The sequence below is a fragment of the Cupriavidus sp. F041 genome (assembly GCF_057814235.1).
Map to the genome: position 1 here is coordinate 1,576,740 of NZ_JBVASY010000002.1, position 225,394 is coordinate 1,802,133.

At 62.5% G+C, this 225,394-nt stretch carries 199 protein-coding genes, 3 rRNA genes and 24 pseudogenes (2 of these 226 only partly in view); 99 read left to right on the forward strand and 127 right to left on the reverse strand.

The genetic code is table 11. The features are described 5' to 3' along the window. The 9 genes from ACZY0R_RS24450 to ACZY0R_RS24490 all read right to left on the reverse strand — a co-directional run. On the reverse strand, positions 1 to 908 hold the 5' portion of the coding sequence (locus ACZY0R_RS24450; protein ID WP_488861940.1) for an MFS transporter. The gene continues 349 nt to the left of window position 1, outside the view; only the first 908 of its 1,257 coding nucleotides appear in the window; the start codon lies at positions 906 to 908; its stop codon lies beyond the left edge, outside the window. 39 nt (positions 909 to 947) lie between these two features. Next, positions 948 to 1,508 carry a 3-keto-alpha-glucoside-1,2-lyase-like domain-containing protein gene (locus tag ACZY0R_RS24455; protein WP_488861942.1) on the reverse strand — a complete coding sequence of 187 codons (561 nt, stop codon included), beginning with the start codon at positions 1,506 to 1,508 and terminating at the stop codon, positions 948 to 950. Positions 1,509 to 1,608: 100 nt separating this feature from the next. Continuing rightward, positions 1,609 to 2,067 (reverse strand): chromate resistance protein ChrB domain-containing protein, encoded by a 459-nt coding sequence (locus ACZY0R_RS24460; protein ID WP_488861944.1) that lies wholly within the window; start codon positions 2,065 to 2,067, stop codon positions 1,609 to 1,611. A 10-nt stretch (positions 2,068 to 2,077) separates the two neighbouring features. Next, positions 2,078 to 2,404, reverse strand: coding sequence for a rhodanese family chromate resistance protein ChrE (chrE, locus tag ACZY0R_RS24465; protein WP_488861946.1), 327 nt, complete (start codon positions 2,402 to 2,404; stop codon positions 2,078 to 2,080). A 16-nt stretch (positions 2,405 to 2,420) separates the two neighbouring features. Next, positions 2,421 to 3,011, reverse strand: coding sequence for a superoxide dismutase (locus ACZY0R_RS24470; RefSeq protein ID WP_488861948.1), 591 nt, complete (start codon positions 3,009 to 3,011; stop codon positions 2,421 to 2,423). 23 nt (positions 3,012 to 3,034) lie between these two features. Further along, entirely contained in the window at positions 3,035 to 4,240 is a 1,206-nt protein-coding gene (locus ACZY0R_RS24475; protein WP_488861950.1) for a chromate transporter, read from the reverse strand. Between the two features lie 30 nt (positions 4,241 to 4,270). After that, complete coding sequence (locus tag ACZY0R_RS24480; RefSeq protein WP_488861952.1) at positions 4,271 to 5,233, reverse strand: chromate resistance protein ChrB domain-containing protein; 963 nt, start codon at positions 5,231 to 5,233, stop codon at positions 4,271 to 4,273. Between the two features lie 346 nt (positions 5,234 to 5,579). Beyond that, positions 5,580 to 6,113, reverse strand: coding sequence for a G/U mismatch-specific DNA glycosylase (gene mug / locus ACZY0R_RS24485; RefSeq protein ID WP_488861954.1), 534 nt, complete (start codon positions 6,111 to 6,113; stop codon positions 5,580 to 5,582). Positions 6,114 to 6,125: 12 nt separating this feature from the next. Next, entirely contained in the window at positions 6,126 to 7,115 is a 990-nt protein-coding gene (locus ACZY0R_RS24490) for an SLAC1 anion channel family protein (protein WP_488861956.1), read from the reverse strand. 196 nt (positions 7,116 to 7,311) lie between these two features. Between ACZY0R_RS24490 and ACZY0R_RS24495 the strand changes: the two genes are divergently transcribed. The 5 genes from ACZY0R_RS24495 to ACZY0R_RS24515 all read left to right on the forward strand — a co-directional run bounded on the left by ACZY0R_RS24495 (position 7,312) and on the right by ACZY0R_RS24515 (position 14,961). Next, the gene (locus ACZY0R_RS24495; RefSeq protein WP_488866136.1) at positions 7,312 to 8,199 is read left to right on the forward strand and encodes a LysR family transcriptional regulator; all 888 of its coding nucleotides are present in this window, start codon (positions 7,312 to 7,314) and stop codon (positions 8,197 to 8,199) included. A 246-nt stretch (positions 8,200 to 8,445) separates the two neighbouring features. Continuing rightward, positions 8,446 to 10,125 (forward strand): ABC-F family ATP-binding cassette domain-containing protein, encoded by a 1,680-nt coding sequence (locus ACZY0R_RS24500; protein ID WP_488861958.1) that lies wholly within the window; start codon positions 8,446 to 8,448, stop codon positions 10,123 to 10,125. A gap of 159 nt (positions 10,126 to 10,284) precedes the next feature. After that, the gene (locus tag ACZY0R_RS24505) at positions 10,285 to 10,410 is read left to right on the forward strand and encodes a hypothetical protein (protein ID WP_488861960.1); all 126 of its coding nucleotides are present in this window, start codon (positions 10,285 to 10,287) and stop codon (positions 10,408 to 10,410) included. Between the two features lie 338 nt (positions 10,411 to 10,748). Further along, entirely contained in the window at positions 10,749 to 12,953 is a 2,205-nt protein-coding gene (locus tag ACZY0R_RS24510) for an OsmC domain/YcaO domain-containing protein (RefSeq protein ID WP_488861962.1), read from the forward strand. A 313-nt stretch (positions 12,954 to 13,266) separates the two neighbouring features. Next, entirely contained in the window at positions 13,267 to 14,961 is a 1,695-nt protein-coding gene (locus tag ACZY0R_RS24515) for an IS1634 family transposase (protein WP_488861964.1), read from the forward strand. Positions 14,962 to 15,276: 315 nt separating this feature from the next. Here ACZY0R_RS24515 and ACZY0R_RS24520 read toward each other — a convergent pair whose 3' ends face one another. Genes ACZY0R_RS24520 through ACZY0R_RS24530 form a run of 3 tightly spaced genes read right to left on the reverse strand, consistent with a single transcriptional unit; the run spans position 15,277 to position 17,704 of the window. Continuing rightward, positions 15,277 to 15,864: an isochorismatase family protein gene (locus ACZY0R_RS24520; RefSeq protein WP_488861966.1), complete on the reverse strand. Its 588-nt coding sequence runs from the start codon at positions 15,862 to 15,864 to the stop codon at positions 15,277 to 15,279. Positions 15,865 to 15,882: 18 nt separating this feature from the next. Beyond that, a complete protein-coding gene (locus ACZY0R_RS24525) occupies positions 15,883 to 16,620 on the reverse strand; it encodes a pirin family protein (protein WP_488861968.1) in 738 nt (245 codons plus the stop codon). Between the two features lie 10 nt (positions 16,621 to 16,630). Further along, positions 16,631 to 17,704: an alkene reductase gene (locus tag ACZY0R_RS24530; RefSeq protein WP_488861970.1), complete on the reverse strand. Its 1,074-nt coding sequence runs from the start codon at positions 17,702 to 17,704 to the stop codon at positions 16,631 to 16,633. Positions 17,705 to 17,820: 116 nt separating this feature from the next. Between ACZY0R_RS24530 and ACZY0R_RS24535 the strand changes: the two genes are divergently transcribed. After that, positions 17,821 to 18,675 (forward strand): LysR family transcriptional regulator, encoded by an 855-nt coding sequence (locus tag ACZY0R_RS24535; protein WP_488861972.1) that lies wholly within the window; start codon positions 17,821 to 17,823, stop codon positions 18,673 to 18,675. A gap of 518 nt (positions 18,676 to 19,193) precedes the next feature. Here ACZY0R_RS24535 and ACZY0R_RS24540 read toward each other — a convergent pair. The 3 genes from ACZY0R_RS24540 to ACZY0R_RS24550 all read right to left on the reverse strand — a co-directional run bounded on the left by ACZY0R_RS24540 (position 19,194) and on the right by ACZY0R_RS24550 (position 20,883). Next, positions 19,194 to 19,679, reverse strand: coding sequence for an SRPBCC family protein (locus ACZY0R_RS24540; RefSeq protein WP_488861973.1), 486 nt, complete (start codon positions 19,677 to 19,679; stop codon positions 19,194 to 19,196). Continuing rightward, complete coding sequence (locus ACZY0R_RS24545; RefSeq protein ID WP_045238986.1) at positions 19,660 to 20,019, reverse strand: metalloregulator ArsR/SmtB family transcription factor; 360 nt, start codon at positions 20,017 to 20,019, stop codon at positions 19,660 to 19,662. The genes ACZY0R_RS24540 and ACZY0R_RS24545 overlap by 20 nt, the downstream gene beginning before the upstream one ends. A gap of 261 nt (positions 20,020 to 20,280) precedes the next feature. Continuing rightward, positions 20,281 to 20,883 (reverse strand): cysteine hydrolase family protein, encoded by a 603-nt coding sequence (locus ACZY0R_RS24550; RefSeq protein WP_488861975.1) that lies wholly within the window; start codon positions 20,881 to 20,883, stop codon positions 20,281 to 20,283. A gap of 376 nt (positions 20,884 to 21,259) precedes the next feature. Between ACZY0R_RS24550 and ACZY0R_RS24555 the strand changes: the two are divergent. The 5 genes and pseudogenes from ACZY0R_RS24555 to ACZY0R_RS24575 all read left to right on the forward strand — a co-directional run. Further along, positions 21,260 to 21,429: pseudogene (locus tag ACZY0R_RS24555) on the forward strand (isocitrate/isopropylmalate family dehydrogenase); the annotation flags it as partial. Positions 21,430 to 21,599: 170 nt separating this feature from the next. Beyond that, positions 21,600 to 22,220 (forward strand): GAF domain-containing protein, encoded by a 621-nt coding sequence (locus ACZY0R_RS24560; RefSeq protein ID WP_488861977.1) that lies wholly within the window; start codon positions 21,600 to 21,602, stop codon positions 22,218 to 22,220. Then, complete coding sequence (locus tag ACZY0R_RS24565; protein WP_488861979.1) at positions 22,217 to 23,209, forward strand: DMT family transporter; 993 nt, start codon at positions 22,217 to 22,219, stop codon at positions 23,207 to 23,209. The genes ACZY0R_RS24560 and ACZY0R_RS24565 overlap by 4 nt, the downstream gene beginning before the upstream one ends. Before the next feature lie 22 nt (positions 23,210 to 23,231). Beyond that, a complete protein-coding gene (locus tag ACZY0R_RS24570; RefSeq protein WP_488861981.1) occupies positions 23,232 to 24,827 on the forward strand; it encodes an amidohydrolase family protein in 1,596 nt (531 codons plus the stop codon). Then, positions 24,827 to 25,879, forward strand: a complete 1,053-nt coding sequence (locus ACZY0R_RS24575; RefSeq protein WP_488861983.1) for a CobW family GTP-binding protein — start codon at positions 24,827 to 24,829, stop codon at positions 25,877 to 25,879. Before ACZY0R_RS24570 ends, ACZY0R_RS24575 begins: the two co-directional genes overlap by 1 nt. Positions 25,880 to 25,958: 79 nt before the next feature. Here ACZY0R_RS24575 and ACZY0R_RS24580 read toward each other — a convergent pair. Both ACZY0R_RS24580 and ACZY0R_RS24585 read right to left on the reverse strand, forming a co-directional pair. Continuing rightward, positions 25,959 to 27,110: pseudogene (locus tag ACZY0R_RS24580) on the reverse strand (branched-chain amino acid ABC transporter substrate-binding protein). A 15-nt stretch (positions 27,111 to 27,125) separates the two neighbouring features. Further along, on the reverse strand, positions 27,126 to 28,427 hold the full coding sequence (locus tag ACZY0R_RS24585; protein ID WP_488861985.1) for an MFS transporter: 1,302 nt from the start codon (positions 28,425 to 28,427) through the stop codon (positions 27,126 to 27,128). A gap of 554 nt (positions 28,428 to 28,981) precedes the next feature. Between ACZY0R_RS24585 and ACZY0R_RS24590 the strand changes: the two genes are divergently transcribed. The 4 genes from ACZY0R_RS24590 (at position 28,982) to ACZY0R_RS24605 (ending at position 33,112) form a co-directional block, all read left to right on the forward strand. Then, positions 28,982 to 30,277 carry an aspartate aminotransferase family protein gene (locus ACZY0R_RS24590; protein WP_488861987.1) on the forward strand — a complete coding sequence of 432 codons (1,296 nt, stop codon included), beginning with the start codon at positions 28,982 to 28,984 and terminating at the stop codon, positions 30,275 to 30,277. Positions 30,278 to 30,312: 35 nt separating this feature from the next. Next, on the forward strand, positions 30,313 to 31,020 hold the full coding sequence (locus ACZY0R_RS24595) for a haloacid dehalogenase type II (protein ID WP_045240346.1): 708 nt from the start codon (positions 30,313 to 30,315) through the stop codon (positions 31,018 to 31,020). An 89-nt stretch (positions 31,021 to 31,109) separates the two neighbouring features. Beyond that, positions 31,110 to 32,687, forward strand: a complete 1,578-nt coding sequence (locus tag ACZY0R_RS24600) for a PucR family transcriptional regulator (RefSeq protein WP_488861989.1) — start codon at positions 31,110 to 31,112, stop codon at positions 32,685 to 32,687. A gap of 95 nt (positions 32,688 to 32,782) precedes the next feature. Next, entirely contained in the window at positions 32,783 to 33,112 is a 330-nt protein-coding gene (locus tag ACZY0R_RS24605; RefSeq protein WP_488861991.1) for a tRNA-binding protein, read from the forward strand. 65 nt (positions 33,113 to 33,177) lie between these two features. Here ACZY0R_RS24605 and ACZY0R_RS24610 read toward each other — a convergent pair whose 3' ends face one another. From ACZY0R_RS24610 to ACZY0R_RS24625, 4 genes are all read right to left on the reverse strand, one after another. Beyond that, the gene (locus tag ACZY0R_RS24610; RefSeq protein ID WP_488861993.1) at positions 33,178 to 34,632 is read right to left on the reverse strand and encodes an NAD-dependent succinate-semialdehyde dehydrogenase; all 1,455 of its coding nucleotides are present in this window, start codon (positions 34,630 to 34,632) and stop codon (positions 33,178 to 33,180) included. A gap of 87 nt (positions 34,633 to 34,719) precedes the next feature. Then, positions 34,720 to 35,448, reverse strand: a complete 729-nt coding sequence (locus ACZY0R_RS24615; RefSeq protein ID WP_488861995.1) for a haloacid dehalogenase type II — start codon at positions 35,446 to 35,448, stop codon at positions 34,720 to 34,722. A gap of 12 nt (positions 35,449 to 35,460) precedes the next feature. After that, positions 35,461 to 35,934, reverse strand: coding sequence for an aminotransferase class III-fold pyridoxal phosphate-dependent enzyme (locus tag ACZY0R_RS24620; RefSeq protein WP_488866138.1), 474 nt, complete (start codon positions 35,932 to 35,934; stop codon positions 35,461 to 35,463). After that, the gene (locus tag ACZY0R_RS24625; protein WP_488861997.1) at positions 35,825 to 37,267 is read right to left on the reverse strand and encodes an FAD-binding oxidoreductase; all 1,443 of its coding nucleotides are present in this window, start codon (positions 37,265 to 37,267) and stop codon (positions 35,825 to 35,827) included. The genes ACZY0R_RS24620 and ACZY0R_RS24625 overlap by 110 nt, the downstream gene beginning before the upstream one ends. A gap of 210 nt (positions 37,268 to 37,477) precedes the next feature. Here ACZY0R_RS24625 and ACZY0R_RS24630 point away from each other — a divergent pair, with 210 nt between their 5' ends. Together ACZY0R_RS24630 and ACZY0R_RS24635 are read left to right on the forward strand one after the other, a co-directional pair. After that, positions 37,478 to 37,705 (forward strand): hypothetical protein, encoded by a 228-nt coding sequence (locus ACZY0R_RS24630; RefSeq protein WP_488861999.1) that lies wholly within the window; start codon positions 37,478 to 37,480, stop codon positions 37,703 to 37,705. A 53-nt stretch (positions 37,706 to 37,758) separates the two neighbouring features. Further along, positions 37,759 to 38,733, forward strand: coding sequence for a bifunctional helix-turn-helix transcriptional regulator/GNAT family N-acetyltransferase (locus ACZY0R_RS24635; RefSeq protein WP_488862001.1), 975 nt, complete (start codon positions 37,759 to 37,761; stop codon positions 38,731 to 38,733). A gap of 132 nt (positions 38,734 to 38,865) precedes the next feature. Here the strand turns inward: ACZY0R_RS24635 and ACZY0R_RS24640 are convergent, their stop codons facing one another. The 11 genes from ACZY0R_RS24640 to ACZY0R_RS24690 form a co-directional block, all read right to left on the reverse strand. Beyond that, complete coding sequence (locus tag ACZY0R_RS24640; RefSeq protein WP_488866140.1) at positions 38,866 to 40,494, reverse strand: NADP-dependent glyceraldehyde-3-phosphate dehydrogenase; 1,629 nt, start codon at positions 40,492 to 40,494, stop codon at positions 38,866 to 38,868. 39 nt (positions 40,495 to 40,533) lie between these two features. Further along, positions 40,534 to 41,949 (reverse strand): pyruvate kinase, encoded by a 1,416-nt coding sequence (pyk, locus tag ACZY0R_RS24645; RefSeq protein ID WP_488866142.1) that lies wholly within the window; start codon positions 41,947 to 41,949, stop codon positions 40,534 to 40,536. Positions 41,950 to 42,067: 118 nt separating this feature from the next. Continuing rightward, entirely contained in the window at positions 42,068 to 42,883 is an 816-nt protein-coding gene (locus ACZY0R_RS24650; protein WP_488862003.1) for a shikimate dehydrogenase family protein, read from the reverse strand. 36 nt (positions 42,884 to 42,919) lie between these two features. After that, on the reverse strand, positions 42,920 to 43,897 hold the full coding sequence (locus ACZY0R_RS24655; protein WP_488862005.1) for a 2-hydroxyacid dehydrogenase: 978 nt from the start codon (positions 43,895 to 43,897) through the stop codon (positions 42,920 to 42,922). A 20-nt stretch (positions 43,898 to 43,917) separates the two neighbouring features. Further along, positions 43,918 to 44,862, reverse strand: a complete 945-nt coding sequence (locus tag ACZY0R_RS24660) for a sugar kinase (RefSeq protein WP_488862007.1) — start codon at positions 44,860 to 44,862, stop codon at positions 43,918 to 43,920. After that, positions 44,859 to 45,647: a sugar phosphate isomerase/epimerase family protein gene (locus tag ACZY0R_RS24665; RefSeq protein WP_488862009.1), complete on the reverse strand. Its 789-nt coding sequence runs from the start codon at positions 45,645 to 45,647 to the stop codon at positions 44,859 to 44,861. Before ACZY0R_RS24665 ends, ACZY0R_RS24660 begins: the two co-directional genes overlap by 4 nt. Beyond that, entirely contained in the window at positions 45,644 to 46,378 is a 735-nt protein-coding gene (locus ACZY0R_RS24670; RefSeq protein ID WP_488862011.1) for an amino acid ABC transporter ATP-binding protein, read from the reverse strand. Before ACZY0R_RS24670 ends, ACZY0R_RS24665 begins: the two co-directional genes overlap by 4 nt. Then, a complete protein-coding gene (locus ACZY0R_RS24675; RefSeq protein WP_488862013.1) occupies positions 46,365 to 47,015 on the reverse strand; it encodes an amino acid ABC transporter permease in 651 nt (216 codons plus the stop codon). Before ACZY0R_RS24675 ends, ACZY0R_RS24670 begins: the two co-directional genes overlap by 14 nt. Continuing rightward, positions 47,012 to 47,770 carry an amino acid ABC transporter permease gene (locus ACZY0R_RS24680; RefSeq protein ID WP_488862015.1) on the reverse strand — a complete coding sequence of 253 codons (759 nt, stop codon included), beginning with the start codon at positions 47,768 to 47,770 and terminating at the stop codon, positions 47,012 to 47,014. Before ACZY0R_RS24680 ends, ACZY0R_RS24675 begins: the two co-directional genes overlap by 4 nt. 55 nt (positions 47,771 to 47,825) lie before the next feature. After that, positions 47,826 to 48,629 carry a transporter substrate-binding domain-containing protein gene (locus ACZY0R_RS24685; protein WP_035872959.1) on the reverse strand — a complete coding sequence of 268 codons (804 nt, stop codon included), beginning with the start codon at positions 48,627 to 48,629 and terminating at the stop codon, positions 47,826 to 47,828. Positions 48,630 to 48,868: 239 nt separating this feature from the next. Continuing rightward, entirely contained in the window at positions 48,869 to 49,924 is a 1,056-nt protein-coding gene (locus tag ACZY0R_RS24690; RefSeq protein WP_488862017.1) for a LacI family DNA-binding transcriptional regulator, read from the reverse strand. Between the two features lie 344 nt (positions 49,925 to 50,268). Between ACZY0R_RS24690 and ACZY0R_RS24695 the strand changes: the two genes are divergently transcribed. From ACZY0R_RS24695 to ACZY0R_RS24705, 3 genes are read left to right on the forward strand one after another with little or no spacing between them, the layout of a single operon-like run. After that, on the forward strand, positions 50,269 to 51,549 hold the full coding sequence (locus ACZY0R_RS24695; protein WP_488862019.1) for an LssY C-terminal domain-containing protein: 1,281 nt from the start codon (positions 50,269 to 50,271) through the stop codon (positions 51,547 to 51,549). Continuing rightward, on the forward strand, positions 51,549 to 52,802 hold the full coding sequence (locus ACZY0R_RS24700) for an LssY C-terminal domain-containing protein (RefSeq protein ID WP_488862021.1): 1,254 nt from the start codon (positions 51,549 to 51,551) through the stop codon (positions 52,800 to 52,802). The genes ACZY0R_RS24695 and ACZY0R_RS24700 overlap by 1 nt, the downstream gene beginning before the upstream one ends. After that, positions 52,789 to 53,982, forward strand: a complete 1,194-nt coding sequence (locus tag ACZY0R_RS24705; RefSeq protein WP_488862023.1) for a hypothetical protein — start codon at positions 52,789 to 52,791, stop codon at positions 53,980 to 53,982. Before ACZY0R_RS24700 ends, ACZY0R_RS24705 begins: the two co-directional genes overlap by 14 nt. Positions 53,983 to 54,026: 44 nt before the next feature. Here the strand turns inward: ACZY0R_RS24705 and ACZY0R_RS24710 are convergent, their stop codons facing one another. The 5 genes from ACZY0R_RS24710 to ACZY0R_RS24730 all read right to left on the reverse strand — a co-directional run bounded on the left by ACZY0R_RS24710 (position 54,027) and on the right by ACZY0R_RS24730 (position 64,416). Then, complete coding sequence (locus ACZY0R_RS24710) at positions 54,027 to 55,820, reverse strand: GGDEF domain-containing protein (RefSeq protein WP_488862025.1); 1,794 nt, start codon at positions 55,818 to 55,820, stop codon at positions 54,027 to 54,029. A 435-nt stretch (positions 55,821 to 56,255) separates the two neighbouring features. Then, the gene (locus tag ACZY0R_RS24715; protein ID WP_488862027.1) at positions 56,256 to 57,101 is read right to left on the reverse strand and encodes an alpha/beta fold hydrolase; all 846 of its coding nucleotides are present in this window, start codon (positions 57,099 to 57,101) and stop codon (positions 56,256 to 56,258) included. Positions 57,102 to 57,240: 139 nt separating this feature from the next. Continuing rightward, complete coding sequence (locus tag ACZY0R_RS24720) at positions 57,241 to 58,650, reverse strand: MBL fold metallo-hydrolase (RefSeq protein WP_488862029.1); 1,410 nt, start codon at positions 58,648 to 58,650, stop codon at positions 57,241 to 57,243. Between the two features lie 90 nt (positions 58,651 to 58,740). Further along, positions 58,741 to 62,250 carry a pyruvate carboxylase gene (locus ACZY0R_RS24725; RefSeq protein ID WP_488862031.1) on the reverse strand — a complete coding sequence of 1,170 codons (3,510 nt, stop codon included), beginning with the start codon at positions 62,248 to 62,250 and terminating at the stop codon, positions 58,741 to 58,743. A gap of 582 nt (positions 62,251 to 62,832) precedes the next feature. Continuing rightward, positions 62,833 to 64,416 carry an AMP-binding protein gene (locus ACZY0R_RS24730; protein ID WP_488862033.1) on the reverse strand — a complete coding sequence of 528 codons (1,584 nt, stop codon included), beginning with the start codon at positions 64,414 to 64,416 and terminating at the stop codon, positions 62,833 to 62,835. 300 nt (positions 64,417 to 64,716) lie between these two features. Here ACZY0R_RS24730 and ACZY0R_RS24735 point away from each other — a divergent pair, with 300 nt between their 5' ends. Then, on the forward strand, positions 64,717 to 65,835 hold the full coding sequence (locus ACZY0R_RS24735; protein WP_488862035.1) for a dienelactone hydrolase family protein: 1,119 nt from the start codon (positions 64,717 to 64,719) through the stop codon (positions 65,833 to 65,835). A 179-nt stretch (positions 65,836 to 66,014) separates the two neighbouring features. On the opposite strand, the gene ACZY0R_RS24740 is transcribed toward ACZY0R_RS24735, so the two are convergent. The 12 genes from ACZY0R_RS24740 to ACZY0R_RS24795 all read right to left on the reverse strand — a co-directional run bounded on the left by ACZY0R_RS24740 (position 66,015) and on the right by ACZY0R_RS24795 (position 76,954). Then, complete coding sequence (locus ACZY0R_RS24740) at positions 66,015 to 67,067, reverse strand: linear amide C-N hydrolase (protein WP_488862037.1); 1,053 nt, start codon at positions 67,065 to 67,067, stop codon at positions 66,015 to 66,017. A gap of 359 nt (positions 67,068 to 67,426) precedes the next feature. Then, positions 67,427 to 67,978 carry a hypothetical protein gene (locus tag ACZY0R_RS24745; RefSeq protein ID WP_488866144.1) on the reverse strand — a complete coding sequence of 184 codons (552 nt, stop codon included), beginning with the start codon at positions 67,976 to 67,978 and terminating at the stop codon, positions 67,427 to 67,429. Positions 67,979 to 68,237: 259 nt separating this feature from the next. Continuing rightward, entirely contained in the window at positions 68,238 to 68,501 is a 264-nt protein-coding gene (locus ACZY0R_RS24750) for a hypothetical protein (RefSeq protein ID WP_045241194.1), read from the reverse strand. Positions 68,502 to 68,598: 97 nt separating this feature from the next. Continuing rightward, on the reverse strand, positions 68,599 to 68,859 hold the full coding sequence (locus ACZY0R_RS24755) for a hypothetical protein (RefSeq protein WP_447429814.1): 261 nt from the start codon (positions 68,857 to 68,859) through the stop codon (positions 68,599 to 68,601). A gap of 58 nt (positions 68,860 to 68,917) precedes the next feature. Continuing rightward, on the reverse strand, positions 68,918 to 69,175 hold the full coding sequence (locus tag ACZY0R_RS24760; RefSeq protein ID WP_488862038.1) for a hypothetical protein: 258 nt from the start codon (positions 69,173 to 69,175) through the stop codon (positions 68,918 to 68,920). Positions 69,176 to 69,627: 452 nt separating this feature from the next. Next, the gene (locus tag ACZY0R_RS24765; RefSeq protein ID WP_488862040.1) at positions 69,628 to 69,978 is read right to left on the reverse strand and encodes a hypothetical protein; all 351 of its coding nucleotides are present in this window, start codon (positions 69,976 to 69,978) and stop codon (positions 69,628 to 69,630) included. 221 nt (positions 69,979 to 70,199) lie between these two features. Beyond that, a complete protein-coding gene (locus ACZY0R_RS24770) occupies positions 70,200 to 70,649 on the reverse strand; it encodes a potassium channel family protein (RefSeq protein WP_488862042.1) in 450 nt (149 codons plus the stop codon). Between the two features lie 11 nt (positions 70,650 to 70,660). Then, the gene (locus tag ACZY0R_RS24775; RefSeq protein WP_488862044.1) at positions 70,661 to 71,683 is read right to left on the reverse strand and encodes a DUF2955 domain-containing protein; all 1,023 of its coding nucleotides are present in this window, start codon (positions 71,681 to 71,683) and stop codon (positions 70,661 to 70,663) included. A gap of 14 nt (positions 71,684 to 71,697) precedes the next feature. After that, positions 71,698 to 72,825, reverse strand: coding sequence for an HlyD family secretion protein (locus tag ACZY0R_RS24780; RefSeq protein WP_488862046.1), 1,128 nt, complete (start codon positions 72,823 to 72,825; stop codon positions 71,698 to 71,700). Then, positions 72,818 to 74,371 carry a TolC family protein gene (locus tag ACZY0R_RS24785; RefSeq protein ID WP_488862047.1) on the reverse strand — a complete coding sequence of 518 codons (1,554 nt, stop codon included), beginning with the start codon at positions 74,369 to 74,371 and terminating at the stop codon, positions 72,818 to 72,820. The genes ACZY0R_RS24780 and ACZY0R_RS24785 overlap by 8 nt, the downstream gene beginning before the upstream one ends. Before the next feature lie 226 nt (positions 74,372 to 74,597). After that, positions 74,598 to 75,488 carry a DUF2950 domain-containing protein gene (locus ACZY0R_RS24790; RefSeq protein WP_488862049.1) on the reverse strand — a complete coding sequence of 297 codons (891 nt, stop codon included), beginning with the start codon at positions 75,486 to 75,488 and terminating at the stop codon, positions 74,598 to 74,600. Positions 75,489 to 75,559: 71 nt separating this feature from the next. Beyond that, the gene (locus ACZY0R_RS24795) at positions 75,560 to 76,954 is read right to left on the reverse strand and encodes a DUF3300 domain-containing protein (protein WP_488862051.1); all 1,395 of its coding nucleotides are present in this window, start codon (positions 76,952 to 76,954) and stop codon (positions 75,560 to 75,562) included. Positions 76,955 to 77,626: 672 nt separating this feature from the next. On the opposite strand from ACZY0R_RS24795, the gene ACZY0R_RS24800 reads away from it, so the two are divergent. Both ACZY0R_RS24800 and ACZY0R_RS24805 read left to right on the forward strand, forming a co-directional pair. Further along, a complete protein-coding gene (locus tag ACZY0R_RS24800; RefSeq protein WP_488862053.1) occupies positions 77,627 to 77,887 on the forward strand; it encodes a hypothetical protein in 261 nt (86 codons plus the stop codon). Positions 77,888 to 78,286: 399 nt separating this feature from the next. Continuing rightward, positions 78,287 to 80,077: a SulP family inorganic anion transporter gene (locus tag ACZY0R_RS24805; RefSeq protein WP_488862055.1), complete on the forward strand. Its 1,791-nt coding sequence runs from the start codon at positions 78,287 to 78,289 to the stop codon at positions 80,075 to 80,077. A 6-nt stretch (positions 80,078 to 80,083) separates the two neighbouring features. On the opposite strand, the gene ACZY0R_RS24810 is transcribed toward ACZY0R_RS24805, so the two are convergent. From ACZY0R_RS24810 to ACZY0R_RS24850, 9 genes are all read right to left on the reverse strand, one after another. After that, positions 80,084 to 80,593: a hypothetical protein gene (locus ACZY0R_RS24810; protein ID WP_488862057.1), complete on the reverse strand. Its 510-nt coding sequence runs from the start codon at positions 80,591 to 80,593 to the stop codon at positions 80,084 to 80,086. Between the two features lie 228 nt (positions 80,594 to 80,821). Continuing rightward, positions 80,822 to 81,457 (reverse strand): YceI family protein, encoded by a 636-nt coding sequence (locus ACZY0R_RS24815; protein WP_488862059.1) that lies wholly within the window; start codon positions 81,455 to 81,457, stop codon positions 80,822 to 80,824. A gap of 226 nt (positions 81,458 to 81,683) precedes the next feature. After that, positions 81,684 to 83,300, reverse strand: a complete 1,617-nt coding sequence (locus tag ACZY0R_RS24820; RefSeq protein ID WP_488862061.1) for a bifunctional aspartate transaminase/aspartate 4-decarboxylase — start codon at positions 83,298 to 83,300, stop codon at positions 81,684 to 81,686. A gap of 110 nt (positions 83,301 to 83,410) precedes the next feature. Next, the gene (locus ACZY0R_RS24825) at positions 83,411 to 83,743 is read right to left on the reverse strand and encodes a hypothetical protein (RefSeq protein WP_045242714.1); all 333 of its coding nucleotides are present in this window, start codon (positions 83,741 to 83,743) and stop codon (positions 83,411 to 83,413) included. Then, on the reverse strand, positions 83,740 to 84,654 hold the full coding sequence (locus tag ACZY0R_RS24830) for a DUF2950 domain-containing protein (RefSeq protein WP_488862063.1): 915 nt from the start codon (positions 84,652 to 84,654) through the stop codon (positions 83,740 to 83,742). Before ACZY0R_RS24830 ends, ACZY0R_RS24825 begins: the two co-directional genes overlap by 4 nt. Before the next feature lie 12 nt (positions 84,655 to 84,666). Next, the gene (locus ACZY0R_RS24835; RefSeq protein WP_488862065.1) at positions 84,667 to 85,950 is read right to left on the reverse strand and encodes a DUF3300 domain-containing protein; all 1,284 of its coding nucleotides are present in this window, start codon (positions 85,948 to 85,950) and stop codon (positions 84,667 to 84,669) included. A 94-nt stretch (positions 85,951 to 86,044) separates the two neighbouring features. Further along, positions 86,045 to 87,733 carry an aspartate-alanine antiporter gene (aspT, locus tag ACZY0R_RS24840; protein ID WP_488862066.1) on the reverse strand — a complete coding sequence of 563 codons (1,689 nt, stop codon included), beginning with the start codon at positions 87,731 to 87,733 and terminating at the stop codon, positions 86,045 to 86,047. A gap of 1,146 nt (positions 87,734 to 88,879) precedes the next feature. Continuing rightward, positions 88,880 to 89,311: a host attachment protein gene (locus tag ACZY0R_RS24845; protein WP_488862068.1), complete on the reverse strand. Its 432-nt coding sequence runs from the start codon at positions 89,309 to 89,311 to the stop codon at positions 88,880 to 88,882. A 617-nt stretch (positions 89,312 to 89,928) separates the two neighbouring features. Continuing rightward, positions 89,929 to 91,493 (reverse strand): IS3 family transposase gene (locus ACZY0R_RS24850; protein WP_488859618.1). Its coding sequence is split into 2 segments (ribosomal slippage): positions 89,929 to 91,055 and positions 91,055 to 91,493, totalling 1,566 coding nucleotides; the frame shifts between segments, so codons are not numbered across the junction. Positions 91,494 to 91,943: 450 nt separating this feature from the next. On the opposite strand from ACZY0R_RS24850, the gene ACZY0R_RS24855 reads away from it, so the two are divergent. From ACZY0R_RS24855 to ACZY0R_RS24905, 11 genes are all read left to right on the forward strand, one after another. Beyond that, a complete protein-coding gene (locus ACZY0R_RS24855) occupies positions 91,944 to 93,572 on the forward strand; it encodes a trypsin-like peptidase domain-containing protein (protein WP_488862070.1) in 1,629 nt (542 codons plus the stop codon). A gap of 77 nt (positions 93,573 to 93,649) precedes the next feature. Continuing rightward, positions 93,650 to 94,429 (forward strand): protein phosphatase 2C domain-containing protein, encoded by a 780-nt coding sequence (locus ACZY0R_RS24860; protein ID WP_488862072.1) that lies wholly within the window; start codon positions 93,650 to 93,652, stop codon positions 94,427 to 94,429. 25 nt (positions 94,430 to 94,454) lie between these two features. After that, positions 94,455 to 96,137: a protein kinase domain-containing protein gene (locus ACZY0R_RS24865; RefSeq protein WP_488862074.1), complete on the forward strand. Its 1,683-nt coding sequence runs from the start codon at positions 94,455 to 94,457 to the stop codon at positions 96,135 to 96,137. A 43-nt stretch (positions 96,138 to 96,180) separates the two neighbouring features. After that, positions 96,181 to 96,669, forward strand: a complete 489-nt coding sequence (locus tag ACZY0R_RS24870) for an RT0821/Lpp0805 family surface protein (protein ID WP_488862076.1) — start codon at positions 96,181 to 96,183, stop codon at positions 96,667 to 96,669. Positions 96,670 to 96,690: 21 nt separating this feature from the next. Then, positions 96,691 to 97,470 (forward strand): S1 family peptidase, encoded by a 780-nt coding sequence (locus tag ACZY0R_RS24875; protein WP_488862078.1) that lies wholly within the window; start codon positions 96,691 to 96,693, stop codon positions 97,468 to 97,470. 122 nt (positions 97,471 to 97,592) lie between these two features. Beyond that, positions 97,593 to 98,183 carry an OmpA family protein gene (locus ACZY0R_RS24880; RefSeq protein ID WP_488862080.1) on the forward strand — a complete coding sequence of 197 codons (591 nt, stop codon included), beginning with the start codon at positions 97,593 to 97,595 and terminating at the stop codon, positions 98,181 to 98,183. A 172-nt stretch (positions 98,184 to 98,355) separates the two neighbouring features. Further along, positions 98,356 to 98,562 carry a DUF6494 family protein gene (locus ACZY0R_RS24885; protein WP_488862082.1) on the forward strand — a complete coding sequence of 69 codons (207 nt, stop codon included), beginning with the start codon at positions 98,356 to 98,358 and terminating at the stop codon, positions 98,560 to 98,562. A gap of 532 nt (positions 98,563 to 99,094) precedes the next feature. After that, positions 99,095 to 100,626: ribosomal RNA gene (locus tag ACZY0R_RS24890) — 16S ribosomal RNA — on the forward strand. Positions 100,627 to 100,992: 366 nt separating this feature from the next. Next, positions 100,993 to 103,871, forward strand: a 23S ribosomal RNA gene (locus tag ACZY0R_RS24895). Between the two features lie 134 nt (positions 103,872 to 104,005). Then, positions 104,006 to 104,118, forward strand: a 5S ribosomal RNA gene (gene rrf / locus ACZY0R_RS24900). The 16S, 23S and 5S rRNA genes sit together here, the layout of an rRNA operon. A 165-nt stretch (positions 104,119 to 104,283) precedes the next feature. Beyond that, positions 104,284 to 105,594 carry an XAC2610-related protein gene (locus ACZY0R_RS24905; protein ID WP_488862084.1) on the forward strand — a complete coding sequence of 437 codons (1,311 nt, stop codon included), beginning with the start codon at positions 104,284 to 104,286 and terminating at the stop codon, positions 105,592 to 105,594. Between the two features lie 59 nt (positions 105,595 to 105,653). Here the strand turns inward: ACZY0R_RS24905 and ACZY0R_RS24910 are convergent, their stop codons facing one another. Beyond that, positions 105,654 to 106,568, reverse strand: a complete 915-nt coding sequence (locus ACZY0R_RS24910) for an adenylate/guanylate cyclase domain-containing protein (protein ID WP_488862086.1) — start codon at positions 106,566 to 106,568, stop codon at positions 105,654 to 105,656. A gap of 271 nt (positions 106,569 to 106,839) precedes the next feature. On the opposite strand from ACZY0R_RS24910, the gene ACZY0R_RS24915 reads away from it, so the two are divergent. Together ACZY0R_RS24915 and ACZY0R_RS24920 are read left to right on the forward strand one after the other, a co-directional pair. Next, positions 106,840 to 107,454 carry an HD domain-containing protein gene (locus ACZY0R_RS24915; RefSeq protein WP_488862087.1) on the forward strand — a complete coding sequence of 205 codons (615 nt, stop codon included), beginning with the start codon at positions 106,840 to 106,842 and terminating at the stop codon, positions 107,452 to 107,454. 31 nt (positions 107,455 to 107,485) lie between these two features. After that, entirely contained in the window at positions 107,486 to 108,607 is a 1,122-nt protein-coding gene (locus tag ACZY0R_RS24920; protein WP_488862089.1) for a patatin-like phospholipase family protein, read from the forward strand. 84 nt (positions 108,608 to 108,691) lie between these two features. On the opposite strand, the gene ACZY0R_RS24925 is transcribed toward ACZY0R_RS24920, so the two are convergent. Both ACZY0R_RS24925 and ACZY0R_RS24930 read right to left on the reverse strand, forming a co-directional pair. After that, the gene (locus ACZY0R_RS24925) at positions 108,692 to 110,161 is read right to left on the reverse strand and encodes a coniferyl aldehyde dehydrogenase (protein ID WP_488862091.1); all 1,470 of its coding nucleotides are present in this window, start codon (positions 110,159 to 110,161) and stop codon (positions 108,692 to 108,694) included. Further along, positions 110,158 to 111,066 (reverse strand): sterol desaturase family protein, encoded by a 909-nt coding sequence (locus ACZY0R_RS24930; protein WP_488862093.1) that lies wholly within the window; start codon positions 111,064 to 111,066, stop codon positions 110,158 to 110,160. Before ACZY0R_RS24930 ends, ACZY0R_RS24925 begins: the two co-directional genes overlap by 4 nt. A gap of 141 nt (positions 111,067 to 111,207) precedes the next feature. Here ACZY0R_RS24930 and ACZY0R_RS24935 point away from each other — a divergent pair, with 141 nt between their 5' ends. Then, positions 111,208 to 112,116 carry a LysR family transcriptional regulator gene (locus ACZY0R_RS24935; protein ID WP_488862095.1) on the forward strand — a complete coding sequence of 303 codons (909 nt, stop codon included), beginning with the start codon at positions 111,208 to 111,210 and terminating at the stop codon, positions 112,114 to 112,116. Positions 112,117 to 112,277: 161 nt separating this feature from the next. Here the strand turns inward: ACZY0R_RS24935 and ACZY0R_RS24940 are convergent, their stop codons facing one another. Both ACZY0R_RS24940 and ACZY0R_RS24945 read right to left on the reverse strand, forming a co-directional pair. Then, positions 112,278 to 113,906 carry a mechanosensitive ion channel family protein gene (locus ACZY0R_RS24940; RefSeq protein ID WP_488862097.1) on the reverse strand — a complete coding sequence of 543 codons (1,629 nt, stop codon included), beginning with the start codon at positions 113,904 to 113,906 and terminating at the stop codon, positions 112,278 to 112,280. Positions 113,907 to 114,105: 199 nt separating this feature from the next. Next, positions 114,106 to 115,023 carry a hypothetical protein gene (locus tag ACZY0R_RS24945; protein ID WP_488866146.1) on the reverse strand — a complete coding sequence of 306 codons (918 nt, stop codon included), beginning with the start codon at positions 115,021 to 115,023 and terminating at the stop codon, positions 114,106 to 114,108. Positions 115,024 to 115,545: 522 nt separating this feature from the next. Between ACZY0R_RS24945 and ACZY0R_RS24950 the strand changes: the two genes are divergently transcribed. From ACZY0R_RS24950 to ACZY0R_RS24960, 3 genes are all read left to right on the forward strand, one after another. After that, positions 115,546 to 116,934 (forward strand): DUF3300 domain-containing protein, encoded by a 1,389-nt coding sequence (locus tag ACZY0R_RS24950; RefSeq protein ID WP_488862099.1) that lies wholly within the window; start codon positions 115,546 to 115,548, stop codon positions 116,932 to 116,934. A 2-nt stretch (positions 116,935 to 116,936) separates the two neighbouring features. Continuing rightward, a complete protein-coding gene (locus ACZY0R_RS24955) occupies positions 116,937 to 117,791 on the forward strand; it encodes a DUF2950 family protein (RefSeq protein ID WP_488862101.1) in 855 nt (284 codons plus the stop codon). 237 nt (positions 117,792 to 118,028) lie between these two features. After that, positions 118,029 to 118,649: a TetR/AcrR family transcriptional regulator gene (locus tag ACZY0R_RS24960; protein ID WP_488862103.1), complete on the forward strand. Its 621-nt coding sequence runs from the start codon at positions 118,029 to 118,031 to the stop codon at positions 118,647 to 118,649. 5 nt (positions 118,650 to 118,654) lie between these two features. Here the strand turns inward: ACZY0R_RS24960 and ACZY0R_RS24965 are convergent, their stop codons facing one another. Next, positions 118,655 to 119,341 (reverse strand): TetR/AcrR family transcriptional regulator, encoded by a 687-nt coding sequence (locus ACZY0R_RS24965; RefSeq protein ID WP_488862105.1) that lies wholly within the window; start codon positions 119,339 to 119,341, stop codon positions 118,655 to 118,657. Further along, entirely contained in the window at positions 119,338 to 120,375 is a 1,038-nt protein-coding gene (locus tag ACZY0R_RS24970; protein ID WP_488862107.1) for a 2Fe-2S iron-sulfur cluster-binding protein, read from the reverse strand. The genes ACZY0R_RS24965 and ACZY0R_RS24970 overlap by 4 nt, the downstream gene beginning before the upstream one ends. A gap of 168 nt (positions 120,376 to 120,543) precedes the next feature. Between ACZY0R_RS24970 and ACZY0R_RS24975 the strand changes: the two genes are divergently transcribed. Next, the gene (locus tag ACZY0R_RS24975) at positions 120,544 to 121,629 is read left to right on the forward strand and encodes a ferritin-like domain-containing protein (protein ID WP_488862109.1); all 1,086 of its coding nucleotides are present in this window, start codon (positions 120,544 to 120,546) and stop codon (positions 121,627 to 121,629) included. A gap of 133 nt (positions 121,630 to 121,762) precedes the next feature. Further along, positions 121,763 to 122,479: a glutathione S-transferase family protein gene (locus tag ACZY0R_RS24980; protein WP_488862111.1), complete on the forward strand. Its 717-nt coding sequence runs from the start codon at positions 121,763 to 121,765 to the stop codon at positions 122,477 to 122,479. A gap of 10 nt (positions 122,480 to 122,489) precedes the next feature. Here ACZY0R_RS24980 and ACZY0R_RS24985 read toward each other — a convergent pair whose 3' ends face one another. Further along, the gene (locus ACZY0R_RS24985) at positions 122,490 to 123,569 is read right to left on the reverse strand and encodes an HAD family hydrolase (protein WP_488862113.1); all 1,080 of its coding nucleotides are present in this window, start codon (positions 123,567 to 123,569) and stop codon (positions 122,490 to 122,492) included. Positions 123,570 to 123,753: 184 nt separating this feature from the next. On the opposite strand from ACZY0R_RS24985, the gene ACZY0R_RS24990 reads away from it, so the two are divergent. Continuing rightward, entirely contained in the window at positions 123,754 to 124,965 is a 1,212-nt protein-coding gene (locus tag ACZY0R_RS24990) for an NAD(P)H-dependent flavin oxidoreductase (RefSeq protein ID WP_488862115.1), read from the forward strand. 15 nt (positions 124,966 to 124,980) lie between these two features. Here the strand turns inward: ACZY0R_RS24990 and ACZY0R_RS24995 are convergent, their stop codons facing one another. Next, positions 124,981 to 125,874 (reverse strand): DMT family transporter, encoded by an 894-nt coding sequence (locus ACZY0R_RS24995; RefSeq protein WP_488862117.1) that lies wholly within the window; start codon positions 125,872 to 125,874, stop codon positions 124,981 to 124,983. A gap of 130 nt (positions 125,875 to 126,004) precedes the next feature. On the opposite strand from ACZY0R_RS24995, the gene ACZY0R_RS25000 reads away from it, so the two are divergent. Next, positions 126,005 to 126,799: an AraC family transcriptional regulator gene (locus ACZY0R_RS25000; RefSeq protein WP_488862119.1), complete on the forward strand. Its 795-nt coding sequence runs from the start codon at positions 126,005 to 126,007 to the stop codon at positions 126,797 to 126,799. 70 nt (positions 126,800 to 126,869) lie between these two features. Continuing rightward, positions 126,870 to 127,304, forward strand: a complete 435-nt coding sequence (locus ACZY0R_RS25005; protein ID WP_488862121.1) for a hypothetical protein — start codon at positions 126,870 to 126,872, stop codon at positions 127,302 to 127,304. 306 nt (positions 127,305 to 127,610) lie between these two features. Here the strand turns inward: ACZY0R_RS25005 and ACZY0R_RS25010 are convergent, their stop codons facing one another. From ACZY0R_RS25010 to ACZY0R_RS25035, 6 genes and pseudogenes are all read right to left on the reverse strand, one after another. After that, positions 127,611 to 129,191 carry an efflux transporter outer membrane subunit gene (locus ACZY0R_RS25010; RefSeq protein WP_488862123.1) on the reverse strand — a complete coding sequence of 527 codons (1,581 nt, stop codon included), beginning with the start codon at positions 129,189 to 129,191 and terminating at the stop codon, positions 127,611 to 127,613. A gap of 5 nt (positions 129,192 to 129,196) precedes the next feature. Beyond that, positions 129,197 to 131,182 carry a glycosyltransferase family 2 protein gene (locus ACZY0R_RS25015; RefSeq protein WP_488862125.1) on the reverse strand — a complete coding sequence of 662 codons (1,986 nt, stop codon included), beginning with the start codon at positions 131,180 to 131,182 and terminating at the stop codon, positions 129,197 to 129,199. A gap of 2 nt (positions 131,183 to 131,184) precedes the next feature. Continuing rightward, on the reverse strand, positions 131,185 to 132,519 hold the full coding sequence (locus tag ACZY0R_RS25020; protein ID WP_488862127.1) for a hypothetical protein: 1,335 nt from the start codon (positions 132,517 to 132,519) through the stop codon (positions 131,185 to 131,187). Between the two features lie 34 nt (positions 132,520 to 132,553). Continuing rightward, positions 132,554 to 133,891 carry an HlyD family secretion protein gene (locus ACZY0R_RS25025; RefSeq protein WP_488862129.1) on the reverse strand — a complete coding sequence of 446 codons (1,338 nt, stop codon included), beginning with the start codon at positions 133,889 to 133,891 and terminating at the stop codon, positions 132,554 to 132,556. A 414-nt stretch (positions 133,892 to 134,305) separates the two neighbouring features. Then, positions 134,306 to 134,511: pseudogene (locus ACZY0R_RS25030) on the reverse strand (IS6 family transposase); the annotation flags it as partial. A gap of 120 nt (positions 134,512 to 134,631) precedes the next feature. After that, complete coding sequence (locus tag ACZY0R_RS25035) at positions 134,632 to 136,320, reverse strand: IS1634 family transposase (RefSeq protein ID WP_488856948.1); 1,689 nt, start codon at positions 136,318 to 136,320, stop codon at positions 134,632 to 134,634. A 456-nt stretch (positions 136,321 to 136,776) separates the two neighbouring features. Here ACZY0R_RS25035 and ACZY0R_RS25040 point away from each other — a divergent pair, with 456 nt between their 5' ends. Beyond that, positions 136,777 to 137,217 carry a hypothetical protein gene (locus ACZY0R_RS25040; RefSeq protein WP_488862131.1) on the forward strand — a complete coding sequence of 147 codons (441 nt, stop codon included), beginning with the start codon at positions 136,777 to 136,779 and terminating at the stop codon, positions 137,215 to 137,217. Positions 137,218 to 137,250: 33 nt separating this feature from the next. Here the strand turns inward: ACZY0R_RS25040 and ACZY0R_RS25045 are convergent. After that, a pseudogene (locus ACZY0R_RS25045) lies at positions 137,251 to 137,463 on the reverse strand (IS6 family transposase); the annotation flags it as partial. Between the two features lie 647 nt (positions 137,464 to 138,110). Here ACZY0R_RS25045 and ACZY0R_RS25050 point away from each other — a divergent pair. After that, positions 138,111 to 138,650, forward strand: a complete 540-nt coding sequence (locus tag ACZY0R_RS25050) for a GNAT family N-acetyltransferase (RefSeq protein WP_488862133.1) — start codon at positions 138,111 to 138,113, stop codon at positions 138,648 to 138,650. Between the two features lie 102 nt (positions 138,651 to 138,752). Beyond that, positions 138,753 to 138,986: an aminoglycoside phosphotransferase family protein gene (locus ACZY0R_RS25055; protein ID WP_488866148.1), complete on the forward strand. Its 234-nt coding sequence runs from the start codon at positions 138,753 to 138,755 to the stop codon at positions 138,984 to 138,986. Here ACZY0R_RS25055 and ACZY0R_RS25060 read toward each other — a convergent pair. Then, positions 138,903 to 139,094, reverse strand: a pseudogene (locus ACZY0R_RS25060) (IS66 family transposase); the annotation flags it as partial. The gene ACZY0R_RS25055 and the pseudogene ACZY0R_RS25060 sit on opposite strands and share 84 nt — an antisense overlap. A gap of 270 nt (positions 139,095 to 139,364) precedes the next feature. Here ACZY0R_RS25060 and ACZY0R_RS25065 point away from each other — a divergent pair. From ACZY0R_RS25065 to ACZY0R_RS25075, 3 genes and pseudogenes are all read left to right on the forward strand, one after another. After that, positions 139,365 to 140,468 (forward strand): porin, encoded by a 1,104-nt coding sequence (locus ACZY0R_RS25065; RefSeq protein ID WP_488862135.1) that lies wholly within the window; start codon positions 139,365 to 139,367, stop codon positions 140,466 to 140,468. A gap of 51 nt (positions 140,469 to 140,519) precedes the next feature. Then, positions 140,520 to 140,649, forward strand: a pseudogene (locus tag ACZY0R_RS25070) (N-carbamoyl-D-amino-acid hydrolase); the annotation flags it as partial. Between the two features lie 136 nt (positions 140,650 to 140,785). Further along, positions 140,786 to 141,250 carry a cupin domain-containing protein gene (locus ACZY0R_RS25075; protein WP_488862137.1) on the forward strand — a complete coding sequence of 155 codons (465 nt, stop codon included), beginning with the start codon at positions 140,786 to 140,788 and terminating at the stop codon, positions 141,248 to 141,250. A gap of 853 nt (positions 141,251 to 142,103) precedes the next feature. Here ACZY0R_RS25075 and ACZY0R_RS25080 read toward each other — a convergent pair. Further along, positions 142,104 to 142,235 (reverse strand): annotated as a pseudogene (locus tag ACZY0R_RS25080) (DUF6726 family protein); the annotation flags it as partial. Between the two features lie 204 nt (positions 142,236 to 142,439). Here ACZY0R_RS25080 and ACZY0R_RS25085 point away from each other — a divergent pair. The 8 genes from ACZY0R_RS25085 to ACZY0R_RS25120 all read left to right on the forward strand — a co-directional run bounded on the left by ACZY0R_RS25085 (position 142,440) and on the right by ACZY0R_RS25120 (position 150,333). Next, positions 142,440 to 143,330 (forward strand): MBL fold metallo-hydrolase, encoded by an 891-nt coding sequence (locus ACZY0R_RS25085; RefSeq protein WP_488862139.1) that lies wholly within the window; start codon positions 142,440 to 142,442, stop codon positions 143,328 to 143,330. Between the two features lie 105 nt (positions 143,331 to 143,435). After that, a complete protein-coding gene (locus tag ACZY0R_RS25090; protein WP_045242454.1) occupies positions 143,436 to 144,350 on the forward strand; it encodes a LysR family transcriptional regulator in 915 nt (304 codons plus the stop codon). Between the two features lie 290 nt (positions 144,351 to 144,640). Further along, positions 144,641 to 145,399 carry a 3-oxoacid CoA-transferase subunit A gene (locus ACZY0R_RS25095; RefSeq protein ID WP_488862141.1) on the forward strand — a complete coding sequence of 253 codons (759 nt, stop codon included), beginning with the start codon at positions 144,641 to 144,643 and terminating at the stop codon, positions 145,397 to 145,399. Between the two features lie 5 nt (positions 145,400 to 145,404). Further along, complete coding sequence (locus ACZY0R_RS25100) at positions 145,405 to 146,067, forward strand: 3-oxoacid CoA-transferase subunit B (protein ID WP_488862143.1); 663 nt, start codon at positions 145,405 to 145,407, stop codon at positions 146,065 to 146,067. A gap of 73 nt (positions 146,068 to 146,140) precedes the next feature. Further along, positions 146,141 to 147,439: an MFS transporter gene (locus tag ACZY0R_RS25105; RefSeq protein ID WP_488862145.1), complete on the forward strand. Its 1,299-nt coding sequence runs from the start codon at positions 146,141 to 146,143 to the stop codon at positions 147,437 to 147,439. A 58-nt stretch (positions 147,440 to 147,497) separates the two neighbouring features. Further along, the gene (gene mmlI / locus ACZY0R_RS25110) at positions 147,498 to 147,836 is read left to right on the forward strand and encodes a 4-carboxymethyl-4-methylbutenolide mutase MmlI (RefSeq protein WP_488862147.1); all 339 of its coding nucleotides are present in this window, start codon (positions 147,498 to 147,500) and stop codon (positions 147,834 to 147,836) included. Positions 147,837 to 147,929: 93 nt separating this feature from the next. Then, positions 147,930 to 148,205, forward strand: coding sequence for a muconolactone Delta-isomerase (catC, locus tag ACZY0R_RS25115; RefSeq protein WP_488862149.1), 276 nt, complete (start codon positions 147,930 to 147,932; stop codon positions 148,203 to 148,205). Between the two features lie 1,084 nt (positions 148,206 to 149,289). Continuing rightward, positions 149,290 to 150,333, forward strand: a complete 1,044-nt coding sequence (locus tag ACZY0R_RS25120) for a rod shape-determining protein (RefSeq protein ID WP_488862151.1) — start codon at positions 149,290 to 149,292, stop codon at positions 150,331 to 150,333. Between the two features lie 580 nt (positions 150,334 to 150,913). Here the strand turns inward: ACZY0R_RS25120 and ACZY0R_RS25125 are convergent. After that, the gene (locus ACZY0R_RS25125) at positions 150,914 to 151,195 is read right to left on the reverse strand and encodes a hypothetical protein (RefSeq protein WP_488862153.1); all 282 of its coding nucleotides are present in this window, start codon (positions 151,193 to 151,195) and stop codon (positions 150,914 to 150,916) included. A 315-nt stretch (positions 151,196 to 151,510) separates the two neighbouring features. On the opposite strand from ACZY0R_RS25125, the gene ACZY0R_RS25130 reads away from it, so the two are divergent. Then, complete coding sequence (locus ACZY0R_RS25130) at positions 151,511 to 151,816, forward strand: panthothenate synthetase (protein WP_488862155.1); 306 nt, start codon at positions 151,511 to 151,513, stop codon at positions 151,814 to 151,816. Positions 151,817 to 152,140: 324 nt separating this feature from the next. Here the strand turns inward: ACZY0R_RS25130 and ACZY0R_RS25135 are convergent, their stop codons facing one another. The 4 genes from ACZY0R_RS25135 to ACZY0R_RS25150 form a co-directional block, all read right to left on the reverse strand. After that, complete coding sequence (locus ACZY0R_RS25135; RefSeq protein ID WP_488862156.1) at positions 152,141 to 153,160, reverse strand: extracellular catalytic domain type 2 short-chain-length polyhydroxyalkanoate depolymerase; 1,020 nt, start codon at positions 153,158 to 153,160, stop codon at positions 152,141 to 152,143. A 1,084-nt stretch (positions 153,161 to 154,244) separates the two neighbouring features. Then, positions 154,245 to 154,508 carry a hypothetical protein gene (locus ACZY0R_RS25140; RefSeq protein WP_045241194.1) on the reverse strand — a complete coding sequence of 88 codons (264 nt, stop codon included), beginning with the start codon at positions 154,506 to 154,508 and terminating at the stop codon, positions 154,245 to 154,247. Between the two features lie 97 nt (positions 154,509 to 154,605). Then, on the reverse strand, positions 154,606 to 154,866 hold the full coding sequence (locus ACZY0R_RS25145) for a hypothetical protein (RefSeq protein WP_045243134.1): 261 nt from the start codon (positions 154,864 to 154,866) through the stop codon (positions 154,606 to 154,608). 57 nt (positions 154,867 to 154,923) lie between these two features. Next, positions 154,924 to 155,181, reverse strand: a complete 258-nt coding sequence (locus ACZY0R_RS25150) for a hypothetical protein (RefSeq protein WP_488862158.1) — start codon at positions 155,179 to 155,181, stop codon at positions 154,924 to 154,926. A gap of 467 nt (positions 155,182 to 155,648) precedes the next feature. On the opposite strand from ACZY0R_RS25150, the pseudogene ACZY0R_RS25155 reads away from it, so the two are divergent. From ACZY0R_RS25155 to ACZY0R_RS25175, 5 genes and pseudogenes are all read left to right on the forward strand, one after another. Continuing rightward, positions 155,649 to 155,905 (forward strand): annotated as a pseudogene (locus tag ACZY0R_RS25155) (H-NS histone family protein). 53 nt (positions 155,906 to 155,958) lie between these two features. Continuing rightward, entirely contained in the window at positions 155,959 to 156,426 is a 468-nt protein-coding gene (locus tag ACZY0R_RS25160) for a hypothetical protein (protein WP_045243132.1), read from the forward strand. Between the two features lie 174 nt (positions 156,427 to 156,600). Beyond that, complete coding sequence (locus tag ACZY0R_RS25165; RefSeq protein WP_488862160.1) at positions 156,601 to 157,086, forward strand: SixA phosphatase family protein; 486 nt, start codon at positions 156,601 to 156,603, stop codon at positions 157,084 to 157,086. 409 nt (positions 157,087 to 157,495) lie between these two features. After that, positions 157,496 to 158,305 (forward strand): ParB N-terminal domain-containing protein, encoded by an 810-nt coding sequence (locus ACZY0R_RS25170; RefSeq protein WP_488862161.1) that lies wholly within the window; start codon positions 157,496 to 157,498, stop codon positions 158,303 to 158,305. A gap of 558 nt (positions 158,306 to 158,863) precedes the next feature. Continuing rightward, positions 158,864 to 159,622: pseudogene (locus ACZY0R_RS25175) on the forward strand (ISNCY family transposase); the annotation flags it as partial. Between the two features lie 44 nt (positions 159,623 to 159,666). Here ACZY0R_RS25175 and ACZY0R_RS25180 read toward each other — a convergent pair. From ACZY0R_RS25180 to ACZY0R_RS25190, 3 genes are all read right to left on the reverse strand, one after another. Further along, positions 159,667 to 161,724, reverse strand: coding sequence for a recombinase family protein (locus tag ACZY0R_RS25180; RefSeq protein ID WP_488856674.1), 2,058 nt, complete (start codon positions 161,722 to 161,724; stop codon positions 159,667 to 159,669). Between the two features lie 286 nt (positions 161,725 to 162,010). Continuing rightward, positions 162,011 to 162,478 (reverse strand): helix-turn-helix domain-containing protein, encoded by a 468-nt coding sequence (locus ACZY0R_RS25185; RefSeq protein ID WP_488856673.1) that lies wholly within the window; start codon positions 162,476 to 162,478, stop codon positions 162,011 to 162,013. A gap of 170 nt (positions 162,479 to 162,648) precedes the next feature. Next, positions 162,649 to 162,954 carry a DUF5372 family protein gene (locus tag ACZY0R_RS25190; RefSeq protein WP_488856672.1) on the reverse strand — a complete coding sequence of 102 codons (306 nt, stop codon included), beginning with the start codon at positions 162,952 to 162,954 and terminating at the stop codon, positions 162,649 to 162,651. A gap of 26 nt (positions 162,955 to 162,980) precedes the next feature. Between ACZY0R_RS25190 and ACZY0R_RS25195 the strand changes: the two are divergent. From ACZY0R_RS25195 to ACZY0R_RS25205, 3 genes and pseudogenes are all read left to right on the forward strand, one after another. Continuing rightward, positions 162,981 to 163,605: pseudogene (locus tag ACZY0R_RS25195) on the forward strand (transposase family protein); the annotation flags it as partial. Between the two features lie 810 nt (positions 163,606 to 164,415). After that, positions 164,416 to 164,943, forward strand: a complete 528-nt coding sequence (locus ACZY0R_RS25200) for a helix-turn-helix domain-containing protein (protein WP_488862162.1) — start codon at positions 164,416 to 164,418, stop codon at positions 164,941 to 164,943. After that, positions 164,940 to 165,053: a hypothetical protein gene (locus ACZY0R_RS25205; protein ID WP_488862163.1), complete on the forward strand. Its 114-nt coding sequence runs from the start codon at positions 164,940 to 164,942 to the stop codon at positions 165,051 to 165,053. Before ACZY0R_RS25200 ends, ACZY0R_RS25205 begins: the two co-directional genes overlap by 4 nt. 131 nt (positions 165,054 to 165,184) lie before the next feature. Here the strand turns inward: ACZY0R_RS25205 and ACZY0R_RS25210 are convergent, their stop codons facing one another. The 3 genes from ACZY0R_RS25210 to ACZY0R_RS25220 form a co-directional block, all read right to left on the reverse strand. Next, on the reverse strand, positions 165,185 to 165,640 hold the full coding sequence (locus ACZY0R_RS25210; RefSeq protein WP_488862165.1) for a hypothetical protein: 456 nt from the start codon (positions 165,638 to 165,640) through the stop codon (positions 165,185 to 165,187). Positions 165,641 to 165,749: 109 nt separating this feature from the next. Further along, positions 165,750 to 166,187 carry a hypothetical protein gene (locus tag ACZY0R_RS25215; protein WP_488862167.1) on the reverse strand — a complete coding sequence of 146 codons (438 nt, stop codon included), beginning with the start codon at positions 166,185 to 166,187 and terminating at the stop codon, positions 165,750 to 165,752. A gap of 18 nt (positions 166,188 to 166,205) precedes the next feature. Then, positions 166,206 to 166,346, reverse strand: a complete 141-nt coding sequence (locus ACZY0R_RS25220; RefSeq protein ID WP_488862168.1) for a hypothetical protein — start codon at positions 166,344 to 166,346, stop codon at positions 166,206 to 166,208. 522 nt (positions 166,347 to 166,868) lie between these two features. Here ACZY0R_RS25220 and ACZY0R_RS25225 point away from each other — a divergent pair. The 7 genes from ACZY0R_RS25225 to ACZY0R_RS25255 all read left to right on the forward strand — a co-directional run bounded on the left by ACZY0R_RS25225 (position 166,869) and on the right by ACZY0R_RS25255 (position 173,298). After that, the gene (locus ACZY0R_RS25225) at positions 166,869 to 167,783 is read left to right on the forward strand and encodes a dihydrodipicolinate synthase family protein (protein ID WP_488862170.1); all 915 of its coding nucleotides are present in this window, start codon (positions 166,869 to 166,871) and stop codon (positions 167,781 to 167,783) included. Positions 167,784 to 167,862: 79 nt separating this feature from the next. After that, a complete protein-coding gene (locus tag ACZY0R_RS25230; protein WP_488862172.1) occupies positions 167,863 to 168,621 on the forward strand; it encodes an ABC transporter ATP-binding protein in 759 nt (252 codons plus the stop codon). Beyond that, a complete protein-coding gene (locus ACZY0R_RS25235; RefSeq protein ID WP_488862174.1) occupies positions 168,614 to 169,336 on the forward strand; it encodes an ABC transporter ATP-binding protein in 723 nt (240 codons plus the stop codon). Before ACZY0R_RS25230 ends, ACZY0R_RS25235 begins: the two co-directional genes overlap by 8 nt. A 144-nt stretch (positions 169,337 to 169,480) precedes the next feature. Then, positions 169,481 to 170,674 carry an ABC transporter substrate-binding protein gene (locus ACZY0R_RS25240; RefSeq protein ID WP_488862176.1) on the forward strand — a complete coding sequence of 398 codons (1,194 nt, stop codon included), beginning with the start codon at positions 169,481 to 169,483 and terminating at the stop codon, positions 170,672 to 170,674. Between the two features lie 72 nt (positions 170,675 to 170,746). Further along, complete coding sequence (locus tag ACZY0R_RS25245; RefSeq protein WP_488862178.1) at positions 170,747 to 171,649, forward strand: branched-chain amino acid ABC transporter permease; 903 nt, start codon at positions 170,747 to 170,749, stop codon at positions 171,647 to 171,649. A gap of 28 nt (positions 171,650 to 171,677) precedes the next feature. Next, complete coding sequence (locus tag ACZY0R_RS25250; protein WP_488866150.1) at positions 171,678 to 172,682, forward strand: branched-chain amino acid ABC transporter permease; 1,005 nt, start codon at positions 171,678 to 171,680, stop codon at positions 172,680 to 172,682. Further along, positions 172,636 to 173,298 (forward strand): GntR family transcriptional regulator, encoded by a 663-nt coding sequence (locus tag ACZY0R_RS25255; protein WP_488862180.1) that lies wholly within the window; start codon positions 172,636 to 172,638, stop codon positions 173,296 to 173,298. The genes ACZY0R_RS25250 and ACZY0R_RS25255 overlap by 47 nt, the downstream gene beginning before the upstream one ends. Positions 173,299 to 173,362: 64 nt before the next feature. Here ACZY0R_RS25255 and ACZY0R_RS25260 read toward each other — a convergent pair. The 5 genes and pseudogenes from ACZY0R_RS25260 to ACZY0R_RS25280 all read right to left on the reverse strand — a co-directional run. Further along, positions 173,363 to 173,519 (reverse strand): annotated as a pseudogene (locus ACZY0R_RS25260) (IS6 family transposase); the annotation flags it as partial. Between the two features lie 138 nt (positions 173,520 to 173,657). After that, positions 173,658 to 174,026, reverse strand: coding sequence for an EF-hand domain-containing protein (locus ACZY0R_RS25265; RefSeq protein WP_488862182.1), 369 nt, complete (start codon positions 174,024 to 174,026; stop codon positions 173,658 to 173,660). A gap of 622 nt (positions 174,027 to 174,648) precedes the next feature. Continuing rightward, positions 174,649 to 175,854, reverse strand: a complete 1,206-nt coding sequence (locus tag ACZY0R_RS25270) for a porin (protein WP_488862184.1) — start codon at positions 175,852 to 175,854, stop codon at positions 174,649 to 174,651. Positions 175,855 to 176,257: 403 nt separating this feature from the next. Beyond that, entirely contained in the window at positions 176,258 to 177,316 is a 1,059-nt protein-coding gene (locus ACZY0R_RS25275; RefSeq protein WP_045242863.1) for a beta-keto acid cleavage family enzyme, read from the reverse strand. 63 nt (positions 177,317 to 177,379) lie between these two features. Then, positions 177,380 to 177,585, reverse strand: a pseudogene (locus ACZY0R_RS25280) (3-keto-5-aminohexanoate cleavage protein); the annotation flags it as partial. Between the two features lie 379 nt (positions 177,586 to 177,964). On the opposite strand from ACZY0R_RS25280, the gene ACZY0R_RS25285 reads away from it, so the two are divergent. Both ACZY0R_RS25285 and ACZY0R_RS25290 read left to right on the forward strand, forming a co-directional pair. Next, a complete protein-coding gene (locus ACZY0R_RS25285; protein ID WP_488862186.1) occupies positions 177,965 to 178,387 on the forward strand; it encodes a hypothetical protein in 423 nt (140 codons plus the stop codon). 450 nt (positions 178,388 to 178,837) lie between these two features. Further along, positions 178,838 to 178,996: a hypothetical protein gene (locus ACZY0R_RS25290; RefSeq protein WP_488862188.1), complete on the forward strand. Its 159-nt coding sequence runs from the start codon at positions 178,838 to 178,840 to the stop codon at positions 178,994 to 178,996. Between the two features lie 25 nt (positions 178,997 to 179,021). Here the strand turns inward: ACZY0R_RS25290 and ACZY0R_RS25295 are convergent, their stop codons facing one another. From ACZY0R_RS25295 to ACZY0R_RS25310, 4 genes and pseudogenes are all read right to left on the reverse strand, one after another. Continuing rightward, the gene (locus ACZY0R_RS25295) at positions 179,022 to 179,978 is read right to left on the reverse strand and encodes a Bug family tripartite tricarboxylate transporter substrate binding protein (protein WP_488866152.1); all 957 of its coding nucleotides are present in this window, start codon (positions 179,976 to 179,978) and stop codon (positions 179,022 to 179,024) included. A 108-nt stretch (positions 179,979 to 180,086) separates the two neighbouring features. Then, positions 180,087 to 180,993, reverse strand: a pseudogene (locus ACZY0R_RS25300) (CoA transferase); the annotation flags it as partial. Next, the gene (locus tag ACZY0R_RS25305; RefSeq protein WP_488862190.1) at positions 180,990 to 181,829 is read right to left on the reverse strand and encodes a phosphate/phosphite/phosphonate ABC transporter substrate-binding protein; all 840 of its coding nucleotides are present in this window, start codon (positions 181,827 to 181,829) and stop codon (positions 180,990 to 180,992) included. The gene ACZY0R_RS25305 and the pseudogene ACZY0R_RS25300, both read right to left, overlap by 4 nt. Then, positions 181,826 to 182,827 (reverse strand): ornithine cyclodeaminase family protein, encoded by a 1,002-nt coding sequence (locus ACZY0R_RS25310; protein WP_488862192.1) that lies wholly within the window; start codon positions 182,825 to 182,827, stop codon positions 181,826 to 181,828. The genes ACZY0R_RS25305 and ACZY0R_RS25310 overlap by 4 nt, the downstream gene beginning before the upstream one ends. A gap of 261 nt (positions 182,828 to 183,088) precedes the next feature. Here ACZY0R_RS25310 and ACZY0R_RS25315 point away from each other — a divergent pair, with 261 nt between their 5' ends. Continuing rightward, a complete protein-coding gene (locus tag ACZY0R_RS25315) occupies positions 183,089 to 183,976 on the forward strand; it encodes a LysR family transcriptional regulator (protein ID WP_045242868.1) in 888 nt (295 codons plus the stop codon). 100 nt (positions 183,977 to 184,076) lie between these two features. On the opposite strand, the gene ACZY0R_RS25320 is transcribed toward ACZY0R_RS25315, so the two are convergent. Together ACZY0R_RS25320 and ACZY0R_RS25325 are read right to left on the reverse strand one after the other, a co-directional pair. Then, on the reverse strand, positions 184,077 to 184,325 hold the full coding sequence (locus tag ACZY0R_RS25320; protein WP_488862194.1) for an H-NS histone family protein: 249 nt from the start codon (positions 184,323 to 184,325) through the stop codon (positions 184,077 to 184,079). Between the two features lie 646 nt (positions 184,326 to 184,971). Continuing rightward, positions 184,972 to 185,175: pseudogene (locus ACZY0R_RS25325) on the reverse strand (IS110 family transposase); the annotation flags it as partial. A 32-nt stretch (positions 185,176 to 185,207) separates the two neighbouring features. Between ACZY0R_RS25325 and ACZY0R_RS25330 the strand changes: the two are divergent. Then, a complete protein-coding gene (locus ACZY0R_RS25330; protein WP_477115608.1) occupies positions 185,208 to 186,242 on the forward strand; it encodes an IS630 family transposase in 1,035 nt (344 codons plus the stop codon). On the opposite strand, the pseudogene ACZY0R_RS25335 reads toward ACZY0R_RS25330, so the two are convergent. The 6 genes and pseudogenes from ACZY0R_RS25335 to ACZY0R_RS25360 form a co-directional block, all read right to left on the reverse strand. Then, positions 186,243 to 187,097, reverse strand: a pseudogene (locus ACZY0R_RS25335) (IS110 family RNA-guided transposase); the annotation flags it as partial. It lies immediately after the preceding gene. A gap of 183 nt (positions 187,098 to 187,280) precedes the next feature. Then, a complete protein-coding gene (locus ACZY0R_RS25340) occupies positions 187,281 to 187,799 on the reverse strand; it encodes an SIR2 family protein (protein ID WP_488862196.1) in 519 nt (172 codons plus the stop codon). Between the two features lie 233 nt (positions 187,800 to 188,032). Continuing rightward, positions 188,033 to 188,725: a hypothetical protein gene (locus ACZY0R_RS25345; RefSeq protein ID WP_488862198.1), complete on the reverse strand. Its 693-nt coding sequence runs from the start codon at positions 188,723 to 188,725 to the stop codon at positions 188,033 to 188,035. 300 nt (positions 188,726 to 189,025) lie between these two features. Then, the gene (locus ACZY0R_RS25350) at positions 189,026 to 189,286 is read right to left on the reverse strand and encodes an H-NS histone family protein (RefSeq protein WP_488862200.1); all 261 of its coding nucleotides are present in this window, start codon (positions 189,284 to 189,286) and stop codon (positions 189,026 to 189,028) included. A gap of 452 nt (positions 189,287 to 189,738) precedes the next feature. Beyond that, positions 189,739 to 190,098: a hypothetical protein gene (locus ACZY0R_RS25355; RefSeq protein ID WP_488862202.1), complete on the reverse strand. Its 360-nt coding sequence runs from the start codon at positions 190,096 to 190,098 to the stop codon at positions 189,739 to 189,741. Between the two features lie 13 nt (positions 190,099 to 190,111). Next, complete coding sequence (locus ACZY0R_RS25360; RefSeq protein WP_488857125.1) at positions 190,112 to 190,291, reverse strand: hypothetical protein; 180 nt, start codon at positions 190,289 to 190,291, stop codon at positions 190,112 to 190,114. 343 nt (positions 190,292 to 190,634) lie between these two features. Here ACZY0R_RS25360 and ACZY0R_RS25365 point away from each other — a divergent pair, with 343 nt between their 5' ends. The 3 genes and pseudogenes from ACZY0R_RS25365 (at position 190,635) to ACZY0R_RS25375 (ending at position 193,541) form a co-directional block, all read left to right on the forward strand. Then, on the forward strand, positions 190,635 to 192,407 hold the full coding sequence (locus ACZY0R_RS25365) for an SWIM zinc finger family protein (protein ID WP_488862204.1): 1,773 nt from the start codon (positions 190,635 to 190,637) through the stop codon (positions 192,405 to 192,407). Between the two features lie 307 nt (positions 192,408 to 192,714). Then, positions 192,715 to 192,957 (forward strand): annotated as a pseudogene (locus ACZY0R_RS25370) (PHA-granule associated protein 4); the annotation flags it as partial. Positions 192,958 to 192,959: 2 nt separating this feature from the next. Beyond that, positions 192,960 to 193,541 (forward strand): hypothetical protein, encoded by a 582-nt coding sequence (locus ACZY0R_RS25375; RefSeq protein ID WP_488862206.1) that lies wholly within the window; start codon positions 192,960 to 192,962, stop codon positions 193,539 to 193,541. Positions 193,542 to 193,607: 66 nt separating this feature from the next. Here the strand turns inward: ACZY0R_RS25375 and ACZY0R_RS25380 are convergent, their stop codons facing one another. The 3 genes from ACZY0R_RS25380 to ACZY0R_RS25390 form a co-directional block, all read right to left on the reverse strand. Continuing rightward, positions 193,608 to 194,270: an RES family NAD+ phosphorylase gene (locus ACZY0R_RS25380; protein ID WP_488862208.1), complete on the reverse strand. Its 663-nt coding sequence runs from the start codon at positions 194,268 to 194,270 to the stop codon at positions 193,608 to 193,610. Next, a complete protein-coding gene (locus ACZY0R_RS25385; RefSeq protein ID WP_488862210.1) occupies positions 194,267 to 195,049 on the reverse strand; it encodes a hypothetical protein in 783 nt (260 codons plus the stop codon). The genes ACZY0R_RS25380 and ACZY0R_RS25385 overlap by 4 nt, the downstream gene beginning before the upstream one ends. Before the next feature lie 210 nt (positions 195,050 to 195,259). Next, on the reverse strand, positions 195,260 to 195,511 hold the full coding sequence (locus ACZY0R_RS25390) for a hypothetical protein (RefSeq protein ID WP_488862212.1): 252 nt from the start codon (positions 195,509 to 195,511) through the stop codon (positions 195,260 to 195,262). A 138-nt stretch (positions 195,512 to 195,649) separates the two neighbouring features. On the opposite strand from ACZY0R_RS25390, the gene ACZY0R_RS25395 reads away from it, so the two are divergent. Beyond that, positions 195,650 to 195,913, forward strand: coding sequence for a hypothetical protein (locus ACZY0R_RS25395; protein WP_488862214.1), 264 nt, complete (start codon positions 195,650 to 195,652; stop codon positions 195,911 to 195,913). A gap of 167 nt (positions 195,914 to 196,080) precedes the next feature. On the opposite strand, the gene ACZY0R_RS25400 is transcribed toward ACZY0R_RS25395, so the two are convergent. Beyond that, complete coding sequence (locus ACZY0R_RS25400; protein WP_488862215.1) at positions 196,081 to 196,371, reverse strand: hypothetical protein; 291 nt, start codon at positions 196,369 to 196,371, stop codon at positions 196,081 to 196,083. Between the two features lie 133 nt (positions 196,372 to 196,504). Here ACZY0R_RS25400 and ACZY0R_RS25405 point away from each other — a divergent pair, with 133 nt between their 5' ends. After that, complete coding sequence (locus tag ACZY0R_RS25405; protein ID WP_488857692.1) at positions 196,505 to 197,836, forward strand: IS701 family transposase; 1,332 nt, start codon at positions 196,505 to 196,507, stop codon at positions 197,834 to 197,836. A 168-nt stretch (positions 197,837 to 198,004) separates the two neighbouring features. Here ACZY0R_RS25405 and ACZY0R_RS25410 read toward each other — a convergent pair. From ACZY0R_RS25410 to ACZY0R_RS25445, 8 genes and pseudogenes are all read right to left on the reverse strand, one after another. Further along, positions 198,005 to 198,198 (reverse strand): annotated as a pseudogene (locus ACZY0R_RS25410) (H-NS histone family protein). 16 nt (positions 198,199 to 198,214) lie between these two features. Then, on the reverse strand, positions 198,215 to 198,499 hold the full coding sequence (locus ACZY0R_RS25415) for a hypothetical protein (RefSeq protein ID WP_488862217.1): 285 nt from the start codon (positions 198,497 to 198,499) through the stop codon (positions 198,215 to 198,217). After that, the gene (locus ACZY0R_RS25420) at positions 198,496 to 198,717 is read right to left on the reverse strand and encodes a hypothetical protein (RefSeq protein ID WP_488862219.1); all 222 of its coding nucleotides are present in this window, start codon (positions 198,715 to 198,717) and stop codon (positions 198,496 to 198,498) included. Before ACZY0R_RS25420 ends, ACZY0R_RS25415 begins: the two co-directional genes overlap by 4 nt. A gap of 96 nt (positions 198,718 to 198,813) precedes the next feature. Continuing rightward, on the reverse strand, positions 198,814 to 199,071 hold the full coding sequence (locus ACZY0R_RS25425) for an H-NS histone family protein (protein ID WP_488862221.1): 258 nt from the start codon (positions 199,069 to 199,071) through the stop codon (positions 198,814 to 198,816). 245 nt (positions 199,072 to 199,316) lie between these two features. Beyond that, the gene (locus tag ACZY0R_RS25430) at positions 199,317 to 199,616 is read right to left on the reverse strand and encodes a hypothetical protein (RefSeq protein ID WP_488862223.1); all 300 of its coding nucleotides are present in this window, start codon (positions 199,614 to 199,616) and stop codon (positions 199,317 to 199,319) included. After that, positions 199,613 to 200,356, reverse strand: coding sequence for a DNA-binding protein (locus ACZY0R_RS25435; RefSeq protein ID WP_488862225.1), 744 nt, complete (start codon positions 200,354 to 200,356; stop codon positions 199,613 to 199,615). The genes ACZY0R_RS25430 and ACZY0R_RS25435 overlap by 4 nt, the downstream gene beginning before the upstream one ends. 711 nt (positions 200,357 to 201,067) lie before the next feature. Further along, positions 201,068 to 201,205 (reverse strand): annotated as a pseudogene (locus ACZY0R_RS25440) (tripartite tricarboxylate transporter substrate binding protein); the annotation flags it as partial. Between the two features lie 200 nt (positions 201,206 to 201,405). Further along, positions 201,406 to 201,513: pseudogene (locus ACZY0R_RS25445) on the reverse strand (quinone oxidoreductase); the annotation flags it as partial. Between the two features lie 149 nt (positions 201,514 to 201,662). On the opposite strand from ACZY0R_RS25445, the gene ACZY0R_RS25450 reads away from it, so the two are divergent. From ACZY0R_RS25450 to ACZY0R_RS25460, 3 genes and pseudogenes are all read left to right on the forward strand, one after another. Continuing rightward, complete coding sequence (locus tag ACZY0R_RS25450) at positions 201,663 to 201,971, forward strand: hypothetical protein (RefSeq protein ID WP_488862227.1); 309 nt, start codon at positions 201,663 to 201,665, stop codon at positions 201,969 to 201,971. 279 nt (positions 201,972 to 202,250) lie between these two features. Beyond that, entirely contained in the window at positions 202,251 to 202,604 is a 354-nt protein-coding gene (locus ACZY0R_RS25455) for a hypothetical protein (RefSeq protein ID WP_488862229.1), read from the forward strand. Positions 202,605 to 202,688: 84 nt separating this feature from the next. Beyond that, positions 202,689 to 202,865, forward strand: a pseudogene (locus ACZY0R_RS25460) (amino acid ABC transporter substrate-binding protein); the annotation flags it as partial. A 34-nt stretch (positions 202,866 to 202,899) separates the two neighbouring features. On the opposite strand, the gene ACZY0R_RS25465 reads toward ACZY0R_RS25460, so the two are convergent. Further along, a complete protein-coding gene (locus ACZY0R_RS25465) occupies positions 202,900 to 203,835 on the reverse strand; it encodes a LysR substrate-binding domain-containing protein (RefSeq protein WP_488862231.1) in 936 nt (311 codons plus the stop codon). A gap of 123 nt (positions 203,836 to 203,958) precedes the next feature. Here ACZY0R_RS25465 and ACZY0R_RS25470 point away from each other — a divergent pair, with 123 nt between their 5' ends. Then, positions 203,959 to 204,948, forward strand: a complete 990-nt coding sequence (locus ACZY0R_RS25470; protein WP_488862233.1) for a tripartite tricarboxylate transporter substrate binding protein — start codon at positions 203,959 to 203,961, stop codon at positions 204,946 to 204,948. A 13-nt stretch (positions 204,949 to 204,961) separates the two neighbouring features. Next, complete coding sequence (locus tag ACZY0R_RS25475; RefSeq protein ID WP_488862235.1) at positions 204,962 to 206,242, forward strand: amidase; 1,281 nt, start codon at positions 204,962 to 204,964, stop codon at positions 206,240 to 206,242. Between the two features lie 31 nt (positions 206,243 to 206,273). Here the strand turns inward: ACZY0R_RS25475 and ACZY0R_RS25480 are convergent. The 3 genes and pseudogenes from ACZY0R_RS25480 to ACZY0R_RS25490 form a co-directional block, all read right to left on the reverse strand. After that, a pseudogene (locus ACZY0R_RS25480) lies at positions 206,274 to 207,670 on the reverse strand (ISKra4 family transposase). 32 nt (positions 207,671 to 207,702) lie between these two features. Continuing rightward, positions 207,703 to 208,272, reverse strand: coding sequence for a plasmid pRiA4b ORF-3 family protein (locus ACZY0R_RS25485; RefSeq protein ID WP_488866154.1), 570 nt, complete (start codon positions 208,270 to 208,272; stop codon positions 207,703 to 207,705). Positions 208,273 to 208,295: 23 nt separating this feature from the next. Then, positions 208,296 to 208,532 (reverse strand): annotated as a pseudogene (locus ACZY0R_RS25490) (integrase core domain-containing protein); the annotation flags it as partial. A gap of 574 nt (positions 208,533 to 209,106) precedes the next feature. Between ACZY0R_RS25490 and ltrA (ACZY0R_RS25495) the strand changes: the two are divergent. From ltrA (ACZY0R_RS25495) to ACZY0R_RS25515, 5 genes and pseudogenes are all read left to right on the forward strand, one after another. Continuing rightward, positions 209,107 to 210,117, forward strand: coding sequence for a group II intron reverse transcriptase/maturase (gene ltrA, locus ACZY0R_RS25495; protein ID WP_488862237.1), 1,011 nt, complete (start codon positions 209,107 to 209,109; stop codon positions 210,115 to 210,117). A 58-nt stretch (positions 210,118 to 210,175) separates the two neighbouring features. Continuing rightward, the gene (locus ACZY0R_RS25500) at positions 210,176 to 210,592 is read left to right on the forward strand and encodes a helix-turn-helix domain-containing protein (RefSeq protein WP_488858095.1); all 417 of its coding nucleotides are present in this window, start codon (positions 210,176 to 210,178) and stop codon (positions 210,590 to 210,592) included. Between the two features lie 271 nt (positions 210,593 to 210,863). Continuing rightward, positions 210,864 to 212,648, forward strand: a complete 1,785-nt coding sequence (ltrA, locus tag ACZY0R_RS25505; RefSeq protein WP_488857409.1) for a group II intron reverse transcriptase/maturase — start codon at positions 210,864 to 210,866, stop codon at positions 212,646 to 212,648. A gap of 166 nt (positions 212,649 to 212,814) precedes the next feature. Then, a pseudogene (locus tag ACZY0R_RS25510) lies at positions 212,815 to 213,372 on the forward strand (IS630 family transposase); the annotation flags it as partial. Next, on the forward strand, positions 213,369 to 213,575 hold the full coding sequence (locus ACZY0R_RS25515) for a group II intron maturase-specific domain-containing protein (RefSeq protein WP_488866156.1): 207 nt from the start codon (positions 213,369 to 213,371) through the stop codon (positions 213,573 to 213,575). The pseudogene ACZY0R_RS25510 and the gene ACZY0R_RS25515, both read left to right, overlap by 4 nt. A gap of 264 nt (positions 213,576 to 213,839) precedes the next feature. On the opposite strand, the pseudogene ACZY0R_RS25520 reads toward ACZY0R_RS25515, so the two are convergent. Both ACZY0R_RS25520 and ACZY0R_RS25525 read right to left on the reverse strand, forming a co-directional pair. Then, positions 213,840 to 214,350 (reverse strand): annotated as a pseudogene (locus tag ACZY0R_RS25520) (PaaI family thioesterase); the annotation flags it as partial. 189 nt (positions 214,351 to 214,539) lie between these two features. Next, positions 214,540 to 215,121 carry a TetR/AcrR family transcriptional regulator gene (locus ACZY0R_RS25525; protein ID WP_488862239.1) on the reverse strand — a complete coding sequence of 194 codons (582 nt, stop codon included), beginning with the start codon at positions 215,119 to 215,121 and terminating at the stop codon, positions 214,540 to 214,542. 133 nt (positions 215,122 to 215,254) lie between these two features. Between ACZY0R_RS25525 and ACZY0R_RS25530 the strand changes: the two genes are divergently transcribed. The 5 genes from ACZY0R_RS25530 to ACZY0R_RS25550 all read left to right on the forward strand — a co-directional run bounded on the left by ACZY0R_RS25530 (position 215,255) and on the right by ACZY0R_RS25550 (position 220,054). Then, a complete protein-coding gene (locus tag ACZY0R_RS25530) occupies positions 215,255 to 216,094 on the forward strand; it encodes an alpha/beta fold hydrolase (protein ID WP_488862241.1) in 840 nt (279 codons plus the stop codon). A gap of 148 nt (positions 216,095 to 216,242) precedes the next feature. Further along, complete coding sequence (locus tag ACZY0R_RS25535) at positions 216,243 to 217,337, forward strand: alkene reductase (RefSeq protein ID WP_488862243.1); 1,095 nt, start codon at positions 216,243 to 216,245, stop codon at positions 217,335 to 217,337. Between the two features lie 86 nt (positions 217,338 to 217,423). Next, positions 217,424 to 218,209 carry an SDR family NAD(P)-dependent oxidoreductase gene (locus tag ACZY0R_RS25540; protein WP_488862245.1) on the forward strand — a complete coding sequence of 262 codons (786 nt, stop codon included), beginning with the start codon at positions 217,424 to 217,426 and terminating at the stop codon, positions 218,207 to 218,209. A gap of 132 nt (positions 218,210 to 218,341) precedes the next feature. Further along, positions 218,342 to 219,205: an alpha/beta fold hydrolase gene (locus tag ACZY0R_RS25545; RefSeq protein ID WP_488862247.1), complete on the forward strand. Its 864-nt coding sequence runs from the start codon at positions 218,342 to 218,344 to the stop codon at positions 219,203 to 219,205. A gap of 105 nt (positions 219,206 to 219,310) precedes the next feature. Further along, a complete protein-coding gene (locus ACZY0R_RS25550) occupies positions 219,311 to 220,054 on the forward strand; it encodes an SDR family NAD(P)-dependent oxidoreductase (protein WP_488862249.1) in 744 nt (247 codons plus the stop codon). Positions 220,055 to 220,544: 490 nt separating this feature from the next. Here the strand turns inward: ACZY0R_RS25550 and ACZY0R_RS25555 are convergent, their stop codons facing one another. The 5 genes from ACZY0R_RS25555 to ACZY0R_RS25575 all read right to left on the reverse strand — a co-directional run. Beyond that, positions 220,545 to 221,708: a porin gene (locus tag ACZY0R_RS25555; protein WP_488862251.1), complete on the reverse strand. Its 1,164-nt coding sequence runs from the start codon at positions 221,706 to 221,708 to the stop codon at positions 220,545 to 220,547. 237 nt (positions 221,709 to 221,945) lie between these two features. After that, positions 221,946 to 222,656: a haloacid dehalogenase type II gene (locus ACZY0R_RS25560; protein WP_488862252.1), complete on the reverse strand. Its 711-nt coding sequence runs from the start codon at positions 222,654 to 222,656 to the stop codon at positions 221,946 to 221,948. A 79-nt stretch (positions 222,657 to 222,735) separates the two neighbouring features. Further along, positions 222,736 to 223,491 (reverse strand): class II aldolase/adducin family protein, encoded by a 756-nt coding sequence (locus ACZY0R_RS25565; protein ID WP_488862254.1) that lies wholly within the window; start codon positions 223,489 to 223,491, stop codon positions 222,736 to 222,738. Between the two features lie 43 nt (positions 223,492 to 223,534). Continuing rightward, complete coding sequence (locus ACZY0R_RS25570; protein WP_488862256.1) at positions 223,535 to 225,214, reverse strand: fatty acid--CoA ligase; 1,680 nt, start codon at positions 225,212 to 225,214, stop codon at positions 223,535 to 223,537. Position 225,215: 1 nt separating this feature from the next. Beyond that, positions 225,216 to 225,394, reverse strand: the final stretch of a protein-coding gene (locus tag ACZY0R_RS25575) for an alpha/beta hydrolase (RefSeq protein WP_488862258.1). The gene runs 958 nt beyond the window's last position; only the last 179 of its 1,137 coding nucleotides appear in the window; its start codon lies beyond the right edge, outside the window — the gene reads right to left on this strand; it ends in the stop codon at positions 225,216 to 225,218.

Below are 225,394 nucleotides of genomic sequence, written 5' to 3' on the forward strand. Positions count from 1 at the left end.
GTGTTCAGCAAGCCGAACCTGCGAGCCAGCGGCACGGCAACAAGCAGGGAGCCTGCGGAGAGCAGGCCCGACCAGAAAAAGAACTGGCCGGCAGCCCCTGGTGAGAGGCCGAATCGTTGCATCAGCCACAGTGCCAGCAGCGAGTTCACCACCAGCCCACCGGCAAAGGCGTCGACGCTGAACAGCAGGGCAAGGCGGGTAACGATTCGGCGGGACGGGCCTAGTGGCGTTCTAACCGATGCCACGTGCGGCTCTGGCTCGGGCATCCGCGTATAGAGGTACCAGAGCGCGACACCGGTCAATGCATAGATCATGAACATCGCGCGCATGGCGCTGAGGAACGATACCCCCAACTGTGAGGCAAGCCAGCCCGGCAGCGCCGCTGCCAACGCGCCAATGGCGGCGGAGAGGGCTCCGGTCAGACTGTACCGGGCGAACAGCGCCGTGCGCGTATCTGAGGTAGCGGAATCAGCAAGGCGAGCCTGCTCCAGGGGCAGGAACACGCTGACGTCTCCGGAGCTTGGGTTAAGCGTACCGACGAACGCGACTAGCAGTAGTGGCCAGAGGGAGGAGAGCCCGGCGAATCCGATGCCGGTCGCGGCCATCAGCGCGGCCGCCAGCAACAGCAGACGGCGCTGTGGGTAACGATGGCCGAGGACGCCCACCAGTATCGTCGCCAGTGCCGAGCCGATCAGGGTGGCACTGCTGACCAATCCCACTGCCAGTTGCGCGAAACCGAGCGCTAGCAGGTATGCGGGCAGCAGGACGGCGATGAACCCGTCGCAGAAGCCGCGTAACGCGCGCCCGACCAGAAGTGGCAAGGCACCGGCATGGACACCCGCTGGCAGTAGCAGGCGAGCAAGCCGGGCTTGGCCGACGGTCACAGCAGGATCCTCAAGCGTTTGCATCGCGGTACGCGACCATTGGTTTCACATCTTTTCCCGGTCCTATTTCGTACCGCCGGACCCATATGAGAAGGTGTCGAACAAGGTCACGCTGTCCGCCTTGGTCCATACGCCCACCGCGCCGGCACCGCTGATATGGTCGTCCGCCACATCGATGTAGCGCTTGCCGTCCAGCGCGACCTGGATATGGTTCCCCACGAACTCCACGCGTAGCGTATGCCAGACCTTGGCAGCGACAGGCGCGTCCTTGTACTGGATCGTGTGCCTGCGTCCGGCTGCCGTGTAATACAGCGAGACATTGTTCTCCAGTGCATTCGCCCGCGCGACATAGTAGTTGTTGCCGTCCTTCCAGCGCCAGACAACGCCGCCTGCCTGGTCCTCGCGGCCGGACATGGGTTTGAACCTTGCCTCCACGAAGCCATTGGCGATGGAGGCGGCAGGGTTCACACACCAGGGGAAATCCCCGGAGCCGGACTGCTTGAGCACGTTGGTGCCGTCCTGCACGGACGGGTCCGCCTCGACAGTCCATTTCGGCGTGCCACTGCCGGTGACACCGGCCACCCATCCCGCGGGCAAGGTACCTTGCCTGTCCTGGTTGAACATGATCGTTTCTCCGGTTGCCGGCATGGCCGTCAGCAGCATCCATAACATGAGTGGGATCGGCTTCACAGTGCATCTCCCGAGCGATGACGCGACTGGCAGTTCATTTAGGCATCTTCGGCGGCCAACGATGCGCTTCCGCCTGGCAATGCTGGCACCAGGCATACAAAGCGTCGTACATCACCATGCCGTGCCTGAGCATCTCGTGGTCGTCGGAAAAGACCTGCGAGAGGCCCAGCGAGATGGCGTAGAGCCCTCCCGATTGCGGTGTGAGGTCCAGCTTTGACGTGTCCGCCCCCCGCACAATGCCAGCGAGTTGCTGCAAGGCGGGATCATTCAAACGGTACTTGTCCAGGAAGGCGTCGAAGCTGCACAGTTCTCCGACATGCGAAAGTTCGACACCAGGAATGTCATAGGGAACAGCTCCAGTCTCGCCTGCGACTTTCACGACGTTGCCGGTCGGCACGTACAGGAATTCCGGTTCCTTGTCGATAAAACGGGCTATCAGCCAGGGACAGGCAATCCGGTCGATCTTCGGACGTTCGCGGGTAATCCATTTCATGGCCGGCTCCTTACGATTTGCCGATGGTCGGGTGATCGCCGGCGGACCACTGCTCAATGCCGCCAGTGAGATAGGCTGCTCGGATACCTTCGTCCTCTAGCCGTGCGGCGCAGTCCTGGCTGACTTGCAGGCCATGCACGCAATAGACGATCACCGGCCGGCTGGAGTCGAGTTCTGCGATCCAGCTATCTATGTCGTCGGGGTTGCGCCAGGAGGCACCGGCGATCATTTGCGCGCTGGCATCAAATGCCCGCCTGCGCCTGACGTCGACAATCTGCGGCGGGACCAGCGCTTGAATCGCTTCGGCAAGTTCGTGGGAAGAGATGGCAGTGGGCATGTTCTTGGCTCCGAGCTTAATTCTGCGCTTCGGCGAAGCGCTCGGCTGCCTGGGCCCAATGGATGTTCTGCATGAAGGCATCCACATACGCAGCAGCTTTTGCACCGAAGTCCATGTGATAAGAATGCTCATACATGTCGAGCGCCAGGATGGGAGTAGCGCCCGCCAGGGTATGTGCGTGATCGGGCGCCCACTGGTTCACGAGCCGCTTGTCGCGTGGCGAGTAGTTCAGCAGCACCCAGCCCGAGCCGCCGCCCAGCGCCTTGCCCATGCCCGTGAACTCAGCTTGCCAGCGGGCCACGCTGCCAAAATCGCGGATAAGCGCCGACTCCAATTCGGGGCCCAGGGTGCCGCCATCACCCAGCCCGTCGAAATACACCTCGTGCAGGATCATCGAATTGGCGGCGATCAGTTCTTCACGCTTCAGGCCATTGAGCATGAAGACGGGCGCGGTCGCCGGATCCAGCGCGGCAAGTTCCGCCGTGATGGCGTTCAATCGCTTCACAGCGCCGCCGTAGTTGTTCTCGTAATGGCTGATAATCAGCTTTTCCGAAAGGCCGGTGAGCTTGCGTGGATCGACGGCAAGCGGTTTCATCTGGTAGGTCATGATCGATTCCTTGTTCGTGCGGCTCAGGCGTGAAGTAGCGGGTAGGCAACCAGACCAACCAGGGCTGCGCCGATGACGATGACTGGCTCCGGCAGCTTCTTGAATTTCCAGAGCAGGGCGACCGTGACGAGCGCAAGCAAGGCGGTAGGCAGATCGACAATCGAGCGTTTGGCCAGGACGACCACGGCACCCGTGATGGCCCCGACTGCCGCCGCCGTCACGCCATCGACGAAGGCGATGATGCCGGGCCGCTTGCCGTACTTCTTGAAGTAGGGTGCCGGGATCACGGTGAACAGGTAGCAAGGCAGGAAGGTGCCAAGCGCGGCCACGGATGCGCCTGGCAGGCCGGCGACCAGATAACCGATGAAGCCGACCGTGATCACGACGGGGCCCGGCGTGATCATGGCCACTGCGACGGCGTCGACAAACTGCTTGTCGTTCAACCAATGGTGTTCGGTCACGACGCCGCCATAGAGGAACGGCACGATGGCAAGCCCGGAGCCGAATACGAAAGCGCCGGCTTTGGCAAAGAACACGCCAACCTGCGTCAACAGCGGCCAATCCACGGTGCTGACGATCCCGCTCACTGTTGTGGGCACCTGCGTCGCCGCTATGGCATTGAGGCCGCCTTGACGCAGCCACTTCGGCGGCGCCCGCCAGAACCACACCACCATGCCGGCCGCCAGGAACAGCCAGGCAATCTCGGACTCGGTGACGACCGTCACCGTCGCCAGCATCAGGTAGATCACCCACAGCAGCTTGTCGCGGCCAACGCTTTTGCTCGTGAGCTTGTATGCGCTGATCGCAATGATCCCGATGACCGCGGCACCTACCCCATAGAATACCGACTGCATCCAGGTCAGTCCGCCAAACCGGACGTAAGCCCAACCCAGTGCCACCACCATCAGGAACGACGGAATGACGAATGCAATGCCGACCAAGGTCGCCCCGACGATGCGGTAATGCACATAGCCGAGATAGATGGCGAGCTGCGCGGCCAGCGGCCCGGGTGCCAGCTGCGCCAGCGCCAGGCCTTCCTTGTAATCGGCATCGGTAATCCACTTGCGTTCATCCACCAGGTCCCGGTGCATGTAGCCGGCGAGGGCTACGGGGCCTCCAAAGCCCAGCGTACCCAGGCGCAACATATAGAGCACGAGTTGCCAGAGCGTATAGCCAATTCGCTCTGCCGCTGGCATGTCGGGGATATTGGTTTGCTGCAGGTTGCTCATGGATCGTCCTTGAGATAGGTTCAATGACCCCTAGCGTTTCCGGTTGTTCAAGAAGTGGGCATGCAGGGAATCGAGCACCAAGCCGGTTTCGGCCAGCAGCGCATCGTCATCGGCCAGCCGTTCACGGGCGCCGGCCAGGATCGCCTCGAACCCGCTCGCTTCCGGGACGGTCGGTCCGCCGACATCCAGCGCATGGACCATCCCCGCCAGACGCTGCAATCCTGGATTTGCCTCCAGGGCAAAGCTGGCCAGCAGCACCTCGAAGGAAACCTTTTCACCGACATGGGTGAATGTCGCGCCGTCGAAATCGAAGCCCAGGGCATCGGCGGGACAGTCACCGGGGGCATCGAGCCACAGGAAACGAGCATGGGGATCGATGAAGCGCTGGATCAACCACGCGCAAGCCACCCGGTCGACCCAAAGATGGCGGCGTGTCGCCCATAGCCGCCCCTGGTATTGCATGGGGTCGCGTCGCGCGATGGCCCCTGCGGCGGGGTGCGGCTCGCCCGGCGACAGGATTGTTTCAATGGCGCCCGTGAAGTCCCGCCACTGTGCCTCGGCACGCAAGGACGCCTCGTTGGGAAAGAAGTCGATCTTGCGGATCGCCTCGTAGATGCGGCCGAGCCGTCGCTGCAGGCGATTGAGTTCGGCTTCACTTAGACTGGAAAGCGTCTGGCGGGCTTCCGAAACGGACGCGAGGAGTTCGGCGTAGTCGCTCGATCTGTCGAACAACGCGCGGTAGGTGGCAGCGTCGTCGTCCTCTTGGGGCTGCACCGTCAACAGCCAGGCTTGGCCGTCCTGCTGCTGTGTATCGTCGGCCAGTTCGCGGAACTGTTCCACTTGCTCGGCGCCGGCCGGCAGCAGATAAGCCCCGTCGCGCAAGGCGGCGCCGCCTAACGCCTTGAGCGTGCGCCAGATCCGCATGCGGGCGGTCGCACCCGATGTGGGAAGGCTGACGATCAGCAGGATCCAGGAATCTTGGGACGTGGTCATGGAAGGCAGCATAGGGTTCCATCGCGCAGGTTTCAATGATGTAGAGATCATTACAAAAACTGGGCCGATTGGGAGGTGGTCCCTCGAATCCCAATGGATCGACATCGCCGCTGCCTGGGTTCGCCCGCGCAAACCACGGGACAGACCAGCCCGAAAGACCGGATCCGGTGTTGCTCGCACCGCACAAATCGGGCGCGGAAGGCTCCGCTGGAGTCAACGGATTTGAACACTGGTTTTGCTTTGGTAAGGACGTGCGTGCGGTAAATGGCTCGTCGCAGAAATCCAGGCCCAGGATAGCCAGACATCGTTGGCCAGGCGTGCCGAGTGCGCGGCGGCTTTGCGAGCGTCAACCTATTGCAAGGTACAACTCTCTATAAGCCCCAACGAGGTCATCGAGGCTGAACGAGCGGTTCAAACCGCTCGGATTCGGCAGGATCCACACTTCCGACCCGCCGAACATGGCGTTCTGGCGTCCCCACAAGACGTGCCGCTGACCTGAAATGGCCGCGTATGCGGCCTTCCCCAGGAAGGCGATATATGTGGGGCGATGAAGTTCGATCTTCTTCAGTAACGCCGAAGTCGACTCAAGGAATTCATGCGGTGAAAGCTGATCGGCCCGCGCCGTAGGCCGGCCAACAGCTGTCGTCAATCCGCACCCATGGGCGAGCAGGTCCCGGTCGTTTTCGGGACGCATCAGCTCTGGCGTGAAACCGGCCAAATGTAAGACCCGCCAGAAGCGGTTGCCATGTCCTTCAAAATGGTGGCCGGTTGCCACCGCTCTCATGCCGGGATTTATTCCACAAAAAACGACTGCCAGACCGTTCGATATTGCGTCCGGAAGTGACGCCGGCGCAACTGGGCCGGGTGCGCAGGTAGCCATCTGTGTACTGTTTCAACCGGCGAGCAACTTGCCGTTAAGGAGAATGTGCAGCGTTCTGACAAAGAGAATCACAATCGCGAGGCTCAGCATGGCGAGCAGGATGATTGCAATCAGCTTCAGGGGCCAGGCCTGGACGAACATCGCGTATTTCAGCGCGGCACTCGCCAGCGCTGCCATCGGAAAGCTGATCGCCCACCAACCGGTAGCAAACGGAATTCCCCTGCGAAACACTTTGGGCGCCAGTGTGAGGAATACGAAAAGACCGAAGTAGAACAGCAACCCGGAGAAGGTGTCGACGTGCTGCGTAAAGTTGGTGTAGGCAAGAAAGCCCACTTCGAACGGTGCCATCAGGATTAGCAGCGAAGGGACCATGCCGGCGGGCAGCGGCTCGTGGTGAATCATTCGCGACATGATCATCGTAAAGAACAAGAGGGCAATCATCGTTCCCACGGCCAGCGCGAACATGTTGACCTCATGCGCCCACGGCATTGGCATGGTCCCGCCGGCAACGGCGATATCCAACGTGGCCACACCCGGGATGAACCAGGCGGGAACTGCGTGCGCAGCTTCGATCTTTCCCCGCAGCAGCCGGCCCGCAATCGCGAAACAGAGCGCGAGCGTGAAGATCGTACCCACCGTCCACATGACTTCGGCGAGCGTCTGGCTCAGTTGGGCAACGACCGAGGAAAGCAGCAGGATAGCGATCGTGATCGTGCCGAAGAAATTGCCGGCAACGGGATGCCGGTATTCGGCGACGACCGCCTCAGGATGTTTGACTGCCTTGAAGAGATAGCCCGCGCTCAGCACGACGAATACAACCAAGGCGAGGATACCGGCTGCTTCAGAGATCAGCGGACTTACCCCAAATTCGTGGCTGGCCTGGCGCCACGCAATAGACAGTCCGGCAATACCCATTACCGACGCAAACAGGTTGACGGGCAGGTTTCTGATGGAAGCGGTTGTTCGCAAGGACCGCGGATGGGGACTCGAAAGCGTTGACACAGCACATTCTCCTGATTCTTGGGGACCCGAGACGCGGCAGCCCAAAAGCAGCCGATCGAGAAGCCTCGAATCGTTCGCCGCCTCGCTTGTCGGGGAGATGTCGCCGATACTATTCTCTTCCACCCATGAAGATAATCTGTCATTATTGGGAATCATCCTCCCAAAAAATGAGAACGTGGCCGATCGCTTCGAATCCATGTCGATCCTGGTGGCCGTGGTCGAAGCAGGCAGTTTTTCTGCCGCGGCGCGCCAACTCAAGATGCCGCTCGCAACGGTGAGCCGCAAGGTTGGAGACCTGGAGTCGTACCTGAAAACCCGACTCCTGCATCGCTCCACCCGACAGCTTTCTCTCACCGAAGCCGGGCAATCGTATGTCGCCGCATGCCGGCGCATTCTCGAGGAAGTGGGCGAGGCGGAGCGTGCGGCGTCCGGGGAATACGCGGCGCCCAAAGGCGAGCTAGTCATCACTGCACCCCTCGTCTTCGGACGCCTGCACGTCTTGCCCGTGGTCGCGGAATTCCTCAAGACTTATCCGGACATCGATGTGCGGATGGTGCTGACCGACCGCGTGGTGCCTCTTCTTGAAGAGCACGTCGACGTCGCATTGCGGGTTGCCGAACTGCCCGACAGCAGTTTCATCGCGGCACGGATTGGCACGGTGCGTCGGGTGGTGTGCGCAAGCCCCGCCTATTTCGCTGAACACGGCACGCCGACGAGCCCCCTTGAGCTCGCCGCGCATGCATGCATTACATTCGAACAGATGGCATCCAGGCAGGTCTGGAGCTTCATGTCGGGCAAATCGGAGATCGCGGTGCCGGTCCGCTCGCGGCTTGCCGTCAGCACTGCCGAAGCCGCAATCGATGCGGCGGTGGCCGGCGTCGGGATCACTCGCGTGGTGTCCTATCAGATGGCGAGCGCGTTGCGTGCCGGTGCACTCAAGATCGTGCTCGCACCGTTTGAGCCAGCGCCGTGGCCTATCAGCCTTGTTCACACCGGACAGGGAATCCTGCCGCTGAAGTTGCGCGCTTTTCTTGATTTCGCCACGCCGCGGTTGAAGGCCCGGGTGGTTGAGGTGGGGGTCTGACGTTTGTAAGTCGGGGGGCGAACGTTGCAAGTGGGGCGGGAATGGTCGTCGCCGTAGATGGCCGCTCACGGCCAAGAGCCGTCATTCACCGCTATGTTCGCTGGCCCCGCAGCCGGTACGCCCGGTGCGCCAGGGCCTGCCTTGCTTTGTGGCCGGTGGGCGCCGCAAAGCGCAAGCGGCTCAGAAAAGAGACAGCCCTGCACGTCCGGTCGGCTATCATGCTGATCCTCTCCGAAGTGGCTCCTTATGATTTCCGTCCGTAATGTCACGCTGCGCCGCGGCGTCAATGTCGTACTCGACCGCGCCTCCGTCACCTTCACCCCCGGCGAAAAGATTGGTCTTGTCGGCCGCAATGGCGCCGGCAAGTCGTCCTTCTTCGGCCTTCTCAACGGCACGCTGCACGAAGATAGCGGCGAGTTCTCGATTCCCGCTGCATGGAAGATGGGCCAGGTCGCGCAGGAGATGCCGGAGACCGAGCAGAGCGCGACCGACTTCGTAGTCGAGGGTGACACCGCGCTGCTGGCCGCGCAGGCCGAAGTAGCCGCCTCCGAGGCCAGCGACGACGGCATGCGCATGGCGCACGCCTACATGAACCTGCACGACGCCGGTGCACACGATGCCCCTGCACGTGCCCAAGCGCTGATCCTGGGCCTTGGCTTCAGCGCTGAGCAGCTTAGCCAGCCGGTCAACAGTTTCTCCGGCGGCTGGCGCATGCGACTGCAGCTGGCGCGCGCGCTCATGTGCCCGTCCGACCTGCTGCTGCTCGACGAGCCGACCAATCACCTCGACCTCGACGCGCTGGTCTGGCTGGAAGCCTGGCTCAAGCGCTATCAAGGAACCCTTGTAATGATCAGCCACGACCGCGAATTCCTCGACGCGGTGACGCAGGTGACGGTGCACGTCGACAACGCCAAGCTCGTGCGCTATGGCGGCAACTACAGCAAGTTCGAAGACATGCGCGCTGAGCAGCTCGTGTTGCAGCAGGCCGCGATGGCCAAGCAGGTGGAAAAGATCGCCCACCTGCAGAAATTCATCGACCGTTTCAAGGCCAAGGCCTCGAAGGCGAAGCAGGCGCAGAGCCGGGTCAAGGCGCTCGAACGCATGGAGAAGATCGCACCGGTGCTTGCCGATGCGGAGTTCACCTTCGAGTTCAAGGAGCCCCTCAACGTCCCGAACCCGCTGTTGTCGATGCTGGACGCAAGCTTCGGCTACCCCGCGCCGGCCGGCGCACTGCCGGGCACGCCGCCCACGGTCATCGTGCGGGGCATCAACCGTTCCGTGCTGGCCGGGCAGCGCATCGGCATTCTCGGTGCCAACGGCCAAGGCAAGTCCACGCTGGTGAAGACGGTGGCGCACGCGCTGGCGCCGATTGCCGGCGAAATCAGCGAAGGAAAAGGCCTGAACATCGGCTACTTCGCACAGCAGGAACTCGACGTGCTGCGCCCGCTCGACACGCCGATGGAACACATGATCCGCCTTGCCAAGGACACGCCGGCGCACATGCGCGCCCCCGGCCAGAGTGGCACCGAACAATCGCTTCGCACCTTCCTCGGCTCCTTCAGCTTCAGCGGCGACATGGTCCATCAGGCGGTTGGCACGATGAGCGGCGGCGAAAAGGCGCGGCTCGTGTTGTGCATGATCGTGTGGCAGCGCCCCAACCTGCTGCTGCTCGACGAGCCTACCAACCACCTCGACCTGGCCACACGCGAAGCGCTAGCCATGGCGCTCAACGAATTCGAAGGCACGGTGATGCTGGTCAGTCACGACCGGGCCCTGCTGCGCGCCGTCTGTGACGAGTTCTGGCTGGTCACCAAGGGCGGCGTCGAGCCCTTCGACGGCGATCTGGACGATTACCAGCAGTTCCTGCGCGACGAAGCCCGTCGCATGCGCGAGCAGGCCGCCGCAGAGCAGAAGGTCATCGCCTGAGCTACCCCCGGGCGGGCGGCGGGCGTTGCATGGGAGGCGAAGCGCGGACGTTCGCCAAGGACTTCAGCAATCGTGCGGACAAGCGCGCCAGGTGCCGGCGACTAACGCCAACGCGTACCGAGCCCGACGATACTTGGAACGCATGGCGCGAATAGGCTCATGGCTGTCTGCAGTATGAGCGGTGGCGACCTGGGCAATGCGGCCACCAGCGCACAACGTCGTTCCGAACTCGCCCGCCAGGAGGCGCTGGCAGGTGGCGCGGACAGTGCTGCCGGCGCGGGCTGAGACAACGCGGCGCTGCGCGTGTTGGAGCGTTCCGACCCGTTCCCACGCGGTGAGAACAGCAAGGGGCCGGACAGCTTCATCATCACATTCCGTCCCAACGACTAATAAGGCACCTCCAAGTGGGCAGCACGCTTCGCAGCCTGTGCCGCCTCCCTGGCGCTGCCCTGAATATCGCCATGGCGTGACGTTCCAGCCACGTCCTGCGCAATTGGCGTTCGCCTGTCAAATTATCCGTATGCGACGGCGCTTGTAGAAAGCATCGATATATTACAATGCACCAGCGCGGCGTCGGATAATAGCGGCCACATCATTTTGAGCACCATTTTTGGAATTCCCCCATGGAAATTAAGGTCAACTTTCTCGATAAGCTACGTCTTGAAGCCAAGTTCGATGACTTCACGGTGATAGCCGACCAGCCTATCCGCTATAAGGGCGATGGCTCCGCACCGGGTCCGTTCGATTATTTTTTGGCCTCGTCGGCATTGTGTGCGGCTTATTTTGTTAAGTTGTACTGCGTAACTCGCGATATTCCGACCGATAACATCCGCCTGTCGCAGAATAATATTGTTGATCCGGAAAACCGATATCAGCAGATTTTCAAGATTCAAGTCGAATTGCCGGCTGATATTTCTGCCAAAGACCGCCAGGGTATTTTACGATCCATCGATCGCTGTACGGTAAAAAAAGTGGTGCAAGCCGGACCCGAGTTTGTCATCGAAGAGGTAGAGAACTTGGATGCCGATGCTCAGTCGTTGCTGACGTTGAAGCCGGCGTCTGACGCCAGCACCTATATTGCGGGCAAGGATCTGCCATTGGAGCAAACGATCGCCAATATGTCGGACATTTTGTCGGTCTTGGGGATGAAGATTGAAATCGCTTCATGGCGTAATATCGTTCCCAATGTCTGGTCGCTGCATATCCGTGACGCGCACTCGTCAATGTGTTTTACCAATGGCAAGGGAGCGACCAAGGAAAGCGCGTTGGCGTCGGCGTTGGGAGAGTTTATCGAGCGCCTGAATTGCAACCATTTTTATGCCGGTACGTTTTGGGGCGAAGACCTCGCCAATGCGGCGTTTTTACATTACCCGAACGAGCGCTGGTTCAAGCCTGGACCTAAAGACGCGCTGCCGGCTGAAATTCTCGATGAATACTGCCTGCCCATTTACAATCCCGATGGCGAGTTACTTGGCTCGCATCTGTACGAAACCAACTCGGGGAATTTGCAGCGCGGTATCTGTTCGCTGCCGTATGTACGGCAGTCGGACGGCGAAGTGGTGTATTTCCCCTCCAATCTGGTCGAAAACCTCTACGCCAGCAATGGCATGAGTGCTGGTAATACACTGGCCGAAGCGCAGGTGCAATGCTTGTCCGAGATTTTCGAACGGGCGGTAAAGCGCGAAATTCTGGAGGGCGAAATGGCACTGCCTGATGTGCCCCATGAAGTGCTGGCGAAATACCCTGGCATCCTGGCTGGCATTCAGGGGCTGGAAGAGCAGGGCTTTCCGATATTGGTGAAGGATGCTTCGTTGGGCGGAATTTATCCGGTGATGTGCGTCACCTTGATGAACCCACGAACTGGCGGTGTCTTTGCTTCGTTCGGCGCGCACCCAAGCCTCGAGGTGGCGCTGGAACGGAGTCTGACAGAATTGCTGCAGGGTCGCAGTTTTGAAGGCCTGAACGATTTACCACAGCCCACCTTTGTCAGTAACGCCGTGACTGAGCCGAACAATTTTGTTGAACATTTCATTGATTCCAGCGGCGTGGTGTCGTGGCGCTTTTTCAGCGCCAAGGCGAATTTCGATTTTGTCGAGTGGGATTTTTCTGTCCAGGGCGAGAACTCCAATGCCGAGGAAGCAGCAACCTTGCTCGGCATTCTTGAGGACATGGGTAAAGAGGTGTACATGGCGGTGTATGACCAGCTAGGCGCCGTTGCTTGCCGGATTTTGGTTCCGGGCTATTCGGAAGTCTATCCTGTAGAAGATTTGATCTGGGATAACACCAACAAGGCACTGTCGTTCCGCGCAGATATCTTGAACTTGCATTGCCTGGACGACGCAAGCCTGGAGGCCCTGCTTGAGCGTCTGGATAACAGTGAGCTCGATGAATACGCCGACATCGCCACGCTGATCGGCATCGAATTTGACGAGAATACGGACTGGGGGCGGCTGACAGTTTTGGAGTTGAAGCTGCTCATTCATCTCGCCTTGCAGCAATTTGAGGCGGCGCACGAGCTGGTGGGCGCCTTCTTGCAGTACAACGACAACACGGTCGAGCGCGGACTGTTTTACCAGGCCTTGAATGTGGTGCTGGAGGTGCTGTTGGATGACGACCTGAACCTGGATGACTACGCGGTCAACTTCCGTCGGATGTATGGCAATGCGCGGATGGACGCGGTGCTGGGTTCAGTGGACGGCAGCGTGCGTTTCTTTGGTTTGACGCCAACCAGTATGAAATTGGAGGGGCTCGACAGGCACCACCGCTTGATTGACAGCTACAAAAAATTGCACTCGGCGCGGGCAAATGTGGCGGCTACAGCCAGTTAGGGCGGCAGTGACGGGCTGCTCGATCCTGCGCAAAAGGCGTTGTCGGAATTTCGCTACATTAGCCGGATGACCACTATGGGTTGATTACTGCCGCTAGCGGCATCCTGGCGAAGGACCGATCTACTTTGCAGATGGGACATTGAGGCCTGCCCACCCGAGTTCGACAGTTTGAGCCCGATATTCGCCATTTCTGACCGTCGCCCCTAGCACTGGCGCGGCTTCCCGGGTCGTGGGCGCCAAACTCTTGTAGTGGCACGTTTGTAAGAACGAAGCCTATATTTGACAAGGCACTCAATGCCTGTAAAGTAACGGCATGTTCGTCAAAGTCACCTCCTCCGGTTCTCGCCGTTATGTGCAGTTGGTCGAGTCCTATCGCGATGACAACGGTCAGCCTAAGCAGCGCACCGTTGCCACCTTAGGCCGTCTTGATCAACTTGGCGACAGCATGGAAGGCGTGATCAATGGGCTGTTGCGCGTCACCGGCCGCCCCGCACTTGAGGCAGCCGCCGAGCCCGCGGTGACGTTCGAATCGGCCCGTGCGCTCGGCGACGTGTGGGCGCTCTCCGAACTGTGGCAAGAGCTCGGCTTCGACGGCTTGCGCCGCGTGTTCCGACGCACCCGCCATGCCATCGATGTCGAAGCGCTTGTGCGCATCATGGTCTTCAATCGCCTGTGTGACCCGGAATCCAAATTGGGTGTGCTGCGCTGGCTGGAAACGGTTGGCCTGCCAGGGCTGTCCATCGAAGCCGTCGACCACCAACATCTGCTGCGCGCAATGGACGCGCTGGTCACGCATCAGGCAGACGTCGACGCCGTGTTGGCGGGGCTGTTGCGTCCGCTGGTCGATCAAACCTTATCGGTGGTGTTCTACGACATGACGACCATTCGTGCCGAGGGTCTGTCGCAGCAAGAAGATGATGTGCGCCAGTACGGCATGGCCAAGGAAGGCGTCATTGCCCGGCAATTCATGTTGGGGGTCGTGCAGACGGCAGAAGGATTGCCGCTCTATCACGAAGTGTTTGACGGCAATACCGCGGAAGTCACGACGCTGAAGCCAACCCTCGAGAAGGTGCTGAGCCGGTTCCCCGTCAAGCGCGTCATCGTCGTCGCCGATCGGGGACTGCTCTCGATCGACAACCTGGCAGAGCTGCAGGCGATGACCTTGCCAGACGGTGCGCCGCTGGAATTTATCCTGGCGGTACCGGGCCGTCGCTACAGCGATGTGGTTGATTCATTGGAAGGCCTCCACACACAGCAATGCCTGCCGGCCCATGAAGAAGTCCTGGGCGAAGTGCCGTGGAACGGCTTGCGCTTGATCGTGGCGCACGACCCCGTGGCAGCGCAGCAGAAAGGCAGGCAGCGCGATGCGCAGATTGCACACCTGGAGCAGCTTGCCGCGCAGTGGGTGGGTAAGCTTGATGCGCAAGACACCGGCCATCGCAGTCGTGGCAAAAAGCTCTCGGATGGCGGTGCCCGCGCACGTTTCTACCATGCGGTCTGCGAGGCCCATCTGGCTCGTATCATCCAGGTCGATCTAAAGAGCGAGCGCTTCTGCTATGCCATCGATGAGCGAGCCTTGCATCATGCCCGCATGATGGATGGCAAGCTGCTGCTGGTCACCAATGCCGCGGATCTCTCACCACGTGAAGTCGTCGACCGCTACAAGTCATTGGCGGATATTGAACGCGGGTTCCGTGTGCTCAAGTCCGAGATCGAGATTGGCCCGGTCTACCACCGCTTGCCAGACCGCATCCGCGCCCATGCGGCGATCTGCTTCATGGCACTGATTCTGTATCGGGTGATGCGGATGCGCTTGCAGGCCGCCAACAGCGAGCTGTCGCCCGCGCGAGCTCTTGCCATGCTCAATCGCATTCAGCACCACCGCATCGTCATCGACCAATCCAAGTCCGTGGCAGGGCTCTCGGCCATCAGCCAGGAGCAGGCCCGGGTTCTCTCCGCATTGAAGGTTCGCAAACCAGCCAAAACGACCCAACTGACTCTCTTGTAGTGGAGCGTTTCGCAGTCGGCTCCAATCAAATCAAAGACTTACGCTTCTAACTGTCGAACTCGGGTGCCCAGGTATAAGAGGCGATTGTTTCCGGATAACTGCGGCGCATCGACGAGACGAATTCGCGAAGCGCGGCGACTCTAGTTTCCGGACGGCCTGGCCCCGTCATCAGGCCCAGCCCAAAGGGTCTTCTAACGGCCCTGTAGGCAAGTGCCGCCCGGCCAGCTTGATGCCCTGCCTGTCGCCTGCGGTCTGCGCGCACCGCCAGGCCGTCGGATTAGCACCTCGGGCCTAACAAGGGGGTGGCTCCCTCCCTCAGCCCTGCAATGCGGGCATGACCACTTCCTGCACAATCCGCATCCCTTCGGGCGTACTCCAGCTACCTGCAAGCTCGGCAATCACCTGGTTCGTACTGGAGAGCGTGACGCCGTTCTTCTCCATGCGGCGCAAGGCCATGTCGTCACCGATCTTGCTCGGCGAGCCGCCGGCATCGGCGATCACCTGCACTTCGTAGCCATCGCGCACCAGGCTCAGTGCCGGGAACACCGTGCAGACATCGTTGGTGACGCCGGCGATGATGAGCTTCTGGCGCCCGGTCGCCGCGGCGGCCGCAGCAAAATTCTCGTCATCCATCGCGTTAACGATACCGACGCGCTTGATGCGCGCGGCGAATTCGTCCGGCAGGATGGTTTCCAGTTCGCTCAGCAGCGGCCCTTGTGCGTATTCCTCCATGCTGGAGGTCAGCACGACCGGCATCTTCAGGATGCTGGCGGTCCTGGCCAGCATCAGCGCGTTGCGCTTCATCTCTTCGAAGGGGATGGAATGGACCCAGCCCATGGTGCCGACCTGGTGGTCGATCAACAGAAGCGCGGCGTTATCGCCGGTGAAGCGTTCGAAAGCCATGATGAGACTCCTTCGTGGTCAGGTTGCGGTGGAGTGCAGCGGCGGGCCGGCAAAAAGCATGACCTCGGCGCTGCCGTGGAGGGCTTGCAGCGTGATCGCGCAGGGCGCGTCCTGCGCCGGAAAAACTGGGAGCTTGAGATCGTTGTGCCCGAAGTCCTGGCCGTCCACCGTCGCCGTGCCGAAGATCGGCATGACGAAGGCACAATGTCCTGCGTCGATGGGCACGGCCAGTTCGGCACCTTCTTCCAGCGAAATGTCGAGCATCGTCACTTCGGTCGGCGGCGTCAGCGGGGAACGGGCGTCCCGGAAGCGTCCCACGGGCACGCGCACCTTTGCCCCGGGCAACTGCACCACCGGTACGTCCTGCGGCTCCAAGGTCAGTGCGAATGGAGCAATGTACTGTCGCTCCGGGGCAAGGTTGACGAAGATCTGCAACGAATGGACAGTCTTGCCGGCCTCTGCCGGAACTTCCTCATGAACGATACCGCTCCCGGCCGTCGCCCAGTGCAGGCCACCGGGTCGGATCAGGTTGCGGGGGCCGAGCGAATTACGGTTGTCGATGCCCGTTTCCGAGTCGAGGAACAGGTAGGACACGGCCGAGAAGCCGGCATGGGGATGCGGCGGAAAGGTCGGCGCGCTCATCCAGGCATGATCGATCCCGAGGAAGGGATCGATCAGCGCTGCCACCCCGCGCAGGGCGTAGGCGCGGAAGTGGCTGCCGTGGTTGGCGCGCTGCAGCGGGGCAATGACGGGCATGATGTTCGCCTCAGGCGCCCTGGGCTTCACTCAAGGTAGGGTAATCGATGTAGCCCTGCGCCGTGCTGCCGAAGAAGCCATTGCGGTCCGCCTCGTTCATCGGCGCGCTGTGCTTCAGCCGGGCGACGAAGTCCGGGTTCGCGAGCACCATCTGGCCGTAGGCTTCCAGGTCGGCCAGCCCCGAAGCCAGGTCGGCCCCGACCTGCTCGCGCGGGCGGCCCGGCCGGTTCAGGATCAGCGTGCGCTGCCAGAGCTTGCGGATGTCGGCCTGCACCGCTTCATTGCCCTGGTGCATGATGTGCAGGTAGGCCAGCCCCAGCTTGTCGAGTTCGGCGACCAGATAGCGGTACAGGCCCGGTCCTTCGGCGCCTTCGTCGATGCCCCACATCGCCGTGCCGGGCGACAGCCGGATGGCGGTGCGGTCCGCGCCGATTTCGTCGGCAATCGCAGCAGCCACCTCGATTGCGAAGCGGGCGCGGTTCTCGATCGAGCCGCCGTATTCATCGGTGCGCGTGTTCGCGCTGGGGGCGAAGAACTGCTGGAGCAGGTAGGCGTTGGCGCCATGGATCTCGACGCCATCGGCACCGGCCTCGATCGCGCGGCGGGCCGCATAGCGGAAATCCCGGACAGTCTGGCGCACTTCCTCGGTGGTCAGCGCCCTTGGCACCGGAATGTCCTGCATGCCCTTGGCCGTGAACATCGGCGCGCCCGGGGCGATGGCCGACGGCGCGACGCCCTGCCGGTGATGCGGCGTGTTATCCGGGTGCGACATGCGCCCGGCGTGCATCAACTGGATGAACAGGTGGCCGCCCTTGGCATGCACGGCATCGGTGGTCTTCTTCCAGCCTGCCACGTGCGCGTCGGTGTAGATGCCTGGCGTGGTCAGGTAGCCCTGCCCGTCGTCCGAGGGCTGGGTGCCTTCGGTGACGATCAGGCCGACGCTGGCGCGCTGGGCGTAGTACTCGGCAGCCATTTCGCCCGGCGTGCCGTCGTACTGGGCACGGCTGCGGGTCATCGGTGCCATGACCAGGCGGTTCTGCAGGGTGTAGCGGCCGACGCGGACGGGATCAAACAGTTTGCTCACGATGGTATTCCTCGGTTGAATTGGATGGAGGCATCATCGCGCGATCCTTGTGCGGGATAAATATGGTAATTTGGAGAACATTGATCCGATAATGGAGCAATTAACTGCTTAATGACATGGCGTTGTTTGTTGAGGTCGTCAAAGCCAAGGGTTTTCGCAGCGCCGGGGAGGCCATGGGCGTGCCGAACTCGACACTGTCGCGCCGGATCAGCGGATTGGAGAAGGCGATCGGGCTGCGCCTGCTGCATCGGACGACCCGCAAGATCGAACTGACCGAGGCCGGCCAGATTTATTTCGAGCGTTGCAAGCGCATCGTCGATGAAGCCCGCCTGGCACACGAGCAGCTAGGCGAAATGCTGGCCCAGCCTAGCGGCGTGCTGCGCGCCTCGTTGCCGGTGGATTTTGCCGTGACCTACCTGGCACCCCTGATCGCCGAATTTGCCGGCCTCTATCCTGGCATCACCTTCGATTTCGACCTGACGCCGAGACGGGTCGACCTGGTCAGCGAACCCTTCGACGTGGCAATCCGCATGGGGGAATCCGAAAGCTCGCAGCTGATCGCACGCACGCTGGCCTCGCTCACACCATACCTCTATGCCTCGCCGGGCTACCTGGAGCGATCGGGCGAGCCAGCCAAGCCCGCCGACCTGGCACGGCATGAGTGCCCGGGCATCCTGAAGGCGGGATCGTGGACATTGCACGACGGCGAGCGCGCCACCACGGTGTCGGTGGCTAGCCGCTTCACGCTCAACAGCGTTGGCATGATCCGCCGGCTGGCGACGCTCGACATGGGCATCATCCTGATGCCCGAGGAAATCGTTGCCGATGACCTGGCCAGCGGGAAGCTGCGGCGCATCATGCGGGCATGGCACGGCACGCCAATGCCGGTCTATGCCATCACCGAGACCCGCCTGCTTCCCGCGAAGACTCAGCGCTTCATTGAGTTCCTGCGGGAGAGATTGGGGCGATAGCTCGGTAGGGTCCAATACTCGCCGAGCATCGGGATGATTCGGCCGTCACGCGCACTGGGGATCAGTCCCGAAGAAAGACCGCTTAAAACATGGTCAAGCCGTAAGACTTCTCGCGTTCGATCCACCCAGGGCCTGATTCCTCAGCCATTTCCCTCTATGCAATGGCGAATGTCCGTAGCTCGGTGCCATAACCGCCGTTCAACCGCGCGCGCGCAACGGCCGTGATGGGTTGGGAAGAGACGCCCGAGGAGCGACTGGCGGACGCCGCTTATGTTAAGGATTGTTTGATGTCTGCCCTCGTCTGCAGGACTGTGAGAGGGAGCGGCGCGTGTGGGCAGGCGTCGAACAATCCTTAACAGACACGGTCAATGGTGGCGGTGACTTGTTTGGCTGCTCCTCGTGGTGCAATGGCCATTGCCACGACTGCCGTGAAGTGCCGAAACGGATTAAAAAGAAGCCCCGGCATAGCTGGGGCTCTTCCTCAAGCGGTCAAGACATAACGGCTACGGCCGCAGCATTCAACGGAGCGAGCACGCAAATTCGTCGAGCTGCGTTATCACGCTATTCCAGCCGTCGAAGAAGCCAAGCTTCTCGTGCTGCTCACGCTCGGCGTCGTCCTGGTGCATCACCCTGGCGACATAGCGGCTGCCTTCGCCATCGTCGGCCATTGTAATGACAGCGGTGAAGCCCAGCCACGGCTTAGTCGGACGCCAGCCTGCCGTGAGCATTGACGTGAAAACAAGGCGCGATTGGGGAGCGACGTCGAGAAAGCAGCCAGGGTTATCGCTGCTGTTCCCGTCCGGGCCCTTCATGAGGGTATGGAAAGCGCCGCCCGGTTGCAGGTTGAAGGCGATCACTTCCGTTGTCCAGGGCTTCGGGCACCACCATTCCTTCAGGAGTTCCGGTTCGGACCATGCGCGCCACAAGGCGGCTCGCGGCGCGCGTAGCACGCGGGTGATAACGAGGTCGCGGGAATCAGCGCTATCAGCTGCGTTTTGTGTCATTGGTTGGCTCCTCTTGATGAAGTCGTTCAACGAAATGGACCATCCGGTCTGATCTTGTGTCCCACATAGCTCGCTGCTCGGCTATCCACTGCTCGGCCTCCGACAGTCTTTCTGGTCGTAGCTCGCACGTGCGAGTGCGGCCGACCTTATGTGTAACGATAAGTCCGCTGCGCTCAAGGACAGTCAGGTGTTTCATGAAGGACGGCAGCGCCATATCGAATGGTGCTGCCAACGCCGATACCGTCTGCGCGCCGCCGACCAGCGTGCAAATGATTGCGAGACGTGTGGGGTCAGCCAGTGCCTGGAACACCTCGCTGACCGCCAATCTATACTTATCCATATGGCTAAGTATAGGTGCTTATCCGAGAACGCACAATAAGATAAGCCCAGGCTGGGTGCCGGGGCGTTGTGTTGTCCGCCGAGCGCTCGCGATCGGCCGCTCGATTGATTCGGATGCGTGTCTCAGAAGGGGCGGGAACGGACAGCCGACAGGGACCTCACAATGCCTACTCCTCAAGCCACAACCGGCCATTGAGCGAGCCGCACGACGCGCGGTGGAGCGACTGCTTCGCTCCCCAAACTGTTGAAATGCCAGCAAATGCTAGGCAAGCAACAGCAAGGCATCAGCGAGCGAGAGCACCGTTGTGCGCGAATCGAACGCCGTTGAAAAAAGATGATCGTGCACGACCTGATCCGGGTCGTAGCAGCAATCCTTGACCGTGAATAAACGGAAGTCCGCATCGCTCGCGTACGCGACCGACGACAGCACCACACCGGTCGACGCAATGCCCACCATGAGCAGGGTATCGATACCCTGCGCGGAAAGCCGCACCTGCAGGTCGGTACCAAAGAACACGCTGGCACGATGAGCGATGATGATCGGTTCGGTGGCCTGTTGGCCGAGTTCCGGCGAGATCTGGTCGTCGACGAAAAGACCAAGTTGCTTGATTCCCTGCCCGTTCCTGTTCAACGGACTGACTTCCGGATAGCCTGGACGAAAGTGGATCTTGGCGAAATAGACGCTGACGCCCTTGGCCCGCGCAGCGTCACACAGCTTGCGCGTATTGGAGAGCAAAGTGGGCGCGACCGATGGAAATAACGCCAGGATGTCGGTCTGATAGTGCATGACCACCAGAGCGGCTTGAGCTGGAACAATTGCCGGAATCTGCATGGTCACACTGTGCGCATCAGCGGCGCTTTCCATGCCCTGTTGATGGTCTGCTGAATCGACGGGTCCACGTTCAACGGGTGGCGGCATAAGGCTGCGCGATAAAGAATGATGATCGACTCTACCACTGAAAGAGCCCGGCGGCCGAACAAGCAACGGACTTCTCGGCCGCCAGTCCACCAATATCCGCGCTCCGTAGGGGATTGCCCATTGCGCGCGTGCTTACCAGGCTTACGGTGAAGCCGCCACCAAGGCGCCAAAGCGGCTCACGTCGAGCGACGACTTCGTGGCGGTGAGGCGATGATAGGCAGCGCAGGTTCGGACTGCATCAGCGTACCCGTAGTAGGCACTGGTCCCGTCGTCCTACGTTTGGCACTAGTTTTTCCGGTGCCGCGCGACCAGCGCAGGCAGTCCCGCTTGCAAGGGCATCATCGGTCTGGCCCCTTCGGCCAATCTGAAATCGAACCGCGACCATCCGTCGCTGTTCGAGCCGGTGCACGTCTCGGGCCGGACATCTATGGCAAGGGCATTACCAACGCCATCGGCATGATCCGGTCTGGTGCGCTGATGTTGGACTTCCTCGCGGGCAAGACGCAGGACGGTGCGCTGCTGTGCTTGACCGGTCATTGAAAGCACAAAGCAGGATCATACGGTCCATAGGATGAAAGACGCCGCGTTTCATATTGTCCGTTGGAAGTGCTTGGCGCGCGCCGCGTCTATGCTCAACCCATCGACAATGCTGGGGGCCTGCTATGAATCGACGACAATTTGCTACCGGGAGCGGACTGGCGCTGCTTGCATTTAGTGCGCTAGCGCAGGAGAAGACTGGGACCCGGCCGCAGCAGGCCGACGCGGCTGGCGTTGACAGTACGCTGGTGGGTCAGGCTGCAGCGGCCGTGCGGGGTGGTGAGTCGGTGCAGGACGCCTTTGCCCGCTTTGCAGCAGTCGCCGCAAAGGCGATGCCTTTTCTGCACATGACCGCCCTGGTCGCAAAGGCATCTGCGGCGGTCGGCGCAGACGGGCCAGGTGACGTGCGCCGACTTTATTCCAGCGTTCCTTCGGCCTATCCGGTGGGGGGCTGGAAGCATCTCGGGGGTAGCGAATGGGCGGAGCATGTCCTGCAGCAGCAGCGCGTACTGGTCGCCGCCGGCGATGCCGCCCTGGCTCGCTACTTTCCTGATCACGCACTGCTGCGCTCGCTTGGCACACGCACGCTGGTCAACGTGCCAGTGGTGGTTTGCCGTCGAACCGTAGGGGCATTTGCCTTCCTATGCCAGGACGAAGGCGTGGCGCCTACTGCACTAGCGCAGATCGAGGCACTGGCACCTGGCGCTGCTGCAGTGTTCGTATTTGGCGCTGGGGAACAGGCATGAACGGGGAGGCTGCTACTCTGCTTCAGGGCGTGCCGGAGGCCGCCACGACCATAGCTGAAGCGCAGAAATCGACTGCCGAGTTGACCGACGCCGACATCTCTGGCACTCCAAGGGTCCGAGCGTGGTTGCCCATGGCCCTGGCGGTCTGCGCGCTCTTGATCTGGAGCACGCTCGCCGTGTTGGTGGTCAGCCTGTCCGGTCTGTCGCCGCTGTTGACCACGGGCGTGGCCTTGGCTGGGGGCGGCATCATCGGGCTGCCGTGGGTTCCCTGGAGACGACTGGAGCCGGGTGCCGTTCTGGTGGGCAGTCTGGCCATGTTGGGCTATCACGCGCTCTACTTCCTGAGCCTGAAGACTGCCGATCCCGTCGCGGCTAACTTGCTGCACTATCTGTGGCCGCTGTTCATCATTCTGCTGGCACCGCTGATGTTGCATGGCCACAAGCTCACCCGCAGCCATGTCAGCGCCGGCGTGCTTGGCTTTGCCGGTGCGGCAGCCTGCCTCGGAGCGGTGCCGGTGTTCGGCGCCGGCGCAGGGATCGGATTTGCGCTTGCGCTCGTTTCGGCGCTGATCTGGGCTTATTACTCGGTCTGGTCGCGGCGCTTCGCCGAAGTACCCACGGCCACGGTTTCTCTCTATTGTCTACTCGCCGGCTTGGCCTCGCTTGCCGCCTACGTGGTGCTTGGCCAGTTCCCTGCGTACGACAAGCTTGCGCTGGGCGGTGGGATGCCATCGCTAGCACACAGGCATTGGCTCACACTGGCGTACCTGTCGCTTGGGCCGCTGGGCGGTGCCTTCTATCTGTGGGACTACGCGATGAAGAGGGGCAATCCGCATCAGGTGGCGCTGCTGGCCTATGCGGTGCCGGTGGTGTCCACCCTGTTCGTCAGCGTGTTCCTTGGTCGCGGCATCGATGTCGCCACGACGGTCGGTGCGGGACTGGTTACGGTGGCAGTAGCCATTGGCAACCGCACCGCGCCGCGGCGCTGACGTCAACCTGGAAGAAGACGACATGGAAAGAGCAAAGGCGGCTGCTATCGAGATCGGCGAGGAAATCGTAGCGGGGTTCACCAAGTATGGTCTACCTGGCGTGGCGCCGGCGCGGAGCCGCGATCGCGGCGTGGGGCCGTTTCCTCGCATGGTTCTGCGCGGTGCTACGTTGATCGACGGCACCGGCGCGCCCCCTTGGGGTCTGGTCGATATTGTGGTCGAAGGCAACCGGATTGCCGACATCGTCAGTGTCGGCGTACCTGGCTTGCCGATCCGTCCCGAGCGCAGGCCGCCGCAGGCGGAACACGAAATCGATTGCGGAGGTGGCTTCGTCACCCCTGGCTTTATCGACAGCCATGCGCACATAGGTGCGCCGTTCCACGCGGCAAGCGGCAACATGCCGGGAGCAGACTACGTCTACAAGCTGTGGCTCGCACACGGCGTGACGACCGTCCGGGAAGCTGGTTGCTTCAACGGCCTGGCCTGGACGCTGGAGCAAAAGGCCGCCTCTGCTGCCCACCGCATCGCGGCCCCGAGCCTGTATGCCTATGCCTATTTCCCGGCCATCAACGACTATCTGAAGACCATCCACACGCCCGCCGCTGCGCGCGAGTGGCTGCGTCAGTTGGCCGACAAGGGAGCGGACGGCGTCAAGTTCTTCGGTGCGCCCCCGGCAGTGATGGAGGCGGCGTTGGACGAGGCGAGGAACCTCGGGCTGCGCACCTGTTGCCACCATGCCGCGCTGGCGGTCAGCCGCATGAACGCGCTGACCACGGCACAGTGGGGTCTGACCAGCTCGGAGCATTCCTACGGTCTGCCTGAAGCCCTGTTCGAGGACCGCACGGTCCAGTCATTTCCGTCCGGCTATCACTACAACGACGAATACCTGCGCTTCGCCACGGCGGGCACCACCTTCCTGCAGGCTGCGCAACCCGGCAGCGCGAAATGGGAACAGGTGCTAGACGCCTTCCTCGCCGCCGGGCACACCTTCGTGCCCACCATGAACGTCTACGATGCCAACCGGGACTTGATGCGCACGCGCCGCGCCGACTGGCACGCGCGCTTCACCGATCCCACGCTGCTGAAGTACTTCGAGCCGCACCGCGGCGGCCATGGATCGTACTGGTATCGTTGGACCACACAGAACGAAGTCGAGTGGCGCGAGACCTTCCGCCTGTGGATGCACTTTCTGCGCGATTTCAAGAACCGTGGCGGCCGCGTCTGTGCTGGCAGCGATTCGGGGTTCATGTACCAGGTCTACGGCTTTGGCTTCGTGCGCGAGCTGGAGCTGCTGCAGGAAGCGGGCTTCAACCCGCTGGAGGTGCTGCGCGCTGCGAGCTACCACGGTGCGGAGTTGCTCGGGCTGGAAGCGGAAACCGGGTCGGTGGAGGTTGGCAAGCGTGCGGATCTGCTGGTCCACGACAGCAATCCACTCGACGACTTCAAGCTGCTCTACGGCACGGGTGCGCTGCGGCTGGACGAGGTGCGCCAGCGCGGCCAATGGCAGCGCTGCCTGCGCACCACCATCAAGGACGGCATGGTGTTCGACACCCAGGAACTGCTGGACGACGTTGAAGGGATGGTGGCCGCGGCAAATGCCGCCGAGGACGGCCGGTAATGGAAGCCCCGGCCGAGTTCGTGGTGCTGTCGGGCTTCCTGGGCAGTGGCAAGACCACGCTGCTGGGCGATCTGTTGGCCGCCGATGACGATGGCCGCACGGCTGTCATCGTCAACGACGTGGGGCAGGTCAATATCGACGGCGCGCTGATCGCGGTCACCGCGGGCGCGCCGATGGCCACGCTTAGCAACGGCTGCGTCTGCTGCAGCCTGACCAACGATCTGCAGTACACCATCGAGGCCATGCTGGAGACGCGGAGGCTCTCCGGCGCCCCGGGATTCCGGCGCATGATCCTTGAGTGCAGCGGCCTGTCTGAGCCCGGTGCGGTGCTGCGCAGCTTATCCGAACTGGCGTACTTGCGCATGCGCGTGCGTGTGGTGACCACCTATGCCTGCGACAGGCCGCTGTCGCGTCAGGAAGAGTTCGGCCTGGCTGCTGCGCAACTTGCCTCTGCCCACGTGATCGTCCTGACGCGGATGGACGTCGCCGATTCCCAACAGATCGTGCAAGCTACGGCGTTGGTTCGAGCGCTAGGCGCCATGGCCACGCTGGTGGCCGAGCGCGACCCGCACGTACGCGCGCAGCGTGCCTTCGACGAGGCTGAGTCAGGGGAGGCCACGCTCCCGGGCAGTCCTGCTGCTTTCCTGGCGGAGGGCCCGGTTGGCCATCCTCGCATCAATGTGTATGCACTGCAGTGGAACGGCCGTGTCGCATGGCCATTGCTCGCCGCGTGGCTGGAGAACCTGGCCGGTTACCTGGAGGATAGGTTGCTGCGAGTCAAGGGGCTTGTGGTGGTGGAGGGATGCGAGGAGTTGTTGCTAATCCAGGGGATCGGGCAGCACTTCGATACACCGCGGCGTATCGGCGCGGATGATCCATCCACCGGCAGTATGGGTGGGAGGCCGTCGAACCTTATCGTCATTGCCCGCGATACGGAGATGACGGAGATCCGCGGCATCGGGCCGGCGCTGCCGATGCCGTGCCGCCTGTCGATGATCCGATCGCCCGGCGCCGGCAGTGCTCGGGTCCGGCTGGCGCGGCTGCAAGAGTAGGCTTGAGAAGTACTGCAAATGAAGAAACGCCGCACAGGATACCCGTGCGGCGTTTTTCGCTTTCAGTCAAGCGTGGGCTTTAGCGGCCCGCGAGGCTTTCCAGCGGCTGCCACTTGCCCGACACCACCTTGTAGATCGTGATGCCGCCTTCCTTCAGGTCCCCATGGTCGTCATAGGCGATTTGCTGAGAGGTGACGCCGGCCATTGCGGTCGACGCCAGCGCGGGCAAGTAGCGGTCCGGCTCGGTCGATCCCGCCTTGACCATCGCCTTCATCATGGCCATCGCGCCGTCGTAGGCATAGGGCGAATACGTCTGCACTGGCGAGCCGAAGCGCTTTTCGTAGCGTTGGCTGTAAGCCTTGCCACCCGGCATCTGGTCCAGTGGCAAGCCCGCCAGCGAACAGATGGCACCTTCTGCCGCCGTGCCTGCGAGGCGGATGAAATTGTCGGTCTTCGACATCTCGCCGGAAACCAGCACGGATTTCATGCCCAGCTCGCGCAACTGCTTGGCCAGCGGTGCCGATTACGCTTCCGCGCCGCCGTAGAACACCACTTCAGGGGACAGCCGCTTCAGGTTGGTCAGCACCGCCTTGAAGTCGACCGCCTTGGCGCTGGTGAATTCACGGCGGACGATGGTGCCGCCCGCCGCGCGCGCAGCCTTCTCGAATTCGTCCGCCAGGCCCTGGCCATAGGCCGTGCGGTCGTCGATGATGGCGATCTTCTTCGCCCCAAGCTTGGAGACCACGTAGGCACCCACCACGCTACCCTGCTGGGTGTCAGAGGTCATCATGCGGAAGGTGGTCTTGAATCCCTGGCGCGTGTACTCTGGCGCCGTGGCCATGGAAATCTGAGGCACGCCGGCGCGGCTGTACACAGCCGATGCCGGGATGCTGGTGCCGGAATTGAAGTGTCCGAGCATCCCCTTGATGCTGCCATCGACCAGCTTCTGCGCCACCACCGAGCCAGTTTTGGGGTCGGCCTGGTCGTCCTCGGCGGCGAGAGCAAAACGGACCTCGCGCCCCCCGATCTTGGGATGGCTGGCGTTGAAGTCTTCCAGCGCGAGCGTCACGCCGTTCTGCATATCCTTGCCGTACTGCGCCTGGCCGCCGGTCATGGGTGCGGCAAAACCAAGCTTCACGTCCTGGACCTGCGCCTGTACAAACGGGCTAGCTAACGCCAGCGCGGCTGCGGCGCAGGCGCTTAACGTGATGCTTCGATTGCATTGTTTCATCTATTTCTCCCTGTCTTATTGATGGGTGGTGCTACGTACGCGGTCACGGAATCCCAGCGTCACGCCGAGGAAGCTGACGGCTGCTGCCGCGATGACATAGATGGCCGGCGCCATGGCGCTGCCGGTGGTGGCGATGAGCCAGGTAAGGATCAGCGAGGCGAAGCCGCCGAAGGTCATCACCGCGACGTTGTAGGCGACTGAGAGCCCGGTGGACAGGATCTTGGTGGGGAAGATCTCCGAGAACGCGGCGAGGATGGGGCCGGTGTATCCGGCAATCAGCACGCCGAACACTGCCTGGAACAGGATCAAATTGAACTGGGTCGGCGCCGTCACCACCAGTGCGAACATCGGATAGGCAAACAGCAGGATCCCGCCGGAACTGAAAGCCAGAAGCTTGCGGCGTCCGATGCGGTCCGACCAGGCGCCGACGAAGGGAGACAGTACGGTAATAATGAGGCCGCCTACCACGCCGGCGATGAAGGACATCGACTGCGGCATCTTGAGCGTCTTGACGGCGTAGGTCGGCATGTAGAACAGCAGGACATAAATGCAGACTGTCCACAGGATCACCATCGAGAACGTGGTGAAGGTCTCGCGCGGATAGTTCAGCAGTACTTCCGAGAAGGGCTTCTTGACCTTTTCCTTGTTGGCGAGAAAAGCAGGCGTTTCATCCACACCGCTTCGGATATAAAAACCAATGGGGCCGATCAGGATGCCGAGCAGGAAGGGAATGCGCCAACCCCACGCCTTGACCTCCGCGGGCGTGAGCCACAGCGTCAGCACGGTCCCCGCGAGCGCTCCGAGCACCACCGCGAATCCGATGCTGCTCTGGATCCAGCTTGCGTAGTAGCCCTTTTGGTCTTCGGGTGCATGCTCGGTCAGGAAGGCAGTGGCGCTGCCCATTTCCCCGCCAGCCGAGAAGCCTTGCAACAGGCGTGCGATGATGATCAGCACAGGTGCGGCGATGCCGATCTGTTCATACGTCGGCGCCAGCCCGATCAGTGCCGTGCCGGCCGCCATCAGCAAGATGGTCAGGGAGAGTGCCGCCTTGCGGCCCACGCGGTCGGAATACATGCCAATCAGGATGCCCCCGATCGGTCGGACGACAAAGCCCACGCCGAACGTGGCCACCGACAGCATCAACGAGGTGAGCTCGTTGCCGGTGGGGAAGAACAGTTGCCCGATGGTGATGGCAAAGAAGCCATACACCATAAAGTCGAACCACTCGAATCCATTGCCCAATATCGTCGCTGTGATCGCGCGCCGGCGGCGTCTGGCCTCGTCTGGCGAGGCCGCTATCGATGCTGTCATCTCCATTTTTGTTTCCTTTCCTTTGGCCGTTTGATTTCCGCCGGTCACTGACAATCCTGACCGGCCTGTAGCGGCTGCTTGCAGCGCTGTAGTGCATTCAATAGCAGCGCGGGTGGCATTCCTATCTACGTTTTGCAGGAATGTTCGAGGCAGTCGTCCATCACTGAATAGGAGTCGTCAATACTGGTGCGCACGGGTGCATGCTCGTGGTGCGATTCTGGCGGCGGGACCGATCACGTAGCTTTGACCGGTTGCCGCTCCAAAGGGTTGAAGGCTAGGGAAACTGCGGTCGCCGCGTGCGAGCAGGTCCCGCAGCTCGATCGAGTCTGGAAGAACTTTGCTTGCACCTCTGCGCGTCGATGGTGCGTGTTCTGCATCAGGAACGGGAAATCGCATTTCTTTGCGAGAGGCTGTGCAATACATATGAAAGGAATTCCCTCATTCCCTATCTGATGCAGGTAGTCGCCTCGCAACGCCGATCCTAAGATGTTATCGACCCCCCGCTATGGGGTGACGGCGACCCTGAAACGACGGAATTCCAGAGAACGAGAGGACAAGTGATGGCAGTGGATACGAACAAGCAGGCGGCGCTCGCGAAAGCACGCTCGGAACACGTGGCACGCGGTGTGGTGACGGCCCACCCGATCTTCATCGAGCGCGCGCAGGGCTCGCACGTGTGGGATACGGAAGGCCGTAGCTATCTGGATTTCGTCGGCGGCATCGGCGTGCTGAATGTCGGCCACAATCACCCGCGGGTGGTGGAGGCGGTCAAGAAGCAACTCGACCGGCTGAGCCATGCGGCATTTCAGGTGGCCGGCTACGACGTCTACATCGATCTGGCCGCGCGTCTGAACGCACTGATCGGCGGCGACGACGTCTACAAGACCGTGTTCCTGACGACCGGTGCGGAAGCTGTGGAGAATGCCATCAAGATCGCGCGCGCTCACCGCAATGCGCCCGGCGTGATCGCGTTCCGTGGAGGCTTCCACGGCCGTACGTTGCTCGGCATGACGCTGACCGGCATGAGCACGCCTTACAAGCAGAACTTCGGGCCGTTTGCCGGCGACGTCTATCACACGCCGTATCCAGATCCGTACCGCGGCTTCAGCGGCGACGATGCGCTGCATGCGCTTGACGAGTTGTTTGCTACGCAGATTGCACCCGAGCGCGTGGCCGCTATCATCATCGAGCTGGTGCAAGGCGATGGCGGCTTCCTCGCCGCGGGCGAGGATTTCCTGCGCAAGCTGCGCGCCCTGGCCACGAAGCACGGCATTGTCCTGATCGCGGACGAGATCCAGACCGGCTTCGGACGCACCGGCGAGCTGTTTGCCTTCCAGCAGGCCAACATCAAGCCTGACCTGGTCACCGTGGCCAAGAGCCTGGCGGGTGGATTGCCGCTGTCGGCCGTAGTCGGCCGCGCCGACATCATGGACGCACCCGAGCCGGGCGGCTTGGGTGGTACCTATGCCGGCAGCCCCCTGGCATGTGCCGCCGCGCTCGCCGTGCTCGATTTGTTCCAGGAGGACGGGTTGCTGGAACAGGCCAATCGTCTGGGTGACGTGCTGCGCACAGGCCTGGAGGAACTGGCACAACGCCACGCCGAGATTGGTACCATTCGCGGTGTGGGGCCGATGCTGGCCCTGGAGTTCGTCAAGAACGGCGATCCTATGCAGCCCGATCCCGTCTTTGCGCAGCGCGTCATCGACGCTTGCCGTGATGGTGGCCTGCTGGTGATCAAGTGCGGTGTGCATCGCAACAATGTGCGTCTGCTAGCGCCGTTGACGACGATGCCTGACGACGCGCGCGATGCCGTGGCGATTATCGGGCGAGCCATCGAGACGGCCCGCGCGCACTGAAGCGGAGCGGGCTCGCCCACAATAGCAAGGACATCATGGAAAGCGAGATTGCGGCAAAGTTCGCCGGCAAGACGGTACTGACGATCGACGTCTACGGCACGCTGATCGATTGGGAGCGGGGTATCTGCGATGCGCTTGGCCCGATCCTGCGTAACCGGGGGCATTCGATCGGGGATGACGACATGCTGGAGCGCTATGCCTGGCACGAGTCCGCCCTGGAAGCCGGTCCCTACATGACTTATCGAGAGATTCTCGAGGAGTCATTGCGGCATATTGCCGGGGACCTGGGCTTCGAGCCCAACGAGGTCGAACTGGACGCATTCTCGCATTCCGTGGGTGACTGGCCTGTTTTTCCGGATTCCCATGACGCGCTGGTTGCGTTGCAGCGGCGCTTCCGGCTCGCAGTCATCACCAATGGTGACGATGAGTTTTTTGCGTTGTCCAACAAGCGCCTGGGAATCGAATTCGACCATGTCATCACCGCGCAGCAGGCGCGCAGCTACAAGCCCTCGCTGAACAATTTCCATGTGGCACTCGGCCGTATCGAGACACCGCGGTCGCAGATTCTCCACGTCGCGCAGAGTCTCTTTCACGATCATGTGCCGGCGCAGGCGCTAGGCCTGCAGACGGTATGGATCAATCGTCGTGTCGGCAAGCCGGGATTTGGCGCGGTGCCCAAGGCCAATGCGATTCCGGACGCGGAGTTCCCGGACATGCGGTCCTTCGCACTGGCCATGCTGTGAAGTGCGGCGGGAAACCCACGACACGGTTATTCCGCAGTGTTTTTTTGATAGCGGCGCAGCCGCGATAGACTCGCCCGCTCACGAAAATCATGGACATCTCGACGGCACTGGATTCGACAGTTCTGCGCAGCGCACGCGTGGTGGCAGGACAAGGTGCCCTCACGAACGAGATCCGCTGGGTCCATATGGTGGACCACCCAGACATCGCCGCATGGGTTCAGGGCGGGCAGTTGTTGCTGACCACTGGCTACAACTGGCCGCGCGACGAAGCGTCGGCCCGGGCGCTGATCCGCGCGTTGCGCGAGCGGGATCTGGCGGGCGTCGTGTTGGCTGTGCCGAATTTCCTCGAGCATTTCCCCGAAGGGTCCGTGGAGGCTGCCAACGAAGTTGGGCTGCCGCTTCTCGAACTCGACTGGGCCATTCCGTTCAGCACGATTACGGAGGAAATCCATTCCAGCATCATTCGCCGCCAGAGCGAACTGATTGAACGCTCCGACGAAATACACCGCGCGCTGACCGATGCCGCGGTGATGGCCAACACGCTTGGCGACCTGGCACACGCGCTGGGCAATCTATTGGATCGCAAGGTCAATTTTGTCGATACCGACGGCCTGCTGCTGGGGTCGAGCGAAAGCGAGCAGAGTGATGGCGCGCTGGCAAAGAAGGAGCGCGCCTATTTCCGCTTGCTGAACAATCGTCTCATCCTGCGCCAGATACTGGATAGCGTGAGCCCGATCCTGATCGAAGCGCAGCCGGAGGCGGGCATGCCGCGCAGGCTCGGTTGCCCGATCCGGATCCGCGGCGAGATGGCTGCCATCGTGTTCGTCGACGAAGGCGACAGTCCGCTTGGCGAACTGGAGATTCGAGCGGCGGAGCGTGCTTCCATCATCGGCGCGCTGCATCTCGCGCATATGCGGGCACTGCATCTTCAGGAAGAACGCCTCGGCTACGCGCTCGTCGGCACGTTGCTCGAGGGCAAGTTCGAGGAAACCCCTTCGGCACTTGAGCGTGCCCGCGTGGGTGGATGGAATCCAGCGGGCGAGTACCGGGTCTGCCTTGTGTTGCTTGACGAACCACTGCCGCTCTCACGGGAGGGTTTTTTGCGCCGTGAGCGTTGGGTCGAGCGCTTGCGCAAGTATCTTGATGGTCTTGGCGAGCCGCCGTTGATCCTCGTATCCTTGAACCAGATCACCTTCCTGTTGTCATCGCAGTTTGATTTGGAACCCCTGTGGCGCGTGCTGGGCAGCCGTGGTGCGGCGCTGGCTGTGAGCCGCTCGCATAGCGATGTGGCCGGTATGGCTCAGGGCGGCAAGGACGTGCAGTCGCTCCTGCCGCTGCTCAAGCCTGGCAAGCTGCATCACTTCCAGGAAGTGATGTTCCCCAGGGCGCTGATGGGCGATGCAGGCGCGCGTGAGCTGTTCATTGGTAGCAAGCTGGGTCCACTGATGGCGGACAAGAAGAATGAGTCGCTGCTGGAAACGCTCGAGGTGCTCTGTTCGGAGGGATTCCAACTGGCAAACACCGCCCGCCGACTCGGCATACACATCAGCACGCTGCGCTACCGCGCGGAACGCATCGAAACGCTGCTGGGTACGCCGCTGGAAGATCAGGGAAACCGTTTCGAGCTGCAGGTGGCGGTTGCCCTGTATCGGCTCTCCGAAGAATAGGGCGCATGCCCTCTGTGGCATGGCCTTGCCATCATCTGGCTCGGTGCGCGATCGCATCGGCCATCTCATTGAATCTCAACGACCAGGAATCATGCATGAGTGCATATGAAGCATTTGCGTCCGTCGACATGCGTGTCGGCACGATCGTTCGGGTGGAACTGAACGAAAAGGCCCGCAACCCGGCCTACAAGATGTGGATTGATCTGGGGGAACTCGGGACGATGACGTCGAGTGGGCAGTATGTGAATCGCTACCAGGCCGACGAACTGGTCGGTAAGGTTGTGGTCTGTGCCACCAACCTGGGTGAGCGCCGAATCGCGGGCTTCAAGTCGCAAGTGCTTGTGATGGGAGTAGAGTCCGAGCCGTCGGTGGTGAATCTGTTGGCGGTGGACGGCAGCGTGCCGAACGGCAGCAAGGTGTTCTGAGTCCTGTGAATGCACCATGGCCTCCCGCCAGGCGGGAGGCCATGGTGCATGGCTTCAAGCCGGTATCAGCCGATCTCGAAATGCAGGGTCTGCGATTCCAGGAACTCGTCGATGCCGTGGTGTGAACCTTCGCGGCCCAGCCCCGATTCCTTGACGCCGCCGAATGGTGCCACCGCCGAGGAGATCACACCGGTATTGATGCCGACCATGCCGTACTCCAGTGCTTCGCCGACGCGGAACACGCGGCTCAGGTCGCGGGAGAACAGATAGGCAGCGAGGCCGTACGGCGTGTCATTGGCGCGGCTGATCACCTCTGCCTCACTGTCGAAGCGGAAGAGTGCCGCCACCGGACCGAAGGTCTCCTCGTTGGCCACCAGCATCGCGTCGGTGGCGCCGGCGACCACGGTTGGTTGGAAGAACTGCTCACCGCGCTCCGTCGATTTGCCACCCAGCATGACCTGCGCGCCCTTTGCCACCGCGTCGCTGACGTGGCTCGCCACCTTGTCCAGCGCTGCCTTGTTGATCAGCGGGCCGATGGTCACGCCGGCCTCGGTGCCAACGCCGACTTGCAGCTTCTTCACTTCTTCCACCAGGCGCGCGGCGAACTGATCGTAGATGCCGGCCTGCACGTAGATGCGATTGGCGCAGACGCAGGTCTGGCCGCTATTGCGGAACTTGCTGGCCATCACGCCGGCCACGGCCGCGTCAAGGTCTGCGTCGTCGAACACAATCACCGGCGCATTGCCGCCGAGCTCCATGCTCACACGCTTGACGGTATCCGCGCACTGGCGCAGCAGCAGCTTGCCGACATGGGTCGAGCCGGTGAACGTCAGCTTGCGCACGATGGGATTGGACGTGAGTTCGCCGCCGATGGCTTGCGGCAGGCCGGTCACGATGTTGAGCACGCCGGCGGGGAAGCCCGCGCGCTTGCCCAGTTCGGCCAGCGCGAGCGCCGAATAGGGCGTCAGCTCCGAGGGCTTGACCACGACGGTGCAGCCGGCGGCTAGTGCCGGTGCCAGCTTGCGGGTGATCATCGCATTGGGGAAATTCCAGGGCGTAATTGCCGCGCAGACCCCCACAGGCACCTTGCGTACCAGGATCCGGCGACCGGCCTGCGTAGCCGGGATGGTTTCGCCGTAGGCGCGGATACCTTCCTCGGCAAACCATTGAACGAACGATGCACCGTACAGGATCTCACCACGGGATTCCGCCAGCGGCTTGCCTTGTTCCAGGGTCATCAGCAGCGCCAGGTCGTCCACGTGCGCCAGCATCAAGTCATGCCACTTGCGTAGCATGGCCGCCCGCTCGTGGGTGGTCAGCGCGCTCCAGACGGGCAAGGCGCGATTCGCGGCCTCGATGGCTGCGCGGGTGTCCTGCTCGTCGCAGTCGGGGATGGTACCCAGCTTGGCGCCGGAGGCGGGATCGACTACGTCGAGTGTTTGGCCGGAGCGGGCATTTGCCCACTCACCGCCGATAAATGCTTGCTGGCACAGCAGTGCCGGGTCCGTCAATTTGATCATGTCGAAATCCTGGTGAGGCGGCGGCGGCCGCCGCAGCGCTGCCTGCCGATCGCATGAGCCGTCGGCAGGCACGCGAGGGGAAGCCCTTCAGCCCTTCAGCTCTTCCTGATGCGCACGTGCCAGCGCGGCCATGTTCTCGAAGCGGAATTCATACTTGGGCGTGCCCGGGGGAGGCATGGTCGCACCCCAGCCCTTGTCGGCGTGGCGGCGATCGATCCAAGCGGAGACCAGGCCAAAGCCGTTGGCAGGCGCGTGGTCGTGGAACAGGCTCTGTGCGGTGTGCAGGATGTCCGCCTTCTCAAGGCCGTGATCCTGCTTCAAACGCGCGAGCATGTATTCGAAGTTGCGCGGGCTCGGTTTGTACGAGCCGATGTCCTGGGCGCAGTAGATCGCATCGAACTCCACGCCAAGTCGTGCATTGCTGGCGCGGAAGGAGACGCGGTCGACATTGGACAGGATCACCAGCTTGAAATGCTGCTTGAGGTAGCGCAAGGCTTCCACCGAATCGGGAAACGCGGGCCAGTCGTGCACCGATGCGCCAAAGATGTTGCCTTCCTCGTCGGTCACGCCCACGTTCCAGGTGTTGGCCAGGCGGCGGTACACCACACCCAGCAGCACCGAGTAGGCCAGCGCCGGCGTCAGGATCTCCTGGTCGGCTTCGTGCCTGGCGTAGACCTCCAGGATCTCGTCACGCGACTTGGCGGTCAAGCCAGCCTTCTCGATCAGCGGCCGCAGCCCGTTGAAGATGCCGGTCTCCCAGTCGATCAGCGTGCCGTAGCAATCGAAGGTCAGTACTTTGAAGTCTTTGAGTTTCATGGTGGCTCCTGGTTAGAGAGTGTCTGCGACTGCTTTGTCGAGGGAGAATCGCAGGATTTGGATCAGTGTATCCACGTCGGCCTTGGTGTAGTTGAGGGCCGGAGCGAATCCGAGGATGTCGTCGGAAAAGGCGCGGAATACCAGGCCTTCCTCGAGCGCGTGAGTCAATACGCGTTCGCCCAGTCGATGGTCTTTCGAAGGCTTTTGCCTGGAGGCTTTATCGGTCGCCAGTTCGACGGCCGCCAACATGCCGCGTCCGCGCACCTCGCCCACGTAGGGCAACGCTTCGAGTGCCTTGAGCTGGTTGAGGAAGTACTGTCGACATGGTCGGTCTTCTCTGAATAGGATTGGGCGGTGGGCGAGGAGCGTCTGCTGGCTACGCAGCGGTGTTGGCGGCGCTGTCCAGTGTAGGCAGGACCTTGCCGGGATTGAGCAAGTGGCGGGGATCGAGCGCGCGCTTAACCTTCCAGGCCAGCTCGAGCTCAGTGCGGCTGCGCACTGTCAGCAGCTCGTCGCGCTTGGCCACGCCCACGCCATGCTCGGCCGAGATCGAACCGGCAAGCGCGGTGGCGGCATCGTCGATGATGCGCGTGATGGCTTCGCCGTGGACCTGCAGGTAGGCTTCGGCTTCCGTCTGAGTCGGGCGCAGCGGGTTGAAGTGGACGTTGCCGTCGCCCATGTGCCCGTAGACGATCATGCGGGTGCCGGGCGCTTGGTTCAGCACCGCAGTCGTGGTGGACGCGATGAAGCCGGGAATGCTCGACAGCGGCACGGAGACATCGCAGCGCACGCTACCGCGCGCCTGGGTCTGCGCATCGGAAATCTCTTCGCGGATCAGCCAGAAGTCGGCAGCCTGGCGATCGCTGGAGGCGAGTGCTGCGTCGGCGATCCAGCCATGTTCGCCGGCGTCGGAAAGCGCGGCGCAGAATACGTCGTCCGCGCTCGCCTGGTCGGCCGTCGACGAAGACTCGACCAGCACGTACCAGCCGTGCGTGCCCGGCAAGGGCGACGCCTGGCTGCCGATATGCGCCAGCACCAGGTCCATCGCGTCAGAGGAGATCAGTTCGAAGGCGGTGACGTCATTGCCGAGGCGCGCGCGGAGGTAGCCGAACAGGGAAAGCGCTGAGGCTGGATCGGGGACGCCGAGGAAGGCCATGCATACCGAGCGGGGGCGGGGAAACAGCTTGAGCACGGCTGCCGTTATGATCCCCAGCGTGCCTTCGGTGCCGATGAACAGGTGCTTGAGGTCGTAGCCAGCATTGTCCTTGCGCAAGGCACGCAGCCCATCCCAGATCTCGCCGTTGGGAAGCACTACTTCCAGCCCGAGCACCAGATCACGCATGTTGCCGTAGCGAAGCACCGCCGTGCCGCCGGCGTTCGTAGAAAGGTTGCCGCCGATCTGGCAGCTACCTTCCGAGCCGATGCGCAGCGGGAACAGACTTCCGGCCTCCTCCGCGACGCCGCGCGCCAGGTGCAGAGTCACGCCGGCTTCGAGCACCATGGTTGCGTTGACCGCGTCCAAGGAGCGCACATTGCTGAGGCGAGACAGGCTGAGGATCAACGACTGGCCACTGCCATCCGGCACGCTGCCACCCAGGAGTGAAGTATTGCCGCCTTGCGGCACTACGGAGATGCCCTGCTCATAGCAGTACGCCATAACCGCGCTGACCTCGGCCGTGCTACCCGGCCGTACAACCGCCATTGCCTTGCCGCGGTAGACACGCCGGTAGTCGGTTGCGTAGGGCTCGGCATTCTGGCCGGCCAGTAGGTTGGTTGCGCCGACGATGGTGCTCAAATGGTTTAGGTGGTTTTGCGGCATGTTCGCGCTCCGGCGTCTTGCTTGTAGCGAATCAGTTTGGCGGTATGGGTGTGGCGCGGCGATGCACAATTTCAAGCTGCTGCACCCATTCCGATATGACGCAAGCTTATTGCCAGAACGCGTAGTGCGATATGTACGAGTAGTAGGGATTCACGTGGCAGCTTTCCCCTGTTTTGCACGATAGTGTCGTGGTCGCTGGAGCTGAATCATGTGAGGGATATCGTGCTGTCACTGGGACACCTCGTGCTTGCGATTGCCTTCCGGGTCGAGCGCGCATGTGTATTTGAAGATCCGTCTCCTGCCGATCCGTCAATGCAACGGATTGACGGGATCGTTCAGCCGACGCGCGTCGGCGGCCGCGGCAGAATCGAAAACGGCACCATCAAGGGTGCCCGCCGGAATTGGAATCCGACGTCTCCGCAAAACGGACTTGCGTAGGTTGCGCTTCGCAACTATATTGCTTGCGAAGCGCAACTTATGTGAGCCCCGTCATGGATCTTGTCGACGTTCCAGCCAAGCCCCGGGAAACGACGATACTGGAGCTCCGGGACTTTTCCCGAAGACTGGTTCGTGAACTCGGTTTCATGCGAACGACGTTGGCCGAGAGCGATCTTGCCCCGTCGGCTGTTCACGCGATCATCGAGATCGGGGCGACGCCGGGCATCAATGCGAAGGATCTGGGCAATATCTTGCGCCTGGACAAGTCGAACACCAGCCGGCAGGTCGCCAGGCTGGAAGCGGGCGGACTTGTGGAGCGCCAGACTGCAAATGAAGATGCGCGTTCGTCCGAGCTGTATTTGACGGACGCAGGGCAGAAGCTCCGGAGAAAGATTGACCGGTTCGCCACGGATCAGGTCTCCAACGCGCTTCGACGCATGGTTCCTGCCGACCAGCAAGCCTTGGTCCGCTCTCTCGCGCTGTACGCCGACGCACTTGCACGGGACAACTCGGTCAAAGCCACTCCCGAAGATGCCTCGCCCACACGGATTCTGGAAGGCTACCAGCCTGGCTGCATTGGCGACGTCGCGAGCCTGCACGCCCGCTTCTACTCGGAGCACTGGGGCTTCGGCGCTTTTTTCGAGAAGAAGGTGGCAACGGAGCTTGCCGAGTTCGCCGGTGCGCTGCCGGCTAGCGGCAAGGCGCTATGGCTCTACGCCGAAAATGGTCGATTTCTTGCCTCGTTGGCAATCGACGGGGATGACAACGCGGGCGTAGCCCATTTGCGATGGTTCATTGTGGACGATTCGTTGCGTGGCTCCGGTATCGGACGGCAACTGATGTCTCACGCGATGAGATTTGTTGACGAGCGCTTTAGCGAGACATACCTCTGGACGTTCAAAGGTCTGGATGTAGCGCGCCATCTATATGAGTCATTTGGCTTTCGGTTGACCGGCGAATCGGAGGGGGCGCAATGGGGAACGGAGGTCATCGAACAACGGTTCAGTCGTCGCTCAGCCAGGCCCTGACACTAATTCGAAAATTGACGGCAGCGAGCGGCCAGCAAGCCATGCGCTTGCGGCAGCGATCAGGCCGCTCATGCCGATGGGCCTGGTGTTCAGTCTTGCGCAGTGGCCCCGGGAAGCCCCTTCCAAAACCAGTCAAAAAATAAACCGTGTATTAATAAACGTCGACTTATGCCCAAGCACAATCTCATCCAACAGCGCCTTTGACCCGCTGGTCGCCCTAGCCGCGATCATGGTCCGGATCGAGAAAGCCCGCAGCGCATCGCTAACCGACAAGGTCCCCTCCGCGGAATCCTTCCTCCCGGTAAACGGAAACACATCCGGCCCCCGCTGGCACTGGCAGTTGATATTCACCCGGCAAACCTGATTGACAAGCGGATCCACCAGCCGCGCGATCTGTTCGGGATCGGTCCCGAAGATGCTGACCTGCTGGGCATATTCGGACGACTCGACGTAATCCAGCGCCGCGCCGACATCGTCGAACGGCACCACCGGAATCACAGGCCCAAACTGTTCTTCACGGTACAGCCGCATACGTTCGCCGACGGGATAGACAATGGCCGGCAAGACCAGCGAGGCACAGGTAAGGCCGCCGCCGGGATTCAGCACCTCTGCGCCCTTTGACAGCGCATCGGCGATGCAATCCGCTATATAGCGCGGCTTGTTGGCGTCCGGCAGTGGCGTAATGGAGACCCCGGCTTCCCACGGCATGCCGATCCTGAGCTGGCCCGCCGCCACAATGAGTTTCTCGAGGAATGGCCTCGCCACCGACCGGTGCACCAGCAGCGTCTTCAGGGCCGTGCAGCGCTGGCCGTTGAACGAGAGCGCGCCCAGGATGCACTCGTTGACCGCGAGATCGAGGTCCGCGTCAGGCAGCACAATGGCCGCGTTCTTTGCATCCAGGCCGAGCACGGCGCGCAGGCGGTTCGTCTTGGGATGCAGTTTCTTGAGCTGGTCCGCCACGCGCGATGAGCCGATCAGCGCCAGCACGTTGACTTTGCCGGAGGCCATCAGTGGCGGCACCACCTCTTCGCCGCGGCCATAAACGGTATTGACGACACCCGGCGGAAAGGCTTCGCGGAACGCCTCCAGGATTGGCGCGAACAGCAGCGTGCCGAACTTCGGCGGCTTGAACAGCACCACATTGCCCATGATCAGGGCCGGGATCAGGGTGGTGAACGTTTCATTCAGCGGGTAGTTGTACGGGCCCATGCACAGCACCACGCCCAGCGGAGCCCGGCGCACCTGGGCGATCGTTTCCTCGACGACCTGGAAACGCGAGTTGTTGTTGTCGAGTTCCTTCAGCGCATCGATGGTCTGCCGGATATAGGCGATGGTGCGATCGAACTCCTTGGCCGAATCGGCTGCCGACTTACCGATCTCCCACATGATCAGCTTGACGATCTGCCCGCGCATTGCCAGCAGGCGCCGGGTGAAGTCCTGCACGTGCCCGATGCGGGCTTCGACCGCCATGGTCGGCCACAGCCCGGTACCCGACGCATAGGCGGCGACCGCGGCATCGAGCGCCTCGAGGCTCTCCTTGACGGTGGTGACCGGAAAGCTGCCAACCTCCACGGGGCTCAGCTTGCCTTGGCCGTCGCGTACATGAACCGGCGACATAACGGTGCGGCAGGGGCCTTGCCAGGTTCGGATTTCCCCGTTGATGAGGATGCCGCGCTGGTGCAAAGGCGCGTCCAGGCGCTGGTCGGCCGGGATGTCGGCAAGCAGGGGGAAACAGCGGGCCAGGTCGGCTTGGGTCGTGATGGAGGACATGATCGAGCTGGAGGCCAGAGAGGTGGGCTGTCACGCGGGAAAGACGAGGCGCAACAGGTTGGTGGATCCCGGGGTGCCGAACGGCATGCCGGCGACGATGGCGAACGGTTGCTGGTCCGAGGCGAATCCTTCGCGCTTGGCCACTTCGGTGGCATGCCCGACCATTTCCTCGACGCTGTCCGCGTCATGGGTATGGACGGGGTGGACGCCCCATACCAGGGCCAGCCGCCGCGCGGTTTCCACGTGGGGCGTCATGCCCACGATCGGCACATTAGGGCGCTCGCGGGCGACCCGCAAGGCACTGGCGCCGGACACGGTGTAAGTCACGCAGGCCGTCAGCGGCAGGATGTCGGCGACGGTACGGATCGCCGCGCCGATGGCGTCCGCGGACACGGCATCGCGCCTGGTGGCGATGGCGTTCATGGTGTCGCGCTGCAGCTTGTCGCGCTCGGTATTGCGGATAATGCGTGCCATGATCTCCACGGCTTCGACCGGATACTCGCCCGATGCGGATTCGGCCGATAGCATGACCGCATCCACGCCGTCGTACACGGCGGTGGCGACGTCCGATGCTTCGGCGCGCGTCGGTGCCGGGGCACTGATCATGGACTCCAGCATCTGCGTGGCCACCACCAGCGGCTTGCCGGCTTCGCGGCAGAGGCGGGTGAGGCGTTTCTGGATCGCCGGTACTTCCTCGGGCGGCATTTCCACGCCCAGGTCGCCACGGGCAACCATGATGCCATCGGCCGCGGCGACAATCGCCTCGATGTCGGCAAGCGCCGCAGGCTTCTCGATCTTGGCCATGATCGATATGTTCTTGCCGGCGATCGCACGCACTTCCTCGATATCGCGTGCCGACTGGACGAAGGACAAGGCCACCCAGTCCACGCCAAGCGTCATGCCGAAGCGCAGGTCGCGGTGATCCTTCTCCGTCAGCGCCGAAAGGTTCAGCGCGCAGTCCGGCACGTTGACGCCTTTGCGGTCGGAGACGTTCCCACCCGTCTCCACCGTGGTCTGCGCGAAGTCCGGGCCGGCTTCGCGCACCCGCAGCCGCACGCGCCCGTCGTCGATCAGCAGGGCGTGGCCGGGCCGCAGCGCTTCGAAGATTTCGCGGTGCGGCAGGTGAGCCACTTGCTGGCTGCCCGGCACGGCATCCAGCTGCAGGCGGAACGGCTGCCCGGCGGTCAGCCTGACCGGGCCGCCCGGGAAGGTGCCCAGGCGCAGCTTGGGGCCCTGGAGATCCAGCAGCACGCCCGCGGGCCGGCCCGTGAGGGATTCCATCTCCCGGATCATGCCCAGCCGGGCCTTGTGGTCCTCGTGGGTGCCATGGCTGAAATTCAGGCGGAAGGTATCGGCGCCGGCCTTGAAGAGCTGGAGAATCACGTCCGGGGTGGAGGAGGCGGGCCCAAGCGTGGCTACGATCTTGGTGTGTCGCTCGCGTCGCAGTGTCATTGGCGGACTCCCTCGAAAGCGGGGCACGGGATGACAAGCGGGCGGGTGTCGGGGATGGCTTCGGTATGGGTCATGGCGGTGTGTGCGTCAGGCAGCTGTGGGCGGTGGATGGCTATGACTGGCGTGCGATCTCCTCCAGCAGTGCCGCCTCCATCGCCTCGATCGGCGCGCGTGCGCAGCCGGTGTAGAACTCGACCTGGGCGCAGGCCTGGTGCAGCATCATGCGTGTGCCGTCGATGGTGCGGCAGCCGAGCGCGGCGGCATCCCGGATCAGCTTGCTCCTGACCGGGATAAACGCGGCGTCCATGACGATCAGGTGGGCGGCGAGCTGCCCCGCCACGGGGTTGACATCGGGTGCGCGAAAGCCGGCGGCCGTCGCGTTGGCGAGCATGTCGAAGTCCGCCGCGCGGAAGTCGGACAGCGCGCCGCCGAAGCGCAGGCCAAGTGAACCGGCCAGTTCCTCGCCGCGCGCCGCGGTGCGATTGAATATGGTCACGGCGGCCCCTGCCTCGCGCAGTCCATAGGCCATGGCACGCGCCGCGCCGCCCGCGCCCAGCAGCGCGATGCGCTTGCCCGCCAGTCCGGTCACCTCCTGGAAGGCCCGCACGGCGCCGATGCAGTCGGTGTTGTAGCCGGTCAGCACGCCATCGACATTGTTGATGGTATTGACCGCGCCGATAGCGCGCGCGGTCTCGTCGAGCCGGTCGAGGTGAGGGATCACGGCCTGCTTGTGCGGCATCGATACATTCATGCCGCGCACGCCCAGCGCCCGGATCGATTGCACGGCGCCGGGCACGTCCTGCACGCCGAAGCACACGAAGGTGTAGTCGATCTCCAGCGCCCGATAAGCGGCATTGTGGATGCGCACATTGAAGGTGAAAGGCTCGCCCATGATCGAGCCGCACAGCGTGGGAATGGAACGGGGCATTGCGGATGGTCCTTGCGGGGAAGATTGAACGGTTGCCTAAGCAGCGATGGCTGCCAGGTCGAAGCGCGCGGCGGGTTGCCGGCCGGCCAACGCGTCCAACAGATTGCGCGTGGCCAGTTCGGCCATGGCACGCCGGGTCTCATGCGTGGCCGAGCCGATATGGGGCAGGGCTGTCACTCGCGGATGGCAGCGCAGCGGAGAATCCTGCGGCAACGGCTCGGTGGCAAAGACATCGAGCCCGGCCGCGCGCAGGTGGCCGCTGTCGAGCGCCGCGAGCAGCGCGTCTTCCTGCACGATCTGGCCGCGGGCGCCGTTGACAAAGATGGCCCCCGGTTTCATCAGCGCGAACTCGCGCGGCCCCATCAAGCCACGCGTGCCGTCGGTCAGCGGCAGCGTGACGGCGACGATATCGGCTCGCCGCAAGGCGTCGTCGAGGTCCGTCCAGGTGGCGCGTCCCACGAGATCCGGTGGTTCCGCGGCAGCCTCGTTGACGTAGAGCACTTCCATGCCGAAACCAAGCGCCGCGCGGCGTGCAACCGCCTGGCCGATACGCCCGAAACCGAGTATCGCCAGCGTCTTGCCGTGGACGTCCCAGCCGAACAGGCTTTCGCCGATATTGGCGGCCCAGCGGCCTTCGCGCACATGGGCGGCAAGTTCGACCAGGCGGCGGCTGGCTGCCATGATGAGGGCGAAGACGGTGTCGGCGGTAGTTTCTGTGAGTACGCCAGGCGTATGGCAGAGCGCAATGCCGCGCCGGCGCAGGCAGGCGAGATCGTAGTTGTCGACGCCCACCGAGATACTGGATATCACTTCCAGCTGGCCGGCTTCGGCCAGCTCGGCCGCGCCGAGCCTGACGCTGGAGCCGATCAGGCCGTGGGCGTTGGCCAGCGCGGCGCGGAAGGCCGGCCGTTGCGCCGGCTGGCGCGGGTCGGCGACGATCACGTCATGCTCTGCTTCGATCCGGGCGAGCAGGTCGGGCGGAATGGGACGGAACACCAATACATTCTTGCGCATGGGAAATCCTTGCTGTGACTTCACAGGCTGCTGGCCGCCAGCAGGGCATGGGTCGGCAGGCCTTCGGTATCGCCGCGCACCTGCACCGCCCGCGCGCCGATCCATGCGCCGCGCCGGACGGCGTCGGCCACCGGCCTGCCTTCCAGCAGCGCGCTGATGACGCCCACGGCGAAGCCGTCGCCTGCGCCAACCGTGTCGACGATTCGCTCGACGTTGAACGCCGGGACATGGCCGGTGCCGGCTTCGCCGTCGAAGTAGGCGCCTTCCGCGCCCAGCTTCACGACTACCAGCCTGGCGCCGCGCCGACGGTAGAAGGCGGCGATGCGTTCCGGCTCGGCGTGGCCGGTCAGGAAACGGCCTTCCTCGATGCCGGGCAGCACCCAGTCGCACTGATGCGCCAGGTCGTTCAGCGTCTCGCGCATCAACTCGGGCGTGGCCCACAACGCGGGCCGCAAATTGGGATCGAACGAGATCGTGCGGCCGGCAGCGCGCATGGTGGAGATGGCCTGGCGGGTGGCGGCCTGCGTGCCTTCGGCCAGCGCGGGGAACACGCCCGTGACATGCAGGTGCCGTGAGCGCCGTAGCCACTTGTCGTTCAGATGCCCCGGGTTCATGCGGCTTGCGGCCGAGCCGCGGCGGTGATATTCCACGGGCGGATCGCTGCCGTCGTCGACCCGTCCCTTGAACTGGAAACCAGTGCGCTCGCCGGGCTCGCACACCACCTGGCTGCATTCCACGCCTTCCCGCTGCATTTCACCGAGCAGGTAGCGCGCCATCGAATCATCGCCCAGGCGGCTGGCCCATCCGACCTTCAGGCCCAGGCGCGACAGGCCGATGGCCACATTGGTCTCGGCGCCGGCGGTGCGCTTGTGGAAGGTCTGCACGCCTTCGAGCGGCCCGGCTTCACCGGCCACCAGCATCAGCATTGCCTCGCCCAGCGTCACCACATCAAGATCGGGGCTCATGCGGGGATCTCCACCGAACGCAGCAGTTCGACATGGTTGCGCGTGACCTGCACCAGGTCTTCGCCTTGCAGCGGAAACTCGATGGCGCGCGCAACGCCGGCGGGCAGGCGGCGCAATACGCTGCGCCATGGCGCAGCCGATTGCTCCAGCGGCACCGCAATCCACTTGGCAGGCGTGCGCAGCACGCCTTTGCAATGCACATAGCCCACCTGGGAGGCGAAGACCTGCGCGGCGTCGAGCGGATCCTCGCCCGTCCAGTGCCAGTTGCCCATGTCGAAGGTCATCGGCACCGTCTTGCCGAGGGCCGTGGCACGCGCGAAGAAGTCGCGCAGCGGGGGGGCGGTACCGGCGCTGGCGGTCTGGTCGTTTTCCACGACGAGTTCGATGCCCTCGTGCTCCAGCCAGGGGAGCAGCCCTTCAAGCGGGGTGCCCTCGCGATAGCCGCCCAGCGACATCTTGACCCGGCTGGCACTGATCGCCAGCGCCGTCGTGAAGGCGCGGTCGAGCGCGGCGGCATCGAGGCGGCCGGCTTCGCTCCAGAGGCCTTCGGGGCTCGACCAGACCACGCTTAGTCCGTGCTGTTCGGCGACCGCGCGCTGTTCGCTGACTTCATCCCTATGCCCGCGCTGGAGTTCGCCGCGGTATTCCACGCCGTCCGCACCGGCTGCCGCGGCAATCCGCGCCAGCGCAGCCTGTCCATCGCGGTGGGCGAGGTCGGCGCCGTAGGCCGTGAGCGAAATCAGCACCGGCGGCCGGGAAGAACTACCTTGTCGCTGCTGGTTCATTTCAGTGCTCCCGCGCTGAGGAATTGCTGCAGTTCCGGTGTCCGCGGCTGCGCGAACAGCGCCTTAGACGGGCCCGCCTCGTGCACCTTGCCCTGGTGCATGAAGATGGTGGTATGCGCCATGCGGCGTGCGAACTCCATCTCGTGCGTCACCAGCACCATGGTCATGCCGGAGGCGGCCAGGTTTTCCATGACGCGCAGGACTTCCGCCGTCAGCTCCGGGTCGAGCGCGGAGGTCACCTCGTCGAACAGCATCACCTTGGGTTGCATCGCCAGCGAACGGGCGATGGCCACGCGCTGCTGCTGGCCGCCCGAGAGCTGCTCGGGGTAGCAGTCCCTCTTGTCCAGCAGGCCGACCTGGGTCAGCACCTGGTCGACGATGCCGTCGATCGTTTTCGCCGCGATCTTCTTGACGATGGAAGGCGCCAGCGCAATGTTCTCCCCCACGGTCAGGTGCGGAAAGAGGTTGTAGCTCTGGAACACCATGCCTACGTCGCGGCGCAGGTCGAGCAGCCGCTTCCTGTCGTGATCCAGCTTGTGCCCGGCGACTGTGATATTGCCGGCGTTGATTGTCTCCAGTCCGTTCAGGCAGCGCAGCATGGTGCTTTTGCCGGAGCCGCTGCGGCCGATGATGGCGACCACCTGGCCCGGTTCGATGGCAAACGACACGCCCTTCAGGACTTCGACGGGGCCATAGGATTTGTGCACGCCTTGTGCTTCAACGATGGACATGGAGCCTCCTTTCCATGCGCCTGGCTGCCGACGAAAGCGGGAAGCAAAGCGCGAAGTAGATAAGTGCGACGACGACGAAGACCGCGAAGGGCTGGAAGGTCGCGTTGTTGATCAGCTGGCCGGCGCGCGTGAGTTCGATGACGCCGATGATGGAAGTGATCGAGGTGTTCTTGACCAGCTGGACCGAGAAGCCCACCGTAGGCGGCAGGGCCAGCCGGACGGCTTGCGGCAGCACGACGAAGCGCAGCTGCTGCCAGCGGGTGAGGGCGAGCGCTTCGCTGGCCTCCCACTGCCCCTGCGGCACGGCCTCGATGCAGCCGCGCCAGATCTCGCCAAGATAAGCGCTGGCGTAGATCGACATCGCCAGCATGGCCGCGACCATCGGCGACAGCTTGAGCCCGAGCACGGAGAGGCCGTAGTAGCTCAGGAACAGCACGATCAGCACCGGCGTACCTTGCACGATCTGGATATAGACCGTGCTGGCGAGGCGGAGCAGGCTGCTTCTCGAGGTCCGCGCCAACGCCACCAGGAAGCCGGCCAGCGTGCCGCCGACGAAGGCCAGCAAGGTCACCCACAGCGTCCAGCGTGCTGCCAGGAACAGGATTTCAAGATGATTCCAGGAGAATTCGGTGATCATTTCGCGCTCCCTGCAACCGCTGGCGTCAGCTCCGCATGCGCCAGCGGCGCAACGCGGGCAGTGCGCGCGGCCTTTCTGGCTCGCGCCACCACGCGGCGCCGCCTGAACACCAGATTGCCGATCAGGGCGAACGCGGCGCGCAACAGCAGTGCCAGCCCGAGGTAGATGAACATGACGAGGATGTAGCTCTCGAAGGTGCGGAAGGTCTGCGAATCGATCTGGCTGGCGACCGCCGTCAGCTCTTCCACCGAGATCGCCGACACCACGCTCGAGGTCAGCATCATCAGCGTGAACTGGCTGGTCAGCGCCGGATAGACTTTTTCGAAGGCCGGCACCAGGGCGACGTGGCGGATCAACTGGCAGCGCGTCATGCCCAGCGCGGCGGCGGCTTCGAGCTGCGAACGGTGAACCGCCTGCAAGCCGGCCCGGATGATCTCGGTCGAGTAGGCACCGAGGTTGACCGTCATGGCAATCACCGCGGCGGTGATGGCATCGATCTGCAAGCCGACGGTAGGCAGGCCGAAGAAGATGATGAAGAGCTGGATCAGGAAGGGCGTGTTGCGGATCGCCTCGACGTATACCCTGGCGGCGCGCTGGAGCCAGGGGCCGCCAAACGCGGCCGCGATGGCGCCGGCGGTACCGACCAGGGTGCCAAGCAGGATCGAGCCGAAGCTGAGCGCCAGCGTCATGGCCGCGCCGTCCGCAAAGCGATCCAACTGCGACAGCACCGGGGTCCATTCAAATTGGTAGTTCATGCGGGTCTCCTGGCGCGCCGGCTGACGCTGGCGCGCAACGTCGGACTTGCCGGGGTCAGAACGTTTGCAGCGCGGGCAGCGCCTTGCCGGTCCACTTCTGCGCAATGGCGTCGAGTTCGCCATTGAGCTTGACGTAGGAAATGGTGGTGTTGAGCCACTGGCGCAGTTCGAAGGCGTCCTTGCGCACGGCCATCGAGTTCGGTTGGACCGAGAACGCGAACTTGGCGTCGAACTTGCCGGCGCCGCGTGCCTTCATGATTTCGTTGCCGGTGGTGTTGGGCAGGGCAATGGCTTCGACCTGGTTGCTGATCAGCGCCTGCGCGCAGGTGGCGTCGTCCTCGAAGCGGACGATATTCATGCCGGGCACCGCCAGCCGGGTCAGTGCCGTGTCCTGCGTGGTGCCGCGCGTCACGCCGACCTTCTTCTTCCCAAGCTCAGCCAGCTTGGCGTACTTGGCCGCGACCGGCGCGAAGATGGTCAGCTCGAACGCGCTGTAGGGCGAGCTGAACATGATGGCCCGCGCCCGCTCGGGCGTCGGCGCCAGGGTGGCGACCAGGAAATCGACCTTGCCGGCTTCCAGCGCCGGAATGCGGCTGGGGGAGGTGAGCGGCACGATATCGACCGGCACGCCGAGGTACTTGCCCAGCAGGTTGGCCACGTCGACATCGTAGCCGGCGGGCTTGCCGGTGGCGTCCGTGGTGCCGAAGGGCGGCGCGCCCGTCACCACGCCGATGGTGACCTTGCCCTTCTTGACGATCTCGGCGACGGTCTGTGCCTGGACCCCGGCCGAGGCGCTGGCCAGGACCAGCAGCGTGAGCACGGGCGCGGCAATGTGGCGCAACAAGCGTTGGATAGTCATCAATGTCTCCTGCACGTTCAGTGGAATATGTCGCTGGCGTCGCAGCGCTCGGCATGTACGGTTTCTGAAACCGGTTTCAGGATTATAGGAAACCGGTTTCAGAACTCCAGCAGTGGAAACCCTTACGGGCAAATCGAGCTTGGGCAAGTGAAGAGTTGGGCGCGTGCGTGCGCCCGCTACCCAGGGGGCAGCGGGTCTACGCGCGCTTCACGCGCCACCGGCGGGCGAGGGGATAGGCGTTAGTCGCGGCGGGTGGAGCCGCGCTTGACCAGGGTACCGGGCAACAGGACCTGGCGCGGCGCCAGCTGCGCGCCTTGCAGGCGCTCGATCAGGCAGTTGGTGGCGACGCGTCCGATATCGTCGGTGGGCTGGGCGATGGTGCTCAGGCCGGGGCCGACCAGGGCAGCCCATTCCGGATCGTCGAAGCCGATCAGGCCGAGGTCGGTGCCGAGCTGCCACCCCAGCCTGGCGGCGGCAGCGGCCACGCGCAGCGAGATCACCGCATTGGCCGCGAGCACGGCCATGGGCGCTTTGCCCGCACCCTTGCGCAGGGCGCGCAGCGCTTCGTCCAGGGCGTCGTCGTCACCGGTATGGGCTTCGAACACGCTTCCGTCAAGCGAGTCCGCATGCTCCGCGATGAAGTTCTGGAAGGCCCGGGCGCGCTCGTTGCGCGAGCTGATGGCCTTGATCGGCTCGCTGATGAAGAGCAGGCGCCGGTAGCCGGCTTCGAGCAGATGGCCGGCAGCCTCGTGGACCGCGGAAAGGTTGTCCAGGGCGACCAGGTCGACTTCCGCATCGCCCACTTTCCGGTCGACCAGCACTACCGGTTTGCCCAGCTGCGCGGCATCGGCGAGAGCGCCGGCGTCGTGGCCCAGCGTGTGCAGGATGAAGCCTTCGACCCGGTAGGCCGACAGCGAGCGGATGGCTTGGCGTTCCAGCTGCTCGTCATTGCCCAGGTTGAACAGCATCACCATGTAGCCCGCGTCGCGGCAGGCTTTTTCCACGCCACGCAGCACGGCCACGGAGAACGAGTTGGAAACATCCGCCACCACCAGCCCGATCAGGCGCGACTTGCCGCGCTTTAGCGCCTGCGCCATGGGACTCGGGCTGTAGCCCAGCTCGCGCACGGCCGCGGCGACGCGTGCCTCCACGTCGGCGGACAGTTGCTCGCCGCCCCGGTTCAGGTAGCGCGATACGGTGGCTTTCGAAACGCCCGCATAGTCGGCAACGTCCTGGATGGTGAGTTTCTCAGCGGGCTTCAGGTTGGGCGTGGGTTGAGTCACAGGGCGTGGCATGGGAGAAATCGGTCTCGGTGAAACCAGTTTCAGGATTATGCAACGGGCGTCACCGAATTTGCCAGCACCCCGGCTGCGCGGGCTGGCGGATCTCGCCCACGCTGCGCATCGGTTCGATCTTGCCCTTCGGCTGTTCCACGTCGGGCATTGCGCGATTTCCCCCTTGGTTCACCGGCCGCCGCTTTCAGGCGGAGGACTAACTGACCTCACCCCGCGAAGATTCGCGCACTATACTTTTCCTGCGCCCGACGCCGCCTCGAGGCATTCATTCTGCCGGGCCAATGCGCTGGCGGCTGCCCTGCCGGCAAGCGCAATGCCATCGCTCGTGGTGAAGAGGTTACGCAATGAACCGCATTGTGACTCGGGTATTTGCCGCAGTTGTCATTGCCGGCTGCGCCGCGCCCCCACCGCCGCCGCCCTTAGCCGCACTCGACTACAAGAGCCGTGCCCTGAGCCGTACCGACGGCGGCTTGCGGGTGTCGGCCGCCGTTCTTTCGAATGAGGAAAGCGCGGACGTGTATCGGGTTCCGCTCGAGAGGCTGCAGATACAGCCCGTCTGGATCGAGGTCACCAACAACGACGACCGGGGCTATTACCTGATGTCGTCGGGTCTTGATCCGGGATTCTTTCCGGCTTCCGAGGCAGCAGAGGCATTTTCCCAGGGCGGCTCGCCTGACGAAAAGGCCAGCGTGGACCAGCGCTTCCGCCAGCTCGCCTTCCGTAATCCGGTGCCACCCGGGCAAACCGTGTCGGGTTTTGTGCTGACGAATGCCAGCGAAGGGGCGAAGCTCGTTCAGCTGGACCTGGTGGCGAGCGGGCGCGCCAAGACATTCGCGATCCTCATGGTCGTGCCAGGCTTCCATGCCGACTACCATACGAGCGAAGTCTTCCGGCGCGAGATCTATCCGCCCGAGGAAATCGTCGACTACACGGATGACGAGGCCTTCCGCGAGGCACTCGAGGCCCTGCCGTGCTGTGTCACCAACAAGGATGGCTCGAAGAACGGCGACCCGCTCAACCTGGTGGTCGTGGGCGGCATCGACGATGCGTTTCCCGCGTTCGTGCGCCGCAGCTGGCGGCCGACCGAGCAGAAGTGGTCGGGCGCGATCACAAAGATGATCGCCTCGGCGCTCAAGGGCGAGCCCTATGTCAATGCGCCGGTGAGCGATCTGTACCTGTTCGGACGCGCGCAGGACCTGGCATTGCAGAAGGCGCGCGACAACATTCACCAGCGCAACCATCTGCGTCTCTGGCTTAGTCCGATGCGCTATCACGGCAAATCCGTGTGGGTGGGCCAGATCAGCCGCGATATCGGCGTGCGCCTCACCATTCACTCGCCAACGCTGACGACGCACAAGGTCGATCCGGACGTGGACGAAGCGCGCACGGCGCTGGCGGAGGATATGGCCTATTCCCAGAGCCTCAACAAGATCGGGCAGGTGAAAGGCGTGGGCGCAGCGCCGCGAAGCGCCCCGCGCGAGAACCTGACCACGGATCCGTATTTCACGGACGGATATCGCCAGGTGCTGGTATTCGACCGTAAGCCCACATCGCTCTCGGCGATCGAGTTCTTCCCGTGGAGCGGGATCTATCAGACCGATGCCGCGCGCCAGGGAGCCAAATAATGAGCGTGTTGCCGCTGTTGCATCCTGCGCTACGGTACGCGGCGGGCATGGCGATCCTCTCGCTTGCCATGGCCGGCTGCGCGACATGGCAAGCGCCTGCCAGTGCCGACGACGCCCCGCTACGCGAGCGCGCGGTGAGCGAAACCAAGCAGGGCGTGCGCGTGAGCGCGGCAGTGCTGGGCACGGAAGACAGCAAGCGCATGTTCGGCGCCGACATCAACAAGACCAACGTGCAGCCCGTATGGTTCGAGGTGCATAACGGAACCTCGCAGCCGTTATGGCTGTTGCGCTCGGGAACGGATCCCGATTACTTTTCGCCGCTCGAAGTCGCTTGGTCCCTGCATGGCACGTTCAGCGGGGCAACGAATGCGCGCATTGACGACTACTTCAATAAACTCGGGTTCAAGAATCCGATTCCGCCGGGGACGACACACGAGGGCATCCTGTTCACCAATCCCGACCGCATTACGAAGCTCGTCAATGTCGATTTGTTCGGGACCAGGACGCTGATCCCGTTCAGCCTCTTCGTGCGTGTGCCCGACGATATCTCGGATGCGGGTTTTGCGCGGTATATCTTCCAGTATCCGGATTCCGCGGTCACGGACTACAAAGACCTTGCCTCGCTGAGAGCCGCACTCGAACGGTTGCCGTGCTGCGCCACCGATACGCGCGGGGCGGCGCAGGGCGATCCGTTGAATGTGCTGATTGTCGGGGAACTCGGCGACATCGGCGCGGCGGCGGTGCGGCGTAGTTACCGCCGCGATTCGCGCGAGGGCGATACCGGTCAACGGGTCTTCGGACGCGCGCCTGACGCCGTGCTGCGCAAGCAAGCGCAAGGCGGTGCGCCGTCGACCTGGGTACGCGTGTGGCTGGCGCCCATTCGCTTTCAGGGGCAGCCCGTTTACCTCGCGCAGGCAGGCCGGCCTGTCGGCGGACGCTTCGCGCCCGCCGACACGGCAAAGATCGTCCTGCACGAGGATGTCGACGAGGCCAGGAACCTCCTGATCCAGGACATGATGTACTCAGGCGGTCTCGACAAGCTCGGATTCGTGAACGGTGTCGGTCGGGCGCGGCAGGCGCAACCACGGACAACGCTGGATGGCGCCCGCTACTTTACGGACGGGCTGCGCGCGGTGCTGTTCTTTGCGCAACGGCCGCTGAGTCTTTCCGACGTGGAAATTCTCGACTGGGTACCTTACCTGGAGGGGCGCGAAGCCGCTACACGCCAGGAGAGCGGCAATGCGCCCAAGTGAGTCGGTCCCGGAGCCGCCCCAGGCCGTAGCCGGGCAGCCGGCTGGCGACTTCCGCGCGCGGTTGAACAGCGGCGTCTTGCCGGCGGTCATCGCGGCTTGCCTCGTGCTCGGCGGATGCGCGTCGAAGCCGCTGATCCCTTACTCCACCGATACGCCGCCTTTGGCACTGCTTCCCGCATCGCAGTCCGGTGTGCAGGACAAACGGGCGCGTTTCCGCGAGATCTACTGCGCGGTGCTGCAGGCGCGCGGACCGGAGCTTCCCGATTACCGGCCCTGCGAAGACGCGCTGAACCGCATAGGCGCTGAGCCCGCCGGCACCGGCAAGCCCGTCGATCTGGGTCCATCGAGGCGGCACCTGATCGCTGCGGTGGTGCCGGGAATCGGGTATGAATGCTTCGAGCCGTGGCTGAGCGCGCCCGGCACGGTGCCGAAACACCTGCGGGAGTTCGGCTATGACGGCATGCTGCTCAAGGTCGATGCGCTGTCAGGTTCGGCGAATAACGCGCGCCAGATCCGCGACGCGATCATGGCCATGCCGCTGACCGAGGGGGCGCCGCGCCTGGTGCTGGTCGGATACTCGAAGGGTGCGCCTGACATCCTCCAGGCCGTGGTGGCGTATCCGGAGATCCGCAGCCGCGTGGCGGCGGTGGTCAGCGCAGCCGGCGCGATCGGCGGCTCGGCGCTTGCCAATGACGCCGAGCAATACCAGGCCGACATGCTGCGGCATTTCCCGGGCGCAACCTGCAATTCGGGAGATGGCGGCGCGGTGGAGAGCCTGCGGCCCGCGATACGCAAGGCATGGCTGGCGGGAAACCCGTTGCCCCGCGACGTGCGCTACTACTCGCTCGTCACGCTGCCGCGGCCGGAGCGCATCTCGTCGATCCTGACTTCGAGCTATGACAAGCTCGCGCGTATCGACGGTCGCAACGATAGCCAGGTGATCTTCTACGACCAGATCGTGCCCGGCAGTACGCTGATGGGCTACGTCAATGCGGATCACTGGGCGCTGGCAGTGCCCATCGCCCGGACGCATACCACCATCGGCTCGCTGTTCGTGACTCAGAACGCCTATCCGCGCGAGGCGCTGACGGAAGCGGTGTTGCGCTTTGTGGAAGAGGACCTGGCGGCGCCGGGACTGGTTGGCGTTGCCGGGCAGGCGGCTTTGCAGGCGGGTGAATGAGCGAATGAAATACCAATCCGGCGTTCCGGACAGTCGCTACATTGTCATTGGCCGCGCTCCGCCTGAGCGTGTTCGCCCGGATCTGCCTCCACCCTGACGCGATCGCGCCCGGCCATCTTGGCCCGGTAAAGTTGCCGGTCCGCGCGTTTCAGCAGGGATTTGATGGAGGGCGAGTCCGCGCGCGCGGCGTATGCGATGCCGAAACTCGCGCTCATCGCAATGCCGGCACCATGCTCGACCGGCACCCGGGTACGCAAGAGCCTGTCGCGCAACTGCTGTACCAAGTCAATGGCTCGCGCACGATCGCGCAGGCTGACCAGCACAGCGAATTCTTCGCCTCCGATGCGCGCGACAATATCCCCTTCATGCCAGGTTTCACGGCACAGATCGGCCATGCGCTCGAGCGCGCGGTCGCCGGCGGCGTGACCGTAGGTGTCGTTGATCCGTTTGAAGTGGTCAATGTCGAACATGACCAGCGCAAGATGGGGTTCCTGCCTGTCCCTGTCCCTGTCCGCGCAAGCGGCCTGAGCACGGCTCTCGAAGGCGCGGCGGTTCAGGAGCCGGGTCAGGGAGTCGGTCTCCGCCATGGTCCGCAGTTCCGCAATCAGGCGCAGGCGTTCCTGCTCGAGCCGCGTTCTTTCAAGGTCGTGTGTCTTGAGCACCTGAACGGCGTCGAACAGTTCCTTGATCTCACCCCGGTACGCGTGCGATGGAACCTCGGCCGGAGGGCTGCCCGCGGCGATTGCGCGTATGAGACGCGCGGCTTCGGCAAATGGCTGGATGACCTGACGGCGGAACAGCCAGGCGCCAAAAAGCAGTGCGCATGTCAAGGTCGACAAGGTGCCCGCGGTTGCCACCAGTAGCGCCAGTTTCGCCCCGCGGTGCGCGTCAAGCTCGGCTTCGGCCAGTTTCAACACGGCGTCGCGAAAGGCGACAATCGGGCGCATGCGAGGCACATAGTCCGCCGCGAACTCGCCTGTCGAGATGTTGATTCCCCCGGGGCGGCCCGCCAGTGCGCGAACTTGCGTGAAATAAGCCAGCCCATCGCGGAAGTACTGCTCGCTCAACTCTACGAATCCCTGCCGGGCCAGTATCGGATCATCCAGGATCCGGGTCCTCATGAGTGCGCCCAGCTGATCGATTCCGCCACGCGTCCGCTCGATGGCAAGTTGCTCTTCCGCCGTGAGTTGGCGGTGCGATGCCAGCGCGGGCGTAAGGCGTGAACCGAGCAGTCCGGCCTGCTCCCGGAGGATGGCCGCCAGACGCGCCGCCATCAGGTAGTTCAGCGCATCCGGGTCTCCCTTGAGCACCCCGGTCGCACCCATATCCGTGGCGGGTGCAAATTGCGGAATCACATCCACCATGCTGCCAACGGCATGCTCGAGCGCCTGATCGGTCCGCTGCGCGCGCGGTACGCGGATGAGCCTGTCGACGTTCGCGCGGGCGGCCGACAACCGGGCTTGCGCGCGCTTGCCGGCCGCCCGCGCAGCCGGGCAATGGTCGCAATCGCGAAGGTCCAGGAGTGCCAGCAAATACGCGATACGGGCGTCGCTCTCGGCGCGTGCCGTGCGCAGCGCTGCCATTTTCCCCTCGGGAACCGGAACGCCTTCCCCGAGCACACTATTGGTTGGGCCGCGTTCCGCGGAGACTTTCTCCATGGCGTGCAGCGCGGCGCGGAAAATCAGGAAGTCCGACCGGGCACGCTCGGCTTGCGCGTATGCATGCCATTGGTGGGTAAGGAGTCCGCCAGTCAGCGCCAGAAGCAACAGGCTGAACGTGGCGGCAATTATCCCGAACCGCCGGCGGACCGACATGGTGAGTGGGGCAGAATCATGCATCCTGGGTAATCTTGGCTAAGCCATGCAAGCCGTGCGCCGCCGGAACGGCCGGCAAGTCCCACGCCTGGTCACGCCGCATGGCACAAGGCGTGTTCAACGTCTGGCTTTCTGTCTTGACATGGCGGCCAACCGAATCCCGCGCTGGCAACGACGAACGGAATGTAACAGAACATGTAGAACATGTGGGGCGGGTACCGTTGCGCGAAGGAAGGGGATGGACGGCACCTTTCCAAGCCATGCGCTCGGGGCATGGGGTTCGGCACCGTTACGCCGAGGGCAGGTCCGCTGCGCGTCCCGGTGGCGATCAGGGTACCGCGCGGTGCGAGGATCGGGAGCGGGGCACGGTGAAGGGCGGTTTCAGGGACGGGCGTAGATGCCGGTTCGCATGCGCCGGCCAAGGTGAAAATAAGAGATGCGATGTCAGCCAGGGATGCGTCAGGCCAGCGGATCGATCTGAACTTCCTGCGCTTCCCTTCCAATAAACCCCGACACCGCATCGATCAGTTCCGGCGCCGAAAGTATCGCGACGTGACCGTATTCCCGCGATTTGACCAGGCGGGCACCGGCGCATCGGGCGAGAATCCTGTCCCCTTCGAGATGACTGACGAATCGATCCTTCTCGTCGTAGACAAGCATGAGATCGGCGCCTGCGCCGGCAAAGGCGTGGCCTCTGCTAAGGGACTCCCATTCATGGTCGAATTGTCCGGCAAGGTAGCGCCTGTAGCGCTGCAGCACGCCTTCGCGCGGATTCAGCTTGCGCCGGATGGCTTCGATTGGCGGATAGGGATGCGATGGGGCGCAGACGCACACGTACTTGCGCGCCTTGACACCTTTGAGTCCGCGCGCCGCCATCATCGACAGCGCCCCGGCGGAATGCCCGACCAGGGCGTGGATGTCTTGCTTGAGCGACGCGCACAGGGCCGCGACGTCTTCGATAAAGTAACGCCATCGCACGCGATCGGATGCCGAGTTGCCGTGCCCGGTGATATCGATCGCGATGGATTGAAAGCCCTGGCTGGCGATGGCGCTCGCGAGCGGGGCGAGCTGGGCGGCTCTCCCGTTCCAGCCATGCACGAAGATGACGATGGGACCCCGGCCCCACGTCCAGGCGACATTGCGCCCGGATCTTCCGTAGCGCAGTTGCGTGGCCCCGGCGAGCGCGGCTTGCTGGTCTTCCGCTATCGGGGGGCGCTGGCTTCTGGTCGCGACCGAGACGACAAGATGAATGGCAGCCCAGTCAGGCATCCGGCTGATCAGTTTGCGAGCGGTGTCGACTTTCACGTAAAGCCCTCTGTGTCGGAACGTAGCGTTGAATTGTCAACACTGGAACGCGGACGTGGCCCGCGGGTTTCCCGGGCGATTATTGTCCGCGGACGGCTGCATGTTGTTCTCATTCCAGGAACACGGGCTTCGGCAGGCGCTAAGGTGCGTGGCTTGCCAGGGCGGGGCGGGGGATCAGGAAGCCGCGCCCGGGGGCAACCCATTCAAGGCCGTGCTGCCGCAGCGCGGCCAGGCAATCCTGCACCACGCGCTCGCCGGTGAACAAGGTCTTTTCCTCTTCGAGCAGGTAGCAGAAAGGGGGATCGTCGGTATCGGTATCGGTATCGGTATCGGTGCCGGGGATCGGAAATACCTCCAGCGTGCAGGTCTCGCCAACGGCAAGGCGCTCGCCATGCCGCAGTTCTCGCGCGAGCACCAGTTGCGCGCCGGTAGCCGCATTGAGCTTGCGCGCGGCGGGCGAGTGGCCCGCGTGTGCCTGGGTGGACAGGATCCAGCGGATCGGCCCCGGCGCCGCGGCGAGCACCGCCTGGATATGCGCGTCGTCATCGGGGCCGGGGTCGATCACGGCCCATGCATTGTCGTTGCCGCCTCCCACCAGATAGGTGTTGGTGCCGGAGCCGGCCACGCCACTGCCATCGCGGGCGGTGATCCGCCAGATGCGCGCGCCGAGGCGCACCGCAACGCCGGGCTCGATGATGCAGCGCGCGTCGCCGCGCCCCTCCGGATCGATATGGCCGAGTTCGGCGTAGCAGGGCTCGTCCGGCATGACCGCGCGCAGGCCGCCCTCGCCGCGCCCCAGGCGGGGCATGATGCGGGCAATGCCGCTTAGCGCCGAGGCATGCTGGTAGCAATCCTGGGCACGCCCGAAGCGGGCAATGGCCGCCAGCGTGCGCCGCGTGGGAGGCTCCAGCTTGAGGCCGCTGGCAGGGTCCAGAAGCTCCGCCGGACGCTTCCAGCAATGGCCGGAGGCCTCCTCGCCGTCGTGCGCGGCGGTCTGGCCGGCGGGCGCGATCGCCACGAAGAAACGGGTGTCGAAGCGCTTGGGCAATCCCGGTGGCGTCAGCCAGTGGCTGAAATACGCCAGACGGTCGACCGCGAGCCGCAGGCCCAGCCGCGCGCAGGCGTGCGCCAGCCCGAGTCCATCGTGCCTGGCGGCGTCGCGCAGCAAGGCGCGCTGTGCCTCCTCCAGTTGGTCCAGCGCCAACGGCTGTCCCGCACTGTCGCGGGCGAACAGCAGTCCAGCCTCCTCGAAGCATTCCCGTACCGCCGCCAGATAGAAATCGAGCCCGCCCGCGTCGACGCCAAGGCGCTGGCTTGCGGCGTCGTCATCGAGACCATCGGCGTAGGCATGAAGCCGCTTGTCCTGCGCATCCAGCGTGCCGCCGGGATACACATAGGAACCGCTGCTGCGATCGCCGGCACGTTCGGCGCGGCGAACCATCAGTACTTCTATCCCTAGCGGGCCATCGCGCAGCACCAGCAAGGTCGCGGCATTGCGCAGCGAGGGGGAAGGCGCGGCGGGTGGTGCGCTTTCGTGGGATTGACTCATGGCGGGGGAGATCCTCGATTCGGTGTTGCGTGGCAATGCCTCGCGGGAGTGGTATGGCAGGGCGGCCGCCAGGCCACCCCTGCCGCGTAGTCAGGATATGTCCTTGAATTCGATCAGCAGGTCCTTGGCGGCAACGCGGTCGCCGGGGCGCACGTGCACCGCGGCGATTTCGCAGTCGCGTTCGGCGGCGATATGCGTCTCCATCTTCATCGCCTCCAGCGAGACCAGCGCGCTGCCGGCGGAGACCCGCTGCCCCGGCTGGACCGCTACCGTCACCACCGCGCCCGGCATGGGTGCGGCCACGTGCAGCGGATTGGAGGGGTCGGCCGCCGGGCGGGCCTGGCGCGACGGCCCCGCCTGCGCCACGCCGCGCCGCTCGACGCGGGCGGTGCGGGACTGCCCGTTAAGCTCGAACTGGACCTTGACGATGTTCTCCTCCGCGTCCGGGTGCGCCCCCTGCAGCATGATCAGCAGCGTCTTGCCCGGCGCGATGTCGACCGCCACCTCCTGCTGCGGTTGCGGGCCGTAGAAGAACGCGGGAGTGGGCAGGACCGATGTGTCGCCATAGGCGCGCCTGTGCTGGAAGTATTCGCTGGTCTGCCTGGGATACATCAGGTAGGACGCCAGTTGCCGGTCGTCCAGCGCGTGCTCGCAGGCGCTTTCGCCTTGCGCGCGGGCTTGTTCCAGGTCGACCGGGGCGAGGAGGTCGCCGGGACGGTAGGGTTCGGGGGGATCGCCCCTGAGCACCTTGCGCGACAAGCCGGCGGGGAAACCGTCGGGCGGGAAGCCCAGCTCGCCCTTGAACAGCGAGACCACCGACTCGGGGAAGGCGATCTCCCTGGCGGGGTCGCATACCTGCGCGGCGCTCAGGTCGTTGGCGACCATCATCAGCGCCATATCGCCCACCACCTTGGAGGTCGGGGTGACCTTGACGATATCGCCGAAGAGGTGGTTGACCTCGGCGTATGCGCCCGCGATCTCGCTCCAGCGATGTTCGAGCCCCAGCGAGCGGGCCTGTTCGCGCAGGTTGGTGTATTGCCCGCCGGGCATTTCGTGGCGGTAAACGTCGGCGGTGCCGGCGCGGATCTCGGACTCGAAGGGGGCGTAGTAGCGGCGCACGCCTTCCCAGTACATCGATGCGTCATGCAGGCGATCCAGGCTAAGGCCGGGATCGCGCTCGCTACCGGCCAGCGCCGCGGCCATGCTCGACAGGTTGGGCTGCGAGGTCAGGCCGCTCATGGCGTCGAGCGCGCCGTCCACGGCATCGCAGCCGGCGCCGATCGCGGCCAGCACGGAAGCCGCGGAAATGCCACTGGTGTCGTGGGTGTGGAAGTGGACCGGCAGGCCGGTCTCGTCCTTGAGCGCCCTGACCAGTGCCGCGGCGGCCTGCGGGCGGCAGATCCCGGCCATGTCCTTGATGCCCAGCACATGCACGCCGGCGCGCTGCAGCTCGCGCGCGATGCCCACGTAATACTTGAGGTCGTACTTGGGCCGTGCAGCGTCGAACAGGTCGCCGGTGTAGCAGATCGCGCCTTCGCACAGGGCGCCGCTCTCGCACACCGCGTCGATCGCTACGCGCATATTGCGCACCCAGTTGAGCGAGTCGAACACACGGAAGAGGTCGATGCCAGCGCCGGCTGCCTGCCGGACGAAGAAGCGCACCACGTTGTCGGCGTAGTTGGTGTAGCCCACCGCGTTCGAGCCGCGCAGCAGCATCTGGAACAGGATATTCGGCACCCGCTCGCGCAATTGCGCAAGGCGCTGCCAGGGGTCCTCCTTCAGGAAGCGCAGCGCCACGTCGAAGGTGGCGCCACCCCAGCATTCCAGCGAGAACAGCCGCGGCAGTTCGCGCGCATAGAAGGGCGCGATGGGCAGCATGTCGGCGGTGCGCATGCGGGTCGCGAACAGGGACTGGTGCGCGTCGCGCATGGTGGTGTCGGTCAGCAAGACCTGCTTCTGGTCCAGCATCCAGCGGGAGAATTTCTCCGGCCCCAGCTCGCGCAGCCGGTCGCGCGTGCCGGGGGGCATCGCGCCGGCACTGTCCACGCTGGGGCGCTGCGGCCTGGGCAGCGGCAACTGGGGCGGCGTGTGCCCCGCCATCCCCGGGTAGCCGTTGACGGCCAGCTCGCCAAGGTAGCGCAGCAGCTTGGTGGCGCGGTCGCGCCGCTTGGTAAAAGCCAGCAGCTCGGGCGTGGTGTCGACGAAGCGCGTGGTGACCTCGCCGCTGCCGAAGGCCGGGTGGTTGATGACGTTTTCCAGGAACTGCAGGTTGCAGGCCACGCCCCGGATGCGGAACTCGCGCAATGCGCGGTCCATGCGCCGGATGGTTTCCGCCGCCGTGGGCGCCCACGCGGTGACCTTGACCAGCAGGGAGTCATAGTAGGGCGTGATGACGGCGCCGCCATAGGCGGTGCCGGCGTCCAGCCTGATGCCGAAGCCCGCCGCGCTGCGGTAGGCGGTGAGTTGCCCGTAGTCGGGAAGGAAGCCGTTCTCGGGGTCTTCGGTGGTGATGCGGCATTGCAGGGCGTGGCCGTTGAGCGGGATCAAGGCCTGCGCCGGGACACCCGTGGCGCGCACCACGATATGCCCGTGCTCGTCCAGCTCGTCTTCGATCCGGCCGATCCGGCCGCCTTCGGTAATGCGGATCTGCGCCTTGACGATGTCCACGCCGGTGATCACCTCGGTCACGGTGTGCTCGACCTGGATGCGCGGATTGACCTCGATGAAGTAGCTCTGGCCGGTGTCGGCATCCATCAGGAATTCGACGGTACCTGCGTGGCTGTAGCCGACCGCGCGCATCAGCCGCAGCGCCGCCTCGCACAAGGCCTCGCGGCCCGCGTGGTCGAGATAGGGGGCGGGCGCGCGCTCGACTACCTTCTGGTTGCGCCGCTGCACCGTGCAGTCGCGCTCGTACAGGTGCACCAGGTTGCCGTGGGTATCGCCCAGGATTTGCACCTCGACGTGGCGCGCGCGGCGCAGCAGCTTCTCGACATAGACCTCGTCGTTGCCGAATGCGGCCAGCGCCTCCCGGCGGGCGGCGGCCAGCGCGGTGGCGAGATCGCCTTCGCTCTCCAGCACCCGCATGCCGCGTCCGCCTCCGCCCCAGCTCGCCTTGAGCATCAACGGATAGCCCACTTCCGCCGCCAGCCGCTTGCACTCGTCCAGGTCGTGGGGCAGCGGCGTGGTGGCGGGCATCACCGGCACGCCGGCGGCGATGGCCGCATTGCGGGCGGCGACCTTGTTGCCCAGCGTGCGCATCACGTCCGGGGACGGGCCGATCCAGCGGATGCCGGCATCGATCACGGCTTGCGCGAATTCCGGGTTCTCGGAGAGAAAGCCATAGCCGGGGTGGATCGCGTCGACCCTGGTCTGCCGGGCGATGCGCAGGATGTCGTCGATGTCCAGGTAGGCGGCCAGTGGCTTCTTGCCCTCGCCAACCAGGTAGCTCTCGTCGGCCTTGAAGCGGTGCAGGGCGAGACGGTCTTCCTTCGAGTAGATCGCCACGGTGCGGATATTCATCTCCGCTGCAGCGCGCATTACGCGGATGGCGATTTCCGAGCGGTTGGCGATCAGGAGCGATGTGATGGGGGCGTGCTTCATGGCGGTGCCTCGGGGGGGAGCTTGTTTTTGGTATTTGGTGGTGGGGCTATTGGTGGATGACTGCAACTGGAACTGAAACTGCAACTGCAAAGGCTTAAAGTCAAAGGCGGTTTCACCCCCCTGCGGGGGGCGACCTACTTTTTTGTCTTGCCAAAAAAGTAGGCAAAAAAGGCGCGCCGGATGGGGCGACACCCCCTCGGGATCCGGCGAAAAGAGCGGAAAAGAGGGACCCATGTTTGAGTATCGCCTTAAGGCGATGGGAGTTTGGGTCCCTGCCGCTCTTTTCGCCGGATCCCGAGGCGCCCCATACGGCCTGGTACACCTTCACGGCTCGCTTCGCATCGCTTGGGGGGCTCGCTTCGCATCGCGCTGGGGCCACACAAAAAACAACGGGTCATCGGGAGTTCTTGGATGGAGTCGCTTAGGGGGCGACCCGTCCATGCGCCTTCTGGCGCACGTGCAAGGCGGGGGCAGGGGGCGTTGGAAAAAGTATATGGGCATGGGCGGACGGCGTGCGCTCTGTTTCGCCGGAGCGTCATCGCCCGGCGGTGTGCAGTGCCGGCGCGGCGGCTGGTTCATCGCTCATGGCGAGTCCGCGAGCAGGGCGCGCAGTTGGTTCTTTGCCACTTTCTCCAGGGTGGACCGGGGCAGGCTCTCAACCAGCCTGATGTCATGCGGATGCTTGAAGCCCGCCAGTTGCGCCTTGCAGGCTGACAGGATGCGCTCGACCAGGGCCTGGCCGTGGCCGGCGTGCGGGATCACGAAGGCGACCGGCACTTCGTCCAGCATGGGATGCTTTCTGCCGACGACGGCGACTTCCGCCACACCCTCGACCAGCGCGATGACACGCTCGATTTCCGAGGCCGCCACGTTTTCCCCGCCGACCTTGAGCATGTCCTTGGCGCGGTCCGAGAAATACAGGAAGCCGTCGTGGCCGAGGCGGACGCGGTCGCCGGTGATGAAGAGCCCGTCGTCGCGGAAGGCGGCCGCCGTCGCCGCCGGGTCGCCCGCATACTCCAGGAACAGGGAAACGCCACGCTGGCCGCCCACATAGAGGTTGCCTGTCTCGCCAGGGGCGACAGGCTGCCCGTCGTCATCCAGTACGTGGATTGCATAGGCCTGGGACGGCCTGCCCATGGACATCGGGGCGTTTGCGATGTGCGCGGAACCTATCGTGCCGTGGGTGATGGTTTCGGTCATCCCCCACCACCCGATCGTCCTGACCCCGAAGTGCGCATCCGTGGCCGGCGCGCAAACGCCGCTGCCCCAAAAGCGGTAGCTGTGGCGCGCCGGCCTGGGCTGGGTCAGCAGCGCCCGGACGCAGAACGGCACCATCGACGTCCAGGTGCAACCGTGCTTGACGGAGACCGGCCAGAAGCGTGAAGCGGAGAACCGGGGTTGCATCACCACCGTGGCGCCCACCCAGAGCGCGGCTGCCACCGAATAGATCTGCGCGTTGGTGTGGAACAGGGGGAGGTGGACCAGGTGCACATCCTCCGGCCGCAGGTCCTCGTGCATGGCAGACAGGCGCGCGCCCCAGAGCGCGTTCGCATGGGTCCAGAGCACGGCCTTGGGCCGGGCCGTGGTGCCGGAGGTGTACTGGATGCCGAACGGCGCCATCGGATCGTGCGGGCGCTCGATCAGCTGCGCGGGATCCGCGGAGATGGCGGCGAACGGCTCGAACCCGGCGAGGTCCGACCCGGCGGCGGCGCCGCAATCCGTCCCGGTGACGGCCAGCCAGACCAGGGATGGGGCCGCGGCCTTTACCATGGCGGCGAAGCGCGGCTGGGTGATCGCGCCGACGGCGCCGCTGTGACTGGCGAAGTACGCGAGCTCGTCGGTACTCGACCGGGTATTGGTCGACACGGCCACGGCACCCGCGTAAGCGCAGCCCAGCCAGGCGATGACCGCCTCCGGGCAGTTGTCCAGGTGGACCAGCACGCGATCCGCCGGCCGCACCCCTCGCGCCTGCAGGCCGGCCGCGAAGCGGCGCACGCCGTCGCCAAAGTCCGCATAGGTCCAGGTCCTGCCTTCGCCTTCAAAGGGTTCCCAGATCAGGAAGGGATGAGCGCCGCGACTGGCCACCCGTTCGTCGATCAGGGTGCGGATGTCGCTGCCTTCGAAGGGCGTTAGCGGTTTGGGGCTCGTTTTGTCTGCATGACTCATGGTGCTCGGGCTCTCCAGCGACGGGCTTATTGGGGAAACCCGTTTAGTGTTGCGACCGCCGAGTGCGTGCGCCTCGTCCAAAGCGACGAAACCTGCTTGGTTGGCGTGAATCCGTGCAAGCTTGCCGCAGGCGAATTGCGGGGTCAGCCGGATTATGGCCCATCGATCCTGCAACGACGAATGAGCCGCACCGGGCGCACCGGGTCCCCTCGTTCCCCTCCCTTGGTAGGGTCTGTGCCCGCTTTGCCGAGCCGTTACCATGGTTTTCGCCGCCGCGCGGCGGCAACGCCAGGCCGGCGGATGGAATATCCAACACCAAAGAACGACCATGCAAGAAGCGAAGCCACTCCTGCAATGCGAACAATGAATAGACGAATACCCCACCTCAGCCGGCTGGTCCTGCACTTTTCGCTGCTTGTCGCGCTGACGTCTTCAGTTGCCCCGGCGGCCCAGGAACTCAGCCCGGAAACGCGAGGCCGCATCGATTTCACAAGCTATACACCCAAGACAATGTTCGACCTGGCACGCGAACGGCGTCAGAACTGGACCGAACAGAAAGTCCGCGGGGACTTGTATCTGCCCAAAAGTGGAAGTGGAAGTGGGGGTGGAACTGGTACTGGTACTGGTAGGGAAAGAGTGCCCGCCATCGTGCTCATGCACGGTAGTGGCGGGGTCGAGTCCAGTATGGCGCAATGGGTGGAAGCCTTGAATGGGATGGGCGTCGCGGCCTTTGTCGTCCACGTGTTCGAGTCTCGAGGTGTCCGGCGCACAGCGGAGGACCAGGCGCTGGTGCCGCACGCCGCAGATCTTGTGGATGCTTTTCAAGCGCTTCGATTGCTGGCGGGCCATCCGGGCATCGATGCCGCCAGGATCGGGATCATGGGATTCTCGCGCGGCGGAAGTACTGCCTTCGAGGTGGCGGAGGAACCATTCCGACGCGCCGTCATTAAAGACGATCTGAAGTTTGCGCTGCATATTCCGGTCTATGCCGGATGCAACCAGGTCTACTGGTCAGCGCAGATAACGAAAGCACCCATTCTCAATCTGGTGGGAGCGGAAGACGACTACACGATGGCCGGACCCTGCGAGCAACTCGCTAAGCGATACGCCGACTCCGGGGCGCCTGTTCGCACCATCAAATATGCCGGAGCGGCCCACTCCTGGGACGGCATGTATGCGGTGCACTATTTTCCCGGAGCGACATCCGCGGCCTCTTGCGGCGTGGTGCGATGGGATGTCGAGCCCTGGAGGATAACGGCGGAGCGCACGGGCGAGATCATCGATCCTGCCAGGCTGAAGGCGTTTTTTGCCGAATGCACCAAGCTGGGCGCACATGTCGGACGAAATGAATCCGCATTCCAACATTCGCGCAGTGACATAAAGGCATTTGTGCGGGAAGTCTTCTTCGCCGGCAAGTGACACCAGGCGTTCAGGGGGGCTGCGCTGGACGGCCAGGCAGGCGAGGGCGCAAGACGCGCCCTGGCGGGCGCGATTGCCGGCCGGGCGGACACGCCCAGCCGGCGGCTTTGTTGGAGGTGCGGCAGGCACGCGTGCAAGGGCAACGAATTTGCACGGTGCCACGGCGCTACCCCGGCGAATCAGCTCTTTGAGAAATTCAGTGCCGGCGGCGCGTTATTCGGCTTGAACGGCGAGATCGATAGCGTCTTCCCGTCCAGGTCGAAATGCGCCAGGTCCACGACGCGCAGGGTCTGATCCTGATAGCTCTTGATGTAGTAGCGCTTTGCCCTGAGATCGGCGATCGACGACCATTGCGTATATTCGAGCTGCCCGCCTTTGGGCGCCGTGGTAATGGAGCCCACCGGAATATCGAAATTATTCAGGATATGTTCTGCGAGCTTGATCGTTTGCGGGCCATCGGGAAGTTGCTTGGCCGACGCGACATAGCCGAGGGCCCGGATGAAGCGGGACGGGGGCGTGGGATCGCCTGGAATGCCAAGAAGACCGGATCCCTGGCCAAAAGGCTCGAAGGTTTGCCCGCCAATCTTCATCGGATCGGCATCGACAGGCGAAATCTTTACGTAATTCCTGACATTGTTGAGGTGCCAGTCAAAGGTCGGCGAGTTGGTGAGGACGCCGAGCGGGTTGTCGTAAACTTTGAACTGGCCGCCGATAGGCTCGATCACGATCGAGGCGCCGGTCGCATCATGCAGGGGAAAGTGGAAAGGCAATGCCATGTCCAGCACAGGCGCCTTGATGTCGACGATTGACACATTGTTGAGTGCCGCCTTGACTTCGGCGACAGTCGCAAAGTTTGTCAGCACCCAGGTCAGGAACTCCCAGGACGCGATGGATTTGGCCGGATCGGCCTTCGCCGGATCGGTATAGCCGGCGAAACCGGGGAAGTAGAGGTTGCCGCCCGCAAGGCCCTTCTCGTTCATCCCGTCGGCGAGCACCGGCTGTCCGCCCGACATGACGCCCACCACAGCGTAACGCGACTTCCAGCGGACGCCAGGCTTGTTGCCCGGGCCGGTGCCGACATACTCGTAATTGCGGGGCACCACGACTACATCCGGCTGCAGCTCGAAGCTGTACTCCATGGTGCGCGCATAGACGGGCGTGCCGTCTGCCGCTTTCAGCAGAAAATTGGTGCAGGCATTTGCCTGTGCGCCAAAGGCGATCAGGCATGCCATTGCAGCCGCCTTGACACGACCCGAAACTTTATGTGATTTGTACGCCACGATTACCCCTTATTTTTATTGAAAGCTTGCCTGTTAGAACAACACTGACGTCTCGCGCTAGCCGGCACCGTTGGCACGCCAAGGGCAATCTGTCCCAGTCTCCAGATCATTGCCAAAACGGTGCATGTGGCAGGCATGCGAATCATAGCGCATGCGCAGAAATCGTCACTCACACAGAGTGCACGCATGCTTTCTTCATCGCAACGTGACCATGCCTCCAGGCCTTCAGCAGCAGGATGAGAGTCGGCGGGGCACTGATCCTGTGTCCGGCATGCAGAACAAGACCGGCATTGGGGTGGCAGTTGTTTCTCTTACAGCGGTGCGGGCTGTGTCGAGGAGGGTTGCGTTGGCGCGGCCGGCTTCTTGTCGCTCGTGCCGCTGTAGGCGAAGTACCTGGCCTTGGCGCCCTTGGCCCAGTACGCGAGGGTGAACTGCTTGCTGTCGCGCGCGAAAAGCATCTCGAGGCTGCCGTTGGCTGCTTCCCACTCGGCGTAGCCATTCCCGGCATTGGGGTCGGTCTTGCGCCTGGACTCGTAGCGGGCGTCGAGCGTCTTGCTGACCTCATCCATCGCGGACCGCTCGAATGTCAGGGTAATGAGCGCCACGGTGTCCTGGGCGTCGCAGTTTACGGTCGCGCGGGTCAGGCCCGGCAGATTGAAGCGTTCCAGGTGCTTGATCTCCACCGTGTCCCCGCCGGCCCACGGCGCCATGCCAGTCTTGACGCGATTCGGACCTGGCGTCATCCGCGCGCACTTGGTCTTGCCAAGTTCAAGGCCGAGGGGCGCGGCGTCCTTGCCGGGCGGCTGTGCGTGGGCGGTGATCGATGCCCACAGGAGGGCAGAGAGGAGGGTGGCCTTCTTCATCATGGTTTTGGCGAGATTCGAGATCTCGAAACGAACATGAGGGAGATTTTACGGCCTGGGGCACCTCTCCCAGCACGCGCAGGCGTGTTTCTGATCTGGTTCGGCAAGCCCGCAACAATACCGCGCTGCGGTGGCACGCGCCAAACAGGCTGTGTCCCATGGGAATTTGGCCGCTGTTACCAGGTTCAGGCCGCTGGCCCGGTAACGCGGCGCCTCCGTGGAACCGGCAGGGGTTTCCACGGAGCCTGGCGCATTTCGTTCAAACCTTCGCGTGGGTGGCGGCCCATTGCGACGGGTTGACGTCGATGCTCAGCGGGCCGAAGCCGGAGCCGATCACGCCGACGTTGTTGAGCGTGTTCACGTTGATGCTTTGCAGCTGGGCGATGTTCTGGTTGACGTTGACATTGACGTTGGCTACCGGGCCCAGTCCTTGCAGCCAGGAATTGCCGCCGCGCACCGCGGTCATGGACTTGCTGTCGAGTTCTTGGGTCAGGGCGAGGTCGCGCACGATGATGGATGGCATGGTGGTTCTCCTTGGCTTCATTGGATGACTTGAAATGTTCTTGAGTGGCCGGTTGGCAGCGGGGGTGGCGAGGCCGCCTCCGCGTCTGCCGGGCCGTTCAACGATAGATGTTGTTTTGGGCGTTCTGCGTCGAGTGGACATGCGACTTGATGTCGTCGACGAAGGCCGCGTTGTTGCCGTTCATGTTGGTGACGTTCTGCGTCTGGCCGATCAGTTGCGAAGCGTTGAAGGTCGAGTCGATCTTCACGGCGCTGAACACGGGCAGGAAGGGCACGAAGCCGCCGCGCACGGCGCGCATGGCGCGGGCATCGAGTTCTTCGGTGACGGACAGGTCCTTGATTGCGAGGGTGGTAGTCATGGCAGTTCTCCGGGAAATGCAGTAGTTTGCGAATTCAGCCTGGGCGGTGGCCTGCGGCTCAATAGATGTTGTTTTGGGCGTTCTGTGTCGAGTGGACGTTCGACTTGATGTCGTCTGCGAAGGCCGTGTTGTTGCCGTTCATGTTGACGACGTTTTGCGTCTGGCCGATCAGCTGCGAGGCGTTGAAGGTCGAGTCGACCTTGACCGTGCTGAACACGGGCAGGAAGGGCAGGAAGCCGCCGCGCACGGCGCGCATGGCGCCGGCGTCGAGTTCTTCGGTGACGGACAGGTCCTTGATGGTCAGGGTGGTAGTCATGGCAGTTCTCCTTGGGAGCGATTGGGACTTGGGTTCGGTTGGTTTGAGCATTGTTTCTGCGCTCGGGAGGTACAAAGGCATGGAGTGTGCCAAGGCGGGCCATGTCATCGCGAATCGCCCGCAAACGTAGGCGGGGCTTGGGAAGAAATTTTTCGAGGCGGGGAAAATGGCGCCAACGCACGGTGCGCGGTGGCTTTGGTCTGGCGGGCAAAAACCAACACAACAGACACCGGGTGTCTGCAACTGCGCGACACGCCGGGCCAGTCCATCGGCGACCGCTGCCAAAGCGGGGCTAAGCGGCGGCGCGGCGCATGAGGACTTTCTGGAAATTTACGCCTGACATGTACCTCATCAGGCCTTGCGTGACGCCCACGGAAAATTCCGTTGCCTGCCCGGGTTGGGTTCCAGGGCAGCAGATCAAGTGTCGGAAGCAGAAGCGCGCCGCCCTCTCATTACGTGCAATTGGCGCGGTAGGTTTCCTGCAATGACTTGCGTGACTGGTCGCGCTCGATCTTGGGAATAGTGCGCCCCTGCGCGTTCTGTGTTGCCGGCCCGGGCGACTGGTAGGACGGCTGCTTCGAGGTGGCGTTGAATTGCTCCTTCAGAGCCTCGCACTTTGCGCGCGCGGCATCCTCGGAACTGGCGGAGTCTGCGGATGGAGGACGATAGGGGCTGGCGCCACCTTGCACTGCCTCGGATATGGCATTTTCGGCACCCTGGCCCGCAACGGGCTGTGCCATCCCAGCCGTGGAAAGACCCAGTGCCATCAGGCTGGTCAGGATAAATTCCCGTGATATACGCATACGCTCTCCTGTGGAACGATGATTTCGCTGGCGCGCTTAATCCGCCTGATTCCGGCACGCCCGGGGGCGACCAGACTAAGGGTAGTCCTGCCGGAGCACCTTTCAAAGGCAGACAGGCACAGGCGCATCCGCCCCCGGTGCGCCAACATGGCCGGCTTCCCGGTCCCGCGAGAGGCGCGTTTCGATAGGCCAAGCTCATCGCCATAGCAACCGGGCCGGGTCTACTGCGGTTCGTCCCGCCCCAGACGAGACGTGTTGTACTTGATCACATCAGATACCGCGGCGGTCATTACCGAGGTCGAGACGCCAAACATCAGGATGCCGTTAGCCGCCTCAATCGGGCCGAGCAGGCGCCACTGTTCTGACATGACAATGTCGCCATAGCCCAATGTGGCGAAGTTAACGCCAGAGTGATAGAGCGCGGTGCCGAAATTGCTGAATTCACCAAGAATCATGAACAGCGCCGCCCAGATTGCCATTTGCATGAAATTGGCGAACAGTGTCAGCACCATCACCAGCGACAGCAGCATGATATCCGTCCACAGTGATTCATGGCCCATGTGGCTATGCCGGAAGCGCGTGTAGCGGCGCAGGCAGACGGCGACAACGCACCCCTGCAGCAACAGGCACAGAAGCATGACGGGAGCGGCGGCCAGCACATGGTGCAGCATGGTTTACTCCATCAGGGGGCGCGCAATGGTATGCGGCCCGGTTTGTCCAGCAGCCAGAGCATCAGGCAGGCATACAGGGTAACGCCGACGAACAGCCCCATGCGTACGGCGAAAGCGGTAAAGACGTCCTTGCCGGCCGCACTGTCCTCGACCGACTGGCCCAGCAGGATGACCATGGTTACCAGGCTGTTCAGCCAGAAGCCGGGCGGGTAACGCGTCGGGCTGATGGCATACAGCTTGCGTCCTGCCACCAGGACGAAGAGCAGCATCCATAGAAAGAACATCCACAGGTGCACGAACAGGCTGAGCGCGGACCAGAACAGGACGGCCAGCAGGCCGCCGAACAGCGTGGAACCGAGCAACTCGCGCGCGGCACCGCGGGCGGTCGTGCAGCTTTGCCTGCCGAGACTGACCGATTTCATGATGATCGGCAGGTAGGCGGCCGGATCGCTCAGCGCCAGCAGGAACGCCGGCATTACCACCAGCGCTGCGCGTAGCGCCATCCAGTCGGCCACGCTGGGCGGCAGTACCTGGGCGGCCCGCGCAGGCCGCCCGCCTGCGGGTTCGGGAAACAGCCAGTGAACAAGAGCCAGCGCCAGCACGGCCAGCAGAAGTCCTTTGACGAGGGCGCCGATCACCGTGACGGCCAGACCGAAATCAGCGGTGCCTGCCGCGGAAATCATGGTCAGGCCAGCCGCCAGGAATGTGGCGACCAGATTGTTTCCGCCGCGCAGGCCATAGCCGAATGCCAGGAAGAGGAGCAGGCCGGTCAGCAGCACGCCGCTGAACCCGTAATAGCGCAAAAAGGGGAGAAGCAGCAGGCCGCTGCCCGTCGCCAGCATTACGACCAGCGCCAGGCCCAGCCCGGCCTTGAGCGGCAGGGGGCGGTCGAGAGAGGCGATCACGAACAGGCCAAGTACCGGCGCCACCACCGGGAGGGACCAGCCTAATCCGAAGCTGGTCGCCAGGCAAAGCGCGGCGCCGGATGCCAGGCGCAGCGGACGGCGGGAAAGGCGAGAGGGCTCAGCGGGCATGGCCGCCATCACCATTAGTAGGCATAGGACAGCCAACTCATTACGAACAGGAACAGGTGGCCAAGGGGGTTGAGCGGATTGCCCTGGGTGGGGAACGCCATGACTTCGGCCTGCCCGCCCACGCGCACGCCATGCAGTTTGGCCAGCTCGCCCGGGGCGAACTCGATGACCACGGGGAAGCGCTGGGCCGGGCGTAGCCAATCGCGACTGTTCTGTATCGTCGGCAGGCTGCCGGGCGGCGTGCTCTGGCCGACACTGACCCCATAACCGATACTGCGGACACGGCCGTCCAGTACCTTGCCCGGGTAGGCGTCCAGCACGATGGCGACGGACGTGCCGGGTTCGACGCGGCCGAGGTTATTCTCGGTCATTTCCGCGCTTACCCAGACGTCGTGAATGGCGATCAGCGTCATGACCGGGCTTCCGCCGGCGGCATACTGGCCGGCTTCGGTGCGCAGATCGGTGATCAGGCCCGCCGTGCGCGCGCGCACCTGCGAGTTGGCCAGGTCCAGTTCTGCCTTGTCCACATTGGCTGCAGCGCTGCGCAGCTTGGCGTTGTCTTCTTCACTTCCCCCCTCCTGTTCACGCGCGCGTTGTACCTCGGCACGGGCTGCGGCAACCTGGCTGACGGCCTGGACGTGCGTGGCGCGGGCCACCTCGAGACGGCGAAGCGAAACAGTTCCCTGGTCTTCACTATACAGGCGCTCAAGGCGATCGCTGTCCTGGCGGGCCTTGAGTTCATTGGCCTGGGCGGCACTCAGGGATGCCTGGGCCGAGGCGATGCCGGCGGTGCTTGCGCCAATCTGCCGGCGCATGGACTCGAGATCGGCGCGGGCACGGTCGAGTGCAATGCGATAGTGTTGGGGATCGATCTCGAACAAAACGTCTCCGGCCCGGACGCTCTGGTTGTTGCGCACCAGCACCCGGGCCACCCGGCCCGACACCTCAGAGGCTACCGGGACGACAAAGGCCTGGACCCTCGCCTGCTGTGTATAGGGCGTGTACCGGTCGGCCAGCAGGTACCAGGCCAGGCTCAGCGCGATCAGGCCGACTACCCACCTGACTCCCCGATTTTTCGGGTCGGCAGCAGGCGCCGGTGCGTCCGGCGGCGGGGACGCCGGGGGTTGCGGTGTGTCATTCATCCGGGCTCACCCTCGGTACGGGGAGGTTGGAGTTGAGTGGCTGGCGGCCTGTCTCGTTCAGCAAGTCGCCCCAATCGGTACGCTGCTGCATCTGCTGACGGGTGGCCGCGTCGACCAGCGGCAGGGACGTGTACCAGCCGCCGCCCATCGCTTTGTACAGAGCGATGAGATTGTTCACTGCATTGCCGCGGTTGAGCAGGTAGGCATCCTGCTGGGCGACCAACGCGCGCTGGGCATCCAGCACACGCTGGAACTCCGAGTACCCTTCACGAAAGAGGGCATTGGCCAGTGTCAGCGACCGGTTCGCTGCTTCCGACGCTTCGCGCAGGATCGTTTCGCGCTCCAGCGCCTTGATCAGCCCGGTGGCCGCATCGTCGGCCTCGCGCGCCGCCTGGCGCACGGTATCCTGATAGGTGACAATCCGCTGCTGCAGGCGTGCATCCTGTACTCGCACATTGTTCGTGATGCGGCCGTAGTCGAACAGGTTCCACTGCACGCTGGGGCCACCGATCAGGACCCACCCGCTGGGCGTTCCCGGCAGCGAAGTGGCTGACCACCCGATGCTGCCCAGCAGCGTGACCGACGGATAGAGATCGGCCTTGGCCACGCCGATGAGCGCCGACTGGGCGGCAACCTGCAGTTCGGCTGCACGGACATCGGGGCGGCGCAGCAGCAGGTTAGCGGGCACGTCCTGCAACACCGCGTGATCGATCAGCGGGATCACACCCTCCTTCTCGAGTAGTTCCTGCAGTTCCGGCAAGGGACCCGGGGGGCGGCCGATCAGGATCGCCAGCGCATTGCGGGCGCGCAAGATCTGGTTTTCCAGATCGGGGATGCTGCTCAGGGTGCCCAGGTACTGGGTCTTGGCTTGCTGGAGGTCGAGCTCATCGCTTTCCCCGCTCTTGAACAACCGCTCGGTAATTTCGAAACTGCGCTTTTGCAGCCGGGCATTCTCGCGGGCGATGCGCAGGCGCGCCTCCGCGGTGCGAAGGTCAAAGTAGGTTTGCGCGAGCTGCGCGTGCAGCAGTACCAGGGCGTCTTCATGATTGGCTTCGGCGGCGAAATAGGCTGCGTCCGCCGACTCGATGGCGCGGGCAAACCGTCCCCAGAAATCCAGCTCCCACCCAATGTCGAATCCCGCGCTGTATTGCCAGACGCCGCTGCTTTCACCAGGAATGCCGGTCTTCCTGCTACGCGCGTACAAGGCATCGGCCCTGGCCTGCTGCACTTGCGGGTACCGCCCGGCCAGGGCAATGCCCAGCTGGGCGCGGGCTTCCACCACGCGCAGGCCGGCAATCTTCAGGCCGGCATCGTTGGCATCGGCAGCCGCAATCAGATGTTCGAGGACAGGATCCGAAAAGACCTTCCACCACTCGCGCATATCGGACTGCGGGCGTTGCTGGCTGGCCTGTTCGACAGCCGTGGTGGTCCAGTGCTCGGTCCAGGGATCGTGCTGTGCCTGGAAATCCGGCCCCACGCGCGCACAGCCTACGAGGACCGATGCGCCGATCAGCACCAGTCCGGCCGGACGACTCGGTGACGACATGAGGCGAGAATGGCAATTCAAACCTGCTCCTGGTCGCCTGGCACGCTATCGGGCGGTACGCCCCCGACCCGCTGCCAGAACAGTTGATAGCTGATCAGGCCAAGGAACGGTCGGCATTCGTGGCGCACCAGCTATCCGGTGCGTGACGCGCCAGGTAAGGCGACTGGTCTCGCAATCGCCGTGTAAAGCCCGGGACTGCACCGGGACTTGATTGGAGTGGGTGCCGCTAGCGGCCAGCATTGCGCGGCGCCCCGACCGATTGTGGCTCTACCTTGGTCCAGCCTGGACCGGGATCAAACGAGGTGGTCGCGGCAGCCTTGGCGGCGCTTTCGGGCCCGAGATCACTCTCATAGAGCTGCCCGGCGTGACTCACCATGAAGGTCTTCACGCCGGTATCACCGTATCGGATCGGCCACGCTATCACGGCGAAGCCGCCAAACAGCTTGCCGCGCACCATATAGTCGAATGCGCCGCCCGGTGCGTGTCGGCCCTGTTTTGTCAGAAGCTTGTAGTGGTACCCGTGATAGCCTCCCGCTTCCTTTGCGCGGGCGCCGGCCGTGGCGAAGGCTTCGCCCAGCGGGCTGGGCCGCTCGCCAGCCTGCGTCGGCCAGTACAAGCCATCCTGCTTGCCCGGCGAACTGGCAAGCCTGGCGGCATAGCTAACCATGCCGGAGCCGTCGTGGTCGGACTGGGCGTAGTCGTTTTGCGCGTCATAAATGGCAAGCATGGTCTGCATGACGGCCAATTCATTGCGCCCGATACGGCGCAAGCGCATATCCTCCACACCGGCGCGGGTGTCAAAGCGCCAGCCCCCGCCGGAATTCACAAGGGGCAACGGGAGCGTCCAGCCATCGGTGCCGACGGCGATCCGGGCATGTTTTTCATCTACGGGTTGTACGGCGTGGGAAGCCTCCCAGGCCGTGAGAAAGCGGCTGCGGATTTCCGCGTCGGCAGGTGGGATCAGCGTGCGGAAATCATTGCCCAGCAGTGACTTCAGGGCTGCCTCGTCATTGTTCGCAACAGCCGCCCCGAAAGCGGTCATGGCTGCTTCTGGCGTAGGGAACGCCTTTTGCGCGTGGGCGGTGCCCAGGATGCAGGTGGCCAGGCACAGCGCCATGGCAATCCGAATGCCGATCGCGCCAAGCGGGAGTCGGGCAAAACGAGCGGTGATTAGCATAGCCATTCTCCCTAGCGCCTGCCGCCGCCGCGGCCGCCACCACCGCCACCGCCACCGCCACGTCCGCCGCCGCCGCCGCTGTAGCCACCGCCACCACCGGCACCGGCACCGGCACGTCCGCCGCCGCTGTAGCCACCACCGCCACCGCGCCCGGCCGGCGAGGCTTGCGCGCTGCTGCGTCCACGGTCGAAATCCCGCTGCGAAGTAGCACCGCCGCCACCGACACCCTGGAAGGCGTTGTCGCGCCCGCCCTGGCGGTCTGCTGCCTGGCTTCGGTTGCCCCCTGCGCCGCTGCCCGCGCCACCTCGATCGCCAGCAGCGCCAGCCCGGTCAGACGGCCCGCCGCGGTCCCCGGCACGGTCTCCCGCACGGTCTCCTGCACGTTCCCCTCCGCGATCTCCCGCGCGGTCGGAAACGCCGGCACGATCACCGGCGTTGCCCCGGTCAGCCGAGCCCTGGCGGCCGCCTGCCTCGCCGCGGCCCCGGTAATCGTTGCGCCCGTCGGCGCCCGGCACACTGCGGCCGAACTTCTCGCGCGAGGCGTTATCGCGGTAGGCGACGCCCTTGCGGTGGCTGGCGTCATGCTGCCACTTCCCGTTCTGCGTCTTGGAGCGGTCGAAATTCCGGTCGATGTTGGTGGCCTTGTTGACGTTGATATTGACGTCGCCACCCCCCCAATTGCAGTTGCCGAAAATCGCGCCGGCTGCGGCCAGGCCGATACCCCACGCGAAGCCAGTGGCCAGTGCGGCGCCGGGGTAATAGGCCGGATAGGGCGGCCAGTAGGTGGGGGGGTAGGCCGGGTAGCCCCAGGCGCCATACGCTACCGTGGGGTTGTATGCCGGCACATAGATGACTTCCGGGTTGGCAGGTTCGATCTTGACGATGGTCTGCCCCGGCTGGCCGGAGACTGTCCCGGTCTCGGTTATCACCTTCTGCTGCTCGTTCGATTTAAGGTTGCCCGATTGCTGCGCGCGGCCCCGCAGGCGCTGCACTGCGGCGAGCACGTCGCTCTCCTGCGCGAGGAAGGCATCGCCCAGCTTCTGCGTCCATTCGAGCTTGTCACTCATCGGCTCCAGGATCTGCGGGAAGGCAACCAGCGACTTGACGCTGACATCCCACTTCTCGTTACCCACCGCCTTGACCGCCGCATCTCCCTTGACGCTGGGGTTGGCCTTGACCCAGCGTGCCGCCTGCACGATCTCCAGCGGGTAGGTCGATGCCATCAGGACCTGCGACAGCACGGAATCCGGATAAAGGGCAATTGGCGCGACCAGCGCCTCGATTTCCTCTGGCTTAAAGGTTGGCGCGGCCTGGTCCTGGGCATTGACAGTGCCTGATGCGAACACCAGTCCAATAAGGAACCACGCGCATATGGTCTGAGCCAGTCGCTTACCACATGGGATCATGGCCGCTCCTCTCGACTGATCGAAGCACTTGACGGGTGACTAGAGCTTCTCGTGCGAAAGCGCATTGGCCCGGCGCGGCATATGCGCATTTAGCGCAAGGCCTTTGCATCTACGTGCGGGGTATGCGGGGTCCTGGCCAGGCCTTTTCACCGAAGTTACCGCCGGAATTGGTCGCCGATGGCAACGTACCAATGCAGCACCAACTGAGATGCACTTTCTGCCCGATTCGCCATTTGACCATAGAGCACAGTTGCAATAACTTCAACTACTCCACGCCTCTCAGGCCAGACTCCATCGCGGCATTCCTGTTGTGCCTGCCTCCGCACCTGCACCTGCACCTGCGCTCGCGGGAAAGCGCGAGCTTGCAGCACGGTTCGCATCGACGCAGCCTCGCAAAGACGGGTCGGAGTTGAATAGCGAAAGGTGGGGTGACATGCGTGACGCCACGGCAGGCATAGCGGTGAACTACGATGAACGGGAAACGCAACGATGGGCAGGGGGCATTCGCTCACGTCAATGAAGCGATCGGGGATTGTCATACCCGACGTTCCTTTGACTTTTGTGAACCGGGCACCAATACTAGCTCGTAGTCTGCGGATTCAATGTGGCGCGGCAGCCGAAAGCGTTCCATCAATGCTGCTGCCATGAAGATAATTGAAACGGGAGAGGATTATGCTAAAGGTGGCCACATCAGTCATGTTTGCGATGGCGATCATTGCTTCACCGGTTTGGGCTCAGACCGCTTCCAGTGCGGGTGGGCAAACTCATAATGATGCAATCGTGAAGATGCGGCAGGAAGAGGCCGCCGCCAAGAAGGAGTACAAGCGCAAGGTCGCCGAAGCGCAAAAGGTTTTCGACGAGCAGAAAGCGGCTGCGAAAAAAGAGCGTGACGCTGCAATCGCTGCCGCGCACGCCGCAGCCGGGCAGAAATGACTGGCTGGCCGGTAGGGCTGCCCCTTCCTGCGTTCGGGCGTTAGCGAGGACCGGCGCCAGGAAGCGATTCGTCTTTGGCGTCATGAGTGTCGGCTTTCCCGGGCGCGAGAAATCAATCTTGACGCGTCATGTTCCCACTTGCCCGGAGCATTCATGATGAAGTCACCGCCGTTATCGGGCTTGCGTCGCGCGGCAACGGCCTATCCCGGCGCAACGTGTCACCAGCTTGCCAGTCACTGCGGGCCGGGGTTTCCCCAGCCCGGCGAAATTGTCGCATCTTGGAGGCGCCTCCCGGTAAGCAACCCTATCTGATGGGCCGGTGGAGGCGGCAAGCACCGTTATTTTGGGGCGCGAAGTCCCGACCCTTCTCTGTGCTGTCCATTAAGCGGCCACGGCCTCATGAGCAAGCCGGATTCTTCGTCCCCGCTCCCCGAACCTGGCGGTATTGCGCGCCGGGCTAAGGGCGCCGATCAGACCGGCTGGGGCTGGTGGCTGCCGGGATTGCGCACCCTCCGCGAATATCACGTGGCGTGGCTGCGGCACGACATCGTGGCCGGGCTTGTGCTGACCACGATGCTGGTACCCGTCGGCATCGCCTATGCGGTGGCGTCGGGTTTGCCCGGTATCCATGGCCTCTACGCGACTATCGTTCCGCTGTTCGTCTACGCGTTGTTCGGGCCCAGCCGTATTCTGGTGTTGGGGCCGGATTCGTCGCTGGCCGCCGTCATCCTGGCTGTCATCCTGCCACTGTCCGGGGGCGACGCGAATCGCGCGGTCGCCCTTGCGGGCATGATGGCGGTCGTGTCGGGGACGATGTGTATCCTGGCCGGCATAGCCCGCCTGGGCTTCATCACCGAGCTTCTTTCCAAGCCGATTCGCTATGGGTACATGAACGGGATCGCGCTGACGGTATTGATCAGCCAATTGCCCAAGCTTTTCGGTTTTTCCATCCAAGGCGATGGACCGCTGAGAAATCTATGGGCTATCGCCACAGCGGTGATTGATGGAAAGACCAACTGGACTACGTTCACGGTCGGCGCATCCACCCTGGCGGTGATCCTGCTGCTCAAGGGCAACAAGCGCTTGCCGGGTATCCTGATCGCGGTGGTTGGAGCAACCATCGCCGTCGGCATGATGGACCTCGCAGCGCGCGGCGGGGTGTCGGTCCTCGGTCCGCTGCCACAAGGCCTGCCAGCGCTCGCCATCCCCTGGATCACCACCGCCGATATCGTCCCCGTTCTGATCGGCGGCTTTGCCGTTGCCCTTGTCTCGTTCGCGGACACCAGCGTGCTCTCTCGTGTCTATGCGGCGCGGACCCGCACCTATGTCGACCCGAACCAGGAGATGGTCGGGCTCGGCCTCGCCAATCTGGTTGCGGGATTTTTTCAGGGCTTCCCCATCAGCAGCAGTTCGTCACGTACTCCCGTGGCCGAGGCCGCAGGTGCCAGAACCCAACTGTCCGGCGTAGTCGGTGCGCTGGCTGTTTCCTTACTGCTGCTGGTGGCGCCGGATCTGCTGCGGCATTTGCCCACCAGCGCACTCGCCGCGGTCGTGATCGCATCGGCCATCGGGCTGATCGAGGTCACCGACCTGCGGCGAATCTATCGCATCCAGCGCTGGGAGTTCTGGCTATCGATCGTCTGTACGGCCGGTGTGGTTGTGCTGGGCGCGATTCAAGGCATCGGCCTGGCCATCGTGATTGCCGTCATCGAATTTCTCTGGGATGGCTGGCGCCCGTACTCCGCAGTTCTGGGGCGCGCCGAGGGCGTCAAGGGCTACCATGACATCAAGCGCTATCCCGACGCCCGGCTCATCCCCGGCCTGGTCCTGTTTCGTTGGGATGCGCCCTTGTTTTTTGCCAATGCGGAGTTGTTCCATGACCGGGTGCTGGATGCGATCGCTGCATCGCCCACGCCGGTGCGCTGGATGGTCGTTTCGGCGGAGCCGGTCACCAGCGTGGACGTGACCTCCGCTGACATGCTTGCCGAGTTGGACGAAACCTTGCACGCGGCTGGCATCAAGTTCTGCGTGGCCGAGATGAAGGATCCCGTCAAGGACAAGCTGAAACGATTCGGGCTTTTCGCCCGGTTCGGCGAAACGGCGTTCTTTCCAACACTCGGTGAGGCAGTCAGAAAATATCTCGCGACTTATCCGGTGGACTGGGTGGACTGGGAGGACGCGGCTCGCTGAGCGGCATCACTTGCGCATCCGGTCGCCTCCAAGCGGATCAACGATGATCATCGTGCGATCCAGTACACCCTGGTCGTCAAAGTAGATACTGAAGTGGGCAGGCAGGTAGCCGTTCGCATAGAGCCGGTACGACCATGCCTCGCGCTTCATGAGCGGGTAGTACTGGACAGGCTCCCGCGGCAGGCCGAAGCGCTCAGCCACGTCGCGCTTGGTCCAGACGCCCGGCTTTGCCTCGTAGATCTCCTTCTCGGTCAACATCTGGCGGAAGCTGACGAGCTTTGCGTTCGCGTCAAAATCCGCGGCGTAGACTTCAAATCCCATGGGCTGGTGCGAATAGATCCAGCGGGTGGTACCGTCGGCGAGCGCATAGGTCTCTGTGGGCGCGCCAAAGGTCACGCGAACGGAGCTTTCCGGGCTGCCGATCATCTGCTGCGCAGTCTGCACAGGTTGCAGGGACGCACAGGCCGACAGCGCAACCGCGGTGCCGGCGAGCCACTGGGCGAAGCGATATTGCATCACCATCCTCCACTGCAGAAGGTAAGGTTTCTTTCGGCCGGTTCAATCCAAGCATAGTCCATCCGCTACATTCCGGACCCTGCGCCAGCCCCGATGCTGCCCGTCTCGTCCCCGGCACCGCCGCAAGCCGCAAGAAGGAATGCGGCAAGCCGTGCAGCAAAGATGCTAGCCGCCATGATGTTCTCCTGTGCCGCGTCGGCGAGGAAGCCCCCGGTAATGCCAGGTGCTTCAGGGCCCATGTACGAATTCCACCTGTATATTCATGCGCACGGCGTCGTCCACGGTGGGGAACCATCCTGCCAGGTCGAATTCCCGCCGGCTGACTTCTCCGACCGCGGAGAAGGCAAGCGTGCCATCGCGTGGTGGATCTCCGATGGGGCCGGCTGGTGTTACGAGAAGGCTGATCGGGCGCGTGATGCCGCGGACCGTGAGGTTGCCAATAAGGCACCCGCTGCCTTCCCCGGTTCGCACAAAGCGGGTACTGACAAAGCGGATCTCCGGATAGCGGGCCACATCGAGCATGCCGCTGCCCCGGATGAGCGGAGACAGGATGCGCGGGCGCGTCTCGACGCTGGCGACATCGATCGTCACCGTGACCCGGCCGGAGTCAAGACCGGCCTGCGTTCCTTCAAGCTGCGCATTCATTCGGTGAAAGCGCATCCTGATCTTTGCGTGCGAGAAGGCGTCGACGTCGAGCGTGACGCTAGAGTGTTGCGGCACCAGCACGTACCGATCGGGCCACCCGTCCGCCTCGGCTGGCTGGGCCTGAATGGCGGCGCCCGCCAGCGATGCGAATGTGGCGAGCATAAGTTCGGCAATGGCGTGCCCACGGGTGGCCCGGAACCGGAGTAGCAAATCGCGCACGCTTTCTCCTTGGCCAAAGAGCTATGGTCTGTCTGAGTAAACGCGTGGCGGCCAGGATTTATTCCATTCCGTACAGCCGCAAAGGCCGAAGGGGGCAGTCAGGATGGAGCAGGGCGAGGCCGTGTTACCTGCACCGGCACCCGCCCGGGCTGGCCGGGCGGGTGCCATGGCAAGGTTCAGACTCTTCGCGCGGAGGTAGCTTGCAAACGCGACCTGGCTTCAGGCTCTACTTCTTTTTGCCCTTGTGCTGTTCCCCTCCCGACTTCCGATAGCGCTCGAGATACTCGTCGCGCAGCTTGCGCACACAGCGGCCGATCTTCACATAGTCCTCTTCGTTGAGGTTGGCCAGCGAAACCCGTCCCGACGGGTGGCGCGTACCGAATCCCTTGCCAGGCAGCAGCACAACGCCCGCCTCCTCGGCCAGGCGGAACAGCAACTCGTGGGGCTGAATCGAATCAAGGAGCCATTTGACAAAATCCGGCCCGACGTCCTTGCTTTGCTGTTCGACATCGAGCAGGGTGTAATAGTCGACCACGTTCGGATCCACCGGTTCGGGGGCCGCACCCATGCCGCGATACAACGCCGCCTTGCGGCTTCGGATCAACCGCTTCATGGCGTTCTTGTAGCTCTCAGTCGAATCCATCAGGGAAAACAGAGAGAACAGCACCATCTGCACCTGCTGCGGGGTGGAAAGGCCCGCCGTGTGATTGAGTGCCACCGTGCGGCTGTCCGCCACGATGCGATCGATGAACGGCAACTTGTCCGGTTCGGTAGTAATTGATGCGTAGCGATGGTGCAGGTCTTGGCGTGCAGCTTTTGGCAAGTTCGAGAGCATTTCATCGAACAGATTCGACTTATGGGTCGCGATCACGCCTAGCCGCCAGCCGGTTGCGCCAAAGTACTTGGAGAACGAGTACACCAGGATGGTGTTCTTCGGGCACATGGCAAATAGCGACACAAAGTTGTCGGCAAAGGTGCCATACACGTCGTCGGTCAGGATGATCAGGTCCGGACGCTCTTTGACGATGGAAGCGAGATAGTTGAGGCCCTCGTCGCTCATTCGCACCGAGGGTGGATTGCTCGGATTCACAAGGAAAAAGGCCTTGACCTTCGGGTCGCGCAGCTTGTCGAGCTCCTTGTCAGGGTATTGCCAGCCAGCAGTCGGATCCGCTTCGATCTTCAGTTCGGCGAGGTCATACTCCTTCAGTTCCGGAATCTCGATATAGGGTGTAAAGATGGGCACGCCCAGTGCGATCGTGTCACCGGCCTTGAGCAGCCCGTTGACCTTCATCGAATTGAACAGATAAGTCATCGCCGCGGTGCCGCCCTCGACCGCGTACAAGTCAAAATCGCCCAAAAAAGGATGCGTGCCGATCATTTCCTTTCGGATGTATTGCTTGACGATCTTTTCGCTAAGCCTGAGCATGCGATCCGGTACCGGATAGTTGCAAGCCAGGATGCCTTCGCACATCTCATAGAGAAAATCGCCCCCATCATGGCCGAGCTGGTCTCGCACGAAAGAGACGACGCCTGCCAGGAACCTGACCCCCGGGGTGTCGCGGTGATAACGCGCGAAGAGATCGAAGCGCTCCTCGATGCCAGGCCTGCGGGGAAAACCCCCGACGCCTTCCGCAAGGTAAGAAAAGGACCGTTCGGATTCGGTCATGGCAAACAAGCCAAGCTGCCAAAAGCCATGGCGTGGCACGGTTGCAAGGAAGTTGGGATTGCCGCGTCCGGCGTTAAGCATCAAGCGGTTCGTGACGCTCCCGGCCAGCTTGATCAACTCATCCTTGAGTTCAAACGGCGAGAGATTTTCCAACTTCGACGAATCTGGCTTACTCATGGCGCATTCCCCCAAAAAAAGGTGCATAGCGGAGAAAAATAGTCAATCAACGCATCACGGAATCCATTCTAGTCAATGGCGTGAACTTCAGAATCATGATCCTGTTGCGATCAGCGTCCCATCCGGCGGTCGTAGCTTTGCGAGATACGATCGAGCAGGCCGGGATCGCGCGAGTCACTGGTGTTGAACTGCACGCGCACGCTGCCGTCGGCTTGCTGCCGCACGCTGGCGGTCACGGTGCTGCCGTCGCGCTGGCCCGCGACCGTGCCGCTTGCCGGGTCCTGAACGTTGATCGCCACGCCCTGATCGCGCATGGCGCCCGCAGCCGCGGAGAACGAACGGTCATAGCTCGCGGGTACGGTGCCGGCCGGATAGCCATAGTAGGTACAACCCGAGACGGCCAGGATGACGCCAAATGTCAGGGTAGCAAGCAGGTTCCTCATGGTGAGACCTTTCTCCAGCCGGGGCCGGGGTCAAAAGTGTTCGTTGCTGACGCCTTGGCGGCGCCGTCGGCACCCAGGTCGCGTTCATAGACCTGGCCCTCGTGGCTCACCATGAAGCTCATCACTCCAGTGTCCTGGTAGCGGACGGGCCAGGCGATGACGGCGAATCCGCCGAAGAGCTTGCCGTTGATTACGTAGTCGAATGCGCCGCCCGGCGCGTGCGGGCCTTGCGATGTGAGGAGCTTGTAGTGATAGCCATAGTAGCCATCCTTTCCGGCATTGCGCGTGCCGGCTCCCATGAAACCCGGGCCGAGCGGGCTCGCTGGCTCATCTGCGCGGGTTGGCCAGTACAGTCCGTCCCGCTTTCCGGGGGAACTCGACAGTTTGGCCGCATAGGCGAGCACGGCGCTGCCGTCGTGGGCGGTCAGGGCGTATTCGTTCTGCGCGTCATGGATGGCCAGCATCGTCTGGATCACGGCCAGCTCGTTCCTCCCGACGCGTCGTACACGCATTTCCTCTGCCCCGGCGCGCGTGTCGAACTGCCAGCCGTGAGCCGACTTCACGAGAGGGATGGGCAAGGTCCAACCGTCGTTGCCCACGGCGATGTACGCGCGGTGGTCGGCCGGCTGGAGCGCATGGGCAATCCCCCAGGCCGCCAGAAACTGGTATCGGACTTCGGCACCCACGGGCGGTATGAGCTCACGAAAATTGGCGCCCAGAAGGCTCTTCATTGCCGCCTCGTCATCATTGAGTACCGCGTCGCCAAATTCCCTCATCGCTGCTTCGGGCGACGCAAATACCTTGTTTGCGTGTGCGGCAGGTACCGCCCCGAGCCCCAACAGCAGCGCACTGACCACGGAGAAAACCGTGATGAAGAGCCGGCCTTGACGACATAGCCGAGGTGAGTTCATGCTCGTCTCTCCTTAGCGCCGGCCGCCGCCGCCGCGTCCGCCACCGCCAAATCCGCCCCCGCCGCCACGGCCGCCACCTCCGTAGCCTCCTGCGCCACCGCCGCTCGAACGGTTGAATCCGGAAGACTGCATGCTGGACTGTCCCCGGTTGACGTCGCGTTGCGCGGCATTGCCGCCGCCGACACCCTGGAAGGAGTTGTCGCGGCCGCCGAAGCCAGCGTTGTACCGGTCGGCATCCCTGGCGCGGTCGGACGTGCCAGGCCTGTTTGAAGCTCCGGTACGATCGCCAGTGCCAGCCCTGTCCCCGGCCCGGTTGCCCGCTCCGGCCCGGTCGGCAACGCTGGTCCGCCCGCCGGTGGCCCCCTCGCGACCACGGAAGTCCCCGCGCCTGTCCGCTCCGGCCACGTTGCGGCCGAACTTCTCGCGAGACGCATTGTCGCGGTAGGCAACACCCTTGCGATGGCTTGCATCGTGCTGCCAGCGTCCGCCCTGGGCCTTGTTGCGATCGAAGTGGTGGTCGATGTGGGCGCCACGGTTGATGTCGATATTGATGTTGCCACCGCCCCAGTTACAGTTGCCAAAGATTGCACCTGCGGCGGCAAAGCCAAGGCCCCACGCGAACCCGCTGAGGAGGGCGCCACCGGGATAGTACGCGGGGTAAGGTGGCCAGTAGTAGGGCGGGTAGGCCGGATAACCCCATCCGCCATAGACAATGGTGGGGTCATAGGCGGGGACATAGATGACCTGTGGGTTCGCCGGCTCGATGCGAACGATGGTGGGCGACACCGCCTCGGCCGTTGTTGCCTGCTCCACGATCACCCGTTGCTGCTCATTCGACTGCAGGTTGCCGGATTTCTGGGCCCGCGAGCGCAGGCGTTGCACTGCCGCCAGTACTTCTTTTTCTTGCGCGAGAACGGCGTCGCCAAGCCGCTGCGTCCAGTCGAGCTTGTCATACATAGGCTCAAGGACCTGAGGAAAGGCGACCAGCGACTTTACGCTGACGTCCCACGATTCGTTCGCGACAGCCTGGACCGCGTCATCGCCCTTGAGGTTCGGATGGGCCTTGACCCAGCGAGCGGCGTACACGATCTCCAGGGGATACGTGGAAGCCATCAGCACTTGGGACAGCACCGAGTCGGGGTAGAGTGCGATTGGCGCGACCAATGCCTCAAGCTCTTCTGGCTTAAAGGCGGGCGCGGCCTGCTCCTGGGCATTCAGAGCACCTGATGCGAGCAGCATCCCAACGAGGAACCACGCACGTAAGGCTTGAGCCAGCCGCTTACCACATGGACTCATGGTCACTCCCCTTGACTGAGTGAGACATCTGCATGAGTCCCCTCCCAAGCGGCTGGGGCGGAAGCCTATCGAGATCAAACTGCGCTCCACTAGTTCAAGAGAGAATCATGATAACGACCATGCCCCAGATCGTCAGGAACGTGTTCCCCACGGCATAGGTAACGGTGTAGCCAAGACCCGGAACCTGGCTCTTCGCTGCTTCGCAGACCATGCCCAGCGCAGCTGTGGTGGTCCGCGCGCCGGCGCATACCCCCAGCAAAATAGCGGGATGAAAGTGGAAGACATACTTGGCGATCAGCATTCCAATAATGAGCGGCACCGTCGTCGCAAAGATGCCCCAGAGGAAAAGACTGATCCCAAGCTTCTGCAAGCCAGCGACAAATCCAGGGCCTGCGGAGATTCCGACTACGGCGATGAAGACATTGAGTCCAACCGAGTTCATGAACCAGACCGTAGGCTCCGGTATGCGACCGAAGGTCGGGTGGATTGCCCGGTACCATCCGAAGATAATGCCGGCAATCAGCGCGCCACCGGCCGTGGAAATGGTCAAGGGAACACCGCCCACCTTCAAAACGATTGCGCCGATCAGCGCACCAACAGTGATTGCAAGCGACATGGTGGCCACGTCCGTCACCGACGTAGGCCGATCGATGTAGCCAAGCTGCTTCGCGGTCGCGTTGATGTCCTGTGTACGCCCAACCACTGTGACGACGTCGGCGCGGTAGAGTTTCGTCTTGGGCAAGACCGGGATCACTGTTTCGGTTGGCCCGCGCTTGATCCTCTTGAGGAACACCCCGCGCGCGCCCGGCCAGCGGGCCAATTCCTGCAGGGTATGGCCGTCCACCTCCTTGTTGGTGACGTAAATATCAACACCCTCGGTCTGGATATTGAGCAACTCCGCGTCTTCGACTTCCCTGCCGCTCGGACCGAGGCGCTCGATCAACTGGTGGCGCTTCCCGCCAATCGCAACAATGTCGCCCGGTTCCAGCGTGGTGCCAAGGTCCACCTCCATGATCTTGCCGCCACGACGAATGCGTTCAACGAAGGCTCTGACTCCTTCTTGCGTGCCGGATTCCAGTTCGCCAACGGACTTGCCGATATATGGGCTGTTTGGCGCCAGTGAGTAGGCGCGTAGTTCGAATTCATGCCACTCCGTGCCGGCCTCGCCCGGTTCTCCCGCACCTAGTTCCTTCTCGTAATCCTTGCAAGCGGCTACCAGGTCGATACCCAGCAGCTTCGGGCCGATCTGCGCCAGGATGATCGCCGAACCCACAGTGCCGAAGATATACGTAACCGCGTACGCGATTGGCATGCCGTCAAGCATTTGTTTCGCTTCATCCGGCGGCAAGCCGAGCCGGTTGATCGCGTCGGTGGCCAATCCCATGGACGCGGAGATCGTTTGCGATCCCGCGAGGAGTCCGGCAGCCGAACCCAGGTCATACCCGGCCATCATTGCAGCTCCGACTGACGATGCCAGACACAGTACACACATGACCAAGGCAAAGATGGCTTGTGGCACGCCGTCCTTGGCGATGCCGCGTACGAACTGCGGACCCACGCCATAGCCCACCGCGAACAAGAACATGAGAAAGAAGACAGACTTCACATTGGCGGAGATTTTCACGCCCAGGATCCCGATGACGATTGCCACGAGCAGCGTCGACGTTACAGCGCCCAGGCTGAAGCCCTTGTAGCTTTTCCCGCCAATCCAGTATCCGATTCCCAGCGCGAGAAATATCGCGATTTCCGGATACGCTTTGAGTGTTGTCACAAACCAGGACATAGCCACCTCCATGAGCTATGGGTAGGTCAAAACGGACGCCTCCGCTTCCGCAGTAGTCCATCGCAATGATTCCTGATGAATCCTGATGGTGCACACAGGAAACAGATCATCCTGTTTTTCGCCGGAGAGCTTCCAAGGCTTCGGGCTTGAGCAACTCAAGGCCACGCGCCGCGTTGTATCCGTGAATCTCCTTGACATCCAGCTTGCGCATGAAGGCAATGGCTTCCGGCGTGATAACTTGCCCAGGGACCATGATTGGGAACCCAGGGGTATCTGCGTTCCAGGCCAACCCGGTCCCCGTTTACCAGGCGCTCTTGCACCTGTGCAATCAAGTGCGGTCCGGGATATGCGTTCAACTCTTCGATTGGATGTAACTCTTCCAACACTGCAATGGCTTGCTGGCGCAAATCGTCCCCGTTTTGCGCCGGCCGGGCGGCCAAGTTTCGCGTGATACGGTTGAGGGTGCGCCAGCGGTCGATACGTGCGTCCCAAGCCGAGAAGAACTGGTTGAGTCCAAACTTTGGAGCCATTGCTTCAGTTGCAGCCATGTCTTGCCTCCATCGTGCGAACGGCACAACTTCGGAGCAGATGGCATCCCGCACAGCGTCATACCCTGTTTGGGTTATGTTCGCGTGCCGATACCGATTTGGCGCGTAGCGCGGCCTGCAACGAACGGCAACCTCAGTTCGTCAGTGGCGAGGAATGCTCAGCGCGATAGTGCAAGTCAAATATAGTGCGCAATTTGACGATCGGTAGAAAAATCCGGTCATGGCTGGCAGTTCACTATCCGTTCACTATCCGAGATTCAGAAGCGACATGGCGTGTCCGCCGAGTGTTAGATGAGGGGGTATGTGCTTCGTCAGACGGGAGTGACGGACCGGGTCTCGCAGCCGTGCTGGCCGGGCTCACTGCCGCCATGGCGGGCGCCCGCCAACTCGCTGGAAAAGATAGCGAGACAGCTGGAATGCGCGCCCCCCTTTTACAGGGTGGCACTTCAATGACGAGGCGCACTTGCGGATTGATCCAGCGGCGGCGCCGCCCACCAATAAGGTGCATGGGACGGCGCTCCAGGATACCCCCGGCGCCATGCAACGGGACGAAGCCCGGAAGTCTCGCCGTCCGCACCTGACAATCAGTACATCTGCCTCAACTCTTGTTCAGGCGGCGCTGAATTTCGAGGGGTTTCAGCTTCGAGATATTCTCATCGAATTCTTCGAATACCGCCTTCTGGGCTGCCTTGCCCAAGTGCTCGCGCAGCTTGCCGAGAAACTTCGGCGCCGCGGCCAGACGAAGCTTGTCGTAGCGATGCTCCTGGCCGGCCTGTTCGAGAAATTGCCCTAACATCCTCGCGAACGCATCGTGCTCCCTCTCGATGGGGTCGGTGCGGGGTGGCACGGAATGGCCCGGCTCGCCCTTGCCAGCGTAGCGTCCCTGGGCATCCTGGCGCAACTCGCCGTCCCTGGCGCGGCCGAGCGGATTGATAAAAGCCTGTATCTCATGGAAGTCGTTTCCCGTTCCATGGGCCTGGAAAATCCGGGCGCGACTGCTATCGGCGGTAATAGTCCAGATCGTCGTCATCGCCAGTTCCTCCTGTCAGGCCAGGCTCATGGTTCAAGGATAGGTCCTGCGGCGGCTGCCGTGGAGGTGCAAAGCTTCTCCGTTGGGCGGAAGCCCATGTGGGAACGGAGCAGGTCTCACCCTGCATCCTGTCAGGCCAGGCTCATGGTTCAAGGATAGGTCCTGCGGCGGCTGCCGTGGAGGTGCAAAGCTTCTCCGTTGGGCGGAAGCCCATGTGGGAACGGAGCAGGTCTCACCCTGCATCCAATACTGCAAGCACATGTGGTGTGGCGCCAGGACGAGCCATGTGCCCGGAGCGTGACTTTGCATTGATGGGGAGGACCGTCTGCCGGCAGGTCAGGAGAATACGACGCCATTTCTCGCGCTATCGGGCAGTGCCTGCTTCCTTTGGCGAACCTATACCGGGTCATCTATACTTTTTTTGATAAGTACCACCATAGCGTCACATTTCGCGCCAAGCCGGCGCGCTTCAGTGCCCGGGGGAAGGTCGCCGGCAGTGCTCTTCGATGAGACGCGCGCCGGTGCCATTCAGGGGTGCGCATGCCTTGGCCATCTTCACCTTTGTCCATCTTGCACCTTGGCCCCATCGGCGCGCGTCAAGGCAGATGTCGCCTCATTCATGCAGCCAAACGCTGTTTTTTGGCGCCTGGCTTGATACCGCTGGGCACGGCAATCTCGCGCTCCGGGTTGAGCGTGACCGTGCCGATTGGCGTCCAGTTTCGCGTGTGGCGTGACCAGCGACGTGGGTTGCGCTCGCGGGCCTCGGCATAGAGCACATGACGAGCGGCGAGAATCCTATCGTCGTGCCCGGCGTGGCGCTGTGCCGGGCTCACGTAGCGGATGCCGCTGTGCCGATGCTCGTGGTTGTACCAGTGCACGAAGTGCGCCGCCCAGGCGCGCGCCTTGCTCAGATCGGCGAAGCCGCTGGACGGGAACTCCGGCCGGTACTTGGCCGTGCGAAACAGGCTCTCCACAAAGGCGTTATCGTCGCTCACGCGTGGACGCGAATACGAGGGCTTGACACCCAACCAGTGCAACATCGCCAGCACCGTGGTGGCCTTGAGTGTGGCGCCGTTGTCCCCGTGCAGCACCGGCTTGGCCGCCATGGCGTGGATGCCCTCGGCCAGCGCCGTGCGCTTGACCAGATGCGCCGCGTGGTCGGCGTCGTCGCGGTCGTGGACTTCGAAGCCCACGATCTTGCGGCTATACACGTCCAGGATCAGGTACAGATAAAACCAGCGCCCGGTGATCTCGGCAGGCAGGTACGTCATGTCCCAGCACCATAGCTGGCGCGGTGCGGTAGCCACGTGCGTGGTGGGCGGGCGGCTTTGACGGGGCGCCTTGGCGCGGCCTCGATGCCGGCTCTGGCCATGCGCGCGCAGCACGCGGCCAAAGCTCGATTCGCTGGCCAGGTACACGCCTTCGTCGGCCAGCATGGGCACGATGCGCGCCGGCGGCATATCGGCGAAGCGCGGCTCGTTGGCCACGCGCAGGATCTGCTCGCGCTCAGCCTCGGTGAGGGCATGAGCGGGCATTGGCCGCACCGCCTGGGGCCTGCCGTCACCCGATATGAGACCTTGGCCGTCCGTCCAACGCTGCAGCGTGCGCGCGCTGATGCCAGCGGTCTCGCAGGCCGCGTGCAGCCTTGCCCCAGCAGCGTGCGCCACTTCGATGTCGCGGGCCAGAGTCTGGCGATCTTCGAGGCCGATCATTCGTCCTCGCCCTTGTTGAAGATCGCCGCGACTTTTTTTGAAAGTACCAGCAATGCAGCAGTCTCGGCCAACGCCTTCTCCTTGCGCCGCAACTCGCGTTCGAGCTCCTTGATGCGGCGGCGATCATGCTGGGTCTGCTTCGGACTGGCGCGCACCTCCTCCGGTTCAGCCAGCGCCTGCGTGGCGGCTTGGCGCCACTGTTCAAGCTGTTGGGGGTACACACCGTGCTCGCGACACCAAGCACTGCGCGCAGTCTCGTCCATGGCCGCCGTGGCGATTACAGCCTCCAGCCGGGCAGGCGCTGTCCATGCCCGCTCGCGAGCGGGCATGGACAGCGCATCCGCACGCCACCGCTCCAACGTGGCCACTGCCACACCCAGTTCCCTTGAAACCACTTCCACCGCCACACTCTCCGGCGGCAACAACCGCGCTACTGCACGGTCCTTAAACACTTGTCCGTATCGAGCCACTTCCATCTCTTATCGCCCCCAAGGTTCAGATTCTATCTGGGCGACATCTATTCTGACGCGGGGGGCCATTGTGCAGGCGCGAGGTGCAGCTTTCCCATCCCATGTCCCGCCCGCACGTGCGCACGCGTATCGCCTGAAGCCGCCGACAGCCTGTTCCGGCAAGGACGCTCGATGCCGTGGCGCCCGCGGCAAGGGCTGCCATATTGTCATTGGAGACGAATCCGCCAGACGCGCGACGGGTGACCGTCCGGAAATGCGAAGCCGCAGCGCAACTTGCTTGATTCGCATGCGAGGACCGCAAGACGCCACATTGGCCGTTGGCAGGGATCCCTTTAAGCATACTGGTGTCCGGGATATTGCGGAAAGCGATGATCGATCGGGTTTTCGTGATATCGCGAGAGAAACGGATATCTTCAGAAACGTTACCCGGCAACCATAAGGGAGACCGGGATGACACGCATCATCATTACTCACATTTCCGGTTCGAAGGCGCACCAGATCGAACAATTTGAAGCTGACCGGTTCGATCAAATAATCCTGGGGCGGGACCCGGCGGCTACTGTCGTTTTCGACCCGCAACGCGACGATCTGGTGAGCCGCCAGCATGCCGCAATTCAAATCAGGAAAGACGAAACCCCACGCTATATGCTGGTCGACCTGGGCAGTAGCAACGGCACATTCCATAACGGCCGCGCGGTCAAGGATGAGACGTTGCTGGCGCCGGGCGATAGCATCGAACTGGGCGAGGGCGGGCCGCGTCTGACGTTCGACCTTGAGCCGCGGCCCGTTGTTGCTCCCGCTCCGACACGCGTGAGCGCAAAGGCTGTAGCTGAAACGCGGGTGGGCCGCCCTTCGGTGCCGCCTCCCGGCGCCTCCGCTCAAGCCACGGACGATCGCGTGGGTAAAGAGACGGTGATACGGATGCTGGATCAGCAGAAGCGCTCGGCCGGGCGCAAGCTGCTCATCGGCGCTGGTGCAGTGGTGGTGCTGGGCGCCATCGTTGTCGGCGCATTTTCGCATTTCGGTATCCTGTTCGGGAAAAGCCCCGAGGCAATCGTCGCAGATTTCGGCGGGGCAACGGTGGTCGTGGAGGCCCGTTGGCATATCGTGGACAAGACCACGGGGCGCCCCGTCTACCAGCGCATCTGTATCGTCGAAAACCTGCGGCTTCCCTGCTTTATCCAGATCGATAACAGTCCCATTCAGCGCTGGCTGACGACTGACGACGACGATCATCGCGGCATTCCAATCGAAGTGGGTGGACGCGGCAGTGGATTTGTCGTCAAGGACCAGGGATTTATCCTGACGAACAAACACGTCGCCCAGGGATGGAAGGTGCCGGGCTGGATGGACTTCGACTCGAATGGCGGCATACTGATTCGGGTCTCGACGGCTGGCCAGGGTGAGATCAGCCTCGCCCGGATTAACCCAAAGGCCTTCAGGCATCTCAAAGGCTGGGACTTTGACCACCCGGTGAGGTTGATAAGGCCGAACTTCGCCGTGCCGGGAGGCATGGCGCTTGGCACCATGTCCATGGCCGTTCTCGAGGGGCGCAATGAAAACCTGGCGGTGCGCTTTCCCGATACGAGGGATAGCATCGAGGCACGTGTCGTCAAGTCGTCTGCCGAAGCGGACGTGGCGGAGATCAAGATTGATGCCACACGCAAATTGCCTACCATCAACCTTGCCTCGGTGGGTTCCCGGCCGCGCGTAGGCGAGCGCGTGACAGTGCTCGGCTATCCAGGCATATCCGAGGAAAAGCACGCGATCGTTCAATCGAGCGAAGGCGGAAATATTGCCAATCTCGTCGAATTGATTCCTCAGCCCACCGTAACGGAGGGCATCATCGCGAAGGTCGGCGACACCGTCAAGGCAGAGAAGAATGTTCAGACCTACGATGACCTCGGCGACGTCTATCAGCTTACGGTGACCGCCACGGGCCACGGCAACAGCGGCGGCCCGGTGTTCGACCGCGACGGCAAGGTGATCGGGCTGTTTACCTATTCCCGTTCTATGGGCGACGAACGCGTTACCTTCGCAGTCCCGATCAAGTACGGACTCGACTTGCTGCTTAACTGAGTCCACTGGGAAAACTCGCCATGTGCGCAGACCAGACTAGTCCTGCGGATCGATCCCGGCTTTCGGTCAGGTGCGCGATGCTGAGCGATGTAGGTTGCGTCCGCAGGCGGAACGAAGATGCGGTCGGCTGCATGATTCCGCGCGAGGACGATCCGTTCGCGCGTGCGGGGGCACTGGCTGTTGTGGCGGATGGCATGGGTGGGCACGCAGCAGGCGAGGTGGCTAGCCAGATTGCGTTGCGCACGGTACTTCACGAGTATTACCGTAGTGCGCGCGTGCCGGCGGCTGCGCTGACAACGGCGTTTGTCGTTGCCGATCAGGCTATCCGTGATCGTGCCGCCGTCGACCCTGGTTGCGATGGGATGGGAACCACCTGTAGCGCGGTCGCCATTGTTGATGGCCTCGCATATATCGCCCACATCGGCGATAGCCGGATCTATCTCCTTCGCCAGGGCGCGTTCCGGCAAATGACGCAGGATGACTCGCTCGTCGGCAAGATGTTTCGCGATGGCCTCCTGACGGCAGAAGAAGCCAACAGGCACCCGGACAGGAATGTACTCCTGCGGGCACTCGGAGCGCCCGACCATGCGCCGTCGGTTTCGCCGGAAGGATTTCCGCTGGCGCATGGCGACGTCCTGATGCTATGCACTGACGGCATATTCGACCAGGTCGACGAGGCTACGATTACGTCCTTGCTCATGAAGCTTGACCCGGTCGATGCCTGTCGCAAGCTGATTGAGCTCGCGCGCATGGCGGGCGGGCTGGATAACGCGTCGGTTGCGATCTGCAGTTTGCAGCGGCAGCCGGCAACGGGTAGCGAGTCGGTTCGCTCAACGCGCGAGCCCCGTCCTTTCTGAAAGTATTGGTTTTGATGGACTCGCCATGTCAGCCAGGCAGATAGGCCACTACGAGATTCGCACCCTGCTGGGGCGCGGCGGGATCGGCGAGGTCTATGGCGCCTTCGATACCGAGCTCGAGCGTGACGTGGCGATCAAGACCCTGAGGCCGGAGCTCAGCCTCGACAAGGCATTCCTGGATCGCTTTCGCGCGGAGGCCACCAGCCTTGCCAAGCTGAACCACCCGAACATCACGACGCTGTATGCGCTGTTCAAGGACGGCGATACCTTATGCATGGTGATGGAGTTGGTTCATGGCCACACGCTTGAGGCCGTCCTGCAGCGCATCGGCCAATTCACCGTGCGGGACAGTCTCGCGGTGATCATCCAGGCCGTCATGGGTCTGCGCTACGCGCACAAGATGGGCGTGATTCATCGCGATATCAAACCATCGAACCTGATGCTGACGGACAGCGGCACGCTGAAGATCATGGATTTTGGCATCGCGCGCATTCAGGGTTCGCAACGCCTCACGCAACAAGGCGACATCGTCGGCACGCTGGCCTACGCGTCTCCCGAGCAATTGCGCGGCCATGAGGGCGACGGCAGAAGCGACCTGTATAGCCTTGCGACCGTCCTGTACGAACTGATCTCCGGGCGACTGCCTTTCAACGCCACCAGCGACTATGAATTGATCCGCGCGCAGGTGGAAACGCTGCCTCCGCCTTTGGCCTCGCTATGCCGGGATCTCGACCCCGGTGTTGAAAAGGCGCTGATGCGGGCGCTTGCCAAAGCCCCCGAAGAACGGTTCGACTCGGTAGAGAACTTTGGCCGTGCGCTGGGGGCTGCTTCGCTACTTGCTGATGCGCCCGATATCGTAAGCGAAGGCGTGCTTCTGAGGTTCAATGCGCCCGATCTCAAGACCACCCGCGTCGAGAGCGTGAGCCCAAGCATCGACACAAGCGTCAACCCAAGCGTAAACACAAGCCTGAACGCAGGGGCCCAACTGCGCGCCGATGAGGATTCCGCTCGACACGCAGCGCCACATCCCGCACGTCAGACAGCTGCAGACGAATCGCATTCCCGCCCGGTTGAGCAGCCTCCAACCCAGAGCACGGCAGTCAGGCCGGAGCCGGTGCGACCGGTGCCGCGGCTTCGCGTTGCGGGTCTCGGCGCGGTTGCCGCCGGGCTCGTCGTTGGTGCGGGAATACTGTTGATGGCACTGACCCGGCATCCGCGGCCGTCGCCCCCGGCACCCCCGCCGGCGTCGAATGTGCCGCCGCAGGTCTCCGTGGCTGAGCCACCCGTGCAGGAACAGCCGATTGATCTTCCCCCGATCGCGCTGATCCCGAAGCCTTCTTCCCCCCCGGCAGGGTCGGGTGGGGGTACTCCGGCATCGCCGCAGGGCAAGCCAGACCTTGAGGGGACGGTCGCCCAGGTGCTGGATTCGGGAGCGCTGATCGTCGGCGGGAAAATTGTCAACCTATCCTCCATACGCGGCGAAGACGGAAAGCCTGCCCAGGCAATGCAGCGGTATCTCAAGGGTAAGGGCAACCAGCTCCAGTGTTTTGCCAAAGACAAGGCCTTTCAGTGCTTCGCGGATGGAGAAGACATTGGCGAGCATGCCCTCCGAAACGGCTGGGCTCGCGCAAGGGACGGCGCGCCGGCGCGATATGCCACTGCCGAGCAGGACGCGCGACGCGCGCACGTCGGTGTCTGGGCAATGTAGTCAAAGGGGAGCGATTCCGCCTGACTGTCGAAGGATGAATGCAATGAACAAATGGACTCTAGCAATTGCCTGGACGGCAACCGCAAGTGCGGTTCTTGCGGGGTGTGCGCAGGGCGATTCAACAGGCATGAACAAGACCACTTCGGGTGCGCTGATTGGTGCTGGCACGGGCGCTGCGCTTGGCGGGATCTTTAGCCATGGCAATGCGGGCGCAATGGTCGCGGGAGGCATGGCCGGCGCGCTGCTTGGCGGCATCATCGGCAGAGAGATGGATGAGCGAGACCGCGAAGCCCGCCAGGCCGCATTGAAGCAAACCTTGCAGACCGCGGAGAACAACCAGCCAAGGACCTGGCATAACCCGAAGACCGGGAATTCCGGCACCATCAAGCCGCTCAGCGGATACACGAAGTCCGCAAGCGCGCAAACGTGCCGGAACTTCACGGAGACTTACGTAAAGGAGGGAAAGTCTTACGAACAGACTTCGCGCGCGTGCCGAAATGCAAAGGGAGAGTGGGAGCTGGCCACCCAATAGTGACTTTCGAGATCGAATTTCATGGAACGGTGCGAGCGCTCCTCGCCGTGGTGCCTGGTTCTGGCAATGGGGGTGATCGGCATCTGGAACCTGAGCGAAGCCGCAGAGCGCGGCGGGTCGCCCGACGTCCGGCACCTCGCCGGCGATATCAAAGCTGTGGGTGCACAAAGACATGCAAATCCCGACCACGGTAAAGACAAGAGCCATGACGGGATGCTTCGCAGCGGCACGGCATTCTTTGTGGCACGGTCCGGAGAGATGCTCACCAGCGCGCACGTCGTGCGCGGCTGCCGGCAGATCGATGTCTGGCCAGCCGACCTGAAGAGCGTGCCCGCATCACTAGTGGCCATCGACGATCAGCGGGATCTGGCGCTGCTCGCAACGAACCGTCCCGTGGAAATGGTGGCGCGGCCCATTGCCAAATCCGTCCGCCGGGGCGCGCCGGTCTATACGATCGGTTTCGGCCTCACGCCATCGACGCCTCTTGTGCCTGTTATGACGCGAGGGTCCGTGCGCGGCACTGTGCAGCCTGGGGGCCATCGGCTTCTGGTGCTGCGCGCTGCGCTGCATGAAGGCAATAGCGGAGGGCCGGTTGTCGACGCGCAGGGTGGGTTGCTCGGCATGATCGTGGGACGGTACACGGACAAGCCTGAACTCAGCGTCGCGGTTCCAGCGCAGGACCTTGCACAGTTCCTCGACTCAATGTCCATCGCGCCGGCGCCGCCCGCGCTTCAGGCTCCGGAGATGAAGCCCGGCACAAGGCTCAGGCAGATTTCAGCTCTCGTTCAATGCGCCGAGTAGTCGCCCTGGGAAATGCCCGCGGAGATGCATGGTGAATGCTGTCGCATACCTATAATGAATGGTGAGGATTGTGGCGATGCACAGCACGAGCGTGGAAGCGCACAAGTACCTGGAGTTTCAAAATGGCAAATGTCACGCATTTCGCTTTCGGTACGCACCGGTTGATCCACCTGTTAATCGCGGTGCTTTCCATCCTCGCTGCCTGGCCGTCCGCCCGTTCAGGCGAAATCTTAATGAGGGAGCAAGACATTAGCGTTGAATCGATTACCAATGCCTTGACTCCGCAGGATGCGGATGACCGGAACGAGACGCTCGGCATCGTGCACCGTGATGTCCCGGCGACGCAGGAACTCGGCAGCGCGATGAGAAGTCCGTCCGCGCAGTTGCTGATCACATTCAACAGCAATTCTTCGAGGCTGACCGCAAGTGCCCGTGCGGCTCTCGGCAAGGTCGCCCGCGGGCTGCAATCGGCAAGGCTCTCGGCATACAAGTTTCGTATCGAAGGGCATGCGGACCCGCGCGGCCCGGCGGACGCCAACCTGAAGCTTTCTGAGAGCCGCGCCGCGGCGGTGGCGGAATATCTGACGCTGGAGGGCGGCATAGCCGCAGACCGTCTGACGCCGGTGGGCAAAGGCGCTACCGAGCCACTGAATATGCAGAACCCCACCGCCCCCGAGAATCGTCGCGTGACCATCGTCACGGTGAAGGAATAGTCGCTGCATGCGGGCTCGCGCTGTCGCTGAGCGGCGACTACGCCGACTTTGTCGAGGCCGGCCGGGATCCAACCATTCCAGGCGATGGGGCAGGGCGGTCGTGAGACAGCCGGGCAGCAGAAGTACCGCGCATCGCCTAGTCTTGCGTTGTGGCAACAGCCAGGAGAGTGCTATGAACGAAGAGACCTTCAACCTCAGCATTCGCAAGTTCCTCAAGATCGTCGGCGTGAGCTCACAGCGGGAAATCGAGCAGGCGGTATCCAGCGCGCTCGCGGCCGGCACCGTCACCGGCACGGAGCGTTTGCCGGTCGTGGTTACGCTGGAACTGGCGGCTTTGCAAGTCAAGGTTCGGTTCGACGGCGAGATTCAGCTTGAGTGACGCAGGCTGTCCTCCGACGTCTTCGCTGATCGCAAGTGGCTAAAGGGGCTCTCGCAAGAATTTCCAGAAAAAGCTTGCAAGCTTAGTGGGAAACCCTTAGTATTCGGTCCCCCGCAGCAGGAAACACCGCCGCAAACTGAGCGGCAGAAAATGGTTGCGGGGATTAACGAGAGTAATTAGGCGAAGTCAGCGAAGTTTCCGGGAAAAAGAAATTTCGCAAAATGCTTGATTAAGTTTGAAAAGTTCTTCATAATCTTGTTTCTCTGCTGCAGCAAACGCAGCAACGCGGTAAGCAAAGCGAACCGCGGTTAGTTCTTTAACAAACAAACAACCGATAAGTGTGGGCGCTTGATAGCGGATGCGGAAGACTTCGGTCTTTTAGCTTACAAGTTATAAAGTGCTCGCACAGTAAAACATGTTGGTTATGTCCGGGGTGCAAATCGCGGATGTAGCCAGTCAGTTTTCTGAGAGTGAGCGACCGCTCGAAAGAGCGAGGTTTCAGCAGGTAACTGCGCGGAACCACACAGGTATTAAACTGAAGAGTTTGATCCTGGCTCAGATTGAACGCTGGCGGCATGCCTTACACATGCAAGTCGAACGGCAGCACGGGAGCAATCCTGGTGGCGAGTGGCGAACGGGTGAGTAATACATCGGAACGTGCCCTGTCGTGGGGGATAACTAGTCGAAAGATTAGCTAATACCGCATACGACCTGAGGGTGAAAGCGGGGGACCGTAAGGCCTCGCGCGATAGGAGCGGCCGATGTCTGATTAGCTAGTTGGTGGGGTAAAGGCCCACCAAGGCGACGATCAGTAGCTGGTCTGAGAGGACGATCAGCCACACTGGGACTGAGACACGGCCCAGACTCCTACGGGAGGCAGCAGTGGGGAATTTTGGACAATGGGGGCAACCCTGATCCAGCAATGCCGCGTGTGTGAAGAAGGCCTTCGGGTTGTAAAGCACTTTTGTCCGGAAAGAAATCCCTTGCTCTAATACAGCGGGGGGATGACGGTACCGGAAGAATAAGCACCGGCTAACTACGTGCCAGCAGCCGCGGTAATACGTAGGGTGCGAGCGTTAATCGGAATTACTGGGCGTAAAGCGTGCGCAGGCGGTTTTGTAAGACAGGCGTGAAATCCCCGAGCTCAACTTGGGAATGGCGCTTGTGACTGCAAGGCTAGAGTATGTCAGAGGGGGGTAGAATTCCACGTGTAGCAGTGAAATGCGTAGAGATGTGGAGGAATACCGATGGCGAAGGCAGCCCCCTGGGACGTCACTGACGCTCATGCACGAAAGCGTGGGGAGCAAACAGGATTAGATACCCTGGTAGTCCACGCCCTAAACGATGTCAACTAGTTGTTGGGGATTCATTTCTTCAGTAACGTAGCTAACGCGTGAAGTTGACCGCCTGGGGAGTACGGTCGCAAGATTAAAACTCAAAGGAATTGACGGGGACCCGCACAAGCGGTGGATGATGTGGATTAATTCGATGCAACGCGAAAAACCTTACCTACCCTTGACATGCCACTAACGAAGCAGAGATGCATCAGGTGCCCGAAAGGGAAAGTGGACACAGGTGCTGCATGGCTGTCGTCAGCTCGTGTCGTGAGATGTTGGGTTAAGTCCCGCAACGAGCGCAACCCTTGTCTTTAGTTGCTACGCAAGAGCACTCTAGAGAGACTGCCGGTGACAAACCGGAGGAAGGTGGGGATGACGTCAAGTCCTCATGGCCCTTATGGGTAGGGCTTCACACGTCATACAATGGTGCGTACAGAGGGTTGCCAACCCGCGAGGGGGAGCTAATCCCAGAAAACGCATCGTAGTCCGGATCGTAGTCTGCAACTCGACTACGTGAAGCTGGAATCGCTAGTAATCGCGGATCAGCATGCCGCGGTGAATACGTTCCCGGGTCTTGTACACACCGCCCGTCACACCATGGGAGTGGGTTTTGCCAGAAGTAGTTAGCCTAACCGCAAGGGGGGCGATTACCACGGCAGGGTTCATGACTGGGGTGAAGTCGTAACAAGGTAGCCGTATCGGAAGGTGCGGCTGGATCACCTCCTTTCAGAGCGTGCATCCTAAGTCGAGCGTTCACACTTATCGGTTTGTTGATTGTTAGAGCCGGGATGTGCGCTGCGTGTCCTGTGTTGCATGGTCAAATGCAAGCGCTTAGCGTTGAGTGCTTGCATTTGGCTTTGCCAAGACGACAGGGGACTAAGTCTCAGTCGGCTGTTCTTTAAAAATATGGGATGTAGTAAAGGTGTCGTGAGCGTTGATGAGACGCTGAAGTAACACACGATACCGGGTTGTGATTGTATCAACCAAAATGTATTTAAGTGATCGAAAGATGACTTGGAATACGGCACAAATGCGAGAACTCATCCTGTAGCGAGCACGGCTTGAACGCAAGTTTGAGACACACTCGTTATAGGGTCAAGCGAACAAGTGCATGTGGTGGATGCCTTGGCGATCACAGGCGATGAAGGACGCGGTAGCCTGCGAAAAGCTTCGGGGAGCTGGCAAACAAGCTTTGATCCGGAGATGTCCGAATGGGGAAACCCGGCCCTGATGGGTCATCCCTGACTGAATACATAGGTCAGGGAAGCGAACGCGGCGAACTGAAACATCTAAGTAGCTGCAGGAACAGAAATCAACCGAGATTCCCAAAGTAGTGGCGAACGAAATGGGAAGAGCCTTGTACTCTTTAGCAGTGTTGTTAGCAGAACGGGATGGAAAGCCCGGCCATAGCAGGTGATAGCCCTGTATGCGAAAACAGCGTTGTGGAACTAGGTGTACGACAAGTAGGGCGGGACACGTGAAATCCTGTCTGAAGATGGGGGGACCATCCTCCAAGGCTAAATACTCGTGATCGACCGATAGTGAACCAGTACCGTGAGGGAAAGGCGAAAAGAACCCCGGGAGGGGAGTGAAATAGATCCTGAAACCGCATGCATACAAACAGTCGGAGCCTGGAGACGGGTGACGGCGTACCTTTTGTATAATGGGTCAGCGACTTACATTCAGTGGCAAGCTTAACCGATTAGGGAAGGCGTAGCGAAAGCGAGTCCGAATAGGGCGTTCAGTCGCTGGGTGTAGACCCGAAACCAGACGATCTATCCATGGCCAGGTTGAAGGTGCGGTAACACGTACTGGAGGACCGAACCCACTAACGTTGAAAAGTTAGGGGATGAGCTGTGGATAGGGGTGAAAGGCTAAACAAGTCTGGAAATAGCTGGTTCTCTCCGAAAACTATTTAGGTAGTGCCTCGTGTCTCACCTTCGGGGGTAGAGCACTGTCATGGTTGGGGGGTCTATTGCTGATTACCCCGCCATAGCAAACTCCGAATACCGAAGAGTGCAATCACGGGAGACAGACATCGGGTGCTAACGTCCGGTGTCAAGAGGGAAACAACCCAGACCGCCAGCTAAGGTCCCTAAGATTGGCTAAGTGGGAAACGAAGTGGGAAGGCTAAAACAGTCAGGAGGTTGGCTTAGAAGCAGCCACCCTTTAAAGAAAGCGTAATAGCTCACTGATCGAGTCGTCCTGCGCGGAAGATGTAACGGGGCTAAGCCAGTCACCGAAGCTGCGGATGCACGTAAGTGCATGGTAGGAGAGCGTTCTGTAAGCCTGTGAAGGTGTCTTGTAAAGGATGCTGGAGGTATCAGAAGTGCGAATGCTGACATGAGTAGCGATAAAGGGGGTGAAAAGCCCCCTCGCCGTAAGCCCAAGGTTTCCTACGCAACGTTCATCGGCGTAGGGTGAGTCGGCCCCTAAGGCGAGGCAGAGATGCGTAGCTGATGGGAAGCAGGTTAATATTCCTGCACCGTCGTATGATGCGATGGGGGGACGGATCGCGGAAGGTTGTCCGGGTGTTGGAAGTCCCGGTCCCTGTATTGGAGAAGGCGCTTAGGCAAATCCGGGCGCGGAATTCAAGGATATGGGGCGAGCGGCCTAGTGCTGCGAAGCAATTGGAAGTGGTTCCAAGAAAAGCCTCTAAGCTTCAGTCATACGAGACCGTACCGCAAACCGACACAGGTGGGCGAGATGAGTATTCTAAGGCGCTTGAGAGAACTCGGGAGAAGGAACTCGGCAAATTGGTACCGTAACTTCGGGATAAGGTACGCCCTTGTAGCTTGACTGGCCTGCGCCAGGAGGGTGAAGGGGTTGCAATAAAATGGTGGCTGCGACTGTTTAATAAAAACACAGCACTCTGCAAACACGAAAGTGGACGTATAGGGTGTGACGCCTGCCCGGTGCCGGAAGATTAAATGATGGGGTGCAAGCTCTTGATTGAAGTCCCGGTAAACGGCGGCCGTAACTATAACGGTCCTAAGGTAGCGAAATTCCTTGTCGGGTAAGTTCCGACCTGCACGAATGGCGTAACGATGGCCACACTGTCTCCTCCCGAGACTCAGCGAAGTTGAAGTGTTTGTGATGATGCAATCTCCCCGCGGCTAGACGGAAAGACCCCATGAACCTTTACTGTAGCTTTGCATTGGACTTTGAACCGATCTGTGTAGGATAGGTGGGAGGCTTTGAAGCGTGGACGCTAGTCTGCGTGGAGCCGACCTTGAAATACCACCCTGGTTTGTTTGAGGTTCTAACCTTGGCCCGTGAATCCGGGTCGGGGACAGTGCATGGTAGGCAGTTTGACTGGGGCGGTCTCCTCCCAAAGTGTAACGGAGGAGTTCGAAGGTACGCTTGGTACGGTCGGACATCGTACCTAAAGTGCAATGGCAAAAGCGTGCTTAACTGCGAGACCGACAAGTCGAGCAGGTGCGAAAGCAGGACATAGTGATCCGGTGGTTCTGAATGGAAGGGCCATCGCTCAACGGATAAAAGGTACTCTGGGGATAACAGGCTGATACCGCCCAAGAGTTCATATCGACGGCGGTGTTTGGCACCTCGATGTCGGCTCATCTCATCCTGGGGCTGTAGCCGGTCCCAAGGGTATGGCTGTTCGCCATTTAAAGAGGTACGTGAGCTGGGTTTAAAACGTCGTGAGACAGTTTGGTCCCTATCTGCCGTGGGCGTTGGAATCTTGACGGGGGCTGCTCCTAGTACGAGAGGACCGGAGTGGACGTACCGCTGGTGTACCTGTTGTCTCGCCAGAGGCATCGCAGGGTAGCTATGTACGGAAGAGATAACCGCTGAAAGCATCTAAGCGGGAAACTCGCCTGAAGATGAGGATTCCCTGGAGCCTTGAGCTCCTTGAAGGGTCGTTCGAGACCAGGACGTTGATAGGCTGGGTGTGGAAGCGCAGTAATGCGTTAAGCTAACCAGTACTAATTGCCCGTAAGGCTTGATCCTATAACCAGTGTGTTTCTGCTGGTTGAGTATCGCGTGCCGCTGCAGCAGCAACAAGCAGCTTGGCCGATACGCACAACCTCTACTACATCCCTATTCGCTGCGTTGACTCAACCTCAACGCGGCCACCGTTTATGCCTGGTGACCATAGCGAGTTGGAACCACCCCTTCCCATCCCGAACAGGACCGTGAAACGACTCTACGCCGATGATAGTGCGGATACCCGTGTGAAAGTAGGTAATCGCCAGGCTCTCCCTTGAAACCCCCCAGTACGAAAGTACTGGGGGGTTTTGCTTTTGCGGCGGCGATTATGATGAACTGCTGGCCTGGACGTTGCTGACCAGTCCCCAATCCAACCTGCTTGACGCTTACTATGAGAACCGCCTGCCTCGTCTTCGTCCTGGCCGCGGCAAAGATGAGTCCCATCTTCGCCTCCGATTTTCTGGTGCCAGGTATCTATCGACTCGAAGCCGGTTCCAACCTGAGTGCGGCGCAAAGGTTGCAAGGAAGGCCCGGCGAAGAGGATGTCGAGCACTTCGAACATGCCATTCCCGCGGCAGCGGATGCGACATATGCCGTGGTTTCGTATGAGTCCGATTCCCATCGAAACAAGCTGATCTTCCTTGTCGATAGGGATTACCGCACCGACATAAATGGTGCCGACAGGCTTTGCGTCGCCTACGCGTTTCCGGATTGGAACGACTACTCAAAGTCCCAGCCATTTTGCCGAACCAATATCAGCACCGGCGAAGCCATGATAAGGGGGAGCGATTCGGCATTTACGGTCGCCTGGCAGCCCAGGAGAGCATTCCAGCGCAGCGAGGCAGTGCCGCCCAAACGTCGACCCACCCCGGACGAAGTCGGTGCTTGCGCGCTTGGCGTCTGCGAACCGGCGGCTTACGGCCGGGCAATCCACCACTATGAAACGACATACTATTCCGATCGCTTCAAGCTGGTGACGCCGCGCACCTACGGCGACATCCTCTACCTCGAAAAGGCGGTGTCAGTCTTCGCGCAGGCAGATCGTGCGTCGCCAGTCGCCAGCCTGGACGCCGGGAGCTTTGTCGCAGTTCTTGCCAGCAGACCGGATTGGTACGAAGTCGAGCATGTCCATCGGGACGGATCGGCATTCCATGGCTGGATCGACCGGGATGATTTGTTCGAACTGAAGTGGGTTGAGCAGAAGGCCAGCACAAAGGACTTTCGCTTTCGCGTCGCCTTTCGTCCTGGTAATGACGCGCCAGAGGTTGCAGTGCCGGTGGCCATCGAGGTGCTGGACCGAAGAACCGGTCGGCGCCTCCAGGTCCTTCGCGACTTCGATTCAGAGGGACAAACCGCCGACAAGGAATTCCTGCAAGTCGTCGACGCCAATTTTGATGGCCACCCGGACATAAGCATCTTCGGCATGTCGGGTGGCGCAGGTCCGAACAACACCGTGCACTTCTTTCTGTTCGATCCGGATGCGCGGCAATTCGCCCATAACGAGGAATTGTCCAATTTGCCGCAGATATCCATTGACACCAGTCGCCATGCAGTGATGTCGGCACAGCGTGGTAGTTGCTGCAGTCACTCCGCTCAGACTTTTCGCTATATCGACGGGAAGCTGACACTGGTTGCCGAATGGGACGAGAGCTTGTCGGCAGACGGGAAATGGCTGGTGACGACGACCGGACACCTGGAGAACGGCAGGATGCGCTACCGGACCAAACGAAAAAAGGCGCAGTAGAGCTGATCTGCCCCCAAAGCGGCATCACCGACAGGATGCATGCCGTTGGCCTTGCATTCTCATCCACGCCCTTCGACGTACAAAAAGAACTCGACCCGCTCACCGGCATATTCCATCGACTGGCCAAACGTAATCCAGCCATGGCCCCTGAGCGTGACTTCGTCGCGGCGCAGAACGAACTCATCTTCGCCATCGATGGTGACGTGCGTGCCATTCGAACTGCTGTCGATCAGCACATATCTGCCCGCGCGAGACTCGACCGTGGCCTGGAATCTCGACGCTTGCCGGTCCGAAACGACAATGCTCATGCCACTGTCACGGCCGATGGTCACCGGCAGGGATGCGGCGTTCATTTCGAGCAGCGTCTCCCGGTACCTTAGCGTGAGCAGTGCGGAGCGCAACGAGCGCGGACTTGCATTGGCCATGACGGTCATGTCGGCGTTCTGCTCCCATATTGCTTCGAACAATTCGACAGGCGGTTCCTTGCCGCGCACCTGGATCGGATACAGGTAGCGCGTCATCTGGCGCAGCCTTGCGGACAGGTGTTCCACCGCATCCTTGCTGGTGATGATCTGGCCGCGTGATGCGAGCTTCGTCAGGCGAGCCGCGAGATTCACGGTGTCACCAAATACGTCGCCCGATTCGTCGGACAAGACCGGCCCATGGTGAAAGCCGATATGGACCGACATGGGAACACTGGCGATGGGAGGAAGTTGAGAGACAGCCACTTGCATGTCGAGTGCCGCCTGCATCGCCTGTTCGGCCGATGGAAACAGCACCATGACCTCGTCTCCAATCGTCTTGACGACCCGGCCCTGGGATGCGCCGGAGCAGGACTTCATGACAGCGATACAGCGGCCGATGGCACCGAAGGCAACCGCATCGCCGGCTAATTCATATAGCCTTGTGCTGCCACTGACGTCCGCGAACATCACCGAGCCATCGGACGCCTCAGGTATCGGTTCTCGGTCCATATGCATCTCAATCCGTTCGGTCGATCAGCTGGCCGTCAAAGCGTTTGTCCGCAAATCGCGAGCTTCCACCTTTGGCATTCTAGGCATCGTCGCCGGGCTTGCCCAACCTGCATAGACGGGTTTTCTCGCAATAGTGCGGCCGCGTACGCTGGTGCCGGCCCGCTGCCGCCTAATCGGCGTTAACGGAGCGCATACTCGGGCTGGCCGGAGGGTTCCGGCACGTGACCCGGATGCGACCCCGCTGGTGGCTCCTTGGTGTCAGGGAGGTGAAATGGACGAGATGCAAGCGCGTTTCCTGGCGCTGTGGTCGCGCAGTGGCGGCATCCACGCCGAAGCCGTCCATGCCGACCTGGCGCTGCATTACGCCGAACCGGCGCGCCACTATCACACCCTGCGGCACATCCGCCGCTGCCTGCGCGATCTCGATTGGGCGCGTGGCGCCGTCCCCGATCCCGATGCAGTGGAACTGGCTCTGTGGTGCCATGACGTGATCTTCATTCCCGGCGCCAGGGACAACGAGCAACGCAGCGCCGAGTGGTTCCTGCGCTGGGCGGGGGATGGCATCCCGGCGGCGGGGCGCATTGCCGACATGATCCTGGCGACCACGCACACCGCCGTGCCGGCCGATCCGGATTGCGCCTTTGCCGTCGATATCGACCTCGCGGTTCTCGGGGGCGGACGCACGCGCTTTCGCCAGGACGGGGCGCGCCTGCGGGCCGAGCGCCCCGATCTCGACGATCCGGTCTATGACGCCCGCGAGCGGGCTGTGCTGGATGCGCTGCTGGCGCGTCCCCGCATCTATTACACAGAATTATTCCAGGCCCGCTGCGAAGCCCGCGCCCGTCGCAACCTGACGTGGCGGCTTGGCCGGCCGGCGCCGCATTGAGCCTCAGACGCCATCGATCGAGGAGACCTCCATGTCCCAGCGTGCCAGAGCAACAGTGAGCGGAGCCCGGCGTTCGATCCGGCGAACGGCGCCAGCCCGCCCGGCAACGGAGGAGGGCAGCGGCAACCAGACGCCATCCTCCCCGGTCCGCCGCATCAATATTGCGCTGCAGGGCGGCGGCAGCCACGGGGCGTTCAGCTGGGGCGTGCTCGACCGCCTGCTGGAAGACGGCCGCATCGAGGTCGACGGCATCAGCGGTACCAGCGCCGGCGCGGTCAATGCCACCGTGCTTGCCTACGGCATCGTCAGCGGCGGGCGCGACGGGGCGCGCCAAATGCTTGAAGCGTTGTGGCACGGCGTCGCCGAATGCGCGCGAATGAGTCCTCTGCAACCCACCTGGTTCGACCGGATGCTGGGGCTCGACCGGTTGAACCTGTCGCCCGGGTGGCTGCTGTTTGACCATATCACCCGCTTTTTTTCTCCCTACCAGCTCAATCCGTCCAATCTGAACCCGCTGCGCGACATGCTGGTCAAGATGATCGATTTCGATATCTTGCGCAACTGCCGCAGCCCCAGGCTCTTCCTGTGCGCTACCAATGTACTGAGTGGCCGCATGCGGGTGTTCACCAATCACGAGATCGGCATCCAGGCGGTGCTGGCATCGAGTTGCCTGCCCAGCTTGTTCCAGGCTGTGGAGATCGACGGGGAGTATTACTGGGATGGCGGGTACATGGGCAACCCGCCCATCTACCCGCTGATCTACGAGACCGACAGCCGCGATGTGCTGATCATCCGCATTAATCCGATCCGTATTCCCGATGTGCCGACTACGGCACGGGAAATCCTCGACCGCGTCAATACGCTGAGTTTCAACTCGTCGCTGATGCGGGAAATGCGCGCAATTGAGTTCGTCTCCCGGCTGATCGACGAAGGCGCGCTGGATCCGGCGCAATACCGGCGCATGTTCATCCATAACATCGATGCCGAGGCTGAGATGGCCCGGCTTGGGGTATCGAGCAAATTCAACGCTGACTGGCACTTCTTGCGCGAGCTCTACACGCTGGGGCGCGAGCGCGCCGATAGCTGGCTGAACGCCAACTTCAGCGCGCTGGGAACGCGGTCGTCGACGGATATTGTCGAGACTTTTCTGTGAGGGAGATGGCGTACCTGCCGGCGCCAGGGTGCGGACACGCTTTGCATGAAGAAGGCGGGCGATGAGGCGATGAAGAAACGCCGCTCAGAACGGCTTCTTCACCGCCGGATCGCCGTGGCCCGCAAACAGCTTCAACGTCAGGCGCTGCGCCAGGTTGCCGTAGGGCGGATAAAACAGCTCGATGGGAAAGAAACGATGCCGCTTGAATACCGTGCGCGCATGCGACAACTCGCGAAAACCCTCTTCACCGTGATAATTGCCCATGCCTGACTGGCCCACGCCACCGAAGGGGGCGTCGTGGTTGACCACATGCCACGCCCAGTCGTTGATCGTGACACCACCCGAATGCGTGCGCGCGAGCAGCTTGCCGCGCTCGGAAGCGTCGTGGCTGAAGCAGTACAAGGCCAGCGGGCGCGCTTGCCGCTGCACCATTTCGATGGCCTGCTCGTGCGTGTCGTAGGGCACCACCGGAAGGATGGGCCCGAAGATCTCTTCGCGCATCAGCGTCATATCCGGTGTGCAGTTCGTCACCACATGCAGTGGCAGCCGGCGTCCGGGGCCCACCTCCCCGCACGGGATCACCGTCGCGCCCTTGGCGCGCGCATCCTCCAGCATGCCCGTGATGCGCGCAGCGTGTCGCTCGCTGGCCAGCGCCGTGTAATCCGCGTTCTGCGCGGTACGCCTGCCGTAGAGTTCGCCAAAGCTGTGGACCACCGCGTTGACGAATTCGTCTAAGCGCTCGCGTGGCACCAGCGCGTAGTCGGGGGCCACGCAAACCTGTCCGCAGTTGATCCCCTTGCCATGCGCGATGCGCCGGGCGGCCTCGCGCACCGGATAGTCGCGCAGGACGATCGCGGGCGACTTGCCTCCCAGCTCAAGCGTGACCGGTGTGAGATTTCGTGCTGCCTGGCCCATGACGATACGGCCCACCGCCGGCGAACCGGTGAAGACGATATGGTTGAAAGGCAGGGCGGTGAAAACGCCGGGGTCCGCGAGTTCGCCGCCGACCAGCGCCACGTGGTCTTCGGCGAAGACCTCGCCCAACATCTGCCTGAGCGTGGCGTTGGTTGCCGGCGTGGTCTCCGGCATCTTGATCATGACGCGGTTGCCCGCTGCCAGCGCCGCCACCAGCGGCCCCAGCGACAGGTAGACCGGGAAATTCCAGGTCGCGATCACGCCAACGACGCCCTTGGGCTGGTAGGTCACGCGCAGGCTGTTGCTGGCAAATATCAGCTCCGGCCGGCGGCGGCTTGCACGCATCCAGCGGCGCACATGCGAGATCGCGTGATTGATCTCCAGCGTGGTCGGCAGCACTTCCAGCATCTTTGTTTCCGCGAGGGAACGCTCGCCGAAATCCCGGTCGATCGCCTCGGCGAGCACGTCCTGGTATCGCAGTAGTTGCCGCTTGAGCGCGCGCAGGTGCTGACGCCGCTGCCCGGCGTCGGGGCAGGGGTTCTGCAGGAAGGCGTGGCGTTGTGCCTCGAACACCGACTCCACGCGGGCGCTCACGATGGCTTGCTCAGCCAGTTGCTCTGTCAGCGTGCGGTCGTTCATGCCGACCTCCGCTGTTCCGTGCCTTGCGGGGCCGCATCGGCGTCCGCTTCCGGTTCCGCATAAGCGCGCCCCCCGAAGCGCAGCGCCGACTGCTCGCGACGCGACTGGACCAGCGGGTAGAACATCTGGATGTACCAGCGCTCCTGCCCGAACAGGCGGTCGTCCTGCAAGCCAATCCCCGCCGGGTATTTGCGCGTGATGTGCGCCGAGCCGAAGAGGATGTCCCAGAAAAACAGGAGATTGCCGAAGTTGCCCTTGTAGTGCCCGATCCCATCGTCGTTGGTGATCGCGTGGTGAGCCCAGTGCGTGGCAGGCGTCGAGATGGTCCGCTCCAGGATCCACATCAGCGGGCGCAGTGCGCGGATCCGGTACAAGGGCTCGTCCCAGCGCCATGCGCTGTGCGCCCCAAGGATCACCGTCAGCTTGATGACAAGGTACGCACCATAGACCTTGGCAAAGCCCAGGTAGAGCAGGACACCGGCAATCCACAGCCCCGGCATCATCAGGTAGTAGAAGAAGTTGTTGCGGTACGTCACGCGGATGCTCATGTACTGCGCGGTATGGTGCGCGCGGTGCAAGGGCCACAGCAGCGGCGAATGCGATACGCGGTGCCACCAGTACTGGGTCATGTCGTCGCAAACCAGCAGGATCGCGACCATTGCCCACCACGGCAGGTTCGCCCACGCCCCTCGCTGCTCCGGCATGAACCAGGCGCAAAGCTCGCCCGTGACGAGCAGGACCAGGGGTTGCGTGATGGCGATCAGGCTCAGGAACATGGCCAGTTCCAGCCTGGTGTCGTCTTGGGTGGCCTTGACGCTCGTCTGGTAGCGGCGCGTCACGAACTCCATGCCGGCAAAGCCGAGCATGACGACCGCGATCAGCATGTTCTGTAGTTGCATACTCATTGGGGGGTGTCTCCGATCTTGCTCTATGGTCTGAACGGATCCAGGTCTGGGCGCCGTCAGGTCAGAACGACTTTAGGCTTGCCGGGTCAATGCGTCCAATGCATACTATGCAACGTTCCAATGCGTCAGGAGCAACGCAACATGATGGACCTTCGCCGCCTCAGCCACGTCCTGGCGCTCGCCGATGCACTGCATTTCGCGCGGGCGGCCGAGCGGGTCCACCTCAGCCAGCCGGCCTTCAGCCGCAGCATCCAGGCCATCGAAAGCGATCTTGGCATCCGCCTGTTCGACCGTGACGTGGGTGAGGTCAGGCCGACTCCGGCGGGCGAGTTCGTGATCGAACGGGCGCGCAGGCTGCTGTTCGATGCGCGCTGCCTGCAGCGCGATGTCGATCTTTATCGCGACAGCCAACTGGGCGATACCGCCTTCGGGGCCGGGCCATTCCCGGCCGCCACCCTCATGCCACGGGCGTTGTCCGAATTGCGCCGCCTCTATCCTAAGGTTGCCTTGCGCGTCGAGGAGAGCAACTGGAAGCAGTTGCTGGAACGCTTGCGCGCGGAGGATATCGAGTTCTTTGTCGCGGACGTGCGGGATTTGCCGGAAGATGCGGCGCTGGAGATCCGGCCGGTGGGAGCCCAGCGCGGCGGCTTCTACGTTCGTGCATCGCATCCACTGGCCTCGCGTCAGTGCACATTGACCGAGGCCTGGCACTACGGTGTCGCGGCCACAAAAGTACCGAGCATCGTGAAGGCCGAACTGGCAAAGGTGCTTGGATTGCCGGCGGGCCAGGAAGCCCCACTTGCGCTTGAGTGCGACGACTTCACCATCCTCCGGTCCGTGGCCTTGTCCACCGACACCGTCCTGGCCGCGACGCAGACGTCGGTGCAGGCCGATATCGACGCCGGCGCGCTGCTCCCGTTGCGAATCCTGGGACTGCCGGCGCTGTACTCCGAGATGGGTGTCGTGAGCCTTCGCAACCGGACGCCGTCGCCCATGGCGCAACATGCCATCGCGTGCATCAGCCGGGTCGCCAGCGAGGTCAACATCTAGCCTGCGAGGCGAGGGCGGCGGCACGCACCAAGGGCCCTGTCCGAGAGTGCCGAGGCGCTGCTGGCGGCCGATGGTGCACGCGGCGCGGCCTGCCTTGAGCTGAATGTTGCCCTGGCGGCATCATGCCAACACTGCCCGCCTGGCGCAAAAGAGTGTCGCGATTACGCTGTGCCGCCTTGATCCTGGCCTCGCCATTGCCCGGGTTTGACCACCACCGGCTCCGCCGGCTGGGCCATGAAGTGCGGCGACATGATCTGCACCCCGTTGCGGTTGAATTCGTCCTGGATCTCGGCGTGCAGGGACGACAACGCCTGCGGGCGTAAAGCGGGATCGTCGATGGCTACCATCAGCTCGTACTCCACGTAATAGTCGGACAGCGCCCGCTGGAGCACGAACGGCGCGGGCACCATGGCGGCATGCCGCATGCGCGATGCCGCCGCCAGCAGCATGGCGTGGACCTGCCGCCATGGCGTGTCATAGCCGATGGTCACGGTGGTCGCAACCAGGGCGCCACGGTCCGTGGCATGGCGCGAATAATTGATGATGGGAGAGGCCACCACGACGGCATTGGGAATGGTGATCTCTTCGTTGCGTACGTTGACCAGCTTGACCGATAGCGTATCGAGCGACATCACCGTGCCGGTGTTCTCGCCCAGCGTGACAAAGTCGCCGCGCTTGAGCGCGCGCGAGTAGACCACCACCATGCCGCTCATCAGCTGGTTGACGATGCCTGCCGATCCCAGCGTAATCATGAAGCCGAACAGCACGCTCAGGCCCTTGAAGACGTCGCTCTGCGAGCCGGGCAGGTAAGGGTACGCGAAGACAAAGCCCAGCGCCCACACCAGCAGCACCACGACACGGCGCGTGGCGCCCGCGGTTTCGCGATGCATGCCGGGCAGCTCCAGCCTGCCCCGCTGCGCGGCCGCGAAGATGTTATTCACCATGGCATGCACGGCGCGCGTGATCAGCAGGATCACAATCGCGGTGATCATGCCCGGCAACGCCTGGATGCAGCTCAGCGCAATGCGGGTGAGCAAGCCAAACAGCATCGCACCCAGTCGGGCTCCCATCGGCTGCGACGCAGGGAACTGCTCCAGCACGAAGATCAGCCAGAGGTAGAGCAGCAGCATGAAGAGGAAGAGCGCGAACAGCTGAACCAGTTGCCGTGCCAGCTGATAAGCCGATCCCGTCCAGTCGAAGCCACGGGAGGTGCGGCTGAGCAGGTGTGCCTCTATGATCCGCTGCATGGATGCATAGGCCCAGGCGCGCAGGCGCGCAATCGCCCAGCTCAGGAGCCCAAGGAGCGCGCTGGCCACCAATGCCAGCGCCACGCCGCGTATCAGCACCGGCCAGCGCATCTGGTCCCGCCGCGCGGTCATGGCCTGTTGCAGGCGCTCGGCGATCTGGCGTACGTCGGCATCAAAGGCCGCGGTATCGCCGGGCTCGCGGTCATGTTCGACGTACGAAAACACAAGCCGGTTGCCGATGCGAAAGGCCACGCCGTCTTCGCCGTCCAGTTTGTTGGATACCCATTGGACAGGCAGGGCGAGTTCGGCTCGTGTCAGGCTGGCGAGGTTGGCCTCGGCACGCTCGCGCCGGGCTTCGGGCGGCACGCCGGCCAGGGTTGCGCGGAATGAGGCGATGGGGCGGTCCAGCAAGGTTACTGTGGGTACCGCCGGCCGTTCAATGGCGCTGGAATCCTGCGGGGCGCTCTGTGCATGGAGCGTCCCGCAGGCCGCGGCGAGGATCACCCAGATCAGGCTGTTCAACAACTTAAACCAATCGCGCATTGCCACGGCAGGCCCTCATTTGATCGCAGCAGGTCCAGATCTTATTCCAGTGCGCAGGCGCGGTCCGGCACAGGCGCGGTCCTGATTATTTCCGGTTAGCGTAAGTCCGCGGCCAGCCAAGCGCAATTCACATTTTTCGACGCGCGATATTAGGACTTCAACGCGGGCAAATCCCGGTCGTTGCCTGACTGCCGCGGCGCTAGAAGCTGGCAGCCAGCCCCAGCGAGACGCCCGACACGTTGTTGCCGAATACGTAGCGCACCACGGCGCGTATGCGCGTCACGAAAACTTCATGCGCGCTAGTATCGAGTTCCAGGCCCGTGCCCAGGGTCGTCAGGTTGGTGAATCCGAGGATTTCGGACTGGCTGCCAAGATAGCGCGAGTGCGAAAGCTCCAGCACATAGCGCACGGGCCGGTCCAGGGCGCGCAGCCCCGTGGGCGCGCGCCAGCGCGCGTACAGGTTGGCGGTCTGGGCAGAGGCCGATCCCTGCACGGCTTCCGAACTGCCGCCGAAACTCTGGAGATGGATATTGGTGTATCGCAACTCGAGGTCGATCTCGTGGGTGTCCCGGTAGTGCTCCCAGTCCAGCATGACCGAGCCGCCTAGCCCGTAGGCGTTCAGGGTGCCGTGGTCCAGGAAGTTGATCTGCCGGTCGGTAATGCGCTCCGTGACAAACTTGGCCACCGAGAGATCGCTGGCTACATAACCCAGGGAGAAGTTGAAGATGGGCCGGAACACCAGTTCCTTGTTCTCCGTCAGGGGGAAATCCCAACCAATCCCGCCGGTGGCGGAGACCGTGTTCCACTTGGCCGGCACGGATCTCGATTCTGTTCCATTGGACGCAACGAACTGGGGATCGTACCGGCTATAGGCGATAGCGCCCTCGAGGTAGATTGGAAATGACTTGCTCATGGTCGCGCCGCCACCTAGCTGCGACATCACGATGCCGGGGTTGCCGGAGCTGGCGTTGTTGATCGACAACGAACTGGAAGTCAGGTCCGGCACCACGGAATATGACATTAGCGACAGCACGCCGTTGGCGCGCTTCTGCACGCTGGCGTTCAGAAAACTAAAGTCGGGGGCGCCCTGGGCGCCAGCCAGGGCAGGCGCCAGCATCAATGCGCCAATGGCGATCCGGCTCCGGAAAGCCGCGCCGAGGGGCCAGGATCGGCTACGCCATTGCGTGGCGAAACGCGATTCGAGCGGATTGTGCTTCATCTCAACACCTTCGTTCCAACTCTTGCGCAATGGCCCGGATCGAGACGGCACGGCCAACGCCGATGGCCTTGCGGGGCTGGGCTCGTTCCCCCCCAAGATATAGCGTAGGTGTCAATGATGACGGTATAACGGCTCAGGTACGTTCAATTTCCTTTTGCGCCTACATGAATTGTTTCGATGCCACTTGCCTGCGTGGCGGAGCTGCCGAAGCCGGCCGGTAAAAGTGGGCCAATCTCCGCGGGATGCTCTGGATTTCTGTCCATCTGTTTTCCTATTTTGTTTAAGGTGGACCAAAGAGATTTTGAATTGCCACGCCTGTTAGCCATCGCATATTGTGCAGACTGGCCGGGCATCCAGGAAAGCCGCTGGGCGCCATCGTGTGGATTGAGCCGATGTCTGTCTTTTCGTGGAGAGGCAAAAATGCGTCGCTTGAGAGTGTTGGCCACCTGGTGGCTTGGACTATTTCTGCTGATCCCGGCCGGCGCTTCGCTGGCGCAGTCCAAGCTCGATCACGGACAACTGGACCAGCTCATGGCGCCGATTGCCCTTTATCCCGACGCCTTGCTTTCCCAGGTGCTGATGGCGGCGACCTACCCGGAAGACGTGGCGGCGGCAGCGGCATGGTCGAAGTCAAACCCCAGCCTTTCCGGGGATGCGGCCACCAAGGCCGTGGCCGGGGAGCCCTGGGATCCCAGCGTGCAATCCCTGGCGGCATTCCCTTCGGTGCTGGACCTGATGGGCAGGCAGCCGCAGTGGGTGCAGTCAATCGGCAACGCCTTTCTCGATCAGCCCAATGACGTGATGGATTCCGTGCAGCGCTTGCGTGTGCAAGCGCAAAAGGCGGGCAGCCTGAAAACGACCGAGCAGCAGAAGGTAGTGACGCAGACCACCGGCACCACCACGGTGGTGCAGATTGAGCCGGCGAATCCGCAGGTGGTGTACGTACCTACCTATAACCCCACCGTGGTTTATGGCGCATGGCCATATCCGTCCTATCCGCCCGCTTATTACCCCCCGCCTCCCGGCTCTGCGTTTGCCTCAGCCATGGTCGCCGGGATCGGGTTTGGTCTTGGCGTTGCGGCGGTGAACTCGATGTGGGGCGGATTCAACTGGAACAACCATGACGTGAACATCAACGTCAATCGCTATAACAACGTCAATGTCAACAATCGGCTCAACGTCAACAGCGCCAATACCAACTGGCAACACAATCCGGCGCACCGCGGCAATGTCCCGTACAACAACCCGAACGTGAGCAAACGCTACGACCAGCAGCGCCAGGCCGGACTTTCCAGCCGGCAACAGGCCGCGCAAGGCGCCGCACCCGCGCCGGGCTCCCGGGATGCGGCCCGCGACCGCGCAGCCCAGTCGATGGAGAGCCGTACCGGGCAATCCATCCCCGGCCATGGTGGCACGGGAGAAAACCGCGCGGCAGCGCGCGGCGGGGCCGATCGAGGGCGCAACGCAGGCGGCGCGGCGGGCGAGCAGCGCAAGCCCGCCGGCGCCGACCGGCAGCGGGCCGACCAGGCCGATGCACGCAACCGCTCGCGCGATGCCAATCGAGACAGCGCGCTGCGCGATGCGGGCAATGGCGACAAGGTGAAGCAGCAATCGCAGCGCGCGGCCAGGGATACCGGCGGCGCGCGGCAACAGGCTGCACCCAGGGCCGCGGCCCCGGCCCGCGAGCCGAGCCAGCCCAGGACGGCGGCACTCCAGCGCGGTGGTGGAGGCGGTAATGGTGGTGGGGGCAACCCTGGTGGTGGTGGTGGTGGTGGTGGTGGTGGATTTGGCGGCCATGGTCGGAGATAAGCATGATGCGCAACATCGTATGTGCCCAAACCGCGCGTGGGCTGCGCGTCCTGGTGGCCGCGGCAGCGCTCGCGATCGCCGCTCCGGTCTTTGCACAGCATGCGTATCCCACGCCGGAGGCGGCGGCGAATGCCTTGGTCGATGCCATCTCGAGTAGTGACAATGATGCGCTCGGGCAGGTGTTGGGCCCGCAATATCCATCCTTGATACCGGAAGGTGGCGTGCATCGCGATGACATCTATGCTTTCCTGGGCGCCTGGGCCAGGCAACACCAGATCGAGAAGACCGGCGACAACCGCGCGAGTCTCGTCGCGGGCGAGAGCGGCTGGTCGTTTCCGATTCCCATGGTCAAATCCGGCGAAGGCTGGAAGTTTGACCTGCGTGCCGGCCAGCAGGAACTCCGTACCCGGCGTATCGGCCGCAACGAGTTGGAAACCATTGCCATGCTTCGCCAACTGGCTGAAGCCCAGCAGCAATACGCCACGGAGGTCGGAAACGGCGCCTATGCCAACCGCCTGGTAAGCCGGGCCGGTAAGACCGACGGGTTGTATTGGCCAGCGGACTCCGAGGGCGACAAGAGTCCGCTCGGGCCTGATGCCCTGGTGATGGGGGCGGATACGCCCGCCGCGGAAGCGTTCCATGGCTACCACTACCGTATCGTCCCGCCAGGCAAGGGCAGCGACGCAAAGTATGTGTTCCTTGCATGGCCGGTGGAGTATGGCAAGACTGGCGCGCACACATTCGCGCTCGACAGCAGCGGTTCGGTCTATGCGCGGGACCTTGGCGCCGGCACGGCGTCGCGGGCCAAAGCCATGGGGACATTCGTACCGGATGCCGGCTGGGCGAAAGTGGAGTAGGACTCGCGCGGGGGCCTTACCGGGATCACGGCACCCGTCATGGGATTCTCATGGGCCGAGTGGCACATGTCGCATAATGCGGCTCTTTGTCGCTCAACGAGAGTTCCCGCCGTCATGCCAACGATCCCAAAGCCCGCGACCCGGCCGCCAGGCCGGGCAAGCACGTCCGCTCGCAAGGGGGCGCCCGCGCGCCGTTCGGCGAAGGCACTCGCGGCAGGCACGGAGCAGCCACCCGCCATGCGCCCCCCGCGCCAGCCGCGCAGCGAGCAAAACCTCGACAAGATGGTCAAGGCCGGCCGTGCGCTTGCCGAGCAGCGCGGCAATCTGGATGAGATTTCCCTGAACGACGTGGTCGGCGCGGCAAACACATCGATTGGTGCCTTCTACGCACGCTTCAAGGACAAGGAGGCTTTCCTCGCATTCATGCTCGAGGCCGCGCTGGCCGAAGCCGAGGCGATCACCCGGCAATCGATCGCGGAGGATCCGGTCTGGCAAACCGGCCCGGCATCCGCCATCGTCGAGCGCATCGTGCGTATCTACGTCGGCCGGTTCCGGCAGAACCGTGGCCTCTTCAAGGGATTCCTGCGCCATTACTCGGCGACAGGCAGCGGGGACAATCCCATGCGGCAAGCCAACCGGCGCGTGCAGGACTTGCTTGTGCCGTTGCTGGCCAGCCAGCTTGATTCGCCGCGGATGGCCCACGCCACCTTCGAGGTACGGGTCGCCATTCAATTCCTGGTGGGCACGCTGGCCAACGTATTGCTAAACGATCCGGGCCCGTTGCATCTCGAAGGACGCAAGCTGGAAACCCATCTCGTCAGGATGATGAGGCGCTACCTGCTGTTGCCGGAGGGTTAGCGCGCCTATGCGTCGCCGGCCGCAGGCGAGGATAGATAGCAATACAGCATCGCCGTGAGCCGTTGCTCCAGCCGCGGATCGTCCAGGGCCAGGCCGCTGGGCGCATGCAGCACGATGCTGGTCAGCGCGCTGATCACGAGTTGCACCGCGATCCGGGTCTCGTTGTCCGGTCCGGTGAAGCGCCCGGCGGCAACATGGCTGGCCAGGCGCGGCACCATGGCGTCCAGGATCCGCCGGTTGGCCTCGCGGATAGGTTGCCACAGGGGATTCTGCGCAGGGCTATGCCGCATGTAGGCCGCAAACAGGCCGCGATGCCTGCGGAACAGACCGACATAGAAACCAACGATACGGCCGCAGATCGCGGCAGCGGGTCCTGCGTTCCAGGTCGGGTCCGTGGCCAGCGAATAGTCCAGCTCGGCTCGCAATTCAGCCAGCGTGTCTTCCAGCACCAGCGCGCAGAAGGTCTCCTTGTCCGGAAACCGGGCATAGAAGGCCCCGATCGAGGTGGAAGCGGCGCGCACGAGATCGGCGAGGGAAAACCCGGTCAGGCTGCCGGCCTCGTTGATCAGCGTCCGGCCCGCCGCGAGCATGGCCTTGAGGGTGGCTTCGCTTCGTTCCTGACGCGGCTGTTTCAGCCCGGCGCGCAACGTGGTCGCCGCAGTGTCTGCCGGGATGATGGTTTCTGCTGTCATACGTCGTAGGTGATAGCGACCGGCCGCTCCTGGCGCGGACGCGCCTGGCAAGTCAGGATCCAGCCGGCGGCAAGCTCGTCGGCGCCGAAGACATCGTTGCGCTCATGAACCACCGCGCCATCGATGCACTTGGCCGCGCACGATCCGCAATAGCCCTCCTCGCAAGCATAGGGCGCATCCACGCCGCAGGCGAGCGCGGCTTGCAGCAGTGACTGGCCGCTGGCGACACGCACGACATGCAGTGCGCCGCCGAGGATTACCTTGGCATCGCAAGCCACTGCGCTGGTTGCCGGCGGCGATGCCGCACGGGTCGCCGAGCCAGCCTCAGGCTCCGGCATGGGAGCGTCGAATCGCTCCAGATGCACGCGCCCGCGCGCCATCCCGGCCGCCTCGGCCGCTTCCAGTACGGTCTGCATGAATGGCCCCGGCCCGCACAGATAGAGCTGGCATTGCGCAACGGACGAGAGCAGGGCGGCAATCTTGCCGCGCTCGGGAAAGCCATCGGCATCGTCGTAGTGCATATGCACAGCCAGGCGATCCGGATTGCCCCGCGCCAGGGCGGCAATCTCCGCCGCGAAGATCGTGCCGCGCGTATCGCGATTGGCGTAGAAGAGCGTCATCCTGCGGTGAGTGGATGCCAGCGCCGACCGGATCATCGAGAGGACCGGCGTAATGCCGCTGCCCGCCGCGCAGAAGAAGAGCGGGGCGTCCATGTTCTCGCAGACGAAGCGGCCAGTCGGTGCGCTCACCTCCAGCCGGGTTCCGGCCCGGACATGGCCATGAAACCATCCTGACACGCGGCCATCAGGGATGCGCTTCACGGTGACAACCGGCAGGCCCCGCGCTTCAGGCGAACTGGAAAGCGAGTAGCTCCGCAGCAGTATTTCCCCATCCACGTTTACCCGGAAGGTGAGGTGCTGCCCGGCCCGGTAGGCGAAAGATTGCTGCAGCGCGTCGGGGATCGAAAGCGTGTAGGAGCAAGCATCTTCGGTCTCCCGAGTGATTTGCGCGACAGTCAGATTGTGGAACTGCATCAATGTCTCCCGGCTTCGCCGGACCCTGTGCCGGGTCCTTGAATTAATAAGAAAGAGAATTATGATTCTGTTTATAGCCGGAAGCCAACGCAAATTCAAGACAGGTCCCACCTCCGGCTAAGCAGGCATGGAGACCGGTCGAAACCCATGAGCGCCAAAGGAGATTGCATGTCATCCGTTCATCGTTACACGCTGCCGGTGGTACAGACGGGCTGGTCGATCGGCAGCCAGGTTGCCACCGAGTTCAACTGGGAATACGACAACGAGAATTCCAAACTGCTGCAGCTCTATGAGACCAGCAAGAAGCAGCAATGGAACGCCACCGACCGGATCGACTGGTCGCAGGAGCTCGATCCCGAGAACCCGCAGGAACTCGATGACCGGATGATCCCGATCTACGGCACGCCGCTCTGGGAAAAGATGGGCAAGCACGACCGCATCGAAGTGCGCCGCCACCAGCAGGCGCATTCGCTGTCGCAGTTCCTGCATGGCGAGCAGGGCGCCCTGATGGTTTCCGCGCGGATCGTGCAGATGGTCCCGGACATGGATGCCAAGTTCTATGCCGCCACGCAGACCATGGACGAAGCACGCCACGTGGAAGCCTATTCGCGCCTGCTGCACGAGAAGGTCGGCATCCTCTATCCCATCACGCCGGGACTCAAGTCCTTGCTTGAGAGCATCCTGACCGATTCGCGCTGGGACTTCTGCTATCTGGGCATGCAGGTGCTGGTGGAGGGGCTTGCGCTGGCCGCGTTCCAGCGCATCCGCGACTTCTCCAAGAACCCGCTGGCCGCATCGATCAACGCCTACGTGATGCAGGACGAGGCGCGCCACGTTGCATTCGGCCGCACCGCGCTGCGCGGCTTCTATCCGCAGGTGACGGAGGCCGAACGCAAGGAGCGCGAGGACTTTGTGATCGAGGCTTGCTACATGATGCGCGACCGCTTCGACCAGAAGGAGGTCTGGGGCCGCCTCGGGCTGCCGGAGGAGGAGTGCGCCAAGGCAGTGCGGGAGTCCGAAACCATGCGGCAATTCCGCCAGCGGCTGTTCAGCCGCATCGTCCCCACAGTCAAGGATATCGGCCTGTGGAGCCCGCGCGTGCAGAGTGCATTTGCCGACATGGGCGCTATCGAGTTTGCCAATGTCGACGTGGAGGCGCAATTCGCGCAGGATCAGAAGATTGCCGAGGAGTTCGACGCGCGCCGCGTTGTCATGACCTCCATCGGCGCGGTCCAGTCCGAAGCAGAGCATTGAAACGTTGCCGCTAGCCTGGGAGGCGGGCAATCCGCTTCCCGGTTTCCCCCGCGCGGCATGCGGGCGTCATCGCCTAGAATCATCAGAGCCTGGCTGGTGTAGAGGGCCGGGGCCATCTGCAGGGGAGACCGGCATGATCACACTTTTTTCCTATCCGGATCTGTTTGGCCTTGAAGACAACAATCCATACGGCCTGAAGGTATTCGCATTCCTGAAACTGTGCGGCCTGCCATTCGAGCATCGCCACACCCTGGATGCGAAAGCGGCGCCGCGCGGCCAGCTCCCGTATGTCGACGATGGCGGGCAGGCGATAGGCGACAGCGATGCCATCGTTTCCTATTTAAAACGCAAGTATCGCTTGCCCATCGACGATACGCTGACCTCCTTTCAGCGCGGCATGAATCTTCTCGTCCGGCGCGCGCTGGATGATCTCTACTGGGTCATGTCTTACTCGCGGTGGCGCGATCCGCGCTTCTGGATGGCTTTTCGGGACGCGCTCCTCAGGACGCATCCGGAGATCGCAGCGGATGACCTCGAGGCCGCAAGGAAATACAACTTCGATCGATATCACTATCAGGGAATCGGCCGCTTCGCCCCCAAGGAGGTCTACGCCCGTGGCATCGCCGACCTGCAGGTGGTGGCCAACATGACCGGTGATCGGGGTTTTCTTTTCGGACCTGATCCGAACAGTATCGACGCTGGCGTCTACGGCTTTGTGGCGAACATCGTCTTCTATGACATGGATACGCCTCTCAAGCTATTTGTCTTATCGCAACCGAATCTCTTGCGCCATTGCCATGCTGTACGGGCGGCCATGGACAACCGCGCCGGCTCACGCCAGTCGTTGTAGTTGGGAGAGCTTATCGCGGCGCCGCCGGATACACCTGCTTCCAGTCCCGCTTCATGCTCACGACCGTCCAGCCCTTGGCGACGGCCTCGTCCCAGGCCTTGTCCAGCTTGCCGACCTTCGACTTGCGGTCGTAGGCGAACTCACGCTCGGCATCGTCGTGATGCACAAGCAACGCCAGGCGGGCGCCGCTGCCGGCCGCCACGTACTGCAGCATCTGCAGATCGCCGTCGGAGTTGCCGAATGCGAGGATCGGCCGGCGGCCGATCCCCCGGTAGATGCCCACCGGCTTGCCGGGGCCGTCGTCGATGAAATCGAGCTTTGGCTGGCGCACCAGGGCAGGTTGGCCATTTTGCAGCTGGTACGTCACGACCTGGCTGGAACCGATCACTTGCTCGGGCGGGATTCCGTACACCTTCTCGGACCAGGGGCGCATGAACTCGATCGTGCCGCCGGAGACGATGAACGTCTTGAAGCCGTTTGCACGCAGGTAGGCCAGCAACTCAAGCTGCGGCTGATAGACAAGATCGGTGAAGAGCCGCTGGAACCTGGGATGCTTTGCCGTGGCCAGCCAGGCGCGGATGGTCTCGTCGTAGGCCTCCACGGTCATGCCGCTATTTGCGACCGCGATCAATTCCAGCAGTTCTTTCTGGTGCTTGGCCAGCGCCGCCTGGTCGTTCGCCACCAGCGCCTTGAAGGCCGGGTTGTTCTTCCACTCAGGATGCTTCGGTGCTGCCAACTTGACTTGTTCGATCAGGAACAGGAACTGGAAATACAGCGGCTGCTCGCTCCATAGCGTGCCGTCATTGTCAAACGTGGCGATCCGTTTGGCCGGCGGCACATAAGTGGGCGAACCTTCGCGGGCGACGCTGGCCACGAACTTCAGGATGGTCTGCCTGGCCGCGCCGTCCTGCCAGGAGGGCAGCGGGTCCGCGGCGCTTGCCACGCTTGCTGTGCCGGCCGGCGCAGGGTTTACCGATCCGGCGGCGGGCGTTCCGGGGCCGGCGCATGCGGCAACGGCCAGCGCGATCAATGCCGCGCCGAGACGGGTCAGGAAGCGTTGCGACGGAGACTGGCGGTCGATAGATTCCATTCAGGGCTCCTCAAGCGTGGGCAATACCCGCCGGCCGGATCTGGATCCGTCTACGGCAGGCTGCCTATGCGTTTGCCAGTGCAACTGCTCAAGCCTGGGCAGGCGGCAACAGTGTGGTCTGCCCAGCTTGCCACGGAACATTGGCCGTTGATGTGAACAATTTCGGTGCGTGATCTGAAAGATCTTGCTGCTGGCCAACGGCTCGGGGCATTGCCGGCGCTGGCCGCAGGCGGAGCATTATGGAGACACCATGTCCGGAATGCATGAATACCTATTCAAAACAATCATTGGACGGTGTATCGGCGTGCCCCTAATCTCTACGGCCAGGTTTCATTCCCGAATGCGGAACGCGCTATCGCGCCACAAGTTTTCCGGCATGAAGAGGGCGCAGCGCGTCCGTGCAGTATTACCAGAGAAGAGTGGAGGCAAAGCCATGACGATAACGAATCGCGTGACCGAGATGCTGGGCGTCCAGCATCCGATAATCCAGGCTCCAATGGGGTGGATCGCCAGGGCGCAACTGGCGGCAGCGGTCTCCAACGCGGGTGGCATGGGAATCATCGAGACTTCATCCGGAGAACTGGATACGATTCGCGGCGAGATTCGCAAGATGCGAGAGCTGACCGATAAGCCATTCGGGGTCAACATTGCGCTGACTTATGTGCGAGACCCCGATATCGTGCGTTTCGTCGTCGACCAGGGGATCCGGTTTGTGACGACATCGGCTGGCGACCCGACACGCTATTGCGCGGAGCTAAAGGAAGCCGGCCTCACGGTTTTTCATGTGGTGCCAACCCTGGCCGGCGCGCTCAAGGCGGTCGCGGCGGGCGTGGACGGCCTGATTGTGGAGGGCAGCGAGGGCGGTGGTTTCAAGAACCAGCGCGACGTAACCTCCATGGTGTTGCTGCCGCTAGTCTGCTCGAAGGTCGAAGTCCCGGTGGTAGCCGCGGGCGGCTTCTGCGACGGCGCCACGATGGCGGCGGCATTCGCGATGGGCGCGGAAGGCATACAGATGGGCACGCGCATGCTGACATCGGCCGAGTCGCCCGTTCATGACAACTGGAAGAATGCCATCGTCGGTGCGCAGGAGACCGATACCGTCTTTCTCAATCGCGGCGGCAAGGGCCCGGCGCTCCGGGCGCTGCGCACGGCGCGCACCTCCCGGATCGAGCTGGAATTGCCGGAGAACATCAAGAGTGAATTCGCCGGCGTTCAGCAGCTCTACTTTGGCGGCGACATGGAGGCGGCAGTGCCGCTGACGGGGCAGGTATGCGGACGAATCGATTCGGTCGTGCCGGTTCAGCAGATCATTGATGAAACGATCCGCGATTTCCGTCACTCCGTAGACCGGCTGACCGCCCGCTACGGTTCGGTGCGGGCAGCAGGGCGCGCCTGAGGGCACGGCGGTTTCTCACGGCGCCGCGGCTTGCAGCCGCGGCGGCGCCTTCCACAACTCGGCCAGCAGCACACCCGCAACCGTCAGCACCCCGCCGAGCGCGTGATACGCCGCCAGCGACTCACCGATCACGATCGCCGCGATCAGCGCGGTAAGCAGCGGGATCAGGTTGAAGAACATGCTCGCGCGGCTCGGGCCGATATTGGCGACCGTGTGCATCCACACCAGCGGCGCGACCATCGACGCCATCAAGCCGGCGAAGCCGACCAGGGGGAGGTTGGCCGCCGAGAGGCCCATCCTGGGTGTGAGCAGGTAGAGCGGTACCAGGGCGACAACGGCTACGACGATTTGCAGGTAGAGCAGTTGCAACGCCGGCACGTCCTTCATGTTCCAGCGCTTTAGCAGGATGACGTAGACGGCGTAGGCCAGCATCGCCAGCAGCATCAGTCCGTCCCCCAGGTTGGCGCCGCTGGCCATCAAGCCGCGGAGGTCGCCGGATGACACCACCACCAGCACGCCGGTGATCGACAGCAGGGATCCCGCCACGGCACCGGCCGTCAGGCGCTGTCCCAGCAGCAGGATCGACAGCGCCAGCACCATCATTGGCGTGAGCGAGCCGATGATGCCCATGTGCGTGGCCGTGGTCATGTAGGCCGCGTAATAAGCCAAGCACTGATAGGCCACCATGCCGAGCAGGCCCAGTACCGCGATCCGCCCGCATCGCGGTCGGATCGCCGGCCAGTTGCGCAGCACCGGGCGCAGCGCCAGTGGCGTGAAAAACAGGGCGGCCAGCAGCCAGCGGTAGAAACTGATTTCGGCCGGCGCGATGGTGCCGGCCGCCATCTTGCTGACGACGGTATTACCGGACCAGATTACGACGGCCAGTAGCGGAAACGCGTATTGCCACATGAAGGCTTTCCTTAGTGCAAGTGCAGGGCTATCATGCACGCGTCCGCGTTAATGCATATAGCTGAATTAGGACATCCAATCCGCGTTTCCGGACTCTTCTTCGCCACAAACCACACGAACCCGACGAACCATGCCCGACAAGCGGCGCTACTTGCCAATCCAGGACGTCGAAGGGATGGAAGGTCCCTTCTATTTTCGCTACGACGAATTCGGAGCTGACACGCAGGCCGCAGCGCATAGCCATAGCTGGGGCCACCTGAACTACGCCGCGCACGGTACGATGCAGATGGAAACCGACGGACTGCGGCTGCATTCGCCGCCGCAGTATGCGGTGTGGATCCCGCCGGCGGTGGTGCATAGCTGCACCTTGCGGCATGCGATTGTCTACCGCTCGATCTATATCGAACCCGGTTTGTGCGCGCAACTGCCGGCCGAAGCCTGCACCGTGCGCATCAGCCCGATCATCAGGAGCGTACTGGCTGACTTCGCCGCGCGCGACGTGCATGTGCCGCGCACGCCGGCCGACCTGCGGCTCGCGCACGTGGTGGTCGATCAACTCGCGCAGGCATCGGTGCAGCGCTGCTATCTGCCGGCGGCAGCCTCGCCTGCCTTGATTGCCGTGCTTGAAGCATTGCAGGCGGATCCCGGCGACCACCGCACGCTGGCCGACTGGGCAGCCAGCGTGTACATGACCGAACGGACGCTAGCCCGCCGGTGCCAGCACGAACTCGGCATGTCGTTCGGCGACTGGCGTCAGCGCCTGCGCTTTCTGCGTGCCATCGATGCCCTGGAAACGGGCCGCGGCGTGCAGGAAATCGCCTTTGATCTCGGCTACAGCACCGCCTCGGCCTTCATCGCGATGTTCCAGCGAGAGGCGGGTACCACGCCAGAACAGTACCGGCGCGAGTTCTGCGGCATTGCGTGATGCGGGAGGGCTTCGGCCTGGACGCCCGGTTTACTTGCGTGCAGGGATGTCAGGCGAGCATCAATGGGCCGTGATCATCACAATGATCCCCGTGGGGGTGATGCAAGTGGTTGCCAACCAGATAGTCAACATGGTCGCCGTGCGGTACGGGCTCGTGGCCACAGCCTGGGCCGTGCTTGTGGTTCGGGTCATGGGCACCGCAATGATGGTCGGGTGTACACCGGTCAGGATTGGTGTCGCTTATGGCAAGCACGTGCTCATCGATGTGATCGCCGTGCAGGTTGTGAAGGTGCCCGTCATGCAGATAGTCAACATGTCCCTCATGACGCACCGCGACGTGTCCGCAGTTGGGCCCGTGCTGGTGAAGGTGATTGATGGGGTGTTGCAGAGAGCAGTCAGCCATGGCGCTAACTCCTTTGTGGGTTCCCGAGTCCGGAACCTGGGGGATGCGGTTGCGCAGAAGGGACGCACGGGAAAGATTTTCGGTCGGCAACCACCCTGTTGAATCCTAGAAGCTGGCACTACCGTGTGCAAGCAGGCAACCCTCCAGTGTGGTTTGCTCTCGCCCTGCATTGCGCGCCGATGGCCTGGCATCGTGCATCCATGAGCGGTTGCCCGGCCCGCGCCCTCACCGACGACGGCGAACGCCCCGTGGGTGTCGCTGGAAGCACGCGCATGTCCGGCGCGGTAACGGACATCGCGAAGCGCATTGTTAGACTTCCGACCTGGCCCAACAAGCGCCAGCCAGCGACAAGGCAATAAATGCCAGCCGATCGTCTGGCGGCGGGCAGGCGGCCATTGCCCTTAAGCTTCATCGCGCGGGTACTGCGCCAGCGCTTTGCGCCACAGCGGGTGCCGGTGCTGCCGGCGAGGCGGTCGGCTGCGTCGCCGGGACGCTTGAGGGCGCGGCTGAGGACGTCGTCGAGGCTGCCGGGACATTGACGCCCGCGGTCGTGTGCTCAGACCACCCTCCACCCAGCGCCTTGTACAGCGCGACACGGCTGGTCAGGCGGGCCAGCCGGATGGTGGCCAGGGTCTGCTGGGCAGTGTAGAGCTGGCGCTGCGCATCGAACACCGAGAAATAGTCGTCCACGCCGTTCTTGAAGCGCATCTCGGACAACCGCTGGGTTTCGCCGGCCTCCTTGACCAGGGTCTCCTGTGCGGCGGCTTCCCGGTCATAGGTGCCGCGCGCTGCGAGGCCATCGGCCACGTCGCGGAAGGCGGTCTGGATCGTCTTTTCGTAGCTGGCGATATTGATGTCCTTCTGCACCTTGGAGGCATCGAGCCGGGCCTGGTTGCTGCCCGCGTTGAAGATCGGCATGGTGATCTGCGGCGCAAAGGTCCACGCTCCCATGCCCGCCGAGAACAGGCCGGCCAGGGTGGTGCTGGACGTGCCAACCGCAGCGGTCAGCGAGATAGTGGGGAAAAAGGCCGCGCGCGCGGCGCCAATGTCGGCGTTGGCCGCTTTCAGGCGGTGCTCCGCCGCCATGATGTCGGGCCTTTGCTGCAGTAATGCCGACGGCAGCCCGGCAGGTAAATCGGCAACTAGATTCTTTGACTCGAAGGGCTCGGGCGACGGCAGGTCTTGCGGCAGTGGGCCGCCGATCAGCAGGCTGATGGCGTTCTCGTCCTGCGCGACTTGCCGCGTGTATTGCTCCACCCCCACGCGCGCGGTCTGCACCTGGGTTTCAGCGCGATGCAGGTCGAGCTGCGCCATGGCGCCCGCGCGCTTGCCGCGTCCGATCATCTCGGCGGCGGCCTGCTGGCTCTTCAGCGTGTCCTGCGATATCTGCAGGAGCACCTGGTCGGCGCGCCAGGTCAGGTAGGCGCTGGCAACTTCGGCGACGAGACTGATATGGGCGCTGCGCCGCGCCTCCTCTGTGGCGAGATACTGCTCGAGCGCCTCGTGCTTGAGGCTGCGCACCCGCCCGAAGAAGTCCAGCTCGAACGCATTGAAGCCGACACCCGCGCTGTACTGCGTGATCTCCGCTGGCTGACCGGGCGCGCGTAACTCGCTGGGCACGCGCTGGCTGAGTACCCCTGCGACGGCGTTGATTGCGGGGAACTGCGCGGCGCGCTGGATGCGGTACTGCGCGCGGGCCTGGTCAATGGCGAGCGTGGCGACGCGCAGGTCGCGGTTGTTGGCCAGCGCCAGTTCGATCAGGCGCCGCAGGCGCGCATCGACGAAGAAGTCCTGCCAGCCGAGGTTGGCGGCGGCCGTGGTGGTTTCGGCGCCGGCATGTGGGCTGGTGGCATACGCGGGGCCGGTGGGCCAGGCTTCGGGCACCGGTTGCGCCGGCCGCTCGTACGTTGGCTCGAGGGTACATGCGGCCAGGGCCAGCGGCAGGGCAGTGCAGAGGAGGCGTAGCGTGGGGGCGAGAGTCTTGTGCATGGGAATCAGCCGGAAAAGGCGCGCCACATGAGCCGCGAAATGGCCAGTCGGGGTTTGCCTTGCTTGGCAATGTTGTGGCCTGGTTCGCTGAAGAGCAGGCGAATCAGGCGGTGGCGCGTCGCCATATCCAGGTGCAGGGCAAGCCCAAGCAGCCTGCCCTGGCGGCGCGCGATCCGGCAGGGCACCCAGCCCGTTGCCTCCATCCACACCGCGCCCTCGGCGCCGACTGGGACCGACGCCGCCAGTTCGCTGGTAATGGCGACGCCATTGCAGGACAGGTTGACGGTCGTGGCGGCATACTCGTGCCCGGCGCAAGCCGCCTTGCCGTTGATCCGCAGCAGGGCGCGCCCGCGATAGGGAAACCGCTCCTCCTTGCGGGGGCGGGGCAGCTCCACGCAAACCAGCAGCGAGGTGAGGTAAAGCACCATCGACACCGCGGTCCAGGCAATGTTGAAGACTAGTCCCGAAGCCGCCGCGTCGGCGGCCACGGCGCGCGCCAGGCCCATGCCGGAAAGCAGGATCAGGCAACCATACAGCGCGGCGAACTTGCCATGGATCACTAGCTTGCTGCGGTCCAGTCCTTTGTTGGTGACCTTGAACGGACGCCCGAACGGCTTGAAGAACGCGCTGACCAGCGTCGCCGTGACCGCCAGCGCCGACACGATCTGCGTGACTTCGGTAAAGATCGGCAGCGCGCGCGAGTCCGTCACCCAAATGCTGTAGGCCCAGTACACCAGCAGCGCGGGCACGCCGTAGGCAAGGAACTGCATCGGTTCGCCATACAGGGTCGGGACGTTGAAGTACCAGTACAGCAACGGACCGGCCAGCAGCATCAGCGCGAAAGGACGGCTTAGCCAGTGCAGCAGGCCGTGCACGTAGTGAAGGCGCTGGCCCAGCGTATAGCCGCGTCCGCGCAGCGGCCCGTCGGCGGTGAGCGCGACCTGGATCGTGCCCAGGCCCCAGCGGCTGCGCTGGCTGATGTATTCGGGCAGGCCTTCGGCGGACAGGCCCACGCTCAGGCGTTCGTTGAGCCAGCGCGTGACATAGCCGTGCGGCATGAGGCGGTATGTCAGGTGGATATCCTCGGTCACCGTGCCGGTGGGAAAGCCGCCGATCCGGGACAGTGCGTCGCGCCGGACCACGAAGGAGGTACCGATGCAGAAGGCAGTGCCCCAGGCATCCTTGGCGGGCTGCATCACGTCGAAGAAGGCGCGCTGCTCGTCGACCCAGCATTCGGTCGAGCGCAGGTTGTACTGAATCGGGTCCGCGTTGTAGTAGAACTGGGGCGTCTGCACTACGCCTACCTCGGGATCGTCGAAGAGGCCGATGGTTCGCAGCAGGATGTTCTTGTTGGGGGCGAAGTCGGCGTCGAGCACCATGATGTAGGGCGCGCCGCCCCCAAGCTCGGCGCGGGCGCTATGCTGCAGCCCGTTATTGAGGTTGCCGGCCTTGGCGTGCGTGTTGTCGGGGCGCGTGACGTAGTTGGCCCCCACCTGCGCGCAGAATGCCTTCAGCCAGTCGCGCCGGGTGTCGTCGAGCACCCACACGCGAAAATCTGGATAGTCGATCGCCAGCGCTGCAACAATGGTCTTCTCCAGTATCTCCAACCCTTCGTTGTAGGTCGCGATGAAAATATCGACGCGCGGCACAGACCGGCTGCGCCGCAGCGCCGCCTCGCCCGCATCCGCTGCTCGCGTATGGTTGCTGCTGCGCGTCAGCGTGACGATGGAGATCAGGGTGTACATGAGCGTCATGATCTCGAACCCGAAGAAGACGTGCGCCCACAGGCTCGGGAAGGTCAGTTGCCATTCGGGCAGCGTTTGGGTCCAGCGCCAGACGAGGTAGACCAGCAGCAAGGTCGCGGTGATGGCACCGAATACGCAGCGGTCCGATTTCCGGGCGCGATCCCCCCGCATGCACAGACAGGCGAGCAGCAAGGTGGCGGCGTTGATAACGAGCAGCGTCCTGCCATCGAGGAAGAATTCAAACATCGTCACTCCTTGGACGGAGGGGCAAGAGGGGCGCTGCCGCAAGCGGCCTCGGCCCATCCGCCGGGACGGAAGGGATTCCAGCCTGCGGCGGCCAGCACGGCCCATGCGGTCGCGCCGAGGTGCGGCAGGTGGTAGTAGTAGAAGTCCTCCGTGGTGGAGGCTGGCCCGATCGAAAGGCCGGTGCGGATGCGTTGTTCCGGCGTTGCGTAGAGCAGGCCGGAGGGCGCGCGCTGCGACAGCAGCAGCGGCCACAGCGGCGCGGCATCCTGCGCGCGGCTGCTGGCGCGCAGCACCAGCGCGGCCTGGCCGGTGCCTTCCGTCCAGACGCCGTCGGGATTGGCGTTGAAGCCGTAGCCACCCTTCACGCCATGGCGTTCGCGTGTCCAGTCCAGGCCCCTGCGCCAATCCATGGGCGCATTCGGGATGGCAATCAGTGGCCACAACACAGCATCGAGAGCGGACGGGCCGCTGTTGAGCGTCCGGCCATCCTCGCGCGTGCCGATCATGAAACGGCCTTCCCGCGGCTGCCACATGGCCTCGACAAAGCCGCGGGCACGCCGTGCCGCCGCCGGCCAGCGCGGATCGTCGCTGACCCGGGCCAGCCAGCTGAACGCGGCATAGGCATCCACGTTGTGCTCGGTGGATTTCCAGGCCTGGCGAGTAGGAGTGGGCTCCTCGCCGAAGTACCCGCCGATAAAGCCGCCCGGCGGGCCCGCATCGAACAGCGTGGCGTCGACCCATCCCATCATCGCGGAGGCGCTGTCGAGATAGCGGCGTTCGTGGGTAGCGTCGTAGACCGCCAGCAGCATCAGCGCGGCCCATGCCACATTGCCCGTGGCGGTGCCGGCCTGGTAGGCGTCTTCGAACCAGCGCTGGCTCGGCGTGTCCCACCAGCCGGGCAGCGGGGCAGGGCCCGCCGGCAGGGCACCGGCGCGATAGGCATTGCGCAGCCGGCCAACGTGGTAATGGCGATCGCGCGCGCTGGCAGCGGCCATGGCGTCGGCAATGCGGCGTGCATCGCCAACGCGGTGGCACGCCACCAGCGCCACGCCGGCGAGCGCGTTGTCGTAGACGAATGCCGCTTGCTGCAAGGCGGGGGCGAGCGGGTCTTGCCCCGGTGCCGGCTCGTAGCTGACGAGCATCACGGGGCCTTGGCCAGGCACTGCTGCAACTCGTGCTGCAATGGCCTGACAGGCGCCAGCCAGCAACTGCTCGCGCGCTTGCGCTGGCGGCGCCTGCGCGGTTGCGGGAGGTGCCAGGATCATGGCCAGGCTGGTCATGCTTGCCACCAGCGGCGGCAGCTGCCAGCGGCGCAAGGTGCGTGAAGCCCCGTTCATGGCGATCTCCTGTCTTGCGTCGGGTTTGTTGCCATCAGATCAGCGCGCGTATATGGCCCCACCACGGCTGATCCAGGCTGACTCTCGCCCAGCGGCCCATCGCACATCGATCCGACGCGGCGCCGGCGCTCTGCTGCGGCTGCGCCGGCAAGGGCTTGTCCAGTTTGGCGATCAGGTAGATCTCGTTCTTCTCGATGGGCGGGAACGGAACGAAATAGCGCGCCTGCTCGCCATCGGGCGCGCGCGGCAGGATTTCGGCGACCTTGCCGGACAAGGGCACGCCAACGCCGTCCACGCGCACCGTCAGCTTGGCGCCGGGCAACAGGTCATTGCTGAGGCTGCGCGGGAACACTGCCACCACGCGGGGTTGCGCGCAGTTGGTACTGCGCAGCAATGTCGCGCCGGCCGCGACACGCGTGCCGGGCGGCGCCAGCACATCCTGGACCATGCCCGTGTCGTAGGCCCTGATATCCAGGTTGGACATGCGGTCCAGGCGCCGTTCTTCATCCGCGATCAAGGCATCGACCGACTTGCCATACTGCTCAAGCTGGGTAAGTTCCGCCTGGAGCTGGGTGATCTCCGCCGTCAGTTCGTCGTGGCGCTGCGCCAGCGTCGACACCGCGCCATCCGTGCTGGAGAGATACACCTTGCCCTTGGCCGCCTGGCTGTTGCTCAGCGCATTGTCTAACTCGGCGCGTATCGCTTCCTTGGAGTTCGACAGGATCGACAACTGGTAGCGAGAGGCATTGGTGTAGGCCTCGCTGACCGCGCCCGCCCATTGCATGGCCTGATTGCGGTTCACCACATCTTCCTGCTGGTCCACCTGCCCCTTGGCCACTGCCATGCGCGCCTGGATCCCCCGGATCTTCGCGGCGTGCTCGGCTTGCGCGGCCGCCTGGTACTTCTTGGTCTCCTGGTCGGTCGCGGCAAGGCGGGCCTGATCGCCTTCGAGCCTGGCCTTGGCCGCATCGTAGCGTTGCTGGTTGTCCAGCTTCTTGCCCGTCAGCTCCACCAGCAAGGCACGGTCGATATTGGGGTTCTGCACGCTCATCAGCGTGTCTCCCGGTGCGAAGGATGCCCCCACAGCAACGTGCTGACCAGCCACCACGCCTTCCACCGGCGTGGTGACCAGGTTGACCGGTGCGTCGACCACCGCGCGCTCAGACGAGCGCGTGAACACGGGCGGGAACATCACGGTCAGGATCACCCATACGATGAAGACCGCCACGCCGTAGCTGGTCAGGCGCGGCACTACATGCCAGAGGGGACGCTTGCTCAGCGCGCTGCCGCCTCTCGCAGGTGCCAGCTCGTCGGCGCGAAGTGTTGGCAGGTGCGTGGCCGGCGGGCGGCGGTGTTCCAGTTTGTCGCTCATGGCATTCTCTCTGCTGGTTCGTGCGATGTGGTTTCGCAAAAAAAAAGCAAGCCGATGGCACCGGGCAGACGGCTGGACGCTCGTTCCCGGTGAAACCTGTCCCCCAAATTTTTTCATCCGCGATGCGTTGTGTCACGGCACAGCTGTACCGCTTTCGCACCTTTGTGTGCGGACTGGCACGTGCCAGTCCGTTAATTTGCCCGCGCCGGATGACCACCGGAGTGGGGCGATTGCGCATGGCCCAGCGGCCATGAACGACACCTGCGATGCGCAGGACTCGTGTTCTCTGCGCGGTGGCGGTGAATAAAGGCTAGCTAATATGGCTGCCGGCTGCTGTAAAAATATGTAAGGGCGGCATGTCGCACCGTCACCGTCGACCCCGTCAGCCTCGAACATCTCTGTGGTGACGCAGGCTTGAGCTGCAAGATGTTTGCGGTCGAGAGAGGCGCGCAGCAATGTCGCTTGAAGGCGAAGTGCTGCCGGGTCTGGCAGAAGCCAGAGAGGAACGCCTGGGTGCGCTTGCAATCGCGAAACCCGCGCATGCGGCACTCGCGTGCACCTGTGTGCTGGTGACTGTTCCCGACCCGATTATTCAGGCGAGCAGCCGCTTTGACGTACACGGACAGAAACGTGGCACTCGCAAGAAGAAGCGCTTGGCTGCGGCCTAGCGCTACTTTCGCAAAGCAAGGGGCCGGTTCGACGGTTCTTGCCCGTCAATCGTGGCTGAACGGGCGCCCAGGTCATACATGAAATAACGTTGGTCCCCACCGCTGCAGTTCGAAAACCTTCACGGCGCGGCGCTGCTCGGCCGTGAGCTTCGGCGCCAGCATTGCCGTTGGCCGTCGTCCCGCTGCCCCGGTCTTCGTCCTCACCAACGTCACCTTGATCTCGGCCAGTCCTTCCATCATGCGACGGGCCGAAGCGTCGGTCCGCAGGGCAATCTTCGCCAAGCTCACGAGCATCAGGCCGAGCACGGTCGCGAAGGTGTGCAGACGCAACGATCCATCGGCCCACTGGTGTGACGGTCCCCAGGGAACCACGCCGCCTTTCTTGGCCCTGCGGAACAGCTCCTCGACGTTCCACTGTCCTCGGAAGGCGGAAACGATTCGCCCGGTGCTCCAGTTGTGCCGATCCGTACACAGCACCCGCCTGCCCAGCCGTGTTCTCTCCAGTTCGCGGCGCAACGTGGCATCGACGTGCCAATGCAAGGTCGGTACCGCTTCGCTGCCGGCGATGGTGGTCACGACGAAGCTCGATAGGTGTTCCCGAGCGAGCGCCTTCTTGACCCGCAGCTCCAGCCGGCTGCGCGTGATGCGGCCCTTTTGGACCAACTCCTCCAGCGTGCTCAGTTCCACCTTCGCCTTGCGCAGTGCCGTCGCGATCCCGCGTTTCTGGCCCGCCAGCAACTCCTGGCTCTCCACCACGACGAGCGTGCGGTCCAACTCGCCGACCGTGGTCCGAACCCGCGCCGCCCGCACGTCGCTGAGCTTGCCCGACAGCGGCTTCATGGCACCGCGCTGCGCCGCCATCTGCAGCGCCTCCTCTGCGGCCTTGTGCCCCAGTGGCAACGAGATGAGGCTGTAGTAGCCGGCGGCATCGAGATCGAGTTCCAGTTGCGGGCTCCAAAACCCGCCGTCCCGTACCACCGTGCGCTGCGCCGGCCGCGCGCGGCCCTCACCGCTGTCGAGTGCCTCGTGCAACTGCGCCAACCCACCCAGGCACGCCGCGAGCACGGCCTGGTCCGAGCCGTTGCCGGGATACGTCCGATACAACAGCGGCACATGCCCGGTCTCGCTGACCAGGACGCCAAGCCCTACGACACGCAGGTCACTTCTCTTGCTCTTGGCGTGGCCTCGCCGGGCCAGTTCGCCGGGCGTCTGCGTGTCGATGTGGGTATCGAAGTTCGTCGTATCGAACGCGAGCACGTCGGCGGACAGCTCGAAGCGGGCCACCGCGGCCTTCGCGATGGCCACCTGAGCCTGCTCCAACTGCTCATCGGTCACCTGCTGCGCGACGCGATGAAAGGCCTGACCGGTGAACGCGGACCCCGGCAAACACGACAGCCGCGGCAAACTCGCGTCCAGAAAATCACCCAGCTCGCACTTGGGTCCCGGCGCACACGCACGCTGAATCGCCACAGCCACCGCCAACTCACCCACCGACGGGCCATCCTTGGCGCCAACCCCTGCGCACGCGCGATCAATCTGCCCGACCAAGTCCAGCTGCTCGGCCACCCAGATCAAGGCTCCGACGTCGCCGACCCCGCGCGTGCCCACCGTCTGGGTCGCGCTCAGATCCGCCACTCGCGGCGGCTCGGCCGGTCCCAGCACGACCTGGCGTGCGACGGAACGGCCCCGCTCCGCGTCCCACACCGACTGCGCGGCAATACGGTAGCGATGGCCGTTGACTTCTCGTTCGAAGATGTGCATGTTCTTTCATGTAGCATCTCAGAGCCAAAGAATCAAGCGAAATCCAGTATCTACGCGGCATTCCGACTCGGTGCCGCCGCGGAACAACACCGAGCTTGCGAAGGTAGGGCTAGTCGCGCTGATCGAGCGCCCGCCAGATAACCAAGTGTAGGACGGACATGGGAGAATCGGCGTCAGTGTAATTCCTACATGGCACGCACAGAATGATGCGCTTGTCACGCGCTTTGCGACATCCCATTTTGCAGAAAGCGTAATACCTATTTCCGTGTGTAACGTAGCTAGGCCACGGCGGAACTCGCTCATCTTCTGGGCAGCCACTCTCTTTGTATAGGAGCAAGGTCGGATTGTTTTAATTATAAAAAAAGCGCTGGAATCACATTTTGTAAATTTAAAATAATACAGAACAATTTCAATGTTAGGACGTCAAATTTATATGGGGATAATTGGAGATATTCCATGCAAGCAATTCGTCATATATGGCGCCCTATGTGCAGTCCGGCGCCTTGGCAGGGCAGCCTCTGTGCCCTTATGGCCGGCACGCTTATTGTGTTGGCGGGCTCTGGCGCACATGCAGCGGAGCTTGCGCGCCAGAGCATAGGCCCAGTCAGCTACGTTTGCGGAGGCGTTGGTGAGGACGAGCAGCAGGCACTCAAGTCGGAGTCGAAGGATTTTGATATGGGTCTGCTATTCACTGAGGGCGCGCGCGGTGAGTATCTATCCGATGTTGCAATCACCCTGTCGCGCGACGGCGTCGAAGTTGCATCCTTCCGTTCGAATGGGCCTCGCTGCCTCATCAGAGCGCCAAGGGCAACTTATCAGGTCGTGGCAACCTATAATGGTGTAGATAAACACGCCAAATTGCGTATGGGTGAGCGGAATGTGCATTTGAATTGGTAGCCGGCTGACGTCGCAAGGCCAGATGAGGCATCATCCCGATGCCGGAGCGGCCGCATTCCTGAAGCGTTTGAAGCCGAGCATCGCGTTGCCCCTGGACTTGATGTTGCGACGATCGCTGCGTCGTGTCCTCGGGCAGCAACTTGTCAGTCTTCATTTCGCGCGCCGCGTAGTGAGACGCCGCGTAGCCGTCCAGCGTAATGTTTGCGCAGCGAGTCCTTGACTCTTGATGGCCTTCGCGAAGAAGGCAAACCAGAGGTCAGAGGCGATCGGCTCCCCATGGCGATAGCGATCATCGCGCCTCCATCTTCGCATGGTGCCGGGCATCAGTGGCCCGTTCGGTTTCTGGCCGGCGACCGAGTGAGGTGACCTGACGCCGGATCGAGGTCGCCGCCAGCACATGCTTGAGCGGCAATACTCCCTGCCAGCCAGTCTATGCCCGGATATGTTGCAAGCGCTCATTGGCGGCCCGACGGTCGAAGTGCCGATGCCGCCAATCCAGCCATTGGTCGACCTCATCCCGCAAGTCGTCCAGCGCAATTTGACCCTCGCGCAGCGTGCAATTGCGCGAGCGTCAGGTGGTCGGGAACGAGGACACGTCGCCAAGCCGGCGGGCTCAAGCCCCGTGGGCCGATTCGCAACTGGAGGACGGAGATCGTCGGTTGAGGATCGAATGACATGAGCACATTGCAGGTGGCTCATTGCCCTCTTTAGGGAGGGCTGACCCATATTCTCCGATTTGGCGCGCTCTCAGGGCTCCCCGAGGTACGCAGGATACGCAGGAGCCCTAGGGGAGCTAACAGCACTGCGGGCAGTTAAACAATCTCTTACAAGCCAACTACCTGTTCGGTGATAGCCTTACTACAGCGACATCGGCCAATGGCCTGACCATCGGGATGTCAAGTGAAGAAGAAGGCAAACATATGCCTTCAGTATTACTAGAGCGTGCCGCCGGCTTCTCCTGGCCGAAGGAAGCGCAAGTTGGAGTCAACATGTTGACCGACGTTCACCTACGTTCGGCCTGTCACTCAGATTGGCGCCATGTAGCCGCATTGCTTGAGCGTTGCAGACTACCTTCCGCAGATATTGTTGGAATCATTGAGAGCGTCCACCTAGCGCTGTGTGACGGCCGCATCATCGGCTGTGCTGCAGCAGAGCAGCATGGAGAATCCATTCTCGTTCGCTCTGTGGCAGTCGAGCCCGGATACCGCGACAGAGGCATCGCCAGCCGCATGGTTGATGCACTACTGATAAGGGCACGTGGCACAAAGGTACGGGACGCCTATCTACTCTCTGCATCTGCCCCAGCCTACTTCGCTCGCTGGGGATTCTCCCTTATCCCTGCAGACAAAGCCCCTGCAGAAATCAAGGCTTCGGCGGCGTTTCAACGTGCTATTCAAACGTCCGCACTCTGCATGCGTTGCGAGTTGCGCTAGCGTGGAGAAGTGCCCTTGGCGTCTGCATCGGTGGCCCACGGTGGGGTCCTTCGTTTGTCTGCGTTGGCAGCAAGCGATTTGCTATCCGCACCGCAGAATGAAGTGGTCCCGCATGGCGACGCGCACGACGGCAATATTCTCCATTTCGACGAGCGCGGCTGGCTTGCCATCGCCCCCAAGGGGCTATTGGGTGAGTGCGGGTTCGACTACGCGAATCTCTTCTGCAATCCCAGCCTTCGACAGCCTTGGCCACAGCATAGTCGCCTGACGGTACGGCGGCATGCCATATTGGTATTTGCCGGTGATGATCCAGGCCAATGCCGCTTCGGTCAGTAGCATGCGCACAGTGATGCGCGGCAGCGCTGGCGTGACTTTGATGCCAGGGTCGCAGCACGGTCCGGCGTATTTTACACACTGGTGCTGGATGACACGGACCTGCTCGGGTGATTCATTGCCGTACGTGCGGTCGCGGGAAGTCCGCTCCCAAAAAGCACCAATGTTCGTTACTCCAGACGGAACGATTTTGATTGCTTTCCGCTCTTTCCTGTTTGTTGCATCACAACAAAGAACTGTTCGAAGGTTCGTTAAGCCACTGTTCGTAACTATCGTTTGCCGAACGCTGGTACATAATACAAAATCGGCGTGAACGGATTGCGTCGGCCCGCAGTCGGGGTAGCCCCAAGTTTCCAATCATCAGCTAACAAGGAAAGTGTTATGAAGATGAAATGGATTGCCACCGTCGCTGCATTGGCCGCCGGTGGTGCGTATGCACAGTCGAGCGTGACTCTGTACGGGATCCTTGACATTGGTCTCGAATATCAAAATAACCAACCCGGGAGCGGCAGCAGCGTGACCCGCCTGACCTCGGGCAACCTGTCGGGAAGCCGCTGGGGCCTGCGTGGTGTGGAAGATCTGGGCGGTGGCCTGAAGGGCATCTTCGTGCTGGAAAGCGGTTTTAACCTCGACACAGGCACCTCGGCCCAAAGCGGCCGTCTGTTCGGCCGTAATGCTTATGTCGGTCTGCAAAGCCAGTGGGGCACCCTGACCCTGGGCCGTCAACAGACCCCGCTCTATGACTTCGGCCTGCAGTTCGACCCAATGGGCATCTCCACGAACTACTCGATCATCGGCCAGGACGCAGGGTTCACCAGCCGTGCTGACAACTCCGTCAAGTACGCCGGCACCTTCGGTGGCCTGACCGCCAGAGCCCTGTATAGCTTCGGCTCGAACACCGGCGGCGGCTCTTTTGGTGAAGTCCCGGGCAGCCCCAAGATTGGCCAAGAGTACAGCGCTGGCCTGACCTACGCTGTCGGTCCGTTCGCCGTCGGGGGTATATACGACGAAACCAACCTCGGCCTGGCCGCGACCGGTGCCCTGACGGGTGCCAAGATCCGCCGCGCCAGCCTGGCTGGGTCTTATGCCTTCGGCCCGGCCAAAATGTACGCTGGTTATCGTTGGGCCATGGCGCTCGACGGCGCCACGCTGCCGGGCAACCTCGGGGCTAACAATGTCTCGAACCTGTACTGGCTGGGCGTGGGCTATCAGTTACTACCTGCACTATCGCTGACCGGCGCAGTGTACTACCAGGACTTCCGCGGCACCAAGGCCGATCCGTGGAGCTTCGTGGCATCGGTTGATTACAACCTGTCCAAGCGCACCGATGCCTACCTGAACCTTGGTTACACCAAGAACAAGGATGGTTCGAACCTGGGCCTGACCGCAGGCGGTTCCGGAGCGATCCAGGGCACCGGCTTCGGCACGGTAAGTGGCTCGGAGAACCAGTTCGGCGCGGTCGTCGGTATTCGTCACAAGTTCTAAACTGGCGCTAGCACCGCTTCGCTTCAAGAGCGAGAAGGATCCCGAGGTTGTGAAGGCCGCGAGATGATCGGCGGCACCTGCATCATTGCGCCGTCGGGCGAGATCGTGGCGGCATGCTCGACTAAAGGGGGGCGATCCGGCAATCGCTCGCTGCGACCTAGATCTTTGCCGCTCCCAGCGGGGCAATGACCACCCGCAGGGTTTCCCCTGGCGCCATCCAAACTGTTCGCCGGTGCGACGATTCGACGACAACGCAGTGCCGCCGGGCCGCTGTCGCCTTACACAATACCCGCAGACAAACGAAAGGAGAAAAGACCATGCGTCGCTATGCATCTCTTGCAGCCGTTCCAGTCGCATTTGCTTGCGGCTTTTTTGCATCCCACCTCACCACGCCGGCAGGGGCTCAGACGCCGCCACCGACGATATCGGCGCAGATCATAGACCTGGTGGCCATGACAGATGCCGATATCGGCGCACAGGTCCCGAACTTGGGGACTTTGCGTACAAAGGGCCTGGTCGCGACGCCGTCGGGAACCATCGCGGTGCAGGCCGGCAACGTGCCCAAGCATACGCACATGGGCTCCGATGAAATCCAGTACGTCATCTCGGGAAGTGGCACGTTCTGGTTGGGGAACGAGCAGCGCCAGGTCCACGCCGGCGACCTGATCGTTATCCCAAAGGGCACGGTTCATGCTGGATCGATACCGACCAGCGGAGAATTCAAGGTTCTCGCGATCAAGCTGCCGCCACAGGCTTCGGGCGATATCCAACTGGTGCCGTGAGGCGCAGAAAGGGACCGAGACTGCATCGCGGCGACGATATGGAAAGTGCCCCTCCGACTGTTGCAAGTGATCATTGGCAATATGACGGTCGAAGCGCCGACCCAGCCAAACCAGCCATTGGTCGACCCCATCGCGTAAGTCGGCCAGCACGATTGGGCCCTCGCACAGCGACTCGACCCAATCGAAGATCTCGTATTCTGCGCAAGACGATGCGATGGTGTCATAGTCGCCCGTGGCCTACTGCGAATGCGGCACGGATCGGGGACGTGGCTGCGGATGAGGAGTGGGGATAGCGCCGGGCACCTGGATATACGGAGCAATAATGTACGGGTATGGCGTCGATCCATTGGGAGGCAGTTCCTGGGGGGGTGTCGCAATCGGCTGCGCATCGACGATGGGCTGATGCAAAAGCGGCCCGGTTTGCAGCTCAGTGCCACCGCTCTGTCCGTCGCTGATGCCGCGTTGGGTACTAAGACTCTGCGACCGACTGCTAGTCTGCGGAGCTGCAACTGCCGCGGCCGATACCACCGCCAGTAACACGACGGTCGCTTTGGATCTCGGCAAGTGCATCAGAAGATCTGTAAGCATGAGCGCTCCTGCTGATTGTAGGAATACTGGTACCGGGCCGCGCTGGGGCTTGCGCGCCTGGTGCTTTTCATATGGTTGAAAAAACGCGAGTACCGCCAGGGCGCAACCAATGCCGCCAACCCCATACGAAATCATCTGAAGCCAACGCCGTCTGGTGAATAAGGTGACCCGCCTCTGCGGCGTGCTCCAACGCGTGCTCGTGGGCACCGTGTTCGTGGAATCCCTCAGACATGTCTTTCCCGTGCGAGTCGATGTCGGCCGTGCGGCAGCCGTTTGCAGGAGCGGCAGCTACACCGCCTATCACGGGGATCATCTTAAGGCCGGCAGACACCACACGACAAGGAGCAGCCATAACGCCGCAGCCAGAAAGTCGCGCTTCGGGGAGCTGCCGTCGCAGGGGGGCAGGGCGGCAGGCAGGCGAGGCGGAGGGGCAGGGCAGACGTCGCCGGATGCCGCGGGTAAAGCCGCCTGAAACCCCACTTTCGGAAAGCGAAATTGGCGCCTGCGGTGAAATCGCCGATGCTTGGAGCCTGGCAAGCGGAGCCGCTGATCCGGCGCGCCGGTCCCAGTCCGCATAGAACAAAGAAGGAGACACCGCAACATGATGCAAACGCGCACCGTCGGCGAGCTGAAGGTCACCCGTATCCTCGAATACGCGGGTCCCACGCACGATCCGGCCTTCCTGTTCCCAGACATCGACCGCTCGGTGCTGGATGCGAATGCCGGCCTGATGGCGCCGCACCACTGGATCCCTCACATGAACAAACTGATCGTGACGATCCAGTTCTGGGTGGTGCATGCAGGGAGCCATATCATCGTCGTCGATACCGGCGTGGGCAACTTCAAGCCTCGGGCAGGCATCGCGCGCATGAACATGCTCAACACCCTGGTGCGCGAATGGATGATCGCGGCCGGGGCGCCGCCGGAGAAGGTCACCCATGTGGTCATGACGCACCTGCATGCCGACCACGTCGGCTGGAACACCACCTGGCAGGACAACCGCTGGGTGCCCACCTTCCCCAACGCGCGCTACTACCTCCCCAAGGACGACTTCGTCTTCTGCGAGCAGGGCCGCAACAAGGAGCCGGGCGTGGTGGACGTGTTCGGCGAATCGTTCTTCGACAGCGTGATGCCGGTGGTCGACGCGGGCCTGGCTGAGATGATCGAACCGGGGCGCGAGATCGCCGATTGCCTGCAGGTAGAGGCTGCCGCTGGCCACAGCCCGGGGCAGGTCGCGTTCCGGGTCCGTTCGCGCGGCGAGGAGGCAATTTTCTGCGGCGACATCCTGCACAGCCCGCTGCAGATCGTGCGCCCGGACCTGAACTCCGGCTACTGTATCCGCCCCGACCTTGCCCGCGGCACGCGCCTGACCTTCCTCAACCAGGCCGCCGACAGCGGCGCGCTGGTGCTGCCGGTGCATTTCGGCGAGCCGTACTGCGGCTACGTGCGGCGCCAGGGCCAGGGCTTCCGCTTCGAGCCGGCGGGCTGGTAGCGCGCGGCGGCCGGGCCGCGTGCCGGCGCCCGCTCCATGGCGCCAGGTTTCTCCCGCATCGGGGTTATCATCCCCGCTACACGATTGAGCCGCGAGACCTGCTGCATGGCCGTCCCCTTCGATATCACTGACTTCCGCCTCTTCGTCAACGTGGCGGAAACGCGCAGCCTGACCCGCGGCGCCGAGCGTTCGTTTCTTTCGGTGCCGGCGGTCAGCAACCGCATCAAAAACCTCGAGGACACGCTCGGCGTACGCCTGCTGGAGCGCTCGCCGCAGGGCGTGGCGCTGACGGCGGCCGGCGAGGTCTACCTGCACCACGCGCGCGTCGTGCTGGCCGAGCTGGAGCGGCTCACCGGCAACCTGCAGCCCTTCACCGCGGGCCTGAGCGGGCAGGTCAAGCTGGTGGCCAACACCACCGCCATCACCGAATATCTGCCGCCGGTCATCGGGGAGTACCTCGCCACCCATCCGGATGTGCGCATCGACGTGCGCGAGCGCCTGAGCGATGACGTGGTGCGCGTGGTCCGTGAGGGCGGCGCCGATCTCGGCATCATCTCCGGCAATGTACCCACCGCAGGCCTGCAGGCAGTGCCCTTCGTCAAGAGCGCGCTGATCCTGGTCGCGCCGCTCGGCCATCCGCTGCTCGCGGAGCCGGCCGTGTGGTTCGAGCATTCGCTCGAGCATGCCTTCGTCGCCTTGCTCGAGGGCAGTGCCTACCAGATGTTCCTGACGCGCGCCGCAGGCGCGCTGCACAAGCCCATGACGATCCGCGTGCACGTGGCCAGCTACGACGCCACCTGCCGCATGGTGGCGGCCGGCGCCGGCATCGCCATCATGCCCAAGGCCGCCTTCGCGCGTCTCAAAGGCGAGCAGCGTATCGGCTGCAGCGACCTGCGCGATGACTGGGCCTTGCGCACCTTCCAGGTCTGCGCGCGCGACCTGGAGGGCTTGTCCAGCTTCGCGCGCGAGTTCGCCAACCGACTGATCGGCCACTACGCGCCCGCCGGCGGCGCGGGCTAGCTGCCGCGGAGGCGGCCTGGCCACCTGTCGCGCTTCCTGCCCGCCCAGGGCGCCTTCTCTTTGCCTTCCTTTCCCGTTTGCCGTCGCCCTCGGCACAGCGCGCCGCGCGAGGCCCTTCCCCCTTCGTCGTGCATGGCAGGAGCGCACCTTGCCGATAGCTTCCCGCCAGCCCTTCACGGCGGCCCTGACCCAGTCCTTAACGCAGTGCTAAAGGTGCTTGCAAATCGCGAAATTGTTCGGCCGGCAGGTGCATGGCAACCTTGCCGTACCCGATAACAACGACGCGAGACATGATCGACAAGCTCTACACAACTGCGCGCGAGGCGGTGGCCGACGTGGCCGACGGCGCCACCATCGCCATCGGCGGGTTCGGCGGCGCCGGCATGCCCGACGAACTGATCGACGCCCTGATCGAGCAGGGCGCCAGGGATCTCACGGTGGTGAGCAACAACGCCGGCAACGGCGACACCGGCCTCGCCGCACTGCTCAAGGCGCGCCGCGTGCGCAGGCTGATGTGTTCCTTCCCGCGCCAGCGCGATGCCTACGTCTTCGAGGCACTGTACCGCGCCGGTGAGATCGAGCTGGAAGTGATTCCCCAAGGCACGCTGGCCGAGCGCCTGCGCGCGGCCGGCTGCGGCATCGGCGGCTTCTATACGCCGACTGGCCACGGCACGCTGCTGGCGGCGGGCAAGGAGGCGCGCCGCATCGGCGCGCGCGACTACGTGCTTGAGTATCCCATCCACGTCGACGTGGCCCTGATCAACGCCGCGGCAGCCGATCGCTGGGGCAACCTCGTCTACAACAAGACCGCGCGCAACTTCGCGCCCGTGATGGCGATGGCCGCCACCACCACCATCGCCGCGGTGACGCGTGTGTGCGAACTGGGCGAGCTGGACCCCGAGGCCGTCGTCACGCCCGGCATCTTCGTCAAGCGCGTGGTGCTGCGTGACGGTGCCTGCGCGCAGCCGATGCGCGGGCTGGAAGGCGCGGCGACAAACCTGCAGGCAGGCGCGAAGGCAAGCGCACTCGCAAGCGCACAGGGAAGGTGAAGCAAATGGACCAAGTGGCAAGAAACCTGCTGGCCGCGCGCGTGGCGCGCGACATCCCCAACGGCGCCTACGTCAACCTCGGCATCGGCCTGCCCACGCTGGTGGCAAACCATCTGCCGCGCCACCGCGAAGTCATCCTGCATAGCGAGAACGGCGTCCTGGGGCAGTGGTCGGCCGCAGAACCCGGCCAGGAAGACTGGGAGCTGATCAACGCCGGCAAGGAAGCGATCCGGCTGGAGCGAGGCGCGGCCTTTTTCCATCATGCCGACGCCTTCGGCATGATGCGCGGCGGCCATCTCGACATCTGCGTGCTTGGCGCCTTCCAGGTCTCGGAACGTGGCGATCTCGCCAACTGGCACACCGGCGCGCCCGACGCCATCCCCGCGGTGGGCGGCGCCATGGACCTGGCCATTGGCGCCAAGCAGGTGTTCGTGATGATGGACCACCTGACCAAGGACGGCGTGAGCAAGCTGCGCCGCCAGTGCAGCTACCCACTCACCGGGATGGCGTGCGTGAGCTGCGTGTACACCGAGCTCGGCACCTTCGCGATCGGCCCGCAAGGGGTGTCGGTCATCGAGATCATCGGCGACATGTCGCCGCAGGCGCTGCAGTCGGTCACCGACGTGGCGCTCGACTTCACGACCATGGTCATGGCCGAGTACGCCTGAGCACCGGGCGGGCGGCACGCGCGACAGCAGGACCAAGACAAGACAGAAGAGTCAGAACAGACAGGAGACAAAAATGACAGGTTGGTACAAGGCTGGGAATGCCCAGCAAAAGAAAACGTTCTGGGCCTGCTATTCCGGCTGGGCGCTGGATTCCTTCGACATGCAGATGTTCAGCTTCCTGCTGCCCGCGCTGACCGCGGCGTGGGGCCTGAGCAAGGCCGAAGTGGGCGTCCTCGGCACCGTGGCTCTGGTCGTCACTGCCATCGGCGGCTGGGGCGCCGGCATTCTCAGCGACCGCTACGGCCGCGCGCGCATTCTGGTGTTCGCCATCGTCTGGTTCACGTTCTTCGGCGTGCTTGCCGGCTTCGCGCAGTCGTACAACCAGCTCCTGGTTGCGCGCACGCTGCAAGGGCTGGGCTTCGGCGGCGAATGGGCCGTCGGCGCCGCGCTGATGGCCGAGGTGATCAACCCCAAGCACCGCGGCAAGGCCATGGGCTTCGTGCAGTCCGGCTTCGCCCTGGGCTGGGCGCTGGCGGTGATGGTGGCCACGGCGCTGCTGGCCTGGCTGCCGCATGACCTGGCCTGGCGCGTGGCATTCTGGAGCGGCGTGATCCCGGCCTTGATCGTGCTCTTCATCCGCCGCCACATCAAGGACTCGGCCATGTTCGAGCGCGCCAGGCAGAGCCGCACGCCGCGCGCCTCGCTGGCCTCGGTGTTCAGCCGCCAGTACGCGCGCTCGCTGATCCTCTCCAGTGTGCTGGTGATCGGCCTGCAGGCCGGCTGCTATGCCATCCTGATCTGGCTGCCCTCGCTGCTCGCCCAGCGCCAGGTGGCCGCGTCCTCGATGATCGTCACCGTATTCATCATGTCCTTCGGCTCGTTCTGCGGGTTCGCGGTGGCCGCAGACCTGGCCGACCGCATCGGCCGACGCCCCACGCTGATCGGCCTGGCCGTGTGCGCGTGGATCGTCACCGCCAGCTATATGCTGCTGCCGCTCAACCCGGTGCTGGCCGCCGCGCTCGGTTTCCTGGTCGGCTTCTCCGCGATCGGCATGTTCGCCGCGCTGGGGCCTTTCCTGAGTGAATTGTTCCCCACCCACGTGCGCACTACCTGCATGGGTTTCGCCTACAACGTCGGCAAGTCGGTGGGCGCGGGCTCCGTCGTCGGCGTCGGCGTGCTGTCCACCCATATCGGCCTGGCCAACGCCATGGGCGCCTTCTGCCTTGTGGCCTATGCCATCGCCGTGTTCGGCATCCTGCTGCTGCCCGAGACGCGCGGCATCGCCATCGAGCACATCGGCGCAGCGGAAGGTGCGCATGCCGATGCCCATTCCGCGGCACCGCTCGCCGAGCCCGCGCGGGCGCATACTTGACGCGCGGCGCCGGCAGGCGCGCGCCACACAGAACAGATCCATACCGAGAGGAGACGCGATGATCCGCATGCTGTACCTGCTGGTAAAGCCAGAAGGCATGTCCGATGCCACCTTCCGCGCCGAATGCCGGCGGCACTACGACATGTCGCACGACGTGCCGGGCCTGCACAAGTACGAGGTCCGCTTCGTCGCCGAGCAGCCCACCGACACCCACGTGCCCTTCTTCGACATCGGGCACGTCGACGCCATCGGCGAATGCTGGTTCGAGAATGAAGCGGCCTACGCCACCTATATGACCTCCGACATCCGCAAGGCCTGGTTCGAGCACGGCAAGACCTTCATTGGCCGGCTCAAGCCCTTCCGCACCGAGACGGTCGGCGGCGACGGCGCGGGCTGAGCCGGACCGGCGCCCACTGTCCACTACCGGGCGGCCCCGGCCGGCGCACCGCGCGGCCGTGCGCGCCCCGCAACCATCTTTCAAGGAGACACCATGCTTTATCACGTGCAGATCGACGTTAAGATCCCCGACTCCCTGCCGGTAGAGCAGGCCGACGCCATCAAGGCCGCAGAGAAGGCGCGCGCCATCGAGATCCAGAAGTCCGGGAAGTGGCCCCACCTATGGCGCGTCGTGGGCCGCTACGCCAACGTCAGCATCTTTGACGTGGAGAGCAACGATGAACTGCACGCGCTGCTGTCGTCGCTGCCGCTGTTTCCCTATATGACCATTCAGGTCACGCCGCTGGCGCAGCATCCGTCGGCGATCTGATTTGGAGGAGCGCTACCGGAACGGCACCTACATCCACAGCACCGTTGCGCCTGGCTGGGTCTGCACCGAGATGGTGTCACCCGGATCCGCAAGACCTCCAGCCCCCGTGGGGCGGGCAGGGGTTGTTGGATTGCCCTTTCAAAGCGCCAGGCCCACCAGCGGATTCACCTCGCGTGCAATAGCCCGGCAAAGGTTTCCGCTTCTCGTCGGCGCTCTGGGTGTCGACGGCTCGCGCACAGCGCCAGGCCACCCGTGTGTCAGAAGATCTGCCGCACGCTCACCGTCATCCCCAGCCGTCAGCCTTCCTCGTCGAAGATCACCGGATGAAAGCCCGGAACACCGGGCCCTGTGCTGCAGAGAAATCAGCCACCGACTACCCATTTGGATGGTGTGCGGCCATTGTCTGCGTGTCATTCCGAATCCGCTCGTCACGACCTTGCTTGCGAAGGATCCATGCGCAAAGGGTGGCGCGATGAGTGTTCGATCATCGTCGGCGAACGCCCGCAACGGAATTCGTGCCGGTGAAGTTCAGGCAACTGGTCGAATGTCGGGTGGACAGCTGGTACAGATCAGCCCGGTCCTGCGTTCTGGCAAGCCAGGTAAATGCAGGCTGAATGGCTGTTGCTCGATCACGTCGCCTCTGGCAACGATTGCCGTTCCCGAAGTCCGCGCAATTTGACACGGGAATCGGAGAGAGTCATACGGTATCATTCCCTTCCGCTGATATTCCTGCCCGCCGCCAAAGCACGACGCGAGTGGTTCACGTCACTCGTAGGTGTCGGGCCACAGTATCTCCGATCAGACTTCGTGAGGCTTTTGTGATTCCGATGCTGCTTCTGCGCAGTTCAATAAGTGGTCTACTCGGCGACTCGTATGATGGTCGATTCCGCCAGCAAGCCAGACACCCCTTGGCGGGCCGCCCGAGTTCGATCGCTCTTATTGACTGACAGCGCGCTGGCAATGACACCGAAGCCAGCACCACGTGACGCCTCCATACCATGCGTCGCTATTGAAATCATGGTTGGCGCCACTTCTTGCGCCCGCCGTTTCGCATACTTGCGAACTACCAGAAGAAAGATTCCTGATGTTCGGATTTCTCCGCAGCTACTTCTCCAACGATCTCGCGATCGACCTCGGCACGGCCAACACCCTGATCTACATGCGCGATAGGGGCATCGTCCTTGATGAACCCTCCGTAGTAGCAATTCGCCAGCAGGGAGGTATCAATCCCAAGAAAACCATCCAGGCTGTCGGCAAGGATGCCAAGCAGATGCTGGGCAAGGTGCCGGGTAACATCGAGGCCATCCGCCCGATGAAAGACGGCGTGATCGCCGACTTCACCGTCACCGAGCAGATGCTCAAGCAGTTCATCAAGATGGTGCACGACACCAAACTGCTTCGGCCGTCGCCGCGTATCATCATCTCCGTGCCGTGCGGCTCGACCCAGGTCGAGCGGCGCGCAATTCAAGAATCCGCGCAGGCCGCTGGCGCCAGCAAGGTCTACCTGATTGAAGAGCCGATGGCTGCCGCACTCGGCGCCGGCCTCCCAGTGTCGGAGCCGTCCGGCTCGATGGTAGTGGATGTCGGTGGCGGTACGACCGAGGTGGGCGTCGTCTCGCTGGGCGGCATGGTCTACAAGGGCTCGATACGCGTGGGCGGCGACAGATTCGACGAAGCCATCGTCAATTACATTCGGCGCAATTACGGCATGCTGATTGGCGAGCAGACCGCCGAGGCCATCAAGAAGGAAATCGGCTCGGCCTTCCCAGGCTCCGAGATCCGCGAGATGGAAGTCAAAGGCCGCAACCTGTCCGAAGGTATCCCGCGTCCGTTTACGATATCGTCCAATGAAATCCTGGAAGCGCTGACCGATCCGCTCAACCAGATCGTCTCGGCCGTCAAGATCGCGCTCGAACACACCCCACCGGAACTCGGCGCCGACATCGCCGAGCGCGGCATGATGCTGACCGGCGGCGGCGCACTGTTGCGCAACCTCGATCGCCTGCTGGCCGAGGAAACGGGCCTGCCCGTGGTAGTGGCTGAAGACCCGCTGACCTGCGTGGCGCGGGGTGCCGGCCTGGCGCTCGAACGCATGGGCAAGCTCGGCAGCTTCTTCTCTTACGAGTAACGATTAAGCAATGAGGGGCTAGTGGCATTCCCAACCCCGGCCACCCTTGGTTCTGTTCGCAGTTTGATGCCGCCCCGGTTCCGTATGAGCGTGTTCTTGGGTTGATCCGGTGTGCGACAAGCCTCTGCCTTTAGGCCGGCGAAGGATGGGCGCGGGCGGCGTAGCCCTCCTTTGGCCGGTTAGTGCGGCATCTGTTGCTGTTCGACGTACTGGCGAATGATTTTGACGAGTACCCCCCCGCAGTTCCCGGGGAAGTAGGACGGGCGACGACCGCGTCCCCCACAAACGCTCGCGGATGCTCGGGTATTCCTTCGTTCGCAGCAGACAGCTGGAGACGTCTGTAGCGGATGCCCGTGTGCAAGTAGGTAATCGTCAGGTTCTCCCTTGAAACCCCACTTACGAAAGTACTGGGGTTTTGCTTTTATGGCGGCGACTATATTGGAAGTGCCGCTTGATTCACTCAAAAGCGCGCGGGCGAAAAAAACCCGCCAAAGGAGGCGGGTTGAATCCATGTCGAGGAGACAAGGAGGAGACGGAAATGAGTATAAACCCTATGTTTCCTGATGGCAATGGCTCATCGTTACAATTTTCGCAATGCAACATTGCCTTGAACGCGATGTGACGGCGTTGTCACGCCGCTGTGGTCGTCGCGCAGGATCGCGCGATGAAGAAAGCGAAATCGCGCGATCTCTATCACCGTCACCGGTTTCCGGCAGGGATCTTCAGTTAGGCAGCACGCCAAGCGTACGAAGGCCTGACCCACGTCGCCTCGCGGTAATGAAGCTGCTGCGGGATCGGCAGCAAATTTCCAGCGAAAGCGGCCCCTTGCCCTTCCAGGCCGCTCCAGCAAAGACTTCTTCATGGGCCTTTCCGAACGTTGCGCATTGTCTCGGATTACGGGGACTGCTTTGTTATGGCCTTTCGGAACGCCTCGCGTTTTGTCGGGCTCTCTCGTTTTCGCGCTGTGTGGCCGTCTCGTGGCATCCAGCCTCGCCCGCAAGCAGGACGGGCCGCCAACTAGCTTTTTCAGTGGCTGGTGCTATCTTGTAGTATCGGCGCCCCGGCCAGCCGTGCCGTCGGTTTGCCCACCCACCGCCAACGACAACGTTCTGCGGCAGGAGCGCCTGAGGCAAAAATCTGGCTACCGGGCAGCGACTATGTAAGGAGAAGGTGGATCATGAAGATGCTACTCACAGTCGAATTCCCTCATGAGCCATTCAACTCGCTCGTCAGAGGAGGGAAGGTGGGTGAGGTCATTGAGCGTATCCTGGAAACGATCAAGCCGGAGGCAGCGTACTTTACCGAGCAAGACGGAATGCGCTGCGGGGTATTCCTGATCAACGTCGAAAATCCATCCGACGTTCCTGCTTTTGCTGAGCCCTTCTTTCTCAACTTTCAGGGCAACTGCAAGTTCCGCATTGTGATGAGCCAGGAGGATCTGCAAAAGGCAGGTCTGGAGGCGCTAGGGAAGAAGTGGGCGTGATGAGTGGTCGGCGAAATCGGTAATGGACGGCCTCCCAACCGCCCCGTCCGAGAATGCACCACAGCCGTTCCCGCGCCGACGCAATGCCCCCCCATTGACAAGCGGAACTCCATTATCTGTCGCATCTGCTGCTCGTTAGGCTCTGGCGCCAACGAGAAGCCAGCATTGGCCGAGAACACGACCAGGATTTCCGGTGAGTCGGAAGTGTGCCCATGATTGGGAAAGGCCGGGCTATTCAAGGCAATATTGGCGACTCATCTCCTCAAGCTCTGGTGTTGCCAGCTGCGACAGGCAACACCAGGGCCGCTTAGCGGCCGCCGTACATCACGGCTTGGATAGCAGCCGGCCGACCATGGCGTTGACAGCGCTCAATTGCGACCCCGATTTCAGCGCGTAATCAGCGCCGGTATAACCGAACCAGTCCCAGCAACCTTGCGGATTAAATGGAACCGTAGACGCATTCACTTGCGGGTACAGCACAAGGATGTTGTTTGTGTCCGCCCAGTAGTTGTAGTTCGTCTTCGCATAGAAATCATTGCCGACCACGGCGTCGGACTGCTTGCACCCATGGAATGCCACGTGGACTTTGCACGGTGCTCCCTGAGCGCATGAACTTGGCACATAAACGAAGCCCGTATCCGCCATGCCTGTCGCGGTCGTCGCGAACTCCCGCTGGTTGAACGGCACGATTCTTCCTGACAGACTCTTCGCCGGCGGGTTCAGCGTGCCGTAGATCTGCTGCAGCAACGCGCCAGCCTGATCGTACCCTCGCTTGCCGACCGCGCAGTGACTGATGTATGGAGATGCGTTATCGGAACACACGTTGCCGAACGCCGGTGTGATGAATGCATGGCCGGCTGCCACGTTATTCACATACTCTAGGTTAGACGCAGGAACGCCGGCCTCCTTGAAGAACGACACTGTCGCGTCGACAGCCTGCTGGTAGACAACGGTATCCTTCGTTCCGCTAAATACATAGACCCGGGCCTTCTGCAAATTCGATAGCGGGTCGATCTGACCGAGCGACGCAAAACCCGTTGCGGCGGCTACCATCAGTGCAGGATTCGGCGGCACGAACGGCACCTGCCCCATGCAGATCGTCGTGTTGAGGATGTTCCCAGCCGCACAATAATACGGCCCACCCGCTACCACACCGGCGCCGACGACAGAACCTGAGTATGCGACCTGATACTGGACCGCCATGAAGGCGCCCGACGACAGGCCGGAGACTGAGGTCTGCGATAGGTCGCCGGCAAAAGATGGCAGCGCATCGGCGGCCAGCGCAGTATGAGGAAGATTTGCGAGTGCAAAGGCAACAATGGTAAGGGTGCGAAGCAATTTCATTACGGTAGCTCCTGTGGCACAACGATCGAAACAAAATTGGACTGAAGGAAAGCGCGGGCCGAAAAATCCATTGCCATTTGGGGAAGGCGAATCGAAGGGAGCGAGGCCTCGCATACGCAGTCGTGCTTCAAACTCGCTGTGCTGTGGATCCGCGATAGGGGCAGCCGACTGCGACTATTGACATCGCAACATCACAACTAAATGCAGTGCCAGCATCGTCGAATTCCGACAGGCCGTTTTGGTCAATGCACTGCTTTTGTGCATTCAACACAACGGGCCGCAGTGTTTCCACGGCGGCATGCACGTGTTCTTGGTCTTGTGCTATGCAACATTATCGGCGTTTCAAAAGAGTTTTCGAGCTTATATTTATGCGTGCGTGCGGTATTTGCAACGGTGTCGTCTGGTTGTCATGAGGGTCGCCTAGGAACTGATTGCTAACTTTCAGCTCATGAATTTAATATTAATTAAATCTGCTTTAATTTATATTAAATGAAATTTCATGGATTAATATAGCTGTCCCAGTCGCTTCCACCATGCGGGGGCGCAAGCCGTGCATGCCTTGGCGTAGGAGGCGTCCCCGCGCACTGCCGGCCTATGCCGGTGCTGTCGTGCCTGGTGATGGTGATCACAGGATTACCAATCCGCAACCGATGCATCGTCCAAGTGATGGGAGTGACGATGGCGACCGACAGTTGGGGGAGGCGCAGAAGGTGTAACGGATGGGCAGGTGGCGCATGAGCGCCTGAAGGCCGAAATCGAGGCTGCGCTGCGGCGGGCCGAGCGAGTGGAACCGGAGGTCGCCGTGATAGGGGCGATCAGGTCACCGAATGTGGGCACACCGGGGGACTCGGTCCGTCTGTTGCGTTTCCAGGTACAGATCAGCAGTAACCTTCATCGGCGTGGAGCCGCTTAGCCACTTCTGGTAGATGCTGATGGAGGCGTGAGCGGCAGTGCTTCGGCGGGCATTGTCAACTTAACGCAACCGGATGATGGGCTCCCAATTGATCTAGTGCATGCCGGAGCATTGTGTCAGCTGGCCGTGGAACCCTCGGGGTTTCCACGGAGCGAGGGGGCACATTGCCGTTCAAACCTTGGCGTGGGTGGCGGCCCATTGCGACGGGTTGACGTCGATGCTCAGCGGGCCGAAGCCGGAGCCGATCACGCCGACGTTGTTGAGCGTGTTCACGTTGATGCTTTGCAGCTGGGCGATGTTCTGGTTGACGTTGACATTGACGTTGGCCACCGGGCCCAGTCCTTGCAGCCAGGAATTGCCGCCGCGCACCGCGGTCATGGACTTGCTGTCGAGTTCTTGGGTCAGGGCGAGGTCGCGCACGATGATGGATGGCATGGTGGTTCTCCTTGGCTTCACTGGATGCCTTGAAATGTTCCTGAGTGGCTGCCTGGCAGCGGAGGTGGCGGGGCCGCCTCCGCGTTTGCCGGGCCGTTCAACGATAGATGTTGTTTTGGGCGTTCTGCGTCGAGTGGACATGGGACTTGATGTCGTCGACGAAGGCCGCGTTGTTGCCGTTCATGTTGGTGACGTTCTGCGTCTGTCCGATCAGTTGCTCGGCGTTGAAGGTCGAGTCGATCTTGACCGCGCTGAACACGGGCAGGAAGGGCACGAAGCCGCCGCGCACGGCGCGCATGGCGCGGGCATCGAGTTCTTCGGTGACGGACAGGTCCTTGATGGCGAGGGTGGTAGTCATGGCAGTTCTCCGGGTATTCAGTAGTTTGCGAATTCAGCCTGGGCGGTGGCCCGCGGCTCAATAGATGTTGTTTTGGGCGTTCTGTGTCGAGTGGACATGGGACTTGATGTCGTCGACGAAGGCCGCGTTGTTGCCGTTCATGTTGACGACGTTCTGCGTCTGGCCGATCAGCTGCGAGGCGTTGAAGGTCGAGTCGACCTTGACCGTGCTGAACACGGGCAGGAAGGGCACGAAGCCGCCGCGCACGGCGCGCATGGCGCCGGCGTCGAGTTCTTCGGTGACGGACAGGTCCTTGATGGTCAGGGTGGTAGTCATGGCAGTTCTCCTTGGGAGCGATTGGGACTTGGGTTCGGTTGGTTTGAGCATTGTTTCTGCGCTCGGGAGGTACAAACGCATGGAGTGTGCCAAGGCGGGCCATGTCAGCGCGAATCGCCCGCAAAGGCAGGTTGGGCTTGGGATCGATTTTTTTCGGGCACGAAAAATGGCGTCAAAGCCTAACGCGTGCGGGCCCGGATCTGGCGGGTGCAAACCAACACAACAACACCGTGTGTTTGCTAGTACGAGACACGCTGAGCCCGTGCATCGGAGGCCGGACAGCATGTGCGCAAGCAGCGCGGGCGCAAAGTGCCGAGGGTCTCCGCAGATTTGACTAAAATTTAAGCAACGAGGGCGGCCACGCCCTCCCGCCGGCGCGGATTCCCACAGCCAACCCTGAAGTCCAACGCTCCCACAAGACGGCACAACGCGGTATCCGGGCCGCCCCAAATTTCTTCACCTACACAATGTCGATCGAAATCGAGCGCGCGGAAGCGATTACCTGGGTTCGCATCCAGATGGCCCAGCACGGCCTGACCCTGGCCGACCTGCAGGCCGCCGGCTGCTTTGCCGAGCCGGCGCCGACGCCATTGCCGGGGGCGTGCGCTATCGCAACGCGCAGGGGCAGGGCTGGGACGGCCGCGGTGCCATGCCGGACTGGCTGCAGCGGGCGATCCACGCCGGGCAGACGGTGGAGCATTTCCGGGTCGTGTCAACGGCATAGCGTGTCAACGGATGCCACGGCAAAGGCCCAGCATCAACCATGCAGGAGGCAGCATGCAGGAAGAGTTCGGGTACAAGGATGCGGCCGGTCGATGGGTCGCGGGGTTCGGGTCCCGTCGCGATGCCATCTCGGCGGCAGCGCAGGTGGGCATGACGCAGGTGGTTACCGCGGGCTTTAGCCCTGAGCCTCCCTCCTACTTCGCACGGTTCGAAGCGACGAGGATTCTCGAGCGGATGCTCTCTGGCATGGCTTTGGGCGAGCACGAGGGAAAATTGATTGGCAGCGAGCAAGCCCAAGATGTGCTCGCCCCCATTCTCGCGGCAGCGATCGGTGATGGCTTTCCCGGCCGCGAGTCCCCAGAGTCATGGAAACTTCAACTGGATCTCATGAATCGGCTGGAAGCCGCGGTCGCCGCATGGCTGGAAGAGAATCACCTGGAGTTCGCGCCGCCTAAAGTCGTGGTGTACGGGTCGGAGCAACTCCACGTCGGTGGCACGAATCTGGATGTACCGCTTCGGTAGGCCTTTTTGGGGTAGCTTTGATTTCGGCGCGATTTACGGCGGTTCGCAAGCCCAGCAGCGATGCGAGGTTGAAAACGACGGCAATCGAAAGCATGAAAGGCTAGCACCCCTGTTAGTCGCCGCGGCGGCCGAATAGGGCGATAATGACGATTCAGGCCATCCCTCAGCTTGATCATGAAAATCCTGTTTCTTGTGCGGCATGCCAAATCGAGTCGCGACGATCCGTCCTTGCCCGATCGGCAGCGACAGTTAGACGATCGCGGCCGCAATGACGCGTCCAAGATGGGCAAGCGCCTGACTGATCGCGGGGTCGATCCCGATCTACTCATGTCGAGCCCGGCGCTGCGTGCGCTGACCACGGCGCAACTCATCGCCGATGAGATCGGTTACAAGCACAAGGACATCGTCGTCGATGAACGCCTCTACGCCAGCAACTCGGACAACTTGCTTGCCGTAATCTGCGCACTCGACGACAGGCTAGACCGCGTGATGCTCTTCGGCCACAATCCCGAGTTCACCGACCTCGCGCATCGGCTATCGAGCACGATCATAGACATGCCCACATGCGCCATCGCGGAGTTTTGCTTCGACGCAAAGGCGTGGGCGGATGTCGCGGAGATCGGCCCGGCGAAGGTGAGGGTGGACGCACCGAAGAGATAGTTCAGACTTCGCCGATGTGTAGCGCCGGGCGCAGCTTCATCGGCGCCGCCGGCTGCCATGCCTGAGGCCTCGCCACCTTCGTTGCCCAATGCCGGCCCCACGGCGGCCGCTGCTGGTCGCCAGCAGGGCACAGTGGTCAGGTCACTTTATTCGAGTCGCACGCCCCCCAACGCATTGGCAAGCGGTTCGAGAAAGAGACACGCACGGCAAACTGACAAAAGCTGGCCGCTGGCGAGTTGCGCAACGGCGTGGCTACGCGAATCGAGGCCGACGTGCAGCGCATCGCCAAAGGCCTTGTCCGCCCAGCGCGCAGAACACCGACGCACCGAAGCAAGCCAGCGCAGCGCCGCTGCACGGCTTGAAAAGGCGGCAGTGTGTACACTACTGCGCTACTTTTTTTGTTTGACCCATGACGATCACTATCAACGAAGACCTCCGTGCCTATATCGATCCACTTACAGAAGACGAATACGCGGCATTAGAACGCAGCTTACTCTCGGAAGGGTGCCGCGATGCACTGGTGTTGTGGGGCCATCTCCTGGTGGACGGACACAACCGCTACAGCATCTGCCAGGAGCACGGAATCCCTTTCAATACGGTACAAAACCAGACGTTCCAGTCCATGGACGATGTGCACCTGTGGATGATCGACAATCACCTCGGGCGGCGCAGCGTATCGGATTTCCAACGAGGCGTACTTGCACTGAGGAAGAAGGAAATCGTATCCGCGCGTCTGGCACAAGCGCAAGCGCAGCATGGTTCTGCAAAACCTGCCGGGGCTGAAGTCGCCACGCAATCCGGGGCCGGTCCAGTGTTGACTCGCGAGGCTGTTGCGCGCACAGCGCGGGTGAGCAGTGCGACGCTTGGCCAGATCGAGAAAATCCAGAAGACGGCTGCGCCAGAGTTGGTCAGCGCAGTAAAGGCAGGCGTAATTTCTATTAATGCCGCGGCTGCCGTAGCCTCCTTGCCTGGCGAGAAGCAAGTAGCGGCTGTTGCTGGCGGCAAGAAGGAACTGCGCCAGGTGGCGAGACAGGTGCGCGAGGCCCGCGTGCCACCCAAGCCTGAACCGGCGCCCCCACCCAGCGACGCCACACCCGATCAACTTGCAATTCATCGCCTGACGCTATTGGTTACACAACTCACAGAAGAGCGCGATCAGTTGAAAAAGAAGGTGCAGCACTTGACCGTTGCACTTGCAGAGGCCCGCGGTGGGCAATAGCTTGCTGCGCATAATGTCATGAACGGCCATGGCGTCATGGCTCACCGTTGGCCACAGGAGGACGGAGCTCGCCGGTTGAGGGTCAAACATACCAGCGCACGCAGGTCAGCATTACCTCCAGCGGGTAGTGCAGACGCTTCCGTGATCAATTCAACCGTGCACCGCTGGGCGCTCAAGCTGCTGGAGGCGGTCGCCGTGCAGGCCGAGCGCCAGGCGCACGCGGTCGCGCAGGCGCGTAACGGATGAAGGCAAGCATTGGCTGTTGAATCGAAGCGCACAAAATTAATCGGTACGCCTTGTGACACCGGGGCGTCAGCGCTAATCACACAGCGTTTTGGCACGCTAGCGCGGTTGCATCACGCGATAACGAGGGAAATCGTGGAAAGCCGCGCGAATATTGGCTTGCAGCCTGTTGCGGTTATTTAACATAAGACAGATTATGGGTGCTAAAAATGTTGCAGCCAGATGCTAATGTCGGGATCTGGCTAGATAGAAATGTCGCGGTCAGCGCCATGGGTGCGATGCTACCGGGTTTGTAGCGGGTATCGGGAGGCCGCCATGGCAAGGCCGGATCTTGTGACCATGAGCATGCGAGAGCTGGATCGTCTCAAGGTGATTGACGCGGTAGCCCGGGGCGAGCTGAAGCCGTGGCGCGCTGCTGAGAAGCTGGGGTTAAGCACGCGTCAAGTCGAGCGGCTGACCCATCGATTCCGGCTCGATGGCGCGACTGGGATGCTGTCCCACAAGCGTGGCCGCACACCAGGCAACCGCGCCCTCGATGCTGGCCTGGAAGCTCGCGTGCGCGGCCTGATCCGCGACACCTACGCCGACTTCGGTCCGACCCTGGCCTGCGAGAAGCTGCGCGAGCGCCATGGCATCGCTCTGGCCAAGGAGACCGTGCGCCGGATCATGATTGACGCCGGCTTCTGGGTCCCGAGGAAGCTGCGCCCGCCCAAGGTCTACCAGCCGCGCAGGCGCCGCGCGTGCCTGGGCGAGCTGGTGCAGATCGACGGCAGCGACCATGCCTGGTTCGAGCAGCGGGCGCCGGCCTGCACGCTGCTGGTCTATGTCGACGACGCCACCAGCCAGCTGATGGCATTGCGCTTCGTGCCGACTGAATCGACCCAGGCGTATTTCGAGGCGACGCGGGCCTATATCGAGCGTCATGGCAAGCCGATGGCGTTCTACAGCGACAAGGCCAGCATCTTCCGCGTCAACGCCAAAGATGCCGCCGAAGGACGCGGCTACACGCAGTTTGGGCGGGCACTGTTCGAGCTGAACATCGACATCCTGTGCGCCAATTCCAGCCCGGCCAAGGACTATGCATCACAATGCACCTCATGGGTCGAGTGGGATGATACTTACGCGGTGACTGCACGTTTACCGCGAGATTTGCATTGATGGCGATACTTCACTGGCGCATCCGCGCCAGGTTGTTCGAAGAGGCACTGCCCCTTGTCGTCGTAGCGGTGCGCCACGAGCAGGCCGGCACGGCGCCATATCTTGACGGTAGTCGGTGCGACATCGAGGCACTTTGCAATCTCGTCCAGCGTGAGCAAGCCACGCGCGCGCAGCCTGTCGTAGCGACTTTGCAGATCGTAGGAGAGCCGAATCCGGGTGACCATTACGTGGTGAAACGGTTTGCCCTGACCTGACGTGAGTCCCTGGCGATTGAGTAGCTCTGCCGTTTCACCGTCAGTGTGGTTTTCCAGGAGCCGGTCGATCTCAGCGACGACGGCTGGCGGGGTCTGCCGTAACATCCACGCGGGCTTGGATAGTGGCACGTGCAACGTGTGTGTTGCGCCGCCGTTGAAGCGTATCTGAGCGCTGACGTCCGTGCCTTTTAGCAGGGTCACGTCGCCGATGAGTAGGCGTGCCATGCGCTTGCGCTCACGATCTGGCGTGTGCGGATCGTTCCATAGGCGAGGAAAGTCCTTCGCAAGTGCCATGATGCTCTTGCGCTGTGTGTCGTCAACTCCGGCGCGATCGGCTTCGCGCTGCTTCTCGTAGCGTTCCTGGGCCTCACTGAGAGCGCGCAGCGCATGGTTCCATTCCGCTTCAAGCGAGTCCGCAACCAATCGATGCTCCGGATCGACTTGCATGTAACGACGGCGTGCCAGATCGGTCTCGTAGCGCGCTCGCTCGAGCTCTTGGCGGCGCAGTCGGTCGCTCGCCTCGGTACGGCTCTCAAGCTCGTTCTGCACGGCCAGAGCGACCTCAAGCGTTACCGGCGTGACCAACTCCACGAGCAACCTGCCAATTGCATCGTCAAGCTCACCACCATGGAGACTCTGGCACACAGGGTGCGCGTGCTGAATGCCCCGGCGCTGGCACATGTAATCCGGCACCCTACGCGTGCCTTGGATGTGATAGCGAACGGTCATTCGCTCGCCGCATTTGGCGCAGATCGCCAAGCCTTGCAGCAGCGCCGGCCCCTCGCGAGGCGCCCCTCTCTCACGGTCGAGGCCAAGTGCGTGGGCATTGTCGCGTAGGATTTGAACGTTCTGTTCGAACTCCTCCCAGCTCACGTAAGCCTCGTGCGCATCGCGAATCAGCGCGGTCCACTCCTCGGGCGGCAGTCGCAGGCAGACGTTCTGACCATTGGGATGCTTGCGTTGCCGCGTGCGCCCAAAGCAGAATGCACCGGCATAGCGCGGATGATGGAGAGCCCACAGCACGCGTGCGTGTTCGAGCTCGGTCCACAGCACATCGCCTTTGCGCTCTCCGCGGTGAATCCGGCGCGGGAACTGAAGACCCTGGTCACGAAAGGCCTTGACGGTCGCGGTGGCAGAGCCCGTGCGACGAAACGTGCGGAAGAGCTGACGAACACTCTCCTGGATACGTGCATCCGGGTCCAGGCGCACGCGCCCCTCGGTGTCGTAGACAAAGCCGATCGGCAGCCGCATCTCGAGTTCTCCGCGGCGCGCCTTGTTGAGGATGCCACCGCGTAGCCGTGCCCGCATGACGTGCAACTCTGCCTCGCTCATCGTGCCCTTCAGGCCGAGCAGCAACCGATCATTGAAATGCGCGGGGTCATAAATTCCATCTTCGTCAAGAATTAGGGAGTCGGCGAGTGCGCAGATCTCCAATAGCCGATGCCAGTCGGTTGAGTTGCGCGCCAGCCGAGACACCTCCAGACCCATTACGATCCCGGCCCGTCCCAGGCTCACCTCGGTGACGAGGCGCTGGAAGCCCTCGCGCTCGACCGCAGATGCACCGGATAAGCCGAGGTCCGAGTCGATGACCACGACTTGATCGTTGCGCCATCCGAGCGCGATGGCGCGCTGTCGCAGAGCATACTGGCGCTTGGTGCTCTCGGTATTCTCGAACATCTGCCGCAACGAGGACTGCCTCACGTACAGATAGGCGTTCCTCTTGAGGTGTCTTGCCTGTACTTTCGAGTGGGTCTCTGCAGTCATGTCATCCCCTCTAGCGCTGTCGCGATTGCCATGGTTGCCACGATGTCAACCAGATTCCGTTCGATACCTACAGGCAGGCTCAACCCGCTCCTCGCGGCCACGGGCACTGGGCGAGGCGAGCCGTCTTCGGCCGCACACTTCATCCAGGCGGCCATCCCCTTGAACATGACAAGTGCGCGACCGCGCATCATCGTGCGGCCGCATTCGCTTGGCTCGACGACATCTTTACGCAACGCCTCGTAGTATCTGGTCAGCACATGAACATCAAGCGTTGCCGCGGGGGCTTTTATGGCCGTTTTTTTTTCGACCGCGCCAAGGCGCGTTCCACGGTGCGTCGATGCACTGTCAAACCGAAGCGTTCCGCGATCCGTTCGACAAGAATTTGCACATCGAGACCATCCTCCACGGCACGTGCATCTTCGATGAAGCGCATCACGTCGTCGGTGATTTTGTGTGGCCCGTGGGGGCCTCGCTTGTCTGGCAGCAGCCCGACCAGGCCCTCTCGATCAAAGTCGGCCTGCGCCTTGTAGAACGTCGGTCGGCTGACCCCAAAGTGCGCAGCGGCATCGGCGATGGCCTGACCATCGACACGTACGCGACGCAGCATTTCATAGCGGGCCTGAACCAGATCGCGGGGGTCGAAGAAGTCGCTGGCGATAAAGGCGGGATCATCGATGCCCTGCGAGTGAGGATTCACCGTGCCGCTCTCTTCGAGCGCTGCAAGCTTAGGGTCGGGTTTTCGAATGCGAGTCATATGTAATCTAAATTATGCCCACGCATCACCTATGTCAAGGTTTTTTACTAGAAAAAAGTAGAGAATGCCCGCAGTAACTGTATAAACGAACCGCATTCAGTGTCATGGCGCCCATGGATAGGTAGATGCACGGGATACTAAATGGCATAAATATCTTTACATAAGCGGCATTATTCCCTTGACACCTTGCGCTTGCGCGCTTGCGGCCTTCCAGATCGCTTAGCCTCCCGCTGTCGGGCAATCAGCGCGACAAGTTGCAACAGGTCCTCTACTCGGAAATGCGATCGTCCGGCCGACGTTACCTCGAATACGTTTGGCGCCGCTGCGCTCGTCCAGGCCGCCGGCATGCGTCTGAGGTTGCCCATTTCGTCGTAGAAATAGATGCGGTCCTCTCCCCACGCATTGCGCCATTCCAGCAGCGCGAATTCTCGCCCGTAAAGCGGATGAAAGGGATGGGTAACCCGGAAGGATTGCATCCCACCGGTCAGATCACGTGTAGTTGACTGCTTTTGAGAAGGGCCGCGTGGAGCGGATGAATGGCACCCTGCAGGACCGCCTGGTCAAGGAACTGCGGCTGCGCGGCATCAGCACCATGCCAACCGCCAATGCCTTTGCGCCGGCCTTTATAGCCGACTTCAATGCCCGCTTCGCCAAGCCGCCGCGCAGCGATTTCGATGCCCACCGGCCGCTGCGCGCGGACGAGGATCTGACCCGGATCTTTACCTGGCGCGAATGGCGCAAGGTGTCGCAGAGCTTGACGCTGCAGTACGACAAGGTCATGTACCTGCTGGCGGACCGGCCCGAGTTCCGGCGGCTGATTCACCGCTACATCGAGGTGGCGGAATATCCGGACGGGCGGATCGAGCTGTGGGCCGATGGCGTCGCTCTCCCCTACACCACCTATGACCGGCTGGCCGAGATCGACCAGGGCGCGATCGTGGAGCACAAGCGGCTGGGGCACGTGCTGGCCATTGCGGCCAAGGTCCAGGCGTTGCGTGACAGCCGGCACACCACGGGGCCGTCGCGCACGCTGTCGGGCGAGCCCCCGCGGCCACACCAGCCTGCGCCGCACACCAAGCGCCAGCGGCTGATCAATCGGCTGGATCTGGAGCGCGCCATCGCAGGTTCCACCGCCCCACCCGGTGCTGGCTTCTCCCCTTCCGGCCCGCTTGACCGCGTTACGGGTAAACCACAAAAAGCACGACCGCACTGACATTTCTAAATGGCCAGCCCACCGACTGGCACTGGTCGGTCAAGCTCCTTTTGCTGGGGTGGTGCGCGATGGTGCTCTACCTTGCGGCAAAACTCGCCATGGGTATGGCGCTGCAACGCCCACCTGAACGCAAGAGCGCCCTGGCTCTCAGAGCAACGCACAGATGCACCCCACGCGGCGGGAAAAGGCAGCAACCAATGAGAGGGGGTCGGGACACGCGGCAGCTTCGCAAAGGACGCCATCGCACAACCCGCTGCTCGGTCTGCGGAGTGCCCTCCGGGCCGGACACGATACAAGCACAGAGATACGCCGGTCGCGCTATGCCGCCAAGACCAGCGCGCAGACACTCCCGACGCGACCCTACGTGGAGCGGCCCGGGCGCGTCGCGCACGCTGTCGGGCGAGCCCCCGCGGCCCGTCAACCCGGCACCCCACACCAAGCGCCAGAGGCTGATCAATCGGCTGGATCTGGAGCGCGCCATCGCGGGTTCCACCGCCCCACCCGGTGCCGGCTTCTCCCCTTCCGGCCAGCTTGACCGCGTTACGGGCAAACCACAAAAAGCACGACCGCACTGACATTTCTAAATAGCCAGCGCGCTGACATCTAAAAACTGCCTCGACAAAAAATTGTTACGGCCAAATCAGAATGTCCGCTTATAGCCAAGTTCAAATGTCCGAGTTTGGCCCGCGTAAGCTTGACGGCTTCCAGCGCCACGGAGCCCGTCATGCCAGCAGGAGCCATTACCATGACGATGCGGCAGATTGACCGGCTCAAGGTCATCCAGGCGCTGGCCGACGCCTATCTCAAGACCAGGATTGCGGCCTCCAGACTCGGACTGACTCCTCGCCAGACCTTGCGCCTGCTGCGGCGGTACCAACAAGATGGCGCCGCCGGTTTGCTCAATCGCCACCAGGGTCAATTGGCCAACAACCGGACACCGCCGGGCCTTGAGGCGCGGGCGCTCGGCCTGATTCGCGACAGCTATGCCGGCTTCGGCCCGACCCTGGCCTGCGAGAAGCTGCGCGAGCGCCATGGCATCGAACTGGCCAAGGAGACCGTGCGCCGGATCATGATTGCCGCGGGTTTTCGGGTGCCGCGCCGGCTGCGTCCGCCTATCGTCAGCGACGCTGATGGGGTGCGAACCCACAAGGTGCATGTATGTGTCAGTGGCCACTGGCAGATTGAGCGAATGCTCCGTTTGGCAATCTTCTTAGGAGCGATCCCGGTATCCGACAGCAGTATCAGGATTTGAAATTTCAGCTCGAATCAAGCAACCGTGGAGGCATCGGTGAATATCTTGCGCAGAAGGCCCCCTTCATCAATGCTTTGATGGGGCCGCGTCCGAGCTTAGCGAAGGAGTAAAAGTCAGGATTCTGCCGCTGCCGCTCACCCTCACCTTCGGTCAAGCGGCAACGACAAAACAGATCGGGGTCTGTATCCACAATCGATGGCCCAAGTTCTTGTGCTAGCCCCGCGCCGTCGCCGCCATAGCACTACAGGAAATCGATTTGCACCAGCGTGTGGCAGTAGTCGTAGGTGGCCGCACCATGCGTGCCATCTGTCGGCCCGCCGAAGCCAGGGGTTAGCCGTAGGTCCCTGAGTACCTGGACCGTGAGCCCGAGCGTCATGTGTGGACGCCAACCGTTCGCGGGTTTCGCAACACGAAGGATGTAATAGCCTTTGCAGGCCTCGACCGAAAAGGCATCGGCTCCCGGCGGTGCAGAGATTTGATCGACCTGAACGATATCGAACTGGCCCGTACCGGTGATTTCGGTGTGCTCGACGTTCCGGAACGCTCCGAGGTCGACCGCCCGGAAGCTTTTGATCCCAAGGCCCGACACACCCAGTCCCCGCACGTCAGTTACGGAAACCTTGAGGTAAATCGCTTGCTCCATGGCGCCAGCCTGGAGGCCATACTTGTCCAGAACCGCTTCGACGCGACTCACCATGACGCCCTCCTTTCCCTGCCAGTCCGGCTTCTACAGTCCACTACTAGCAGATTCCCGCGACATTTCAAGGACATTGCGGAGGCCGTAAACGTGTCGGTGACTTCGGCAGTCAGCCAAAGCAGCCCAGGTAGTACTGCTGGGCACGCAGCGCGTCGACACCCTCGCGGTAGCGATCGGCACGGCTCCAGTACTCAGTCTCGTTCATTGCGCGTTCAGTCGCGCGCACCCGGTAGTCGAGAATCAGGCACTGGTTCAGGAAGAGGTTCTGGGTCCGCAAGTTCCATTCCTCGTCCCGCGCCCGTTGCGCCCTGACCTGCTCCGCTGTCTGCGCGCGGATACTCAAGTAGGCCTGATTTGCCTGAAGGGTTTTCGCGACGTTGGGCACCGTGAGCAGGTGGCCCTGCATGGTGCCGGTGACATTCATGTAGCCGGCCGGACAGGACGCCGCCGTGTAGAGGATTTCGCCTCCACTCCGGCATTTTGTGACGCCCTGCGCCAGGCCGCTGGCGACCAGCAGCGCCATCATCACGGCAAGTTGTCTGGACATGGCAGCGACCTCGTCGAATCAATATGGAATCAATGTAGTCCAGATCAGCGCCGATGCCAGCGGCTCGCGCAGCGCCTTGTCTTGTGGAAGGTGGCGGTTCGTCAGCCATGCCGCCTGCCACTGGTCGCAATCGTTGCTTTGGCCACCCGGCAATGCCATTTGCCTTCCATTTGTTGTGAAAAGCGCACAAAACTTTAGGCAGGAGACAACTAAAGCACAAAGACAGCACCTGGCAATGCCGTGCGAAGCCCTGTTCTTGGCCTACGCCGTGGCGTGCGCTCCTTCGACCTCTTCCATTACGCGCACGTGTCCATGCCCAATCGCAATGGACGCGATCGTCGCCCCTGCAGGCACCCGGCGCGCCCTCCCCCCAATTAGATCCTCCGTTACCCGAGGTGCCGAGTCGCTCCCGGTCAGTGTCACCGCGGAACGGCACGCCCCGCGCCACGCCGCCGGGTAATGGTGCGCGCCCTCTCCCCGCATTCATCCAAGGCGGGCACGCACGCGCCGGTCTGAGGCCAAAACGCACCAGAAAGGCCGAAGAGCTACCCTGCCTGCGAAGGCACTGTACTGTTGTAAACCCTATTAAACATATTTTAAATATGTTGCTAATATATTTATGAGCCCGGGGAGCAAGCCGGGAAACGCGATTCGTCCACACCTGACACCGAAGGAGTTCTCATGAGCAATCCACGCTGGCAAGGCGTCTTCCCGGCCATCACCACCAAGTTCCACGCGGACGAAAGCCTTGACGCGGCCGGTACCGCGCAGCACATCGAGTTCCTCATCCGGAACGGGGTTCATGGCCTCGTCACCTGCGGTTCGCTGGGCGAAGCCAGCACGCTGAGCCTGGAAGAGAAGCTCCAAGTAGCGGACATCGCCGTCAGGACCAGCAACGGCCGCGTGCCGGTGCTGGCCAATGTCTCGGAGACAAGCACAAGGGACGCCCTGCGCTATGTGAAAGGCGCCGTCGAGTTGGGCGTGGATGGCTTCATGGTCATGCCGTCCGTCATCTATGTGGCCGACGCGCGCGAGGCCATGCAGAACGTGCGCACCATTGCCGAAGCCGCAAAAAAGCCCGTCATGGTCTACAACAACCCGGTGGCTTACCGCGTCGACTTGAAGCCCGAGCATATGGTGGCGCTGGCGGACTGCCAATGGATTGTCGCCATCAAAGAGAGCACGGACAACATCCGCCGCATCACCGACCTGCGCAACACGGTCGGTGACCGTTACCAGCTGTTCCTGGGCGTGGACGACCTGTCGTACGAAGGCCTGGCGCTTGGCTGCGACGGCCTGCTGGCCGGCCTGGTCACCTCGTTCCCGCGCGAGACGGTAGCGCTCTATGATCTGGTCAAGGCCGGCAACTACGCCGAGGCCCTCAAGCTCTACCAGTGGTTCACGCCGCTGCTGCACCTCGATGTCTCGACCAAGCTGGTGCAGAACCTGAAGCTGGTGGAGACGCTGGTTGGCGTGGGCAATGAAAACGTCCGCCGCCCACGCCTGCCTCTGGTCGGTACCGAACGCGAGGCCATCGAGCAGATCGTTGCCAAGTCGCTGGCCACGCGCCCGGCGGCGTATCGATCCGTCATCTGAAGCCCGCACGCCGCGGCGTCCCGTCCCGGCCAGCTTCCCTGCTCCGCGCATCCGATCACTCGTTCATTCGCCTATCCGTATGACCCAGGACATCATTCTCGAGACGAAGGTACTCACCAAGGAGTTCCGGGGCTTCGTTGCCGTGCGCAACGTGGATCTGAAAGTCAGGCGCGGATCGATTCACGCGCTGATCGGCCCCAATGGCGCAGGGAAGACGACAGTATTCAACCTGCTCACCAAGTTCCACATCCCGACGCAGGGCAGCATCCTGTTCAACGGGGAGGACATCACGCAGGAGAGACCGTCGCAGACGGCGCGCCGCGGCATTGTGCGTTCCTTCCAGATATCGGCGGTGTTCCCGCAACTGACGGTACTGGAGAACGTCAAGGTAGCGCTGCAGCGCAAGCTCGGCGTCGATTACCACTTCTGGCGCTCCATCGGCACGCTTGGTGCGCTGGACAAGCCCGCCCACGCGCTGCTGGAGCAAGTGGCACTGGGGTCCTTTGCATCTGTGCTGGCGGCGGACCTGCCCTACGGCCGCAAGCGCACGCTGGAAATCGCCACCACCCTGGCACTGGACCCGGAGATGCTGCTGCTCGACGAGCCCACGCAGGGAATGGGGCATGAAGACGTCGACCGCATCAAGGATCTCATCAAGACGGTATCGGCCAACCGGACCATCCTGATGGTGGAACACAACATGAAGGTGGTGGCCGATATCAGCGACACCATCACGGTATTGCAGCGTGGCGAGATCCTTGCCGAAGGCCCCTACGCCACGGTCTCGGTCGATCCGGCGGTGCGCGAAGCCTATATGGGGACCGAAGACCATGCATGACCACGCCCGCTCCGTGCAGCCGAAGCTGTCGATCCGCAGCCTTCACGCCTGGTACGGCGAGTCCCACGTACTGCAGGGCATCAACCTTGAAGTAATGCCCGGCGAGTGCGTGACCCTGCTGGGCCGCAACGGCGCAGGCCGCACCAGCACGCTGCGGGCCATCATGGGCCTGGTGGGCCGGCGCACCGGCTCGATCCAGCTGGCGGGCAAGGAAATCATCGGCTTGCCGCCGCATAAGGTGGCGCACCTGGGGGTCGGCTACTGCCCGGAGGAACGCGGCATCTATGCTTCGCTCAGCGCCGAGGAAAACCTGACCCTGCTGCCCAAGGTTGGCAACGCCGGCATGTCTGTCGACCAGATCTACAGCATGTTCCCGAACCTGAAGGATCGCGCCGGCAGCCCCGGCACGCGGCTCTCGGGCGGCGAGCAGCAGATGCTGGCGATGGGCCGCATCCTGCGTACCGGCGCCAACCTGCTGCTGCTTGATGAGATCACCGAAGGCCTGGCCCCGGTCATTGTGCAAAAACTGGGAGAGGTGATCCGCGAGTTGAAGGCGCGCGGCTTCACGCTGATTCTGGTGGAACAAAACTTCCGCTTTGCCAAGCACCTGGCGGACCGCCACTACGTGATCGAGCACGGCGAGGTGGTGGAGGTAATCGAGCGCGCGGAGGTGGACGCCAAGCAGGATCGCCTCAATGCGTTGCTGGGCATCTAGTGGCCGCATCCGGATTACATGCGCTATCGACCTGCATCCGGTTGGCATTCAGTTGGCATTCAGTTGGCGTTCAGTTGGCGTTCAGTTGGCGTTCAGAAAGTACGGCAGATCGTTTTTCACGAATCCCCTAATGGAGTCACAGTCATGAAGCTCAAAGAACTCGCGGCGCTCGCGGCCGCTTGCCTTGCCTGCACCGCGCATGCCCAGGTCAGCGACGACACGGTCAAGATCGGCGTGCTCAACGATCTCTCCGGCGTGTACTCGGACCTCTCCGGGCAAGGATCCGTGATTGCCGCGCGGCTGGCAGTGGAAGAGATGGGCGGCAAGGTGCTGGGCAAGCCCGTGGAAGTGATATTCGCCGACCACCAGAACAAGCCGGACGTGGCGGCCAACCTGGCCCGCGGCTGGTTCGACCAGGGCAAGGTGGACATGGTGACGGACTTCCCCACGGCCTCGACGGCGCTGGCAGTGATGGAGATCGCCAAGCAGAAGAACCGGATCACCATGCCGTCGTCCGGCCTGGCCACCGCGATCCTGGGCGAGAAATGCTCGCCCCTGAACGCGCAGTGGACGGCCAACACCTACGCACTGGCTGCCGGCACGGCCCGGGCGCTGGTCAAGGAAGGCAAGAAGACCTGGTATTTCATCACCGCTGACTACACCTTCGGCCAATCGCTCGAACGCGATGCTACGCAGGTCATCAATGCCGACGGTGGCAAGGTGCTAGGCATGTCGCGCCACCCCTTCCCGGGCAACGACTTCTCTTCATTCCTGCTGAAGGCGCAGGCGTCCAAGGCAGACGTGATCGCCCTGGCCAATGCCGGCAACGACACGGTCAACGCCATCAAGCAGGCGAACGAATATGGCATCACCCGCAAGCAGATCGTCGCGCCGCTGCTGACGTATATCTCTGACATCCATAGCATCGGCCTGGAGAAGGCGCAGAACATGTACCTCACCGAGGCCTTCTACTGGGACTACGACGAGCCGTCGCGCGTCTGGTCGAGGAAGTTCTTCGAGAAGGCGAAGCGCATGCCCACCGCGGCCCAGGCCGGCGTGTACTCCGCGACGCTCAGCTACCTGAAGGCCGTGCAGGCCGCCGGCACCGACGAGGCCAAGGCGGTGATGGCGCAGCTGCGCAAGATGACCATCAACGATGCGGTGATCCGCAACGGCAAGCTGCGCGAGGACGGTGCGCTGGTGCACGACATGCTGCTGTTGCAGGTCAAGCGGCCGGCAGAGTCCAAGGCAGCGTGGGACTACTACAAGGTCAAGGCTGTGCTGAAGGGCCCCGACGTGTTCCCGCCGATCAACCCGGCCTGCCCGATCACCAAGTAGGCCAAGCGCGTCATCCGGCCTGGGCCCCGTGCGGGCTGGCTGGCCACTTGCCTACCCTTCCCTGCACACACCATGTCCGATATCACTTCGCAGGCCTTGCTGGCTCAGCTGCTGGTTGGCCTGATCAACGGCTGCTTCTACGCCATGCTGAGCATGGGCCTGGCCATCATTTTCGGCCTGCTCAATATCATCAACTTTGCGCATGGCGCGCAATTCATGGTTGCGGCGTTCCTCACGTGGATGGGTTTCACCCAGCTCCCCGCCTTGCTGGGCACCGAGTTCAGGATCAACTTCTGGCTGGCGCTGGTGCTGGCGCCAATCCTGGTAGGTGCCGTCAGCATCTTGCTGGAAAAGACCCTGCTCAAGCGCCTTTACCATATTGACCACCTCTACGGGCTGCTGCTCACCTTCGGCGTCTCTCTGATGCTGGAGGGATTGTTCCGGCACTTCTACGGGATATCCGGCGCCAGCTACGATCCGCCGCCCCTGCTGCAAGGCGGCGTAGATCTGGGCTTCATGTACCTGCCGGTCTACCGAGCCTTCGTCGTGGTGTTTTCCCTGGCGATCTGCGCCGGCACCTGGTACCTGTTCGAGCGGACCAAGCTGGGGGCGCTGCTGCGCGCCGGCACGGAGAACCCCAAGCTGCTCCAGGCCTTTGGCGTCAATATCCCGCTGATGATCACGCTGACGTACGGCTTTGGCGTAGCGCTGGCGGGGGTGGCCGGCGTCATGGCGGCTCCGACCATGCAGGTCAATCCTCTGATGGGATCGAACCTGCTCAACATCGTCTTTGCCGTGGTGGTGATCGGCGGCCTGGGTTCCATACTGGGCGCCATCCTGACCGGCCTGGGGCTTGGCCTGATCGAGGGCCTGACCAAGCTGCTGTACCCGGAAGCGTCCACCGTGGTGGTGTTCGTCATCATGGCCCTGGTGCTGCTCACGCGTCCCGCCGGCCTGTTCGGCAAGGAGAATTAAGGTGAACAAGCTATACACGCTGAACAATGTGAAGGCTGTCCCGCTGTCCATCCGCATCCTGCTGGTGCTGCTTGTGCCCGCCCTGCTCGCCCCCGCCTTCCCGGACATCGTCTACCCGGTATTCATCATGAAGGTGCTTTGCTTCGGACTGTTCGCGCTCGCCTATAACCTGCTGATCGGCTTTACCGGCCTGACCTCCTTCGGGCATGCGGCGTTCTTCGGCTGGTCCGGCTACACCACCGGGGTCCTGATGATCCGCCTGGCCGACAAGGGGCTCCCGGTGGAGTTGGCGATCCTGGCGGGCATGCTGGTGGCCACGGCCATCGGGTACATCATCGGCAGCCTGGCGATCCGCCGCACGGGCATCTACTTCTCGATGATTACGCTGGCACTGTCGCAGGTCGCGTACTTCCTGGCCGTGCAGATTCCCTGGACGGGCGGCGAGGACGGCATGCAGGGCATTCCGCGCGGCAGGCTGCTGGGCTTCATCGACCTGGCGTCAGACAACCACATGTATTATTTCACCCTGGCTGTCTTCGTACTGGGCTTCCTGGCGATCCATCGTATCGTCAATTCGCCGTTTGGGCAGGTACTCAAGGCGCTGCGGGACAATGCGCCCCGCGCTGTCTCGCTGGGCTACGACACGGACCGCTGCAAGCTCTATGCCTTCATGCTGTCCGCAGCGCTCGCCGGGCTGGCGGGCTCCATCAAGGCGCTGGTGCTGCAGCTCTCGTCGCTTAACGACGTCATGCTGTCGACCTCGACCGAGGTACTGCTGATGACCTTGCTGGGCGGCCTGGGCACGGCATGGGGGCCGGTGGTCGGCGCTGCCCTGGTGGTCAGCCTGCAGAATTACCTCGCCGCGCTGGGCGGCGTGGTGACCATTATCATCGGGTTCACTTTTGTTGTATGCGTGTCGTTCTTCCGGCTGGGCATCGTGGGAGAACTGCAGGCATGGCTGGAACATCGTCAAACCAAGAGAGACAATGCATCATCCTTCCCGACCATCCGTAGCAAAGCGCCGGGCCGCTGACATAGCATATGACGCCATTGAAGCGCTGATCTGCACCTTGCGGCTGACGCCGGGCAGCCCGGTCAACGAGGCCGAACTGGCCGAGCTCACTGAGATGGGCCGCACGCCAGTTCGCGAGGCGCTGCTGCGCATGGTGTCCATCGGACTGATCGTGCAGCAGCCGCGGCGCGGCTTGCTGGTATCCAATATCGACCTGGCGGATCATCTCGACGTGATCCAGACCCGCCGCGTGCTGGAACACGTCATCGCGGCATGCGCGGCGCGGCGGGCCAGCGCATTGGAGCGCAAGGCCATCCTGGCCTGCGCGGAGCGGATGGAAAAAGCGGCGGTGCGTGGCAGGCTCGACGCCTATATGGAAGCGGACCGCGAACTGGACGAAGTCACCCACTATGCCGCCCGCAACCATTCGGCGGTAAAGGCGGTCATTCCGCTGATCGTGCAATGCCGGCGGTTCTGGTACGCGTACCAGCATGAAGGCGAGATCAAGGAAGGCGCCCGCTTTCATATGGAACTCGCCCGGGGCATTGCCACCGGTGACGAGCGGGCGGCCCTGGCGGGGGCCGATGCGCTGCTGGATTACTTGGAGCGGTTCGCGCGCCGGGTCATCGACAAATGAGCGGTGCGGGGTTCTGTCGCGATAAGAACGCGAGGCAGCCAGGAGCCCTGGAGAATCGCGCAGTCTATGCTGCCAAGGAACAGAATTGCTGCGCTGCGGACGCAGCTCCCGTCGAGGCACTGCATTTGCCCCTTGGCATTCATGTGCATGAGTTCAACGCCGCCCAGGAGGATGCTCGCGCAACGAAAGGCTTTGAACCCGAGCATCGGTCTGGTAATTCGACCCGCCGGGACGGCCAACATGCGTCACCACGATTCAACGTCCTGAACGCCTCGAACGCCCGAACCCGCTCGAAGATTGAAGCGTAGGACGCGCCAATTCGAATCCTGGGCGACTTCAAGCGTTAAAGCAGAGGGGGCTCAGTTCCAGATGGGATTTTCCTTCTGCATCTGTTCCTTGGTCTTTGCCTCCCAATAAGCACCGATCTGGCGCTCTGTTACGTAACCCCGCTTCCTGGCATCGATCTGGTCAAAGCGCTTGTAAACCTCCGGCATACCCGCCTTGGCTTCTTCCCGGCTTAGCTTGCCGTCATGGTTGACGTCGGCCGCCTTGAAATGCTCGGCAATTATGGCCTTGGCTTCCGCTGTGGTCGGCGGCATTGCTGGAATTTGGGATGATTGTGTTCCTTGCTGGGCTATCGATTCTTGTGTCTGCTGAGCGCTCGCACCCGTAAAGACGAGCGCCATCACAACTGCTAAACCAACTGCAGGCAATTTACGCACGATCATTTCCCTCTCCTCCAGCATTTGTGATTTCGCATTGCCTTCTCATGAAAAATCCCTGGGCAAATGAAACTCGCCCGTAAGCCAATGCTCACAGGGATTCTAGGCACTCAAGGCCCGCTTACCAACACCTTTGTGTAATGGGCGGCAAGCAATGGGAGGGTTTCAAGACCAGACTGTCAATTTGGGCGGGCGACGCCTTGGCTGGTAGTAGTTCTCACCATCTTACGTAGGTATTGAAACCCTCGAGCGACCCTTGCAGCAGGCACGCGCCTCGGTCGCGATAGCCGAGGCGAGAACAGACTGATCGTCGCTTCCCGACGGGCGCAATCGACGCATGAAGATTGCCGGGATTGGCGTCTTCAGGTCCCAGCCGACCCCGGTCACGAGCCCTGATTCTGTCTGGTTGCACGTGAGCCGCAGTGCCATATGCGCCACAATTAGCCTTTGTGTTCGGTGCGTCACTCTGTAACGAAATACCCCCGGCATCGATTGCGCCTGCCTCAAAAAAATGCCGCCGAGGCGGCACGAAGAGCATTAGAGGCGGCGGCTCGCACGCGAGTGCTTTCGCAGGCCTGCCAGCGCACCACTGCGCAAATACGACCTTGTTACGGGCGTCGGACTGACTTTAGAACTTATGGCGAACGCCTAAAGCAACCCCGAGCATATTGCTTTGGCCGCTGGCAAGTGCGTAGCTGTTGCCAAGGGAAAGGCTGTTAGCAAAGCCGATCATCGGGGAATCCAGTCCGAGCCCCGCATTCTTTGCATATGCCGTGGTCAGGTAGACATCAGTCCGCTTGGAAAGCGTGTAGTCCGCGATGAAGGCAATTTGCCATGGGTTTGGCACCGACGTGCTGGCAAAGAAGTTCTTGACGTTGTCGTAGTTGTACTCGAGCGTCAGCCCAACCGCTGACGTCACCTGGTAGGTGGCGCCGATCCAGTAGAAGTCGTCGCGCTCGATCAAGCTGCCGTTCTGGTTCTTGTTCTGGGCCCAGCGGTAGCCGCCCATGAACTTTGCCGGGCCGAACGCATAGCTTGCCGCGATCGTCGCCTTCTTGAAGCTGCCGCTGCCGAGGGCAGCCGCGGTCGACGGATTGGAAATGGTCGGGTTGAACTGGTCGTAGGCAACGGCCACACCGGCAGGGCCAGAGATATAGGTCAACGCTGCGCCATAGGCGGTGTCGCGGCGGAACTGGCCCGGCACTTCGCCGTTGCCACCGAGCAACGGGCCATTGGCCACGGACGTCGGCAATGCCAGGCCGGTACCGAAGGACCAGTGTGCCAGGGCGGACAGCGCCCCGAACTGGCCGGAGTACTTGACGGTGTTGTCCTCGCGGAAGTTCGCGCCAGCCAGCATCACGATCGGTTCATACTGGGTTGCAAAGGCAGCGGGCACAAAGTTGGCCATACTCTCGAAGATCGAGGTGTACTGACGGCCGAAAGTCACTTGGCCAAACTGCGTGCTTTGGATGCCAACGTAGGCCTGGCGACCGAACAGGCGGCCACCTTGCTGCGACGTGCCTGTATCCAGGTTAAAGCCGCTTTCCAGTACGAAAACGGATTTCACGCCGTTTCCGAGATCTTCCACGCCGCGCAAGCCCCAACGCGAGCCGGACAGGCCGCCGGAGTTTATGCGGTAAACATTGTTGGACGGGCCGGCATTGAATCCGTTGGCGACCGTAGGAACGACGCCAACATGGTTGGCGTACTCCACGTTCATGTCCACCACGCCATACAGCGTCACACTACTTTGTGCGTGTGCGCCGCCACCGCAGATGGCGCCCGCAGCGGCGAATGCAAGGTTAAGTTTGCTGAACTTGCCGGATGATTTCATTATCTCTCCTCCTCGTGCATTTCTTACGCCTGCCACAGACGCTGCAATTGTGCTAAGAGCAGCATAGCTTGCGCCCCCAATTGTGAAGGGAGGGGGAATGTCCTGATTGCGGAATACAAGGGGGGCGCCAGCGCGGCCGTCTACGCGGGGCGCGGGCTGGCGCAAATGGGCCCGTATTGGGGCCCATTTGCGCCGCGAAGAGCACTCTGGAGCGCCTGCCTGAAACCATGGCGGCGGAGTCGTGCGACGCGGAGGTCAACGTCAAGGATCATGACGGACTCCTTTATCGAGAAATGTTAGGAGTCCGGTCGATGGGGGGAACTTCAACTTCAGCATGAGTCCGTCTCTAGAAAATTGCTGGGCGCCTCATACAGCATAAGATGTCAATTCCCCCCTAGAGGCTTTAGGTCGGCTTGCGCAGGAATCCCTGGTTGCCACCGTTACGATTGGGCGCGAAGCCATTGGCCTGAAGCGTCTCTTCCGCCGTGTCGTAGAAGACCCCGATCTGCATGATCTCCCGTGCCTGTTTCGCTGTCGCTATGGGGCGACCAAATTCGCCGGCGATACGCACCAATTGCTTGATCTGCTCGACGGAGGTGCTCTTTCCCGTGCGGGTCTGGTTCCAGAGTACATCCTCGATGCCGCACCGCACATGCAGGCCCAAAGCCATGCCGATCATATTCACGGGCAGCACATTTAGCACCGAACTCTCCACCGTTATCACCGCTCCGTCGGGCGCAGCACGCAGGAAGTTGGCCAGGTTGTAAATGTTTGCTTGATCCATGCCGCCGCTGATAGCCACCCAGTTCATGACCAGTGGCCCCTTGTAGACGCCGCGGCGAATCATCCGCTCAATCGTTTCAAAGCTGTTGATGTTGTAGCACTGAAACTCACTTTGGATTCCGGCGGCTGTCAGGCGTCGGATGTGCTCCTCGACCCAGCTGGGGTTCGAGGGCACGATCATGTCCTTGTAGGTTGCATAGAGGTGCGGGAATCCCCGCGAAACTCCCTTGAAGTCATCCAGACCAGCATGCTCTGTCACATTCATCTGCGTAGTGTTGACAGTCACCGTCACCTGGTCGGGCTTCGGATCGAGTTCGGCCAGCATATGCCGCGTGTCGTCGGAGAGCCATTTGGCCGCAGAGCCATCGTCCTCGGGCGCAAAGCTGATCGAGCCACCCACCTGGATGACCATCTCGGGCACGGCCTTGCGCACCCCGGCGATCAGCTCATTGAACATGGACAGGCGCTTGCTGCCCTTGCCATCGGGTTCGCGCACATGCAGATGCAGCACGGTGGCACCGGCTTCATAGCAATCCACCGCCTTCTGGATCTGCTCCTCCATTGTGACAGGGATATCTTCCGGGAAGTCTGAGGGAATCCAGCCCGGCGCATAGGGAGCGGCTGTGATGATCAGAGGCTGCTGGTTCTCGGGATACAGGTGGCCGTCAAGGAAGTTCATGATGATGGATATCCAAGTTGAAATGTGAATATTGAGAATGTCGAACTAGATGAGAAAGCTTTAGGAGCCCTTGCCGCCGGCTTCGCGCACCTGCACGTGCAAAACGGTGGCGCCCGCGCTGTAGCAGTCCACCGCCTTCTGCACCTGAGCGGCCATCGTCACCGGCACATCGTCCGAATCGGCGGGCAGCCATTGCGGTGCGTGGGGTGCGGTCTGAATGATCAGAGGTTGTGATCTTCAGGCCGCAAAGAGTCGTCGATGAAGTGCATGCAAGTCTCCTTAAAGAGGTTGATGTCCACGTGTCAGGGACAATGAGTGAATCATCTGGCCTCGCACCACTTACCGCTTTACTTTGGATGCCTCGAACTAAGCTTTTCATGACAACAACGCGCCCCTGTCCGTTGAGCCACCGTCAAGGTACATACGCGCGTCAACCTGGAAGACGACGTACGTGAGCAAAATGGAAGGGAGCCACCTTCCCTCCCCGACACGCGGTGTCCGAAGTACTGTGCGCGCGAGCTTGTCTGCATGATGCCTGTGCACGGCGTCAGGCTTCGTTTTGACGCCGGTCTTGCCATTGGAGTGCAAGCCCGTCGTGAACGCAGTCTGAATCCACTTGAGCCGCCCTTTCCACACCGGACCTGCTGCGTGCAGCTACCGCGGATATCGGGCGGTGGCGTTGCACCAGCGGGCAAAGCGTTGGTCAGGCGCTTTGTCGAGCGTGGCGAGATACGCGTCGATTGCGAGGTCCGTGTGTTCGACGGTGCCGAGGTGATCGCCAGTCACCGCCGCGGATATGACTGCGACGCGCAGATCGAGCTGCCGGCGCACATCCGAGAGCTCGAAGAGCGCAAACGCCAGGCCCGCCAATATCGCGGCGTCAATAGCCTGACCAAGGCCGTGCCGGCCAGTCAATTGCTGCTCGCGCGCGCGGCCGAACGCGGCGCGGACCTTGGCGTGCTCACCAACGCGTTGCCGCGTCTGCTCGACCGGTATGGCGCGGCTGAACTGCAAGCCGCCATCGAAGGGAGTTCCAGCCGGGGGCGTGGTGGGGATGGGGCAGCGCGGTGAGCGTTCGGATTTGGCGCAATCGGCCCGACATCGCGGCTAGCAATGCAAGCCCGAATCACTATTTCCGGGACAAACTGCGCATCGAATAGCGTTTGTTCCTGCCAGCCGAGCGTTGGCAGGCTGAAGCTCGGCGCCACTATATGCGGCTGTCGCCTGCCAGCCCTAGCTACCGACCTTCTCGGGCCGTTGCTCGAGCGCACCCGCACAGGCATTGACGCGGTCGCGCAGCGACGCGCGCCGGCACTCTACGCGTCGATGACGAGTTGCACTTGGCGCCGCTGACGCACAGGAGGGAGACCGCGCCAAGGTGGGGGCCGAGGTCCGTCTTCCCGCAAGAGGATAGTGAGCCACCTACAATGTGCTCACGCCCCTCGACCTTCAAGCGATCTCCGTCTTCCAGTTGCGAATCAGCCTGCGAGGCTTGAGCAGGACGTCCTGCAATTCTCCACAGTGGCAAACGAACTGACGCCGACCGCGTTTCGTCTGCGCGAACACGAAGGCTTCGTCTATGTGTACGACTTCAACGCGTGGTGGCGCCACGATATACGGGTGGAGCGGCGTATGCTGTGGCAGCATCCTGGCTGGCCTTTGACGGAGCGGGCAGTCTGACTCGGCACACGGTGGCGCCTGCTGCTCAGTCCACGGTGATCTGGCGCTGGCGGATCACGCCGGCCCAGCGGGCGCTATCCTGCTGGATCGTGGTGGCCAGCGCCTGCGGCGTGCCGCCGGCGGCTTCCATGCCCAGCGTGGCCAGTTTCTCCTTCACCACCGGATTTGCCAGCACCTCCAGCGTCTGGCGATGAACGCGGCCAATCACGTCCTTGGGCGTGCCCGCGGGAGCCGTCAAGGCATACCAGGAAACCGCCTCGAATTTCGGGAAACCCTGCTCCGCAATGGTGGGCACGTCGGGCATCAGCGGCGAGCGCTTCTGGCTGGCTACGCCGAGCGCATGGAGTTTGCCCGACCTGATATAGGGCAGCGCCGACGAGACTTGCGCGAACATCATGGTCACCTGGCCGCCGACCAAGTCGGTCATCGCCGGGCTCACCCCCTTGTAGGGGATGTGGTTGAGCCTGACCTTGGCATCTAGCTGCAGCAGTTCTCCGGCCAGGTGCGCCTGGCTGCCGGCCCCGGGCGAGGCGAACGTCAGCTCGCCCGGCTTCTGTGCCGCCAGCTTGAGTAGCTCGGCGAGGGAAGTGGCGGGGACATTGGCGCCAACCACGAGCACGTTTTCCGCGGTGGCCAGCATGGTGACCGGCATCAGGTCCGTGGGCTTGTACGGCAGGCTGCGGAACAGCGACGGGTTGACGGCGATGTTGCCCACCGGCACCAGGGCCAGCGTATAACCGTCCGGCGCGGCCTTGGCCGCCTGGTCAACGCCGATAGTACCGGCCGCGCCCGCCTTGTTCTCCACCAGCACGCTCTGGCCCCATGCCTTGGACAAGCCCTCGCCCACGACACGTCCCAGCACGTCGGCCGGGCCGCCGGCCGGAAACGGCACGATCAGCCGCACGGGCTTGGAAGGATAGGCCTGCGCGCTGGCCAGTATCGGCAAGCCGGCCATCAGCAGGGTCATCAGGAATCGCTTCATCATCGAACTTTCTCCCCTTCAGTCAGACATTCACAAATTCGGAAACTCGAAAAACCTGTCCCGCGCCGTGGTCAGGCCACGCGAAAACCGTGCTCATTGCCGATCACGCGCGGCGTGGATCTCGGCTTCCGAGTCAGCCAGCATGGCTTGCACCAGCTGGAAGTCGATGATGGCACGCCCGAACTGCCGGCGCGTTCCCGCATAGGCCACCGCCTCATCGAGCAGCCGCTGCGCCCCAACGCCCATGGCGGCGATATAGATGCGGCCATGGGCGAGCGTCTTCATCTCGGTGCGAAAGCCCTTGCCCTCCACTGCGCCGATCAGCGCGCGTGGCATTGGTGATGATGCGCTTCGCCCCATTGAGCAAGTAATCGCCGCCCCTGCGCTCCACGCGCGTGGTCAGGCTGCCGGTATCGGAGCCGGCGTCCGGCTCGGTCAGCGCAAAGGCGCCGACCAGTTCGCCCCACGAAGCGAACATGCCGGCGGCCACTTCGGCAATGGATTCGCTGATCACGGTGGGCTGGCCTTCCGGCGCGCCGGTGACATCCATCAGGCCGCTGAGCGCCTGGATGATGGTGTTGTAGGCTGGCCGGCCCGACCACGGACCGGCCTGGCCGAAGCCGGAGATGCTGCAATAGACCAGTGCCGGGTTGATCGCCGCCAGGCGCGCATAGCCGATGCCGAGCCGGTCGGCCACGCCCGGCTTGAAGTTTTCAATGGCTACGTCGGCCCAGCCCGCGTGACGTTCGGTCACGGCGTCCGCATGGGCATGCTTGAGGTCCAGCCGCAGGCTGCGCTTGCCCCGGTTGACGAAGGCAAAGTTGGCGCTTTGCCCGTCGACCTGCAGGCCCATGTGGCGAAAGTCGTCGCCCTCGAACGGCTCGACCTTGATGACCGCGGCGCCCGAGTCGACGAGCATCGCGGTGCAGAACGGGCCCGCGAGCACACGCGAGAAATCGAGTACCTTCAGGCCGTGCGGCGACAGGTCGGCACCGGCCGGGTTCGTCGCCATCATTCGCGGTGCTCCTTGCCCGTGTCGGCCGGAGCGCCGGTCAGCTTGAAGCCAGCCTGGTCGGCCGCGCTGGTGTAGCGTGCCAGCACGGCGTAGTCCGGCGCTTCGACGGGCGCGAAGCGCGACAGCCTGAGTTGCGCCAGCCAGCCCGCGCACGCCGCGTCACGATGCAGGTCCAGCAACACCGGGCGCACCCGCGCCACGGTATCGTCACCGGCCTGCGGCGAGGCCACCAGCGGCGGGATCGGTGCGGCCGGGGTGACCGCTACGCTACGCACCCTGGCCATCAACGCGGGCTCGTGCAGGCGCAGCAGGTCAAGCACATAGCTGTCCACCACGCCAATCTCCGCCTCTCCGCCGATCACGGCGTCGATCACATGGCGCGGCGTTGGCGTGGGCGCCCGGGTTGGCCGGAACAGCGTGCCGGTGCCGGCGGCGGCCTCTGTCATCAGGTAGTGGCGCGGCGCGTTGTAGCCGGAATTCGACTCCGGCAGCATGCAGGCCAGCCGGCCGCCGAAGGCTTGCTCCAGCGTGGCGAACGCCGCATCGTCGCGCACGATGAACTCGGTGAAGTACACCGGCCCGCCACCATAGCGCGGCAGCGACGGCACCGGCGCGGCCAGCAGCCGATGGCGGCTGCCGGCGCTGACATACGGGAAGCCGCACATGAACACGCAGCCGCAGTCCGGCCGCGCCCACAGTTCGCTGACCGGCGCCGGCGGGGCATGCTCGATATATGTCCATGCCACGCCGGCGCGCTCGCCCACGTACGCGAACAGGTCCCGCCACGCCTGTGCCACGGGTGCGGCTACCGCATACATGCGCGCGTTGGCAATCATGCGTAGACGAGCCGCTGGCCAATGCCCATGCGCTCGGCCTTCTTCATGATGGCGTGGCCCAGCGCAATATCGCTGAGCGACAGGCCGCGATGCCAGAACAGGTTGGTCTCGTCGTCGCTCTGCCGTCCCGGCTTGCGGCCGGCGACGATTTCGCCAAGCTCGGCATGGAGCGTCTGCTCGGACAACTTGCCCGCTTCCACATGCGCGCGCAGCGAGCCGAACATGCCGCCTTTGCACTGGGTCCAGTCATCCACCACCAGCTTGTTCATGATGTCGGTCAGCGACAGTTCGACGGCGCTCATGGTCCCGTACGGCACGACGAACGCGCCCGGCTTGATCCATTCGGTCTTCAGCAGCGGCGTGGGCTTCTCCAGCCGCGACGCCTCCACCACAATGTCGGCACCGCGCACGCACGATTCCCAGTCCTGGGTGACGATGATCTTCTTGCCGAGATCCTTCTCCAGCCTGGCGGCAAATGCGTCGCGGCTCTCAGGGCGCCGCGAATGCACGCGGATCTCGTCGAAGTCGAAGATGCTGTCGAGCAGGCGCACGTTCCAGTATGACGTGCCGCGCGCGCCGATATGGCCAAGCACCTTGCTGTTGCGGCGCGCCAGGTGCCGGGCGCCGAGCGCGGTCACCGCGCCGGTACGCGCGTCCGTGATGAAGGTGGCATCGATCATCGCCACCGGCATGCCGGTGCGCGGATCGAACAGGTTGAGCATCGCCATCTCCGACGGCAGGCCGAGCTTGTAGTTGTCCACGTAGTCGCCCACGATCTTCACGCCGGCCAGCCCGAGCGGCGCCACGTAGCCGCGCAGCACATTGAAGTGACCGTTGAATGCCGGGTCCGGGATCAGGTGCACGCGCGGCTCGATCACGGTCTCGTTGTTGCCCTGCGCCAGCAGCCCCTGCTCGACCGCGTCGAGGATTTCCTGGTCGGTCATCGCCAGCTTCGCAATGTCCTTGCCGTTGAAGTAAGTCAGATGGATATCGCTCATGCCGTTTCCTTGTCTCCCGCTGTGAAGGTTGGATCGATGCACCGGCATGGAACAAGGCCGCGCGCATCGGGCGCATCCCCATCGCAGTGCCCGCACCGAGCGCGACTGGCGCTGCATTGGTGCACGATGCACCATGAGCGCTTCCGGGCCGGCCAGCACGCGTTGCAGTGCGCTGTCAGAACCAAGTGTAGGCAGCGGTGCCATTACTGTCATATGCTTATATGTCCGCAGGACTTAACATCAAGTTAATAGCATGAAATCATGAAAATGAACCTCCGGCAGATCGAAGTGTTCCGCGCCGTGATGCTCACCGGATCGATCAGCGCAGCCTCGAAACTCTTGTATGTGTCGCAGCCCGCCATCAGCCGGCTGATGTCGCACACCGAGCAGCGCCTGGGCCTGGAACTATTCCGCCGCGTGAAGGGGCGCCTGTACCCGACGCCGGAAGCGCGCCGCCTGCTCGGCGAGGTCAATGCCGTGTATGAAGGGATCGAGCGCGTCAATGAAATCGCCGAGGACCTGGCCACCAATCGCACGGGCAGCCTGCGCATCTCGTGCAGCCCCAACCTCGGACAGACGGTACTGCCCCGCGCGATCGCCTCGTTCCGCGCCGTGCATCCGGCGGTGCGCATCGTCGTGCGCACGCAGATTCCGGGTAACATGCTGCGCGCCCTGCTCTCCGGCCAGGCCGAGCTGGCCGTGTCCAACATGCCGCTGACGCATCCCAACCTGGAATCCCGCCTGCTGGTGAAGAACCCGATGGTCGCCCTCGTTCCCGCGGGGCACCGGCTGAGCGGGCGCAGCTATGTGCGTCCCGCGGAGCTTGCGGGCGAGCCCTTGATCGGCTATGGGGCGGACGTGCCGTTCGGGTTGCTGGTGCGGGAGATGTTCGGCAGCGATAGCGATGACATCGACATGCGAATCGAGGTGGAACAGGCGCACGTGGCGCGCGCGCTGGCGCAGGCGGGCGCCGGCATCGCGCTGGTCGATGCCATGACCGTGTTCGGGCAGGACTGGCCCAATATCGTGGCGATTCCCATCCGGACCAAGGTCAATGCCTCGGTCCAGATCTTCAACGTGCAGTCCGAACCGCTCTCGCGCCTGTCGCTGGAGTTTGCCGAGGTGCTGGTGGCGATGATGAAGGCCTGACCGGCGCGAGGCGCGGACGCTACTGGGGTGATGGCTGCCGGGAACCGGCGCCGGGCGTGCCGTGGCTGCCGGCCACGCCGCGCAAGCCCTCGCGCACCCACTAGACGCGGAAATGTTCCACCGTCTTCCCGGCGTGGATCGCCCGCTGCAGCCAGTCCGGCATGGCGCCGCGGCCGTCCCAGCCCTGCCCGTGCGCGTTGCGATAGCGCACCGCCCCCGGCAACGTCGCCGGCGCCGGCTCGGCAAAACAGCCGGCGGCCTGCAGGTGGGCCAGGGTCAGGCCGTGCTGGGCCATCTGGATACGGATCCAGGTAATCGCTTCGGCGCGCTCGATTTCGATCGACATCATTTTAGGTGCACAGATTTGAGGAAGCTGCGGAGCAGGATCCTGCGTTGTCGTCTCAAAGACCGTTGGGCCTCAACATTGTCCCGGCGGATCGACGGTGTAAAGCAACCCGCTCCCTTGGGGATTGGGAATCATGTGGTCACACCGCCGCTTAAAAATTAATCCGACCCGAGGAGCCCGCCGGACATCTGTCCTCGTGCGGTTTGTCCACAGGGTTGTCCCGTGGCGCGGTGGACAAATCCCTGCCCTCGGGGGCCTCCCGCAGGCCGGTCCCGGCTTGAACTTGGTTTTGGTCGCTGGTACATGGCGCCTGGTGGTCACCATGCGGCGCGTCGCGGTGGCCTCGGCTTGGGGTAATCGTACTTTTGGTGCATGTATGGACCCGACGCCTTTTGCAAGCTTCTTGTTGGTGATGTCGAAACGGTCTGCATGCATGTATTCGGCTTGCCCGGTGGGCGACTGCCGAAGCACGCCCGCAGCCTCGATGAGATCCGCGCACCCCGTCCTTAGCAAAATCGCGGCTCGCCGGAAACGGCAGCCGGCACCAAAAACAGGCTTCAGGATGCTGGTTCAACCAATTTCGTCATCGCTTTAGAGAAGCTTCGCAAACCAGGGTGGGTATACTCTCCTTTGAAGCTGTTCTGCGCGTCTATACGGCCGCGCCTCGTGGAAGGTAGCTTGCGTTGCTGCTGAGCAGTGCCTGAATGATCCGTGCATTCTTGTTGGCCAGCGCGACCGCGGTGCAGTTGTACCCACGTCGCGCGATCAGCTGCTGCAGCCAGATACTGTGGGCGTCAGTCTTGCTTTTGACGTATCTGAGCACCGCTCGCGCACCGTGAATTACTAACCTTTTAGAAAGTATTGTCATGTGAGACAATGCATTTCATGAAATGCAAACGAAACTCGGACGCTCGGTCGATCGAGCATCAAGCCTTGCAGGTAATGCGGCAGCAGGCAGTGAAGGCTATTCGCGAAGGCCAGACGGTAGAAAGCGTGGCTGCGGCCTTTGGTGTCAATGTGCGCAGCGTCTATCGCTGGCTGGCCGACTTTGCCAACGGCGGGCAGACGGCGCTGCTGGCTAAGCCGATACCCGGCCGCCCACCAAAGATCAGCGCCGAGGAAATGCGCTGGCTGGCCAAGGCAATCAGGGACAACACGCCGCTGCAGTACAAGTTCGAGTTCGGGCTGTGGACGCTGTCGCTGATCGGTGAGCTGATCCATCGCCAATTCGGCAAGAAGTTGTCGCTGGCCTCGGTCAGCCGGATCATGAAGCTGCTGGGATTTAGTGCGCAGAAGCCGCTCTATCAGGCTTGGCAGCAGGACGCCAAGCTGGTGCGGCAGTGGGAAATTGAGACCTATCCGGAGATCCGGGCTCAGGCGCGAGCGGCGGGCGCAACGATCTACTTCGTGGATGAGGCGGGCATTCGCTCGGATTATCACACCGGTACGACTTGGGCGCCGCGTGGCCAGACACCTGTGGTTGGCGTGACCGGCCGGCGCTTCTCGCTGAACATGATCTCGGCAGTCAGTCCACGTGGGGAGTTCCGTTTCATGGTGCATGACGGCTCCGTCAATACGACGGTGTTTATCGAGTTTCTCAAGCGATTGATGATCGGCGCGACCAAGCCGGTTTTTGTGGTGGTGGACGGGCATCCGGTACACAGAAGCAAGCTAGTCAAAACATACGTCGAAAGTGAGCAAGGCCGGCTGAAGCTGTTCTACCTGCCGCCGTATTCTCCTCACCTGAACCCCGACGAGCAGGTGTGGGCGCACGTGAAGCGGCAAGTCTCCAAGCGTTTAGTCCAGGGAAAGAACGAAATGAAGAAATTGGCGAGAAGTGCGTTACGTCGCATTCAACGACTGCCTGAGTTAGTCAAGTCGTTCTTTCGCCAGCCGGAGTGCCAATACGCTGCGGCCTGACAATACTTTCTGAAAAGTTAGTAACAACGTGCGCAAGTATGTGTCGCCGCGCCGGCTGATGCCCTGCAGGCGTGATTTGCCTCCGGAGGAGTATTGCCGCGGCACGAGGCCCAGCCAGGCGGCAAGATGCCGACCATTCCGGAATTGTGTGGCATCGCCAATTGACGCGACGATCGCCGTGGCGGTAATCGGGCCAATGCCAGGCACCTCGGCGATCTTCTTGCATAGCGCTGATTGCTTCATGAACGTCTGGATCGAGGCTTCGATGAGGTGAATCCGGTCCTCAATTGCGGTCAGGTGCTGTAGAAGTTCAGTGAGCAGCGTTTGGCAAAACGCGGTCAGTTCGTCGCCGCTCGTGCGCAGCAGTTCCGGGATCGCGCGCTTGAAGGCTTCCGGCGATCGGGCAATGGCATGGCCCCGCTCCCCGAGCAGGCCGCGCATCTGATTGATCAGCGCGGTACGGTGGCGCAGCAAGATGGCGCGCATGCGGTGCGCCGCCTGGATATCCTGCTGCTCGACCGATTTGACCGTGACGAAGCGCATGGCCGGCCGACTCGCAGCTTCGACGATCGCCTCCGCATCATTGCGGTCGTTCTTGTTCGTCTTGACGAACGGGGCGACATATTGCGGGCTGATCAGCCGGACTTCGATGCCCAGCGACTGAAAACGTCGTGCCCAGTGGTGGGCCGTGCTGCACGCTTCCATGACCACTACCCTCGGCTTGAGGGTGCGCACGGCTTCGAACAACGAACCGCGGGAGACCTTCGCCCGGTGTACTGCTTGCCCGCGACGATCGGCTCCGTGGAGTTGGAAGACCTGCTTCGCGAGATCAATGCCGAGCATATCGATTTCCATGATGAACATCCAGACGTCCGATGTGAGTCCCCCAGTGTCCCCCGAAGGGAGGCGTCGGGTCCATCCCAGTAAAATCTGGCGGTTTGCACGGAATTGCCCTTTGGAATCAATCACTTGAGAGGTGGCTGTTTTCGCGTGGCCACGCCCTTTTGATGCAAAAACTGGCGCTTTCACCCTCCACTACTACATGGATGGCTCGTCCGCAGCCGTTAGATTCAATACGATGCCATCCCAACGATTCTTTGGAACCGGCAAAAGAGGAGCGGAAAAGCAGCCGACGGACAGCCCGTCCCTCTCAATTACGTGCTCAAACAGACGATCAAAATTTGTTGTTATGAGCCTAACTGACCCGCCTTTATTTTTGGAAAGATTCAACAAGGCTTCGTGTGTTGCGGTCGCGTTCTTTGCCTCAAGGTCTGGCGTGAGAATATCGACCATCGCACGACGTACAACTTCGCGATTCTTGAGTTCCGATTCCAATAGACCGACCGCCGTATCATATTGCAGGGCTTTTAGAGCAGCAGCTTGGACGCCGTTAGGGTTCGGGAGCAGCTTCTCATACAACTGTCCGACTAGGCCACCAAATCCCGGAATCTGCGCCGGATAGGAAATTCCTGCACCACAGAAGAAAACCACGCGCCCGCCTTCATGGGCTTGTAGTAGTGTCTCTGGAATATCCGGTCCGCTCTTGATAAACTGCATCGGTCTAGCCTTACGCCATTTTAATGGTACGATTTCTTAATAGGGGCTATTGTATTTTCCATGCATTTTCTGGCGGCATGCATCGGAAATGGCTTATCTATCAAGGGCTTACAAATACGTTGGCGGCACGTGATGCATTGCCCCGAGTTGCCTAACTGCAAGCGGGTCTGCGGTCTGCTGCCGCCATTCTTTTCACGGAAAGTACGATGCCCCCTATCAGGCAAGGCAACCGCCTACTGCATTGCCCTTCGACACCATTGCTGCGCGTTTTCGCAACGGATAACCATGGGACTCCCGACATCTTGATCCATAAACCATACAAAGCGGAACTCCTGCTCCACCCTATAAGGCTCGGCTAACTTCCGAAAGTATGCGTCGTCTTCAAAAACGGCGGCCCTGCTTGCTAGGCGCTCGTTCGTACGATGAAAGATCGACTCTACCTGTGAGAAATCTCCGCTCATACACATCTCATTCATCTCCCTGAGATCGTGTGCTAGAGGATAATCAGCCTCACGAGTTACTTCTTTTTCATCGACATAGATGCAGCTGCCAAGCTTTGGTGGACGGGCACAACCAAGGGTCTCTGCAATTGCGCTGGCAAACGCGTGAGCATCAATGATTTCGATCCAGCTGTCTGTACCGAAACGAGACTGCACCTCAGCATGAGCAGAGTGGCTAGCGCACAAGATAAGACTACGAGCCCCGACGACACTTATGCCCGCCACCATCTGCTGCCCATCGGCCAGTGCGAAGTTCAACTTCCCATCACGGCTGTCAGCCCTATTTAGCGCATCATGTTCTCTGCACTTTGGGAGCGTCGTCAGAATTAGTTCGCCTGTCTCGAAGAACAGATCAACCCACTTCTTGTCCATGTGGCGATAGACACTGCCGGTCTTGCCACTGTCCAGCAACTCAATGCGAGGCATTTCCTCTCCATACCGCGTTACTCTTCGGGCAAGTCTGAGCTCGGACCACCATATCGCAAATCCTGCCAAACATACAGTTTTCCGAATACGGCCCAGTATGCGCCCGCACTGCTAGAAGGAAGACTGAGTAGGGATGGCGATCATGCCTCCCATACAGTAGACCCATTGCTTTTGACCTACCCTGACGGCTGCTCGGTGTACGCGGCACGTCTTCGCGGTCTGCAATTTTCCGAGTTTGATCGCCAGTTGTTCGAACTGCTGATCGAACCGCCCGGCGCTGCCTGCCATCACTGACAACTCCTATCCTACCTGGAAAAACTCCACGCTCTGCCCCGCATTGACCGCCCGCCGCAGCCAGTCGGGCATGTCGCCCTGCCCGTCCCAGCTCTGCCCCGCGGCGTTGCGGTAGCAGACCACTGGGGGTGGCGCAGGTGCGGGTGGCGGAGGGGGCGGCGGATCGAAGCACCCCGCCGCTTCCAGCTCCTCCATGGTCAGCCCGTAGTCGGCCATCTCCGCCTGGATCCAGCGGATCGCCGCCGCCCGCTCAGTTTTTGCTGTCATTGCTGTCGTCACTGCTGTCGCTGCCGTCATCCGGGTTGGAGGCGGCCGTAGGCGCGCCCTGATTTTCGTCTTGCTGTTGGTCCAGTTTTTTGCCTGGCGCCTCCTGTTCGGTCGGCGCCGGGCTCCCCGCCTTGCGCCGCCGCCCGCCACCACTCTCCCCCCGCCCGGGCGGCGCCACCCGCAATTCTGCCAGCAGCTGGCGCGCCAGCGCCGCTTCGGCCTCGGCCCGTTCGGCCCGGCGCTGCGCCCAACTCCGCCTGCACTGCGTCCAGGTCGTGCGCCGATTTGGGGTGATCGTACTTTCCGTGCATTTTCTGGCGGTTTGTCTCGGAAAATGCCGATATATCAAGGACTTACAAATACACCGATCGTGAGAGACTCGGTGTGGCGAAAAACCTTGCTGCAGGCGACTCTGCACCCTGCTACCGCCATTTTTTACACGGAAAGTACGATCACCCCTTGAACCGCGAGCCAGACGGGATCGACTCGTCTGGCTGGATGACTTGCTCGCAATCGATCTTCAGCTGCCCCGTCTTGCTCCTGGCGGGCGAACCACGTCGTCTGGCTGGTTTGCCCTGCTGCTGCCGATTGGACTCGCTGGTTTTGCCGGCCTCCTCATGCATACGGCTTGGTTTGAACGTAGGGCGCTTCTTCTCTCCCTTGAGCACCGCGACTTCGTCCTTCATGTGCCCCGCGTTCTCCACCAGACGATGGATGAGCTCCACCAGACCTTCACCCCAGGCCAGCACCTTCAGCACCGCCGGCGTGCGTTCGGCCTCGGCAATGAACGGCGCAACAAGTTTCTTCTTCACGGCCGCAGTCAGGCTACGCGCGCTTTTCCGCTCTTCTCAGCTCGGCGAGTTCCTGTTCCAGTTGCTCCGTCTCCTGCTGCAAGCCATTGGCCATGTCGACCAATCCCTCAACCCATGCCAACACCTCAAGTTCTTTTGGCGTCAATCCTTCTCGCGCGATGTCCGGCGGCGTGAATTTTTGGCAAGTGGTCATGATCGGGCAGCGTGAATGGCGACGGCGAAAGTTAACATCCCCACCCAGCGTTTACAAGTGGAACACGTTGCGGCTTGCGGCAAGCTCGCGCCGATATTTCCACGCCGACATTCCAGTCACCGGCCACGCCTCACCACCTGGCCTTGCCCCGGCTTATTGAGAAGTTACGTAGCCTGCCCTGGCCTACAGTTCAGCAGGGTTCGACGGACGGTAGAGTCAACTGGAGTTCGCTGACAATCGGCAGCGTCCACGCCCTCATCACCCGGAACGCCGGGTGAAAGGGTAAACTTGCGAAGTGCCCATTTGTCGCAAATGCTGCTGCCTCTCGTCATCATCCGCCGTCATGACATCTCCTCCGAGCCTAAGTCGCGCCATTTCTCTCGCCAAATTGCAATCAACAGTTGACGCCAAGACGTTCGCGCGTGGCAAAGCCTACTTCCTGGATGGAGCGGTCGGACTGCTGCGCGAAGAGGGTGGAGAGCTACGTGCCGATGTCAAGGGAACCCATCGCTATCGGGTCAGCCTCAGCATGAACGCTGAAGGCTCCCTCGCCCCTCAGTGCAATTGCCCGGTCGGGCTCTCCGACGTCTTTTGCAAACACGCCGTCGCCGTTGCTCTTTCATGGCTCGAGAACAGCGGCGAGGAGGTCTTCCGCCAGGACGAAGGGGAGCCAAAGAAGCCGCGTCGGAAGCGGAAGACATACGCTGAGCAGATACAGGAATACCTGGAAACACTCGACGAAGCGTCGCTACGTGGGTGGCTCATGGAAGCGGCCGAGCGAGACGACAGCTTGCGCGACAAACTGCTATTCGCGGCCAAGGCGGCGACGACCGATGATTTGGCGGGAATGCGCGCCACAATTCGGCAAGCAACCCAAGTGCCGCGCTTCCTTGACTGGCAAGAGGCGGGCGATTACGCAGACCGGCTGACGGCGGTTGCCGATTTACTGCAGCAGCGATTGGCGGGTAAGCATGCTTCGCAGGTCGTCGACCTCACTGAGCTCGCCATTGCCGGCGCTGAAGATAGCTTGGAACAGATTGATGATTCCAACGGCGAGGTGATGCCGGTCATCCAACTGCTCGCCGAAGTACACCTACAGGCATGTCGACAGGCGAGGCCAGACCCTGTCAGCCTGGCGGAACGACTCTTCCGTCTTCAGACCGAAGGGCATTGGGACACATTCTATGATGTCCTCCCGGATTACCAAGAGCCTCTTGGGAATGCCGGCTTGCGGCGCTATCAGGCGTTGGTGAAAGAGGCCTGGGATACGCTCCCTGCTCTTACCGAGAAGAAGTTGCGTGGCACCTGGGACGGGCGTCGTATGCGCCTGGAACACGCGATGGAGGCGATTGCCGCGCTGCATGAAGACGTAGATGCCATCATCCGTATCAAGTCCAAGGACTTGTCGCATCCGCATCGGTACCTCCTTATTGCCGAACTGTGCAAGCAGCACGAACGGTTCGACGACGGGCTGGCCTGGGCAGAACGCGGCCTTTCGGCATTTCCGGGTGACCAGGATAAGCGGCTGCTTGATTTCTGCATTGATGAGACATTACGGCGTGGCGAGCATAGCAAAGCCGACGCATTGGCATGGCAGCGGTTCACGATGCAACCGACCGCTTCGTCATTTACCAATTTGATTGCAGTCGCCAAAGCAGCTGCCACCGAGCCGAAGGTGCGGGAAGCCGCCCTGAATCACCTGTGGGAGCTAGTCGAGAAGGAGGAGCGCCCGACCAACAAGAAGCGCCCACTCTGGCAGACAGCAACCCGGAGCGAACTGGTTCGCATCTTTCTCAACGATGGCGATACGGACAGTGCCTGGACAACGTTCAATGGCGGTGCCGTCAGCGCTGGGCTCTGGAAGCCGATGGCGGTCGCCCTTGCGAAGGCACATCCGCGCGATGCTTTGTCGCTTTACCAGCGAACGCTCCCACATGTGATTGAGCAAGGAACAGGAAAAGCGCGCTATGAGGAAGCGTTTGAATCCGTCCGGGCCATCAAACAACTGCGCTCCGCCTTGGGAGAACAGGCCGCCTTCGTTGACGAGCTGGTCAACATTCGTGCGGCTTACAAAGCGAAGCGGAACTTCATCAAATTGCTGGATGGCCTGAAATAGTCAAGCCAGGCCCGACTCATGGCAAGTCGTCGAGCTTGACCTTGACCGCCCGACTCACCGACCTCAGGCGAAACTGAACTCGCGTCGCCCGTTGACGCCCAAGCTGGGCGACGAGTTCTGGTGACATGGCTGCAACCATATGGCGCAGGGGCGGACTTCCGCAGGATTTCGCACGGTTCACAATTTGCTCACGTCACCGGACCCGACAAAGAAGACCGCTCCCCGCTTACAATGCGGCCATGCAACATCGACCAGGGCGCAAGAAGCGAACGAATAGCCACACGCCCGGCGTGCAGCGGACGAGAAAATGGCGACAGCTCGAGCTGGCACCAAAGCGGAGGCGCTAAGGCTTCTTGAGACCGAAGGCGTGACCCTAGTGGAACTGGACTATGAGGCCGGCTGGCAGGACGCGATTGAACTTGGTCGGCTCGGCCAGAAGGTAGGGATACGCGTGGAATATCGCGGGCAAGAGAACATCGCCGTAAAGTCACCGGCGGCGCTGGTCGCCGGCCTGACGCGGGCAAAGGTGACCTTCCGGCAGCGGAATCTGGGGTGATCGTCCTTTTGCTGCAGATTGATACGGTGGCCGTCCGGAAAGCCGCTCGCAGCAAGGCTTTCCGACTTCCCTCTTATCGAGAATGTCGACTCTTTCGCAAGTCGTTGATTCACAAGAAATTTGGGAGCGCGACCGTATCAATTTGCAGCAAAAGGGCGATCACCCCTACTAGTGAGATTCGTTCGTTGAGCCAACCGCGCGCGGCGCTGCTGGCATTCGGCGTGGCGGCGCTCGCGTATAACGTACTGAGCGTGATTGCGACTGCGGTGAGAATCCGGCATGAGCTGGATACCGGCGACATCGAGCTCTCACCGTACTACCTCGCCAGCGAAATCCGGGCAACTTATGCCGGCATGATGATCGCGGTGCCGCCCGAGGTGTGGCAGACCTATGACCTCCTCACCCCAGCTCAGCTCGGTCGCGAGTTGATCAAGATGGCGACGCACGTTGATCCCCGCGCGATGCACAAACATCCGCGTGGACCCAAAGCCCCCAAGAAGAAAGGCTACGTTGCCGGTTGCGAGGCACGACGTCATGTCTCGACCCTGCGTGTTCTCAAGGCTGGACGTGTCGTTTGATCACCTTGAAAGGGGTGCCTCTCAGACCGCGGCATGGCCGCAGTGTCGCGCCGTCGCCTGACCGCGCTAGCCGTTCGATGTCCAATCCTCGTCGGTTGGCGCGAGGCCAATTTGATTGGCCGTCAGATAGGGCCCCAATCCAGGAAAGTCGAACAGCCGAGTTGGCATACCTGCTGGTACCAGTTGGGCACGGTCATCGAAGATAGCGACGCTAGGCTCCCCCGCCAGGCGTGACTGAAAATACAAGCCGTCGATCCGAGGAAATGTCGCATGCAGCGCCGAACTCCACAGGTTCGGGCCGAGGTAATCAGTGACCGAAAACACGCGAGCGTCCATGCCAAGGGTAGTCAGCGGACCGGTAAGATCAGCGAGCACTAAAGGTCGACGATCGGCCACGGCCAGCCGGCAAATGCATCGGCTGCTCAGTTCATGCTCATCGAGCAGTAGCGGCAGGTGTTGTCCTTGGAAGCGCTCCCGAATGACCGCTTCGGCCATACACGCGGCAAAGCTGGGAGCTGCATAAAGGACGCCGAACTCGCCGCCGGCCGCATCGAACCGGTAATGGGTCACGCCCGGCGCGCGGCGGTTGTAGTAAATAGGGTCCAGGTGCGCGCGATGGATCCGCCAGAGCGCTACCCTCTCGAGATCGAGCATCTTTGTGGTAAGCCGACGGTCGGCCAGGTCGGCCGGCGGCAGCGGACACCCAAAATCTTCTGCGCTAAAGGTCATGCGGCGCCCTGCTCGTCGCGGTACCGCGCGTCGACGAGCCGCACAACGGCGTCTATCGGGGCCGCTGCATCGGCGAGCCAATCCGCCGGCGTGCGTCCCTCCAGGCCTTCTTGCGAGCGATGCAGAAAATTATGGATAACCCAACTGCTCGCGCCGGCACCCACAAATGGTGCAAGCACAGCGGCCAGCCGCTCGGAATCGACGTGGAACTGCCACGACGGATAGCGAAACCCTCGCTCGCGCCCCGGCAGCACGAGGGCATAGAGGCGACCCGTCTGGCGGTCCTGGTTGATGGCGCGGTCCGAACGTCCCGCATAAAGCGCGGCGTCCTTAAGAGACAGGTTTTCCGGCCGTTCCCACTCCCGGGCGGCTGCCAGTCGACCACGTTCGCGGGCCTCTTGCAGGGGATCGGAATGCGCTGCCCCGCCGGCATGTGCCACAGTCTCCCCGGCAGCAATGAAAGGACGCTCGCGGACCGGACGATTTGGCTTCGCAAAGATGCGAACGATCCTACCGAGTGCCGCATCTAGTTCGTGTTGGACTTCGACGGACAACGCGACCTCACGGGATGCGTCGTTGACGAGCGCCACTGCCGTCTCAATTAGCTCACGGGGGGTGGCGTGTTGCTGGTCGCGCGCTACCGCAGACGATGCAGCACGACGAGCGCGGGCACTCGGGAGCTGCGTAGTTTCGAGCCGGACAGGGGCGGCCGGGAAACGCGCGCGAAGAGAGATACGGCGGTGTAGGGTCATGAACATATGATAGTTCATGAAGTTCATGACGCCAACCATTTTGGCCAAGCGCAGCAGTCGAGCACCCCTGCCCCTGGTCCATGGCGACTGTTCATCACTTTGCAAGAAGGCGAATATGCCTTTTTGTCCACTTACACGTGGAGTTGTGCCCGCCAGCATCCGGCTTAGACGGGAAAGGCGCTACGCCTGCGCCCCCTCTTTCGTCAGAGAGAAAGTGAACCGCAGATTGGGTAGTCCTCAGGACTCCACACAACGGGCACTCGGCTTTTCGTTAGCATCCACAGCGCCTTCGGAAATATGCCGATTCTGCAGGCGGCTGTGCATGGCCTCGCATCGGATCAACATCATTGCCGCGGGATCCTCTTCACCGCCGAGACTGCCAGCCTCAGCAGCGAGCCGCAGATAGACTTGCCGGGAGGCAACGGCGACGATCACAAGGATGGCGCCGACGCCGACGGCTCGGATTGCAATTTGGAGGTATTGCGCCATGGCGAAACTGCACCGTATAGCAGGGAGGTATTGGCAGTGAGACTACACGAGGATGTCTCGCGACGGTGCCACGCCGTTGCGGGATTGACACAATCCGGTTCGCCGCGGCGGGTCGGATCGTGCGCTACATGACACCGCATGGCAGCACTAAAAAGAATGTCTCGAAAATCGATCGCGGCTTTACCGAGTGGCCACTACTGGGCCACGCCCCACGCGCCCTTCCCGCTGGACGGTCCCAACGGCCATGAAGAGGTCTTTCCCGGCGCCGAATGCATCAGTGACGGCAAGTGGGTCACCTTCTATCAGGACGGGGAAGAAGTCTGGGCGTGCAACGCCGTGTATGCCGCCGCCCATTTCGATTTTGCACCGGTTCCCGGCAACAGCGCGTCGACGGACGATTGAGGGCGCGCCACACAGGTCCCGAGGGGCCTGCCGAGACCTGCAAACGCCGCCCAGCAGCCAATCCGTTGAATGAAAATTCGCCGCACGGGCGTTACGTTCAATCGCAGTATCCGTCAGCGAATCCCGTCGGACTGGGAACGTGCGCTGGGCGATGCCACGCCATGCTGCTATTTCGCGTGCAGGATGACGGTCCCCTCGGAAATCGTCGGCGCGGTTGCGCCGGTGCCGGCAGCGTTCTCGGCGATCCAGTCCTTCGCCTTCATGACGCTCTCATCGACGCCCGCCTTGTCATCGCAGGTCGTGACAGAAAAACCGCCATCGGCGGTCCGCGCAAGCGTGTAGCTGACAAAACCCTGGACTGAACGCATCAGGGATTCGATTTCCGGTGTCCGCTTTTCCAGCAGATCGAACAGCCCCCTGGCGCCGCTTCCAGAATAGGCTCTGATAACAGTGTGCATGATCCGGCCCTCCATTGAATGGCCCCGGATTTCGCGCAGTCGCGCAGAGAAAGGTGTAATTGCACCAGTCTAGTCTTACTGTGTCATAAAAAATAGTGCATTATATGTACTTCTTCATTCAAGGTGGAAGTGCATGAGCACGAGCGACCGATTTGCGGAGTACATGAGCTACTTGGCGGAAGGATTGGGGCATGCCGATCGCCGGGCCGGCTTGGAGAGCTATTGCACTGGCCTGATGCTGCCGCTGTCGCGCAAGAGCGTCGAACCGATGGCGGCACGGGTTGACCCACTGCATGCCAGTGCCCGGCATCAGTCGCTGCACCACTTCGTCTCTAAATCCGATTGGTCGGATGCGGCATTGATGGGGCGCGTCCGGGAATGGGTGCAGCCTTTGCTGCAAGCTCAAAGCGGTCGTTATTGGATCATTGACGACACGGGCTTTCCGAAGAAAGGCAAACATTCAGTGGGTGTGGCGCGCCAATATTGTGGCCAGCTTGGCAAACAGGACAACTGCCAGGTGGCAGTCAGCCTGTCACTGGCTACAGAGCAAGGCAGCCTTCCGATTGCTTATCAGCTTTATCTCCCCAAGGAATGGGCCGACGATGTGACTCGCCGCCAGAAGGCCGGCGTGCCAGACGATATCGCGTTCGCCACCAAGCCGGAGATTGCCTTGGCGCAAGTGCGCGAGGCGATCGCAGCCGGCGTGCCTGCCGGAGTCGTGCTGGCCGACGCTGCGTATGGCGATGAAACCGGCTTTCGCGAAACCCTGACCGAGTTGGGTCTGCTTTACGCGGTCGGGATTCGCTCCACGACGACAGTGTGGCCGCCGGGCGTCTCGCCACTGCCGGCGAAACCGTCGAACGGTCCGGGCAGGCCACCGAAGTTGCTGCGTCGCGCACCGGGCCATGAGCCGGTTTCCGTGAAGACCCTGGCGATGACTTTGCCCTCGAGTGCTTACCAAGTGGTGGCTTGGCGGGAAGGCACCAATGCGGCCCTTTCATCGCGATTTGCGGCCGTGCGGGTTCGCCCGGCGCATCGGGACTATTGGCGCAGTACCTTGCGTGACGAAGAGTGGTTGCTGGTCGAATGGCCGGAGGGCGAAGCGGAGCCAACCAAATACTTCTTGTCCACCGCACCGGCCGATGCGCTGATAGAGCAACTGGTGTTCGTGACCAAAATGCGTTGGCGTATTGAGCGCGATTACCAAGACTTGAAGCAAGAACTCGGCCTTGGTCATTACGAAGGGAGAGGCTGGCGCGGATTCCACCATCACGCGACGCTGAGCATCGCAGCCTATGGCTTCCTGATGGCCGAGCGACTCACTGCCGACAAGTCAGAAGGCAGTAAAAAAAACTTCTTCGAACGCCAAGTCCCTGCGCTTCCCGCGGATTACATCCCCCGTGGCAGCCCTGCGCGCGCAGCGACACGTGGCGAATTCGATCACGACACTCCGTCATCACCTTAGCTTCCACCTGATGCGCAGCCTTGGGCTTTGCCCATGCTGCGCATCAATCGATGGTCGATTCAATTTATGACACAGTAGAACTAGTTACGATGCGGGAAAAGTCCACGATGACCCCGATTCGGATCCGCCTAGCCCAGCTCAATTCGTGAGCAATCTCTTTCGGGAAGCCTACCCGACCCGAAAGAACTCTACCTTCCGCCCGGCATTGACCGCCCGCCGCAGCAAGTCTGGCATTTCGCCCGTCCCGTCCCGTTCCAGCTCAGCCCCTCGGCATTGCGGTAGCAGACCGGGCGCTCGATCGGCGGCGGCGCAAAACACCCCGCCGCCTGCAACTCGGCCAGCGTCAGTCCGTAGGCGGTCATCTGCTCGCGGATCCACCTAATCGTGTCCACCCGCTCGATTTCCAAAACGCCTACTGAAGAGCGGTACGTCCAGATTCGTGCCGCCGACGTGGAGTTGCTCCGTCCCGTACACCACGACTTTAGGCGGCGCGAACACCAGGTGGTTCTCTTCCATCCATGCGGCGACCGCGGCTTCCAGCCGATTCATGAGATCCAGTTGAAGTTTCCATGGCTCTTGGGACTCGCGGCCGGGAAAGCCATCAAGGATCGCTGCCGCGAGAATGGAGGCGAGCACATCTTGGGCTTGCTCGTTGCCAATCAATTTGCCTCGTACTCGCCCAAGGCCATGCCAGAGAGCATCCGGTCGAGAATCCTCGTCGCTCCGAATCGAGCGAAGTAGGACGGAGGCTCAGGGCTAAAGCCCGCGGTAACCACCTGCGTCATGCCCATCTGCGCTGCCGCCGAGATGGCATCGCGACGGGACCCGAACCCTGCGACCCATCGACCGGCCGCATGCTTGTACCCGAACTCTTCCTGCATGCTGCCTCCTGCATGGTTGATGTTGGGCCTTTGCCATGGCGCCGCTCTCCGTCCGGTATTCGGTCGGCCTTGGCTGCCGTGGCATCCGTTGGCCCGCTACGTCGTTGACACGACCCGGAAATGCTCCACCGTCTGTCCGGCGTTGAACGCCCGCTGCAGCCAGTCCGGCATGGCACCGCGGCCGTCCCAGCCCTGCCCCTGCGCGTTGCGATGGCGCACCGCCCCCGGCAATGGAGTCGGCGCCGGCTCGGCAAAGCAGCCTGCGGCCTGCAGGTCGGCCAGGGTCAGGCCGTGCTGGGCCATCTGGATGCGGACCCACGCAATCGCTTGCGCGCGCTCGATTTCGATCGACACGGTGAAGGTGAAATGATTTGGGGCGACACCGGTTCCCGCGTGGCGGCGGGGAGTGTTGGATTTCAGGGTTGTTCTAGCTGGCTGCGGTGGAAATCCGCGCCGGCGCGAGGACACGACCGCGCTCGCTGCTTAAATTTTAGTCAAATGGGCGGACGCCATCGGCACTCGGCCCCCACGCGGCTTGTCCACCGGTTTGTCCCCGCGTGCGGTGGATAAATGCCATCCGACACCGCCGGCGTCCCCCCTCAGGCCGGTCCGGGCTTGAACTTGGTGCGCGTCACCGGCGCCCCGCGCCTAGGCGATACCAGGCGGCGCGTCGCGGTGGCTTCCGCATCGGCCCGCTCGGCGCGCCGTACTGCCATCGCCAGTTCCGCCCGCAGCTCTTCTTGTGCCGCCTGCCCATCCGTCAGCGCCTGTTGCGCGTCCGCCAGTTGCCGAATGAGCGTGTCGCGCTCGGCCTGCAGCCGCGCCCGCTCCTCGGCACCAGTCACGGCCGCGTCCTGTGCCCGCGCCTGCACCGCCGCCAGCTCAGCGCGCAGGTTCACGAGCGCCTGCTCGCCCTTCTGGCGCAGGGTGCGCTCCTGGTCGATCTCGCGCAGCGCGCGGCGCTCGGTGGCGCTGGCGCGCTCCTGGCCATCGCGACCTGCTCGCGCGTGCGGCCCAGCTCCGTCGAGAATTGGGTACGCAACTCCCGCAACTGCCGCTCGAGCGCCTCGACCTGGCGTATGCCCTCCTCGTGACGCGCCTGCGCGGCCGCGTGGGCCTGGCGCTCGGCCTCCAGCTCTCCCTGCAGCGCCGCACTTGCTCGCTGGACTGCGTCGAAGTCGGCCTGTACGGCGGCTTTCACCTGCTCGACCACCACCACCGCGGCCCGCGCCTGGTCACGCTGCGCCTCCGCCTCGCTCGCCTGCAGCCGCGCTTCGGTCCGCAAGGCGGCCAACTCGCCGGCGGCCTGCCAGATCGACTGCACGGCGTTGCCCGCGATCGACTTTTGCGCATCCGGCAGCCCGGGCTGGTCGATGGTGACGCGCATCTTGCCGCGCAGGTCCGCCCAGAACTGCGCCAGCACCTCGGTTGGCGTGCCCATGCTGCCCGTGCGCACGAGGCCGTAGAGCTTGTTGGCGGTAGGGGTGATGTCGTAGCGGAAGAACAGCAAGGCGCAAACCTCGCGGTAAAGCGCGCGGGTCTCAGGAAATTGCGCGCGCTGCGCGGCGACGTCGGCGGCGAGATGGGCCTCTGCAGCGGCGTCGAGCGGCGGGGATGCGGGGCTGATGCTGCGCTTCAAGTTTGCTTTCCCACTTGGGATACCAACACTCACCAAGTGCTAGTCGGCGGAAGACCAACTGCTGTGCGGCTCATTTGATTAGAAAGAGGTGAATCGAGCGCGCGGAGTCGTGGCACGATCCCTGCTGAAGTCGATCAAGCACAGCCTTTTGTGCTTGCCACTTCAGGAGAGCATCATGACCGCAACTATGGAAATCAGAGACTTAGCCAGCGTCGAAGAGATCGACAAAAGATCATTGAACAGCCGGCGAGGCGGCTACCTATGCCTACCGTGGGTAGCTGCGCCTGCAATCTGGGGCGTTAATCTGCCTGCAATGCCCGCCTTGACTATTCCCGGCGTCAGTTTGCCCCGAACAGTGATCGCAGGAGGGGGGGATGGCCTTGACCCAGGATTCAGCCCTAAACATTGAGGTTGCTGCCGTCGGCGCACTGGAACGCAAATTCCAGCAACAGCAATGCTGAGCTGTGGCTTCTCCGGCGGCGGTAGTTGCAAAAGATCCCTTCAGTGAGGCGCCGGCGCTCATCTCAAGCGTCCAAGAACTCATTCGACTCGAAGATCCTGCTCGCCCGAACCAACAGGGCCGCAGGCCTCGGCGTCCCGTCGCACCGCCCCCCGTATTGACCTTCCTGGTTGTTTCACGTTTCACGAACGTGAAAGCCTACCGCTGAATTCGTCGGCAGACTCGCCGGACAGCGCCCACGCTGGATCAAGCATTGTGCCGCCGGCGAGCGCCGGCACCAGCATCCGCACAGGTTTGTTGGTCCACGCCATGGCAGCGGGCATGGCGTGGACCATGACCGTTGCCGCGACGACCCGGCGCACGCGAAGAGCAGCAACTCGATCTGACACCTGTGTCTCCGTTCTGGAACGTCCAGCTATGTGGACTTGCTGATGCATCGCCTCCAAATGAAGGCGTCGCGTTCGTCAGCCATGCTGAGCGAGGCGCTCCAAGCGACAGCGCCGTCGATTTCGGAAATATTGCAGGCGTTCAACGCGCAGCCTGTCGATGGCGAGCGGATGAACGCCTCACGCGCGGTTAGTAAGCAGCGTTACGGCACCAGTACCGTCGCGCCGCTCGTCTGTCTGGATTCGAGCGCTCGATGTGCCTGTGCGGCATCCTCCAGCGCGAAGGTTTGCTTCGGTTCAGCCCGACATCGTCACGGCGCGGGCGTTACTCGCGCGTTAGTTTCGGCTCGACCACTGCGCGCCGTCGGGGGGCGGAATCCCCCATGTAACGGCCCACCTAACGCTTTCGAAACGCCGAGGTTGTTAAAACTCCTGCATACCAGCCGGACAGGAGGCAACCATGGAAGCTTCGTTGAGCGAACCCATCGCAACCGCACTAAAGGCGCATTTTCGGGGACAACTGATTCAGCCGAGCGACGCGGCTTACGACCAGGCGCGTGCCGTGTACAACGGAATGATCGACAAGCGCCCTGCGATCATCGCGCGCTGCGTCGATGTTGCGGACGTCATCGCGGCGGTGAACGCCGCGCGCAACGGCGGGATGCTGCTGGCCGTGCGTGGCGGCGCGCACAATGGCGCCGGGCTCGGCACGGGCACACGGTGCGCATGCCTGCGCAGCCAAAGGAGACAGGCCCGCGTGGAAAGATAGCCGGCCGTGCTACAGCCCTCACTGCCGTCGCTGGCGCCGCTGTTCGCGATGCTCTGATGGCTGCACTGACGCAGGGCACTTCTTTCCCCGCATCCGCACCCAACTGACCCAGGAGTCCGGCGCGACGCCGCTGCCACGATCGGATGGCAGCCGGCCCGCGCCAGGCAACGGCTTGCACGGCAGAGGCGATCGCGTGCGGGCCGTGCCGTTCCGTAGCTGATCGCCTGCACGAGGAGTGCCGTCGCGGCAACGCCGCCGACACCCCTGTTGGAGATAGCAATGCATAAGACTCTTGCCAAGACCCTGCTCGCCGCTGCCGCACTTGCCGCCGGGCTCAGCCAGACTGCCCACGCCGGTGCATATGCTGATGCGCTGATCGTTGCCGCGCCGGGACACAGCGGCCAGCGCGACGCCTTTACCGATGGCGCGCACAGTCCGGCCACCGAGGCCACCATGCTGCCCGTGGTCGCGCATCAGGGCAGGACCGTGTGCGCCGTCCGTGGCTTTGATCCGTGCCGGGACGGCATGCGCAAGCCTGACCCTTACACCGATGGCGCCCGCATCAGCTCGCGCGATGGCTTCACCGACGGCGCGCGCAGCGATGCGCTCGACAGCGGGGAATGCCTGTCCTGAGCAGGGCAGGGCAACGAGGCGGTTTGTCCGGGCCGCTCTTCGTTGTCCAGGCGCGGGAATATGCGCCATGACTCGCCATCCCTCGACATGCCGTTGAAGAAACTGGCGGACAACGTGATCACCGGCTCGATCAATGCGATGTACTCGAAGTTGTTTACGCAGCCGGTGCCGCCAAAAGAATTCAGCCTCGACTTCCCGCTGTCCGAAGACATGAGGGCACTTTTCAAGAACCCGAATGACAAGGCACTCGACTGGCCCTGATCCACGGTGCAAAGCGGAAGGCAATGCCTTCCGTTCATCCTGCCTGACCCGTACGTGCCGGCGACGCGCTCATCGTGGCAAGCAGCCTGACAAATACGAGCGCGGCCATGTTGGTGCTGGCATGCGGGCGTGCACAGTGCAACACGGCATCGATAGTGCCGCCGCGTCTGGACTTTGCCGGTTGCAACGGCCGGTATGTCACGCGTGCCGAGCGCATTTCCGCCGCCGAAGCGGGCACCAGCGCGGCACCTAGCCCGGCCTCGACCAGAGCGAGTATCGTCGGGAGTACACTCTCCTGCTCGATGCGTGGCTGCACGCCGGCCGCATGATAGATCTTCTGGCTCAAGTCGCGAAAGTAGGCTGAGCCGACGGCGCTGAATCCAACCATCGGAAGGCGATCAAGCGCCGCTGGCGCCACCGCAGCGTCAGCGGCGAGCGGGTGCCCGAGCGGCAACGCCAGCAACATCGGCTCACGATCGGCTTCGAACGCATCGAAATCCATTTCCACCGGCAGTGTGGACAGGCGAAGCAGCGCCACGTCGAGTTTGCCGGCGCGCAAGGCATCCCACTGCTCGGCTGACGTTGCCTCCGTGAAATCGAATGCCACGGCAGGATAAGCACTGCGGTAAGCAGACAGTATGCGTGGCAAGAGGCGGTACGCGGCGCTACTTGTAAATCCCAGCGAGATCCGTCCCGTCTCGCCGTGCGCTGCCCTGAGCACTGCCTGCTCGGCGGCGTCCGCATCGGCCAGCAGTTGCCTTGCCCGGTCGAATAGCACCCTGCCCGCCTCCGTCAACTGGACCGACCGCGTCGTTCGCGCAAACAGGTCCGCACCAACGTTTGCTTCCAGTTGCCGGATTTGCTGGCTCAAAGGCGGTTGTGCCATATGGAGCCGCGCCGCGGCACGTCCGAAATGCAGCTCTTCGGCCACCACAACAAAGAGGCGCAGCGCGTGCAACGAGAGAGCCATTGATACATAAAAGTGAATGAATTCTCTGTAATATTATATTGGATCTATCGAATAGACCAGCATAAGATTGCCTTCGATGTCCCCTTCGAAGCCCCCGCTATTCTTGCCCAGAGGAACTCCAACATGATTCCCAAAGCCCTGTTCCGTACCCTGGCGGGAAGCATCGCCGCAGTGTGCTTCAGCGCCCTCCTGCCTTTCCCCGCCGTGGCACAACATTCGCAATACCCGGTCAAGCCGATCCATATGGTTGTGCCGTTTGGCGCTGGTAGCGTGACCGACACCCTGGCGCGCATCATTGCGACCAGGCTCAGTGAGGCCTGGGGCCAGCCTGTCGTGGTTGACAACCGGGCGGGCGCCGACGGCAACATCGGCACAGGCTATGTTGCCGCTGCGGAGCGCGACGGCTACACGCTGCTCTTTGGTGCGGCCAGCACCAACGCGATTAACGCCAGCCTCCACACCAACCTCAAGTTCGACCCCCAACGCGACTTCGTGCCGGTAGTCAATGTAGCTAGCGTGCCCAATGTGCTTGTGGTTCCCCCTAGCGTTCCCGCGCGCTCAGTCAAGGAACTCCTGGCACTGCTGCACAAGCAGCAATACAGCTATGCCTCGGGAGGCGCCGGTGGCAGCCAGCACCTGTCGGCCGAATTGTTCAAGTCCATGTCGAAGACCGATATCCTTCACGTGCCTTACAAGGGCGGTGCCCCTGCGCTGACCGATCTGCTCGCCGGGCGCGTGCAAATGATGTTCTGCAACCTCCCGCTATGCCTGCCGCATATCCGCTCCGGCAAGCTCATTGCCCTCGGCGTGACCTCGGCGCGGAAATCGCCTCTGCTGCCCGACGTTCCCACGATTTCCGAGTCGGGCCTGCCCGGCTACGTAGTGGAAGGCTGGTTCGGCATGTTTGCGCCAGCCGGTGTGCCCAAACAAGTGGTCAGCCGCATCAATGCGGAAGTTGTCCGCATCCTGAAAGATCCCAAGACACGCGAGCAACTGCTGGCCCAGGGCGCGGAGCCCGTCGGCGATACGCCCGAAGCCTTTGCCGTCTTTGTCGGCAAGGAACATGATCGCTGGGCGGCTGTCATCCGCAATGCCGGCATCACTGTAAACTAGGAGCATCCAGCTCATGCGCACCCCCAATCGTCTCACCGCCCTTGAGGCGGCCGCCCGGATCGAGCGAGGCGACCTTACCGCCGAAATGCTGACGCGAGCCTGCCTCGATCGCATACAAGAGCGCGACGGCGCGGTGCACGCCTTCGTGGCGGTCGATGCCGATCTGGTTCTCTCCCAGGCGCGTGCGGCGGATCGTCGCCCCGGTGGCCTGCTGCGCGGCATTCCTGTCGCCGTCAAGGACATCATCGATACCGTCGGCTACGATACGGCCTATGGCTCGGCAGCGATCTATGCCGGGCATCGTCCTGCAGCAGACGCCGGCTGCGTTGCGTCGGCGCATGAGGCCGGTGCCGTCATACTTGGGAAGGTTGCCACCAGCGAATTCGCCACGCAGACGCCGAGCGCAACCCGTAACCCCCTCGACCTGGCGCGCACGCCGGGCGGTTCTTCCAGCGGTTCCGCAGCCGCCGTCGCGGATTTCATGGTGCCCGTCGCGTTCGGTACGCAGACTACTGGGTCGATCACGCGCCCGGCGGCGTACTGCGGCGTTGTCGGCTACAAGCCGACTTTCGGCCTCATCAGTAGTGGGGGCGTGAAGACGCTCAGCCATACCCAGGACACGGTGGGCCTGCTGACCCGTACCGTCGCGGACGCCGCCTTCTTCTCCCTTGGCCTGGCGCAGATGCGCGTCACCGAACAACTGGGGTTGAGGCCACGCATTGGCGTATGCCTGTCGAGTCAGTGGCAGCATGCCAGCCCCGAAACGCACGCCGCCCTCGACGCGATCGCCGCACGCGCCGAGCGGGCCGGCGCAAGCGTGCTGCGCTGCAGACTGCCGCAGGAATTGGAAGCCTTGATCGATCTGCAGAGCAGCATGTTCGCCTACGAGGCCCGGCAATCGCTCGCCCATGAGCGTACGCAACATCACGAGCAGCTCAGTGCGCGCCTGCAAACGCGCCTGGCCGGTGGGGAGACCGTGAGCGCAGAGGCCTACCTGCAAATACGAAGCCGTATGCATGTAGGTACGCGACAAGCCGACGCCATGTTCGGCGATTTCGACGTGCTGCTCTACCCCGCCGCAGACGGCGAAGCCGAGCTAGGCCTGACGGACTCGGGCTCGCCACGTTTCGGCGCACTCTGGACAGCACTGCACCTGCCCACGATTTCATTGCGCATAGCTACTGGCCCCGCCGGGCTGCCAATTGGAGCCCAACTGATCGGACGCTATGCGGATGACGCACGCCTGCTCGCGGTTGCCAGCGTCCTAGCGCGCATTGCAGGCTACGATCAGTAAACGAAGGGAGACCGCGCCAAAACGGGGCTGACTAAGCGGCAATGCGGTGGTTCTCTGCTCTGGCGATGGAGGGATACCATCGTTCAACGTGCGATCGGAGCTGGTCATTGAGCACGGCAGTCCGAATTTGTTGCAGTGCGTGCGCGTGCCGCGGCCGCCAGGCCATCTGTTGGCGTTTGACGAACCGCTTGCTGATCACCTGGTTGACGGCCGACTCGACGAAACCAGAGGCAATCGGCTCCCCATGGCGATAGCGGTCACCGTAGTTCACGATGAAGCCCCTGTTGTTATCCAGATAAATGATCAACTCCTCGAGCTTGCCAAGGAGCTTGGCCTCCTCGGGGCTGGCCTCGGCGTCGAGATCCCAGCCCAGGTTTCCCAGCCGGCGCAACGCTGGATAGGGGCAACCGTGCCACAAGTGCCACTTGGCACCTTGCAGCGCCTTGATCAAGGTCGCATTGCTCGGGCCATCGCTGTGTGCTGGCCGGCCCTTGATCATCTGTTCGAGGTTCTGTACCCGCATGGCGATGTGAAACCAATCGAGGATGCACTCACCGTGATCACCAAAGCCGAACTGGGCAGACCGGACGGTATCCCCGCCGTCCGAGAGAAAGGTAACCGGTTGATCCGGTTGCACACCTTCTCGCAGGAGGAAATTCAACATGCGATCGGCCGGCCGATGCTCCAGTTTGTGCACGTAGGCAAAACTGTGGCCGGCACCCTGATCCCGCATAGACTTGCCGACAATCACTTCAAACCAACCGTCTTGGCGACGCTTGCGGCCCGCCAGCCGAAGGTAGCCGCCGTCGATGCCAATCGCGCGCACCGGACCGGGGTCCGGGATGTCGGGAGGACAAATGCTAGCCGCCATCTCCACCTGCTGCCGGGCATCGGTGGCCTGTTCCGCTTCCAGCCGGCGACCGAGTGCGGTGACCTGGCGCCGGATCGAACTGGCCGCCAGCACATGGTCGAGCGGCAACACTTCCTGCAGGACGTTGACGGTCAGGCCATAGGACATCAACGCTGCAAACTTGACCTCGAGATACTGCAGTTCTGGACTGGCCGCTCAGGCAAAAGGCCGGCGACCGGACTGAAGCTAGGTGCGTCGCCCTTGCACTGCCGGCAGGGGTACAGCCTGGGACTGTCAATCGACAGTCGCCCGAACGCACTACGGAAGACCAGGTGATGGTGGCCCTTGCAAGCCAACTGCGCACCGCACGTGGGGCAAACGCTGGTCCGGGAAACCGCCTCGGCAACCTGTGCCGCGATCATCGTGCGCTGCAGCCGGCTCAACAATGACTTGGCTTCCGCCAAGTGCAGACCCAGCGAGCCGGCATCGAGGCCGGCGCGCTCGAACTGCGCAATCTCGGTGACGGTGGCAGGCGTATCACCCTCGGTATCCACTACGACTTGCAAGCTGATCCGCATGGCGGCCTCCCACGCATGTCTGGGCTGCCAGTCTATGCCAGGATCTGTTGCAAACGTTCATTTGCGGTCCGACGGTCGAAGCGCCGGTCCAGCCAAACCAGCCATTGGTCGACCTCATCCCGCAGGTCGTCCAGCATAACTGGACCCTCGCGCAGCGACTCGAGCCAGTCGAGGAACTCGTACTCACTGCGTTCGTCCCTGGCCTCCAGATACCTCTCGATCCCGCCGATGTCCTCTGGCGGGCAAGGCCCGCAACCTGCCACGCAACGTGGCAGCGGCTCAGGACGCTGCCGCAGCAACCGCCGCTCCAACCGTATATCGTGCCGCCACCACGCGTTGAAGTCGTACACATAGACGAAGCCTTCGTGTTCGCGGAGACGAAACGCGGTCAGCGTCAGCTCGTTTGCCACCGTGGAAAATTGCAGCACGCCTTCATGGGCTTCGCCGTAACGCCTGCCACGAATGGTGAACTGGTGCAGATGTTCGTCCGTCCAGCCCATGACCACCTGGATGACACTATGAAGTTGTCCGAGCGTCATGTGCTCGGGAACAAGAACGCGCCGCCAAACCGGCGGGCTCAGGCCCCGCAGGCTGATCCGCAGTTGAAGGACGACCGCGGTGGTTCAGGACGACGCCCTTTAAACCTTTTTGGGGACGCCCGGAATGCTGTGTCGAGTGCTGCCTGACGGGTGAGGTGCAACTCTTGGGCGAGCCCATAATGAACGCTGTGCGGCGTCATGAATCCGATGCCCGAGTGCCGATGCACGGTGTTGTACCAGGCGAAGAACGCCTGACAGTGGGCGCGTGCATCCTCAATGCAGCCGAAGCGCGCGGGGAAGTCCGGACGGTACTTCATCGTCTTGAGTGTGTCACGAACGCAAGCGGAAGCTTGCGATGCTGTACTAAAGATGGGAGCAGGCCTCCCGAAACCGGCTTGCAGGAGCAGGTTTCAAACCGCCCAGTGCTGCTGCGTTCAAAAGGCGTGGTGGTGAGCGACTGTGGAAAAGGCATCAATACAGATGTCAGGTACGTATTGAGAAGATGAGCGAAAGCAAACCGTTCGATGACGCATCGTTAATGAAATTAAGGCGCTGTCAAAACTGGGGTCGTCAAGATGCCCTGGGATTAGTCAGGACGATACCTGTTTACGGTCCTGATGGCAGCCGGTGTATAGGCGGCATGAGCTCAATACAGGCTTTGGTATGGAACGTGAGAACCTTGTTTCAGATGCTAAGGAAAATGACAAGTGGCAGACACCATGAGGAAGAATACCGATGCCGGAACGAGGGGCGGAGCTGCCCGTAGTAGTGATGAAGCCTTTGTAATGAAGGCGGAGCGAAGGGGCAGCGTTATCTGGTTGACGAAGGTCGCCAACCTGTTATTTGGGGATGAGTGACGTGATATCAACGAAACCTTATAGTATTGCAAAGCGTACCGTGTGGGATGCATACCAGAAAGTGAAGGCCAACCGGGGTGCTGCCGGCATCGACGATGAAACGATCGCGATGTTTGAGCAGAATCTGTCGAAGAATCTCTACAAGCTGTGGAATCGGATGTCGTCGGGGTCGTATATCCCGCCGCCGGTCAAGCAGGTTGAAATTCCGAAGGCATCGGGCGGCTTGAGAAAACTCGGTATACCCACAGTCTCCGACCGCGTTGCGCAAACGGCGGCTAAGCTCCTCATCGAACCGATTCTCGATCCGATGTTTCATCCGGATTCATACGGATATCGGCCGGGAAAATCGGCAATACAGGCGGTTGCCATCACCAGAGAACGGTGCTGGAAGCATGGCTGGGTGGTTGAGTTTGACATCAAGGCGGCATTCGATCAAATCGATCATTTGCTCTTGATGAAAGCCGTTCGCAAGCACATCAAGGAAGGCTGGATCCTGCTGTATATCGAGCGGTGGCTGACTGCACCGTTTGAGACTGCGGAGGGTATCTCCGTTCCAAGGGAACGGGGGACACCTCAAGGCGGGGTCGTCAGTCCGATCTTGATGAACCTGTTTATGCACTATGCGTTCGATCAATGGATGAAGCGCACCTATCCGCAATGTCCCTTCGCCCGTTACGCCGATGACGCGGTGGTTCACTGCCACAGCCAGAAGCAAGCGGAAGACGTGATGCAGTCCATCGCATCGCGGTTGGCAGAATGTGGATTGACGATGCATCCGGAGAAATCGAAGATCGTGTACTGCAAGCACAGCAAGCGCACCAAAGCGTATCGACTCGTGCAATTTACCTTTCTCGGATTTACATTCCGACCGAGGGGAGCGAGGAACAAGTGGGGCCGGTTATTCACAAGCTTCTTACCGGCAGTCAGCGATACGGCTTTGAAACGGATGCGGAAGACGGTACGGGACTGGCGACTGCATTGCAGAACGCCAGCGACGCTGGCGGAATTGGCGCAGCAATACAACTCCACAATACGCGGGTGGGTGAATTAAGCGCCTCACAAGAAGTATCTCTATACTGTCGGGCCGAACAAGAACCGCGACATAGACGATGGCCGTATTGAAGCCGCTGGAACTGACGAAGGAAGAACGTACTGAGCTTGAGGTTCTGGCGAGAAGCCGCCGTGATTGGAGAACACGAGACAGGTCTCGGACGATTCTGATGTTTAGCAACGGCGTGCCAGCCAAGGAGATAGCCAGGCGGCAGGAGTTGACGTTGGAGGCGGTGTACGAGAGGCGCTATCGTTGGTTGGACAAAGGCATGGCAGGGCTGTCGGACGCGCCGCGTAGCGGTGCGCCGTCGAAGCTGTCGCCGGCGCAGGTTGAGCAGTTGAAGATGTGGGCGACGCAGGAGGCGCTGACGGCCGCGGAACTGCTGGCACGACTCGAAGAGAAGTTCGGGATTCGAGTTCATGTGCGACCTGAAAGTCGCTTGAGTTTCTGTTTCACTGGAGCAGGTATTACCTGATGAAACCGGTTGTTCCATCAACCGTTCCCTACCCGGGCATGCGGAGCCGGTAACAGCTCGGTGTGAAGCTCTGGGGACAACGTAGCCGCCGGATAACCGGTACGCCGAGCCGCGAGGTAAGGCGGAATCTGCCAGCACAGAGGCGGAGAGGAGCAAGGGATGAGTGGGTACGATCAACATATGTGAACTTCCGATAAACGTCGTCAGAATCAACAAGCCAAACGTGCTGACAGGCTTGGACCAAAACGGTACGCGGTGTGGAGTGGCCTTCGTGAACTGGGCCACCATGGACGACAAGCCGCCGGCGAAGAGGAAGGGTCCGCCCCGCTCGGAAATTCATGCGGAACAGGGTAAGCCCATCGCGGCGCCGGCAACGGCAGGCGAACCGCGAGGAACGCTGTTGGCGCGGTGGGTAAAGGAATGCGGAGAAAGCGAACGCCCGGCTGTAATGGACGGGATACGGGCTGAGACATCGCCCGACGCGAAAGCGGGCAGACTTCCGCGTGGTCATTCATGGCGAGATAACCTTGAACAATCGTTATACGGGGGAAAGCAGATGACGGCAACGGACGCGAAAGCTCCTGACGCTGGTGCACTCTCGAGCGCTGCGCAGATGTGGGACCATGCAAACTGGTCGCACATCGAAGCAGAGGTGAAGCGACTTCAGATGCGTATCGCCAAGGCCGCTCAGGAAGGCCGATGGGGCAAGGTGAAAGCATTGCAACGTCTGCTAACCCGCTCGCATGGCGGCAAGATGCTCGCCGTCAAGCGTGTGACGGAGAATCGCGGTAAGAGAACGCCGGGGGTGGACGGCAAGATATGGTCATCCCCGGCGGCCAGATGGAACGGAATGCTGTCGCTACGACATCGCGGCTATCGTGCGATGCCGTTGCGGCGTGTCTACATTCCCAAGAGTAATGGGAAGAAGCGTCCGTTAGGAATCCCGTGTATGCGGTGCAGGGCGATGCAGGCCTTATGGAAGCTCGCTCTGGAACCCGTCGCGGAGACCCTTGCAGACGCCAATTCCTACGGCTTTCGGCCCGAGCGCTCGACCGCCGATGCCATCGAACAGTGCTTCAACGTTCTGGCCAAGCGTGCCTCGTCAGAATGGATTCTGGAGGGTGACATTCGGGGCTGTTTCGACAACTTCAGTCATTCCTGGTTTCTGGAGAACGTACCGATGGATAAGGAGGTTCTGCGCAAGTGGCTTCGAGCCGGATATATCGATGAAGGAACCTTGTTCGAGTCACAAGCGGGCACACCCCAAGGGGGTGTGATCTCGCCTGTGATCGCGAATATGGCGTTGGACGGACTTGAAGCAGCAGTTCATGCAAGTGTGGGCACATCCACACTTGAGTGCAGAAAGGCGCAGCTCAACGTCGTCCGCTATGCCGATGACTTTGTGGTGACTGGCGTATCGAAAGATGTGCTGGAATCCCGGGTACTTCCGGCAGTCAGGCAGTTCATGGCGGCTCGGGGTCTGGAGCTCTCGGAAGAGAAAACCCGGATCACGAACATAGCGGCGGGTTTCGATTTCCTTGGCCAGAACGTGCGCAAGTACGACGGCAAGTTGCTGATCAAGCCAGCGAACAAGAGCATCAAGTCGCTGCTTGACAAGGTCAGGGGAATCATCAAGGAAAACGCGAGCGCCACGCAGGAGGCGTTGATACGACAGCTCAACCCTGTGATCCGGGGATGGGCCCAGTATCACCGTCACGTCGTGTCGAAAGCGATCTTCTCCTCAATCGACTCCCACATCTGGCAACGGCTCTGGAGATGGGCGAAGCGTCGTCACCCCATGAAAGGAGCCCGATGGGTCCGGCAACGGTACTTCCGGCGCGACGGATACCGGTCCTGGGATTTTGCAACAGAGGGTTCAACCGAGGGTGACACCTGCGGCCTGCAACTCTTCCGCGCAACGACCGTCGCGATCCAGCGACACGTCAAAATCCGGGGACTGGCCAATCCGTTTGACCCGGCATGGGCCGCCTACTTTGCCCGCCGTCGAACCGCGAAACGTTCCGCTGGTCTGCCCGGTGCCACACAATGGTGCTGAACGAATGGCTTGAGCCGGATGCGGGGCGACTCGCACGTCCGGTTCTTAGGGGGCGGCGACGTAGTAATGCGTCGCTGCTACCCGACCGCAATACGCTGACAGGGATTCTCAAACGGGCGGGGCTGGTATGGAAGCGAACCCGGCATAGCTTAAAAAAAAGCGGGACGAACAGCGGTTCCGACAAGCCCAATCCGAAATTGGGGAGTTGGTCCAGCAAGCCCAGCGTGGCGAAATCGAACTCGCCTACGTAGACGAAGTTGGCTTCGCGCAAGCGCAGCCGAATCGAAGTGCGTGGACACCTGTCGGGGAGCAACACATGATTGAAGCCCGGCGTGGTAAGCGTCTGAACGTGGTCGGAGCACTGCTGTCCTCGGGAGAACTGTTTGCAGCGAAGTTGTGGGAGACGATGACCTCGATGCTGTTCGCTGGATTTCTCGGCCTGCTGGTCGAACACGTCGGCAAGCCGCTGACCGTGATTCTCGACAATGCTTCGGTCCACACGGCCCGCGCACTGCGGCCTTATCTCCGGCTGCTACAAACGAAAGGCTTGACGTTGTATTTCCTGCCACCGTACAGCCCGGAGCTCAATCGCATCGAGAAGCTCTGGCACAAGATGAAATACGAGTGGCTGGCCTTCAAGGCCCGCGACACCAAAACCCTTGAAGCTGATGTCGATGTAATCCTTCAGGGATTCGGGGCAGACTACAGATTCACTTTTTGTTGAAAGCTTACTATGGGGCGTTCTATCGGACAGCAATGCACAAGCTCTTTCAATACATTGATCGAAGGCTGATGCAGTGGGCCAGACGGAAGTACAAAACACTGAAGCGGCATAAGCGGCTCAGTGCTGACTGGCTTGGCAAGATGAAGGCTGATTTCCCAGCATTGTTCGTCTATTGGCGTGGTATGGAGGTTAAGGTTGGATGACGGGAGCCGTATGAGGCGAGAGTCTCACGTACGGTTCTGCGAGAGGCTCAAGGTGAAATCCCTTGGTCCTACTTACCACTGCGACTCCGGTGCGCTCCTGACTCGCATGAGGGTTTCACAGACCACGGCCACGCCCAACTCGGGCGCCGGGGTATCTTTCAGCGCGCCACCATAGGTGCACATCGCAGTGCGCACTGAAGAGCAAAGAACGACTTCAGGCTTGGCCATGGGATCCTCCCGACGCAATTGCAAAATGGTCAAAGCCAGGCACGTCGTGGTCGCGTGCGCATACAGCTTGCCGTCCGGGCCGACGATATGGCCCTCGGCCGTGGCGGCTTGGCGGCCTGCGTGGATCACCTTGCCTTCGGCACGCACCAGCGGCACCCGATCATTGAGGGAGCGCACCATGTTCACCTTGAGTTCCAGCGTGGTGAAACCGCTTGCCAGCGGGCAGCGTCGAATGCACCGCGCAGCCCACGGCCGGGTCGAGCAGCGTGGCGAACCAGCCGCCGTGCACGGTGCCCAAAGGATTGTAGTGCCTTCGCTGCGGTCAACCTTGGGAGATCGCAGCGCCCAGCTCCATGTGGATCGGCACGAAATCGAGCGTATCGCCAATGGGCGCAGGCGGCGGTTCCCCGGCAAAATTCGCCTCGAACACCTCCATGCCCGAGCAGCCGCCGATCTGTTCCTGCGGCGCGGCATCGGGGTCTTTCAGGCGAGCGCGAACCGCTTTCTCCTCCGCTTCCCAGCGGGCAATAACTAGATCAATCTCCATCGGCAGCGCCTATCCCACACATGATTGCATATGCAATAGTGGCCCACCGGCAAATTGATCTTTGCTAGACACGAAGGGCCAGCCGCGGCACGGCGCACGCGTCAATAGCAATAGGCTTCAGCGGTCCCCGATATCGGGCTGCGCGGTGTCTTGATCCTGCGCAGGCTCCCGGGTCGCACGGCCTGCTTGCTAGTTGTCCACCGACATCGACAATGGCGCGAGAATTTCTGAGCGGCAGACTTCCAGAATCTCGTCCGCCAGCGGGGAGTCATCCGGACAGGCTCGCGACAGCACGATCGCGCCGACCGAATGGGCGAGCATGTCGATCATCTTTGCGCGCGCCTCGCGCTGATCCAGCGTACCCAACGTCACGCCTTCGCGTTCAAGGGCTGTCAGCAGGCTTTCGATCCCAGCCGCAAACGTGGCCTTGACGGCTTCTGGTTGACGCGCCGCATCGCCGCAAAGGGCCGCCATCGTGCAGCCACTGCCACGGGCGTCGCGGTGCTCCCGGGAAACGTAGCGATTGATGAACTCGGGGATGTCCACTCCCCCGGTCCGCGCCTCAGTTTGTGAGATCCCGCAGGCGGCCGCCTCGGCCATCAGGTCGGCCTTGGAGTGGAAGTGCTTGTAGAAGCCGCCGTGGGTGAAGCCGGCGGCCGCCATCAGCTCTGCCACACCCACACCGTCGTAGCCGCGCTCACGGAACAACGTGGACGCCGTCTCAACGATGCGCGCCCGGTTCTCCTGTGCCTGTGCTTTGGTGACTTTCATGCCCGTGAGCCTCTTTCTGTAAGCCAAGAAACAAAGCGTCAATATACATTGATGTTGACCATCATTAAAATTATTGACATTTTAGATTATGATCATCATCATTGTGGCTCGTCTTTTTCTAAGGACTTAGGCCATGAGCGACACTCACCTGACTGCACCCACCCGCTTCATCGAAGTGAACGGCGACCGCTTCGCCTACCGCCGCTGGGGCAAGCCCTCCGGCGTCCCAATGTTCTTCGTGCAGCATTTCCGAGGCGGCCTGGACCACTGGGATCCTCTGCTGACCGATGGTTTGGCCAAGGGCCGCGAGGTCATCCTGTTCAATGGTCGTGGCGTTGCCTCGTCCACCGGTACGCCTCGCAACCGGATCGAGGACATGGCCGACGACATCGCCCTGGTGATCCGGGCGCTGGGGCTGTCGCAGGTCGATCTGCTCGGCTTCTCGATCGGCGGCATGCAGGTGCAGGAGGTCGCGCTGCGCCACCCCGCGCTGGTGCGCAAGCTGCTGCTGCTTGGCACCGGCCTGCGAGGTGGTGATCCGACGATGGAACCGAAGGTGCTGCAGGTCGCGCCAAATCCGGTGCCGACCGCGGAAGACTTCCTCTACCTGTTCTTCGGCCGCTCGGAGGCCGCCAGGCAGGCGGGCCTGGCGTTCTGGGAGCGGCGCCACCAGCGCGTCGACCAGGACCCGCCCAGCTCGGCCGAAGTGGCCAAGGCCCAGGCCGAGGCGCACGTGGCCTATTTCGCGCCGCTACCGGGTGAGAACCCCTATACCTACCTGAACGCGATCCAGCAGTCGACTCTAGTGCTCAACGGCGTCAACGACATCATGATCGCCTCGATCAATTCCTGGTACCTGGCCCAGAACATCCCCAACGCCCAGTTGCTGATCTACCCCGATGCCGGGCATGGCGCGCAGTACCAGTATCCCGAGCGCTTCCTGAAGCACGCGATCCAGTTCCTGGAGGAGTAGTACTTGGCGAGCGGTCGCCGTGACCGCGAGGCATTGGTCTGCATTGAGCGGTCCCGAGGGGATCGCCACAAGCCCCATTCGGATGATCGAGCGTGCGACGACGCGCACTCGGAACAACAACCATCCATCCACTGAAAAGGAAGAAGACATGACCGACAAGACTTTGTTCAAGCCCTACACGCTTGGCTCCCTGACCCTATCCAACCGGGTCGTGCTAGCGCCGCTGACGCGCAACCGCGCCGGCGCCGGCTTCGTTCCCGGCGAACTCGCCGCCACCTACTACAGCCAGCGCGCGTCGGCCGGCCTGCTGATCTCCGAGGCCACGCAGATCTCGCAGCAGGGACAGGGCTACCAGGACACGCCCGGCATCTACACGCAGGCGCAGATCGACGGCTGGCGCCAGGTCACCGACGCTGTTCATGCGAAGGGCGGGCGGATCTTCCTGCAGTTGTGGCACGTCGGGCGCGTCTCGCACGTCGACCTGCAGGAGAACGGTGCCGCCCCGGTGGCGCCCTCGGCCATCCAGGCCGGGACCAAGACCTTCGTCAACAACGGCTTCACCGACGTGTCCGCGCCGCGCGCGCTCAAACTCGACGAGCTGCCGGGGATCGTGAACGACTTCCGCCAGGCCGCGGCCAACGCTATCGCCGCCGGCTTCGACGGCGTCGAGATCCATGGCGCCAACGGCTATCTGCTGGACCAGTTCCTCAGGGATGCCGCCAATGTCCGCACCGACGCCTATGGCGGCTCGGTCGAGAATCGCGCACGGCTCGTGCTGGAGGTGGCCCGTGCCGTGGTCAACGAGATCGGCGCCGAGCGCACCGGCATCCGCATCTCGCCGGTGTCGCCGGCCAACGGCGTTTCCAGCAGCGATCCACAGGCGCAGTTCGACTACCTGGTCGAGCAGCTCGACGCCTTGGGCCTGGTCTACCTTCACGTCGTCGAAGGCGCCACTGGCGGCCCGCGCGACGTGGCCCCGTTCGACTATGACGCGCTGCGCAAGCGTTTCAAGCACACCTACATCGCCAACAACGGCTACGACCTGGCCCTGGCCGCCGCCCGCCTCAACGAGGACAAGGCGGACCTGTTCGCCTTCGGCCGCCCGTTCATCGCCAACCCCGACCTGGTGGAGCGGCTGAAGACCGGCGCACCGCTGGCGGACTTCAATCCGGCCACGCTCTACGGCGGCGGGGCGGAGGGCTATACCGACCACCCAACGCTGGCCGAGGCCAGCGCCCAGTAAGCCTCTCCGGGGCCGCACCGCAATGCGGCCCCGGCCCACAGGCCGCGCCATCGCGGCCTGTTCACGTTTCGCCAGAGAACAAGCACATGACAACCCGTTCGACTGTCCTCATTACCGGTGCCTCCACCGGCATCGGTGCCACCTACGCCGAGCGCTTCGCGCGCCGCGGCCAGGATCTCGTGCTGGTGGCGCGCGACAAGGCACGGCTGGATACCCTCGCGGCCCGCCTGCGCGAGGAAACCGGCGTCGCCGTCGATGTCCTCCAGGCCGACCTGACCCGGCCCGACGACCTGACCGCGGTCGAGAAGCGCCTGCGTGGCGACGCCAGGATTGGCATCCTCATCAACAATGCCGGGGTCGCCCAGTCCGGCGGCTTCGTCGAGCAGAGCGCCGAAAGCATTGACCGGCTGGTCACGCTCAACACGACTGCGCTGGCCCGGCTGGCCGCCGCCATTGCCCCGCGCCTGGCACAGGTCGGCGAAGGCGCCATCGTCAACATCGGTTCGGTCGTCGGCCTGGCGCCGGAGTTCGGCATGTCGGTCTACGGGGCGACCAAGGCCTTCGTGCTGTACCTCTCTCAGGGGCTGAGCCTAGAGCTGGCGCCCAAGGGCGTCTACATCCAGGCCGTGCTGCCAGCGGCCACCCGCACCGAGATCTGGGAGCGCGCGGGCATCGACCTCAATACCCTGTCCGGAGTGATGGAAGTGGACGAGCTGGTCGATGCCGCGCTGGTCGGCTTCGATCGCCGTGAACTCGTGACCATCCCGCCACTGCACAACGCCGCACGCTGGGACGCCCTGGAGGCCGCGCGGCAAGGCCTGCTTCCGGACATCAGGCAGGCGCACGCCGCAGAGCGGTATCGCACGGCCTAGTAAGGCGCCCTCCAGGAACCTACGGCGCACAATGGTCGAATGAACGCGTGGGCGCCGCATCGTACTTGACGGCGGGCCTTCTCCTTCACATCCCCAGATTTCCTGTTCCATACGGGGCACGCGGAGTGAACAATGACCAGTTCCGACAAACACGTTCAATCGGGCACGACCTACGCCAATGCCGCGAACCTATTGATCGACGTCGGGGGCACCGCCTTTGCCTACCGCGACCTCGGGCCTCGCAGTGGAGTGCCACTGATTCTTCTCAATCATTGGGGCGCAGTGCTGGACAATTTCGATCCGCGGATCATCGATGGCCTTGCCGGCAGGCATCGCGTCATCGCCACCGACTATCGGGGAATCGGCGCGTCGGGCGGCACGGCGCCTGTGACTGTCGATGAAATGGCACGCGATGCCATCGCCCTGATCTATTCGCTGGGTTTCGAGACGGTGGATCTGCTCGGCTTTTCCCTCGGAGGATTCGTGGCGCAGGACATGGTGCTGAAAGCGCCCGGCTTAGTGCGCAAGCTCATGCTAACCGGTACGGGCCCGGCGGGCGGCCAAGGCATCGACAAGGTGGGCGCGGTCTCCTGGCCATTGATTATCAAGGGCCTGCTGACGCGGAGGGATCCCAAGTACTACCTGTTCTTCACGTCCACGGCGAATGGTCGCCAAGCCGCGAAGGCCTTCCTGGAACGACTGAAGGAACGCAAGCGAAACCGGGACAAGGACCCGACACCGGTCGCCTTCCTGCGGCAGTTGAAGGCGATCAAGGCCTGGGGCCGGCAAGCGCCGCAGGATCTCGGCAGCATCCGGATCCCGGTCCTGATCGCCAACGGCGACAGCGACATCATGGTGCCCACCGTGAACAGTACCGACATGGCGCGCCGCATTCCGGACGCACAGCTGATCATTTATGAAGACGCCGGGCATGGCGGGATTTTCCAGAATCAGGCCGATTTCGTATCAAAGGCCCTCTCCTTCTTGAATGAATGACCGATTTCATGCAGCGCATAAGTTCGGCAACCTGGCCGCCGTCGAGGCAAGCCTGCGCGATGACGCCAGTTTCGGCATCCACACTAACTGATTGGAGACAATGACATGAATCAGCCAACTGCAATCGTGTTCGGCGTGGGATCGGTCCGCGGAGTCGGCGGCGCCGTGTGCAGGCGCTTCGCGCGCGAGGGCTATCACGTCATCGCGACCGGACGCACGCAGTCCAAAATTGAGGAGGTGGTTGCGGAGATCACTGCGTCGGGAATCGGCAGTGCCGAAGCGATTCGGACTGACGTGACCGATGAAGCGCAGGTGATCGCCGCTTTCGACCGGGCGATGAACCCAGGGCCGGGCCGCGAGCCCGCCGATGTCATCGTGTCCAACGCTGGCAACAACGCCCTCATCGATTTCACGAAACTAACCGCAGCACAGTTCGAAGACTTCTGGCGCGTTGGCTGCTATTCGGGCTTCTTGGTCGGTCGTGAGGCCGCGCGGCGACTGGTCCCGCTGGGCCGCGGCACCGTGATCTTCACTGGCGCCTCAGGCAGTCTGCGCGGCAAGCCCGGCTTTGCGCACTTCGCCGCGGCCAAGGCGGGGCTTCGAATGATCGCGCAAAGCATGGCCCGCGAATACGGGCCCAAGGGAATTCACGTCGCGCATATCGTCATCGATGGCGGCATCCTCGGAGACCGGCTTCAGGGTGCCTATCCACAAATGATCGAGCACCTCGGTCCGGAAGGACTCCTTGAGTATGATGCCATTGCCGAAAACTTCTGGATGTTGCACCGCCAGCCGAAATCGGCGTGGACGCAGGAACTCGACCTGAGACCGTTCAAGGAAAACTGGTAACCACACCGAATCAAACAGCTGCCGGCTCAGGAATCGACGCCCCTTGACAGCATGGATTTTTCGATCCGGTGCAACCTGCAATTCTGGTGGTCTTAAAACGTTCACCCCTGCCCCTGTCAACGACGAGGGATCAGAGTTTCGTCCTGCCAACAGGATGCCTCTGGAGATAGCGCGACCGGTGCGGGATCGGAGTTCGAGTAAGGCTTTGATCAACGCAGCCATCTCTGGTCCCTATTGCTCTACCGGCGCACCTTGCGGCCGAAAGCGCCGTGCCTGTATCTCCCTGCCAGCCTGCTCAATTCCCGTGGCCAACCTGATCGGCATGCGCTGGTTCAGCCGGCGACCGGTGGGCGCCCCCAGTTCGGGCTGGCCCTCACGTTCGCCCACGACGCTCACGGTGGCGTGCGCCCGGCTCGGGGCCGATGTGGTTCGCCATACCCTCATCGTAGTGGACTTTCACCACCTGCTCCTTGCCGGTGTCCCAGCGCACTCAGAACTGATGGCGAACGCCCAGGGCAACACCCACCATTGAGGTCTGGCCATTGCCCAGCGCATAGCTGTTGCCCACGGAGAGGCTGGTGGCGAAAGTCGTCGCCAGTGATTCCATTATCAGACCGGCGTGCTTCGCGTATGCCGTGCTCAGATAAACATCGGTACGCTTGGAGAACGAGTAGGTCGAAATGAAGGCGATCTGCCACGGGTTGGCCACGTTCGTGTTGCCGAACAGGCTCTTGAGGTCATCGTAGCTGTACTCGAGCGTCAGGCCAACCGCCGGCGTCACTCGATAGGTGCCGCCGATCCAGTAGTAGTCATCACGCTGGATCAGGACGTCGGTCGCATTCTTGGTCTGACCCCAGCGATAGCCGCCCATCACCTTCGCCGGCCCATAGGTGTAGCTTGTGGCGACCACAGCCTTTCTGGCGGTGCCGCTGCCGGTACCGATGGTCGGATTCCACTGATCGTAGCCAGCAGTCAAGCCGAACGGGCCCGCTCCATAGACCAGCGCGGCGCCATACGCGGTGTCACGCCGGAACTGGCCCGGGACTTCGCCGTTGCCGCCGATTGGCACCGCCACACCCACCGCGGCCGGCAGTGCCACCCCGGCACCGAACGACCAGTGAGCGAGGGCTGTTACAGGACCGAGCTTGCCCGTGTACTTGACGGTGTTGTCCTCACGATAGTTGGCGCCCTGCTGCAACACAGTGGGCTCATACTGGGTCGAGTAGGCTCCTGGCACGAAGTTGGCGAGTGCGTCAAACACCGAGGTGTACTGGCGGCCAAGGGTGATCTGACCGAAGCGCGCATCTTGCACGCCCACAAATGCCTGTCGCCCGAACAGTCGGCCGCCTTGTTGCAGGGTGCCGGTATCAAGACCGAAGCCGCTCTCTAGCACGAAAAGCGCTCGAAGTCCCTGGCCAAGGTCCTCCGTACCGCGTAGGCCCCAGCGCGAACCTGATAAACCACCGGAATCCATGCGGGAGACCTTGTTCCCCGGACCGGGATTGAAGCCGTTGCCCGCCGTGGGCAATGCGCCAACGTGATTGGCGTACTCGACGTTGACGTCCGCGACGCCATAGAGCGTGACGGACAACTGCGCGAATGCAGCCGGCGGACAAGCCAGCAGTGCTGCAAGGGCGATTTTCCTGAGGGTCATTGGTGTCTCTCTCCGTTTCTCTTCTTGTTGCTACTGATGGAACCAGGTTCTTTCTCTGATTGGAATCACTGAACCAGCGTGCAATGTGTCTATGACTAGCCAAGCAGCGCGTACGTGATCCCTGCATCGTCCCCACGATGGAGGATTGGGGGGACGCGCAGATCCGCACCCGTCTGGGCAATCAATGCCCGAGAGCGGGTCGTCGCGGTGCTGCCCGAATTGTTCCCGGGCCTTCGATCAACAGCCCAGCGCAACGGCAAGTTCCACTAGATCCCTGGCGTGAAGCGTGTTGTCCGCATTGGGAGAGACGTCCTTGCGCTGGAAGGGACCGTATTCCAACGACCTCTCGATGTAAGCAGTTTGCAGTCCGCATGCGCGCGCATGTGCCAAGTCATCCTGATGAGCAGCCACCATCATGACTTCGCCTGGATCGATATCGAACACCTGAGCGACTCCCAGGTAAGTCGCCGGGTCGGGCTTGTACTTGCGAAAGACCTCTGCCGAAAGAATGCAGTCCCACGGTAGAGATGCGCTCTTGGACATATTGGCCAGCAATCCGATGTTGCCGTTCGACATGGTGCAGATCGTGTATCGCGACTTCAATCTGGTAAGGCCTTCCACGGTATCCGGCCACGCCTCCAATCGATGCCAGGCCTTGTTCAGGTTGCGCTTCTCCGCCTCCGTCAAGTGCAGCACCTGAAACGTTTCCAGGAGTTCATCCAGGACCATCCTGTGCAGGTCGTCAATCGAAGTCCAGCCAAGTTCGCCGGACATGACCTTCTGGATAGCCGGCATGTAGCCTGCTCTCCAGGCCAGCGTGAACTTGTTTCGGTCCACGTCGAGGTTCATCGCGCCGAGCTCTTGCATGACGCTCTTGTACCAATCGACGACTGTCCCGAATACATCGAAGGCAAGCACTCTGGTGCCGGCAATCAATTGAGGGTTCATGTGTTCTATCATTTTGTTTATTTCAAGCCCTACGCTTGCAGGAGGATTCACAGGGCAGCTCGCGCAACCATCGAACCAATCACACGTCGTACCCGGGGTTGGTACGCTCGAGCTTGCGCAACAGGGCCGGCCACACGAAACGGCCGCCAATGCCGCCGGTCTGCGCGCGCGCATCGGCCTGCGCGGTCGCCTGGATGGACTCATTGACCATGGTCAACGGCCCGCCGGCCTGTGCCGCAATCTGAATCTGGCAGGCGCTCTCGAAGATGTACATCGCCAGGAACGCGTCGGCGATCGTCGCACCTACCGTGAGTAGGCCATGATTGCGCAGCATCAGGTAGTTGGCCTTGCCCAAGTCCGATTGCAGTCGCGGCTTCTCCGCGTCACGCAGCGCAATACCTTCATAGTCGTGGTACGCCAGCGAACCCTGGATCACCATCGACTGCTGCGAGATGGGCAGCAGCCCTGCCTGCTGCGCGCTGACGCCGACACCGGCACGCGTATGCGTGTGCAACACACACTGCACGTCCGGCCGTGCAGCATGGATGGCGCTGTGGATGACGAAGCCGGCGCGGTTCACCGTGAACGGCGACTCGGTGAGCTGGTTGCCCGATGCGTCGACGCGCAGGAGCGATGACGCCGTGATCTCGTCGAACAGCAGGCCGTAGGGGTTGATCAAAAAGTCATGGCCGTCACCCGCCAGGCGCGCACTGATGTGCGTGAACACCAGGTCGGTCCAGCCGTGCAGCGCCACCAGGCGATAGCAGGCAGCCAGGTCGCAACGCAGTTGCCATTCTTCGGCGCTGACGACTTCTTTGAGAGATGGGATATACATGATTGACTCCTTTGAATGATGGGGGGCTGTGCCAACTTCTGACCTACACGGTGCCCGAGATCTGCGCCTGCGACCGCTGCGCGTGGCGTGACCGCATCAGCTTCTTGTCCAGCTTGCCCACGCTGGTCTTGGGCAGGCTGTCGGCGAACATCACCTCTTGCGGGATCGCGAACTTCGAGATCGCGCCGGCGTCCGCGAACTGCTTGACGTATGCACGCACGGCGTCAGCATCAAGGGCCGCGCCAGGCTTTGGCACGATCACTGCAGCAGGACGCTCGCTCCAGCGGGGGTCGGGAATACCGATGACGGCGGCTTCCTGGATCTGCGGATGCTTGAGGAGAATGTCCTCAAGCTGCAGCGACGAGACCCATTCGCCGCCGGTCTTGATCACGTCCTTCAATCGGTCCACGATCCGGACGCAGCCATCTGCATTCATCACGGCGATGTCCCCTGTGTGCAGCCAGCCACCGCCCCACAGCGCCCGGCTCGCTTGTGCATCACCAATGTAGGACTGCGTGAGCCAAGGCGATCGCGCCACGAGTTCACCGGGCGAGCGGCCATCCCACGGCAGGTCGTTCATCGCTTCGTCGACGACGCGCAACTGGACGAATGGGATTGCCCAGCCTGCATGGCAGCGGGCTTCGATCTCCTGGTCAGTGGGTGCTTCGGACCGTGCCGACCGGGGTTGTGCCAACGTCAGGATGGGCCCGGTCTCCGACATGCCGTAGCCGGCAAAGACGTCGACTCCGCGTGCCATTGCGGCTTTGGCCAGGGATTGCGCGAGCGCCGCCCCGCCGATGACGACCGTCCAGCCGTCGAGGCGCTGGCCTCTCGCCACTGCCGCGTCCAGCATCATCTGCAGGATCGTCGGCACGCAGTGGGAGAAGGTGACCTTCTCGCGCTCGAACAAGGTGAGTAAACGGTCCGGAATGTATCGCCCGGGGTACACCTGCTTGACGCCCATCATCGTGGCGACGTAGGGCATGCCCCAGGCGTGAACGTGGAACATGGGCGTCACCGGCATGTAGACGTCGTCATGATTGAAGCGACCGGTGCCCGGCCCCGCCAACGCGCAGCGGCTAGCCAGGGTATGCAGCACGAGTTGCCGATGGCTGAAGCAGACCGCCTTGGGCAAGCCGGTGGTGCCGGTTGTGTAGAAGGTCGTGGCACGCGTCGACTCGTCCAGATCAGGCCAATTTTTCACCGCGTTCGAGCGAGCGAGCAGTGCCTCGTATTCGGCGGCGATTGGAAGGCGGATTGCACCCGGATGCGCCTCGTCTGTCATCAGGACCAACTGCTTTCCCGGGTCCACGCGATCCCAGATGTCCTCGAGCATCGGCAGAAACTCCGAATTGACGAGGATGAAGTCGTCGCGTGCATGGTTGATGGTGTAGAGCAATTGCTCGGCTGACAGCCGGACATTGACCGTATGCAGGACCATGCCCGCCATCGGGACCGCGAAGAAGCACTCCAGGTAGCGATGCGTGTCCCAGTCCATGACGGCGATGGTGTTACCGGGCCGCGCGCCCAGCGACGCCAGGCCCGCCGCCAAGCGCCCGATGCGTTGGCTCAGTTCGGCGTAATCGAAGCGTACGGCATCTCCGTACACAACCTCCTGTGAAGGGCTGCGGGTCAGCCCCGCCTCCAGCAGTTGCTTGATCAGCAACGATTTCGGACCAAAGGCGTCAGATGTGGTGTTCGGTTCCACGGTTACAGATTGCATATCAACAGCCCCTATTCAGAAAATCGAGGAGCGCGGCATTCACCGCCTCCGGTTTTTCTTGTTGCACCCAATGACCGGCATCGGCGATGAACCGGGACGAGACCAAGCGGGGGCAGGCATCGAGGTGCATCGCTTCGAGCGCGCCCGGCAGCATGTGGACACCCCAGTCCTGCTCACCGG

Excerpts from the sequence above, each read along its gene's own strand:
- ACZY0R_RS24455 (WP_488861942.1), bottom strand. The coding sequence starts at position 1,508 with ATGTTCAACCAGGACAGGCAAGGTACCTTGCCCGCGGGATGGGTGGCC.
- ACZY0R_RS24460 (WP_488861944.1), bottom strand. The coding sequence starts at position 2,067 with ATGAAATGGATTACCCGCGAACGTCCGAAGATCGACCGGATTGCCTGT.
- chrE (WP_488861946.1), bottom strand. The coding sequence starts at position 2,404 with ATGCCCACTGCCATCTCTTCCCACGAACTTGCCGAAGCGATTCAAGCG.
- ACZY0R_RS24470 (WP_488861948.1), bottom strand. The coding sequence starts at position 3,011 with ATGACCTACCAGATGAAACCGCTTGCCGTCGATCCACGCAAGCTCACC.
- ACZY0R_RS24475 (WP_488861950.1), bottom strand. The coding sequence starts at position 4,240 with ATGAGCAACCTGCAGCAAACCAATATCCCCGACATGCCAGCGGCAGAG.
- ACZY0R_RS24480 (WP_488861952.1), bottom strand. The coding sequence starts at position 5,233 with ATGACCACGTCCCAAGATTCCTGGATCCTGCTGATCGTCAGCCTTCCC.
- mug (WP_488861954.1), bottom strand. The coding sequence starts at position 6,113 with ATGGCTACCTGCGCACCCGGCCCAGTTGCGCCGGCGTCACTTCCGGAC.
- ACZY0R_RS24495 (WP_488866136.1), top strand. The coding sequence starts at position 7,312 with ATGTCGATCCTGGTGGCCGTGGTCGAAGCAGGCAGTTTTTCTGCCGCG.
- ACZY0R_RS24500 (WP_488861958.1), top strand. The coding sequence starts at position 8,446 with ATGATTTCCGTCCGTAATGTCACGCTGCGCCGCGGCGTCAATGTCGTA.
- ACZY0R_RS24505 (WP_488861960.1), top strand. The coding sequence starts at position 10,285 with ATGGCTGTCTGCAGTATGAGCGGTGGCGACCTGGGCAATGCGGCCACC.
- ACZY0R_RS24510 (WP_488861962.1), top strand. The coding sequence starts at position 10,749 with ATGGAAATTAAGGTCAACTTTCTCGATAAGCTACGTCTTGAAGCCAAG.
- ACZY0R_RS24515 (WP_488861964.1), top strand. The coding sequence starts at position 13,267 with ATGTTCGTCAAAGTCACCTCCTCCGGTTCTCGCCGTTATGTGCAGTTG.
- ACZY0R_RS24520 (WP_488861966.1), bottom strand. The coding sequence starts at position 15,864 with ATGGCTTTCGAACGCTTCACCGGCGATAACGCCGCGCTTCTGTTGATC.
- ACZY0R_RS24525 (WP_488861968.1), bottom strand. The coding sequence starts at position 16,620 with ATGCCCGTCATTGCCCCGCTGCAGCGCGCCAACCACGGCAGCCACTTC.
- ACZY0R_RS24535 (WP_488861972.1), top strand. The coding sequence starts at position 17,821 with ATGGCGTTGTTTGTTGAGGTCGTCAAAGCCAAGGGTTTTCGCAGCGCC.
- ACZY0R_RS24540 (WP_488861973.1), bottom strand. The coding sequence starts at position 19,679 with ATGACACAAAACGCAGCTGATAGCGCTGATTCCCGCGACCTCGTTATC.
- ACZY0R_RS24545 (WP_045238986.1), bottom strand. The coding sequence starts at position 20,019 with ATGGATAAGTATAGATTGGCGGTCAGCGAGGTGTTCCAGGCACTGGCT.
- ACZY0R_RS24550 (WP_488861975.1), bottom strand. The coding sequence starts at position 20,883 with ATGGAAAGCGCCGCTGATGCGCACAGTGTGACCATGCAGATTCCGGCA.
- ACZY0R_RS24560 (WP_488861977.1), top strand. The coding sequence starts at position 21,600 with ATGAATCGACGACAATTTGCTACCGGGAGCGGACTGGCGCTGCTTGCA.
- ACZY0R_RS24565 (WP_488861979.1), top strand. The coding sequence starts at position 22,217 with ATGAACGGGGAGGCTGCTACTCTGCTTCAGGGCGTGCCGGAGGCCGCC.
- ACZY0R_RS24570 (WP_488861981.1), top strand. The coding sequence starts at position 23,232 with ATGGAAAGAGCAAAGGCGGCTGCTATCGAGATCGGCGAGGAAATCGTA.
- ACZY0R_RS24575 (WP_488861983.1), top strand. The coding sequence starts at position 24,827 with ATGGAAGCCCCGGCCGAGTTCGTGGTGCTGTCGGGCTTCCTGGGCAGT.
- ACZY0R_RS24585 (WP_488861985.1), bottom strand. The coding sequence starts at position 28,427 with ATGGAGATGACAGCATCGATAGCGGCCTCGCCAGACGAGGCCAGACGC.
- ACZY0R_RS24590 (WP_488861987.1), top strand. The coding sequence starts at position 28,982 with ATGGCAGTGGATACGAACAAGCAGGCGGCGCTCGCGAAAGCACGCTCG.
- ACZY0R_RS24595 (WP_045240346.1), top strand. The coding sequence starts at position 30,313 with ATGGAAAGCGAGATTGCGGCAAAGTTCGCCGGCAAGACGGTACTGACG.
- ACZY0R_RS24600 (WP_488861989.1), top strand. The coding sequence starts at position 31,110 with ATGGACATCTCGACGGCACTGGATTCGACAGTTCTGCGCAGCGCACGC.
- ACZY0R_RS24605 (WP_488861991.1), top strand. The coding sequence starts at position 32,783 with ATGAGTGCATATGAAGCATTTGCGTCCGTCGACATGCGTGTCGGCACG.
- ACZY0R_RS24610 (WP_488861993.1), bottom strand. The coding sequence starts at position 34,632 with ATGATCAAATTGACGGACCCGGCACTGCTGTGCCAGCAAGCATTTATC.
- ACZY0R_RS24615 (WP_488861995.1), bottom strand. The coding sequence starts at position 35,448 with ATGAAACTCAAAGACTTCAAAGTACTGACCTTCGATTGCTACGGCACG.
- ACZY0R_RS24625 (WP_488861997.1), bottom strand. The coding sequence starts at position 37,267 with ATGCCGCAAAACCACCTAAACCATTTGAGCACCATCGTCGGCGCAACC.
- ACZY0R_RS24635 (WP_488862001.1), top strand. The coding sequence starts at position 37,759 with ATGGATCTTGTCGACGTTCCAGCCAAGCCCCGGGAAACGACGATACTG.
- ACZY0R_RS24650 (WP_488862003.1), bottom strand. The coding sequence starts at position 42,883 with ATGCCCCGTTCCATTCCCACGCTGTGCGGCTCGATCATGGGCGAGCCT.
- ACZY0R_RS24655 (WP_488862005.1), bottom strand. The coding sequence starts at position 43,897 with ATGCGCAAGAATGTATTGGTGTTCCGTCCCATTCCGCCCGACCTGCTC.
- ACZY0R_RS24660 (WP_488862007.1), bottom strand. The coding sequence starts at position 44,862 with ATGAGCCCCGATCTTGATGTGGTGACGCTGGGCGAGGCAATGCTGATG.
- ACZY0R_RS24665 (WP_488862009.1), bottom strand. The coding sequence starts at position 45,647 with ATGAACCAGCAGCGACAAGGTAGTTCTTCCCGGCCGCCGGTGCTGATT.
- ACZY0R_RS24670 (WP_488862011.1), bottom strand. The coding sequence starts at position 46,378 with ATGTCCATCGTTGAAGCACAAGGCGTGCACAAATCCTATGGCCCCGTC.
- ACZY0R_RS24675 (WP_488862013.1), bottom strand. The coding sequence starts at position 47,015 with ATGATCACCGAATTCTCCTGGAATCATCTTGAAATCCTGTTCCTGGCA.
- ACZY0R_RS24680 (WP_488862015.1), bottom strand. The coding sequence starts at position 47,770 with ATGAACTACCAATTTGAATGGACCCCGGTGCTGTCGCAGTTGGATCGC.
- ACZY0R_RS24685 (WP_035872959.1), bottom strand. The coding sequence starts at position 48,629 with ATGACTATCCAACGCTTGTTGCGCCACATTGCCGCGCCCGTGCTCACG.
- ACZY0R_RS24690 (WP_488862017.1), bottom strand. The coding sequence starts at position 49,924 with ATGCCACGCCCTGTGACTCAACCCACGCCCAACCTGAAGCCCGCTGAG.
- ACZY0R_RS24695 (WP_488862019.1), top strand. The coding sequence starts at position 50,269 with ATGAACCGCATTGTGACTCGGGTATTTGCCGCAGTTGTCATTGCCGGC.
- ACZY0R_RS24700 (WP_488862021.1), top strand. The coding sequence starts at position 51,549 with ATGAGCGTGTTGCCGCTGTTGCATCCTGCGCTACGGTACGCGGCGGGC.
- ACZY0R_RS24705 (WP_488862023.1), top strand. The coding sequence starts at position 52,789 with ATGCGCCCAAGTGAGTCGGTCCCGGAGCCGCCCCAGGCCGTAGCCGGG.
- ACZY0R_RS24710 (WP_488862025.1), bottom strand. The coding sequence starts at position 55,820 with ATGCATGATTCTGCCCCACTCACCATGTCGGTCCGCCGGCGGTTCGGG.
- ACZY0R_RS24720 (WP_488862029.1), bottom strand. The coding sequence starts at position 58,650 with ATGAGTCAATCCCACGAAAGCGCACCACCCGCCGCGCCTTCCCCCTCG.
- ACZY0R_RS24725 (WP_488862031.1), bottom strand. The coding sequence starts at position 62,250 with ATGAAGCACGCCCCCATCACATCGCTCCTGATCGCCAACCGCTCGGAA.
- ACZY0R_RS24730 (WP_488862033.1), bottom strand. The coding sequence starts at position 64,416 with ATGAGTCATGCAGACAAAACGAGCCCCAAACCGCTAACGCCCTTCGAA.
- ACZY0R_RS24735 (WP_488862035.1), top strand. The coding sequence starts at position 64,717 with ATGGAATATCCAACACCAAAGAACGACCATGCAAGAAGCGAAGCCACT.
- ACZY0R_RS24740 (WP_488862037.1), bottom strand. The coding sequence starts at position 67,067 with ATGGCATGCCTGATCGCCTTTGGCGCACAGGCAAATGCCTGCACCAAT.
- ACZY0R_RS24745 (WP_488866144.1), bottom strand. The coding sequence starts at position 67,978 with ATGAAGAAGGCCACCCTCCTCTCTGCCCTCCTGTGGGCATCGATCACC.
- ACZY0R_RS24750 (WP_045241194.1), bottom strand. The coding sequence starts at position 68,501 with ATGCCATCCATCATCGTGCGCGACCTCGCCCTGACCCAAGAACTCGAC.
- ACZY0R_RS24755 (WP_447429814.1), bottom strand. The coding sequence starts at position 68,859 with ATGACTACCACCCTCGCAATCAAGGACCTGTCCGTCACCGAAGAACTC.
- ACZY0R_RS24760 (WP_488862038.1), bottom strand. The coding sequence starts at position 69,175 with ATGACTACCACCCTGACCATCAAGGACCTGTCCGTCACCGAAGAACTC.
- ACZY0R_RS24765 (WP_488862040.1), bottom strand. The coding sequence starts at position 69,978 with ATGCGTATATCACGGGAATTTATCCTGACCAGCCTGATGGCACTGGGT.
- ACZY0R_RS24770 (WP_488862042.1), bottom strand. The coding sequence starts at position 70,649 with ATGCTGCACCATGTGCTGGCCGCCGCTCCCGTCATGCTTCTGTGCCTG.
- ACZY0R_RS24775 (WP_488862044.1), bottom strand. The coding sequence starts at position 71,683 with ATGCCCGCTGAGCCCTCTCGCCTTTCCCGCCGTCCGCTGCGCCTGGCA.
- ACZY0R_RS24780 (WP_488862046.1), bottom strand. The coding sequence starts at position 72,825 with ATGAATGACACACCGCAACCCCCGGCGTCCCCGCCGCCGGACGCACCG.
- ACZY0R_RS24785 (WP_488862047.1), bottom strand. The coding sequence starts at position 74,371 with ATGTCGTCACCGAGTCGTCCGGCCGGACTGGTGCTGATCGGCGCATCG.
- ACZY0R_RS24790 (WP_488862049.1), bottom strand. The coding sequence starts at position 75,488 with ATGGCGCTGTGCCTGGCCACCTGCATCCTGGGCACCGCCCACGCGCAA.
- ACZY0R_RS24795 (WP_488862051.1), bottom strand. The coding sequence starts at position 76,954 with ATGATCCCATGTGGTAAGCGACTGGCTCAGACCATATGCGCGTGGTTC.
- ACZY0R_RS24800 (WP_488862053.1), top strand. The coding sequence starts at position 77,627 with ATGCTAAAGGTGGCCACATCAGTCATGTTTGCGATGGCGATCATTGCT.
- ACZY0R_RS24805 (WP_488862055.1), top strand. The coding sequence starts at position 78,287 with ATGAGCAAGCCGGATTCTTCGTCCCCGCTCCCCGAACCTGGCGGTATT.
- ACZY0R_RS24810 (WP_488862057.1), bottom strand. The coding sequence starts at position 80,593 with ATGCAATATCGCTTCGCCCAGTGGCTCGCCGGCACCGCGGTTGCGCTG.
- ACZY0R_RS24820 (WP_488862061.1), bottom strand. The coding sequence starts at position 83,300 with ATGAGTAAGCCAGATTCGTCGAAGTTGGAAAATCTCTCGCCGTTTGAA.
- ACZY0R_RS24825 (WP_045242714.1), bottom strand. The coding sequence starts at position 83,743 with ATGAGGAACCTGCTTGCTACCCTGACATTTGGCGTCATCCTGGCCGTC.
- ACZY0R_RS24830 (WP_488862063.1), bottom strand. The coding sequence starts at position 84,654 with ATGAACTCACCTCGGCTATGTCGTCAAGGCCGGCTCTTCATCACGGTT.
- ACZY0R_RS24835 (WP_488862065.1), bottom strand. The coding sequence starts at position 85,950 with ATGAGTCCATGTGGTAAGCGGCTGGCTCAAGCCTTACGTGCGTGGTTC.
- aspT (WP_488862066.1), bottom strand. The coding sequence starts at position 87,733 with ATGTCCTGGTTTGTGACAACACTCAAAGCGTATCCGGAAATCGCGATA.
- ACZY0R_RS24845 (WP_488862068.1), bottom strand. The coding sequence starts at position 89,311 with ATGACGACGATCTGGACTATTACCGCCGATAGCAGTCGCGCCCGGATT.
- ACZY0R_RS24855 (WP_488862070.1), top strand. The coding sequence starts at position 91,944 with ATGACACGCATCATCATTACTCACATTTCCGGTTCGAAGGCGCACCAG.
- ACZY0R_RS24860 (WP_488862072.1), top strand. The coding sequence starts at position 93,650 with ATGCTGAGCGATGTAGGTTGCGTCCGCAGGCGGAACGAAGATGCGGTC.
- ACZY0R_RS24865 (WP_488862074.1), top strand. The coding sequence starts at position 94,455 with ATGTCAGCCAGGCAGATAGGCCACTACGAGATTCGCACCCTGCTGGGG.
- ACZY0R_RS24870 (WP_488862076.1), top strand. The coding sequence starts at position 96,181 with ATGAACAAATGGACTCTAGCAATTGCCTGGACGGCAACCGCAAGTGCG.
- ACZY0R_RS24875 (WP_488862078.1), top strand. The coding sequence starts at position 96,691 with ATGGAACGGTGCGAGCGCTCCTCGCCGTGGTGCCTGGTTCTGGCAATG.
- ACZY0R_RS24880 (WP_488862080.1), top strand. The coding sequence starts at position 97,593 with ATGGCAAATGTCACGCATTTCGCTTTCGGTACGCACCGGTTGATCCAC.
- ACZY0R_RS24885 (WP_488862082.1), top strand. The coding sequence starts at position 98,356 with ATGAACGAAGAGACCTTCAACCTCAGCATTCGCAAGTTCCTCAAGATC.
- ACZY0R_RS24905 (WP_488862084.1), top strand. The coding sequence starts at position 104,284 with ATGAGTCCCATCTTCGCCTCCGATTTTCTGGTGCCAGGTATCTATCGA.
- ACZY0R_RS24910 (WP_488862086.1), bottom strand. The coding sequence starts at position 106,568 with ATGGACCGAGAACCGATACCTGAGGCGTCCGATGGCTCGGTGATGTTC.
- ACZY0R_RS24915 (WP_488862087.1), top strand. The coding sequence starts at position 106,840 with ATGGACGAGATGCAAGCGCGTTTCCTGGCGCTGTGGTCGCGCAGTGGC.
- ACZY0R_RS24920 (WP_488862089.1), top strand. The coding sequence starts at position 107,486 with ATGTCCCAGCGTGCCAGAGCAACAGTGAGCGGAGCCCGGCGTTCGATC.
- ACZY0R_RS24925 (WP_488862091.1), bottom strand. The coding sequence starts at position 110,161 with ATGAACGACCGCACGCTGACAGAGCAACTGGCTGAGCAAGCCATCGTG.
- ACZY0R_RS24930 (WP_488862093.1), bottom strand. The coding sequence starts at position 111,066 with ATGAGTATGCAACTACAGAACATGCTGATCGCGGTCGTCATGCTCGGC.
- ACZY0R_RS24935 (WP_488862095.1), top strand. The coding sequence starts at position 111,208 with ATGATGGACCTTCGCCGCCTCAGCCACGTCCTGGCGCTCGCCGATGCA.
- ACZY0R_RS24940 (WP_488862097.1), bottom strand. The coding sequence starts at position 113,906 with ATGCGCGATTGGTTTAAGTTGTTGAACAGCCTGATCTGGGTGATCCTC.
- ACZY0R_RS24945 (WP_488866146.1), bottom strand. The coding sequence starts at position 115,023 with ATGCTGGCGCCTGCCCTGGCTGGCGCCCAGGGCGCCCCCGACTTTAGT.
- ACZY0R_RS24950 (WP_488862099.1), top strand. The coding sequence starts at position 115,546 with ATGCGTCGCTTGAGAGTGTTGGCCACCTGGTGGCTTGGACTATTTCTG.
- ACZY0R_RS24955 (WP_488862101.1), top strand. The coding sequence starts at position 116,937 with ATGATGCGCAACATCGTATGTGCCCAAACCGCGCGTGGGCTGCGCGTC.
- ACZY0R_RS24960 (WP_488862103.1), top strand. The coding sequence starts at position 118,029 with ATGCGCCCCCCGCGCCAGCCGCGCAGCGAGCAAAACCTCGACAAGATG.
- ACZY0R_RS24965 (WP_488862105.1), bottom strand. The coding sequence starts at position 119,341 with ATGACAGCAGAAACCATCATCCCGGCAGACACTGCGGCGACCACGTTG.
- ACZY0R_RS24970 (WP_488862107.1), bottom strand. The coding sequence starts at position 120,375 with ATGCAGTTCCACAATCTGACTGTCGCGCAAATCACTCGGGAGACCGAA.
- ACZY0R_RS24975 (WP_488862109.1), top strand. The coding sequence starts at position 120,544 with ATGTCATCCGTTCATCGTTACACGCTGCCGGTGGTACAGACGGGCTGG.
- ACZY0R_RS24980 (WP_488862111.1), top strand. The coding sequence starts at position 121,763 with ATGATCACACTTTTTTCCTATCCGGATCTGTTTGGCCTTGAAGACAAC.
- ACZY0R_RS24985 (WP_488862113.1), bottom strand. The coding sequence starts at position 123,569 with ATGGAATCTATCGACCGCCAGTCTCCGTCGCAACGCTTCCTGACCCGT.
- ACZY0R_RS24995 (WP_488862117.1), bottom strand. The coding sequence starts at position 125,874 with ATGTGGCAATACGCGTTTCCGCTACTGGCCGTCGTAATCTGGTCCGGT.
- ACZY0R_RS25000 (WP_488862119.1), top strand. The coding sequence starts at position 126,005 with ATGCCCGACAAGCGGCGCTACTTGCCAATCCAGGACGTCGAAGGGATG.
- ACZY0R_RS25010 (WP_488862123.1), bottom strand. The coding sequence starts at position 129,191 with ATGCACAAGACTCTCGCCCCCACGCTACGCCTCCTCTGCACTGCCCTG.
- ACZY0R_RS25015 (WP_488862125.1), bottom strand. The coding sequence starts at position 131,182 with ATGTTTGAATTCTTCCTCGATGGCAGGACGCTGCTCGTTATCAACGCC.
- ACZY0R_RS25020 (WP_488862127.1), bottom strand. The coding sequence starts at position 132,519 with ATGAACGGGGCTTCACGCACCTTGCGCCGCTGGCAGCTGCCGCCGCTG.
- ACZY0R_RS25025 (WP_488862129.1), bottom strand. The coding sequence starts at position 133,891 with ATGAGCGACAAACTGGAACACCGCCGCCCGCCGGCCACGCACCTGCCA.
- ACZY0R_RS25035 (WP_488856948.1), bottom strand. The coding sequence starts at position 136,320 with ATGCACATCTTCGAACGAGAAGTCAACGGCCATCGCTACCGTATTGCC.
- ACZY0R_RS25040 (WP_488862131.1), top strand. The coding sequence starts at position 136,777 with ATGCAAGCAATTCGTCATATATGGCGCCCTATGTGCAGTCCGGCGCCT.
- ACZY0R_RS25050 (WP_488862133.1), top strand. The coding sequence starts at position 138,111 with ATGTCAAGTGAAGAAGAAGGCAAACATATGCCTTCAGTATTACTAGAG.
- ACZY0R_RS25065 (WP_488862135.1), top strand. The coding sequence starts at position 139,365 with ATGAAGATGAAATGGATTGCCACCGTCGCTGCATTGGCCGCCGGTGGT.
- ACZY0R_RS25075 (WP_488862137.1), top strand. The coding sequence starts at position 140,786 with ATGCGTCGCTATGCATCTCTTGCAGCCGTTCCAGTCGCATTTGCTTGC.
- ACZY0R_RS25085 (WP_488862139.1), top strand. The coding sequence starts at position 142,440 with ATGATGCAAACGCGCACCGTCGGCGAGCTGAAGGTCACCCGTATCCTC.
- ACZY0R_RS25090 (WP_045242454.1), top strand. The coding sequence starts at position 143,436 with ATGGCCGTCCCCTTCGATATCACTGACTTCCGCCTCTTCGTCAACGTG.
- ACZY0R_RS25095 (WP_488862141.1), top strand. The coding sequence starts at position 144,641 with ATGATCGACAAGCTCTACACAACTGCGCGCGAGGCGGTGGCCGACGTG.
- ACZY0R_RS25100 (WP_488862143.1), top strand. The coding sequence starts at position 145,405 with ATGGACCAAGTGGCAAGAAACCTGCTGGCCGCGCGCGTGGCGCGCGAC.
- ACZY0R_RS25105 (WP_488862145.1), top strand. The coding sequence starts at position 146,141 with ATGACAGGTTGGTACAAGGCTGGGAATGCCCAGCAAAAGAAAACGTTC.
- mmlI (WP_488862147.1), top strand. The coding sequence starts at position 147,498 with ATGATCCGCATGCTGTACCTGCTGGTAAAGCCAGAAGGCATGTCCGAT.
- catC (WP_488862149.1), top strand. The coding sequence starts at position 147,930 with ATGCTTTATCACGTGCAGATCGACGTTAAGATCCCCGACTCCCTGCCG.
- ACZY0R_RS25120 (WP_488862151.1), top strand. The coding sequence starts at position 149,290 with ATGTTCGGATTTCTCCGCAGCTACTTCTCCAACGATCTCGCGATCGAC.
- ACZY0R_RS25125 (WP_488862153.1), bottom strand. The coding sequence starts at position 151,195 with ATGAAGAAGTCTTTGCTGGAGCGGCCTGGAAGGGCAAGGGGCCGCTTT.
- ACZY0R_RS25130 (WP_488862155.1), top strand. The coding sequence starts at position 151,511 with ATGAAGATGCTACTCACAGTCGAATTCCCTCATGAGCCATTCAACTCG.
- ACZY0R_RS25135 (WP_488862156.1), bottom strand. The coding sequence starts at position 153,160 with ATGAAATTGCTTCGCACCCTTACCATTGTTGCCTTTGCACTCGCAAAT.
- ACZY0R_RS25140 (WP_045241194.1), bottom strand. The coding sequence starts at position 154,508 with ATGCCATCCATCATCGTGCGCGACCTCGCCCTGACCCAAGAACTCGAC.
- ACZY0R_RS25145 (WP_045243134.1), bottom strand. The coding sequence starts at position 154,866 with ATGACTACCACCCTCGCCATCAAGGACCTGTCCGTCACCGAAGAACTC.
- ACZY0R_RS25150 (WP_488862158.1), bottom strand. The coding sequence starts at position 155,181 with ATGACTACCACCCTGACCATCAAGGACCTGTCCGTCACCGAAGAACTC.
- ACZY0R_RS25160 (WP_045243132.1), top strand. The coding sequence starts at position 155,959 with ATGCAGGAAGAGTTCGGGTACAAGGATGCGGCCGGTCGATGGGTCGCG.
- ACZY0R_RS25165 (WP_488862160.1), top strand. The coding sequence starts at position 156,601 with ATGAAAATCCTGTTTCTTGTGCGGCATGCCAAATCGAGTCGCGACGAT.
- ACZY0R_RS25170 (WP_488862161.1), top strand. The coding sequence starts at position 157,496 with ATGACGATCACTATCAACGAAGACCTCCGTGCCTATATCGATCCACTT.
- ACZY0R_RS25180 (WP_488856674.1), bottom strand. The coding sequence starts at position 161,724 with ATGACTGCAGAGACCCACTCGAAAGTACAGGCAAGACACCTCAAGAGG.
- ACZY0R_RS25185 (WP_488856673.1), bottom strand. The coding sequence starts at position 162,478 with ATGACTCGCATTCGAAAACCCGACCCTAAGCTTGCAGCGCTCGAAGAG.
- ACZY0R_RS25190 (WP_488856672.1), bottom strand. The coding sequence starts at position 162,954 with ATGCAATCCTTCCGGGTTACCCATCCCTTTCATCCGCTTTACGGGCGA.
- ACZY0R_RS25200 (WP_488862162.1), top strand. The coding sequence starts at position 164,416 with ATGCCAGCAGGAGCCATTACCATGACGATGCGGCAGATTGACCGGCTC.
- ACZY0R_RS25210 (WP_488862165.1), bottom strand. The coding sequence starts at position 165,640 with ATGGTGAGTCGCGTCGAAGCGGTTCTGGACAAGTATGGCCTCCAGGCT.
- ACZY0R_RS25215 (WP_488862167.1), bottom strand. The coding sequence starts at position 166,187 with ATGTCCAGACAACTTGCCGTGATGATGGCGCTGCTGGTCGCCAGCGGC.
- ACZY0R_RS25220 (WP_488862168.1), bottom strand. The coding sequence starts at position 166,346 with ATGGCATTGCCGGGTGGCCAAAGCAACGATTGCGACCAGTGGCAGGCG.
- ACZY0R_RS25225 (WP_488862170.1), top strand. The coding sequence starts at position 166,869 with ATGAGCAATCCACGCTGGCAAGGCGTCTTCCCGGCCATCACCACCAAG.
- ACZY0R_RS25230 (WP_488862172.1), top strand. The coding sequence starts at position 167,863 with ATGACCCAGGACATCATTCTCGAGACGAAGGTACTCACCAAGGAGTTC.
- ACZY0R_RS25235 (WP_488862174.1), top strand. The coding sequence starts at position 168,614 with ATGCATGACCACGCCCGCTCCGTGCAGCCGAAGCTGTCGATCCGCAGC.
- ACZY0R_RS25240 (WP_488862176.1), top strand. The coding sequence starts at position 169,481 with ATGAAGCTCAAAGAACTCGCGGCGCTCGCGGCCGCTTGCCTTGCCTGC.
- ACZY0R_RS25245 (WP_488862178.1), top strand. The coding sequence starts at position 170,747 with ATGTCCGATATCACTTCGCAGGCCTTGCTGGCTCAGCTGCTGGTTGGC.
- ACZY0R_RS25255 (WP_488862180.1), top strand. The coding sequence starts at position 172,636 with ATGCATCATCCTTCCCGACCATCCGTAGCAAAGCGCCGGGCCGCTGAC.
- ACZY0R_RS25265 (WP_488862182.1), bottom strand. The coding sequence starts at position 174,026 with ATGATCGTGCGTAAATTGCCTGCAGTTGGTTTAGCAGTTGTGATGGCG.
- ACZY0R_RS25270 (WP_488862184.1), bottom strand. The coding sequence starts at position 175,854 with ATGAAATCATCCGGCAAGTTCAGCAAACTTAACCTTGCATTCGCCGCT.
- ACZY0R_RS25275 (WP_045242863.1), bottom strand. The coding sequence starts at position 177,316 with ATGAACTTCCTTGACGGCCACCTGTATCCCGAGAACCAGCAGCCTCTG.
- ACZY0R_RS25295 (WP_488866152.1), bottom strand. The coding sequence starts at position 179,978 with ATGAAGCGATTCCTGATGACCCTGCTGATGGCCGGCTTGCCGATACTG.
- ACZY0R_RS25305 (WP_488862190.1), bottom strand. The coding sequence starts at position 181,829 with ATGATTGCCAACGCGCGCATGTATGCGGTAGCCGCACCCGTGGCACAG.
- ACZY0R_RS25310 (WP_488862192.1), bottom strand. The coding sequence starts at position 182,827 with ATGAGCGATATCCATCTGACTTACTTCAACGGCAAGGACATTGCGAAG.
- ACZY0R_RS25315 (WP_045242868.1), top strand. The coding sequence starts at position 183,089 with ATGAAAATGAACCTCCGGCAGATCGAAGTGTTCCGCGCCGTGATGCTC.
- ACZY0R_RS25320 (WP_488862194.1), bottom strand. The coding sequence starts at position 184,325 with ATGATGTCGATCGAAATCGAGCGCGCCGAAGCGATTACCTGGATCCGT.
- ACZY0R_RS25330 (WP_477115608.1), top strand. The coding sequence starts at position 185,208 with ATGAAATGCAAACGAAACTCGGACGCTCGGTCGATCGAGCATCAAGCC.
- ACZY0R_RS25340 (WP_488862196.1), bottom strand. The coding sequence starts at position 187,799 with ATGCAGTTTATCAAGAGCGGACCGGATATTCCAGAGACACTACTACAA.
- ACZY0R_RS25345 (WP_488862198.1), bottom strand. The coding sequence starts at position 188,725 with ATGCCTCGCATTGAGTTGCTGGACAGTGGCAAGACCGGCAGTGTCTAT.
- ACZY0R_RS25350 (WP_488862200.1), bottom strand. The coding sequence starts at position 189,286 with ATGACAGCAAAAACTGAGCGGGCGGCGGCGATCCGCTGGATCCAGGCG.
- ACZY0R_RS25360 (WP_488857125.1), bottom strand. The coding sequence starts at position 190,291 with ATGACCACTTGCCAAAAATTCACGCCGCCGGACATCGCGCGAGAAGGA.
- ACZY0R_RS25365 (WP_488862204.1), top strand. The coding sequence starts at position 190,635 with ATGACATCTCCTCCGAGCCTAAGTCGCGCCATTTCTCTCGCCAAATTG.
- ACZY0R_RS25380 (WP_488862208.1), bottom strand. The coding sequence starts at position 194,270 with ATGACCTTTAGCGCAGAAGATTTTGGGTGTCCGCTGCCGCCGGCCGAC.
- ACZY0R_RS25385 (WP_488862210.1), bottom strand. The coding sequence starts at position 195,049 with ATGAACTTCATGAACTATCATATGTTCATGACCCTACACCGCCGTATC.
- ACZY0R_RS25390 (WP_488862212.1), bottom strand. The coding sequence starts at position 195,511 with ATGGCGCAATACCTCCAAATTGCAATCCGAGCCGTCGGCGTCGGCGCC.
- ACZY0R_RS25395 (WP_488862214.1), top strand. The coding sequence starts at position 195,650 with ATGGCAGCACTAAAAAGAATGTCTCGAAAATCGATCGCGGCTTTACCG.
- ACZY0R_RS25400 (WP_488862215.1), bottom strand. The coding sequence starts at position 196,371 with ATGCACACTGTTATCAGAGCCTATTCTGGAAGCGGCGCCAGGGGGCTG.
- ACZY0R_RS25405 (WP_488857692.1), top strand. The coding sequence starts at position 196,505 with ATGAGCACGAGCGACCGATTTGCGGAGTACATGAGCTACTTGGCGGAA.
- ACZY0R_RS25420 (WP_488862219.1), bottom strand. The coding sequence starts at position 198,717 with ATGCAGGAAGAGTTCGGGTACAAGCATGCGGCCGGTCGATGGGTCGCA.
- ACZY0R_RS25450 (WP_488862227.1), top strand. The coding sequence starts at position 201,663 with ATGGAAGCTTCGTTGAGCGAACCCATCGCAACCGCACTAAAGGCGCAT.
- ACZY0R_RS25455 (WP_488862229.1), top strand. The coding sequence starts at position 202,251 with ATGCATAAGACTCTTGCCAAGACCCTGCTCGCCGCTGCCGCACTTGCC.
- ACZY0R_RS25465 (WP_488862231.1), bottom strand. The coding sequence starts at position 203,835 with ATGGCTCTCTCGTTGCACGCGCTGCGCCTCTTTGTTGTGGTGGCCGAA.
- ACZY0R_RS25470 (WP_488862233.1), top strand. The coding sequence starts at position 203,959 with ATGATTCCCAAAGCCCTGTTCCGTACCCTGGCGGGAAGCATCGCCGCA.
- ACZY0R_RS25475 (WP_488862235.1), top strand. The coding sequence starts at position 204,962 with ATGCGCACCCCCAATCGTCTCACCGCCCTTGAGGCGGCCGCCCGGATC.
- ACZY0R_RS25500 (WP_488858095.1), top strand. The coding sequence starts at position 210,176 with ATGGCCGTATTGAAGCCGCTGGAACTGACGAAGGAAGAACGTACTGAG.
- ACZY0R_RS25525 (WP_488862239.1), bottom strand. The coding sequence starts at position 215,121 with ATGAAAGTCACCAAAGCACAGGCACAGGAGAACCGGGCGCGCATCGTT.
- ACZY0R_RS25530 (WP_488862241.1), top strand. The coding sequence starts at position 215,255 with ATGAGCGACACTCACCTGACTGCACCCACCCGCTTCATCGAAGTGAAC.
- ACZY0R_RS25535 (WP_488862243.1), top strand. The coding sequence starts at position 216,243 with ATGACCGACAAGACTTTGTTCAAGCCCTACACGCTTGGCTCCCTGACC.
- ACZY0R_RS25540 (WP_488862245.1), top strand. The coding sequence starts at position 217,424 with ATGACAACCCGTTCGACTGTCCTCATTACCGGTGCCTCCACCGGCATC.
- ACZY0R_RS25545 (WP_488862247.1), top strand. The coding sequence starts at position 218,342 with ATGACCAGTTCCGACAAACACGTTCAATCGGGCACGACCTACGCCAAT.
- ACZY0R_RS25550 (WP_488862249.1), top strand. The coding sequence starts at position 219,311 with ATGAATCAGCCAACTGCAATCGTGTTCGGCGTGGGATCGGTCCGCGGA.
- ACZY0R_RS25555 (WP_488862251.1), bottom strand. The coding sequence starts at position 221,708 with ATGACCCTCAGGAAAATCGCCCTTGCAGCACTGCTGGCTTGTCCGCCG.
- ACZY0R_RS25560 (WP_488862252.1), bottom strand. The coding sequence starts at position 222,656 with ATGAACCCTCAATTGATTGCCGGCACCAGAGTGCTTGCCTTCGATGTA.
- ACZY0R_RS25565 (WP_488862254.1), bottom strand. The coding sequence starts at position 223,491 with ATGTATATCCCATCTCTCAAAGAAGTCGTCAGCGCCGAAGAATGGCAA.
- ACZY0R_RS25570 (WP_488862256.1), bottom strand. The coding sequence starts at position 225,214 with ATGCAATCTGTAACCGTGGAACCGAACACCACATCTGACGCCTTTGGT.